General features: G+C 39.2%; 208 protein-coding genes, 4 tRNA genes and 1 pseudogene (1 of these 213 cut by a window edge). 105 read left to right on the forward strand and 108 right to left on the reverse strand.

The features are described from left to right. Positions 1 to 257 precede the first annotated feature (257 nt). Positions 258 to 2,225 carry a phosphoethanolamine transferase gene (locus EHO58_RS01620; RefSeq protein WP_135678237.1) on the forward strand — a complete coding sequence of 656 codons (1,968 nt, stop codon included), beginning with the start codon at positions 258 to 260 and terminating at the stop codon, positions 2,223 to 2,225. Here EHO58_RS01620 and EHO58_RS01625 read toward each other — a convergent pair whose 3' ends face one another. After that, positions 2,226 to 3,209 carry a lysophospholipid acyltransferase family protein gene (locus tag EHO58_RS01625; protein ID WP_135678239.1) on the reverse strand — a complete coding sequence of 328 codons (984 nt, stop codon included), beginning with the start codon at positions 3,207 to 3,209 and terminating at the stop codon, positions 2,226 to 2,228. Positions 3,210 to 3,387: 178 nt separating this feature from the next. On the opposite strand from EHO58_RS01625, the gene EHO58_RS01630 reads away from it, so the two are divergent. From EHO58_RS01630 to EHO58_RS01655, 6 genes are all read left to right on the forward strand, one after another. Further along, positions 3,388 to 4,497 (forward strand): lipocalin-like domain-containing protein, encoded by a 1,110-nt coding sequence (locus EHO58_RS01630; protein WP_135628025.1) that lies wholly within the window; start codon positions 3,388 to 3,390, stop codon positions 4,495 to 4,497. 102 nt (positions 4,498 to 4,599) lie between these two features. Further along, positions 4,600 to 5,613 (forward strand): ABC transporter permease subunit, encoded by a 1,014-nt coding sequence (locus EHO58_RS01635; RefSeq protein WP_135678241.1) that lies wholly within the window; start codon positions 4,600 to 4,602, stop codon positions 5,611 to 5,613. Further along, on the forward strand, positions 5,610 to 6,650 hold the full coding sequence (locus EHO58_RS01640) for an ABC transporter permease subunit (RefSeq protein ID WP_135678242.1): 1,041 nt from the start codon (positions 5,610 to 5,612) through the stop codon (positions 6,648 to 6,650). Before EHO58_RS01635 ends, EHO58_RS01640 begins: the two co-directional genes overlap by 4 nt. Then, positions 6,647 to 7,639: an ABC transporter ATP-binding protein gene (locus tag EHO58_RS01645; protein WP_135628022.1), complete on the forward strand. Its 993-nt coding sequence runs from the start codon at positions 6,647 to 6,649 to the stop codon at positions 7,637 to 7,639. Before EHO58_RS01640 ends, EHO58_RS01645 begins: the two co-directional genes overlap by 4 nt. Further along, positions 7,636 to 8,598, forward strand: a complete 963-nt coding sequence (locus EHO58_RS01650) for an ABC transporter ATP-binding protein (protein ID WP_135628021.1) — start codon at positions 7,636 to 7,638, stop codon at positions 8,596 to 8,598. The genes EHO58_RS01645 and EHO58_RS01650 overlap by 4 nt, the downstream gene beginning before the upstream one ends. Before the next feature lies 1 nt (position 8,599). Further along, a complete protein-coding gene (locus tag EHO58_RS01655; protein ID WP_135678244.1) occupies positions 8,600 to 10,660 on the forward strand; it encodes an AsmA family protein in 2,061 nt (686 codons plus the stop codon). Here EHO58_RS01655 and EHO58_RS01660 read toward each other — a convergent pair whose 3' ends face one another. The 3 genes from EHO58_RS01660 to EHO58_RS01670 all read right to left on the reverse strand — a co-directional run bounded on the left by EHO58_RS01660 (position 10,661) and on the right by EHO58_RS01670 (position 14,854). Next, the gene (locus tag EHO58_RS01660; RefSeq protein ID WP_135678245.1) at positions 10,661 to 12,631 is read right to left on the reverse strand and encodes an LTA synthase family protein; all 1,971 of its coding nucleotides are present in this window, start codon (positions 12,629 to 12,631) and stop codon (positions 10,661 to 10,663) included. It lies immediately after the preceding gene. An 82-nt stretch (positions 12,632 to 12,713) separates the two neighbouring features. After that, positions 12,714 to 14,624: a MutS family DNA mismatch repair protein gene (locus EHO58_RS01665; RefSeq protein WP_135678247.1), complete on the reverse strand. Its 1,911-nt coding sequence runs from the start codon at positions 14,622 to 14,624 to the stop codon at positions 12,714 to 12,716. After that, a complete protein-coding gene (locus EHO58_RS01670) occupies positions 14,621 to 14,854 on the reverse strand; it encodes a hypothetical protein (protein WP_100708743.1) in 234 nt (77 codons plus the stop codon). The genes EHO58_RS01665 and EHO58_RS01670 overlap by 4 nt, the downstream gene beginning before the upstream one ends. A gap of 164 nt (positions 14,855 to 15,018) precedes the next feature. On the opposite strand from EHO58_RS01670, the gene EHO58_RS01675 reads away from it, so the two are divergent. Continuing rightward, on the forward strand, positions 15,019 to 15,225 hold the full coding sequence (locus tag EHO58_RS01675; RefSeq protein ID WP_086447697.1) for a hypothetical protein: 207 nt from the start codon (positions 15,019 to 15,021) through the stop codon (positions 15,223 to 15,225). A gap of 71 nt (positions 15,226 to 15,296) precedes the next feature. Here EHO58_RS01675 and EHO58_RS01680 read toward each other — a convergent pair whose 3' ends face one another. The 7 genes from EHO58_RS01680 to EHO58_RS01710 form a co-directional block, all read right to left on the reverse strand. After that, positions 15,297 to 16,919: a caspase family protein gene (locus EHO58_RS01680; RefSeq protein ID WP_135678248.1), complete on the reverse strand. Its 1,623-nt coding sequence runs from the start codon at positions 16,917 to 16,919 to the stop codon at positions 15,297 to 15,299. A 327-nt stretch (positions 16,920 to 17,246) separates the two neighbouring features. Next, positions 17,247 to 18,248, reverse strand: coding sequence for a ketol-acid reductoisomerase (gene ilvC, locus EHO58_RS01685; RefSeq protein ID WP_100704979.1), 1,002 nt, complete (start codon positions 18,246 to 18,248; stop codon positions 17,247 to 17,249). A gap of 92 nt (positions 18,249 to 18,340) precedes the next feature. Beyond that, positions 18,341 to 21,112, reverse strand: a complete 2,772-nt coding sequence (locus EHO58_RS01690) for a SpoIIE family protein phosphatase (RefSeq protein WP_135678249.1) — start codon at positions 21,110 to 21,112, stop codon at positions 18,341 to 18,343. Between the two features lie 81 nt (positions 21,113 to 21,193). Then, the gene (locus EHO58_RS01695; protein ID WP_135628015.1) at positions 21,194 to 22,762 is read right to left on the reverse strand and encodes a methyl-accepting chemotaxis protein; all 1,569 of its coding nucleotides are present in this window, start codon (positions 22,760 to 22,762) and stop codon (positions 21,194 to 21,196) included. Between the two features lie 175 nt (positions 22,763 to 22,937). After that, the gene (locus EHO58_RS01700; protein WP_135678250.1) at positions 22,938 to 24,506 is read right to left on the reverse strand and encodes a methyl-accepting chemotaxis protein; all 1,569 of its coding nucleotides are present in this window, start codon (positions 24,504 to 24,506) and stop codon (positions 22,938 to 22,940) included. A gap of 164 nt (positions 24,507 to 24,670) precedes the next feature. Continuing rightward, a complete protein-coding gene (locus EHO58_RS01705; RefSeq protein WP_135678251.1) occupies positions 24,671 to 27,817 on the reverse strand; it encodes a SpoIIE family protein phosphatase in 3,147 nt (1,048 codons plus the stop codon). Positions 27,818 to 27,943: 126 nt separating this feature from the next. Next, entirely contained in the window at positions 27,944 to 29,395 is a 1,452-nt protein-coding gene (locus EHO58_RS01710; RefSeq protein WP_208728701.1) for an NAD-dependent succinate-semialdehyde dehydrogenase, read from the reverse strand. A gap of 247 nt (positions 29,396 to 29,642) precedes the next feature. On the opposite strand from EHO58_RS01710, the gene EHO58_RS01715 reads away from it, so the two are divergent. Continuing rightward, positions 29,643 to 30,947, forward strand: a complete 1,305-nt coding sequence (locus EHO58_RS01715; RefSeq protein ID WP_135678253.1) for a hypothetical protein — start codon at positions 29,643 to 29,645, stop codon at positions 30,945 to 30,947. A gap of 37 nt (positions 30,948 to 30,984) precedes the next feature. On the opposite strand, the gene EHO58_RS01720 is transcribed toward EHO58_RS01715, so the two are convergent. Together EHO58_RS01720 and EHO58_RS01725 are read right to left on the reverse strand one after the other, a co-directional pair. Next, positions 30,985 to 31,923 carry a CPBP family intramembrane glutamic endopeptidase gene (locus EHO58_RS01720; protein ID WP_135678254.1) on the reverse strand — a complete coding sequence of 313 codons (939 nt, stop codon included), beginning with the start codon at positions 31,921 to 31,923 and terminating at the stop codon, positions 30,985 to 30,987. Between the two features lie 75 nt (positions 31,924 to 31,998). Beyond that, a complete protein-coding gene (locus tag EHO58_RS01725; protein WP_135678255.1) occupies positions 31,999 to 33,702 on the reverse strand; it encodes a GMC family oxidoreductase in 1,704 nt (567 codons plus the stop codon). Between the two features lie 119 nt (positions 33,703 to 33,821). On the opposite strand from EHO58_RS01725, the gene EHO58_RS01730 reads away from it, so the two are divergent. Beyond that, entirely contained in the window at positions 33,822 to 35,258 is a 1,437-nt protein-coding gene (locus EHO58_RS01730) for a flavin-containing monooxygenase (RefSeq protein WP_135678256.1), read from the forward strand. Then, positions 35,239 to 36,270, forward strand: coding sequence for an alpha/beta hydrolase (locus tag EHO58_RS01735; protein WP_135678257.1), 1,032 nt, complete (start codon positions 35,239 to 35,241; stop codon positions 36,268 to 36,270). The genes EHO58_RS01730 and EHO58_RS01735 overlap by 20 nt, the downstream gene beginning before the upstream one ends. A 36-nt stretch (positions 36,271 to 36,306) precedes the next feature. Here the strand turns inward: EHO58_RS01735 and EHO58_RS01740 are convergent, their stop codons facing one another. The 5 genes from EHO58_RS01740 to EHO58_RS01760 form a co-directional block, all read right to left on the reverse strand. After that, positions 36,307 to 36,663, reverse strand: a complete 357-nt coding sequence (locus EHO58_RS01740) for a hypothetical protein (RefSeq protein ID WP_135678258.1) — start codon at positions 36,661 to 36,663, stop codon at positions 36,307 to 36,309. Further along, the gene (locus tag EHO58_RS01745) at positions 36,653 to 38,578 is read right to left on the reverse strand and encodes a S8 family serine peptidase (RefSeq protein ID WP_135678259.1); all 1,926 of its coding nucleotides are present in this window, start codon (positions 38,576 to 38,578) and stop codon (positions 36,653 to 36,655) included. The genes EHO58_RS01740 and EHO58_RS01745 overlap by 11 nt, the downstream gene beginning before the upstream one ends. Positions 38,579 to 38,587: 9 nt before the next feature. Further along, entirely contained in the window at positions 38,588 to 40,120 is a 1,533-nt protein-coding gene (locus EHO58_RS01750) for a choice-of-anchor D domain-containing protein (protein WP_244241034.1), read from the reverse strand. Positions 40,121 to 40,392: 272 nt separating this feature from the next. Further along, a complete protein-coding gene (locus EHO58_RS01755; protein ID WP_135678260.1) occupies positions 40,393 to 40,935 on the reverse strand; it encodes a hypothetical protein in 543 nt (180 codons plus the stop codon). 11 nt (positions 40,936 to 40,946) lie between these two features. Further along, positions 40,947 to 43,835, reverse strand: a complete 2,889-nt coding sequence (locus EHO58_RS01760; protein ID WP_135678261.1) for a choice-of-anchor D domain-containing protein — start codon at positions 43,833 to 43,835, stop codon at positions 40,947 to 40,949. A gap of 531 nt (positions 43,836 to 44,366) precedes the next feature. Between EHO58_RS01760 and lsa26 the strand changes: the two genes are divergently transcribed. Next, a complete protein-coding gene (gene lsa26 / locus EHO58_RS01765; RefSeq protein ID WP_135628002.1) occupies positions 44,367 to 45,158 on the forward strand; it encodes a surface adhesion protein Lsa26 in 792 nt (263 codons plus the stop codon). Here the strand turns inward: lsa26 and EHO58_RS01770 are convergent. Next, the gene (locus EHO58_RS01770; protein WP_244241035.1) at positions 45,148 to 45,594 is read right to left on the reverse strand and encodes a hypothetical protein; all 447 of its coding nucleotides are present in this window, start codon (positions 45,592 to 45,594) and stop codon (positions 45,148 to 45,150) included. The two genes, lsa26 and EHO58_RS01770, sit on opposite strands and share 11 nt — an antisense overlap. A gap of 297 nt (positions 45,595 to 45,891) precedes the next feature. On the opposite strand from EHO58_RS01770, the gene EHO58_RS01775 reads away from it, so the two are divergent. The 5 genes from EHO58_RS01775 to EHO58_RS01795 all read left to right on the forward strand — a co-directional run bounded on the left by EHO58_RS01775 (position 45,892) and on the right by EHO58_RS01795 (position 49,153). Further along, a complete protein-coding gene (locus tag EHO58_RS01775; RefSeq protein ID WP_135678263.1) occupies positions 45,892 to 46,320 on the forward strand; it encodes a MarR family winged helix-turn-helix transcriptional regulator in 429 nt (142 codons plus the stop codon). A 55-nt stretch (positions 46,321 to 46,375) separates the two neighbouring features. Further along, a complete protein-coding gene (locus EHO58_RS01780; protein WP_135678265.1) occupies positions 46,376 to 47,125 on the forward strand; it encodes a glucose 1-dehydrogenase in 750 nt (249 codons plus the stop codon). 114 nt (positions 47,126 to 47,239) lie between these two features. After that, positions 47,240 to 47,809: a DNA-3-methyladenine glycosylase I gene (locus tag EHO58_RS01785; protein ID WP_135678267.1), complete on the forward strand. Its 570-nt coding sequence runs from the start codon at positions 47,240 to 47,242 to the stop codon at positions 47,807 to 47,809. Between the two features lie 14 nt (positions 47,810 to 47,823). After that, a complete protein-coding gene (locus EHO58_RS01790) occupies positions 47,824 to 48,480 on the forward strand; it encodes an SAP domain-containing protein (RefSeq protein WP_135678269.1) in 657 nt (218 codons plus the stop codon). Positions 48,481 to 48,556: 76 nt separating this feature from the next. Next, on the forward strand, positions 48,557 to 49,153 hold the full coding sequence (locus EHO58_RS01795) for a hypothetical protein (RefSeq protein WP_135627996.1): 597 nt from the start codon (positions 48,557 to 48,559) through the stop codon (positions 49,151 to 49,153). Between the two features lie 20 nt (positions 49,154 to 49,173). On the opposite strand, the gene EHO58_RS01800 is transcribed toward EHO58_RS01795, so the two are convergent. Then, a complete protein-coding gene (locus tag EHO58_RS01800; RefSeq protein ID WP_135627995.1) occupies positions 49,174 to 49,770 on the reverse strand; it encodes a TetR/AcrR family transcriptional regulator in 597 nt (198 codons plus the stop codon). A 100-nt stretch (positions 49,771 to 49,870) separates the two neighbouring features. On the opposite strand from EHO58_RS01800, the gene EHO58_RS01805 reads away from it, so the two are divergent. Both EHO58_RS01805 and EHO58_RS01810 read left to right on the forward strand, forming a co-directional pair. Next, positions 49,871 to 50,695: an acyl-CoA thioesterase gene (locus EHO58_RS01805; protein ID WP_135678271.1), complete on the forward strand. Its 825-nt coding sequence runs from the start codon at positions 49,871 to 49,873 to the stop codon at positions 50,693 to 50,695. Positions 50,696 to 50,740: 45 nt separating this feature from the next. Further along, a complete protein-coding gene (locus tag EHO58_RS01810; RefSeq protein ID WP_135678274.1) occupies positions 50,741 to 51,424 on the forward strand; it encodes a YwaF family protein in 684 nt (227 codons plus the stop codon). On the opposite strand, the gene rsx is transcribed toward EHO58_RS01810, so the two are convergent. From rsx to EHO58_RS01830, 4 genes are all read right to left on the reverse strand, one after another. After that, entirely contained in the window at positions 51,425 to 52,786 is a 1,362-nt protein-coding gene (rsx, locus tag EHO58_RS01815) for an LIMLP_03685 family anti-sigma factor (protein WP_135678275.1), read from the reverse strand. A gap of 1 nt (position 52,787) precedes the next feature. Next, on the reverse strand, positions 52,788 to 53,318 hold the full coding sequence (locus tag EHO58_RS01820; RefSeq protein WP_135627991.1) for an RNA polymerase sigma factor: 531 nt from the start codon (positions 53,316 to 53,318) through the stop codon (positions 52,788 to 52,790). 142 nt (positions 53,319 to 53,460) lie between these two features. Continuing rightward, on the reverse strand, positions 53,461 to 55,149 hold the full coding sequence (locus EHO58_RS01825; RefSeq protein ID WP_135679075.1) for an RICIN domain-containing protein: 1,689 nt from the start codon (positions 55,147 to 55,149) through the stop codon (positions 53,461 to 53,463). Between the two features lie 319 nt (positions 55,150 to 55,468). Further along, a complete protein-coding gene (locus EHO58_RS01830) occupies positions 55,469 to 55,870 on the reverse strand; it encodes a hypothetical protein (protein ID WP_135628476.1) in 402 nt (133 codons plus the stop codon). Between the two features lie 352 nt (positions 55,871 to 56,222). On the opposite strand from EHO58_RS01830, the gene EHO58_RS01835 reads away from it, so the two are divergent. Next, positions 56,223 to 56,519, forward strand: coding sequence for a DUF433 domain-containing protein (locus tag EHO58_RS01835; protein ID WP_135678277.1), 297 nt, complete (start codon positions 56,223 to 56,225; stop codon positions 56,517 to 56,519). Between the two features lie 59 nt (positions 56,520 to 56,578). Here EHO58_RS01835 and EHO58_RS01840 read toward each other — a convergent pair whose 3' ends face one another. The 6 genes from EHO58_RS01840 to EHO58_RS01865 form a co-directional block, all read right to left on the reverse strand. Further along, positions 56,579 to 57,106, reverse strand: a complete 528-nt coding sequence (locus EHO58_RS01840; protein WP_135627989.1) for a NuoI/complex I 23 kDa subunit family protein — start codon at positions 57,104 to 57,106, stop codon at positions 56,579 to 56,581. Then, on the reverse strand, positions 57,093 to 58,547 hold the full coding sequence (locus tag EHO58_RS01845) for an NADH-quinone oxidoreductase subunit G (RefSeq protein ID WP_135678278.1): 1,455 nt from the start codon (positions 58,545 to 58,547) through the stop codon (positions 57,093 to 57,095). Before EHO58_RS01845 ends, EHO58_RS01840 begins: the two co-directional genes overlap by 14 nt. 146 nt (positions 58,548 to 58,693) lie before the next feature. After that, complete coding sequence (aroC, locus tag EHO58_RS01850; protein WP_135627987.1) at positions 58,694 to 59,839, reverse strand: chorismate synthase; 1,146 nt, start codon at positions 59,837 to 59,839, stop codon at positions 58,694 to 58,696. A gap of 72 nt (positions 59,840 to 59,911) precedes the next feature. Then, positions 59,912 to 61,399: an HD-GYP domain-containing protein gene (locus tag EHO58_RS01855; protein WP_135678280.1), complete on the reverse strand. Its 1,488-nt coding sequence runs from the start codon at positions 61,397 to 61,399 to the stop codon at positions 59,912 to 59,914. Between the two features lie 144 nt (positions 61,400 to 61,543). Then, positions 61,544 to 63,037: an HD-GYP domain-containing protein gene (locus EHO58_RS01860; protein WP_135627985.1), complete on the reverse strand. Its 1,494-nt coding sequence runs from the start codon at positions 63,035 to 63,037 to the stop codon at positions 61,544 to 61,546. Between the two features lie 123 nt (positions 63,038 to 63,160). After that, positions 63,161 to 63,772 carry an ACT domain-containing protein gene (locus EHO58_RS01865; protein WP_135627984.1) on the reverse strand — a complete coding sequence of 204 codons (612 nt, stop codon included), beginning with the start codon at positions 63,770 to 63,772 and terminating at the stop codon, positions 63,161 to 63,163. A 266-nt stretch (positions 63,773 to 64,038) separates the two neighbouring features. Between EHO58_RS01865 and EHO58_RS01870 the strand changes: the two genes are divergently transcribed. Together EHO58_RS01870 and EHO58_RS01875 are read left to right on the forward strand one after the other, a co-directional pair. Beyond that, entirely contained in the window at positions 64,039 to 65,916 is a 1,878-nt protein-coding gene (locus EHO58_RS01870) for an ABC transporter ATP-binding protein (protein ID WP_135678282.1), read from the forward strand. A 4-nt stretch (positions 65,917 to 65,920) separates the two neighbouring features. Continuing rightward, complete coding sequence (locus EHO58_RS01875; protein ID WP_135627982.1) at positions 65,921 to 66,319, forward strand: SET domain-containing protein; 399 nt, start codon at positions 65,921 to 65,923, stop codon at positions 66,317 to 66,319. Here EHO58_RS01875 and EHO58_RS01880 read toward each other — a convergent pair. Then, the gene (locus EHO58_RS01880; RefSeq protein WP_135627981.1) at positions 66,316 to 68,361 is read right to left on the reverse strand and encodes a sigma-54-dependent Fis family transcriptional regulator; all 2,046 of its coding nucleotides are present in this window, start codon (positions 68,359 to 68,361) and stop codon (positions 66,316 to 66,318) included. The two genes, EHO58_RS01875 and EHO58_RS01880, sit on opposite strands and share 4 nt — an antisense overlap. A 342-nt stretch (positions 68,362 to 68,703) precedes the next feature. On the opposite strand from EHO58_RS01880, the gene EHO58_RS01885 reads away from it, so the two are divergent. From EHO58_RS01885 to yihA, 5 genes and pseudogenes are all read left to right on the forward strand, one after another. Continuing rightward, entirely contained in the window at positions 68,704 to 70,632 is a 1,929-nt protein-coding gene (locus EHO58_RS01885) for a GAF domain-containing SpoIIE family protein phosphatase (protein ID WP_135678284.1), read from the forward strand. Positions 70,633 to 70,634: 2 nt separating this feature from the next. Further along, the gene (locus EHO58_RS19770; RefSeq protein ID WP_135678286.1) at positions 70,635 to 70,946 is read left to right on the forward strand and encodes a PP-loop family protein; all 312 of its coding nucleotides are present in this window, start codon (positions 70,635 to 70,637) and stop codon (positions 70,944 to 70,946) included. Between the two features lie 41 nt (positions 70,947 to 70,987). Further along, positions 70,988 to 71,191, forward strand: a pseudogene (locus tag EHO58_RS19775) (PP-loop family protein); the annotation flags it as partial. After that, positions 71,180 to 71,887: a tRNA lysidine(34) synthetase TilS gene (gene tilS, locus EHO58_RS01895; RefSeq protein ID WP_244241066.1), complete on the forward strand. Its 708-nt coding sequence runs from the start codon at positions 71,180 to 71,182 to the stop codon at positions 71,885 to 71,887. The pseudogene EHO58_RS19775 and the gene tilS, both read left to right, overlap by 12 nt. 15 nt (positions 71,888 to 71,902) lie before the next feature. Then, complete coding sequence (gene yihA, locus EHO58_RS01900; protein WP_100722303.1) at positions 71,903 to 72,577, forward strand: ribosome biogenesis GTP-binding protein YihA/YsxC; 675 nt, start codon at positions 71,903 to 71,905, stop codon at positions 72,575 to 72,577. Between the two features lie 2 nt (positions 72,578 to 72,579). On the opposite strand, the gene EHO58_RS01905 is transcribed toward yihA, so the two are convergent. The 3 genes from EHO58_RS01905 to EHO58_RS01915 all read right to left on the reverse strand — a co-directional run bounded on the left by EHO58_RS01905 (position 72,580) and on the right by EHO58_RS01915 (position 74,802). Further along, on the reverse strand, positions 72,580 to 73,284 hold the full coding sequence (locus EHO58_RS01905; RefSeq protein ID WP_135678288.1) for a hypothetical protein: 705 nt from the start codon (positions 73,282 to 73,284) through the stop codon (positions 72,580 to 72,582). Positions 73,285 to 73,361: 77 nt separating this feature from the next. Then, complete coding sequence (locus EHO58_RS01910) at positions 73,362 to 73,721, reverse strand: PilZ domain-containing protein (RefSeq protein ID WP_135627976.1); 360 nt, start codon at positions 73,719 to 73,721, stop codon at positions 73,362 to 73,364. Between the two features lie 142 nt (positions 73,722 to 73,863). Further along, a complete protein-coding gene (locus tag EHO58_RS01915; protein ID WP_135627975.1) occupies positions 73,864 to 74,802 on the reverse strand; it encodes an MBL fold metallo-hydrolase in 939 nt (312 codons plus the stop codon). Between the two features lie 49 nt (positions 74,803 to 74,851). On the opposite strand from EHO58_RS01915, the gene trmB reads away from it, so the two are divergent. After that, the gene (gene trmB, locus EHO58_RS01920) at positions 74,852 to 75,499 is read left to right on the forward strand and encodes a tRNA (guanine(46)-N(7))-methyltransferase TrmB (RefSeq protein WP_135678290.1); all 648 of its coding nucleotides are present in this window, start codon (positions 74,852 to 74,854) and stop codon (positions 75,497 to 75,499) included. An 8-nt stretch (positions 75,500 to 75,507) separates the two neighbouring features. Here the strand turns inward: trmB and EHO58_RS01925 are convergent, their stop codons facing one another. From EHO58_RS01925 to rsgA, 5 genes are all read right to left on the reverse strand, one after another. Continuing rightward, a complete protein-coding gene (locus EHO58_RS01925) occupies positions 75,508 to 79,080 on the reverse strand; it encodes a tetratricopeptide repeat protein (RefSeq protein ID WP_135678292.1) in 3,573 nt (1,190 codons plus the stop codon). Further along, positions 79,080 to 80,699, reverse strand: a complete 1,620-nt coding sequence (locus EHO58_RS01930) for an LIC10124 family lipoprotein (RefSeq protein WP_244241037.1) — start codon at positions 80,697 to 80,699, stop codon at positions 79,080 to 79,082. Before EHO58_RS01930 ends, EHO58_RS01925 begins: the two co-directional genes overlap by 1 nt. 220 nt (positions 80,700 to 80,919) lie before the next feature. Continuing rightward, positions 80,920 to 81,849, reverse strand: coding sequence for a FecR family protein (locus EHO58_RS01935; protein WP_135627972.1), 930 nt, complete (start codon positions 81,847 to 81,849; stop codon positions 80,920 to 80,922). A gap of 204 nt (positions 81,850 to 82,053) precedes the next feature. Further along, positions 82,054 to 83,367 carry a hypothetical protein gene (locus EHO58_RS01940; protein WP_135627971.1) on the reverse strand — a complete coding sequence of 438 codons (1,314 nt, stop codon included), beginning with the start codon at positions 83,365 to 83,367 and terminating at the stop codon, positions 82,054 to 82,056. Further along, the gene (gene rsgA, locus EHO58_RS01945) at positions 83,351 to 84,319 is read right to left on the reverse strand and encodes a ribosome small subunit-dependent GTPase A (RefSeq protein WP_135678293.1); all 969 of its coding nucleotides are present in this window, start codon (positions 84,317 to 84,319) and stop codon (positions 83,351 to 83,353) included. Before rsgA ends, EHO58_RS01940 begins: the two co-directional genes overlap by 17 nt. A gap of 27 nt (positions 84,320 to 84,346) precedes the next feature. Between rsgA and EHO58_RS01950 the strand changes: the two genes are divergently transcribed. From EHO58_RS01950 to thiD, 3 genes are read left to right on the forward strand one after another with little or no spacing between them, the layout of a single operon-like run. Beyond that, on the forward strand, positions 84,347 to 86,161 hold the full coding sequence (locus EHO58_RS01950; RefSeq protein ID WP_135627969.1) for a sensor histidine kinase: 1,815 nt from the start codon (positions 84,347 to 84,349) through the stop codon (positions 86,159 to 86,161). Further along, positions 86,158 to 86,511, forward strand: a complete 354-nt coding sequence (locus EHO58_RS01955) for an MGMT family protein (protein ID WP_135627968.1) — start codon at positions 86,158 to 86,160, stop codon at positions 86,509 to 86,511. The genes EHO58_RS01950 and EHO58_RS01955 overlap by 4 nt, the downstream gene beginning before the upstream one ends. Before the next feature lie 18 nt (positions 86,512 to 86,529). Beyond that, entirely contained in the window at positions 86,530 to 87,333 is an 804-nt protein-coding gene (gene thiD, locus EHO58_RS01960) for a bifunctional hydroxymethylpyrimidine kinase/phosphomethylpyrimidine kinase (protein ID WP_135678295.1), read from the forward strand. On the opposite strand, the gene EHO58_RS01965 is transcribed toward thiD, so the two are convergent. From EHO58_RS01965 to hisB, 6 genes are all read right to left on the reverse strand, one after another. Beyond that, complete coding sequence (locus tag EHO58_RS01965; protein ID WP_135678297.1) at positions 87,330 to 89,150, reverse strand: DUF885 domain-containing protein; 1,821 nt, start codon at positions 89,148 to 89,150, stop codon at positions 87,330 to 87,332. The genes thiD and EHO58_RS01965 overlap by 4 nt on opposite strands. An 18-nt stretch (positions 89,151 to 89,168) precedes the next feature. After that, positions 89,169 to 89,711, reverse strand: coding sequence for a hypothetical protein (locus EHO58_RS01970; protein ID WP_135678298.1), 543 nt, complete (start codon positions 89,709 to 89,711; stop codon positions 89,169 to 89,171). A gap of 8 nt (positions 89,712 to 89,719) precedes the next feature. Beyond that, on the reverse strand, positions 89,720 to 90,937 hold the full coding sequence (locus EHO58_RS01975) for a vitamin K epoxide reductase/DsbA family protein (RefSeq protein ID WP_135678300.1): 1,218 nt from the start codon (positions 90,935 to 90,937) through the stop codon (positions 89,720 to 89,722). Between the two features lie 95 nt (positions 90,938 to 91,032). Next, positions 91,033 to 91,767, reverse strand: a complete 735-nt coding sequence (gene hisA / locus EHO58_RS01980) for a 1-(5-phosphoribosyl)-5-[(5-phosphoribosylamino)methylideneamino]imidazole-4-carboxamide isomerase (protein ID WP_135627963.1) — start codon at positions 91,765 to 91,767, stop codon at positions 91,033 to 91,035. Continuing rightward, positions 91,764 to 92,396, reverse strand: a complete 633-nt coding sequence (gene hisH, locus EHO58_RS01985; RefSeq protein ID WP_135627962.1) for an imidazole glycerol phosphate synthase subunit HisH — start codon at positions 92,394 to 92,396, stop codon at positions 91,764 to 91,766. The genes hisA and hisH overlap by 4 nt, the downstream gene beginning before the upstream one ends. Then, the gene (gene hisB, locus EHO58_RS01990; protein ID WP_135678302.1) at positions 92,393 to 92,974 is read right to left on the reverse strand and encodes an imidazoleglycerol-phosphate dehydratase HisB; all 582 of its coding nucleotides are present in this window, start codon (positions 92,972 to 92,974) and stop codon (positions 92,393 to 92,395) included. The genes hisH and hisB overlap by 4 nt, the downstream gene beginning before the upstream one ends. Positions 92,975 to 93,089: 115 nt before the next feature. Here hisB and EHO58_RS01995 point away from each other — a divergent pair. Continuing rightward, positions 93,090 to 93,171: transfer RNA gene (locus EHO58_RS01995), tRNA-Leu, on the forward strand. Positions 93,172 to 93,393: 222 nt separating this feature from the next. Here EHO58_RS01995 and EHO58_RS02000 read toward each other — a convergent pair. The 4 genes from EHO58_RS02000 to EHO58_RS02015 form a co-directional block, all read right to left on the reverse strand. Continuing rightward, positions 93,394 to 96,546 carry an efflux RND transporter permease subunit gene (locus EHO58_RS02000; RefSeq protein ID WP_135679079.1) on the reverse strand — a complete coding sequence of 1,051 codons (3,153 nt, stop codon included), beginning with the start codon at positions 96,544 to 96,546 and terminating at the stop codon, positions 93,394 to 93,396. Continuing rightward, the gene (locus EHO58_RS02005; RefSeq protein WP_135678304.1) at positions 96,533 to 97,960 is read right to left on the reverse strand and encodes a TolC family protein; all 1,428 of its coding nucleotides are present in this window, start codon (positions 97,958 to 97,960) and stop codon (positions 96,533 to 96,535) included. The genes EHO58_RS02000 and EHO58_RS02005 overlap by 14 nt, the downstream gene beginning before the upstream one ends. A gap of 5 nt (positions 97,961 to 97,965) precedes the next feature. Then, on the reverse strand, positions 97,966 to 98,196 hold the full coding sequence (locus tag EHO58_RS02010; protein ID WP_135678305.1) for a YgaP family membrane protein: 231 nt from the start codon (positions 98,194 to 98,196) through the stop codon (positions 97,966 to 97,968). A 142-nt stretch (positions 98,197 to 98,338) separates the two neighbouring features. Then, a complete protein-coding gene (locus tag EHO58_RS02015; protein ID WP_135627959.1) occupies positions 98,339 to 98,605 on the reverse strand; it encodes a metal-sensitive transcriptional regulator in 267 nt (88 codons plus the stop codon). Between the two features lie 122 nt (positions 98,606 to 98,727). Here EHO58_RS02015 and EHO58_RS02020 point away from each other — a divergent pair, with 122 nt between their 5' ends. From EHO58_RS02020 to EHO58_RS02030, 3 genes are all read left to right on the forward strand, one after another. Beyond that, positions 98,728 to 99,444 (forward strand): hypothetical protein, encoded by a 717-nt coding sequence (locus tag EHO58_RS02020; protein WP_244241039.1) that lies wholly within the window; start codon positions 98,728 to 98,730, stop codon positions 99,442 to 99,444. A gap of 121 nt (positions 99,445 to 99,565) precedes the next feature. After that, positions 99,566 to 101,179, forward strand: coding sequence for a long-chain fatty acid--CoA ligase (locus EHO58_RS02025; RefSeq protein ID WP_135678307.1), 1,614 nt, complete (start codon positions 99,566 to 99,568; stop codon positions 101,177 to 101,179). A 31-nt stretch (positions 101,180 to 101,210) separates the two neighbouring features. After that, complete coding sequence (locus EHO58_RS02030; protein WP_280101460.1) at positions 101,211 to 102,404, forward strand: multidrug effflux MFS transporter; 1,194 nt, start codon at positions 101,211 to 101,213, stop codon at positions 102,402 to 102,404. A 410-nt stretch (positions 102,405 to 102,814) separates the two neighbouring features. On the opposite strand, the gene lpxD is transcribed toward EHO58_RS02030, so the two are convergent. Next, positions 102,815 to 103,867, reverse strand: coding sequence for a UDP-3-O-(3-hydroxymyristoyl)glucosamine N-acyltransferase (lpxD, locus tag EHO58_RS02035; protein WP_135627957.1), 1,053 nt, complete (start codon positions 103,865 to 103,867; stop codon positions 102,815 to 102,817). 257 nt (positions 103,868 to 104,124) lie between these two features. Here lpxD and EHO58_RS02040 point away from each other — a divergent pair, with 257 nt between their 5' ends. Together EHO58_RS02040 and EHO58_RS02045 are read left to right on the forward strand one after the other, a co-directional pair. Next, positions 104,125 to 105,057 (forward strand): ferredoxin reductase domain-containing protein, encoded by a 933-nt coding sequence (locus EHO58_RS02040; RefSeq protein WP_135627956.1) that lies wholly within the window; start codon positions 104,125 to 104,127, stop codon positions 105,055 to 105,057. 117 nt (positions 105,058 to 105,174) lie between these two features. Then, positions 105,175 to 105,387, forward strand: coding sequence for a transcriptional coactivator p15/PC4 family protein (locus EHO58_RS02045; protein WP_165780126.1), 213 nt, complete (start codon positions 105,175 to 105,177; stop codon positions 105,385 to 105,387). On the opposite strand, the gene EHO58_RS02050 is transcribed toward EHO58_RS02045, so the two are convergent. Next, positions 105,384 to 106,988 carry an anti-sigma factor antagonist gene (locus tag EHO58_RS02050; RefSeq protein ID WP_135678309.1) on the reverse strand — a complete coding sequence of 535 codons (1,605 nt, stop codon included), beginning with the start codon at positions 106,986 to 106,988 and terminating at the stop codon, positions 105,384 to 105,386. The two genes, EHO58_RS02045 and EHO58_RS02050, sit on opposite strands and share 4 nt — an antisense overlap. A 73-nt stretch (positions 106,989 to 107,061) precedes the next feature. Here EHO58_RS02050 and EHO58_RS02055 point away from each other — a divergent pair, with 73 nt between their 5' ends. Genes EHO58_RS02055 through recR form a run of 4 tightly spaced genes read left to right on the forward strand, consistent with a single transcriptional unit; the run spans position 107,062 to position 109,973 of the window. Then, a complete protein-coding gene (locus tag EHO58_RS02055; RefSeq protein WP_135627953.1) occupies positions 107,062 to 107,520 on the forward strand; it encodes a nucleoside deaminase in 459 nt (152 codons plus the stop codon). Between the two features lie 60 nt (positions 107,521 to 107,580). Next, on the forward strand, positions 107,581 to 109,029 hold the full coding sequence (dnaX, locus tag EHO58_RS02060; RefSeq protein ID WP_135678310.1) for a DNA polymerase III subunit gamma/tau: 1,449 nt from the start codon (positions 107,581 to 107,583) through the stop codon (positions 109,027 to 109,029). A 10-nt stretch (positions 109,030 to 109,039) separates the two neighbouring features. After that, positions 109,040 to 109,387, forward strand: coding sequence for a YbaB/EbfC family nucleoid-associated protein (locus EHO58_RS02065; RefSeq protein WP_086447627.1), 348 nt, complete (start codon positions 109,040 to 109,042; stop codon positions 109,385 to 109,387). Continuing rightward, positions 109,380 to 109,973, forward strand: coding sequence for a recombination mediator RecR (recR, locus tag EHO58_RS02070; RefSeq protein ID WP_100704916.1), 594 nt, complete (start codon positions 109,380 to 109,382; stop codon positions 109,971 to 109,973). Before EHO58_RS02065 ends, recR begins: the two co-directional genes overlap by 8 nt. Here the strand turns inward: recR and EHO58_RS02075 are convergent. Genes EHO58_RS02075 through EHO58_RS02095 form a run of 5 tightly spaced genes read right to left on the reverse strand, consistent with a single transcriptional unit; the run spans position 109,970 to position 115,836 of the window. Then, a complete protein-coding gene (locus EHO58_RS02075; RefSeq protein ID WP_208728703.1) occupies positions 109,970 to 111,490 on the reverse strand; it encodes a hypothetical protein in 1,521 nt (506 codons plus the stop codon). The genes recR and EHO58_RS02075 overlap by 4 nt on opposite strands. Before the next feature lie 54 nt (positions 111,491 to 111,544). Further along, positions 111,545 to 112,402 (reverse strand): substrate-binding periplasmic protein, encoded by an 858-nt coding sequence (locus EHO58_RS02080; protein WP_425269420.1) that lies wholly within the window; start codon positions 112,400 to 112,402, stop codon positions 111,545 to 111,547. A gap of 47 nt (positions 112,403 to 112,449) precedes the next feature. Then, positions 112,450 to 113,730: an OmpA family protein gene (locus EHO58_RS02085; RefSeq protein ID WP_135678314.1), complete on the reverse strand. Its 1,281-nt coding sequence runs from the start codon at positions 113,728 to 113,730 to the stop codon at positions 112,450 to 112,452. Between the two features lie 53 nt (positions 113,731 to 113,783). Continuing rightward, complete coding sequence (serS, locus tag EHO58_RS02090; RefSeq protein WP_135678316.1) at positions 113,784 to 115,037, reverse strand: serine--tRNA ligase; 1,254 nt, start codon at positions 115,035 to 115,037, stop codon at positions 113,784 to 113,786. Next, entirely contained in the window at positions 115,030 to 115,836 is an 807-nt protein-coding gene (locus tag EHO58_RS02095; protein ID WP_135678320.1) for a TatD family hydrolase, read from the reverse strand. The genes serS and EHO58_RS02095 overlap by 8 nt, the downstream gene beginning before the upstream one ends. A gap of 119 nt (positions 115,837 to 115,955) precedes the next feature. Here EHO58_RS02095 and EHO58_RS02100 point away from each other — a divergent pair, with 119 nt between their 5' ends. The 3 genes from EHO58_RS02100 to EHO58_RS02110 are packed head-to-tail and all read left to right on the forward strand — an operon-like array spanning position 115,956 to position 117,789. Continuing rightward, on the forward strand, positions 115,956 to 116,939 hold the full coding sequence (locus tag EHO58_RS02100) for a M23 family metallopeptidase (protein WP_135678322.1): 984 nt from the start codon (positions 115,956 to 115,958) through the stop codon (positions 116,937 to 116,939). Continuing rightward, positions 116,939 to 117,286, forward strand: a complete 348-nt coding sequence (locus EHO58_RS02105) for a bactofilin family protein (RefSeq protein ID WP_008589609.1) — start codon at positions 116,939 to 116,941, stop codon at positions 117,284 to 117,286. Before EHO58_RS02100 ends, EHO58_RS02105 begins: the two co-directional genes overlap by 1 nt. After that, positions 117,283 to 117,789 (forward strand): YaaR family protein, encoded by a 507-nt coding sequence (locus EHO58_RS02110; RefSeq protein ID WP_135627946.1) that lies wholly within the window; start codon positions 117,283 to 117,285, stop codon positions 117,787 to 117,789. Before EHO58_RS02105 ends, EHO58_RS02110 begins: the two co-directional genes overlap by 4 nt. Before the next feature lie 2 nt (positions 117,790 to 117,791). On the opposite strand, the gene EHO58_RS02115 is transcribed toward EHO58_RS02110, so the two are convergent. The 5 genes from EHO58_RS02115 to EHO58_RS02135 are packed head-to-tail and all read right to left on the reverse strand — an operon-like array spanning position 117,792 to position 122,116. Next, on the reverse strand, positions 117,792 to 118,211 hold the full coding sequence (locus EHO58_RS02115) for an acyl-CoA thioesterase (protein ID WP_135678325.1): 420 nt from the start codon (positions 118,209 to 118,211) through the stop codon (positions 117,792 to 117,794). A 34-nt stretch (positions 118,212 to 118,245) separates the two neighbouring features. After that, on the reverse strand, positions 118,246 to 119,127 hold the full coding sequence (locus EHO58_RS02120) for a ParB/RepB/Spo0J family partition protein (RefSeq protein ID WP_135627944.1): 882 nt from the start codon (positions 119,125 to 119,127) through the stop codon (positions 118,246 to 118,248). Next, the gene (locus EHO58_RS02125) at positions 119,127 to 119,888 is read right to left on the reverse strand and encodes a ParA family protein (protein ID WP_086447618.1); all 762 of its coding nucleotides are present in this window, start codon (positions 119,886 to 119,888) and stop codon (positions 119,127 to 119,129) included. The genes EHO58_RS02120 and EHO58_RS02125 overlap by 1 nt, the downstream gene beginning before the upstream one ends. After that, complete coding sequence (locus EHO58_RS02130) at positions 119,863 to 120,654, reverse strand: RsmG family class I SAM-dependent methyltransferase (protein WP_135627943.1); 792 nt, start codon at positions 120,652 to 120,654, stop codon at positions 119,863 to 119,865. Before EHO58_RS02130 ends, EHO58_RS02125 begins: the two co-directional genes overlap by 26 nt. Before the next feature lies 1 nt (position 120,655). Continuing rightward, positions 120,656 to 122,116: a M20/M25/M40 family metallo-hydrolase gene (locus EHO58_RS02135; RefSeq protein ID WP_135627942.1), complete on the reverse strand. Its 1,461-nt coding sequence runs from the start codon at positions 122,114 to 122,116 to the stop codon at positions 120,656 to 120,658. A gap of 311 nt (positions 122,117 to 122,427) precedes the next feature. Here EHO58_RS02135 and EHO58_RS02140 point away from each other — a divergent pair, with 311 nt between their 5' ends. Next, positions 122,428 to 123,171 carry a hypothetical protein gene (locus EHO58_RS02140; protein WP_135678328.1) on the forward strand — a complete coding sequence of 248 codons (744 nt, stop codon included), beginning with the start codon at positions 122,428 to 122,430 and terminating at the stop codon, positions 123,169 to 123,171. Between the two features lie 78 nt (positions 123,172 to 123,249). On the opposite strand, the gene EHO58_RS02145 is transcribed toward EHO58_RS02140, so the two are convergent. Beyond that, on the reverse strand, positions 123,250 to 123,864 hold the full coding sequence (locus EHO58_RS02145) for a class I SAM-dependent methyltransferase (RefSeq protein ID WP_135678331.1): 615 nt from the start codon (positions 123,862 to 123,864) through the stop codon (positions 123,250 to 123,252). A gap of 191 nt (positions 123,865 to 124,055) precedes the next feature. Continuing rightward, positions 124,056 to 125,942 carry a tRNA uridine-5-carboxymethylaminomethyl(34) synthesis enzyme MnmG gene (gene mnmG, locus EHO58_RS02150; RefSeq protein ID WP_135678333.1) on the reverse strand — a complete coding sequence of 629 codons (1,887 nt, stop codon included), beginning with the start codon at positions 125,940 to 125,942 and terminating at the stop codon, positions 124,056 to 124,058. A 110-nt stretch (positions 125,943 to 126,052) separates the two neighbouring features. On the opposite strand from mnmG, the gene EHO58_RS02155 reads away from it, so the two are divergent. The 10 genes from EHO58_RS02155 (at position 126,053) to lenA (ending at position 138,893) form a co-directional block, all read left to right on the forward strand. Further along, positions 126,053 to 126,976, forward strand: coding sequence for a branched-chain amino acid transaminase (locus tag EHO58_RS02155; protein WP_135678336.1), 924 nt, complete (start codon positions 126,053 to 126,055; stop codon positions 126,974 to 126,976). A 17-nt stretch (positions 126,977 to 126,993) separates the two neighbouring features. Further along, positions 126,994 to 127,941, forward strand: a complete 948-nt coding sequence (locus EHO58_RS02160; protein ID WP_135678338.1) for a hypothetical protein — start codon at positions 126,994 to 126,996, stop codon at positions 127,939 to 127,941. Positions 127,942 to 128,256: 315 nt separating this feature from the next. After that, positions 128,257 to 129,564, forward strand: a complete 1,308-nt coding sequence (gene dnaA, locus EHO58_RS02165; RefSeq protein ID WP_135627936.1) for a chromosomal replication initiator protein DnaA — start codon at positions 128,257 to 128,259, stop codon at positions 129,562 to 129,564. A gap of 325 nt (positions 129,565 to 129,889) precedes the next feature. Further along, a complete protein-coding gene (gene dnaN, locus EHO58_RS02170; protein WP_135627935.1) occupies positions 129,890 to 131,011 on the forward strand; it encodes a DNA polymerase III subunit beta in 1,122 nt (373 codons plus the stop codon). A gap of 12 nt (positions 131,012 to 131,023) precedes the next feature. After that, positions 131,024 to 132,121: a DNA replication/repair protein RecF gene (gene recF, locus EHO58_RS02175; RefSeq protein ID WP_135678340.1), complete on the forward strand. Its 1,098-nt coding sequence runs from the start codon at positions 131,024 to 131,026 to the stop codon at positions 132,119 to 132,121. Then, entirely contained in the window at positions 132,118 to 132,579 is a 462-nt protein-coding gene (locus EHO58_RS02180; RefSeq protein WP_135627933.1) for a DciA family protein, read from the forward strand. The genes recF and EHO58_RS02180 overlap by 4 nt, the downstream gene beginning before the upstream one ends. A gap of 86 nt (positions 132,580 to 132,665) precedes the next feature. Then, positions 132,666 to 134,579 carry a DNA topoisomerase (ATP-hydrolyzing) subunit B gene (gyrB, locus tag EHO58_RS02185; RefSeq protein WP_135678341.1) on the forward strand — a complete coding sequence of 638 codons (1,914 nt, stop codon included), beginning with the start codon at positions 132,666 to 132,668 and terminating at the stop codon, positions 134,577 to 134,579. 30 nt (positions 134,580 to 134,609) lie between these two features. Further along, positions 134,610 to 137,123: a DNA gyrase subunit A gene (gene gyrA, locus EHO58_RS02190; protein ID WP_135627931.1), complete on the forward strand. Its 2,514-nt coding sequence runs from the start codon at positions 134,610 to 134,612 to the stop codon at positions 137,121 to 137,123. Further along, on the forward strand, positions 137,120 to 138,073 hold the full coding sequence (locus tag EHO58_RS02195) for a tRNA dihydrouridine synthase (RefSeq protein ID WP_135678342.1): 954 nt from the start codon (positions 137,120 to 137,122) through the stop codon (positions 138,071 to 138,073). The genes gyrA and EHO58_RS02195 overlap by 4 nt, the downstream gene beginning before the upstream one ends. Before the next feature lie 67 nt (positions 138,074 to 138,140). Beyond that, positions 138,141 to 138,893 carry a lipoprotein LenA gene (gene lenA, locus EHO58_RS02200; RefSeq protein WP_135678344.1) on the forward strand — a complete coding sequence of 251 codons (753 nt, stop codon included), beginning with the start codon at positions 138,141 to 138,143 and terminating at the stop codon, positions 138,891 to 138,893. Between the two features lie 82 nt (positions 138,894 to 138,975). Here lenA and EHO58_RS02205 read toward each other — a convergent pair whose 3' ends face one another. Beyond that, positions 138,976 to 139,530 (reverse strand): lipoprotein LipL21, encoded by a 555-nt coding sequence (locus EHO58_RS02205; protein WP_100709231.1) that lies wholly within the window; start codon positions 139,528 to 139,530, stop codon positions 138,976 to 138,978. Between the two features lie 134 nt (positions 139,531 to 139,664). On the opposite strand from EHO58_RS02205, the gene EHO58_RS02210 reads away from it, so the two are divergent. Continuing rightward, positions 139,665 to 141,239 carry an LIC10012 family protein gene (locus tag EHO58_RS02210; protein WP_135678346.1) on the forward strand — a complete coding sequence of 525 codons (1,575 nt, stop codon included), beginning with the start codon at positions 139,665 to 139,667 and terminating at the stop codon, positions 141,237 to 141,239. A gap of 7 nt (positions 141,240 to 141,246) precedes the next feature. Continuing rightward, positions 141,247 to 142,143: an AAA-type ATPase lid domain-containing protein gene (locus EHO58_RS02215; protein ID WP_135627927.1), complete on the forward strand. Its 897-nt coding sequence runs from the start codon at positions 141,247 to 141,249 to the stop codon at positions 142,141 to 142,143. Here the strand turns inward: EHO58_RS02215 and EHO58_RS02220 are convergent. Continuing rightward, positions 142,088 to 143,191 (reverse strand): DNA polymerase III subunit delta, encoded by a 1,104-nt coding sequence (locus tag EHO58_RS02220; RefSeq protein ID WP_100708659.1) that lies wholly within the window; start codon positions 143,189 to 143,191, stop codon positions 142,088 to 142,090. The two genes, EHO58_RS02215 and EHO58_RS02220, sit on opposite strands and share 56 nt — an antisense overlap. Positions 143,192 to 143,287: 96 nt before the next feature. Here EHO58_RS02220 and EHO58_RS02225 point away from each other — a divergent pair, with 96 nt between their 5' ends. Beyond that, a complete protein-coding gene (locus EHO58_RS02225; protein WP_135627925.1) occupies positions 143,288 to 143,509 on the forward strand; it encodes a hypothetical protein in 222 nt (73 codons plus the stop codon). Between the two features lie 24 nt (positions 143,510 to 143,533). On the opposite strand, the gene EHO58_RS02230 is transcribed toward EHO58_RS02225, so the two are convergent. Further along, on the reverse strand, positions 143,534 to 144,088 hold the full coding sequence (locus EHO58_RS02230) for a nucleoside triphosphate pyrophosphatase (protein ID WP_135627924.1): 555 nt from the start codon (positions 144,086 to 144,088) through the stop codon (positions 143,534 to 143,536). A 72-nt stretch (positions 144,089 to 144,160) separates the two neighbouring features. Here EHO58_RS02230 and EHO58_RS02235 point away from each other — a divergent pair, with 72 nt between their 5' ends. Genes EHO58_RS02235 through EHO58_RS02255 form a run of 5 tightly spaced genes read left to right on the forward strand, consistent with a single transcriptional unit; the run spans position 144,161 to position 147,941 of the window. Beyond that, positions 144,161 to 145,039, forward strand: coding sequence for a hypothetical protein (locus EHO58_RS02235; protein WP_135678348.1), 879 nt, complete (start codon positions 144,161 to 144,163; stop codon positions 145,037 to 145,039). Positions 145,040 to 145,078: 39 nt separating this feature from the next. After that, positions 145,079 to 145,582: a hypothetical protein gene (locus tag EHO58_RS02240; RefSeq protein ID WP_135678350.1), complete on the forward strand. Its 504-nt coding sequence runs from the start codon at positions 145,079 to 145,081 to the stop codon at positions 145,580 to 145,582. Further along, entirely contained in the window at positions 145,579 to 146,322 is a 744-nt protein-coding gene (locus tag EHO58_RS02245) for an SDR family NAD(P)-dependent oxidoreductase (RefSeq protein ID WP_135614607.1), read from the forward strand. The genes EHO58_RS02240 and EHO58_RS02245 overlap by 4 nt, the downstream gene beginning before the upstream one ends. Then, entirely contained in the window at positions 146,319 to 146,936 is a 618-nt protein-coding gene (locus EHO58_RS02250) for an L-threonylcarbamoyladenylate synthase (RefSeq protein WP_100722362.1), read from the forward strand. The genes EHO58_RS02245 and EHO58_RS02250 overlap by 4 nt, the downstream gene beginning before the upstream one ends. A 15-nt stretch (positions 146,937 to 146,951) precedes the next feature. Further along, on the forward strand, positions 146,952 to 147,941 hold the full coding sequence (locus tag EHO58_RS02255; RefSeq protein ID WP_135678352.1) for an aldo/keto reductase: 990 nt from the start codon (positions 146,952 to 146,954) through the stop codon (positions 147,939 to 147,941). A gap of 14 nt (positions 147,942 to 147,955) precedes the next feature. Here the strand turns inward: EHO58_RS02255 and EHO58_RS02260 are convergent, their stop codons facing one another. Continuing rightward, positions 147,956 to 148,318: an arsenate reductase family protein gene (locus EHO58_RS02260; protein WP_135678354.1), complete on the reverse strand. Its 363-nt coding sequence runs from the start codon at positions 148,316 to 148,318 to the stop codon at positions 147,956 to 147,958. Between the two features lie 133 nt (positions 148,319 to 148,451). Between EHO58_RS02260 and fliG the strand changes: the two genes are divergently transcribed. The 6 genes from fliG to EHO58_RS02295 all read left to right on the forward strand — a co-directional run bounded on the left by fliG (position 148,452) and on the right by EHO58_RS02295 (position 154,726). Next, a complete protein-coding gene (fliG, locus tag EHO58_RS02265) occupies positions 148,452 to 149,465 on the forward strand; it encodes a flagellar motor switch protein FliG (protein WP_008589915.1) in 1,014 nt (337 codons plus the stop codon). A gap of 267 nt (positions 149,466 to 149,732) precedes the next feature. Continuing rightward, the gene (locus tag EHO58_RS02275) at positions 149,733 to 151,667 is read left to right on the forward strand and encodes an adenylate/guanylate cyclase domain-containing protein (protein WP_135678358.1); all 1,935 of its coding nucleotides are present in this window, start codon (positions 149,733 to 149,735) and stop codon (positions 151,665 to 151,667) included. A gap of 118 nt (positions 151,668 to 151,785) precedes the next feature. Next, positions 151,786 to 152,289, forward strand: coding sequence for a hypothetical protein (locus EHO58_RS02280; RefSeq protein ID WP_135678360.1), 504 nt, complete (start codon positions 151,786 to 151,788; stop codon positions 152,287 to 152,289). Position 152,290: 1 nt separating this feature from the next. After that, a complete protein-coding gene (locus EHO58_RS02285) occupies positions 152,291 to 153,490 on the forward strand; it encodes an LIC10025 family lipoprotein (protein WP_135678362.1) in 1,200 nt (399 codons plus the stop codon). 146 nt (positions 153,491 to 153,636) lie between these two features. After that, positions 153,637 to 154,341, forward strand: coding sequence for a urate hydroxylase PuuD (locus EHO58_RS02290; protein WP_167483171.1), 705 nt, complete (start codon positions 153,637 to 153,639; stop codon positions 154,339 to 154,341). 10 nt (positions 154,342 to 154,351) lie between these two features. Beyond that, on the forward strand, positions 154,352 to 154,726 hold the full coding sequence (locus EHO58_RS02295; protein ID WP_135627916.1) for a c-type cytochrome: 375 nt from the start codon (positions 154,352 to 154,354) through the stop codon (positions 154,724 to 154,726). Between the two features lie 40 nt (positions 154,727 to 154,766). On the opposite strand, the gene EHO58_RS02300 is transcribed toward EHO58_RS02295, so the two are convergent. From EHO58_RS02300 to EHO58_RS02310, 3 genes are read right to left on the reverse strand one after another with little or no spacing between them, the layout of a single operon-like run. Further along, positions 154,767 to 155,612, reverse strand: coding sequence for an inositol monophosphatase family protein (locus EHO58_RS02300; protein WP_086447587.1), 846 nt, complete (start codon positions 155,610 to 155,612; stop codon positions 154,767 to 154,769). 17 nt (positions 155,613 to 155,629) lie between these two features. Next, the gene (locus EHO58_RS02305; protein ID WP_135678364.1) at positions 155,630 to 156,571 is read right to left on the reverse strand and encodes an LIC_10030 family protein; all 942 of its coding nucleotides are present in this window, start codon (positions 156,569 to 156,571) and stop codon (positions 155,630 to 155,632) included. Continuing rightward, complete coding sequence (locus tag EHO58_RS02310; RefSeq protein WP_135678366.1) at positions 156,568 to 158,547, reverse strand: beta-galactosidase; 1,980 nt, start codon at positions 158,545 to 158,547, stop codon at positions 156,568 to 156,570. Before EHO58_RS02310 ends, EHO58_RS02305 begins: the two co-directional genes overlap by 4 nt. Before the next feature lie 172 nt (positions 158,548 to 158,719). On the opposite strand from EHO58_RS02310, the gene EHO58_RS02315 reads away from it, so the two are divergent. From EHO58_RS02315 to EHO58_RS02345, 7 genes are all read left to right on the forward strand, one after another. After that, positions 158,720 to 159,577, forward strand: a complete 858-nt coding sequence (locus EHO58_RS02315; RefSeq protein ID WP_135678368.1) for an Hsp33 family molecular chaperone HslO — start codon at positions 158,720 to 158,722, stop codon at positions 159,575 to 159,577. A gap of 8 nt (positions 159,578 to 159,585) precedes the next feature. Continuing rightward, positions 159,586 to 160,146 (forward strand): tRNA (adenosine(37)-N6)-threonylcarbamoyltransferase complex ATPase subunit type 1 TsaE, encoded by a 561-nt coding sequence (gene tsaE, locus EHO58_RS02320; protein ID WP_135678370.1) that lies wholly within the window; start codon positions 159,586 to 159,588, stop codon positions 160,144 to 160,146. Further along, positions 160,143 to 160,832 carry a tRNA (adenosine(37)-N6)-threonylcarbamoyltransferase complex dimerization subunit type 1 TsaB gene (gene tsaB, locus EHO58_RS02325; protein WP_135678372.1) on the forward strand — a complete coding sequence of 230 codons (690 nt, stop codon included), beginning with the start codon at positions 160,143 to 160,145 and terminating at the stop codon, positions 160,830 to 160,832. Before tsaE ends, tsaB begins: the two co-directional genes overlap by 4 nt. Then, complete coding sequence (locus EHO58_RS02330) at positions 160,829 to 163,450, forward strand: ribonuclease R family protein (protein WP_135678374.1); 2,622 nt, start codon at positions 160,829 to 160,831, stop codon at positions 163,448 to 163,450. The genes tsaB and EHO58_RS02330 overlap by 4 nt, the downstream gene beginning before the upstream one ends. A 73-nt stretch (positions 163,451 to 163,523) precedes the next feature. Beyond that, on the forward strand, positions 163,524 to 164,027 hold the full coding sequence (locus tag EHO58_RS02335) for a hypothetical protein (RefSeq protein ID WP_135627908.1): 504 nt from the start codon (positions 163,524 to 163,526) through the stop codon (positions 164,025 to 164,027). A gap of 5 nt (positions 164,028 to 164,032) precedes the next feature. Further along, positions 164,033 to 165,646 (forward strand): GMC family oxidoreductase, encoded by a 1,614-nt coding sequence (locus tag EHO58_RS02340; RefSeq protein ID WP_135678376.1) that lies wholly within the window; start codon positions 164,033 to 164,035, stop codon positions 165,644 to 165,646. Positions 165,647 to 165,757: 111 nt separating this feature from the next. Further along, positions 165,758 to 167,269, forward strand: coding sequence for a tetratricopeptide repeat protein (locus EHO58_RS02345; RefSeq protein WP_135678378.1), 1,512 nt, complete (start codon positions 165,758 to 165,760; stop codon positions 167,267 to 167,269). 4 nt (positions 167,270 to 167,273) lie between these two features. Here the strand turns inward: EHO58_RS02345 and EHO58_RS02350 are convergent, their stop codons facing one another. From EHO58_RS02350 to EHO58_RS02365, 4 genes are read right to left on the reverse strand one after another with little or no spacing between them, the layout of a single operon-like run. Continuing rightward, on the reverse strand, positions 167,274 to 167,999 hold the full coding sequence (locus EHO58_RS02350) for a type I 3-dehydroquinate dehydratase (RefSeq protein ID WP_135678380.1): 726 nt from the start codon (positions 167,997 to 167,999) through the stop codon (positions 167,274 to 167,276). 6 nt (positions 168,000 to 168,005) lie between these two features. Then, positions 168,006 to 168,974 (reverse strand): KpsF/GutQ family sugar-phosphate isomerase, encoded by a 969-nt coding sequence (locus tag EHO58_RS02355; protein ID WP_135627904.1) that lies wholly within the window; start codon positions 168,972 to 168,974, stop codon positions 168,006 to 168,008. A gap of 2 nt (positions 168,975 to 168,976) precedes the next feature. After that, positions 168,977 to 169,498, reverse strand: a complete 522-nt coding sequence (locus tag EHO58_RS02360; protein ID WP_208728674.1) for a UpxY family transcription antiterminator — start codon at positions 169,496 to 169,498, stop codon at positions 168,977 to 168,979. Further along, on the reverse strand, positions 169,491 to 169,964 hold the full coding sequence (locus EHO58_RS02365) for an LIC_10042 family TonB-like protein (protein WP_135678384.1): 474 nt from the start codon (positions 169,962 to 169,964) through the stop codon (positions 169,491 to 169,493). Before EHO58_RS02365 ends, EHO58_RS02360 begins: the two co-directional genes overlap by 8 nt. A 65-nt stretch (positions 169,965 to 170,029) precedes the next feature. Here EHO58_RS02365 and EHO58_RS02370 point away from each other — a divergent pair, with 65 nt between their 5' ends. The 5 genes from EHO58_RS02370 (at position 170,030) to EHO58_RS02390 (ending at position 176,248) form a co-directional block, all read left to right on the forward strand. Beyond that, a complete protein-coding gene (locus EHO58_RS02370; protein WP_244241041.1) occupies positions 170,030 to 171,250 on the forward strand; it encodes a DUF445 domain-containing protein in 1,221 nt (406 codons plus the stop codon). A gap of 170 nt (positions 171,251 to 171,420) precedes the next feature. Further along, positions 171,421 to 173,115, forward strand: coding sequence for a methyl-accepting chemotaxis protein (locus EHO58_RS02375; protein ID WP_135627901.1), 1,695 nt, complete (start codon positions 171,421 to 171,423; stop codon positions 173,113 to 173,115). Between the two features lie 84 nt (positions 173,116 to 173,199). Then, positions 173,200 to 174,072: a M50 family metallopeptidase gene (locus EHO58_RS02380; protein ID WP_100708628.1), complete on the forward strand. Its 873-nt coding sequence runs from the start codon at positions 173,200 to 173,202 to the stop codon at positions 174,070 to 174,072. Continuing rightward, the gene (locus EHO58_RS02385) at positions 174,065 to 175,000 is read left to right on the forward strand and encodes a UDP-glucuronic acid decarboxylase family protein (RefSeq protein WP_425269005.1); all 936 of its coding nucleotides are present in this window, start codon (positions 174,065 to 174,067) and stop codon (positions 174,998 to 175,000) included. Before EHO58_RS02380 ends, EHO58_RS02385 begins: the two co-directional genes overlap by 8 nt. A 78-nt stretch (positions 175,001 to 175,078) precedes the next feature. Further along, a complete protein-coding gene (locus tag EHO58_RS02390) occupies positions 175,079 to 176,248 on the forward strand; it encodes a Re/Si-specific NAD(P)(+) transhydrogenase subunit alpha (RefSeq protein ID WP_135678386.1) in 1,170 nt (389 codons plus the stop codon). Here the strand turns inward: EHO58_RS02390 and EHO58_RS02395 are convergent. Genes EHO58_RS02395 through EHO58_RS02410 form a run of 4 tightly spaced genes read right to left on the reverse strand, consistent with a single transcriptional unit; the run spans position 176,195 to position 181,331 of the window. Further along, positions 176,195 to 176,707, reverse strand: a complete 513-nt coding sequence (locus tag EHO58_RS02395) for a phosphatase PAP2 family protein (protein ID WP_135679089.1) — start codon at positions 176,705 to 176,707, stop codon at positions 176,195 to 176,197. The genes EHO58_RS02390 and EHO58_RS02395 overlap by 54 nt on opposite strands. Positions 176,708 to 176,759: 52 nt before the next feature. Beyond that, entirely contained in the window at positions 176,760 to 178,082 is a 1,323-nt protein-coding gene (gene hisS, locus EHO58_RS02400; RefSeq protein ID WP_135678388.1) for a histidine--tRNA ligase, read from the reverse strand. A 5-nt stretch (positions 178,083 to 178,087) separates the two neighbouring features. Further along, on the reverse strand, positions 178,088 to 179,242 hold the full coding sequence (locus EHO58_RS02405; protein WP_135627898.1) for a DUF1577 domain-containing protein: 1,155 nt from the start codon (positions 179,240 to 179,242) through the stop codon (positions 178,088 to 178,090). Between the two features lie 10 nt (positions 179,243 to 179,252). Then, complete coding sequence (locus tag EHO58_RS02410) at positions 179,253 to 181,331, reverse strand: OmpA family protein (RefSeq protein ID WP_135678390.1); 2,079 nt, start codon at positions 181,329 to 181,331, stop codon at positions 179,253 to 179,255. 51 nt (positions 181,332 to 181,382) lie between these two features. Between EHO58_RS02410 and folP the strand changes: the two genes are divergently transcribed. Further along, complete coding sequence (gene folP, locus EHO58_RS02415) at positions 181,383 to 182,264, forward strand: dihydropteroate synthase (protein ID WP_208728675.1); 882 nt, start codon at positions 181,383 to 181,385, stop codon at positions 182,262 to 182,264. A 5-nt stretch (positions 182,265 to 182,269) separates the two neighbouring features. Here the strand turns inward: folP and EHO58_RS02420 are convergent, their stop codons facing one another. Next, positions 182,270 to 183,286, reverse strand: a complete 1,017-nt coding sequence (locus EHO58_RS02420) for a tetratricopeptide repeat protein (protein ID WP_135678393.1) — start codon at positions 183,284 to 183,286, stop codon at positions 182,270 to 182,272. Next, positions 183,240 to 184,148, reverse strand: a complete 909-nt coding sequence (locus tag EHO58_RS02425) for a tetratricopeptide repeat protein (RefSeq protein WP_135678395.1) — start codon at positions 184,146 to 184,148, stop codon at positions 183,240 to 183,242. The genes EHO58_RS02420 and EHO58_RS02425 overlap by 47 nt, the downstream gene beginning before the upstream one ends. 103 nt (positions 184,149 to 184,251) lie before the next feature. Here EHO58_RS02425 and mpl36 point away from each other — a divergent pair, with 103 nt between their 5' ends. Continuing rightward, on the forward strand, positions 184,252 to 185,157 hold the full coding sequence (gene mpl36 / locus EHO58_RS02430; RefSeq protein WP_100722393.1) for an RlpA family plasminogen-binding lipoprotein MPL36: 906 nt from the start codon (positions 184,252 to 184,254) through the stop codon (positions 185,155 to 185,157). Between the two features lie 54 nt (positions 185,158 to 185,211). On the opposite strand, the gene EHO58_RS02435 is transcribed toward mpl36, so the two are convergent. Together EHO58_RS02435 and cysE are read right to left on the reverse strand one after the other, a co-directional pair. After that, positions 185,212 to 185,478 (reverse strand): hypothetical protein, encoded by a 267-nt coding sequence (locus tag EHO58_RS02435; RefSeq protein WP_135627892.1) that lies wholly within the window; start codon positions 185,476 to 185,478, stop codon positions 185,212 to 185,214. An 88-nt stretch (positions 185,479 to 185,566) separates the two neighbouring features. Continuing rightward, complete coding sequence (cysE, locus tag EHO58_RS02440) at positions 185,567 to 186,280, reverse strand: serine O-acetyltransferase (RefSeq protein ID WP_135627891.1); 714 nt, start codon at positions 186,278 to 186,280, stop codon at positions 185,567 to 185,569. Positions 186,281 to 186,430: 150 nt separating this feature from the next. On the opposite strand from cysE, the gene EHO58_RS02445 reads away from it, so the two are divergent. Continuing rightward, the gene (locus tag EHO58_RS02445; RefSeq protein ID WP_135678396.1) at positions 186,431 to 187,375 is read left to right on the forward strand and encodes a site-2 protease family protein; all 945 of its coding nucleotides are present in this window, start codon (positions 186,431 to 186,433) and stop codon (positions 187,373 to 187,375) included. Continuing rightward, entirely contained in the window at positions 187,372 to 188,817 is a 1,446-nt protein-coding gene (locus tag EHO58_RS02450) for a Vgb family protein (RefSeq protein WP_135627889.1), read from the forward strand. Before EHO58_RS02445 ends, EHO58_RS02450 begins: the two co-directional genes overlap by 4 nt. Here EHO58_RS02450 and EHO58_RS02455 read toward each other — a convergent pair. After that, a complete protein-coding gene (locus EHO58_RS02455) occupies positions 188,810 to 190,135 on the reverse strand; it encodes an MATE family efflux transporter (RefSeq protein WP_135678398.1) in 1,326 nt (441 codons plus the stop codon). The two genes, EHO58_RS02450 and EHO58_RS02455, sit on opposite strands and share 8 nt — an antisense overlap. Beyond that, positions 190,132 to 191,442 (reverse strand): dicarboxylate/amino acid:cation symporter, encoded by a 1,311-nt coding sequence (locus tag EHO58_RS02460; RefSeq protein WP_135678400.1) that lies wholly within the window; start codon positions 191,440 to 191,442, stop codon positions 190,132 to 190,134. The genes EHO58_RS02455 and EHO58_RS02460 overlap by 4 nt, the downstream gene beginning before the upstream one ends. Before the next feature lie 186 nt (positions 191,443 to 191,628). Here EHO58_RS02460 and EHO58_RS02465 point away from each other — a divergent pair, with 186 nt between their 5' ends. The 3 genes from EHO58_RS02465 (at position 191,629) to EHO58_RS02475 (ending at position 199,111) form a co-directional block, all read left to right on the forward strand. Further along, positions 191,629 to 194,814, forward strand: a complete 3,186-nt coding sequence (locus tag EHO58_RS02465; RefSeq protein WP_135678401.1) for a SpoIIE family protein phosphatase — start codon at positions 191,629 to 191,631, stop codon at positions 194,812 to 194,814. Continuing rightward, positions 194,811 to 195,737: a hypothetical protein gene (locus EHO58_RS02470; protein WP_135678403.1), complete on the forward strand. Its 927-nt coding sequence runs from the start codon at positions 194,811 to 194,813 to the stop codon at positions 195,735 to 195,737. Before EHO58_RS02465 ends, EHO58_RS02470 begins: the two co-directional genes overlap by 4 nt. Before the next feature lie 179 nt (positions 195,738 to 195,916). Further along, positions 195,917 to 199,111, forward strand: a complete 3,195-nt coding sequence (locus EHO58_RS02475) for a SpoIIE family protein phosphatase (protein ID WP_135678405.1) — start codon at positions 195,917 to 195,919, stop codon at positions 199,109 to 199,111. 7 nt (positions 199,112 to 199,118) lie between these two features. Here EHO58_RS02475 and dcd read toward each other — a convergent pair whose 3' ends face one another. Both dcd and EHO58_RS02485 read right to left on the reverse strand, forming a co-directional pair. Further along, on the reverse strand, positions 199,119 to 199,649 hold the full coding sequence (gene dcd, locus EHO58_RS02480) for a dCTP deaminase (RefSeq protein WP_135614567.1): 531 nt from the start codon (positions 199,647 to 199,649) through the stop codon (positions 199,119 to 199,121). A gap of 70 nt (positions 199,650 to 199,719) precedes the next feature. Next, positions 199,720 to 200,493: an enoyl-CoA hydratase/isomerase family protein gene (locus EHO58_RS02485; protein WP_135678407.1), complete on the reverse strand. Its 774-nt coding sequence runs from the start codon at positions 200,491 to 200,493 to the stop codon at positions 199,720 to 199,722. Between the two features lie 123 nt (positions 200,494 to 200,616). Here EHO58_RS02485 and EHO58_RS02490 point away from each other — a divergent pair, with 123 nt between their 5' ends. Further along, on the forward strand, positions 200,617 to 201,345 hold the full coding sequence (locus EHO58_RS02490) for an LIC10067 family putative lipoprotein (protein WP_135627882.1): 729 nt from the start codon (positions 200,617 to 200,619) through the stop codon (positions 201,343 to 201,345). A 69-nt stretch (positions 201,346 to 201,414) separates the two neighbouring features. After that, positions 201,415 to 201,615, forward strand: coding sequence for a hypothetical protein (locus tag EHO58_RS02495; protein ID WP_100708607.1), 201 nt, complete (start codon positions 201,415 to 201,417; stop codon positions 201,613 to 201,615). Positions 201,616 to 201,698: 83 nt separating this feature from the next. Here the strand turns inward: EHO58_RS02495 and EHO58_RS02500 are convergent, their stop codons facing one another. From EHO58_RS02500 to EHO58_RS02510, 3 genes are all read right to left on the reverse strand, one after another. Then, complete coding sequence (locus tag EHO58_RS02500) at positions 201,699 to 202,070, reverse strand: VOC family protein (RefSeq protein ID WP_100708606.1); 372 nt, start codon at positions 202,068 to 202,070, stop codon at positions 201,699 to 201,701. Between the two features lie 99 nt (positions 202,071 to 202,169). After that, entirely contained in the window at positions 202,170 to 203,315 is a 1,146-nt protein-coding gene (locus tag EHO58_RS02505; RefSeq protein ID WP_135678409.1) for a hypothetical protein, read from the reverse strand. Then, positions 203,315 to 204,919, reverse strand: a complete 1,605-nt coding sequence (locus tag EHO58_RS02510; protein ID WP_135678411.1) for an NAD(P)-binding protein — start codon at positions 204,917 to 204,919, stop codon at positions 203,315 to 203,317. The genes EHO58_RS02505 and EHO58_RS02510 overlap by 1 nt, the downstream gene beginning before the upstream one ends. A 115-nt stretch (positions 204,920 to 205,034) precedes the next feature. Between EHO58_RS02510 and EHO58_RS02515 the strand changes: the two genes are divergently transcribed. Beyond that, positions 205,035 to 205,787: an HAD family hydrolase gene (locus EHO58_RS02515; RefSeq protein ID WP_135678413.1), complete on the forward strand. Its 753-nt coding sequence runs from the start codon at positions 205,035 to 205,037 to the stop codon at positions 205,785 to 205,787. A 29-nt stretch (positions 205,788 to 205,816) separates the two neighbouring features. Here EHO58_RS02515 and EHO58_RS02520 read toward each other — a convergent pair whose 3' ends face one another. Then, positions 205,817 to 206,386, reverse strand: a complete 570-nt coding sequence (locus EHO58_RS02520; protein WP_341867003.1) for a TetR/AcrR family transcriptional regulator — start codon at positions 206,384 to 206,386, stop codon at positions 205,817 to 205,819. A 113-nt stretch (positions 206,387 to 206,499) separates the two neighbouring features. On the opposite strand from EHO58_RS02520, the gene EHO58_RS02525 reads away from it, so the two are divergent. Beyond that, a complete protein-coding gene (locus EHO58_RS02525; protein WP_135678416.1) occupies positions 206,500 to 207,657 on the forward strand; it encodes an FAD-dependent oxidoreductase in 1,158 nt (385 codons plus the stop codon). Between the two features lies 1 nt (position 207,658). On the opposite strand, the gene EHO58_RS02530 is transcribed toward EHO58_RS02525, so the two are convergent. Further along, the gene (locus tag EHO58_RS02530; protein WP_135678418.1) at positions 207,659 to 208,282 is read right to left on the reverse strand and encodes a hypothetical protein; all 624 of its coding nucleotides are present in this window, start codon (positions 208,280 to 208,282) and stop codon (positions 207,659 to 207,661) included. Beyond that, entirely contained in the window at positions 208,279 to 209,139 is an 861-nt protein-coding gene (locus EHO58_RS02535; RefSeq protein WP_135678420.1) for a class I SAM-dependent methyltransferase, read from the reverse strand. Before EHO58_RS02535 ends, EHO58_RS02530 begins: the two co-directional genes overlap by 4 nt. Before the next feature lie 152 nt (positions 209,140 to 209,291). Between EHO58_RS02535 and dapF the strand changes: the two genes are divergently transcribed. Continuing rightward, positions 209,292 to 210,161 carry a diaminopimelate epimerase gene (dapF, locus tag EHO58_RS02540; protein WP_100722411.1) on the forward strand — a complete coding sequence of 290 codons (870 nt, stop codon included), beginning with the start codon at positions 209,292 to 209,294 and terminating at the stop codon, positions 210,159 to 210,161. On the opposite strand, the gene EHO58_RS02545 is transcribed toward dapF, so the two are convergent. Both EHO58_RS02545 and EHO58_RS02550 read right to left on the reverse strand, forming a co-directional pair. Further along, the gene (locus tag EHO58_RS02545) at positions 210,158 to 210,868 is read right to left on the reverse strand and encodes a lysophospholipid acyltransferase family protein (protein WP_135627873.1); all 711 of its coding nucleotides are present in this window, start codon (positions 210,866 to 210,868) and stop codon (positions 210,158 to 210,160) included. The genes dapF and EHO58_RS02545 overlap by 4 nt on opposite strands. Before the next feature lie 19 nt (positions 210,869 to 210,887). Further along, complete coding sequence (locus EHO58_RS02550; protein WP_100708596.1) at positions 210,888 to 211,166, reverse strand: hypothetical protein; 279 nt, start codon at positions 211,164 to 211,166, stop codon at positions 210,888 to 210,890. A 209-nt stretch (positions 211,167 to 211,375) separates the two neighbouring features. Between EHO58_RS02550 and EHO58_RS19485 the strand changes: the two genes are divergently transcribed. After that, positions 211,376 to 211,552 (forward strand): hypothetical protein, encoded by a 177-nt coding sequence (locus EHO58_RS19485; protein WP_167483172.1) that lies wholly within the window; start codon positions 211,376 to 211,378, stop codon positions 211,550 to 211,552. A gap of 18 nt (positions 211,553 to 211,570) precedes the next feature. Here the strand turns inward: EHO58_RS19485 and EHO58_RS02555 are convergent, their stop codons facing one another. From EHO58_RS02555 to EHO58_RS02585, 7 genes are all read right to left on the reverse strand, one after another. Further along, positions 211,571 to 212,047 carry a WbuC family cupin fold metalloprotein gene (locus EHO58_RS02555; RefSeq protein ID WP_135678422.1) on the reverse strand — a complete coding sequence of 159 codons (477 nt, stop codon included), beginning with the start codon at positions 212,045 to 212,047 and terminating at the stop codon, positions 211,571 to 211,573. Further along, positions 212,031 to 212,210, reverse strand: a complete 180-nt coding sequence (locus tag EHO58_RS02560) for a hypothetical protein (RefSeq protein ID WP_135627871.1) — start codon at positions 212,208 to 212,210, stop codon at positions 212,031 to 212,033. Before EHO58_RS02560 ends, EHO58_RS02555 begins: the two co-directional genes overlap by 17 nt. Positions 212,211 to 212,347: 137 nt before the next feature. Beyond that, positions 212,348 to 212,424: transfer RNA gene (locus EHO58_RS02565), tRNA-Arg, on the reverse strand. An 8-nt stretch (positions 212,425 to 212,432) separates the two neighbouring features. After that, complete coding sequence (locus EHO58_RS02570; protein ID WP_135627870.1) at positions 212,433 to 212,864, reverse strand: hypothetical protein; 432 nt, start codon at positions 212,862 to 212,864, stop codon at positions 212,433 to 212,435. Then, positions 212,818 to 213,264, reverse strand: coding sequence for a magnetosome magnetite crystal formation protein family (locus EHO58_RS02575; protein ID WP_135678423.1), 447 nt, complete (start codon positions 213,262 to 213,264; stop codon positions 212,818 to 212,820). Before EHO58_RS02575 ends, EHO58_RS02570 begins: the two co-directional genes overlap by 47 nt. Before the next feature lie 40 nt (positions 213,265 to 213,304). After that, positions 213,305 to 213,393 (reverse strand) — tRNA-Ser (locus tag EHO58_RS02580). A gap of 13 nt (positions 213,394 to 213,406) precedes the next feature. Continuing rightward, a tRNA-Ser gene (locus tag EHO58_RS02585) sits at positions 213,407 to 213,492 on the reverse strand. A gap of 54 nt (positions 213,493 to 213,546) precedes the next feature. Here EHO58_RS02585 and EHO58_RS02590 point away from each other — a divergent pair. The 5 genes from EHO58_RS02590 (at position 213,547) to EHO58_RS02610 (ending at position 218,940) form a co-directional block, all read left to right on the forward strand. Next, positions 213,547 to 214,734 (forward strand): class I SAM-dependent RNA methyltransferase, encoded by a 1,188-nt coding sequence (locus EHO58_RS02590; RefSeq protein WP_135678425.1) that lies wholly within the window; start codon positions 213,547 to 213,549, stop codon positions 214,732 to 214,734. Between the two features lie 70 nt (positions 214,735 to 214,804). After that, positions 214,805 to 215,806, forward strand: a complete 1,002-nt coding sequence (locus EHO58_RS02595; protein WP_135627867.1) for a patatin-like phospholipase family protein — start codon at positions 214,805 to 214,807, stop codon at positions 215,804 to 215,806. 9 nt (positions 215,807 to 215,815) lie between these two features. Beyond that, positions 215,816 to 216,754, forward strand: coding sequence for an ABC transporter ATP-binding protein (locus EHO58_RS02600; protein ID WP_135678427.1), 939 nt, complete (start codon positions 215,816 to 215,818; stop codon positions 216,752 to 216,754). Next, positions 216,751 to 217,818 carry an ABC transporter permease gene (locus EHO58_RS02605; RefSeq protein WP_135678428.1) on the forward strand — a complete coding sequence of 356 codons (1,068 nt, stop codon included), beginning with the start codon at positions 216,751 to 216,753 and terminating at the stop codon, positions 217,816 to 217,818. The genes EHO58_RS02600 and EHO58_RS02605 overlap by 4 nt, the downstream gene beginning before the upstream one ends. 24 nt (positions 217,819 to 217,842) lie before the next feature. Next, positions 217,843 to 218,940 (forward strand): quinone-dependent dihydroorotate dehydrogenase, encoded by a 1,098-nt coding sequence (locus EHO58_RS02610; RefSeq protein WP_135678430.1) that lies wholly within the window; start codon positions 217,843 to 217,845, stop codon positions 218,938 to 218,940. Between the two features lie 2 nt (positions 218,941 to 218,942). Here the strand turns inward: EHO58_RS02610 and EHO58_RS02615 are convergent, their stop codons facing one another. Next, positions 218,943 to 219,605, reverse strand: coding sequence for a hypothetical protein (locus EHO58_RS02615; protein ID WP_135679092.1), 663 nt, complete (start codon positions 219,603 to 219,605; stop codon positions 218,943 to 218,945). 88 nt (positions 219,606 to 219,693) lie between these two features. Here EHO58_RS02615 and EHO58_RS02620 point away from each other — a divergent pair, with 88 nt between their 5' ends. Beyond that, positions 219,694 to 220,188, forward strand: a complete 495-nt coding sequence (locus EHO58_RS02620) for a SixA phosphatase family protein (RefSeq protein WP_135627863.1) — start codon at positions 219,694 to 219,696, stop codon at positions 220,186 to 220,188. Continuing rightward, on the forward strand, positions 220,185 to 220,730 hold the full coding sequence (hpt, locus tag EHO58_RS02625) for a hypoxanthine phosphoribosyltransferase (RefSeq protein WP_135679094.1): 546 nt from the start codon (positions 220,185 to 220,187) through the stop codon (positions 220,728 to 220,730). The genes EHO58_RS02620 and hpt overlap by 4 nt, the downstream gene beginning before the upstream one ends. Here the strand turns inward: hpt and EHO58_RS02630 are convergent. After that, entirely contained in the window at positions 220,715 to 221,329 is a 615-nt protein-coding gene (locus EHO58_RS02630; RefSeq protein ID WP_135678432.1) for a hypothetical protein, read from the reverse strand. The two genes, hpt and EHO58_RS02630, sit on opposite strands and share 16 nt — an antisense overlap. Here EHO58_RS02630 and EHO58_RS02635 point away from each other — a divergent pair. Then, entirely contained in the window at positions 221,316 to 222,416 is a 1,101-nt protein-coding gene (locus EHO58_RS02635; RefSeq protein ID WP_135627861.1) for a hypothetical protein, read from the forward strand. The two genes, EHO58_RS02630 and EHO58_RS02635, sit on opposite strands and share 14 nt — an antisense overlap. 5 nt (positions 222,417 to 222,421) lie before the next feature. On the opposite strand, the gene EHO58_RS02640 is transcribed toward EHO58_RS02635, so the two are convergent. Next, a complete protein-coding gene (locus EHO58_RS02640) occupies positions 222,422 to 222,991 on the reverse strand; it encodes a DUF1569 domain-containing protein (protein WP_135627860.1) in 570 nt (189 codons plus the stop codon). 72 nt (positions 222,992 to 223,063) lie between these two features. Then, complete coding sequence (locus tag EHO58_RS02645; RefSeq protein ID WP_135678434.1) at positions 223,064 to 224,311, reverse strand: citrate synthase family protein; 1,248 nt, start codon at positions 224,309 to 224,311, stop codon at positions 223,064 to 223,066. A 75-nt stretch (positions 224,312 to 224,386) separates the two neighbouring features. On the opposite strand from EHO58_RS02645, the gene EHO58_RS02650 reads away from it, so the two are divergent. Then, a complete protein-coding gene (locus EHO58_RS02650) occupies positions 224,387 to 225,520 on the forward strand; it encodes a citrate synthase/methylcitrate synthase (protein WP_135678436.1) in 1,134 nt (377 codons plus the stop codon). A 49-nt stretch (positions 225,521 to 225,569) separates the two neighbouring features. On the opposite strand, the gene EHO58_RS02655 is transcribed toward EHO58_RS02650, so the two are convergent. The 3 genes from EHO58_RS02655 to EHO58_RS02665 form a co-directional block, all read right to left on the reverse strand. Continuing rightward, a complete protein-coding gene (locus EHO58_RS02655; RefSeq protein ID WP_135678438.1) occupies positions 225,570 to 226,673 on the reverse strand; it encodes a M23 family metallopeptidase in 1,104 nt (367 codons plus the stop codon). Between the two features lie 87 nt (positions 226,674 to 226,760). After that, complete coding sequence (locus EHO58_RS02660; protein WP_135678440.1) at positions 226,761 to 227,675, reverse strand: alpha/beta fold hydrolase; 915 nt, start codon at positions 227,673 to 227,675, stop codon at positions 226,761 to 226,763. Positions 227,676 to 227,768: 93 nt separating this feature from the next. Beyond that, positions 227,769 to 228,485: a glycoside hydrolase family 25 protein gene (locus EHO58_RS02665; RefSeq protein WP_135678442.1), complete on the reverse strand. Its 717-nt coding sequence runs from the start codon at positions 228,483 to 228,485 to the stop codon at positions 227,769 to 227,771. Between the two features lie 242 nt (positions 228,486 to 228,727). Between EHO58_RS02665 and EHO58_RS02670 the strand changes: the two genes are divergently transcribed. Together EHO58_RS02670 and flgK are read left to right on the forward strand one after the other, a co-directional pair. Next, positions 228,728 to 229,264, forward strand: a complete 537-nt coding sequence (locus EHO58_RS02670; protein WP_167483173.1) for a flagellar protein FlgN — start codon at positions 228,728 to 228,730, stop codon at positions 229,262 to 229,264. A gap of 22 nt (positions 229,265 to 229,286) precedes the next feature. Next, positions 229,287 to 230,686, forward strand: the 5' portion of a protein-coding gene (gene flgK, locus EHO58_RS02675) for a flagellar hook-associated protein FlgK (protein WP_100708575.1). The gene runs 511 nt beyond the window's last position; 1,400 of the gene's 1,911 nt are visible here — the first part of the coding sequence; its start codon is at positions 229,287 to 229,289; its stop codon lies beyond the right edge, outside the window.

Here is a 230,686-nt window from a genome sequence, read left to right on the forward strand (position 1 = left end):
ATTGTATACTCTTCCAAAAAACTTTACGATCGATTTATAAAGCACGTCTAACTCCAAGTATTCGATTGAGACCGAGTCACTTTTTTTATAGGATTTGTTCAATTTAAAACTTATAAGAATAAATTAGAATCGATCTTAATCACGACTGAACATCGGTCTAATATTCATTTTTTATAACTTTCTTTTTAGTCGTTGAGAAAGTGTAACCTATTTGGTGTAATTGACGAATTACATATCCTTAGGAATTTTGGATAAAGATGGGAACTATAAATAAAAAAAATATACTAGAGACATTCTCCCGTTATTCCGTTTGGGTTTTACCAGCAGTAATATTAATTTCAGACATCGTAGTCAGAGATGAAATATTACCGACATTCAAACCCTTACAATGGATGTTTTATTTTCTCTCATTCATTTATTCCGTAATTCTATATTCTGCAGTAATCATTCTTCTGAGAATATTATATCTGCAAAAATCTAAGATAGCATACTATATAGTATTCTTTCTGATCTTATCTTTTTACACAGGAACATTATTGGGTTCGTACGGATACTATGCGTATACCGGGATCATGCCCAACTTCTTCGTATTCTCTTTTATATTTCATGAACCTTTGAATAGTTGGACGATCGTAGAAGGCGGATTCACTAAATCTTCTTTGGTTTTCGGACTTCTTTCCTTTAGTGTATTAGGAGCTTCTCTTTGGTTCACTACAATTAAAGAACCTTTAAGATACAGATTCCAAACTCCAGTAAGGATTGGAGTGGTGATCGTATTTTTAGCGATCAGCGGGTTCTTACATAATAATACCAGATTTAATGACCAGGTATATGTTTCAGATACCAACACGATCGCATTCGTTTGGAGAAATTTATACAATCATCTAACGGGAGATAGTCTAGGTTCCGCAGGATTACAATCCAGGAACAAACCTAGACTGCCTCAGATTAATTCCAATCCTGGATTCAACGTTCTATTTGTAATAACGGAAAGTTTGAGAAAAGGAAGTTTAGGAGTATACGGTTACGAAAGAAACACCACTCCTTTCATGTCTAAATTCGCGCAAACAGCGGACCGTAGCCAGTATTTCTTATTCAAAAAGGCATATTCAAATTCAAGTTCTACTCTTCTTTCTTTTCCAAGTATATTAACCGGAGTTTCTCCTTCTCAACCTGTTCCTATGACTCATACTTATCCGTTGTTCTGGGAGTATGGAAAATCTGCAGGACTTTCTACATTCTATATCACTAGCCATAATTTGCAGTGGAATAATTTCGAAGGATTTTTCAAAAACTCCGGGATCGATTTTCTTTGGGATAAAGAAAAAAGCGGTTTAAAAGTATTCAATGATATCGGGATCGATGATAGAGAAACTGTAAAAGAATTCAAAAGATATCTTACTGGATTTAAGACCTCAGGCAAAAGATTCGCAGGAGTTCTACACTTCAATACGAATCACTTTCCATACATAGTACCGGAAGAATCCAAGTTTTTCGCAGTGGATTCAGTTCCAGATCAGTATGATAACTCTGTTCGCCACATGGACAGTCTTTTGGAAGAAGTTTACACTTATCTGAAAAAAGAAGGTTTCTTAGAGAACACCATGGTGATTTTCACTTCTGATCACGGAGAGTCTCTTTTTGAGCATGATTACCTAGGGCATATAGATAGCAATTATGTGGAAACTATCGCTATCCCTATGTTGGTATACATTCCGAATTCTCTTAAAGAATCCGTAAATCTACAAGCGATCAGAAAAAACACGGATAGACCCGTAGCGAATACAGACCTGATCCCAACTTTCATAGATATTTTGAATATAGAAAACAATCCTGCGATTAAAAAATATTCTACCAATCTAGAAGGTAAATCCTTACTGAAAGATATTTACGGAGACCGTAGGATCATTATCACCAATAATAATGAGATCTCTTTGTATAAGGTTGGGATCAGTTATATTAAGGGAAATTATCATTATATAATGAATTTGAACTCTAATCCTTCTAAAGAACGTCTATTCGATCTTTCTAAAGATCCGAAAGAGTTAAAAGATCTTTGGACAGAAGTAAGTGAAGAGAATAAGATCCGTTTTAGAGAATTAGTAAAAGATTGCGGTGTCTGTGTGGAATTATTCACATCCCAAGGTTTACCTTACCAGGTATCGAAAGAAAATCTGGAAACTGCGGAACTAAAAAGAAATTCTCTAAAGCCGACAGCTTTCTGATCAAACCTTAGATTTTTCAGCAGAAGATTTAAATTCTTTCCAGAACTTGTCTAGTTCTTCTTTGTTTTCAGGTTTTGTATGCCAACGTCTATGCAGCCAGAAATAATCACCCGGATGTTTATAAACTTCTTCTTCTAAACGTTTAACCCATTTGTAAGTGAATTCTCTCTCCCATAATTCCGGGTCCTTTCTAGGATCCAAATTCGGTCTTTCGAATTCTTCTACATGAAAATATAATTTCCCGATCTTATCGTACCAACTGCTACAGAATAAGATCGGAACATCAGTCATTCTGGAAAATGTCGCGGGTCCTAAGAATGTAGAAGCCATATTTCCTAAAAAAGGAAAGAAGGACCCGGTATTACCTGCATCTTGATCCGATATAAAGGCGACTAACTTTCCTTGTTTCAATAAGGTCAGTGCCTTTCTCGGACTTTCATCCGTGTATACTAACTTAATTCTTTGGGAAGCTCTGTTCTTTTCGATCCAAGCGTTGGACCAAGGATTGGATTGTCTTTTTGCGAATACATATAGCTCATTTTTAGGAGCGGTGTAACAAATGGAAACTCCCATAGTTTCCCAGTTCCCCAAATGTCCTAAAACCAAGATCCCGCCCTTCTCGAATAAACGAGTATGGGTTTCTTTATTTGGTAAGAAGGTCACCCATTTATCTATGAACTTTTTATTCATTCTAGGTTCTTCGCAGAACTCATTAGCCATATGAGATAGATTTCTGAGGTTATGAAAAATATACTCTTGTATCTCGGATTCCGATATTTGAGGAAATGCAGTTCGTATATGTCTTTCGATCCTTTTTTTTGTAGCGCCTGTCGTTTTGGCCAAGAATCGAATAATATGAAATAGGATCTTTCCCCTCAGGATATATGGGAAAATAGAAAGAGTACCTACCAGTATTCTCGCGAATACATACTGTATGAATTTTTTGACTTTTTGTCTTTCGCTTCTGGGTTTAGGGTTCGCCATAATATCAATCCCGTATTTAATAACTGACACAGGATCTCACAACTTGTTTCAAATTTTAGGATCTTCTCCGAATATAAAAATAAAAAAAACGAATCGATTGAATACTTAAAAAGAAAAAGAAACCATGGTCGGGTCTAATTTCTCAGGACTTTGTCCGACAGAATAAAAAGGACGATATATGCCCTTCCAATTATTAACAAACAGAGTCGTAAGACCAAATAGAACCTCCGGGATCCTAATTTCAGTTCTGTTCTCATCTTTGTTCTTTATTTCGAGCGGAAACGGATTCGCTGCCCCTAAAACCGATGGTTTTAAATTCCCCCAAGACCATTTTTTCCATAAAGGATACAGAGTAGAATGGTGTTATTTCATCGGTATCTTGGATACGGAAGAAGGTAAAGAATTAGGATATGAGTTAAGCTTCTTCCGAGCTTACCTTGGGCCAAAAGTTGCGTTATATCCCGTTCACTTTGCAATCTCCGATCTAGAAGATGAAAAACATAAGATCTCTCAGACAATCGAAAGGGAGTTAGGTGGAGTCGCCGGCCAAGATAAGAACAATTTATGGAGCGGAGACTACCGTATGGAAGTTACCGGTCCCGCGGACTTCCGGATCTCAGCTTTTCCAAGAACAGACTCAGGCTTCGGTTTAGAATTGGAGCTAAGTACCAAATCCAAAAATATTCTTATCCACGGCAAAAACGGGAAGTCTCTCAAGAGCAGAAAGAATCCTAAATTTTTCTCTTACTATTATAGTATTCCTCGTTTGGAAACCAAAGGCTCTCTTTATTTAGAAGGAAAAGAATACCATGTAAAATCAGGCACAAGCTGGATGGACCATGAGTGGAGTAGTCCAGAAGGAACCGAGGCTGCATTCGATCTTTCTTCCAAAGACATTTCCTGGGATTGGATCTGTATACAAATGGAAGACGGCTCCGATATTATGGCATTCAACTTTAAGAACAAAGCAGGAGATGTCGAAACGTTCGGGACTTACCGTTCTCCGGACGGAAAAGTAATCTCTTTAGAAAACGAAAACGATCTAAAATTTGTTCCGGAAGATAAGACCTGGAAGAGTGACCAAACGGGAAATTCCTATAAATTACGATGGAAATTAATTTCCGAACGATTTAATCTGAATATCTCGCCCAAATTTGAAGAGCAGGAATTCGACGCAAGATCTAGCACTGGACTAATTTATTGGGAAGGTGCGGTAAAAGTCGGCGGAGATATCGAAGGAAAATCCGTAAAAGGAAAAGGTTATCTGGAACTAAAACCTTTCCGTTAATTGTGGATTAGGCCGGAGAAAAAACCTTTATCCCTGGTAAACGGTATGAAAAATTGTTCGGTGTCCGAAGCAAGTTGCGATTTTTAACGGACTTTAATCAGAATGAGAAATTATTTTTTAAAAAGGATCTTTCTGATCGTTCCTACAATCCTCGGAATCACTTTCCTGGTATTTATTTTATCTCACCTGGCCCCAGGTGGGCCCTTGGAAAGGGAGATAGCAAAGTTAAGAGGATACGGCAACGAGGATGGGGCACGATCTTCTTTGATCAACAACGAAGAGATAGAGATCCTAAAACAAAAACTACGTTTGGACAAACCTCTTCCGGTTGCTTATCTGTACTGGTTATGGGACGTCGCTAGTTTAGATCTGGGAGAATCTAGATTACATTCCCGTCCTGTAAACGAACTCATTTTCGAAAAGATACCGGTCTCCCTGACATTCGGCCTTTCGGGATTTTTACTTTCTTATCTAATCTGTATTCCATTAGGGATTCGTAAAGCAATCCAAAGTGGGCAGGCATTCGATAGTGGAACTAGTATCATTATATTGATTGCTTACTCGATTCCAGTATTCGCACTTTCAATGTTGCTATTATATTTGTTCTCTTCCGGAGAAGTGTTTTCCGTATTCCCTCTAGGCCATGAATATTCTGATAACTACGATGACTTGGATTTTTTCGAAAAGATCATAGATAGAGCAGAGCATATGTTCTTACCGGTGCTTTGTTATGTTTCCGGATCTTTTGCGATGCTCACCCTTTTGATGAAAAACTCTCTCTTGGACCAGATCTCTAAAGAGTACGTAAGGACAGCGATCTCCAAAGGTTTATCTTTCAAAGATGCAATATACAAACACGCTTTCAGAAACAGCCTGATCCCGATCGCAACAGGATTCGGTTCTAATTTAAGTTTGGTATTAGCCGGATCTTTGATCATTGAGTTGGTATTCAGTATAGACGGGATCGGATTACTCGGTTTCCAAGCAGTTACGGAAAGAGATACAAACCTGATGATGGGGTTACTACTAATCCAAAGTTTTCTTTCATTGATCGGAAACATTCTCTCCGACCTATGTTATGTTATCATCGACCCTAGGATCAATTTCGAAGCATGAACTCTTTAGCCAAAAGAAGATTCGAAAAATTTAGATCCAATACAAAAGCTTGGATCTCTCTTTGGATCTTAGGGACTTCTTATATCATTTCTTTATTTGCACCGATACTTGCAAATAATCAACCTTGGATCGTTTCGTATGACGATTCTTGGAAATTCCCAATCCTCTTCCGTTATACCGATAAGGATTTCGGTGGATCCGAATATTCTCCCATAAATTATAAAAAACTAAAATTGAGAGAAGATTTCGAAGACGACGATGATAACTGGATCCTATTTCCTCCAGTCCCATACGGATACAACGAAGACAATTTAGAAACAATCGATGATGACGAAAACCCTCCTTCTTCTCCTAGCCTAAAACATTGGCTTGGGACTGATGATCGAGGAAGAGATGTATTCACTCGGATCTTTTACGCGTACAGAAATTCTATGAGTTTCGGACTCATACTAGTAATCATAGAATTCCTGTTTGGAACTATTATAGGCGGGATCCAAGGATATTATGGAAAAAGAACGGATATCATCTTACAAAGGATCATCGAAATTTTATCCGCTATTCCTTTCTTATATTTGATACTGATCATGGGTTCCTTTTTCGGCCGAGGTTTTATAGTATTAGGGATCACTTACTCCGCATTAAGTTGGATAGGTATCAGTATGTATATGAGGGGAGAATTCTATAGATCCAAGGCACTCACTTATGTAGATGCGGCAAAAGCGTTAGGCGCCAGCTCTTGGAGTATTATGAAAAATCATATTCTCCCGAATGCGATCACTCCGCTTGTGACCTTCTTACCTTTTGCACTTATCAGTTCCATCTCCATCTTGAGTGCTCTGGACTTTTTAGGTTACGGAATTCCAGCACCAAATCCTTCTTGGGGAGAAATGATCAGCCAAGGAAGAGATAATCTAAGAGCCTGGTGGTTGATCGCATTTCCTTCTTTATCTTTGGCGGCGACTATTCTTCTTTCTTCTTTTATAGGAGAAGGGATACGTGATTCTTTTGATTCTAAGGAGAAGGTAACGTACGAATGAATTCGGAAGCTATTCTCCAAGTATCTAACTTAAATTTAGAACTTTCCAAAGAAGGAAGGTTCGTTCCATTATTGGAAGATATAAATTTCGAGATCCGTAAGGGAGAAGTTCTTGCTTTAGTAGGAGAGTCAGGTTGTGGAAAATCAGTGTGCTCCGCTGCGATCACAAAATTACTTCCTCATGAATCTTTCAGATACTCGAATGGAAAAGTATTATTCCAAGGAACAGACCTTCTTCAAACCGACTCGGAAACTTTAAGAAAGATCCGAGGAAAAAAAATCTCCTACGTATTCCAGGAACCCTTCTCCGCTCTAAATCCTTTAAGCAAAATAAAAGACCAAATGACGGAAGGTTTTTTGGAACATGGGCTTGGCACCCGTAAAGAAGCGGAAGATAAAGCCGAATATCTTCTAGGGGCAGTAGGAATTACCGACATAAAATTAAGGATGAGTTGTTATCCTCATCAGTTGAGTGGAGGGATCTTACAAAGGGTCGGGATAGGGATGGCGTTGATGTGCGATCCTGAACTTCTGATCGCGGACGAGCCTACTTCTGCTTTGGATGTTACTGTCCAGGCACAGTTAGTGGAACTCCTACTAAGGCTCAAAGAAAAGATGAACTTATCCGTATTATTCATCTCTCATGATTTCGGTTTGGTCAGTCATATAGCGGATCGTATCTGCGTATTGTATGCCGGACGAATTGCCGAACTTGGAACCGTGGATCAGGTATTGGATGAACCGAATCATCCTTATACAAAGGATCTTTTGGATTCTTTACCTTCTCATTTTTCTCAGACCGGCGTTTTTAAACCGATAGAAGGAAGACTACCTTCTCCCGGGAATTACCCTAAAGGTTGTCATTATTCGGACAGGTGTGATTTCGTATTTTCTGAGTGTAACGCAGTAAAACCTATATTAAAAAATACGAATGAGCCCGGGCATCTATCCGCTTGCTTCTTGAATGAGAAGAAGGAGCTTGCTGGATGAAACTTTTAGAAATTAAAGATCTGAACGTAAGCTACGGAAAAGAAGGCTTTTTTGGTGGAAGAAAATCGATCATTAAAGCCGTAGAAAATGTAAACTTAGAAATGGAAGAAGGAGAAACCTTTAGCCTAGTAGGAGAATCCGGATGCGGGAAATCCACATTAGGCAGAGCGATACTCAGACTTCTTAAATCAGATTCAGGATCTATATTTTTCAAAGGAAAAGAGATCTTAGATTTGAAAGAAAGAGAGTTTTTACCACTCAGAAAACAGATCCAGATCGTATTCCAGGATCCATACTCTTCCTTAAACCCAAGAAGAAATATTAAAGATATTTTAACGGAAGGATTGTTTATCCATGAAAATTATACGGATGAACAAGCAGAGAAGGAAGCTGCCGATATTTTAGAAAAAGTAGGGCTGTCGCCGGAAATTTTAAACAGATATCCTCATGAGTTTTCCGGGGGACAAAGACAAAGGATCGCAATCGCAAGAGCTCTAATCCTAAAACCGGAATTTATACTTTTTGATGAAGCTGTTTCCGCTTTAGATGTATCCAATCAGGCTCAAGTACTTCTTCTATTACAAAAATTGAAAGCTGATTTCGGACTTTCTTATTTATTCATCTCTCATGATTTAGGGATCGTAAAATCTATCTCCGACAAGATCGCAGTCATGTATTTAGGGAAAATCGTAGAGATCGGCACTAAATCCCAGATTGCTGAAAAACCTTCTCATCCTTATACAAAGGCATTGTTCGGAGCGATATTCGAAGTAGAAAATCGAAAAATCCGTAAAACTCCTCTGCAAGGAGAGGTCCCAAGTATATTAAGAAAACCGAAAGGTTGCCATTTCCATACTCGCTGTCCTATCGCACAAGAGATCTGTTCCGAAAAAACTCCGGAATGGAAAGATCTAGGCGAAGGTCATAAGTCCTATTGTCATTTTCCGGACGGAAAATAAAATGCGCTCCTGGGATGTGCTCAATCGGTATTTAGAAGAGAACAAGATCCGCTACGTCTCCGCTCTCGGGTTCTTTGTATTATTATTCGTACTGATCGTTTATATTCCTTTTGTTCAAAAGAAAGACGTATATAAAGAATTTATATTAGATCGTCTTAGAAGTTCCACCGACCTAGACATCAGGGTTGCAGATTCTGATCTGTACCTTCTTCCTTTTCCCGGAATCGAACTAAATCAAATTGAGATCCGAAAAGACAATATTCTCATCGCAGTCAGCGATAAAGTAGATATAGATATTTCATGGTTCGGTCTCATCAAAAGAATGATAGAAGTCCGAGATATTTCCATTAACGGAGGATCCCTTCATTTGGAGAGAAGAAAGGATGGATCTTTCGATATTGTCGAATATTTGAATGGAAAGAAGAAGGAAATAGAAAAGAAGAGCAATGTAAAAGAACTTCTAGATGATGTAAACTCTCGGATCGGGTTTTCTACCGAGGACTTTTTTGCGATCAGTTTAAAGAATATTGAAATAGATAATTTCACATTAGTATATAACGAACAAAATCACGATAAAAAATATGTAGTATATTTTAAAAAGTCTCAGGTCTCCGTTTCTTTTTATGGAAAGGATGTAGATCTATTATTCCAAGGAAGAATAGACGATCAACCTATAGATCTGGAAATGACAGGCGGCTTACAAAACTTTCCAGTGAATTGGGAAAAATTACAATTCAGTGCAGTCCTAAAAACGGAAGAACTTTCACTTTCATTGCTTAGAGAAATATTCAATATTTTCCCTGCAGGAGATTTCTCCAAAACGAAAATTTCCGGGAGAACTGAAGTAATAAAAGAAGAAGGTACAATCTTCAAATTTAAGATCCGAAACCAAATTAAGGATCTTGCATACAAAGGAGGGCTTCCTTTCGGAAATATCAGATTGAATGTGGACTTCGATCTGGACTTGATCAATAAAAAAGTGGCCTTTCCTTTTATAGAAGCAATCTGGGAAGGAGTAGCGAAAGCAACTGCAAAGGGAAGTGTGAACTGGAAGAACAGAAGTTTAGGCCAGTTCGATATCAAAGCGGATTATGGAGACTATCATAATCTTTTGAAATTAGGAAAACTATTCCAGGTAAGAGAAGATCTTTTCGATCCGAATTCTCCTCCTGGTATCTTCTACTTTACCGGAGAATTGAATAATATTTTCGCATTCAAACATAGATTCGCTCATATCAAAATGGAAGCGAAGTATGTGGATCCGCTTCTTTCTATTCCGAATTTTCATGCATATATCTATAATGGAGAAATATTAGGAAAAGCTAAAATATATCCTGATATCCCCAAAATAGAAGTGGAAGGAGATGCGCATAGACTTCAGGTAGATAAAGTCCTTCTTCCTTATATATCCGAAAAAATTATGGAAGGTGAACTTTCTAGTTGGTTCTCTTTCGAAACACAGATCCGAAATCATTCCAGGGATTCCGTTACCGAACTTTTTGCAAACATGAAAGGGATCGGGAATATAACTATTAAAAATGGAGAGCTAGTAGGTTACGCAAACTTCATGGTACCGGTTTTGAATACGGTCGGTAAGATCATCACATTCAAAGGAGTGGATGGAAGGCAGTTAAAATTCGAAGCCCTTAGATCCGATGTGAAAATTGGAGGGAACGAGATGTATTTCCCCAACATGAAACTGGAAATCGAAAACAGTGGAATGGACGTAGACGGAAAAGGTACTGTAGGTTTTGACCAAAAGATAGATATGAGATTACATCTTCGCCTAGGTGGAAAGTATATTGGCAAAGGTTTACAGATCCCAATTATCTATGCAGGGACTTTCGGAAAAAGTATACCTTATGTAGATCCTATCTGGCTTGGAAGCGTATATACCGGTATGACATTACTCGGACCTTATCTAATTCCTTTAGGCGGACCTTACGCAGGCGGAGTCGCAGGATCTGTGATCGGAGAATATGTCCGAGATCTTTGGGACGGTGTCACCGGCCTATTTGGCGGAAGTAGTTCCGAGCCTGATAAAAAACAAAAAGAGAAATAATTAATACTCTTTTCTTTCCAACTCTTCCTTAGTCGGAAACACTAAATTCTGATTCATCAATTCATGGCTAAGATTCAAAAAAGCTCTCGCCTTATTAAAATGAGAATCGCAGATCCGGGCTTCCGTATCACAAAGACTTACTTCTTCTCTCTGACCTTTTGCAGAATATTTTAAGTTACGATTTCCATCCACAAAGTGGATATAGAATAGATCCGATTCTATCCAACCGATTAAATTTCCATAAGCAAAGTATGCAGACTCCGTCTTTTTAGGAGCCAGCAAATTCCGCCCCATAGCGGAGAAGTATGCTTCCTTACCGACAAGACCCAAGATCGTAGGGATCACATCCAATTGAGAAGCATCTCTATCGTCGATCGCAGGCAGTATTCTTCCCGGAGAATATATTAAAAACGGAATATTTCTGTCTTCGTAATAATCCAAATAACGATGGTGAGTATGATCCGCTACAAATACAAAGATCGTATTATCAAAGTACTTGGATTTTTCCGCCCGATCCATAAAATCTTTAAGTGCCCAATCCGCATAATGATACACATTTAGATATTCAAAGTCTCTCTCATCTTCCTTAAAGATCCTAAATTTAGGATCCGGAGCACGGTACGGATAATGTGTGGATAATGTAAGAGAAACTCCTAAGAAAGGTTTTTTAGATTCTGAAATTTTTTCGTGCAATACCTGAAGTACATCCGCATCGTCATAACCCCAGGCACCGATCTTGAATCGATTCAACTTAGCGATCTCTTTTTCGCCCAGAACAGAATCAAATCCCCAATGAGGCATTAAAGTTGCTTTATTATCAAAACTTAAATCTCCACCGGTTACAAAAAATGTATCGTATCCTAAACCTTTGAAAATATTTCCTATCCCGGAAAAATTTCCCAGTACTTGGTGAGTTCTTACGACAGTCAGTCCAGGTCTATCAGGCAATCCGGTGAGAATAGACATCATACCATTAGTAGTTCTTCCGCCCGAGGCAAAGAACCTGGTATAAAATTTTCCTTTTCTTAACAGTTTATTAAAATTAGGAGTGAGCTCTTTTCCGAAAACTTTTCCATCACTGATCGGATCTATAAATTTTCCGGTCCAGTTTTCTAGAAGGATCAAAACGATATTCGGAGGTTTGCCGTTATTGGTTTGTTTTTGTTTTCTTAATAGAGGATATTTTTTTCCGATGAACTCAGCGCCTTCATAAGAGATCTCTTCTCTAACTATACGAACAGATTCTTTTGTTTCTAACTTTAGATAATTCGGAATGGATTGACTTTTCAAATCCATGATAGAAGTGAATACGCCATTCAACGCGATATTATTCACGAAAGAATGTCCGGAAACGATTGCATTACTCGCTCTCAAAGGAGTTTCCTGAACTCCCCCTCGGATCGCGAAAACAACCGACACTAAAACTACGAAAGAAAGGATAGAGTCCCTTTTCCAAGACTCAGGCTCGTGTTTGTACGGATTAAATTTTAAGAAAAGATAAGTGGATAAAGGTAGAAATACCAAAACTAGAAGAGAAGCGACCACAGCTAAGAAAGGATTCTGTTCGAAGGCGGACTTCAAGATCACGCCCATATCCTTTCCTATAAAAACGAAACCTTCGTAACCTATATGTTTATTCGCATTTTCGAAATAAACTATATCAGCGATCAAATGAGAAAGCATCCAAACACTGATCAAGATCGGAAAGTATCCCCAGAAAAAATTGAAAAACTTAAAACGATTTATATATGGAAGACAGGAAAGAAAAGCGAATGGTCCTAAGATCATTCCGATCACGGAAATATCGAACCTAAGTCCTACCAAGATCGCCCACAAAACATCTTTGGTTTCCGCACCTTCTAATCTATAAGAATAGACCCAAAGGAAAGCTGCTTTATATAAAATTAGAATGAGAACAAAGTAGATGGCGTATCCGCCGATCAATTTAAGATTGCTTGGTAAACGTTTCATCTTTTCCAATTGATTAGAATTTTAGAGAGCTTGTCGGGCAAGACAAAAAAGGGATATACCGACTACCAACCGAAGTCCGATTTTAGTCCAGATCCAAACCTTCTAATCTTAAAACTTCCAAAGCATTGCTGGACTGGACAATACCTGATCTGATCTTATAATCGAAAGTCATTTTGCCGTTTTCAATTTCTTCTCTGAAATGAAATAAAGAAAGTTCAGGTAAATCGGCCAATTCCAGATCATGAGTTGTAATAATTCCGAACACACCGTACTGTCTTAACTTTTTCAAGATCCCTTTGCAGGCGATTGTTCTTTCTCTTGAATTCGTACCTTTTAGGATCTCGTCTAAGAGTACTAATCTACCCTTTTGGGAATTTTTAATATCCTGCAATATTCTTCCCAGTCGTCTGACTTCCGCATAAAAGAAGGAGATACCTTCCTCTACAGAGTCTTCATTTCGGATACTGGAATGTACGTCTAAGATTGGAGTTATAAATTCAGAAGCAGGTACAGGCCCCCCTGCCATTGCAAATATTCCCGAAATTCCTAATGCTCTTAAATAAGTGGTTTTTCCGGACATATTCGATCCGGTTAAAAGAAGAAGTTTCCCTGGTTGCATAGGCTCCAGATCATTCGCAACCCTTTTGTCTGAAGGGATTAATGGATGAACCAAATTTTTTGCATGGATTATTGCATTTGATTTTTCTAATATAGGGAAAGTAAATTCTGGTTCTATCCAACTTAAATTTGCAAGTGGAAGTAAAGAATCCAGCTCGGCAAGATCCGACATAGATGCCTTTAAAGAAGCGCCGTCTTTATTCCACCAAGAAGTATACCTTCTCCAGATCCAAAGATCAAAGAAGAACAAAATATTCAATAATGCGTGAGCTAAAGGAGACTGGGTATAAGCAGCCAGATTGGAAATTTTCAGAAATTGCTTCCAAGAGTTTTTGAGTTCCTTCTTATTCCAATTGGAAAGAAAAACTTCTCCTTTTGCTCCGGAAAGATTAGAAGAACGAATATAGAGTAGAAGTTTTCCTAATTCCTCTAATGTTTCCGAATCTTCCGCGATCGGTTGTAACATTTTTAAGGATCTATTTCTATATGATCCGAAAAATGCAGAGTGAAGAATAAAGATCCCGAATCCCCAGGTTTGTCCGAATAAAAAACTTCCGAATACCAAAAGCCAAACAAGAGTCAGCCAAACCGGAAATAAAATCCTAAGTGCACCTGAAACTTTTCCAAAAGAAAATTTCCAAAAATCATTCGGCTCTTCTTCGAATAGATTGAATGGGAAATCTATCTTATTCTTTTCGGAACGTTCCGGTTGAAGACTACCGATCTTAGGAATATAAGAAGGGAGTTTTTCATCTTCTCCTTCTCTTCTTGCCGGAAAAGAAGCTTCGTACAATCTAAATTGTCTGAGTAGTTTTTGGAGTACTTTTGTTTTTTTAGAAAGGCCTATAACTGCAATTTGTCTTGCTACTACTTTTGATTCTTCAGGAGTTTCTAAAAAATATTCTAAAAATCTGGAAGTTCCTTTTTGGATAACGGTGGTGTCTATTCTGGAAAAGATACCCTTCTCCCCCAAAAAATCCAAATCCTTGGTCCAAGAAGGAAGTCCAGTCTCTAAAACCAGATTTTTATAATATTCTCTTTTGGACTTTGGATAATGTTTTCCATCCAATTGGATCCTTGAGACCTGAGCTGTTAAAAAATCGGACCAGACATGCAACCTTCTGATCTTCTCTCTTCTCTTTTGGTACGCCGACAATAAACGATAGAAAACGGCTAAGATAAATATAGAAGGTAAATAATATAGATCAGATACAGTTCGTAAGAGATAAACTCCGACGATCCATGCGATAAAAAATAAGAAAGAAAGTATTCTAAAAGTGGATAATAAGGAAAGGGTGGATTCTTCCTTTTGGATGATCCTATCCAGGCGGGAAATTTCGGATCCAAGTCGGTGGACCCTGTTGAGGGCGTTCATACCGCTAAAGTAACGTTCTCGTAGTTTTCAGTCTCTCTTTTGTATATTTCATGGTCCAAAAGACGAACCAAAGAACCGACATCTTGCATCAACCATGTGGAGACCATTTTGCCTCTGTCGCGGCCCAAAAATTTGTCCACATAGACGTAACCGAATAGATCCGTACCGTACTCGTATACGACGAATCTCCCCGATCTTTTACCAGTCCTGTTTTCCAGACGGATCTGCATTTTACCGAATTTACTCCGCACTTTCTTTTCGTACAAGAAAAAAAATATCTCAAGTATTTTCGCAAAGTCCCGAAGTACAGTTTGGGAGAAAGCTTCCTTTCCAAGGATGGAAAACCCGGAACTTTCTCCCTTTTTTCCCGAATGGGGTCGCACGGAGGCGATTTATGATATATCCCGAAATGGATCCGGATCTACGGAGTTCCTTCGCAAAAATCGGAAAAACCTTTGCTAATCTTACAAACGACACTGCTTTACCGGAATCCGGTCTAAAAGCTGGGAATTTGTTAGACAGAAGACAAATGAAAATCCTAGTCGAAATTCGAAAAAGAAGAATCAATTCCAAACAATGGAATAGTTTCCAAAAAGATTAAAACCCAAACCAGGAACAAAAAAAGCCCCTCGATCTCTCGAGAGGCTCTCCTGAAAACTAAATATTCTGTTCTTAATATTTGGTTTTAGTAGAAGGAAGTTTCACATTCAGGATAATATCCACTTCAGTTACTTCTCCCTCTCTCACCTTAATATCAGCATTATTCAAGTTCAGATCTTCCGCGAAAGTAGCTTTGATCTCATACTCTCCCGGTTTTAAGTTCGTAAACCAGAAGTTACCATTTTGATCAGTATTTAATTTATTGATACCAGTTACGCTTGTAACCGTAGGCATGAAAATCGGCTGATTGAGCACAGGGTTATCCAAGGTTCTGTAAAATACTTTTCCTCGGATCGCTCCATAACCTGTCATAGAAGCCACAACTTCCAGATCGTTTCTCTTATTAGGAAGAACTGCCTGGGTCTTTTGAACCTCAGGATAATCATCCGCCTGGATGGTTACCTTATGAACTCCGGCTGGAACACCTTTAATGGTTAAAGTGTAAGTCGCGCCTGGAGTGAGTTTCCCCATTCTCTTAGTCGCTCCCCAATAATTGGAGGATTCAGTAGTAATCGTCTTATCCACTTCTTTATCGTCTATGAGTACTCTAATAGAACGATTCCCCACTCTTTTCTTACCGGAAGTTATACGGATCTCCGGAGGAAGATCAGAAACTGCGTAAGCTCTATCTTGGATGATCGTGGTTTTGATTACCAAATCACCTTTTAAGTTTGTAGGAACAACTGGAGGTTCTTCGTTAGTAACGACTGGAGTTTCAGGTTCCGGTTTAGGAGGTTGAACATCCGGAACTGGAGTAGGATTCACAGGAGGTTTAACTGGCTCTACTGGTTTTGGAGGATCAGGCTTTTTTTCTCCAGCTAAGAAGATACCGGACGCGTTACCCGAAATCTGAGGCACTTGTTCGTGATCATATTTTTTAGCCATATTCACTGTTTCGTCTTTAGAAGCGAAGAATGCTTCGAGCGCAGTGATTACGTTGTCCTGGTTTAAGTCCCCACTAGAAAGAGCCTTTCCGAAATTATAAGTAAAGATCCCGTGATTGATTGTTCCGCCAACTTCGATCGCAGTTTGGTTATCATCCGCGCTGGAAATGATCGCTTTATCTTGGAAGAAGAAGTCCTGAGAATCTTGTTTTACTGTTCCATCACTTCCTTCCGGGATTGGAACATTAGCAGAACCTCTGGTTGCCTTTCCTTTTTTAGCGATACCTCCGGAGAAGCAGCAGTCGAAAACGAAAACCGTTTTAGGAGATTTGATCCCTTCTAAATAATCGTTCAACTCATCGTCGGAAAGGTGAGGCCTATCATAACAAATGATGAGGTTTCTCATTCCGTTCTTTGCTTTTTCATCCCTTTGAAAAGCGCCGTGACCTGAGAAATAAAGAAATACAGTATCGTCCGCTTTTGCTTTAGAAGCGAGAGCCTTAATCTCTTTCTGTATATTGTCTTTGGTTACATCTTTACCCAAAACAATTTTGATCTCATCGAATTTTCCTACACGTTTGATCTCATCGTGTAGATATTTGGCATCTGCCTCACAAAGATTTAATTCAGGGATTCCGGCTTTGTTTCCTTTATAATTGGATCCGAAGATAAGGCCTAACCTTTTCTGCGCGAACACATCAGTAGAAAACAAAAAGAGGGAAATTCCGATTATGGAAATTAAGGATTTCAATCAGAGCCTCCTGGCTTGGGTGTCTCAAAATAGCAAAAAGCTAGGCTTTGTCATTATTTTTTTGCCCTAAGGATAGATACCTTCTAAGAGCGAGTACCAGACGTAAGACCTAGGATTTTTCGATTTTTTTTCCAAACTTAGAACGATTTTAAGGCTTAGGGCAAGAAATTTCCAAAATGTTCCAGGGGGAATCCCGCGTTTTCGAACAACTATTGATTTTTAGGGATCTTTTTAGTTACGCAAAGGGCGAGAAGAAGTTACCATAACCACCAAACAAAAAAGGCCGGAAAATTCCGGCCTTTTTAATATCCAAATATTAGGATTTTATTATTTACTCAGCCATTTCATCATGCTGCGTAATTTTTTACCTACTTCTTCGATTGGATGTCCTGCATTTTTCTCTCTCATCTTATTGAACTCAGGATAACCAGCTTTGGTTTCCGCGATCCAAGCTTTTGCGAACTTGGAACCGTTTGCTTTTTGGATATCAGCAAGAACATCTTTCATACGAGCTTTAACGCCAGCATCGATGATACGAGGTCCGGAAACATAATCTCCGTACTCTGCAGTTCCGGAAATGGAATAACGCATACGAGCTAATCCACCTTCGTAGATCAAATCAGTAATAAGTTTAACTTCGTGTAAACATTCGAAATAAGCGATCTCAGGATCGTAACCGGCTTCAGTAAGAGTTTCGAATCCTGCCATGATCAAGTTAGAAAGACCACCGCAAAGAACTACTTGCTCTCCAAAAAGATCTGTTTCTGTTTCTTCTCTGAAAGTAGTTTCGAGGATACCAGCTCTTCCCCCACCTACTCCAGCTGCGTGAGCAAGTGCTCTTTGTTTTGCTGTTCCAGTCGCATCTTGGTTTACAGCGATCAAACAAGGAACTCCACCGCCTTCTACATATACTCTACGAACCAAGTGTCCTGGTCCTTTTGGAGCTACCATGTAAACGTCTACTGTTTTAGGAGGTTGGATGAATTCGAAATGGATATTAAATCCATGAGAGAAAACTAATGCATCTCCGTCTTTCAGGTTAGGCTCGATATCAGCTTTGTAGATATCACCTTGGATCTCGTCCGGAGCAAGGATTTGGATAATGTCTGCTTTTTTAGCTGCTTCAGAAACGGAGAATACTTCGAAACCTGCTTCTTCCGCTTCTTTCTTGGATTTGGATCCTTCTTTCAGACCGATGATAACTTTCAGTCCGGAATCTTTCATGTTCTGAGCTTGTGCGTGACCTTGGCTTCCGTATCCGATTACGGCGATGGTCTTTCCTTTTAATACGGAAAGGTCCGTATCTTTATCATAGTATAAATTAGCCATTGTGGCACCTCGAGTTCCACCTTTGGAGTTCTAAAAAGGCGTCTTTTTTACAAAACATTGTGAAATGGCCGATTCCACAATCTAAATTTGTTTCAGTAGCCCTTCGATTTCAATAGTTCGTCCAGCTTTCGGACTCCAGGGCTTTCTCCATCTATAGACTCTGCTGCTTCCAAGATTGAACGTGCCTCGTTAAAGCGACCTAATAATCTATAATTGTCCGTAAGGTTGATCAGGTTCGCAAGACGATGAGGTTGGGAGATACGGACCTTCTCCGCAGCCTGGCTTGACTTTGAGTATTCTTTTAAATGTTTATAACATACGGAAAGTAAGAACCAGATATTAGGAGAGTCCGAATCAAACTCTAAATATTTTTCAAACCAACGGGAAGAAGGATCATATTCCTTTCGATCATAATAAACTTGTCCCAATAATCTTGCAGCCGCTTTGAAAGAAGGGACAGAATGTAACGCTTCTTCCAATAATACAACTGCGGTACCGATCTCTCTTTGTTGTAAAAGAGCTTTGGCTTCGGTATATTTTCTAAGTACGGATTCAGGGATACTTGTTTTAGACTCCGTTATATTCGGAGAAAGTTTTTCATGAAATCCAATGCGGATCAAAGAAAGATCATCGGATAATGCGCCTAAACTATGGATGCGATCCACTAAATTATCAAGATCTCCTTTGGATTCCTCTACTGTTTTGAGGAACATATTCTCGTCGGAGTTCATGATCCAATTCACACCATCTTCGGTTAAATTGATATCATCTCTTCCATCGGAGCCTACATATAGAATATCTCCAGGTTTCAGATCGAATTCCAAAATCCTAAAACTCATTTCGGAAGGAGAACCTAGTTTACGTAAAGTTAATTCTCTTTCTAAGAAAGATGCTTTTCCATCTCGTAGAAGTACCGCCCAAGGATGTTCCGCATTAAAATAATACATCTTTCCGGTCTTTTCATTAATGAGGCCAAGAATGGCGGAAGCCATCATCACTCCGTCGAATGTTCTGAAAATATCATCCAACTCTCGGTAAGATTCCCTCACCCAATCTTCCGGGGAGATATTTAAAACCTTTCCTTGGCTTGCAGATCTAGCCATGATATTATTCATAGCCGTTCCGAGTACGATGGCTCCTCCCGCTCCTTGCATGGATTTTCCCATCGCGTCTCCATTTAAGAAAACCGACCATCTTTCCTTTTCAGAACCGAATAAAAGATTTCCACTAATACAAATATCTCCCCCTATCTCCGATTCTTTATTCTTAAAAACGAATTTTTTCTTTTGTTCAATATAGAAGTTTGTCGTGACCGAAATAGCTCTATTCCAGTTCGTCATCAACGGTTTGCTTAAGAGAGAAGTTAAAAAATAATCTCCATCCTGTTGTACCTTGAGTGAATGGATCTCTTCCATTTTTTCGGTAACTTCTTTCGTGCGAGCGTCCACCTTTTCTTCCAAAGTATCCGCATACTCTTCTAATTTAGTTCTTCCTTCTAGGATACTTCCCACCATCTTATTGAAGGATTCAGAAAGATAACCTATCTCATCTTGGACGAGCACTGGGATTCGGATCGTAAGATTTCCTAAATTTACTTCTCCCACTCCCCGGATCAATGTGTTCAAAGGTCTCACCAAACTTCGATTGAAGAAGAATGGGAACAAAACTAAGATCACAAACACAAGAGAAAGAGTTAAGAACACCAACCAACTATTCGTTTCATCCAAAAACTTTCTATAATGCAGATAAGGAAATGCTACTAGAAGAGTTCTTTCTTCTACTTCGTCTCTCAGATAATATGAATAAAACAGATCATTAGGAGAAGGTACGTAACCATCTGAACTTGTTTTAGGAAGATTCGTAGTTGGAGTTCTTTTTAGGAAATTCCCTGATTTTCTATTTTCTAAAATTTCCTTTTGGGCCAAATTTAAATTAGGCTCAATGCCAGCTGATTTTATCAAAACCTTGGGTTTAGTGGAAGAATCTCCCAAAGAAACGGCATATGCAATAGAAGAACCTTCTGATTTGCCGGTATTCAAGAATGCCTGGGCTTCCTTAATACTGATCTCATCAAATAAGGATTCATTTTTAAGATTCACTACTGTAGAAAATGCCTGAGCAAAAACCAAACAAGTAGCCACTGTAATCCCTATAATCTTTGTCATAAAAGAAGTTTTATCTACTGTATTATTAATAAATAATATAGTCAGGGTAAAATATCCCAAGATCATAAAACCGACATATAATTGCTGGAACGCATTAAAAGTGATTACGCCCGATCTAAACAAAAGATTAGAAACCACTGGGACTAAATAGGTTACATCCATTCCCAAGGACATCTGTACTAAAGCTTTTCTTTCTTCCTTATCTGCTCTGATAATTTTTCGGACCTGAATCAGTATCATTACCAGAAGGAAAGCAAGTAAGGAAACCGCGAGCAGATTACCCACCTTTTGTTGGTAATTGTATATCTGCCCTGTAAAATCGAATAAAGGTTTATTCGTAAATATCTGATAATATGAGTAAGAGATCGTAATTAAAGATATCCCAAGCAATGATCCGATCACATACTTTGCTTCCTTAGGATGATCATTTCTAGGATATAAGTACGCAAATATACATAGAAAGATCGTACCAAATACTGCCGCCGGTCCTGTAACTAGTCTGTGATAAGACGCTTCCGGAAACGGAAGAATCGCCGAGAAGAAGAACCCGAAATTGATCAAAAAAACGAAAAGAAAAAGATATGAGAACGCGCTCGTATAATTCGCCTTCTTCTTTAGCGCAGCTAAGAAAGCAAAAATGATAAAGGTAAAGATGGAACAGATGAGCGAAGAGATCGCCCATGAGTTAAAATAAACCATGGAGCGACTTTTCTAATCCCTAGTGTTTAGAATTCAAGATTTTTCTATACAAACTAGTTCGGAAATTTTATCGGAAACAGACTAACCTTTCGATGCCAATGTTTGGGCTTCAGTTTCCAAAATTTTAATGGTTTCCGCCAACATTTCACTCTTTCTTAACAAAGAATCCATAGAACTTTGCAAAGAAGATACAGACGTCATGATTGCATTAGCACCAAGTGACTGTTCTTTTGAGCCGGCCTCGATATCTGAAGATAAATTTCTTAAAACTGAAAGACTGTTCAAAAAACGCTCGTTCACAATTTTCTGCTCGCTCAATAATTGATTCAGTTGTTTAAAACTATCTAAAAAGTTTGTGAACAAAGTATCCTGCTCTTTCACTTTTTCATTCGCAGTATGAGCGGATTTTTGTCCGTCTTGGACATATTTGGTACTTTCATTTATAATTTTAGAAATACGATCCGCGTTCTCAGAACTACTTTCTGCAAGTTTGGAAACTTCAGTTGCAACCACTGCAAATCCTCTTCCTGCATTCCCTGCTCTTGCAGCTTCGATCGATGCGTTCAAAGAAAGAAGGTTGGTTCTATCCGCAACATCAGACATGATCTGATTCACTTCTCCCACAGAACGGAAAGAACTTCCTAAAGATTCTAAGGAAGTTCTAAGACCATCTACGAATTCACTTACAGCTTTTCCCGCATCCAAGACTATATCCATATTACGATTTAAGTCGTTGGAATGACCGGAGATACGATCGATCAGAGTATTTAGATTTCTACTTTCTCCTAATAATCCCTCGATCTTTGTAAATTGGTCTTTTACTGTTTCTGTAGATTGTTCCGTTTGAGCTAAAAATTCTTCCATAGTGGAACTGATCTCTTCGAAAGATGCCGCATGGTTACTTATCACTTCCGAAAAATCATCGGAGAAATCTTTTAACTTTCTAGAATTCTCTCTTAAAGAAACAGCGGATTCGGTCATTCTGACCCTACCATGTTCCAAATCCTCTTTGGACTTTTCGATGGCTTGCGATTTTTCCTCTTCTACACTCTTTAACTGTAAAAAGATCTTAATCACTGCGACGACTATGAATGCAGTAGTCATTAAGAACAACATCTTAGTAATCTGTTCCGACATAGCAGCATAACCGGGAGTGATAGAAGTTATACTATCTTCCGTAAAAATGACCCCTGTGTGAGCCGCATTTACGGTTACTAAACTCTGGCATAGGATTGTTAAAAAACCAGTCAAGTATACGAATCTAGGAGAAAGCAAAAGCCCCGCATACACGATGTATATAACATTAATCGTATAGAGTACAACTTGTTTGATAACATTCGAAGCAAGCTTTGCATCTTCGGTCGTCGCGCCAATCATGACTAAACAAAGTACGACAACATCAGTTACTATAAAAACTTTTCCTAAAAAAGGAGATACTCCGCTTCCGAATCTAGTTTTTAAGAAAGAGTAGGTGACGTATATCACCATAGCCGAGGTTCCAAGAATATAGAGCGAGTTTTGGAATAGGGTACTTCTTTTATAACCCATCGCAATGGAGGCGAAATAGAGTAATGTGAGTCCGAATCTGATTCGATTGATCGTGATCGGACCTTGAGCGAGAATTTTTTCCGTTTCGGAACGTGCTACCATATTAGAAAAACCCGCCTTAGGAACATTTTTATTAACTAATATCCAAGACGGGAAAGTGGCGAATAAATCGATCTTTTTTCGGGTTTTATTCGTGGAAAATTTATTGCAAAAGAAAGTTAACGTTGCCCTTTATTTAATAAGTCCCTAATATATCCGAGCATCTACCTGATATAGATCAATACTCCTTTCCGAGCAGTTCGGCTTCTTCTTCGAGCACCTTTATTGTGTCCGACAAAAGTTCACTCTTTCTCAATAAAGAATCCATCGAACCTTGTAATTCGGATATCGCTCCCATAATCATGGATGCCCCGGTATTTTGTTCATTTGAAGAAGTCTCTATCCCAGCGGAAAGTTTACGTAATTCTGATAAGCTAGCCAGGAATTGATCGTTTATTTTCATCTGATCCTCGAGAAGTCCATTCAATTCGTTAAATCTACCTAAGAACGTAGCAAATTGATCCTCTTGGTTCCTGACCTTCTCCGATGTTACCAAGGCTCTATTTCTGCCCTTGTCTACATAATCATTAGATTCACCGATTATTTTAGAGATCCTTGCAGCATTTTGTCCGCTACTCTCTGCAAGTTTAGAAACTTCAGTAGCAACCACTGCGAATCCTCTTCCTGCAACTCCGGCTCTTGCAGCTTCTATAGAAGCATTTAAAGAAAGTAGATTGGTACGATCCGCAACATCGGCCATTATTACCGTAACCTCTCCCACGGAACGAAAAGATTCTCCCAGAGATTCCAATGATTCGGAAAGACCCGAAACAAATTCGGTCACTTCTTTACCAGTATTCAAAACGGAATGAATCCGTCCGTTCAACTCGGAAGAATAACCTGAAATTTTATCGATCAAAGATCTTAAATTTTGGCTTTCTTTTACGAGTAACTCTATCCTTCCGAATTGATCCTTAACGCTAGAAGCAGCACTTTCAATTTGGGATAAAAATTCGGTTAAAGTACTTCCTATTTCATCAAAAGAAGCGGCGTGATTATTGATCACATCAAAAAATTCATTAGAGAAGTTTCTTAAAGATCTGGATTTTTCCTTTAATGAAACTGCGGCAGAATCCATCCTTTCCTTACTTTTTTTCAATTCGTTTCCGGATACGATGATAGTGTTTAATTTTTCTTCTTCTGCGTCGCGCATAAGCCCGAATATGTTGATCACACTTCTTACTATAAAAGCGATCACGATCAAGAAAATTAGTTTTAAAATTTGTTCGGAAGTGGAAGCAAATCCTGGAGAAAGGACTTCTAACGGTTCCTCGGAGAATACCACTCCATGGAGATAACAATTTAATATTACCGTACCTTGTGCAACCGCAGATACGATCCCCGTAATCACTACAAATTTAGGCACCAGGAGTAATCCAGAATATACAATTAATATTACATTAATTGCATATAATATAATCTGCCGAATGATGCCGGAAGACATATCTTTATCGGTGGATGCGGCGAAAAACATAACACTCGCAAGTATGATCACATCTAAAAGAACTGAAATCATCCCGAGAGATTTCGGGATCCGACTATTACGATATGAAAAGAACAAATTCACCAAGGAGACGATCGCCATAGAGATCGTTCCTCCTAGATAAGCCATATTTTGCGCAAAGGAACTTTGTTCCCAAGAGGCACCGAGAGACGCTAGGATTAAGAAAACAAGTCCTATGCGGATCCGATTGATAGTCAAAGGACCTAATGCGGCGATCTTTTCCGTAGTTCGTTCGTCATTCATTGGCGCCCCCAATAATGTCTTATTTTATCTAAAGAATATTCAAAATTCAGACCGAAGGCGCATAGAATCGATCTTATTTTTTATAAAGTGAGCAAAAACTCACATTTTAATTACATACTATGGGGCTATATCTTCAAAAGTTGATATTAGTCATAAGTCTAAATCTACTGACGCCAATTTTTCCTTAGAACATCCCTGATCCTAAGTACTGCTTCGTTTTCAGGCTCTATATGTAGAGCGGATTGTACCATATACATTGCTCTTTCATAATTTTTTAAAGCGATATATACTTGGGCTAGATTCATTAGGTTTTTAAAATGATCCGGCTCTCTTAATCTCAGCCTTTCTCCAAAGTCTAAAGCCTTTTTCAATTGGCCCGCCTTTCTTGCGGCAAAGGAAGCGACATATAGAATTTCCTTATCAACAGGCTTGATATTTAGATAATCTTCCGCATAATGTGCCGCTTTAGAATAGTCTTTGAGTTTTAAGAATAATTTTACGAAATTTTTCTTCACTTCAGGGATGCGGCTGTCTAGATTCTCAGCTTCTTCTAAATAAGTAATGGCTTCTGCCACATCTTTATTTTGAGAAGTCTCCTTAGCCCTATTTAATAATTCTTTTATCTTCTGTTTCTGCTCATCATGAAGTTTCTGATCCGAATCATCTTCTTTGAATGAAAGCCGTATCAGAGAAAGGTCATCCGTTAAAGGACCTTTGCCGGTAATACAATTATAAATTCCACCCAGGTCACCTCTACCTTCTTCCACAATCCTTAGGAAAAGTTTTTCGTCATCATTGATGATCCTTCCCCCGTCTGCGTCTGTTCCGATCAATATATCGTCTCTACCGTCGGAGCCCGCAATGATCACATCTCCAGGTTCTAATTGGAATGTTTTGATATAAATACGACCTTCCATTCCTGTAGTTCCTAGTTTACGGAACATCAACTCATCTTCAATAAAACTCGCAATTCCATCCCTGTACAATACGGTCCAAGGATGTTCTGCATTAATGAAATATAAAATACCTACTTCATCGTCCACGAGTCCCATTACGGAAGAAACCAACATGGAACCGTCAAAACTTTCGAAAACCTTATGAAGTTCCGTAAACGCATTTTTCAGCCATCGTTCCGGGGACTGATTTTTCATATTATCAGCAAGTCTGGTTCTTTCTATAATCGATTCAAAAACCGATCCTAAAACCAGAGCACCACCCGCACCTTGCATGGATTTTCCCATTGCATCTGCGTTTAAGAATACTGTATATGACCTACCAATTAAATCTATATGATTAGAGATGTTTAAGTCTCCACCGATCTCATCATGATATCTTCTGAATGTAAATTTTTTCTTTTGTTCTAGTAAAAAATCCACCTTTACGTTTTCATGAACTGCTTTGTTCGCGCCTAAAGGTTTAATCAAAAGAGAAGTTAAGAAATAATCCCCGTCCTGTTGTTGTTTGAGTTCTTGAACTTCTCCTAAGGTTTGTTCTAATTCCTTGGTACGTTCTTTTACTTTTTCTTCTAACTCGTTAGCGTATTGTTCTAATCTTTTTCGAGCAGACTGGATGGACCTTGCCATTCTGTTAAATGACCTTGCGATAAATCCAATCTCATCTTCGACTCTTGGTTCGAGGCGATAATCTAAGTTTCCTGAATTTACTTCGGTTAAACCGACTACCACTTCGTCCATAGGTTTGATCAGTGCATTTTGGAAGAAAAATCTGAATCCTACACTGATCACTAACATGATCGCGAGTAAACATACAACTAAGATCAATGCAGGTTCATGTATGAATTTTCTAAAAGATATGTAAGTGAAACCTACTTCATATACATTTCCATTTATAGGATGTACAACCAAATACGAAACATAGTATTGAGGTTTCTCATCCCCGACCTTATAATATTTCGTTCCTCTATAGATCCTTTCTCCCACTTCTCTAATCGGGGTTAAGGGTAGAAGGACCGTTTTATCCAAGTCTGATTCAGATATATCTGCCTTGAGATCAGCCTCTGCTTTTACTTTCACTTTTTCTAAAATTGCTGAAAGGCCAACTTCTTCTGATTTTAAGAGTTTATAAATTGCTGGTGCATCCGATTTAGAAGGGAGATGAGAATATTTACTTCGTACTACTTTTAACCTTTTGTTCAAAAGTCTGAAAAATTCGCGTACGTCTTCGTCTGAAACCGGATTATTTTCTTTAGATTCTAAAAATTGTTTCAGTCCTTCTTGGTAAGCATAGAATTCTTTGGGAGAATTTTCTAAAATTGTTTTGGATCTTTCCCATCTTGTATTAGCAGGAAGACTTCCTAAATTTGTAAGATTTTTAGAAATATAAAAGAACCGTATTTCTAGTTTATCTTCAGAATCGAATCTTGGATCTTTAAAACCTCTTTCAGTTTGAAAACGATTTTCGTTCGGATCATAGGAAGTTAAATATGCAAATCCACCCGGGGTTTCTCCCTGTAAAACAACCAGTTTAGCTTCTTCTTTTTTGATTAGGTCGAAAGAAGAATCATATCCGTTTAATATTGCAAATCCTACCAACTGGAACGCGAGAAGGAAGGTTGCCATACTCACACCCACGATCCTACTTAAGATTGTGGTCCTTTCCTTGGTTGCGTTTACATAAACGATCAGAATTAAAAATAATCCTGCTACAAGAAGGATATCTGCCGTTTGCTGATAGACCGCTCTAGATACCGTACCTTCTCTACTCAATGCATTTGTAATACCCGGTATAAGTGTAATCGTAAGGTAAGCGAGAGTAATATAGATTACGGACCTTCTCTCTCCTCCTTTCTCTACGATCGCTCTCCAAATCGCTGCAATCAAAAAAATGAAATTGTAAAGGAAAACTATTAGAGAGAAAATTTTATAAAATAAATGAGTTTCGAAATCCCAATAATGGCTTCCCATCACGAAACTTCTGGTAGATTTTAAAGAAAGAATAATATAAAAGATCGCTAAAGTTATAACCCCTGCATACAAGATCGCATACAAAGTCAGTCCTAACTTTTCTCTTTTTGGAGTCGGGAAATAAAAGAAGAATATAAAAAGCTGAGTATAACCCACCATCGGAAATGGAATCACGATCCATCTATGAAAGATCGTCCAATCTTCCGGAGAGCAAAAGGCAACCAAGTAACCGAAATGAAATATGGTTGTGGATAAACTCGAAAGTCCAAGGTGAAATGCTGCCTTACTTCTTTCCTTGATTGTTAGAAAGAAAAAAGATACGTACAAAGAAAATAAGGAGGCGAGTAAGGATCCGAAGAAGTAAAAGTTAAAATAAAATGGGTCCATAAAAAGGGCAGCCTAAGAAATTGATCCGAAGGACCACTTCGTCAAGGAAAATGCGAAAAGAAGTCCGAACTCTAAAGACGAAAATTTTTTTACAAAACTAACAGTGAGAATTCGAGGTTTTTACGATTAACCTTGTCCACCCCAACAAATATATTTTATTTCCTGATACTCTTCTATTCCGTATTTAGAGCCTTCTCTGCCCATGCCGGACTCTTTTACTCCTCCAAATGGAACCTGTTCAGTGGATAAGATACCTTCGTTTACGGAAACCATGCCAGCTTCTAAGGCTTCTGAAATTCTCCAGATCCTAGCCGGATCGTTTGTATACACATAAGATGCCAAACCAACGTCGCTTGCGTTTGCAATTTGTAATGCTTCTTCTTCCGTTTTGAAACTTTTGATAGGTGCGAGAGGACCGAATGTTTCTTCTTGGAAACATAATGATTTTTCTGAGACTCCCGAGAGAACGCTCGGTTCGTAGAAGTTCCCGCCCAAAGAATGAGGCTTACCTCCTATCAGCAGTTTTCCTCCTTTTTCGATCGCGTCTTTTAGATGTGAATCCACTTTTTTGACCGCGGCAGAATGGATCAATGGGCCAATATTAACTCCTTCTTCAAAACCGTTCCCAACTTTAAACTTAGAAACTTCTTCTGCTAAACCATGAGCGAATTCCTCTGCGATCTTTTCCTCTACCAAAAATCTGTTTGTACAAACACAGGTTTGTCCTGCATTACGAAATTTTGAAACAATTCCTCCTCGAATCGCTTCTTTGATATTAGCATCCGCGAAAACTATAAAAGGAGCGTTGCCTCCCAATTCCAAAGAAATTCTTTTCACTTGGTTCGCCGATTTTTCTAAAAGTATTTTTCCTACTCTTGTAGAACCTGTGAAACTTATCTTACGAACAATTTTGTTTTCTAAAAATTCGTTAGCGATCGGTTCCGGTTGTCCAGTAACCACTTGGAAAACCCCGGATGGGATCCCCGCCTCTTCTGCAAGTACAGCTAATGCAATTGCCGAATAAGGAGTAAGTTCGGAAGGTTTAGAGATCACGACACATCCCGCTGCAAGGGCCGGTCCTATCTTTCGAGTGATCATGGAAGAAGGAAAATTCCAAGGAGTTAAAATTCCTGTAACACCCACCGGTTCTTTCCAAGCCATCAATCTAAGTTCTTTTCTATGAGTGGGGATCAAATCTCCATACGTACGTTTTGCTTCTTCTGAAAACCATTCCAAATAAGAAGCAGCATAATCAATCTCGCCTCTGGATTCCGCCAAAGGTTTTCCCTGCTCCCAGGTCATAATTTTTGCTAGATCTTCTTTGTTTTGGATCATTAGATCCGCCCAATTCCTGAGAAATCTGGCTCTTTGTTTAGGAATTGTTTTGGCCCAATCTTTTTGGGACTTCTCAGCGAACTCTAAAGCTTTTCTTATTTCTTCTCTAGGAAGATCGGGAACTTCTCCTATCTTAGCACCTGTTGCAGGATCAAATACCGGAATAGTTTTGGAGAAGGTTCTCCATTCTCCTGAATAAAAATTAGAATTTTTGAATAAAGAAGGTCGATTGAGTTGGATCATATTTTTGCCTGAAAGAAGCTCTTTCTCCAAAGATACATCTTTGATATGATACTGAAAACCGAATTTCTATAGACCGGAAATACAAAATAGTTTAAGGGTCAAATCTTCGTGGGACTCTTAGGAATAGAAAAAGTTCATGGCAATTCGGAAAATAAAGAATGTTATACATCAGTAAAGGGGTAAGCAAATAAATGATTACAAATGTATGTGTATTGAAGAAACTCCCCCAATTTTGAATAATGGTTGTATGGGAAGAATTTTAGGTATTACCTCAATCCTCCTACTGATCCTCACTTTTCCTCTCGAAACAATTTTAGCAGTAACGATCCAAATGAATGCGGGTCGTATTTTCAAAAAAGTTTCCATTCAAAAAGAATCGGAAACCGAGATAGAGGTGGTCGATCCGGACGGAGTCATCTATAGAATCCGAAAAGATAAAATAAAACAAATCACGGAAGATGCTCCGGATACTATTCCGGAATTCGCTTCCGACGAAAGTGTTCCCACAGGAGCGGTCAAGACACCTTCTCCCAAGGACTCACTTCCGGAACATTCTATCTTACTTTCTCAATCTTTGTCCAATGACGGTGCCTTCCAAGGTTCCGATCTATTCGGAGAAAGACAGGCGAGACGTAACGGTACTTCTTACAAAGATTTTTACGAAGCGTATTTTTTAACCACCAGCGTGGAAATATTAGGTTTGCCTAAACAATTTAAACTTGGGCTTACCGTTATGAACCCTTTGGTGGACAGAAGTAACACAGACTCGGATCTAAGATTACAATCCACACCTGGCGGTCCTGATCAAACTTATCTTTTAGATAAGTCGCTTGCTACAGGAATTTTACAATTCGATCCGAATGAAGTAAAAACCAGAAAAGAAAAGAATGGGCTCTTTGATTATGTATTCACCAGAGCAATGTACGATCATGAAACTAGACTTGGTACATTCTCCGCTGGATTTTTATTTATCAACCAAAATGATCCTAGCTATGTTATGAGAGGATATTGGGTGATCGGATGGAAGGCTCCTTTCTGGGAATGGCTCAATCCTCAGTTCTCGATTAATAATAAAATGTTAAACGATTACGGCGGGACTTTCCAAGGAACTCATAACTATCGTCTCACTCTATCTCATGAATTTTTTAAAGGCGAAACTTTCAGAGTCACTCCAAGTTTGGTAGTAGGTTACGCAGAAGTAAACGATAACACAGATCGAAAGAAAGGAATTAGCGATATCAGTCCTAGACTCCAATTCGATTATGGAAAGTTTTTCTTTGCTGCGAACATGATGTATAGAGCGACACCTGCATTAGTAGATAATGCAACTTATACCCCGAATATAGGTGCGTATCCGGATAGCAATGCGAATGACGGATTGACTATAGATCCTGCTAAAGCTTATGGATATAAGAATGAACTGATCGTAAACTATCTTTCTTCTTTATCGGATGATCCTGCGGTAAAGAGAGCCTTAGTAGATCATTACCAGCAACAACATATAGTCCATGTGATCTTCTTCTATAATATCGGATATACGATCCGTATTTGAAATTCCTGTCTCCGGTTCTATTTGAGCCGGAGAATATTTACTCCATAAAATACAAAAACTGTAAAGTAGCTGCAAGCTCCATTGCAAGCGCGATCCCTATATGTATCAAGATTCCTGCATATACTGATTTGGTTCTATAGGAGATCATTCCCAAAATAAAACCCCCGAAAAAAGAGCCTAATGCTTCAAATTGAGGTTTTGTAAAGTGTAAAAGACCGTACATGAATGCCATGCCTAAAACAGCAGGTTTACTTCCCACTCTGGAAGCCAAGGGAAAAACCATAAATCCTCTAAAGAAAGTTTCCAAAACCGCAAAATCTGCTGCATAAGAAATTTCGAATAGAATGATCCATAAAGCAGGCGGATAGATCAGATATCCGTCCGACATTCTTCCTGCAAATCTAGGGTATACGGAAAGAAAGGAAAGGGAGAAGGAAGCAATCGCAATTAAAGGAAGCATTAATCCTAATAAGAATAATACCTCACCGAACTTGGGAGATTTACTTAAACCTAAAAATCTATCCGGAGAATTTTTGCGCAGAATAATCCAAGCTAGAGGTAACGCTGTATAAGCAAGAATGGTTCCCACGTAGTTTACGGTAAGCATTGCAATCTCTACGGAAGAAGAACCTACCCAATTGAATAATTCCGAGTCCCTGATCCTCGCAGAACACACAATTGCAAGAACAACTACATAACCTGTGATCAAAGGAATAGAAGGTTTGAATTCGTTTAGTTTTCCATAAAATGCAAGAACAATCGGGTAGATAACCAATGCACCTGCAGCAAAAAATAAAAAGTAAAATAGACTTAAACCGATCTGGTTATCTTTTAAAGCCTGTGTAAAAAGTGGAGCAAATCGAAACGAATAGTTATAAGACCAAAAAATTAAAAATAGAAGGAACACTCCCCCGAAAGAGATCCAATCCTTTTTGGTTTGAAAAAAATCCTTTAAACTTTCTTTTAATAAGGCCAAAATCCTTCTCCGAATCGGAGATATCCGATACGGAGAGAGTTTCCTTTGGCTGAGTCTAGGTCTATCGTTTTCGGATCAGATTTTAGGAAAGACTACAGGCGTGATCCCGAATTGTTTTTCAAACTCGAAACTTGAGACCGACTTATTCTCTTTGGGAGGGATCATGGACATCGCTCTCTCAGTCATTGCAGTGATAGAAAGAGAAGGATTTACCCCAAGGTTTACGGGGATCATAGAACTATCACAAACTCTTAAATTTTTATAACCATAAACCTTGTTTTCAAAATCGATCACACCTTCTTCCGGATCGGAACCCATTACACAACCGCCCATGATATGCCCAGTAATAGGTGCATTTAAAAGAACATCATTTAATGAACTTCTAGGAATACCTCCTATCTTCTTCGCAACCTTTCTCGCAGTTTGATTTGCAATTGGAATATAAGAAGGTACTTTCTCTCCAGAGCTAATAGCTGAGGTCATCGATTTCTCGAAAGGCCAGGACATTCTTCTTTTTCTAACTAATTTGACCTTATTATCCAAGGTCTGCATAACTAGAAGAATAAGAGAATTTTTAGCGAAGCCGAAAGGCCAAGACGCCTTTAAAAAATAAAGTGGCTGAGTAAACATCGTGAAAAAATATTTAAGAGGTCTAGGGAAAAGGCCTCCACCATCAGTAAGAACGCTCGCAAGAGTCCCAAAAAAGTCAGAACCCTTAGAATAACGAACCGGTTCTATGTGAGTATGTTCATCCGGATGAATGGAAGAAGTGATTGCAACTCCTCTAGAAAAGTCCACATCCTTTCCGAATTTAGTAACGCCTAAAACTGTTTCACTATTTGTACGAACATCATCTCCTAAACGGGTTGAAAGACGATTCATATGTCCAGCTTCTCTGGAACGCAAAAGTAAACCTACAGTTCCCATCACAGCGGCAGAAAGTACAACGGACCTAGCTTTAAATTTTCTTTTTGGAGAACCGAACCAACCGGTTGTGGATCTGCTAGAAAGTTGATAGCCGAATTCGCCACTCGCATTCGGATCAGGTTCTCCATATTCGTTTAAAGGAACTATATCTGTTACTTTTGTTTCAGGAAGTACTTTAGCTCCCAATTTCTCCGCAAAAAATAGATAATTTTTATCTAATGTGTTTTTAGAATTGAAACGACATCCTACCATACAACCTCCGCAAAGATTGCAGGTGGTTCTTTCGGGACCATCGCCTAAGAAGAAAGGATCTTTTACTGTTTGTCCTTGTTTTTCACCGAAGAATACACCTACAGGTGTTGCGGAAAAAGTTTCTCCTCTTCCCATTTCTTGAGCGATCTCTTTTAGGACGGCGTCAGATTTATCCAAGTGTGGATTTTGAACTACTCCTAACATTCTGGAAGCAACCTTATAGAAAGGAAGCATTCCATCCTTGCCGCCGATCTTTTTGTATGTAGGATGATTTAATGTTTTATCGGAAGGAACGTAAAGTGTGTTTGCATATACTAAAGAACCTCCACCCACTCCAGCTCCACTCACTAGAAAGAAGTCTTTTAGAAGATTAAGTCTTTGGATCCCGTAAAAACCTAATCTAGGCATCCATAAATATTTGTGAACGGACCAATTCGTTTTAGGAAATTCTTTTGCAGTCCATCTTTTACCGGACTCGACTACCAAGACAGAATACCCTTTTTGGCTTAATCTCATAGCGGAAACACTTCCGCCAAAGCCAGAACCTACTATGATATAGTCGTAATCAAAATGAACGTTTGTTTTCTCTTCTGTCTTCATACGTCCGACCTAAACATATCGATTTATTAACTCAATCCATTTTCGGACTTGACTATGCGTTCGAAAAACTTCCACTACTAATTCGTTTTATCAACCTCATAAAAAGATCGGAGAACTATATGCAAGAGTTGCCGAAAGTCTGCGTTATTGGCGCAGGCTCTAGTGGAATCACTGTTTGTAAATCACTTCAGGACAAGGGAATCCCCTATGACTGTTACGAAAAAGGAAGCGATGTAGGAGGTAACTGGAGATATAAAAACGACAACGGTCTAAGTAATATTTATAAGTCATTACATATCAACACTCACAGAGATAGAATGGAATATAAGGATTATCCGATGCCGGATTGGTATGCGGATTATCCAAATCATGAACCTATCCAAAAATATTTTGTGGATTACGTGGAACATTTCGGACTTCGCAAACATATTAAATTCAAGAATGGCGTAGCAAAAATAGAACCCCAAGACGATGGAACGTATCTAGTTACTAGCGAGAAGGGAGAAAAAATATTTTACGATGCAGTCATCGTTGCTAACGGTCATCATTGGTCTCCACGATGGCCTGAGCCCGATTTTCCCGGCAAATTTAATGGAAAGATAATACATTCTCACGACTATGTGGATCCTGAACATCCGATCCAATTGACAGGCAAAAGAGTTGTAGTACTCGGCATGGGAAACAGCGCCATGGATATTTCCGTAGAGTTAAGCCGTCCTGGAGTCGCCAAAAAAGTTTTCCTAAGTTCCAGAAGAGGTGCTTGGGTGATCCCGAATTATCTTTTCGGAAAACCTTTAGACAAACAAACGGAGTTGCTTCCGCCTGGAACACCTTTCTGGTTAAAACAATTTTTATTCGGAACCATGTTAAAGATCGGTGTTGGTAAGATGGAAGATTTTGGTCTTCCAAAACCGGATCATAAACCCGGAGAGGCACATCCAACCATCTCCCAAGATATTTTAGTAAGACTTGGAAGAGGTGATATCAAATACAAACCTGTGATCCAAGAATATAATGGAAACAAAGTAAAATTTGCTGACGGCTCAGAAGAAGAAATCGATGCGATCATCTATTGTACGGGATACAACGTTAAGTTTCCTTTTTTCAAACCTGAGTTTATCTCAGCCCCTGATAATCATCTGCCTTTGTTTCATCGGACCTTTAAACCTGATCTGAGCAATTTATTCTTTGTAGGATTATACCAACCATTAGGTGCAATCATGCCTCTTGCTGAGTTCCAAGGAAAATGGTTAGCAGAATATTTAACTGGAAATTATAGCCTGCCTACAATTCCAGAAATGCAAAATCAGATCCAAGATTACGAAAAGAAGATGAAGAAGCGATATGTAAATTCTGCAAGGCATACAATGCAGGTGGATTACGAAGACTTTTTATATTATATGCAGAAGGAACTAAAAGCAGGTAAGAAAAGAGCTTCTAAAAGTTTACAAACATTACCTGTTCCGTCAAAGGCAAAGTATAAACAATCCGGAAAACAAAGTTCTTCTAACGGAAAATCAGAACCAAGGAAAAAAAGTGCTCTGGCAAAAGTTTGAGACCCTAGCGGCAAGAGCCTTACTTTCTCTCCCGAATTCCGTACTAAAAATTTTCGGAAAGGATATCAAAAGAGGACGAACCTTGGATCCAAAGGTTCGAACCGCATTACTTTTAGCTAAAATAAAGCCGAAACCCGAAAATCTTGCTCCGCCTAAAGCGAGAGAACTTTTCAAAAACATAATGGGTTTTTTCGATTTGGAAAAAGAAGAAGTTCCCAGGGTGGAGAATTTTTCCATACCTGGAACCGGCCCGAGGATCAAAGTCAGATTATATTCTTCTAATATAACTAAAGATCCGGAACCTTGTTTACTCTATTTTCATGGAGGAGGATTCGTGATCGGGGATCTGGAATCCCACGATGCACCTCTGAGATATTTAGCAAAAACTTCGGGTAGGGCAATACTCGCAGTCGATTATAGATTGGGACCCGAACATATTTATCCTGCCTCTTGGGAAGATGCATACTCCGTTTATAAATGGATAAAGGAGAATGGAAAGTCATTTGGTATCGATCCAAAAAAGATTGCGGTAGCTGGAGATTCCGCAGGAGGAAATTTGGCGATCTCCATCTCTACTCGTGCTAAAAAAGAAAAACTTACTCTTCCACAATTCCAAATATTGATCTATCCATGGATCGATCTAATCCAGGAAAGAAAAAGTGTAGAGGAATTTGCAAATGGGTACGCACTCACTCGAGATCTACTTCGGTATTTCAAATATCATAGTGTGCCAAATTCAAAAGATTGGAAGGATCCAAGAGTCACACCTTTCCAACAAACGAACTTTTCTCATACACCTAAAACCTACTTGTTGATTGCAGGCTTTGACCCTCTTCAGGACGAGGGACTCGCATATGCTGACCTTCTTCAGAAGGCAAAAGTAAAACTGGAGATCAAAACCTACGACACTTTGATCCACGGTTTTTTTAATTTAGGAAGAAGTATCCCGGAAGCCAAAAATGCATTGGATCAAATCGCAAAATGGATCCAAGCAGGGTTTTTAGCAAAATAATATTAGTTTTTTATAAAGTTCATTACGAGGCTATTTTTAATAGGCCCTGTAAATCAAATTATGTTGGACTGATTCTACAAAACCGGATTTGGAAGAAACATTCTTAAGAAAATCCAAACCCGGATCGGATTTATATTTAACCTTATAAGTATCTTCCATAATCAGTTCTATATTTAGAATGGAAAAATTAGGAGCTAACTCTTTTAGCCTTTCCGAACTAGTTCCTGAAACCAATTTAAAAATATACTCATTCGGAACAACTCGCCCAGGTTTCACATATTTACCTTTACCATTAGGAAGATCTTTAGGAAACCCTTGTGCAAATATAGAAAACGCGGATATCGATATAAAAACGAAGACCGAAATCGTTTTTAAAAAAATTTTAAGGAACATCTACACTCAAATTAATAGGAGCTTCCAAATTTCGGATCGCTCCATTTCCGTTAGCAGCTTTACCATATTTGGTAATATTCTGGATCGAACTGGTGGTAGTACCGCCTGCAATAATCGCAGTAATCGTATCTGCATATGTAAATTTCGGATTAAATGATCTCAATAAAGTAGCAAGGCCCGCCACATGAGGAGTCGCCATAGAAGTTCCGTTGATCGTATTGTATTGAGCTATATTATCAACATCCAATGTAATCAAATTAAAAACGGTGATGGCCACGCCTGCTCTATTAACAGTGGAATCCGAAATAAATTCATAGCCGAAAGAACAATTCGAAGAATGAACACAATTCGGCGCGGCAACTTCGTAGTTAGAAATTATCTGCCCATCTCGTTCCCCAGAAAGGCTTCCCACCAGATTAATCGAATTGAACACTACTGATTCAGATGTTGAATTAGATGCGTACAGATTAATTCCGTCATAACCTGCCTCTGTATCTATAAATAAATTCATTCGAGCTGTGACAGCTTCCGCACCTGACGTAATTGTGATCGGAGCATATGCTAGAGCATAGGAGTTCGATAAATAACCTGAATTGGAAATTCCACTGATTGCAGTAGAACAACTAGTTGATAAATACAGAACCAGGGAATAAATAGAACAACCTGCCGTATTCCAGCCAGTTCCTAATATATTATCTGTCAGCCAGCTAGTAAAGGGAAGATTATAAGTACCTTCAGCTCCCGCCCAAGTGCTGCGTATATTCGTACCAGGAGCGCCTATATCCACATTTTTTTTAGAAGAATCATAATTCGAAAAACTCGCTAACTGAAACTTTTGATCCAAAGCAGCCACACACAGAATATTAGCCTCATCATATTCGCAAGGATATGAGTTATCCGAATTCAAATCACTTCCATCATTTCCTGCGGCAACCACAAATAACGCGTCATAGTTGCTACCTGCACTTGCCATTGCAGAACGCATGGCTGAATCATAGTCCGGACCGCCCAAACTTAAATTCAAAACCTTTGCGCCGTTTCTGACTGCAAAATTAATCCCTTTGATAATAGTGGCAGTATCACCGGAACCCGATTGATCTAAAACTCGGACCGCCATAATTTTCGCAGTCCAACAAACTCCTGCTACTCCGGTTGCATTATTTCCTTTAGCTCCGATCGTACCCGCCACATGAGTTCCATGGCCATTCAAATCCATAGGATCATTATTATTATTTACATAATTCCAACCGTTAGAGCAAGAACCCAAAGAAACTCCTTTATCAGAAACGCAAGAGCCTGAACTCCACATATTCGTGCTTAGGTCTTGGTGATTATAATTCACACCCGAATCCACTACAGCTACAATCGTATTAGTACAGTCTGTATTCACATCCCAAGCGCTTTCCATTCTCATATCGCTGGTGCTTGTTCCAGGGTTATTAAAGGAGTAAGTAGCAGTAATAACGTTCTGGCCCGTATTATTCATTCCCCACAATTGGTTGTAAATCGGATCGTCCGGGGAATTGTTTGCGTGGTAAATATAATTCGGCTGCACAAATTCCACATCAGGATGCGTAGAATATTCAGCAATCGCCTCTTCGACGGTTTGACCTTCTCTCAATTCTACTTGAGAAATTCCTGTCTCCCCTAAATCGTTCAGGACTTTTCCATTAAAAGAACTAACTGCATAAGACTTTACTGAGTCGCCTGCTTTATCTTTGAACTTAACCAAGACCTCGGAAGACTTGAATTTTATTTTGGAGTTTCTTTTATAATACTTTTTATTATCAGTATTTCCCGAAGGATCCAAAAGTTTGGAAAAGGTCGAAGTGACATTCGTTTGTTTTTCGGCAAAAAGATAGCCGATAGACAAAATCGAAAAAATAAAAGTAAATAAGGTGAATTTATTCTTCATAAGATTTATTTAATATCCTGGAGAACTTACTGTAGCTTGGATCGATTTCGAAAATGCCGACCCTGTTGCATTAAATTGCGAAAATGATTTCACTCGAATATACCAAGTCCCGGCAGAACTTACTGTAATTGTTTTATAATTCGGAGTATATGGATCTCCCGCATACATTACGTCAGCATCGCAGACCACTCCCGAATCTCCTTGTGCACTGAAGTCCGAACCTTTTTTATAACAAACCCGATACGCACCCGAAGCCATATGAACGGCATGCTCTTTGGAATGTGCCCAAGTTACTATAATATCCCTTCTTCCTCCCGCACCGGAAACAGCCAAAACCGAACTGGAAGAATTTCCTCCCTTTCCATTGCTGGTGCTCAAAGTAACAGTCGCAGATTTGGAACCAACACTTGTAGGACTGAACTTAACCAAAAAGGTAGCAGAAGCGTTGGGAGCAAGGCTTGCAGAAGTCGGTTGGGTAATCGTAAATTCCCCAGGATCTGTTCCACTTAAGGACACTGGAGTTCCAGTAAGATTTAAATTAGAACTTCCTAAATTACTGATCGTAATTGTTTTACTCGAAGATATAATTCCAGGGAAAACACTTCCGAAAGAGTAAGAAAATCCAGTACTACTTGTGATATCTCTCGAAATATTATTATTATCAGAGTAAGTCACCGAAATCTGAGGTGCATTTCCAGAAGTTCCTACTCCCGATAGACCAATACTATAGCTTGCTGTATTCGGATCATTACTATCGATCGAGATCGAAGCAGAGAATGTAGAAACGGAAAGCGGATTAAACGAAATAGTAAACGTATACGTCTTTTTAGGCGATATCGTAACAGGAATACCGTTTTCGCTGAACGAACTTGCATCCGGTCCACTTAAAGAAATATTAGAAATTACTAAATCTTGGTCTCCGCTGTTCTTAATAGTTATCGTTTTGGAAGAAGTTCCTCCAGACGCAGCGTAAAAGTTCGTCTGTGAATTAGGAATAAAATTAAAACTGCTTTCCGAAACTTGAATAGCAGGGGCCGGAGCCTCCGTGCCGGTTCCTTTCAAATAAAGAATATATGTACCTATATTCGGATCATCCGAATTAATAATTAGATATGCGGATTTTACACCAGCTGAACTCGGTTGAAAACTAATTTGAAACGAGCTGGAATCTCCATCCGCCAAACTAGTACTCGAAGGTTGGGAATTGATCACATACTGAGAAGCATGGATCCCACCTTTAGAGACCGCATCCGGATTTCCAGTAAGAGTAACAGTGAAGTTCCCGTTATTCTCGACCTTCAAAGTATTCGAAGAGGAAGAACTAATTAAAACGGAACCTAAGGAAAGTGTAGAACCGGAAGAATATCGATTACCAGCCGAATCGGAAACATGCAGCCCCGTAATACCGGAAGAAGGAAAAATTGGAAATAATTTCATTCCGCCACCCCCTCCTCCACAATTCAATTGAGGAAGGAATCCCGCTAAAACACATAAGATAAAAATAAAACGATAATAACCTGAGCCCAATCTCTGATCCTTCATATGTTGGAATTCCTACAGGGAATCCAATATAGGTATGATAATATAAACAACTGGAGACTACGTTTCTCCCATTCTATTGCCGAATGTTTGGAAAGGTACGTCCAGAAAAATACGACCTTAAGATAAGGAAGAATTGGCAGAATAATTCTAAAAAATGGAGAAAAAAGGGAACTTATAAGGGAAAAATCAGCCTGTCTGGGTCCCCATCCCCCAAATAAAAAAGCCGCAGGATCTAAACCCCGCGGCTTTTCAAACTTAGCTATTAGATAAGTTTATTTTTTTTCCAAAGGTTTATTCCTTCTATATTTTTCGAAATCCTCTTTGGACGGAAGAGTTTTCTTTTTAAAAGCGGAATATCTGGCTTCTTGCAAAGAAGAATCTACAGTTTTGCCGATAGATTTATCATTTTTGAAAGTACCCAAGAAAATTTCGACCTTCTGAGGATCTTTTCCGTAAAAGGCAGAAGAGTAACTTTTTACCGATAGATTACGCAAAGATTTATGCTGACTTCCATCTTCGATCTTACTCTTTAAAACCGATTCGGATTCTTCCGAAGGATAATACTCCAGAAGAGCGATCGCTTTTTCTTTCACATAGATCCTAATAGAAGGATCTTCTGTAATCGCTTTCAAATAAGGAACCGGATCCGAAACAATCCTTTCCAAAGAAGTTTTAAACTCCGCCTTAGATTTATGCCTGCTAATCGTTAGATCCGATTTTACCTTAGAGTAAATTGAAGGATCAATCGATTGAGCAACCACTGGCAGCGCAAACGCTGCCAGTATGAGAATAAGTAATGTTTTCTTAATATACATTTTCGACTCCATTAATATGCTAACGGGTTGCTTCTTAGAATCCAACCTTGTTCTCCGGTAAGTTGTGTCTGAGATGTTACTCCATCTCCTGCCCAGAACATCAGGTTTAATGCGCCTGAATTGGTGAATAAGCTTCCGGAACATTCTGAGATAGATACGAATCCGTCTGCATTAATATCCTGAGAACTCAAGCAGTAAGGAGTTTCGATCAATGCATCTCTTGCATTCAAGCCGAACATACTCAGTGTAGAGCTTGCTCCTCCTCTTTCGTTCGTATGGAAAAGTCCTAAGAAGTGACCTGCTTCGTGAGCGATCGTATCTCCCAAGAACTGTTGATCACCTGTACTCAGAGCAGTCGCAGCAGATCCGGAAGTTCTATGAGGTTCGATCAATACGATCATTCCCGCCTTCTTCGTTGCTACTATTCCAGGAACTCCCGGGATACCCGCAGCCATTCCAAGTAATCCTGCATAATTCGAATTGGATGTATCCGATGTGAGGAAAATATTCAAGGAATTTGCATCTTGAGCAGAACCAGTCGTAGTGTACAACTTAGTCAAAGAACTTGCAAGTGTTCCGGTCTCATCTTCAAAATCAGTCAGATCCAAAAACTCCGATGCAGACACGCTTGTTGCAGAGAATTGAACATCTATTTTCACAGAATCCTGAGCATAGATATTAGTAATTCTATTAACAGCGTCTTGTAAACCTGCAACAGTGTAAGTCGGGTAAGAACCTTGAACGAATATAAACCGAATATTCAGTTTCTTTCTGTAAGTCCAAACCTTAGACAAACCGCTGGTGTTGGTAGTGCCTGATGTAGTGGTAAATGTTCTTTCTTCATTCAATCTTGCATGACATCCTCTGATGATAGAGTAGCTTGCATTAGTCGCGCTAAAGCTAACAGGAGAGTTAATGTCGAAATAAATTGTTTGAGAAACATTCGGAGTGATTGTAATCGCGCCAGAGCCTCCCAACAGATTTAAGAATTGTGAAGAAGTTGTTCCATAAGGTAGCAACCCGGAGAAATTCGTGAGTCCTACTCCATCTCTCGTCTCGTAAAGAGCAGTTTGAGTTGAATTGTAGATACCGCTGAACATTCCGAACAATGTAGAAGTTAAGTTATGCGGTTGATTAATGTAATAAATCGCCGCAGGGAAAGACGGTCCGATGGTTATCGGCTTCGTGCTTGAATAATACAATGTCTGTCCACTACCTCCGTAATTCGCAACAGTACTGAGGTTTGATGTAACCGATTGGGTACTGATATCGAAACAAGGAGCGCTTGGTTCAACGCCATTCGCCGACAAATTGATCACATAACTACTTTCATCCGAGTCATTATTTGCGATGGTTAAGGTCGCAGTTTTCGTTCCGGTAGAAGTAGGAGAGAATGTAACTGTGAAAGTAGATGTTCCACTCGCTGCTACAGTAGCAGAAGGTTGAGAAGCGACAGTAAACAATGACGAATCTGTTCCTCCCACAACCACACGAGGGGTTCCACTTAGGTTCAAAGTTGCAGTTCCAGTGTTCTCAACAGTAAATGTTGTGGTAGCACCAGTAGTACCGATTCTCGTATCTGCAATGCCCGAATATGTTCCAGAACTTGCGATACTTGTAGAAGCTTGTTTCAAATTAATTTCAGGAGCAGGAGTTGGAGTTCCAGTACCTGTGATCGTGAAATCATAAGGATTCTCGTCTGAATCGTTATTTGCAATTGAGATAGATGCAGTTTTTGCACCGGTAGAAGTAGGAACAAATCGAACCGAGAAAGTTGTGTTTCCGGCACTAGCTACGCTTGTAGTGCTTGGTTGAACGGTAACTTCGAATTGATTCGCATTCGTTCCGGTAATTTCCACAATAGGGGTTCCGGTTAAACTTAAGGAGGCAGTTCCTAAGTTCTGGATCCTGAATTGGACTGCAGAACCTGCAACATTCTCCACTTGGCTTCCGAAATCAAAAGAACCACTTCCATCCGCAATGTTTACGGAACCAGTAACTCTTTGTACATTGATTTCAGGAACAGGTGTTGGATTTCCAGTTCCAGAAAGACCGAAAGTATAATTCGGAGTCCCTGCATCATCACTTGGGATAGTAATCGTAGCAGTTTTAACCCCGGTAGAAGTAGGAGAGAATGTAACCGAGAATGTTGTGGAACCGGAAGCCGCAACAGTATTGCTTGTTCCACTTGTATCCAAAGTATATTGGTTCGCATTCGTTCCACTCAGAGCGATTGAACTTAAATTTAAAGTAGCATCCCCGATATTATTGATCGTAAAAGATACTGCAGTTCCGCTCGTATTCTCTTGTACACTTGTAAAAGTATGAACGCTAGATCCGCTAGTGAAAGTAGTAGATCCTCTTTTTACTTGAATATCCGGAGCAGGTGCAGGATTTGCAGTTCCGCTCAAATTCAAAATAAATGAAGGTGTGTTCGGATCATTAGATGCTATTTGTAGCTGAGCCGATTTAGTACCGGTTGATCCGGATGGAGAGAAAGTTACAGTAAACTCAGTAGTCTCTCCAGGATCTAAAACATTATCAGTACCTGATTGATCCACAGTAAATTGTGCCGCCTCAGCTCCTGTTTTCGCAATCACAGGAGTGCTAGTCAGATTTAAAGTTTGCTCACCATTATTTTGGATCGTGAAAACTCTTGCAGTACTGCTTTGAGTAATTTTTACACTTCCTAAATTTTCTGTAGAACTATCCGGCACGGAAGTTACTATACCACTTCCTCTATAAACTCGAATGGTGGGATCAGGATTAGGAGCTTCGGCAGTTTCACCAGGCGGTAAAAGTAAAGGCCCCTTTCCTCCACCCTTCGGGCAATTTACGAAGGAGAAAAGAATAACAAGAGTTAGAAGACTCTTGAAAAAAAATGTCGTAGACCGTTTCATATCGGAACTTTTCGACCTCTCTGTTTCCAATTTTATTAGGCACCAAGTCCCAAAATGGGATGGAATGCCTTCTTCCTACGTTAGCCAAAATTGTATACAACTCAGACAAAGGTTCCCAAAAAATTATCAAAAAAGGGTCGTTGGATTTGTTTCACCTGGTTTTTTTTCTAAAAATCCCTCAGTATACGAAAAGTTATTCTTTCATCGGGTGATTTTTTCATGAGGTCATACCTCAAATAGGATACGAACTTGACATGTGTCGGATAATGTTATTACCAGAATAGTGGTCACTCGGGAAAGGAATTGAACACCTTCAAATTTCTAGATGCCGAAAAGTCTATTTTCACTCGGGGAAACTTCTCCCCGAAAACCGCAAATAAAGGGGATTTTGAAACCAGATTGTGATAATTTGGAAAGAAAAAATTTCAATATTTTGCTTTAGATCGGCGCATAAATTGAAAATACTTATACCTCAGGATTGAGGATGCCGATAGGTAGTAAGAGCCCAAAAACCTCGTCCAATAGAGATTTATGATCCTCAGAAAATACTCGGTCTTCTTCTATATTTCGGTTTTATTCTCCCAGACCCCCGCGTTTGCCTTGGGAACCTATTCTGAGGGCTGGACGGTCGCTAAACTGACCCAATTCGAGAGCCGAGGGATCGTATACGAATCCTATGAAGGTGTGATAGAAGTCCTAACTTTCGATCCGGCAGAAGAATGCGAGGAAACTAGGGACGAATGTTATACGCCTGTGCGTAAAAAAGCGAATGTTAGCGTTCGTCCTGAAAACGCAGATGTAGTAAATTTTCTGATGAAAAATCTGAACCAAACGATATTGATCCAATTCAATATTCATAGGATCCAGCCTATTGCACTTTCTAGCAGTATAGAAGTAATCAACGCGCAATATCAAGAAAATGTAATACCCCATAGTACCCCTGTAAAAGATCCAAGTGGAAGGATCACGGTATGGGTCCAGGCTCACGATACTTCTCACCCGATCGAAAAGATGGCGACTAACAAGACGGGTGGAAAAAGGAACTTTTCCGTAACGGGAAGGATCGTAAGTTTAGAATACAAAGGTACGATCCTAGGGACTTACGAAGGTCTTTATATGGATGAGTCTAGGGGAAGGATACATCCATTCTCCATTACTTCAGAAGAGATGGCGGAATTTGCTTGGAAAGCTATGAAGTATACCGGTAGATATTATTTAGGTGTCTCTGTGGCTTACGTAACTGGTGTGAGAGAATCACATTATGATATATTCGAGATCAATTTCAGAGAGCCTGCGGGCGCTCAAGAAAGACCTAAAAACTAAAATTACTTAAATAAGATTTAGAATCCGAAGTGAATTGTCTAGAAACTAAATAACCTTCGCTTCCGTTTCCAGTTAGAACAAGTACCTCTAGATTACCTGAAAAATTTCCAGATTGATCTTCTCTAATATAAACTTGAGCATCCCCAAGTTCTAGAGGAGCTTCCAATCCAAAATGAAGAATGTCCCAAGCCAATTCTTCTTTCCAAAAACTTTCATCAACTGAATTGCCCTTCTTCCAACCTTCTTTCAAAAAAAGTTCAGGAGAAACTTTCAAATTAAAATGAACATACACATTATGATCAGAAGGCTCCGCAAAAATTCTCAAATTCCGAGTATCTTCTAATTTGTGAATTTCTACATAATAGGCGGCGTCTTTTACCATTCCCAAAGAAGGATCTAGAATTTCGTATAAATCACCCTCACAATTCGAACTCATTATAAAAGAGAGTACGAACAGAAGGGAGTAAAAGAAATGTCTAAACGAAAGTCCCATATCTAAATAATTTTAACATGGAGAGACTAGGATTTTTTCAGAATTTTCTAAGAAAAATGATTTTGGAAAGAAATTTCTGACAAAGAAGAGGGCAAAATAATAATTAAGGTTTACATACACTCGTTTAGTTATTTAGAAAATTTTTCCTCCCATACAAAATAATTCAGGCGTAAATACCTAAAATTCAGTCCCGTTTTTTTGACTTGACAAAACTTCCAAACTATTTCGATGTCTAAATAAATGAAGCCGGAATATGTAATTCATTTATTGTCCAGAACCAGAGATCGGATCCAAAAATATTTATCCGAAGAATTCCTAAAGCAAGGCATTCAAGATTTGGTTCCAGCTCACGGAGGTGTACTTTTTGTATTAGGTAAAGAAGGTCCGCTTACCATGAGTGAATTAGCAAAGTTATTGGATAGGACCAACTCTACCGTGACTGCTCTTTTGGACAAAATGGAAGAATTCGGTTATATTAAAAGATCCAAACCTTACGAAGACGAAAGAGTGACTTCCGCAGAATTAACGGATAAGGGAAAACAAACCTTAGAGAAGGTGCAAAAGGCTTCCAAGGCTACACTTGCAAAACTCAGTCAGAATTTAGAACAGGGAGAAAAGGAAGAATTCATGCGAATTTTAACTAAGATCCATTCGAATTTCGATATATGATGTAAATTTTTTTTTGCGCAAATATTTCGACATCGAAATAAATAGGAGAACGAGTATGTTAGAAGGTAAAACTGCAGTAATCACAGGATCAGCGAGAGGGATAGGCAAAGAGATCGCAAAAATGTTCTTAGAAAGAGGTTCAAAAGTTATTCTTTCTGATCTGGAAAATTCTAATTGTAAGGAAACTGCGGAAGAATTGGCGAAATACAATCCGGAAGGAGTTTTTTGGAAAACTTGCGATGTAACTTTTAAAAATCAAAACAAAGAATTAGCAGAGTTTGCAATTGAGAAGACCGGAACCTTGGATATTTGGATCAATAATGCGGGAGTAGTTCAAGACGATCTGCTATTAAGAATGTCCGAAGAAAAATGGGAGAAGGTACACTCTGTAAATTTAAAAGCTGCTTTCTTCGGCATCCAAACCGCTGCAAAGTTCATGCTAAAGAAAAGTTCTGGTAGAATCGTAAACATCGGATCAGTCTCCGGATTTTATGGCAATGCAGGACAGGCAAACTATTCTTCCGCAAAGGCTGGACTGTTTGCTCTTACTAAATCTGCTGCCAGAGAACTTGCCTCCAGAAATATCACAGTGAACTGTGTTGCCTCCGGTTTTATAAATAACCGATTTGCAGAGCATGTTCCTGAAGAAATTAGAAATTCTATCTTGGATTCCATTCCCTTGAAAATTAAAAGAAATCCCGAAGAAGCAGTCGCTTCTGCTGTTGCTTTTCTTTCTTCCGAGGAAGCGGATTGGATTACGGGAGCAACTCTTAGAGTGGATGGGGGAATGTTGATCGGCTTTTAGACCGAATACTTAATTAGAAGTTTTACGAGCAGGTAAGAGAAGGATCCAAAAAATTTCTTGCCTGTTCTTTTGTAAGAAGAGACTTAATTCTTAAGATTACCTTCTTCCTTTCATATGAATTCTCTTACAAAATATTGTCATTATGTTCTCTCGCTAGAGAAGGACCAAGATCCTGAAAATAAAATCTATCATGATACAGAATACGGTTTCACCTTAAAATCGGATGATGAATTATTCGGAAGACTTATTTTAGAGATCAACCAAGCCGGCCTTTCCTGGACCACGATCTTAAGGAAAAAGGAAAACTTCCGTAAGGCTTATAAAAACTTTTCTATCAAAAAGATCTCAAAGTTTTCCGAAAAAGATTTTGATCGGCTTATGAACGATGCAGGTATCATTCGTAACAGGCTTAAGATAAACGCAGCCATTCATAATGCGAATGTGATTATCGGTCTTCAAAAAGAATTCGGAAGTTTCCAAGATTGGTTACATTCTCATCATCCCAAATCATTGGAAGAATGGACCAAACTATTTAAAAAAACTTTCGTATTCGTGGGCGGAGAGATAGTGAATGAATTTTTGATGAGCACAGGTTATTTAGAAGGCGCTCACGGACCTGGCTGCCCCATTTATAAAAAAGCGTTAAAATCCAAACCCGCTTGGAATTCTAAAAAGAAAAAATAGATCTTTATATAAAAATGAAATCTCGTCCTTCTTTCGAAAAAATCAAAACTATATCCGAATTCGAATCTCATTATTGGTATAGAGAAGAATTACAAAACATCTGCCTGGACTTAAAGATCTCTTCTAAAGGTGCTAAAGCGGAACTTGAAGAAAGATTAAAATCTTATATCAGATTCGGCAGAGAGGTATTTCTAAAAAAGGAAAATTCTACTAAAGGCCCGATATCCGTTCGTAGAAAAACTAAAAGTGAAAAAGAGATCACTCTCAAATCTAAAATTATTCCGGACGGAATTCGATTCGATTCCAAATTCAGAGAATTCTGTAGGGAGTATTATGATCTCAAAAAATTCAGTTTTACGAAGGCTATGGCGGAAGCGGTTCGAGATGCCGAGAAAATCGGGAATCTAAAACTCTCCGTCCAAGATCTTTTGAGGGTATATGAAAATCCTCCTAAGGAAGAAAGACCTGACGATCGCGTTCTAAGATGGAATCGTTTCGTAAAAGATTTTCATTCTGATCCGAAAACTTCTCCGTTCAAAAATAAACTGAATATAGCCGCATTCTTATGGGGGAAGGTCCGGGACAGAGCAGGTAGTAAAAAATTCGACCCTTCTCTTTTGAAAGAATTCGCAAAAGACATCCAAAAATTGGAAGCTAAGAGCAATAAGTAATGCTAAATCTGTAATGAAATGCAGGTTTTTCTGCTGGTAGACGAACCTAACTCATTATAAAATATCTTTCAGGCAAATGAAAGTTAAGTTGTTCTCATTCTCCATTTTACTCTGTCTCGCTCTTAGTTTCCCTTTTTTCTTAGGAGCTCAATCGGAAAGTAAGACAATATGTTTAAATTGGGAAAAAAATTTTCCCAAAATAGATTCCAAACTATATTTAGAGATCAGTGGCTTAGAATTGATCCTTAGTCCTCCTACAGTTGCAATAATGAGAAGCAGAAGACCTGGAGAATTAGTGCCGATCATACATGGATCTTATAAGACCGAAGGAAATAAAGAAGTACTGGTCGAATTTCCGTACGAACCTTCCGATCCTGACGAATGTTCTTTCAGTTGTAAGGAACAATCACTTGCCCTTCGTGCCAACCGAAATACGGAAGAAGTATACGATAGTTGTTTTAAATCATGCAGAAACAATACGAGTTTTAAATTTGGAAAAGATAAATTCAAACTTCATTTAAAATTCAAAATTTACAGGGACGAAACTGACACCTTAAGAATAGATTCTGTTTCTTATAAAGATTTGAGCCCGATCACAGGAAAATTGGCTTATTCTTTCCCCCATTATTTTGCGGGTGATCTGGTAGAATGTGGGAACTCTATTTGGGATTAATATATCCTAAAAATATAATATTATTTATCCAAAGATAAAAGTGCCTTTTCTAATCGATGGATATGTTTGAAATCTCCTGACATTCCATACAACTGCAATGCTCCTTGGTAATAAAAAAGAATACTTTCCGAAATTTCTTTTAACTCAGATTCGGTTTTTGCCTTTTTAGAATTCCAAGTAATTTCCTTTAAACAATTTTCGAAATCTTGGACCCAGCGGTTTAATGCAACTTTTACAAAATCCGATATCTCGGGTTCATCATGTGTTTGGTTGGATAAATTTGCGTAAGGGCAACCGTAAACATAAGTATTTTTCAGTCCTCTTCTCAACATCTTCATCCAAGATTTGATAAAGTCTGAATATTTTTTTTCCCTCTTTGCGATCCTTTTAACAAAACCTAATATAGCTTCTTCTTGTTCTAAAAGGTATGCCTTACCCAGATCCTTTTTAGAAGGAAAATGGATGTACAAACTTTTCTTAAAGGCTCCAGCTTCTTCTAAAATTTCGTTTATTCCTGTATTTGGATAACCCTTGGAATAGAATAATTTGAAGGCTGCCTTTAAGATCCTGTCCTTGGCCGGGTCTTCCGACCGAATTAAGTCCTTTTGGATTCTCATCTTTTTTCAACTTTGATTGTAATTATGGTAGACTGATCTGTCTACCATAATTTATTCTGGAATTTACAGAGTAGACCACTTTGTCTACCGGAGGCTTTTTATGAGGCTCATGGAAAGAACGGATAAGATTATTACATCCTTCGCTGTTCCCGTCCGTAAATCGGATATAGATGTAAACGGGCATGTAAACAACGGGACCTACCAAAGTTATTTTGAAGAAGCAAGGATCAAAACCTTCCAACTTTTAAAAGAAGAAGGGGAAACAATCCTAAGTTCAGATCGTTTAGTAGTCCGCCAATGCGAAATAGAATACAAGGCAGAGTTAAAATATCCGGAAGATGCAGTCGTTACTACAGACATCCTTCATTCAGATCCGGAATCCACAGAGATCATGCAGGAAATTTTTCGTGCCTCCGATTCTGTACTAGTATGTAAGGCGAGATTTGTATTAAGTCTTTTTGATGATGCTGAAGAAGTCTTTTATTCGGAAAAAGATTATCCCTATGCATTCTATCATCCAATCAGCGTAGGCTGGGCGGAGATGGATCCGGAAGGTAAAGTAAATCTAGAAACAATCCAATACTATTTGGATGATGCAAGGATCCGCTCTTCTTACCAATGCGGACTGGATTTACATTCATTGCAGTCGAAAGGGATCGGCCCTGTGGTTTACAAAGCCGAGTTGAATTACTTCGACACTATGGGTTTTCCGGATGATTTTGTGATCGTTACAGTTTATCAAAAAGCGGAGAAGAATAGATTAGCTTTCCGGCATGATGTATTCTCTAAAAAGACCAAAAAGTTGATCCTGACTTCCATGGTGCACGGGTTATTTATGGATCTAAAAAGAAAAAGACCACATCAATTCACTGAAGAAGAAATGAAAATGATCTTTAGCGTAAAAACTAAGCCGCTATTTGATTGAATTTATGATTTGAAATTTCACTAACGTAAGGAGAGGGTATTCTCGATGAGATTCGAACATTGGAGCCCTCTCCATTTTATTATACTTACTCTTACTGCTCTCCTAGGATTCGGCCTGCCTTATTTTTGCAGAAAATTCGCTTCTACCAGAGTCAAAAATACGATCGGATATACTCTAGGGGTAATTCTTCTTTTAAATTATTTAGTTTATGTAATATACAGAATCGATTCAGGCCATTGGCAGATACGTTATGATTTGCCTATGGAGTTTTGTAATTGGTCGGCGATCGTAACTTCTCTGGCCCTATTTACTCGAAACAGGACTCTTGCCGAGTTGTCTTATTTTTGGGTGATTGCAGGTTCTATGCAAGGAGTGATCACTCCCGATCTATCCGTTACATTTCCTCATATTTACTTTTTTATATTCTTCATTGCACATTCAGGTTTAGTGATTTCCGCTCTTTTCGTTGTATTCGGTTTGGAATTAACTCCTAGAAAAGGAGCCGTGATCCGATCCGTTCTTTATAGCCAGATTTATGTTGCAGTTGCTTTGGCTATAGATTTCGGTTTAGATGCAAACTACGGATATATGAGAGAAAAATCCGCAGCAGGTTCTTTAATGGATTATTTAGGTCCTTGGCCTATTTACATTCTTTGGATGCAAGCACTCGGAATGATCCTATTTACTATATTATATCTTCCATTTTGGAAGAAGAACTTAAATCGCTGATTATTCGGATTCTATTTTTTCTACAGCGTCTACAGGGATAATCAGGTTTCCGTCAGGTCTTAATACCACATAGAAACTGTCTTGTTGGTAGACGATCCCTCTTTCCGTAGATCCGTCTTTTAGATAAAGAATACGAACTTCTTGAGAGATTCCTTGAGGTGGGGTCCCTGGGACTTTGCTATTTAAGATATCCGTAATGGATGCCTTGTCCACCTTTTTGACCATCTCCATCAATTGTTCCCTTTCTTTCAGGTCTTTTGGAGGGAAACGGACCATACTCGCAAACTTTCTTTCCAGATCCGCTTTTTCGTCCGGAAGTATTTTTTTGAGTGAGTTCTTCAGCTCTTTAGGAGAGATCAGGAATGGATCTTTAGGAAGAGAATCCACATGAGGTTTTAGACTCTTAATCAAAGTCTCATCCAATTGAGCACTAGACTGAGATTTTTTACTAGCTTTGATTGAATCTTCGATCTTTTTAAGACCTTTCATTCTTGCAGGAGACAATCCTTTCCATGCAAGCTGTTGTCCTGATTCTATCGTTAATTCTTGTTTATCGAATAAGATAGGATATTCTTTTGCGAGTAGTGCAATTTCTTCTTTGGTTAACCAACTTGATACCGATTCCAAGAAGATAGTATCTCCGGATTCTAATCTGACTTTTCCTTCTAATACTTTTACGGAAAGAGAAGAATCCGTACGTCCTTTGTTGACCGAGACCTTAGTACCTTCTAAGATCAATCTGAAATCATTAGATCCAATAGAGATGTTTTCCGCCTCTTTAGGACCTTGGCTATCCAAAAGAATTGTTCCATATCCAAGCGAAACATGGATCGCATTTTCTTTACGTTCAGCAGTGAAGTCCGTGTTAGGTAGGGCTCTAACAGCTACACTCTTCTCTCCTTCTAACTGAACATCACATATAGAAGATTTTCCGGAAACGATCCTTTTACCGGAAACATCCTCTCCCGCTTGGGAAGTATTTCCTTCGATAGAACAATCACCATAAGAATAAGTGAACTTATCTAAAGTAGCTTCGCCTTTTTTGATCGAAGAGTTTTGATAGAAGTATATTCCAAAAGATACGAATACCAAAGCTGCCGCTGCGAGATAGATCACAGGTTTAGGAAAAGTTAGGATTTTTTTAGAAGATATCTGTGGAGAAAGGTTCTCTAACTCCTGGGATACGCTAGGAGTTCTGAGTTGGGATTGGATCTGCGTAATCTTTCGGTATTCGGCCGCACTTTCAGGGTCCTTTAATACGATCTCCAAAAGTTGCTTTTTCCCGGCAGCATCAAGTTTGCCGGAAAGATAAGACTCTAGTAGGTCTTCGAAACTATTTGACTGTTGGATATGTAATGCCATCTTATAGTCCGATCCCTTCCGCTTCTAGATGCGTTCTCAATAATCTGAACGCGCTAAGCAAACGACGACTAACGGTTCTCTCAGATATCCCGAGAGCATCCGCAGTCTCCTTGAGAGTTTTCTTTTGGATTTCCTTCAGTAGTATTATACTCTTTTCAGGCTCAGGAAGACGGGAAACCCCATCTTTTAAAGCTAAATTGAGAGAATTTTTTTCGAGTTCGAGAGGATCTTCATGATTTCCCCCTGAAAGTTCGGGAAAGTTCTCTATATTAATTGAGACGTTCCCAGTTTCCTTCTTTGTACGATTGAAATGTTTAAAATAAAGGTTTTTAGCGATCGTACAAGACCAAGAGGAGAAGCTTCCCCGATCCGGATCAAAACGATCCATGACCTCAAAGGCTTTTAAAAATGTCTCCTGGGTCAAATCTTCGGCAATTTCGGGATTTCCTGAGAGTTTGAGCAGGAAATGATATACTGTATTCTTGCAAGACTCGTATAGATTGATAAATTCCGGCTGAGAAAGACCTTGCATTTTTAGTTCAGTTGGACCGAAAAAAAGGATTTCTGCTAATTTTTGGGATATTCCGATTCTGCGGAAGCAGAAAAAATAAGGCCCCCGGAAATCGAGAGCCTTACCTTCTATATAACGTGGCGGTTTCCCCGCCCCGTAAATTTTAGCGCAAAAACTGGAACTTTTCGTTATCAGTCCAAGCACAAGGCCATTGGATCAAGAGACCACCGTCTCCAGTCGCACCGCCTGCAATATCCAGGCACTGGCTGCTATGTTTTGCTTGAAGAGCAAAGAATCCGTCTCCATAGGAGAGTAGTTGGAATCTTTCATTGTTTCCTCCACCGCAAGAATATTGGATTACATTCATTCCTGCTGCAGTAGATCCACCCTTCACATTCATACATTTGCCGCTATGTTTTGCGATAAATCTGAAGTATCCATCACCTGTAGACTCGAGTGCCCATTTTTGGTTGTCTTGGCCTACATTCGTCCATTGCCAGATATTGACATTGTCGCTCGTGCTCACACCGGAAACATCTAGTACCTTACCGCTATGTTTTGCGGAAATAGCGGAATACTCCAAACCTGTAGGATCGTTTACGAAAGGAATGTTTCCTCCCACGGAAGATTTTCCACAACCGTCGGATCCGCAACCTGCATTTGAACGCCAATCTCCTCTTTCCATTGGGTGACCGATTCCGTCAAAACATCCGCTTCCTTGGCAATTCATCCAGCTAGGAGCATCTCCACCTCTTCTCAATCGAACTAGGTTATTCCAAGTGTCTTGATGATAATCATTGCCACCAGGATTTCTGAAGTCTTCGAAATATAAACATCCGCCGGATCCACCGCCATCATGGAAAGACCCATGCGCGTTTTTCCCAACGTAAGCAACCGGGTGAGTTCCATCAGCTACTTCAAAGCTACCAGGTTCTTTGGAATACCATCCAGAGTGTTGAGACCAAGCAACTCGTTTCATTTGTCCGTTAACTACTAAAACACTCATTCCTTCCCAGTCGGCTGCGTGGCTTCCAAAGCTTAAGAAACAAGTACTTTGCCAAGCGTAGAAGAACCAGTATCTAATTAGAACTGCATTCGTTCCAACTAGAGAAGTTTCATAGAAAATAGGAACTTGGTTATTTGAAATTGTGGAATAGTCCTTATTACAAAGATCTTGAGGAGCAACTCCCGCAGCTCTTTGGGTATAATAAGTCTGAGGATCGCTAGTAAAACATTTTCCGGAATCTCCAGAACCTGTAGTAGTCTCTTGATCGAATCTCAAACGAGGTGCAAATTGTTGCGCAAGTGCATCTTGATTAACGTTTGGTCCACCGTTATCGGCTTGGCAAAGATATAAGCTCATGTTATCGCAATAACGACCATTACAGCTTGCACCAGCGATATACATTGATTCAGGAGCTACGAATTTTCCGCCGTCTTCTTCAGAAACACCGGAAGTCCAATAACATCCTGTTCTAACACCGTTATTATTCAATTGAGAACATTTTAAGGAAACGTTATCACAATAACTTCCGGAACATTTGATACCGGTTACGAATGCATTATTATCGCAAACACGATAGTTAGTTCCTTCTTCAGAAAACCAATCTGTCCACCAACTATTGGTTTGAGTATAGCCTGATTCGCTTGCGAGAAGATTTACATCATCGCAATAACGACCACTACACTTCAAACCGCGAGTTAAGAAAGTAGGTCCTGTTTCAATTGGGTTCGCACCATCAGTGGTCCAATTCAACCAATGTGGAGGAAAAATCTCGTTATGAAAATAAGTGCTGGCTGCAAATAACTTAGATCCATTTCCGCTTTTAGAAGGAAGAAGGCTAGATAGCACTCCTAACTCTGCTCCGTTCGACGAAGACTTATCGTTACAAGCCATGAATGACCCGCCGAGAAGTCCTATGATAACCAGAGTATATACACCCCGGATGATGATTCTCTTCATTATGATCCCTCTTTAGTTTTATTGTGGAGGTTTTATGTATTTAAACGACAGGGTAATATAAGCGTCTTAATTCTCACTTATTTTCGTAACGAGATAATATAATTTCTGAAATAAATAAAATTTTTATTTATTAGGCTCGTTCGAATTCAACGAGTAAAGTTTGTTCTATATTTTAAAAAGAAGAGGGCTCGAATTACTAAAGGGATGATTAAGGCTTGCGGCCTTTCTTCTTTGGAGAAGCAGCTTTTAGATTTTTAGAATCTGTTTCTTTACTCATCCGTATCAATTGAGGTCCCATAAATTTTAGGAATTCTTCCAAGAAGGTAACGAATCCTTTAGAACCTCTGTTCTCGCTTATAAAAATTAAGATCCGACGAATTGCAGGATCTTCAGTTAAATCACCAAGTGCAGTTTCGTGAATATTCTTCTTATCTTTGTCTAGAAATGCTTTTAGCTCCAAACGAAAGAATAAACAAAGATTGATAAAATCGTGAGTGAGTAATCTGGATTCTCCCCTCTCTATTTTTCCTAAAAGATTAGGATTGAATGGAACTCCGTATTCTTTTTTAAGAGCATCTGCAAGTTCCTTTAAAGAGAGACCTTTCTCCATCCGGCAATATCGGAAGACATCGCCTATTTTAACGTAAATTGATTCGATGGAGCCGTTTTCCATATTTTGAACGTCTTAAAAACGTTTAGAATAGAATATGATCTGCAAAGCGGCTCTGCTTCGAATCGAATTCTTTTTCTAAGGATTGACTTGGCTCGATTTATACTGAATTTTTTATTCTAGGAGTATTTTTGTTACTCTTTTGAATTTTATAGTTCTTATATTACTTTAGGAATTTTTCTAAATATTGTTCATTCCCTAAATCTTACGGATTATTTCTTTTCTAGGAAAAATTTCAGACTCCAGAATTTAAGATTCAAAATTTGGTTTGGAGCTTTGTTGTATAATTAGAATGGAAACAGATACAAAAGAACTAGACCGTATTATCTCTCATCCTTCCATCTGTGGGGGGAAACCAGTCATCCGGGGAACCTCTATCCGAGTTTTAGAAATACTAGATATGATTTTTTTAGGATTCGGATATCGTGAAATCCTAAACGAATATCCGAATATTAAGGTTCTGGATATTGAAGCATGTTTGGAATACGCTTCTAAAAGATTACATTCTCCGATACTAGATAAAGCAAATCGAGAACTTCCTAGAGAATTTGCTTCGGAAATAAGGGATGCTGACCGGAGAGTTTCTTAAAAATCTGGGGCAGTTTTGAAGCCCGCGAAGCGGGCTTTGAAAAGTGAAAGGTCGGAGAATTAGAGTCTTTCTCCTAAGATCGGTCCTCCGACTTTTTGCATCATTCTTTCTTTAGTTAAGATCAGATCTTCTCTATTGTCCGCGGCCATCTCAGCAGGACCATCCAAATAGATTGCACCTTTAGGGCATGCCTCTTCGCACATTCCACAGAATATACAACGTAATAGATCTATTTCGAACTTCTTAGCAAACTTATCTTCCGGATGAAGATGCTGAAGTTCAGGTGTTACATGTCCCGCTTCTATCTTGATAGCGTCCGCAGGGCAGATCCACATACAGCAGAAACAGCTGGTACATCTTTCTCTACCCAGCTCATCACGCTTCATGGTATGCATTCCACGGAAACGATTAGAGAACTTTCTTTTCTTCTCAGGAAATTCTAATGTGACTGCACCTTTTAGAAAAGCTGCTTTGATAAAATGTTTCAGAGTGATCCAAAGACCATTCGCAATCGAATAGGAATATAATCTTTGGTACCAAGCGGGCTTATGTTTTGCCGCTACATTAATTACATTAACGGTTCCCAACGGCTGCCTCTCTAGTGTTAGAACGTAATTCTATGGTTTTCTTTTCCAATAAGGAGAAAATTTCTGCAGAGCTTGATAAACCTTTTGGTGCTTCCATAGATTTATTAAAGTCCTGGGTCCATCCCTTCTTATTCGTAAAACTTCCGCTTTGTTCCGAATATGCTTTGATAGGTACGGAATATTTTGCCTTAGTCACATCTTCCGTAAGATTCGTTTCTAAGACTACTATAGATTCGGAAGGAACACCAGCTAAGATTTCGGAAACTTTTTCTTTGATTACAAAGATCAGATCGAATTCACCTTTTGCCGCTGCAGATCGAATGGAATCTATCCCTTCTGTAGAAACAAAGCCAGAGTCTACAGCACCTTTAGTGTTCGGCCTTTTGTCAGTAGTGTATTGGAAATCAATTTGTTCAGGTTCTTTGTATTGTTCAGAACTTACTCTTGCTTCAGTTACGAACGCAACTCCCAGCTTAGATAAGGTTTCTTTGATTGATTTTAAGTTCTGATCTGACTCGTGAGCTCCACCGATTACCGCTATTTTTTTAGATCTGGAAATTTTTTCGGAAATCTCATCCAAAACAGTGGAGCTAGTACTTGCTTCTCCGTTTTTGTAGAAGGAGAACAATCTGTTGGTATTCAACCAATCCACATTGAATCTTCCTTTATCACAAAGAAAATACTGGTCCTTCTCCTCGTCTATACGAGGCATATAACGGAACATTTTGTTGTCCCTTACGTTTGTATAAGTTTTACAACCCGTGCTACATCCAGGACATACCGATTCTTCGGATTTATACCACCAAACCCTGGACTTAAATAATGTTTTATGATTTAATAATGCTCCAACTGGGCAGATATCCGCAAGTGCGCCTTGATAATTATGATTGATAGGTTCTTCTTTTGCAAGACCTATAATAGAATGATATCCTCTTTCGAAGAGTCCAAGGTTGGATTCCCCCACCATTTCTTCTTCAAAACGGACGCAACGATAACATACGATACAACGATTATGATTGATGATCAGGTTGGAGCCGATCTCTTCCTGAGGAATATTCCTTTTTTCTAATGTGAATCTGGAATTTCCTTTTCCTTCTTTGAAAGAATTGTCTTGGAGTTGGCATTCTCCAGCCTTATCGCAGACGGGGCAGTCCAATGGATGGTTCGCGAGTAGGAATTCCATCGTTCCTTCTCTCGCTTCTTTCACTCGATCACTCTTAGTGACGATAGAAAGTCCTTCGGTAACTTTAGTATTGCAAGCTACTTGTAAACGGGGAATCCCTTCTATCTCGATGAGGCACATACGACACATGCCCACCACCGATAATTTAGGATGATAACAGAAAAACGGAATATCCACTCCGGCATCTTTAGCTGCGGATATCAGATTTTTTTTCTCGTCGACCTCGTATTCGATCCCGTCTATCTTTATCTTGACCACTCGAACCTCCGTTTTTCTAAACAAACCAGGGCGCCAAATTTCATTTGAAACGTACTATTGAAAGTTGGCAACCCGTTTCTAGATCGTAGGAATGTGAGAGCCTGTCTCAGGTTCTTGAAGTCCGCCTAGCAGACTAAGAGACAAATTCAGAGTTTTAAATCCTTGTAATAATCCGGAACTTTTGCCCATTTTTGGAACCACTGAGGATTCATCGCCCTTTGGTAGAGATATGCATCTACTAGAACCAGGTTTATAGCTGCCTCTACAATCGGAACCGCTCTAGGTAGAACGCATGGATCATGCCTGCCTTTCGCTTCCAATGTAGTTTCTTTTCCGTCGATATTTACAGTATTTTGTTTTTTGAAAATGGTAGAAGTAGGTTTAAACGCAGCTCGGACTACTAAAGTTTCTCCGTTGGAGATCCCACCCTGGAGTCCTCCGGAATTATTTGTGCGAGTGCGAACTCTTCCACTTCCTTCTTCTACATAAAACTCGTCGTTATGAGTGCTTCCGGTTAGAAGAGTTCCAGAAAATCCGGAACCAACTTCGAAACCTTTACACGCAGGAATAGAGAGAATTGCCTTTGCTATGTCCCCATCCAGTTTGTCGTAAACTGGGTCTCCAAGACCTGGAGGAAGATTATAAGAAGCAGAACGGATGATCCCGCCTACGCTGTCTCCCGCTTCCTTCATTTCTAAAATGAGAGAGCGCATTCTGTCTGCAGCCTGTGGGTCAGGGCAACGGACCTCGTTTACATCTACTTCTTCTCTGGTTCCCGGATATTTGTTTTCTGCAATTTCAGAAGAGATAGTACCAATTGTATCCACCCAAGCGACTGTTTTAACTCCCAGATCATCTTCTAAGATCATTCTGGCAATCGCACCTGCGGCTACTCTTGCAATTGTTTCACGCACGGAGGATCTTCCTCCTCCTACGTGAGCACGGAAACCGTATTTGGTTTGATATGTATAATCTGCGTGAGAAGGACGGAAAGTTTCCCTTAGATTTTCGTAATCTTTGGAGATCGTGTTCTGATTGTTTACGATCAATGCGATCGGACTTCCGATCGTTTTTCCTTCAAAAACCCCGGAGAGAACTCGAACAGTATCCGATTCATCTCTTGGAGTAGTGAGTTTACTCTGTCCCGGTCGTCTTCTGTTTAAATCCTTTTGGATCTCATCCAAACGGATCGGAATTCCAGCAGGAACTCCTTCAACAACAACTCCCACGGCCTCGCCATGAGATTCTCCGAACGTACTAACTTTGAATATTTTACCCCAACTGGAAGGCATACAGTACCAGAAAACAGGAGACCACCAACGGAAGAAAGTAGGATTCCAATATGGGGCGGAAAAGAGAATCGTTTACGCGACAGATTTCGGAGCTGTTTTGCGATAACTTCGATCAATCAGATCGAACAAAGGTGGATCCAATTCAGGATCGATCGAATAAATCACCCTTCTTGGGTCCACTGCATTGGCTAGATTGAAGACCGCCTTTCTAATATCAGGTTGGAAAGTTTTACGATCATAACCTACAATCTTAAGTTTTCCTTTATTCGAGAAAACAGGTCTGATTGTTCCAACTCTTTCTAGAAGAGGGCGAGTTTGATTTTTGTTAATCTCTCGAATAACACAAGTCTCAAAGTGGATCTTATGCTGAGAATCCGTAGACACTACGATCACATAGTCTCCCACATTCAGAACACTTTTGTTCTCGCATAAGCTCAGAGCCATAAAATCGAAAAATTCCTTAACCACTCTTTCATTATATGAGAAAAAGCTATTATTCAAGATCAACTTCATTGCAGTAATAGGAGAATATGCCGATCGCCAATGTTGCTCGCTGCTGAGTGATGCAAATTCTCCCGCGATGGAAATGATCGCAGGATCATCTTCACTATAAGAGTTATTTTGTAGAATATACAATTGTCTCTGCATATCTTCTACAAGCACACTTCTAGAAGGGTCGTTCTTATATTTTTCGTAATATTCCCCTAGTCGTTTCACTAGGAATGTTGTAGAAGGATAATTATTATTTAATCCTTCTCCTCTGTATGGTCTATGACTGTTTAATACCGCGGTTTTTACAGGGCTTTGGATAGAAGCCATATTTCCGATCATCAAATAACTAATGATTGGATGATTTTTTACATATTCGAATTCTTCAGTGCTTAGGTTTCCATGTACTGGAAATTTCATTCTGACCTTGCCTATATCTACCATATAAGCTGCCATCATCAGATTCAATTGTTGCGCCTTAGAATTCTCACTATCCTTAATAGAGATGGCCTTCAAACTACGAAGTTTCATTGCCATAGAGATTACAGTTCTTTTAGTCAGAACTTCGGAGTCAGTTTCAACTCCGGCGGATTTCATAACTTCAATTACGTTAACTAAACCTAATTCAACGTCTTGGCTATTCGCAAAATCATCTAAGATCCCGTCGATCGCCTTCGCAACATTCTTCACATGATTTCCGTTTAAAGGATAATCTCTCAAATCTTTGAGAAGATCGGAAGCCTGTCTTGCCATCTGCAAGGTAAGATCAGGATTCACTAATTTGATAAAAGAAACTTTTTTGCCGTTTACCGAGTCGGGTTGTTCTACTTGGATCCCTACTTTATGCCTTTCGGATAGAAGGTAGTAAATTCCCTGAAGTTCAAACTTTTGCAGTTTGTTAATATCCGCTTCGCTAGCACTGTCTTTGCGATGGATTAAGATCTGTCCGTTCTTGTTGTAAAAGTCGACCGGGATGGACTGACTTTCCTTAAACTGCCTAATTACCTCTGCATTGAACTCAAATCTTTCAAGCCTGAGAGGGTCGATTGGGCCACTTTGAAATTGAGTCATAGTAAAAATCCATACGCATTACCGGAGGGCCGAAAATATAAACCCGAAGTATATAACGTTTAAGTAAGATATATGTTTAGTAACAAAGAAATGATTCAACCTTACGAGCAGGCAAGAATAAATTTCCGAAATTGTGTCAATCGCTTAAGAAACAGGCGCTTTCGAGGCGGAATCCGAATCAGAAGAAGTCCTAGAGGGATACGTTTCCCTTACTTTCCGATCCAACGAGTCAAAAAACTCAGGATCGATTTCCGGATCCACTAGATAGATGATCCTTCTAGGGTCAGCATTACGTTCCAAATTAAATATCGCTCTTCTTCTGTCCACGGTCAAGCTCCCCATTTCGAAGCCTGAGATCCTGACCTTTCCGTTATTTGCAAACTTCGGTCGGATGGTTCCGATCCTTTCCAACATCGGTCGGATCGAATTTTTATGAGAATCCTTAATAATACAGATCTCGAAGAATACCTTACGATTCGAATCCTGAGAAGCTACAATAACATAATCTCCGATCTTCACGAACGGCTGGTTATCGCATAAGGATAGGCCCACATGATCGAAAAAGTCTTTGAGAGTTTTTTCGTTATAAGCAAAAAAACTATTATTCAAGATCAGTTTCATTGCCTTGAGACCGTCCATCGGTTCTCTCCAAGGCTGAGGAGTGGTTAAAGAAGCAAATTCACCGGCAATAGAAAGTATCCCGATATCTTCGTAAGAGATCGCGTTAGTGAGAATAGACTTAACTTGTCTTTGGATATCAGTAGCTAAAAGATTTTTGCGAAAATCATCTTTGTACTTTTCTCTATAACCTTGGAGCTTTTGAACTAATGGTTTGGTTTGGGGATAATTATTATTCATCCCTTCTCCACGATGAGGTCTATGGTGATTTAGAACTACTGATTTGACCGGATCTTCGATCTCAGGAAGGTTAGCGATCATTAAGTAACTGATGATCGGATGGTTTTTGATGTATTCCAACTCTTCCGGTTTTAGATTCGCGTGAGTCGGTATCTTCATCTGAGTATAACCGATGTCCGCGAGATAAGAAGCCATCATCAGATTCATCTGCTCTGTCTTCTTCTGATCCATATCTACTTTGGTAAAAACCTTTGCGGCCCTCACCTTCAATGCCATTGCTATCACAGTTCTTTTAGTGAGAACTTCCGAGTCCACAGGCATTCCGGCGTTCTTCATAACTTCTATAATATTGACTAGGCCGGTCTCCATATTCGGAGAAGATTTAAAATCGTCTAGGACTGCGTTAATGGATTTATTAATCTCTTTAACATGTTCTCCGTTTAATGGGAACTTTTTGATATCGGATAATAGATCAGTTGCTCCTCTGGACATATCCAAAGTGAGTGTTGGATTAATAAGTTTATCGAAAGAAGGATCTAAGGAACCTTTTTTAGCAGAGCCTGGATGGATCTTAGCAATCTCAGCTGTTAAAAAATAGATCCCTTGTTTTTCGAATTTTTGAAGACGACTGATATCGTCTCCGGTGGCCATATCCTTTTTATGAATCAGGATCTGTCCGTGTTTATTATAAAAATCGACAGGTATAATTCTATTTTCTCGAAAGTGTTGGATCACTTCTTCCGTAAAATCGAACTTTTGTAAATCTCTGGCTGCGTCCATCGTAAGGTGGAAGGAACTCCTGGATAATAATATCGGCAAATCGATCCAATGAATCGAATCATTCCGATACCATAATACGTCTCTTTATGGGTTTAATAGTTTGGACGTTTCAAATTTGCCCGATCAAACTTGATTTAGGCTACTTTGTAGAATATATCTACGGATTCTTTCTTCTGTGGAGCTGCCAGCGAACCCAAGGTCTGTACGAGAGTCGGTTAGTATGAATGTGTCCTGGGCTTTTAAGGACTTACCGTCTGTTCTAACTTCGCCAGAGAGAATATTGATCCCCAGATCCTTCAAAACTCCGGTAACAAAGTATAATAATCCTTTTCTATCCGGGGCTTCTAAGTAGAACTTTGTAGCAGAATTGCCTGGTAAATCCTCAAACTCCAATTGAGAATCTTGTCCTAGATAAAATGTATTTCGAATATCTATTTCACTTGAGGTTTGGATCATCTCTTCCAACGCATTATCATCGGAAAAGACAGAGGACATTAAGATTCCTAGTTTGGATGCCTTGATTTTAGAATCTGTTTCAGGAGATCTAAGAAGAAATTCATCGTAGCTGATCATGGAGTCGCCGTCTTTGATTGTGCGAATATCTCCGGAAAGGATCTCGAATCCCATAAAGAACATCGCCTTCACCATTTTATGAAGTGTTCCTGGGGCAGTTTCAGAAGTCTTGAGAGTAACTCTATAGACTCCGTATTCTTCTTTGTAGTTAAATTCTATCATGGTTTCCGCTTTCCTACAAAGCCTGCATATTCTCTGAAAAATAACACTCAAAAACCCGAGTTTTTGAGGAATGTTTTCGAAGTCTAAATGAGTAGTAGCTCCTTTTTCAATATTCTGTCTCCTAAAATTTTTCATCAATGAGACAGAAGTTAGAGGAAAATCCGCTGCTACCGAATATACGCGGAAAGCCCTCCCGAATATACTGGGGAAATCGGAGAATTTTTTTTACTAACCGATACGCCCTTCTTCCCGCTGGGGATACATATATGACAAATAAACAGAAATTTACCGAAGGATTTAAATTCGGAAAAGCACAAGCGACGTATTCTAACTCAAAAACAGCCGGACCGAAGGTTCCTCAAGGAAGCCAGGCTGCTAGAGGCTCTTATTCTTCTTCTTTAGGACCAAGCTTTGGGGGAAATGAACCTTCTTCCGAATCTCCTTTTTTAGTTCTTCTTGGGTTAGGCAGATATTTTAAAAATTATAAAGTACGATTGGGGATCGTTTTAGGCCTTCTTTTTACCGAAATCATCGTTTATTCTGCGATCCCTTTCTCTTTTAAGTTTTTGATCGACGAAGCTTTAATCGGGAAGAATGAAACAGTTCTTTATATCACTGGAGCACTTCTAGTCGGAGGCACGATCTTAATCACTGCTGCCGGAACTGTTCGCGACTATTTATATAATTGGGTCTCCGCTCGTGCCATAAGAGATATGAGAGAAGAGTTATTCATTCACTTACAAAGAGTGAATCTGGACTTTTATGCAAATACTCGTCTAGGTGATGTTCTCGCAAGATTTTCAACCGATTTGTCTGCCTTAGAAAACGCAGTACTTGCATTAATTCCTTGGGGAATTTCTCCATTACTCGAAGCAATCTTTGGAACTGCATTATTATTCGCTTTGGATTGGAAGTTAGGTGCAATTGCAACTTTGATCTGGCCGATCACTTTTTTAGGACCTGTATTCTTCTCCACTAGATCTACTGCGGCAAGTTACGAAAGAAAGATAGAAGAAGCCAAGGTCCTCACCGCTGTTGAAGAATCTATCTCCGCTCAGAATCTGATCCGAGTTTACGATCTGGATGGAGCTTTCTGGGATAAATTTAAAGGAAACTGTGAGAAACTATTTCATGTTTCCTTAAGATTAGGACTAACTAATTCTTATTTGGAACGTTCCGCTTCCGGTGGAATTCTTCTTTTACAAGCAGTACTTTTAATTTCGGGTGCATGGTTTGCATTCCATGGAATGGTGAGTGTGGGAGCTTTAGCGGCTTTTCTTCCTCCATTCTTGAATTTGTCTTATTCTCTACTCTATGTGTCCCAGTATTTCCCTACTATGAACCAAGCAAGCGGTTCCGCTCGGAGAATATTAGAGATCTTAAGAACTCCTACTTTTGAATCGGAAGGAGGAGAACCTCCATTTGCACCTTCTGAATTACAAAATTCTATCAAGCTAGAAGATTTACATTTCCGTTATAAAGGTAGAACTAAGAATCTAAGCGGAGTAAACCTGGAGATCAAAAAAGGAACTTATACAGTAATCCTTGGACAAAGTGGTTCCGGAAAAAGTACCATTCTGAAATTCATCCTAGGAATGATGGAACCGAACCAAGGAAAAGTTTCTTTGGACGGGATTGCAATGGAGAAGATCCGTTTAGACGCACTTCATTCCATGATCGGGATCGTATTCCAAGATACTTTCTTATTCCATACTAGCATTCTTGAAAATATTCGTATGGGACGTCCGGACGCAACTCCTGAAGAAGCGATCGAGGCGGCAAAACTCGCAGAGATCCATGAATTCATTTCCGCACTTCCTGATGGATACGAAACAATCGCTGGAGACAAGGGTTCTAAACTTTCCGGCGGAGAAAAACAAAGGATCGCTCTTGCAAGAGCCTTAGTACGTAATCCTCAAATTCTGCTATTGGATGAGGCCACTTCCGCTTTGGATCCGATCACAGAAGCAAGGATCTTAAAAACTCTCCAAAAATTGAGAGAGGGAAGAACGATCGTTTCCGTGACCCATAGATTGACAGGTTTGCATGCAGCAGACCAAGTAGTGGTCTTAAAAAATGGAAGTCTGGAACCTTATCCTTCTCCGGAAAATGATTCACTTTCCGCGGCCGCAATCGGATTATAGAAATATGCTGAAAGTACCGACTTACGTTTCCGAGTCTCCAATAGGAGGCCTTGGGGTTTTCGCAGGTAGAGATATTGAAGAAGGTGAACTCGTGTGGGAGTTCCATCCTAAAACCGTTTGGACCTTAACAGAAAAAGAAGTGCAAGCTCTTCCGGAAAGACTCCAAAGTCTGATCTATACATATTCATATTTGTTTGAAGGACAATGGTATTTCTGCGTGGATAATTCCCGCTTCATGAACCATAGCGATCAAGCAAACACATTAGAAGATAAAACTGGCGTCCAGGGAGAAAGTAATCCTTCGGGAAGGGACAGAGCTGTCCGCAGGATCCTAAAGGACGAAGAATTAACCTGTAACTATAAACAATTTGATCAGAACTGGAAGGAAAAACTTCCTTCTTAATAATCTATTTTAAGATCTTTGATCTTCTTATCTAAAGTGTTTCTGTTGATTCCTAGAAACTTGGCAACCCTGGTCTTGGTGTATTTGAATTTTTTCATCGCATACTTGATCAGTCTTGCTTCAACTTCTCCCACTACAACTTCCATAGCTCTTCCATCCAGCGCATCTAAATGAGCAGGAGAGAACTTGGAACTTGCAACTTCGGAAGAAGCTTCCGGATCCACACCAACTTCCACATCTTCTCCCTCATCTCCGTAAAGTATACGTCCACTGATCTCTGAGAAGTCCTGGATATCCAACATTTCTAATTGAGAAAGTACGACGGCTCTTTCAATCACGTTCTCTAATTCACGAACGTTACCAGGCCAGCTATAGCTCATCAAAAGTTTGTGAGCTTCTCTAGTGATACCTTTGATCTTCTTAACGTTCTCAGAAGTGTATTTGGTGATGAAGTGATTGATCAGAAGAGGAATATCTTCCGGTCTTTCACGAAGAGGTGGAGTCAACATATTGACTACGTTCAAACGATAATATAAGTCAGCTCTAAATAATTTTTGAGAGATGAGTTCTTCCAGATCCGCGTTAGTCGCAGCTATAATCCTAACATCGATTTTCTTAGGTTTAACCGAACCTACTGCTTCTATTTCTTTTTCTTGAAGAACTCTCAAAAGTTTGGATTGAAGATTGAGATCCATTTCTCCAATCTCATCCAAGAAGATGGTACCAGTATCGGCCATCTCAAACTTTCCTTTTTTATCAGCAACCGCACCGGTGAATGATCCTTTTTTATGACCGAATAATTCAGACTCTAAAAGATTTTCAGGAATAGCAGCACAGTTGATCTTGATAAAAGGTTTATCACCCCTGGAAGAGTTATAATGGATTGCAGATGCGATCATCTCTTTTCCGGTTCCGGACTCTCCAGTAATCAAAACCGACGCACGAGAATCGGAAACAAGTTGGATCATTTCGAAAAGTTTTTCCATAGACTTGGACTTTCCGATCAAAGAACCGAATTTGTACTTATTCTTAAGTTCTCGTTTTAATAAGATGTTCTCTCTAGAGATCTCACGTTTTTCTTCATCGATCAGTTTTTGAATACGGATCGCTTGGTAAATTACGGAGGCGACTACTTGAAGGAAGTCTAAATACGTTTTAAGATCCACGTATTTTTTATGAACGAAGAATACGCTAACTACACCCAATACATCTGTATCAGATTTGATAGGTGCCGCAAGGAAACTAACGTTCTCAGGATTGTTTTTAAAATGGCTGGCATTTCCTAATCTATTCAGGAAATTTTCATCGCTTACTATCGATTCGACGATAACTGCTTCTCCGGATTCGTAAACTTTTCCGGTGACTCCTTCTCCAGGAAGATAAACTCCCTTCTCCATTTCCTCAGCGGTGAGTCCTGATGCTGCACTGAGTTTTAGTATATTCTTCTCAGAATCAAATAGAACGATGGAACCTCTTTCAAGGTTGAGAGATTTATCCAATCTATCCATCACATCATCAAAAATTTCTTGGAGAACTAAGGTAGAAGTTACAGTTCTAGAAATATCTATGAGTACTTGTTGGATCTTATTCTTCTGTTCCAACTGTCTGAAAGTTTGGAGGTTCTTAAAGATCTGAGCCGCCATATTGGCGAGAGTGGAAACGAGCTCAAGATACTCTTCAGAGAAAGCTTGCTTTCTGCTAGAGTCGAGAGAAATAACTCCGATCACCTCATCTTCTACGATCATCGGAACTGCAAGCTCTGAAAGAATATCGTCCTTAATAGAAATATAATGTGGGTTTTGGGTAACATCGTTAACGATCATTCCTTCGCCGGAAGCCGCAACAATACCAGTAATACCTTCTCCAACTCTAAGCTTAACTTTTGTACGAACAGAAGGGTTCATCCCTCTGAAAGTAACGATATCTAAAACCTCATCTCCCCTACTGATTAGCATGAGGGAACCGGAGCCGACCTCGCAAATTTGGATACATCTCTCCAAAATTAGATCCAGAAGACGATCTGGGTCTAAGGTCGAATTCATTGCGGTTGCCACTTCTTGTATGTGGCGGAGAGGGCTGGGTTTTATGTAACCGGACATCTGCTTAAAAAAGGTGCTGATTGATGATTTTGCGGTCAAGGAAAAAAACTTAAAATCCAAGCAACTCGCTTTGTTTCGAGGAAGGAATGCAGAATTTGCATCAGAATCTATTCAATCTCGCGATTTCAACGGACATAATATTACGAATGATCGATATACTTTCGAATTTTAGAATAAGATAAACTTCAAAATTTAGAACGAATTCTCGTTATCTGATGATTTTATTTGAAATGAGATGAAAACGTCTTTCCTCTAGTAAACATTTTCTTTACCATTTTTCTCCGGATGTCCTGCGTATTTTGCGGAGAATATTATCTTCCAGACGGAAAACTCAAAGATGGAAAATTTCTTTGTAATTCCTGCGGAAGAGAATGGATCTTAGAAAAAAGAAAACGAAATAGGATCAAACCTCCGGAAGTTCACGCATTATCGAACGAGATCTTATTAGAATTTCTTTCTCTATTTAATACTAGTCCGAATCTGGACGACCTTCTCCAAAATTTTACCAATCTAGCATTCAGAAAATTAAATCTTCCTGGGATCTCGGTCATGGTGTATGAACCAAGATTAGATCGTATCTTAGTAAAATCCTGCAAAAACAAAAAAGGCCCTGCTCTAGAAAAGTTAGCCTTTAGGATGGAGATTAAAAAAGGAGAACAGAACGGCCCTCTAGGACAAGCAATCGAAACTTGCAAATCGGTGTATTATAGATTTGATGAACAGCCTCATAAACAGATCAGACAATACGGCCGAGTAAATAAGGTAGAATCGGAACTTTCTGTTCCAATCCATTTAAAAAAAGAAGTATTAGGATTAATTAATGTAGATTATGAAAAGGACGATCCGGTCCAAGCGGAGAAAGATCGTTACTTTCTTGAATTGATCGCGAGTCAGTTTGCAACTACACTAAAAAACAGAATTCTTTTTGAAGTTTCTCAAACCCAATCCAGAAATTTTAGGAATCTTCACTCTGCCGCTTTAAAACTCAGTAGTTTGGGATTCAAGTACCGAACTGAAATTTTCAGGGTTATCCTTCTTTCCTTAACCGAATTTTCGGAAAGTAATCTATTTGTTCTAATAGAAAGGAAAATCGGCGAAGAAGGAAATACGATCTCTACGGAAGGATATATACTTATAGGAAGTCCAAGAGCACCCGAGATCAAACTGAATGTTCAATTAAAGGGAGAATGGAATATTCTTAAAAAACCTACAGAATCGGCGATATTAATGGATTCTACCGATTTAAAAGAATGGAAAACCTTAGGTAGTAACGGAAAGAAAAAACATCTGGCGATCTTACCTGTATTACGTTCCGACAATTCGGAGATTTGGATACTTCTCGCCAAAGAAGAAGAACTGCACTGGAGCCCGGAAGAAATAGACGTATTAAACGCATTCGCAGTCCAAGCAGGGATCTCAGTCCAAAACTTTCATCTATTCCACCAACGTGCAGAAAAAGAAAGATTAGATAAAGAAATAGAGATCGCTAGAGATTTACAAAGATCGTTACTTCCTAGAAAAATGCCGGATCATCCGAATTACGAATTCGGCGGGATCATGGTACCTGCAATTGGAGTTGGTGGAGACTATTACGATTTTATAACACATCCCACGAACAAAGAAACTTATGTTTGTATAGGCGATGTAAGTGGCAAAGGAGTTCCTGCCGGCATTGTGATGGCAACCGTTAGAACAGTGATCCATTCCCTAGTCAGAAAAAACCCAAGCCCTTGGGAGATTTTGCAAACGGTAAACACTTACCTATATCAGAATTATTTTAAGGATATCGTATCTCCTCGTTTCATGTCTTTGACCATTATTCATTGGGATCAAAATGAAAACCGTTTCGTATTTAGCGGCGGAGGTCAGGGAAATATCCTAGTTTATCGCAAAAAGGAAAATCGTTTGGAAGAAATTCCGACAGGAGGAGTGGTTTTAGGAATCGATCCTGATATAGACCATTTCGAAAATAGCGGGGAATTTTACTTAGAGCCTGGGGATTTTTTCCTGATGTTTACGGACGGGGTATGGGAAGCAATGGACCCTTCCGAAGACTTTTTCGAAATGGACCGTCTGCATAAATGTGTTTTTGAAGCCAGAAAAGAAAGTCTTCCTCTTCTCTTAGAAACCGTCTTAAAAAAGATAAAAAACTTTACCGGGGAACGGGAACAGACAGATGATATTACTTTAATAGGCGTAAAACGTTTAAAATAAAAATGAACGAAACATTAGAATCCATTTTTCAATCGGCTTGGTCTAGGTTAAAGAATTACCAAAACTTTATGAAAAGTAAACCTGCTGTGGTTGCTTTTTCCGGCGGAAAAGATTCTTCCTTACTTCTTCAATTCTACCTTTGGCTTCATAATAAAAATCTAATCTCTCATTTCCCGACAATTTATCATTTAGATCATTCTATCCGAGATAATGGCGAACAAGAATCCGACATCTTAAAATATATTCACTCTATAGCTCCCGATTCCACCTTTAAAAAAAAAACGTTCCGAAGTTTGCAACTAAGACAAAACTAAGCTTAGAAGAAGCAGGAAGAGTCCTCCGATTTAGAGACCTAGAAAAAATTTCCGAAAAGATAAACGGGTATATTGCAACCGGACATCATGCGGAAGATTATTTAGAAACAGTACTTTTACAACTCATCAGAGGTGGTGGTTGGAATTCTCTACGCACATTGGGAGTTTTAGAAAATAATAGATTCAGACCATTATTATTATTCGGAGAACAGGATCGTAAAACCGCATTAGCAATGGCAGATTGGCCCGTATTCGAAGATGAATCTAATCATTCTTCACGTTATCTCAGGAATAGGATCAGATCCGAACTTCTTCCTGTACTTTTGAAAGAAGGAGCGGATCCGGATAAAATTTTTCATAATTTTCACGATTCAGATACGCCTAGAAGCGGAACAACAAACCGCAAAGTAAACGAGGATGAGATTAGAACAGTATCCAGACGGATTTTGGAAGAAGAGCCTGCATCTATTTGTAAACAAGTTTTGGATTTACATTTAAAAAGTTTAGGCCTTCATCCGCTGAATTCTCAGTTTCTTGCGGACCTTCTTCATAACCTGGACAGAAAAGTTTCTTTTTCTCTCGAAAACAAAGAAGTTTGGTTTTGGAAAAGTGTTTCGTCAGATCTGTACATCTTACCCAAAACCGCTTCTTATTTGAAACCGTTCAGCTATAACTCTGACTCTTTCTTTTTGAAATGGAACGGTAAGACAAAAAAAATCCCAAAAAATTGCGAGCCGTCTAACGACGGAGAAGGAGAAAAAATCCTGCTTGGAGGAATCCATCGAGACGTTTCCGAAATCCTTAGAGAGAAAGAGATTCCGGTTCCGGTCAGAAAAATGCTACCCATTCTAAAACGGGAAGGGAAAACTGTATTGGTTTGTCTTCGTATGTGGGATGCCCGTTTGGATGATATTCGATCGGATGATTTCCAACAAGATTAGAGAGTCCAGAGGTTTATGGAAGAACTCCAAGAATTAAAGCCGGACCCATTCTTTAGAGAAGTTAGATTTCTGTCTTCTTATGCAGACGCTTCTAAAGTTCCTTCCAAAGGTATTCCCCATATCGCATTTGCAGGTCGTTCCAACTCCGGAAAGTCCAGATTATTAAACGCAATCGTAGAAAGAAAATCCTTAGCAAAGGTTTCTGCAACCCCAGGTAAAACTAAACTTCTTAACTTTTTCTTAGTTTCAAAATCTTTATTCTTAGTAGATACTCCAGGTTTCGGTTATTCCGCAAATTCTCATAAAGATCATGAGCAAATGATGGATCTTTTGATGAATTATCTGAACTCGGCCAAGGATCTAAAATGTCTGTTCTTATTATCAGATGCTCAGAGAGAACTACCTGACGAAGAATTGGAATTAATCGGTACCTGTTTCGAAAAAGGTACTAAACCTGTTTTAATCCGTACTAAAGTAGATAAACTGAATCAGTCTGAACTTTCCAAACTTAGAAAAAAAATGAAAAACATCCAAGGATTATATCCTATGTTAGAAATTGTTTTTGTTTCTCCTAAGTACGGAAAAGGTCTGCCTGAACTTAGAAAGATAATAGAGAACATGATGAAATCCTTGATCATTCCTCCGATGGAAGAAGACACGATCCCACAAGAGATCAACGAACAAGGTTAAAATTAAGCGTGAGCTTCTAAAAGATTACCGGCTGCGTTAATCGCATCACCGTGATATACTTGTCCCGCAAATTGGATCTGTTTTTGATTTAGTTCTTGGATTGTTTTTAAAGTCTCTTCTAAAAGAGCTTTCAGTTTTTCTTGGCTTAAAGCCATTTCCAACTTACGTTTTCTTTCAATGAGTTCCATATGGCGACGAGCTTCGTCTTCCGACTTTCTTTCCGGATCTTCATGAGAAGAAACCTGATTTTTATCCAATCGGTTCAATTCCAGATCGATATCGCGCAGTTCGGACATAAGTTCCCATTCTTTATCAGAGATAAGGTCAGAATGAGAAGCGGCTTCCTTCTTCTTAGCAGAATCAGCCTGTTTATCGGAATTCCCACCTTCTGCTTCGTTCACAGCTGATAGATCGGATTTTTTTTCTTCGGTTTTTTTGACTGTTGTCGCTCTGGTTTCCCCGGCAACTGCCACTAATTTCCCGTCTCTAAACTCGTATTCGATAGATACGTCTATGGATCTAAGCTCGGCATTATCTCGAATTGCTTCGTTGCGAAACTCCGCAACATGCGCTAGCTCATGAGAAATGACATGGAGTACAGAACTAGCCTGAGGCGCACTTTCCAGTTGCCCATGACCAATGTACTTAACCGAACTATCTTTCGGTCTTTCCATCATGGAAGAAGATTGTATAACTCCCAGGTTCATCCTATTATAAATGTCGGCCTGGCAAGCCTTGAGTTTAGAGTTTTGGAAAAAAATTCCTTTTACTTAATAGAAAAACGTTATCTGCAATGAGCTATCTTATTAAGTATCTCAAGTATCCCTGAGTCACAAAGATCGTGAAATACTATCGCATATCTTTGTCCCATATCGCTAACAGTTTTACGAATAACCTCTCCCGGTATCTCGCAGGTAAACATTGGTGACATAATCATAATTTTTTTACCAGGACTCCAATCCATATCTGAAAGAATGGATGCTCCTATCATAGATATATCCACTAGAATACCTTCGCTCCAATTTCCTCCCTCGAAAAGTTTAACCCGACTGTCTTTACGGAACCTTGTATAAAATCTTTGATCCGCTGGCAAATCAGGTGTTACCTTTTGGGAAGGATTAACCCCGATCTCTGTTCTTTGCATAGCCGGGAGAGCATACAGTACTAAGAAATATTTTAAAAGAAGATTTCTTTTGAAGATAAGATTCTTTCAAAAAATAAATTTAGAAGCGAAATAGATAGATTAAGAATAGATCTAAACATCTATTCTAATACTAATATTAAGATTATAAATGAAATATATCCGACTCTCTAGCTAGTACTATCTCGGAAAGGGCAGTTGATTGTTTTTCTTGATTGAACATTCGTATGATTTCTTCATCGGGATGATCTGGTTCATGATGAGTTAGAACCAGTTTATTCACACCCAGAACTTCTCCACATCGAACGGCTAATCTACCGGATGTATGGCCCCAACCGATCTTACGATCCGCTTCTTCAGAACTATACTGAGCGTCTATGATCAACATGTCAGGACTTCCGAATTTAGCGCGTAAATGTTCGAATTCCGAAAGATCCTCTTCTCGAACTTCTACATCTGTGCAGAATAAGAAACTTTTTCCATTCTCTTCTATATGATATCCAGTACAGTTGCCGGGGTGTTTTAAAAGGAAAGGAGTTACCTTAAAATCGCCAATCTCAACTGTTTGTTGTCTCTGAAGAAGAGTGAATGTTTTTTTGGACATCATCTCATCCAATGTGATCGGGAAGTTTTCAGGATTTTGTTGGCGATCGAATCTTTCTTTTAGGTTGGAAATGGTGGAATAAAAATCCACTTGAACACTTGGAATGTAACCAGGTTTAAAAAAAGGCCATCCTTGTATATGATCCCAATGAGTATGCGTCACTAAAATTTTGATAGTGCCGCCTTGAGCTATACCTTCTTTCAGAAGATCATTCCCTAGTTCTCTCATTCCGGAACCACAATCTATAATTAGTTTTTGGCCTTTTGTAGATTCAACATACACACAAGTGGTATTTCCTCCCACAGGGCGTAACAATTCCGGGCTTAAAGATTGTAAGAATGTAGGAACGGAGAAGGTTCCGTTCTTATGTTTGAATTCCCTATGAGCGGACTCTAGGATCTTTTCTAACTTTTCTCTGTATTCTGAACCGGAAAGCGGAGTAGGAAGAGATCCTCTTACTCCGTATAATTTTATTTTCACTGTATTAAATTAGACAACTAAGAGATTTGGTATTTGCAGGTATTCAGCGATGACATCGAATTTTCGTGAAAAACAATGGAAGATCGCTACTAGAATCCCCTTTACCTCTGATTATTTCTTAAAATTAAACCCGGGAAGTAAATTAAAAAAAAACGATTTGTTTCCCGAAGAATTCGGGACATATTATCTAGAGCTAGGTTCAGGTTGGGGAGAAGTCGCTGTTTCCTTGGCCAAACAGAATCCAAACACCGGTTTTATTCTCATGGAGAAAAAGGCGGATCGTTTACGTAAAACAATTCGTGATCTGAAAGAACAAGGTATCAAGAACGTTAAACTTCTTTCAGTGAACTTTAATTGGTTTTTAGAAGAAATTTTCGAATCAGGTATCTTCGACGAGATACTTCTGAATTTTCCGGACCCTTGGCCTAAACGTAGGCACCATAAACACAGAACTTTAAATCCCAGATTTCTGGATACGATCTATATTCTTTTAAAGAATAATGGAATATTCCATTTTGCGACTGATTACGGGCCTTACGCACGTAGAGGAATTCGTTTTTTTAGAGACGATCTTAGATTTAAACCCATCTCATCTGAATTTTCTCTCCAAAGAGCAAACTTCCCAATCTCCCATTTTGAGCAGGAAAAACGGGAGATTGGCTCCCGTATTTACTATTTGGATCGGGTCAAAATTTAAAACGATTTTTAGTGATACAATAAAGAGTAAACATTGTCTGAATCTTGGACTAATTTGTAAGTCCAGACAGTTTCTCCTTTTTCATCATATCTGACAGCAGTATTATCTTTATATAATACAATCACATCTTTCTTTTTACCAGGTAATAGACCTTCGACTTCTTTGTTTGAAATTTTAATTTCTTTCAAGCTGGAAGAATCCGCATCTACTCGATAAATTTTATCGTTACCTGCAAACCAAAGAGAATTCCCTCTCACGCTGAAGAGATTAGCGGACTTGTCTGAAATTTCAGTCTTAGTTGCTTTTCCTTTTCCGGAAACATATACGATCTCTTTATCAGTTCGGAAGAATGTTCCATCCTCGGTAGCACCAAGCAATCTTGGATTCGTAGTTCCAGTCCATGCAGAGTCCACATCTTTGCTCAGTTTCGCATCTGCGTATAAGATCTTATCTTCTTTAGAAGAAGATTGGACTAAGAACACTTGTCCCTTTTTAGATGCGGACCAAGTTTTAGTGTCCAAAGGAATCGATTTGTTTTCTTCGAAAGTATCCGAGTAACTGGTTAAGGTTCTTTTTCCGGAATTTTCAGTTTCTACTAAAATCCTATCCCCGGAAACCAATGCCTTCTTGAACATTCCAGGTAGGCTGATTGTTTGGAAAACAGAACCTGAGTTTTGATCTCTGACTTCTAAACTTCTATCAGTGAATGCGTATACTCTGCGATCCGCCAGAACATTGCGGAACGGTTTGGTACTTGTTATTCTCCAAAGACGAATCGCTCTATTTTTATCTAATGCTTCGATAGAAGTTCCGTAATTCATCAATAATAGATCGTTGATAATAACTGGAACCCCGATCAAAGATCCACGATTCGGGAACGGCTGTAAGATCACAGGAGTATCCGAATCGGAAAGAACCAATCTTTCTGCTTGGCCGGAATAAGGAGAATTCGGATATTTTTCTGCGAGTTCTCTTCCTAATTCTATAGCTAATTTTTTATATTCTGCATTTGCAGGATTTTTAGTTTTTAATTCAGAAAGAATTCTGATACGTGCGTGTAAAAACTTCTCATCTCTTTCAAGCTCAAGAGCTTTTACGATCTCAGCATCCGCAGCTTCCAGATCTCCTTTTTTAAAGTAAATGTAAGAAAGTTGAAAATGTGCGTCGGGAAAGTCCGGATTCTTTTTGATGATTTCTTTAAATATCTCTACAGATTGCTCCAAAAGATTATCATTAAAAAGAACGATCCCGATATTATAAGGAGCCAATTCATTTTCCGAATCTGCTTTCATGGCACTTTCGAATTCTTCTCTGGCTTCTTTGCTCTTGTTCTGATTATAATAAGCGATACCTTTACCGATCCTGGAAGCGGTAAACTCAGGATTTAATAACCAAGAACGATTGAATGATTCGATTGCAGTGTCGTAATTTTTCTTTTGGAGAGCAATGATCCCAAGTTGGTAATGGCTATAATAGGAATCTTGTTTTTTCTCTAAAACCTTTTGGAATCCTTTCTCTGCATTATCCACTTCTCCCTTTCTGAGCAAGAAAGCGTAGATTGCTTCTTGGGCGGCTAGATTTTTAGATCCATCAGGAGAATTTTCCAGAAGAGAAATCCCTTTCTCCTCCATTCCCATTGCAAGATAACATTCAGCCACCTTGATATACAGTGTCAGCTTTTTAGTCTTATCATACGCAGATTGGTAAAGAGGAACTGCTTTTTCGTAAGATTTATTATCGAATAGGCGATTTGCTTTTTGGATTGTAGGAACTACTTCCGAGAACTTTCTGTTCTGATCTATAGTTTGTTTAGCTTCCGCGATTTCAGGAAGATCTTTTGTTAATTTTTCAGCCTTCGCCAACCAAGAACTTGCAGAATCGTAGTTTGCTTTTTCGTTCTCTTCTAAAGCTATCTTATAATAAAGAAATGCCAAACGGAATTGGATAGATTCATTATCCGGGTACTTCTTCATTAAATTTTTATAAGTACTTTCTGCTTTATCGAACTCCTTTTTATCTTCGTAAGTTCTTGCGAGAACGATACCTGAAAGCGGATCATTTCCAGTGATTGCTTCCAATTCTTTAGTGTACTGAGCTACTTTAGATTGGTTTTTCCGAGCAGAATAAAGACGGATCAAACCTTGCAGAGCAGGTAGATTTCCTTTTTGGAGACTCAGAGCTTTTAGATAATTCTGCTCTGAAAGTTTAACATCCCCGCTGATCTGATACAAACGACCATAAGCAGTAAAAACTCCCGGGTCATCCTGGTCTTTTGCTTTTGCACGATCGAAATAGGTTTTAGCGGATTTGGTATCTCCTTTACGAAGACGTAAATCTCCTTCATGGATCAACTCGGAAGATTCTAAGAAAGCGGCAACCTTCTTCGTTTCTTCATCCGATTTTAAAGTATCTAATTCATTCTTAGCAGTTTTGTATCTATGCTCCGAAGCTAGAAGATACACAAGATTTAAAACAGGTTCCTTATAATTCGGATCCAGCTCGCGGGCCTTGCTAAAAGAAACCATCGCCTTTGCATTTTCACCCAAAGACTTTTGGTTCAAACCGATTTGATTATAGATAGTTGCGTTTTTAGGAAAGAATGGAATCGCCTTTTCCAGAACGGAAATTGCTTTTGGATTATTCCCTGATTTGCTATAAGCGGATGCAAGACCGGAATATCCTTCTAAATAGTCTGCTTTTAACCTTAGAGAAGTTTCGAATGCTTTAATCGCACCATCAGTATCATTAGAAAGTATCTTCGCATTTCCTAAAAATACAAATGGAGAAGGGTTCTTAGGATCTAATTGGGTAGCAGAAGTAAAATATTGGACTGCTTCTCTGTAACTTTTTGCTTTGAGGGCAGCATTTCCTTTTTCTAATAGACCAGCCACTTTGGTAGCGGAAGCAGATTGTTTAGCGGATGCCAGATCCGGATCCGCATTTCTAGCCTTCTCAAAGTAAGACTCTGCCGCTTCATAATCTTTTACTTGAACTGCAGTATCTCCCAATTGCATGTACAATTGAGCTTTAAATTTGAACTTATCTTCCGGGATGGACTTGAGAGCGGAATACGCCTCATCATATCTTCCGATTGTTTTTAATAATACTGCTTTTTTGAATGTATAAGAGCTTCCGTCTACCTTAGGAAGTTTTTCTAATTTGGAATAAACTTCTAAGGCGTCTTTGTTAGCTCCTTGAGAAGTGTATAAGATCCCAAGAGTCAAAAGAATTTGCTCATTCTCCGGATCTAATTCCGTCCCTTTTTTCAAGGAGTTCAAAGAATCTTCTGTTTTACCTAAACGATATTCGGAAGAACCGATCAGGTAATAACCTTCGGCAGTAGGATATGCTTTTACTGCCTCTCTACCTTTAGAAAGAGAGACTTCGAATTTCCCTTTTTGAAAAGCGGAGTTTCCTTCGTTGATCAGTTTGGATGCTTGTTTTAATTTTTGAGCGGCAATAATGTCTTTTTCTAAGATAGCATCTTGAGAGTTCGACTTTCTGAAATCTTTAGAAATACATTGTACCGCAAAAACGGAAACGATAGAAAATATTATAAAACGAGAAACTATACGATTCATCACTTATATCCCTTATAGAGAATCTTTAGATCTTTGATGGGAGCTTTTTCCCTAAACTCTTCTCCTCTGGTCAAAACGGAAACGGTCCAGAGTCCTCCCGCAGGTAAATCTCCCTGCCAAACCACGTCCCTTCCTAAGTATAGAGACAATTTTTTGTTTTTTAAATCCGTTTTGAATAAGAATGGGCGGCCTATGTCCTTATCCACATCCAGATATTTATAAGTGCTAAGCGTTTTTCCGTCGGAAGGAAATTGGAAGATGGAAACCTTCTCTTTCCCTGCTACAACTCCAAGAGAAAGACCATTCAAATGGAATGTTACTGCGACCGAACCATCTCCATGATCTACAGGAAGTAAGAAATAACCTTCAATCTCTAACTCTTCCGGAATGAATGGAAGGGAATACACTCCGTTCCAACCATTGGACAAGTTTTTCTTTTTCGCGAATTCTAAGCCGTTCGGCCCGAAAGGAGAAAATCCGAATTCTCCGGATGGTTTCCAGAATTCTAACTCGGACAATAATCCATAGCCGAAATAAGGAAGTGCCAATTCTACCAAACGATCCGGTTTCACATCTAAGATACCTTCGTAATATACGTAGGCACCGTCAGCGCTTTCTTTTAGAAGTTCCAGCTGATAAGCACCTGGAGTTAAGTTACTACGAAAGAAAGGAGTTTCTCCCTGCTTATAACCATCCAAAGAAACGGAAAGTCCGTTAGGCACAGTTATTACTTTAGCAGATCCTAATGTACGATCTTCTTCCCATTCTTGGAAGAGGAAACTTTTTTTGCCCGCTCTTACTTGAATAGTCTTAGTGACCGGTTTTTTTCCCTTTAAGATAACTTGTATGTCCTGGATCCCTTCTTGGATTGGGACCTCGGTCAACGGAGTATTTCCCAGTGACTTTCCTTTCCAAAGAATTTCAGTATCTCCAGAGGAAGCTCTGACTGTTAAGGTGCCTTTGATGGAAGAACTTACGATTTCTTTAATTCTAGTTAGATCAGGCTTTCTGTCCCAAACCGGAACTGTGGTTTGTTTAGATTCTAATGAAATTACTCTATCTGAAGATTTCCAGAAGATCGCCTGGTTCCAAGCTCCGACTTCTTCGCTGGATACCGGGCGTTTGAAAGAAAGTTCAAAGTCCCCATAAGATGCCGCATCCACAGAATCTTTTAATTCGAATTTAAAAGTCCAACCTGTATCAGATTCAGTTACTGAACCTAAAACCAGAACATCCACATCTTTGGATTTTAATTCTTGGGTTAATCCGGCTTTATTCTTCCAAATATCCGGAGAAATTTTAGCGTTCGAATATTTTACATCCTTCCAGATTAAACTGATCTCTTGTTCGAAGTAAGAGGCCAATTTTTTATCCACTGATTTAGGATATTCAATAGGAGAGAACGCTAAAATAGGGATCTCATGTCCCGCTTTACGAACCCGAAAGTCAGTGTCGGATTCTCTAAAAATGAATACACTCTCGGAGTCGCCTATCGGCTTGTAATACGGTTCTTGTATCAGCTTAGAAGGTTCGTTTAACTTCTGTACTGAGGAGCAAGTAAGCCCAAAACTCGTAATAAGAGAGAAGATAATAAGATTACGAAATGAATTGTTCCCCATCCCGTAAAAAAATTTCCCAGGGACTGATTTAGCAAATCTTTTCCTAGTTCTGGAGAAAATGAGGGCTTTTTTACAAAGAATTATCCGACCTTGGTTGGTCTTTCTGGAGTATTAGAAAATTACGAATCGTTTACGCAAGAACGCGTATAACAAGAGAAACCCCGCTGCGTAAGCGGGGTCCTAAAGAATTAGAAAAGCGGAAAAGAAGAAGGAAACTTAATTAGAAAGTTTCTTTCGGATTAAGTTTCAACTTTTCTTTTTGAACGTCTTGTTGAACGTATTTAGTTTCGTTCACTTGCTGAGCAGTTCTTGCTACTTCGTCTGCGTTTGCTCTAGTAGCTTCACGTTTCTGCAATTGGGTACGAACTTCTTCCACTGTGGAAGCCTGGCTCAAAATGCGAAGTTCTTCGCTGGATGCTTTCAGCTCATCCACCAGGTTATTATATTCTAAAACGTCGTTTTTCTTGAGAACAATCAATCCTTTCAGTTCTTTTACTGACTCAGGTCTTAAGGAAAGGATCAGTTTTTCAGTCAATTTCTGGTTTTTCTTCAGAGTGATCTCTCTGTTTCTTTCCAAGATGACTTCGGACTCTTCTCCAACTTTAGATACAGCAACAGAACCTTCTAATACTGCGAATTTAACATCGCAATGTGATTCTGCACAGTTTACTTTTTTACCTGTTGGGTTTTCAACAGAAGTTAAGAAAGTAGTTCCGCGAACTCCCGCAAGAGCGGTAGGAGTTACTACGTTGAAGTCTGAGTTTTTGTTCTCTTTACGAACCAGAGTTACGATCCTTCCGTAATTCAGATTGACCTTAACGTTAGTTCCTTCGTCTCCAACCAGTGTAGCAACGGACACTTCACTCTCTTTGGAAACTTTGATGATACCACTTTCGGCAACCATGATCTCTACGGATCCGTTTTTACCGGTAAGGATAGTGTCTGCAGCAGTTACTGTCTGACCGAATTCGGCTTTTTTCTCACCTTCGGCGGACTGGACTTTTACGTCTCCGTTCAACCAAACAATCTTAGCAATAGAAGATACTGCTTCTGATTTAACTTGGCCACTGCTTGTTTTAGGACTACAGGCGATCAGATAGCTGGTTGCCAGTAGAGTCATTAGAATTAGGGTGTTTTTACTTTTTAACATATATTCTCCCCCGCTTTTTAAGCTTAAGAATCCTCTAGATATAACAAACTAACAAGGACTTTTTACCAATACTTCTGTTTAAACTATTTTACAAAAAGCAAAAGATTTGGTTTGGAAAAAAATTTCCTAAAAATGCCCCTTTGGCAGATTATATCGGAAAGCATAAAAACTAACCCTTAAGGGTTAGCAACATGAGAACGAATTCTATTTTTTCTCTGCCTTTTTAGGCTCTACTTCAGGTAAAGAATCCAGTTCTTCTTCCAATTTGCACTTCGGATAATGATCCGCGCTTAGACTAGAGCCTACCCAACCGAATGCTTCTTGAGATGAGATGACGTGAATGTCCCAACCTTGCACTATATTCGGACAATCCCAGACTTTATTCTTACATAATACCTGGCTCGCCTTTGGTTTTGGATAAGCCCAAGCAGCAGGAGGATGAAGGCATTGCATCTCTACTTCTGCCAACTTACGCATACGCTTTACATTTTCTTCAAATTGTTTGAATAAGTTTACCAAAGGGTTAGCAAGTACTTCGTTAAAATAACCTCTGGAAGTGTTATAAGCCAAGAAGTATACCAATTCTTCCATTACATATTCTTTATCATGGGAGAAGGAGCTAACTGTATGAATATATCTAGCGATCTTTAAAGAATCAGTGAGAAGCTCGCGCAACAAATCCTCCGATTTATCCGGAAGTCCGGCGTCTTCTTCGTCATCGGGAGTAGAATCACTTTCTCCATCATCCACCATCATCTCTGCAAAGAAAGTTTCGTCCGGATTTTCTCTCTCATTCTTCTTAGAACCTGAGGCTACAACTTCCACATTGTCTTGAAGCCCAAGCGGAACGTGGTTAGAAGCGGCAGAACATACGAATTCAGGAAGATCCAACTTCTGCATGAAGTTAGCGCATTGTTTAGCGATCCTTGTTTTTTCGGTATCATCCGGAAAAGGTTTATTCCATTGGTCTCCGGTAACCCTCGCGATATCCATAAAGATCCCGCCAAGGAAAGAATATCTACGTAACATTTTATATTTGAGCGCATCAGGGATCAGAACGATTCCCAATGCCAATAAACCTAATTCGCAGATATGTTTGAAAAAGTGAGGATTTGTTTCGTAAACTTTAAAAAGCGCGAGTAAATGTTTCTTATTATTGATCCCGTTACGAATAATTCCCTTAAAATTGAATTTATTCTCTTCGTACATGAACTTTAAGAATTTCTTATCCGTATTCTTAAGTTGCAAAACGATCTTTTCGGCCAACTTGTCCTGGATCTGACCGATTAGTTCTTTGGTTAATTTTATCTTAAATTCAGGATTATACTGACCCTTAATTTCCTTCAATCGGGTAAGAGCAGATTCTTTTACCTGAACTTCTTCCTTTACTAGAATATTACCGCTATTGTCCTCGATCGCATTTAGGAAACGTAACATATTCCCGGCGTTATAGTCGCGTACGAAGTTTAAAACCTCGTCGATCGAGTTGTATTCTACCGATTTAGGATTTACTTTCATTCTTTAAGTGATCTCTACGTGTGATTCTAAACGGGTTTTCCAGGCTTGCAAGCATAGATTCCAAGCTCTTTCTTCTTTCCGTACTTATATCGGTCGCTTCATCCATAGAAAATAACATTTTGCATCCGGGGCCTGCGTCACAACAGTCGGAAATATCACATTCTTCTTTATACTTTCTCAATTCCGGGTAACTTTCCAAGATCTCACCCTTGGTTAAGTGTAAGATCCCCCATTCTTTGATACCTGGAGAATCGATTAATACGATATTATCTTCCATTACCAGAAAGTTTGAGTTTGTAGTCGTATGTTTACCCTTCTTAGTGGAAAGACTGACCTGAGAAGTTTTTTGCAATTCCCTATCCGATAAGACGTTTACTAAGCTAGATTTTCCAACTCCTGAATTTCCAACTAAATAGGTGGTTTTCGAAGAAAACTTTGCACATAGTTCTTCTAGACCTTGGCCGGTCTGACAAGAAACAATAATTATATCATAACCCAGATCTTTATAAACGGAAGAGCGTTTAATCGCAGTTTCTCGGTCCACTAAATCCGATTTTGTGAATACGATTAGGGGAGGGACCTGAGAAAGATAAGCTGCCGCCAAACAACGATCCAAAAATCCATCTTTGGTTTCAGGATCTTTTAAAGAGGCGAGCACTGCGATTTGATCTACATTAGCACAAAGTACCTGTGCATCTCCCTCTTTACTTTTACGTAAAAGTTCGTTTTTGCGGGATAATCTTTCTTCGATGGCCCATTCTCCGCCTGATTCCATCGCACAAACCCTGTCGCCTACAACAAAGGGGTGTCTTTCTTTTGCGGAAATATTTCTGAGCCTTCCTCTAAGTACGGCTCTTACTCTTCCTCTTTCCGGAGAATACAAATCATAGAAGGCCCCGAAGACCCTTGCTATCGTAAAAAACTCCTTTACTGGAATCGTGGAACTAGACATTCTTAAGCCTAATTTTACAGGCACGCGATGAAAATCATACGCAAATTCGGACCAATATTCGGTCTTGTTTTAGCCGCATTCCTTCTGCAATCGGCGCTCATATTCGGTTTGGATTTCAGATCCTTGGATCCGGATCGTACAATCGTGCTCCTAATCAGTTTGCCTTTTACTACATTGGCCGCTGTTTTTGTTTGGATATGGTTCAATGAATTCGGACCTGCATGGAATTTATCATCCGCACTTTCTAAACTGACGGACCAGGAATATGTAAAATACCTTTCTTCGTTAGATAAATTCAAAAGTGACCTAATTGCAACCAACATCACGGAAAGTGTATGCGATAAAATCCTAAAATTTCTCCCAAGTATTATAAACGCGAGCAGAGCTAAAATTTACTTATGGAGAGAAGATCTTGGAAAATTCTCCCCTTATCCGACGGAAACGGGAGAAGATCATTTTTATATCTTCGATCCTTTCCTTTTATGGATTACCGAACACGATAAAATTTTTTATTCGGAAGAATTTGTAGAAAACGCAAAACTACATCAGATCAGAGAACACGCACTTTCATTCGCAGCAAAAACAAAGGCGGATCTACTCGTTCCTTTTATCTTGAACAGAAGTCTTTTAGGGATGTTGGTTTTAGGACCTAAAAATGATGGAAGAAGGTATACTGCTTCCGAATTGGAAAGACTGAACGAGATGCGTTCGGTTTCCGTAATGTCACTTTCTAATTCTATTTTTTACGAAAGACTAATAGAGCTAACTGAAACCCTTGAAGAAAAAGTACGGCATAGGACCCAAGAGTTGGAGAGCGCTCAATCCCAATTGATCATGTCCGAAAAAATGGCTTCCTTAGGAACCATGGTTGCCGGGATCGCACACGAGATCAATACTCCAGCAGGAGTTATAAACGGTTCTGCAGACAATCTAGAATCGAATATGAATTATATCGTAAAGAATGTATTCGAAATCGTAAGATTCGCTAGAAACAAAAAATTAAGAAAATCATTCGAAGTTGCACTTCTTCATATCCTAAGAGACCGAAGAAAAAGTCAGGTCATGGAATCCAAGGACAAGTTCCGCATCAAAAGAGAAATGAAAGAAGAAATGGTCGAAATGGGGATAGACGTTTCCCTAGCGGGGGAAGTGGCCTCTTTCATCATAGAAAACGATATAATGGAAGTGAAAAAGTATATCCTAGAAATTTTGGCACAAGGAGCCAAGCCTGGATATGAGATGCTTAAACATGCGTCTAACACAAACCGAAACATTAAGAATATCAAATATTCTATCAAAAATATAGTTAGAATCGTAAAAGCATTAAAATATTATTCTCACTTAGACCAAAGTAAATCTTTCACCAATGCAGATCTAATAGAAGGTATCGAAAATACTTTAGTGATCATGAATAATCAGCTTAAGTACGGAGTGGAAGTAAAAACGAACTTTTCCACAATTCCTAAAGTTGTATGTAATCCGGATGAATTGAACCAAGTATGGACAAACTTGATCCAAAATGCAAACCAAGCAATCCGAGGGCAGGGTACGATAGAATTATCTGTGTATTCTATCGGTGATACCGTTACGATAGAAGTACAGGACGATGGCCCAGGTATTGATCCTTCTATAAAAGATAGGATCTGGGATCCATTTTTCACTACGAAAGATCAAGGAGAAGGCTCCGGACTCGGCCTTGGTATCGTAAAAGGTATCGTGGAAAAACATAAAGGTAAGATCACAGTGGAATCTATGCCTGGAAAAACCGTATTCAAGGTAGAATTACCTCTTAGGCCTCCTCAACCGAATGCAGAAACAAATCTAGAAAAACCTGCCGTATGACCGCAAAACCAAAAAAGAAAAAGATAGAACCTAAGCCGGAGAACTTTTACGACCTAGTTTATAAAATCGTAAAGAAGGTCCCTAAAGGAAAAGTGACCAGCTACGGCAGAATTGCAGTCTTGGTCGGAAAACCTAGAGCTGCCAGAGCTGTTGGTTATGCATTAAACGCCTTAAAGAAAGGCCAAGAGCAGAAGATACCTTGGCAAAGAGTCATTAATAGTATGGGAAAAATTTCTCACAAAGGTGATACCCCTAGAGCGATCATACAAAAAAAACTTTTAGAATCGGAAGGTATCAAATTTTCTAGAGAAGAGGTCGTGGATTGGAAACGATTCGGCTGGCCTGATTAATTTACTGTAAGGTTACGAATGCAAAAGCCGGTAGTATTAACAATCGCAGGTTCCGACTCCGGAGGTGGGGCAGGGATCCAAGCGGATTTAAAAACTTTCAATTCCACAGGATCTTTCGGAACATCAGTCATCACCTGTTTAACCGCTCAAAATCCGGACGGTGTCACAGGAATATTAGAAATAGATCCTGACTTCTTAGAAAAACAACTTGTAGCAGTACTTTCTTATTTTCCTGTAAAAACAATCAAGACCGGAATGTTATTCTCCGAAAGTCTGATCCTAAAAATTTCTAAAATCTTAAAAGAATATAAAGCTAAAGGACAAAACTTCGACTTAGTTTTAGATCCCGTAATGGTAGCTACAAGTGGAGCTAAACTTTTACAGGACGAAGCGATACAATCTTTAATCTCTGAATTAATACCTATGGCAACCCTTGTTACTCCAAACTTGGATGAGGCAAAAATTTTAGGTTCCGGAGAAATTTCCAAAATAGAATCCATGGAATCGGAGGCGGTTTCTCTTTCTAAAAAATTAGGTGTTCCTGTTCTATTAAAGGGCGGGCATATCAAAAATTCCAAAGAAGCATTGGATGTGTTAGGAATTCCAACTGGAGAAATTTATAAGTACGCGAAACCTTTTGTGGAAGATTTCAATCCACATGGAACAGGTTGTACTTATTCTTCTGCGATAGCTTCTTATCTGGCGCAAGGACTAACTCTTTCCGATTCTATATCTAAGGCTAGGGAATTCCTACACGCTGCCATCTTACAGTCTTTCCCGGCAGGAAAGACGAAGACATTAAATCACAATCCTGTAATCTAATTTTTAGGGGTTAGCCCCAATTCTTCTTTAGAAACTTTTTCTAAAATTTCCAAAGGAAGAGAACCTTTTCCCAAAACGAAGCCATGGTATTCTTTGATATCGAAAGCTTCTCCTTTGACCGATTTCCAATCCTCTCTCATTTTTAAGAAAGAGATCATACCGATCTTGTATGAGCATGCCTGTCCAGGATATACAATATATCTTTCGATCTCTGCAGAGACTTCTTTGGGAGCCATACCGGTATTGTCAGACATATAACGGATGGCATCTTCTCTATTCCAACGTTTGTAATGGATTCCCGTATCCACAACCAAACGAACCGCTCTAAACAACTCGGCTTGTAATCTTCCCAAATCCACATAAGGGTCGGAATAAAAATTATAATCTTTCGCAAGTCTTTCCGCGTACAATGCCCAACCTTCTACAAACGCAGTAAAATGTGTGGTCCTTAATTTTCTTGGAGCGGAAGTTAATTCTTGGGACCAAGCGATCTGCAAATGATGCCCGGGAATTGTTTCATGATATGTTAATGTATTCATCCCGAATTTAGGGATTTCTTTTAAGTCGCGAAGGTTTGCATAGAATACACCGGGACGTTTTCCGTCCAGGCTAGGCTCTTCGTAATAAGCTCCTGGTGCTCCCGCTTCTTTAAATTCAGGAATTCTTTCCACCTGCACTTTCGCTTTAGGCCAAGAAGGAAAGATAGGTTTAGATTTTTCTATAGATTCTTTTAAGATCTCTTTATAAACCTCTATAACTTTCTCTTTTCCTTCCGTAGTGTTTGGAAACTGGAACTCAGGTTTCTCTCTTAGCTGCCTCATAGTAGTTTGTAAATTCGAAACTTTAATCCCTGAACTTTCCAAAATGGATTTCATCTCGGTTTGTATCCTTGCTACTTCCGAAAGCCCGATAGAATGAACTTCCTCAGGAGAAAGATTGGTAGTAGTATGATATTTTAAAGTATGTGCGTAAAATTTTTCTCCATTCGGAAGTTTCCAAACTCCAGCCTTATTATCTGCCGACTTAAGTTGTTGTTCTAGGAAATTTTGAAGTTTAGAATAAGCAGGATAAACGGAAGTTTCTATAATCTTTTTTACTTCTGCCAAAGAAGAAGTTTTTTGATCAGAGAGTATCTCATCGTTCTTCTCTAATTTTTTACGAAGGCTTACATATAAAATATTATCTTCCGGATTTTTAACCCGAAAATTTTTCAGCTCATCCAGAACTCTTCTCAAAATAAAATCTGGAGGAATCACTCCATTAGATTGTCGGACCTCCAGACCTCGGATCACTTGATCCAATTTTTCAGATATCCCTTTCAGTCTAGCAATATAAGATTCCACATCTTCATAATCTTCTATCATATGAGAAGTAGCTAAGAAGGAAGGAATATGATTTTGAACGCCGAATAGCTGATTTACCGGATAAGAATTATAAATGTATTTTTCATAATCGGCCGCAAGTTCAAGATCCCATTCTAAAGCCTTATAATAGATCCGATCTTCTCCGCTTAGTTTGGAAGAATCGTATGTTTTAAGAATTTCTAGATCTCTTTTTGCTTTATCTGCTCTTTCCATTTCTTTTTCCGGAGAAGAGTCGGACCATTTGTAATTATGAGAAGTAATTCCCCAAGAATCCAAAATTCTGAGAGAAGTCAGAGTTTCCGGATCATCCAGGACATTCTCCCAAAAGATCTTTTCATAATATAAACCTAATGTGATCGGTCTAAAATTGATCGTATGCCAAATTAAAATTCCGAAAGAAACGGCAAGTACCGCAATGGTGGATAAAGAGATGATCAGGATCTTCTTCAGCATGGATGAGTACTCCGATGTTTAGAAAAGTGGAATGAGGATTTTAGATAAAAATACTAGTAATAATGTCCAGATCGCGGAAGATGAAGCCGCAAAAGAAAAATGATTTTCCCAATTTAATAAAGGAACACATACGAATAAAAACATTCCGAAATAGGAAAGATAAGGATTACGAAGATAGAGAGTTTTCTGCCATTCGAAAAATCCTTCTCTAAAGTCTTTCGCATCTCCTTTGAACTTATTCAAAAAGATCCATTCTGATACGAATCCGAAGATGGAAAATGTAAAAAAGAAAAAGGAGATGAGAAGTACCCAGGACCAATCCAAGAAAGGAATTGGATTTAATGCGTGTACGATTGGAAACGCAAAAGCTATCAAAGCCGAAAAAGGAAAAAAGAAAGCAGTACGAAATAATCTACTTTCCGATAAAAATTTGAAAAATGGAATTCTTCCAGGCAACTGATACGAACCACAAAACAAACATTTTTCCGAATCAGAAAGAATGGAAGAGCCGCAGTTCCTACAATAGAAATTCTTTTTGGATACTTCGGCTGCTTCCGACACTTAAAACCTCAAACCTTCTTGATTAAACTTTCGATCAAAGCTCTTAAGAAGGCTTCTTTCGGAGTTCCACTTTGGATCGGTTTATTATTAATAAATAAACTAGGCGTGCTATGGATCTCTACCTTAGCTGCATCATCTACTTCTTTATTGATCTGATTCCGAACAGCAGGAGAAGACAAACAAGCACGGAACTGGTTCATATCTAATCCTTCTTGTTGAGCTAAACTTAACACAGACGCAGGTGAATGAGCGATCCTATTTTCAGTATTTCTATACAGTCCTTCGTAAACTGCGGGGAATTTATTTTGTTTATCCGCGCAGATCGCAGCAGAAGCAGCCACACAAGAACTTGCATCCGGGCGAGGAGATTGGACCAATCGGTTACAATTCGCATCCAATGGGAAATTTTTATAAACGATCTTTACTAGTCCTGGATAATCTCTCAAAACTCTTTTCAAGATATGAGAAGTATCCATACAGTGACCACAATTGAAGTCAGCAAACTTTACGATTGTGATCGGAGCATTAGGATCTCCTTGTATAGAAGAACCTTGTAGATCAATTGAAACTGGTTGCGCTTTTTCATAATCCGACAATTGTTTTTGGATCTGAGCGACACCTGTGTGTTCTCCATCTACTAAAGAATCATGAAAGGATTTTCCTCCGATCTGACCCGCGGCTAAGAACAATAAAACTACTATGTATGTATTTAAACCTTCTACTTGCAGGATACCTAATGCTTTTTTCAAGGATTTGTCCTTATAGTCTTTAATTTGGAAGAAGGTTCCAGCAACCAGGATCAAAGTAGAGATCCAAGTAAGTGCACAAAGTCCGCAGATCGCATCTATATAGAATACGGATGCGGAGAATAATCCAAGATCAATTACTAATGCTACAAGCAAAATGTAAAAGGAAAGAAGAAGATATCCTTCTTTGTTTTCAGGACTTTTTTCGGCTCGGATAAAAAGGTATGTAACAAATCCGTAAAATGCCAATCCGAAAAGTGCGATCGGAAGATCTCCTAACCAAGGAACGTTTCTGATAGCGGAGATGCTACTTTCTGAAACCTTGGAGCAAGAACCAGATTCGCTGACTACATCACAAAGAGATTGTGCAAGTCCGTCCGCAGTTTCTCCGCCGAAATATTTTCTGATCAATAAGAACGAGATAAACGCCGCGATACCGGAAATTACGGCAAGAATAGAGCTAGGGGACAGTTTTTTCATTCGGGACTCCGATTATAAAATACCTTTATACGTACCTGGAAGGCATAAGGAAAGAAAAAATATGCGAATCTGTACTTATAAAAGGGAATTAAAAATTAATCAGAGCCGAGGCTTGTAATTGCTTCGGCCAGATCTATTTTGCCTTCATATAAAGCTTTTCCAGTAATCACACCGTACATCGGAACAGAAGTCCCCAATGCGGATAGCGCCATGATATCTTTCAAAGAAGAAATACCGCCGGATGCAATTACTTGAAAATTATATCTACTTAAAATTTCCTTATATGCATTAAGGTTTGGACCCGCCAAAGTTCCATCTTGGGCGATATCCGTAAAAATAATATTACGGATACCTACTTGTTGCATTTTTTCAAGAAGGTCCAAGTATTTCACACCCGAGTCTACTTCCCAACCTGCAATTTTGACTATGCCGTCTCTAGCATCCACCGCCACAACGATCCTGTCTTCTCCGTATTTTTTCAAAGCGAAGTCCAATAGTTCAGGATTATTAACCGCAGCAGTTCCAAGAATAAAACGATCAATACCGATTGAATCGTAATATTCCAACTTCTCCTTATCTCTGATCCCGCCACCAAGTTGGATTTTCAGCTTAGAAGATTTACGAATTTTTGAAATAGCTTCCGTATTGATACCGATCTGGTTTCTTGCACCGTTCAAATCAACAAGATGTAAGAGAGTAGCACCGTTTCTTTCGAAACCTTCTGCAAGTTTCCAAGGTTCAGTCGAGTAGATTGTTTTTTCGTCGTAATTGCCTTTGAATAATCTAACAGCGCAATTATCCAACAAATCGATGGCTGGAATTAAAATCATAAGGATTGAATAAAGTTCTCCAGAATCTTTAGACCGAAGGAATAGGATTTTTCAGGATGGAATTGTGTTCCGAAAACGTTTCCTTTCTCAACCACTGCCGGGAACTTCTCCCCATAATAATCGCAGAAGCCAGTGATCGCGGAACTCTCCACTCCAACGGGACGGTAGGAGTGTATAAAATATGCGAAGGATTCGTCTTCTAAATTTTTCAATAAATTACTTTTAGAAGGATTTCTTTTATATAATTTATTCCAACCGATATGAGGAACCTTGTAATTTTTTCCCTTAAACTTTCGGATCTTACCTTTAACATAACCTAGTCCGGGAACAGTCGTATTATTATTTCCGGAAATAACCTCGTCCGAATCTTCGAACAAAATTTGAAAACCGATACAAATCCCGAATAAAGGTTTTTCTGCCTTTACGTGGTCATCTACAAAAGTTCTCAAACCGGATTCATTCAGATTTTTCATGGCCTTATCAAAATGCCCATCACCAGGAAGAATGATCGCATCCGCCTGTTTCAAAACGGATGGTTCCTTAGTATAAGAAAAATCTTTTGTGAAGAGTGAGATCGCCTTTAAGCAGGAGTGAATATTCCCCATTCCATAATCAAGAACGGCTATCATTCCAAAACACCTTTGGTAGAAGGAATTGCTCCGCCCGCAGCAGGATCTATCTCGATCGCCATTCTCAAAGCCTTACCGAAAGCTTTAAAAATGGATTCATGGATATGATGGCGATTTTCTCCGTAATGAACATGAACGTGAAGATTCATCTTAGCATTCAAAGCGAACTTCTGTAGGAATTCCAACGATAGTTCTGCATCATAAATTCCAAACTTACCTACAAGTTCAGGACCGGTATATTTATAATAATATCTACCACCTAAGTCCACGGCAACAGTTGTTAGGACCTCGTCCATTGGAAGAGTATAATGGCCGTATCTTCTGATACCTGCCTTGTCCCCCAACTGCTTATGAAGAGTCGCGCCAAGAAGGATCGCGGTGTCCTCAACACTATGATGGCAATCGATTTCTATGTCACCTCGCAACCATAGATCAATATCCAGAAGACCATGTTTGGAAACATGGGAAAGCATATGCTCGAAAAACGGAATTTGAGTATCGAATTTATAATTACCTTTGCCCCGAATATCCAGGGAGAGCTTGATGTCCGTCTCCGAAGTTTTGCGTTCTTCTTTCATTCTATCCTGACCCTACTTTCCTCTTAATTATCGTGTCAATGAATTCCAAAAATAAGCTGACGGAAAGTCCTTAAAGGCAAAATTATCCGTAGGGAAACAATCCCTCCAACCACTAGCCGAAGTGGCGGAATTGGTAGACGCACTGGTTTCAGGTACCAGCGGGTAACACCGTGGGGGTTCGAGTCCCTTCTTCGGCAAAATCAAGCAATACAATAAAATTCAAGACTCGAACGGTCGAACTGGTAAGCGAAAATAGCAACCCATAGGGAGCGTAAGTTTTCGCGACCGAAGCACAGGATGTGCTGAGGCCAGTGAGACACGCCGCGGAACTAAGTTTTGCAGGATGCGAAACTGTGAAGCGGGCGAGTCTCACTAGGCAAAAGTAAACTGCGTAGAGGCGAGTCCCTTCTTCGGCAAAATCACCCTCTTCTTTCAGAAAACCAAAAATAAAACGCAGGAACGACGAACCTACTTAGCACAGTCGCCGCAATCTCTCCGAAAATTAAAGACACTGCCAAGCCTTGAAAAATCGGATCGAATAACATTACGGAAGATCCAACTATCACCGCCGCTGCAGTCAAAAACATAGGTCTAAAGCGAACCACTCCCGCATCTAAGACCGCTCTTTTTAAATCCTTTCCCGATTGGATCTCAGCCTGAATAAAATCGACTAAGATAATTGAGTTCCGAACTATAATCCCAGCACCGGCAATAAATCCGATCATAGAAGTCGCAGTAAAATAAGCACCAGAGATCAAATGTCCCGGGATAATCCCGATAAGAGAAATCGGTATCGGCGCCATTATTATAATTGGAAGTTTATAATCCTGGAACCAGCCGAGCACCAAAACATAAATTAAGATCATCACAACCGCAAACGCTCCACCTAGATCACGAAAGACTTCGTACGTTATAAACCATTCTCCGTCCCATTTTATAACCGGATGTTTTGTATTCCAAGGCACCTCGGAAGTGTAAATCGGATATTGGATTTTAGGGCTGAGAGAAAGAATTCCGTAAACCGGCGCTTCTTCTTTTCCTGAAAATTCAGCCGTCACATATTCCAAAGGTTTTAGATTTTTTCGATGAAGTACTTTTGAAGAAATTTTTTCTCCTTCTCCAACTAAATTTTTAGGAGAAACAGATCCGGAAAATTGAGAAGATAGATCCCAACTGGAGAATGGAGAATGTGAAGATCTGAATTCGTTTGGAACAGACAAATCAACTGAAATATCCTCTGAATGTTCCGATTCGGATAAAATGAACACAGGAGTTTCTCCGAAAAACAATCCTGCATTTTTTGCCATTACGGAAGAAGGAATTCCAACAAGTCCTCCTTTATCAAACTTGAAAGGGTATTTTATCTTAGGCCTGACTTCGGAAAGACTGGAATCTAGATCTACAATTCCTTCTTGGGCTTCTGTGATAGAACGGATCTCTCGAGCAACTTTGATCCTTTCCTCCTCGGTCGGCCCGTATATTTCTATGACTAAGGTAGAAAGTACCGGAGGCCCAGGCGGAATTTCCAGTACCTTGCTAAGTACAGAATTTTCCTTATTATATTTTTCTAAAATAGGGCGAATAGTTTCTATAATTTCGTGACTCTTTTTCTTTCTAGAATCTTTGTCTTTTAAAACGATATGAAGATCCGATTTCCATTCCTCTCTTCGCAAAAATGTATGTTTTACCATTCCGGAAAAGGAGAAGGGTGCGGGCTCCCCTGCAAAGATTTGGACCTTCTCTATATTTTCTTCCTTAAGGATCGATTTTGCAAGTTCCGAACTTAATTCTACCGTTTTAGAAAGAGGGGTTCTTGGATCAAAATCTAATATGATTTGGAATTCGTCCTTATCATCAAAAGGTAACATCTTAACTTTCACCGTTTTAAATGCCACCAGGGAAACTGAAATACCAAATAACGCAATGATCAGAACGATCATTTTTATCAGGTTTAATTTAGATTCTAAAAGCCATCCTGCAACCTTTAGGTAGATCGTATCTAAGCGTGAAATTTTCGGTTTTGTTGTTCCCCCGATATGTTTTTTCAAAATCCTTAGACTGATCCAGGGAATGACCGAAAAAGCTACGAATAAGGAAAGAAGCATCGCAAGACTAGCTCCGACTGGGATCGGCTTCATATAAGGTCCCATCAAACCCCGTACGAAGGCCATAGGCAATATTGCAGCAATTACTGTAAAGGTAGCCAATATGGTCGGATTTCCTACTTCAGAAACTGCATCTAAGATGGACCTGATCTTTCCTTTATTTCCAGGAAACGCAAGATGCCTTTCTATATTTTCGACCACAACGATTGCATCGTCTACGAGTATACCTATCGAAAAAATTAAGGCGAATAAGGTAACACGATTTAGAGTATAATCTAGAAAATAATAAATTGCTAATGTAAGAGCTAAGGTAACCGGTATCGCTACGAATACTACGAAAGAAGCTCGTATCCCCATCCATAAAGCTATCAAAACAGAAACGGAAATAGTTGCTATAAGAAGATGTTCAATCAGTTCCTTAGATTTTATCCCTGCAGTTCTGCCGTAATCACGTATTATGCTTAGTTTTATTCCGGTCGGAAGATCTTTTCTAAATTCATCTGCGCGTTCTCGGATGATTTGTGCTAATTCTTCTACGTTCGTTCCTTTTCTTTTGGAGAATACGATCGTGACAGCGTTTTCTCCGATATCAGGATTTTCTTTTTGAAAGAAGAAGGATTGTCTGCTTCTTTCTTGAGGTCCCTCGTATACCTGAGCTATATCCCCTAATTTAACAACTCTTCCCCAACTTTGTTTGATCGGGATTTTTTTGAGATCTTCCATAGTTCGGATCGAAGAACCGATCTCTATATCATATACGTTTTTTGTTCCCCAGTTTTTTCCTGCCGGAAAATCGGAAGAGTTTGCCTTAAGACTTTCTGCTAGTTGTATAAAATCCACACCAAATTCTTTCATTCGTTGTGGGTTCGCGATCACCCTGACTGATCTTTTTCTTCCACCTAATAATTCCACCTTGGAAAGATCAGGGGTAGAAGATAGCTCTCTTGCTAAAGGAGAAATCAAACTACGAAGAGAATAATCATCCGTTTCTGCCGAACTAAAAGTAAGAGCTAAAAAAGGAACATCATCAATCGTATAAGAATTTACTGATGGATCGGAAGTATTCGAAGGAAGTTGATTTTTAATTTCTAAAATTTTATGGTGTATCTTAACCAAAGAAGGCTCTAAGGGTTCTCCTACCTTAAAGCGAACAGTAATCAATGATTGATGATCTCTAGTTGCAGAATAAACATATTCCACTCCTTCCAGCCCCCATACGGATCTTTCCACCGGCTCGGTAATTTTTCTTTCCATCTCATTCGCTGAGTATTGAGGAGAAAAAAATGAAATATCCACCATAGGAACTGAAATCTGCGGTTCTTCTTCCTTCGGGGTTAGATATACCGACAAAATTCCTGCAAGGATACTCACTACCGCAAAGATAGGAGTCAGTTTGGAACTGATAAATTTGCCTGCTAGTATTCCTGCGAAACCTTCCGACTGGGTTTGTTTATTATTTTCGTTCATCATTTTCCTCAGAATAAAGGATGAGTTGAGCTCTCGTTCTTAAATATTCCAAATCCATAAACTCTTTCCTGGACAAAGCGTCGGAAGTTCTTGAAAAACTTTCAGCCAAACTAGAGGCGGGAATATTTCCTCTTTTGAATAATGTTTGGGAAAGAAGAAGTTGTTCATATTGTATCCGATAGGCTTGTTCGGAATCTTTTCTATTTTCAGACAATACTCTTTCCTTTTCTAAAAGGATCTTAAACTCTGAGTTTTCTTTTAATCTTGCTTCTTTCGCTTTGGTTTCTGCCGCTTCAGCCTGGATCATTGCTTCTTTTTTGGAGCCTAGATCAGTAGGATTAAGAAGATTCATCTGCAGGAAAACTCCCGCATTATAAGAATTTGCAAAGTTCCTATCACCGTTATATCCGTACGCTTCTGCATAAACTCCTACCTTAGGCAGAAATTTAGAATTCTCCATTGTTACTTTTTGTTTTGATATATTTGAATGAGATTCCAGAATTTTGGAAATCGCAGTACGTCTCTCAGACTCGGAAGATGGTAATGGCAAAACCTCTTCGTAAAAATGTAAGGAAGAAGTCTCAGCCGGTGTAAAATTTTCGAGCGAACCTCCCGAAAGTATCCTAATCGATTCTAAGGATTCCTTTCTATATAGTTCCTTTTCCTTTATCTCCGAAGACACTCTCAGTTGAACGGATCTTAAAGCGAGAGAACCGGAATGACCGATCGGGTTTCCGGCAGTATCCAATCGATACGAGTTCACGAAAAAATCCAATTGGCGGAGGATTTTTTCCCTTTCCTTAACTCCGCCTGAAAACACTAAAGAAGAATGGAACGCTACAGCAGTTTGAATATATAAAGTTTTTCTAAAATATTCTGATTCGAGAACATAAGATTGAAGTTCTTTATCTTTAATTTCCTTAAAAGCTTTTCCGGAACCTCCTTCGTATACCGGAAATTCCAGGCCCAAAGTTCCTCTGGAATACATATTAGTACCCGGATGATTCAAAGTATCTTTCGCAAAAATATTGGCTGAATTCGGATTTATGTTTTGATAGAGCTGGTTATTCGAATCTAGAAAATTGGAAAGATTAGATCGATTGCTCGCAGTCGAAAAATCTGATTGAGTAGCTGATCTTTGTCCTAGTTTTCCGGTAAAATTTAAGATAGGATCGTTCGTTTGATAAGTGCGAACATCGGTATACAATTTGGGAAACCAATGCAAACCCGCTCTATTGCTTGCGGATTTCGCAGCTTCTATTTCCAAACTTTTAGTTTGTAAAGAAGGAGAATTCCTAGCTACCTTCTCCCATACGGAAGAGAAATCCATACTAGAATCGGAGGCTTTGACGGAAAGAGGTATTATGAAGAATACCCCGCCGAGTATCAGCGATAAAGCGGATCTAGATTGCATCGGATTTACCTATCTGATCCACATTTTTTAGGAACGCCTAATCGAGTAAGAATCCACCCCATTGGACAAAATCCAGCTAGAGAAAATAGGATCATATTTATCCCGACCAATAGGTTCAAAACAAGCCCCCAATGACTGAAATAATTAGCGATCAGCAAACCTATTAAAGAGAACGATCCTGCAATCAGGAATAAAACCCTTTCCAAATACCAGCTTTGATTGTTCGTATTCTCCATATTATATACCCCCCTAGGTATATAATATCCATATACCCGTAGGGGTATATAATTGGTCAACAAAAATTCTATGCTAAATGAATTTAGGCGTCCGAAGAATAGTTTCGAACGCTATAGTAGGAAAATGGTTAAAAAGAGGAGATTAGAGAGAGAACGCTGCTTTAATTGCTTTTTTCAGATTTTTTTGGATAGAAGCGGAGGATTTTTTTTCTGAAAAACATCTATCCATATACTCTTGGACATACGCTTCTCCAAATTTTTTAAGAGCCTGGCTAGAAGCTTTGAGTAGAATTAAGGTTTTTTCACAATCTTCGTCCTTATTATGCAAACTCTTTTCGAGTGCGTCCAATTGGCCTTTAATCCTGTGCAGTCTATGAGTAAGTTGTTTTCTTATTTCATCTAATTCCATAACGTATACCCTGTATGGTATGTCCAGATGTCAAGGATTAACCCATAACCTTTCTTTAATCCGTACATTCTAATAATAAAAAAGAATGGATTACACATCCAATCAATAGATCTTTTATCTAAATGAAAAATGTTCTAAACCTTTGTTTTGTATTCTTAATTTCCTGTGTAGGTTCTGCTCAAAGAATGCAACAGGTTTATATTGATCATCCGGACATTAACAAAGCCTGTCTCCAATTCCTAACATCTGAAAAATCTGCTTCCGGCGAAAATGAAAAAATCATGTTGGATACTTTATATAAAATATCCGAACACAATATCCGAGAAACCTATCTAACAGGCCAGATCGTTTATGTTCCGGAAGCAGGAGAAGGAAAACATCTCCACCTAAACAAAGATGGAAAGTTAGAATACTACAGGATCAAATACGAAACCTTACATGCAAAAGAAGGAACAGAATTCTTTTGTGCAGAACGACTTCGTTTGGATCTGGAGAAAAAATTCCAGTCAACATCTGCAAAATTGAGAAAAAATCCACTGGATCTAAAAGCGAGACAAGAACTCGAAGCAAATCTGGAATCATATCTTAAATTTTCCAATGCAGTCCAGGGGAAGTCACAGGTTGTAAGGAATTTTTTATTCTTCTCCCTTGGAAAATATATGAAAGGGGACCAAGGTCTTCCTATCTCTCCTTGTGAATTCACTCAGAAAATATTGAATCCAATTACAATCGCTACTTCGGATTTAACCGATCCAGATTCTAAACTTTCTTGGGCAGCCAATATACAAATTTTTACGGCTTATGAGTTAGGATTTACAATGGCAGGTTATTGTAAGTAAATACTCGACTAACTCTGTTTATCTGTTTTGAGATAAAACAATTTCGAATTCTGTCGATTCTTCTTGACCTTGCATGATCCAATGCAATAATCTTGGCCCGACAATTTAAGCGGAGAAGTTTATGCGTTCCACGATGATGGATTATCCATTGGTTTTGCCTTCCATTCTAAAAAGAGCAAAAGAGGTTCATCCTCATAAAGAAATCGTAACCAAATGGCATGATAATTCCATCCAAAGGATCACGTACGGAGAATTTTACAAAAGAACGATCCGCTTGATGAGTGCTTTAAGAAAAGCAGGCGTAAAACCTGGAGAAGCAATCGCAACTTTCTGCCTAAATCATTCCGTTCACTTAGAATTATATTTCGCGATCCCAAGTATTCGTGCGGTTCTTCATACAATCAATATTCGATTATTTCCTGAACAACTTACATATATCATCAACGAAGCTAAGGACAAATTTATATTTGTTGATAAATCCTTAGCCCCTGCGATTGAAAAAAATTTAAGTCAGATCCACGGCGTACAAAAGTTTATCATTATTGATGATAAAGATAATGTTCCATTTCCAAATCTTCCTAATGCAATCTCTTACGAGGATTTCTTGAAAACAGGAGATGAAGTAGAAAATTTCGAACCTATAGATGAATTTGAAGCGGCAGGAATTTGTTACACTTCCGGAACAACCGGAAACCCGAAAGGGGTAGTGTATTCTCACAGATCTACTTATTTACATTCTATGTCCATCTGTATGGGAGATGCATTGTGTATTAGAGAATCTGAAACTGTTCTTCCGGTAGTTCCAATGTTTCATGTTAATTCTTGGGGAATTCCTTTCGCTTCGGTGATGACCGGATGTAAATTGGTATTTCCTGGAAAACATCTTTTGGGTGCTTCTCTCGCGGAACTATTAGAATCGGAAGAGGTTACTCTAACTGCAGGAGTTCCAACGGTTTGGAATGTTCTCTACCAACACTTAAAGAAAACCAAATATAATCTTAAACTTCACACTATGGTAGTAGGCGGTTCTGCGGCTCCTCGAGGTTTGATCGAAGGTTTCGAAAAAGACTTCGGGATCTCCATTCTTCACGCTTGGGGAATGACCGAAACTTCTCCAGTAGGAACCGTATCTCATCTTCGAGGTTTTATGAAAAACTTGGATGATAATAAAAGATATTCTTATAGAGCTAAACAAGGTGTACCTGTACCGGGTGTAGAGATCAGAGCGATCGACGATAATGGCAAAGACGTTCCTAAGGATGGAAAAACTCCTGGAGAACTTTTAGTGAGAGGGCCTTGGATCGCAGCTTCTTATAAAAGTGGAGAATCTTCCGAATCTTTTACCTCCGATGGTTGGTTCCGGACCGGAGATGTTGTAGTCCTAGATGAATATGGTTACATGCAGATCACAGATCGTAAGAAAGACCTGATCAAGACTAGAGGGGAATGGATCTCTTCTGTCGATATGGAAAATCTTGTCATGGCAGATCCTGATGTTTTAGAAGCTGCAGTTGTAGGAAGAAAGGATCCTGTCAGAGACGAGGCACCGGTTATATTCGTAGTTCCTGTAGAAGGTAAAGAAGTGGATCCTAAAAAGATCCATGATAGACTCAAAGACAATTTTGCTCATTGGCAATTGCCTAAGCTAGATGATATTCGGTCGGTTTCTGCGATACCAAAAACCAGTGTTGGTAAGTTCGATAAGAAAATTCTAAGAAAAGAATTAGAAGAATAGACCTCTAATATTCGCATCCAATTCTAGGAGAGTGAGTAAATCTAACGGCACTTTAATCCTAATACTTGGGGCATTGACTGCAATTGCACCTTTCTCGATCGATATGTACCTTCCTGGTATGAATGAGATCGCAAAAGATCTTGGGACTCCGATCTCAGACGTGCAACTAACGTTAACTAGTTTCTTTTTCGGAATTTCTTTCGGGCAATTATTTTATGGACCTATTGTAGATCGTTTTGGTCGCAAGATTCCCTTACTCGTAGGTCTTACACTTTATATTATAAGTTCTTTAGCCTGTGGATTTTCAAATTCGGTTAATGCATTAATATTCTTCCGCTTTTTACAATCTTTGGGAGCTTGCGCCGGAATGGTAATCCCAAGAGCAGTTGTAAGAGATGTGTTCTCTCCTCATGAAGGTGCTAAAGTTTTTTCTCAGATCATATTAGTAATGGGAATCGCACCGATTTTAGCTCCTACGGTAGGAGGACTTCTTCTTCAATTCGCAAGCTGGAACTGGATCTTTTTTACTTTAACTGGTATTTCTACTTTAATGCTTTTTGGATCTCTATTAACTTTCCAAGACAGCAAAGGAGCTGACTCTTCTATTTCTCTTAAGATTGCTCCAGTGATCAAAGAATATATCGAAGTATTTTCCAATCCGATCTTCAAAACATATGTACTTAGTTCCGGATTTTCCGCGGCGGTGATGTTTGCTTATATAGCAGGTTCTCCATTTGTGTTTATGGTTCTGAATGGACTCTCTCAAACTGATTATAGTTATCTTTTCGGATTTAACGCTTTCGGTCTGATCCTTTCTAGTCAGATCAATCGGATCCTTCTCAAAAAATTCGAGGCGGCAACCATTGTAAAGTATGTAGGATATTCTTATCTGATACTCTGTTCCTTACTCGTTATCTTTCAAATTCTAGGTTTAGGATTTATTCCTATGCTTGTTTTAATCTTCTTCTTGGTGAGTGCGTTCGGGCTGATTGTTCCAAATGCTTCTGCACTTGCGATGGCTCCTTTTTCCAAAAATGCAGGAAGCGCATCCGCTTTGATGGGAGCATTACAAATGGTATTCGGTGCGGTTTCTACTGCGGCAGTTAGCCTTCTTCATGACGGAAGCGCTTATCCAATGATCACGGTTATGTCCATGTCAGGTGTAATGTCTTTGGCTTGTTTGTTCTTTTTAGGAAAGACACATAATAGGATTAAAGAATCTTAATATTCTTTGCGGAAGCTAAGAAGAAGGAATGAAGGACCCGAGAATTCGGGTCTTATCAAAGATCTATTTTTTGTCTAATTGCGGTTATATCGCCCTTCACTAATGAGCACAACTTTTGAGGAATGTGGCTCTAGCAAATTATCCGCATATAGGTCCAACAACTTTCCTAATCTATTTATTTGAGGAAAGTCCCGCCCGGAAATCTGGGAGTTTGGAATATGGTCCAAGACCTCAGTATTGGGTCGGGTATTCAAGGCTAGCCTCCGGATTGGGATAAGGCGAAGAATTGAACCTTCTCCGAACTATGTCAAGCCTATTGGACATAATTTGGGAAGATTTTGGAAGCCTGTTAAATCTCCCTTTTAAGCACTTTTAGCGAAGAAGGTTAACAGGCCCTATTTAATGGAAGCTTATTCTTCCGCGCTAAGTCCAAGTTTAGATTCAATGGCCTTTATTCTTCTGGCCCATTTCTGGAAATTAACCACGTTTTTGATATTCACTCTAAGCTTTTGGAATTCAGGGAATGTCAGTCCGTAGTCCCAACCCACATAAATGTCAGGCTTAGAAAGAGTATTTCTGACAGAAGTTCCTCCACCAACAATGGTCCCACTCGCTATGCTAAGGTGATCTGCGATACCACAACCGCCACCGATGGTACAATTATCTCCTATCGTAGTGGAACCTGCAACTCCCGTATAACCGGCAATCACAACATTTTTTCCTAATACACAATTATGACCGATATGAACTAGGTTATCGAATTTACAACCATCACCGATGATTGTGTTTTCCAAACCGCCTCTGTCGATTGCACTATTGGAACCCATCTCCACATCATCTCCCACAATCACTGTTCCGACCTGTGGGATCTTATTATGTTTACCGTTTGCGAATACGAATCTGAATCCATCTCCACCTACAGTACAATTTCCGAAAGATCTGAATCTTTTTCCTATGATGACTCCGTGATGGATCACATTATTTGGTCCTATATGTGAACCTTCTCCAACTTTTGCTCCTCTTCCGATACGAACTCCGTCCTCTAAGATTACGTTATCTCCAATCTCAGCATCTTCGCCCACGGATGCAAAATTTCCTATATAACAATTTTTACCGATCTTTGCTTTAGGATGAACGTATGCATTCTCTTCTATTTTGTTTTCGAACTTATGAGGAGGATAGATCAGATCTAAAACCTGAGCAAGTATCAGATCCGGTTTATCTACAACCAGACAAGGCACTTCTAGTTCTTTTGCGAACTCGGAAGTAGTCAGTACGATACTAGAGGCAGTCTTCTTTGCCTCATTTAACATCTTCTTATTTGCGAGAAAACTAATGCTGTTCGTAACTCCCGGGTTGACCGGAGAAACTGATTCCACCTGAACTTTTTTGGGGTCCGCGCAATTTTCTATTTTTGCTCCGGAAATTTTGGAAGCCAGTTCTTCCAAGGTATATCTAGCCATTAAGACCCTCTTTTCTAGTCTTTTAGTATCTGCCAACGTATTCGCAGATCGAATTCGGATCTATCCCAAATTTCAGAATGAATTACTCATATAAACTGGCGAATATCCAAGAGAGGAACATATCAAAGGATTAAAGATAAAGAAGACATAATACGGTAGAATAGCCCTTCTTCCTTTAGAAATATCCCGTTTGACGAATTAGCTTCCGAAAAAAATCTGTAATACATTAGAAATCGACATCAGGATCCAGCCCGCCTATGAAGCCCGTTAGAGAGCCGCAAATCAATATATTCAAAAAATCAAGCCCGCTGAAAGCTAAGGTTATCAGTAATGTACTTCTTACTCCAGAAACTGGAAAAGGTAAAAGACCTAAAAAAGAAGGCGAGTCCTTAATTCATAGAATCACTCTAGCTATTGATCATAGCCAGTATCCTTATTTAATCGGACAATCCGGTGGTATCATTCCTCCGGGCGAAGATCCCGAGAAAAAAGCAAAAGGTTTAGCAGACGCTGCATATACAGTTCGTTTATATTCAATTGCTTCACCTAGCTACTCTTTCGGAATGAAAGAAGATACAATAGAATTCATTATCAAAAGGGATAATGTTTACGATGCAGATGGAAATATCCAATTCAAAGGAGTTTGCTCTAACTACGTTTGTGATCTGAAAGAAGGTGACGAAGTAGTGATGACTGGACCTTCCGGAAAAAAATTCCTTCTTCCGAACGCTGACTTCTCCGGAGACATCATGTTCCTCGCAACCGGAACCGGTATCGCTCCATTTGTTGGAATGAGCGAGGAACTTCTTGAACACAAACTTATTAACTTCACAGGTAATGTAACTCTTGTATACGGAGCACCTTACTCTGACGAGTTAGTATTGATGGATTACCTAAGAGGATTAGAGAAGAAGTTCCCTAATTTCAAATTAGTTACCGCTATCTCCAGAGAAGAAAACAATCCTTTCGACGGCGGAAGAATGTATATCTCTCACAGAGTTAAAATGTTAGAAGCAGAAGTGAAAAAAGTCCTCTCTTCCGGCGGACGTTTTTATATCTGCGGTGGTCCGAAAGGAATGGAAAAAGGAGTAATCGAAGAGATCCAGAAGATCGACGGAAACTCCGGAACTTACGAAGAATACAAACATCATCTGGAAGGCGCCCACCAATTATTCGTGGAAACCTACTGATCGATTTTCTAAAATTTTTCAGACTAAAAGGCTCCCAATCGGGGGCCTTTTTTTATGGAAAACGACTGGAAATCCAAAACCGGGAATTTAGTCTTTTGCCGTCAGGAAGGGAAAACTATGAGTGTAATCCGAGATATCGATAAAGGCAAAGGTGAGATCATTCGAGTCGAAATTTCAGAATTTAAAGGTAATAAATATCTGAACTTAAGAGTTTGGTACACAGATAGCGAAGGTGAATACAAACCTACTCAAAAAGGTATCGCGATCCCGGTTGGATTATACTCGGAAGTAAAAGATGCAATACTTGCGGCGGAAAGCGCGCTAAGCTAAACCGCCTTACTTTCTATCCAGGCCTTTAGTAAACTTTGGGCCTCTTCTTCCGTTTCAGAAGCACGAATATGAGATTCTAATCGAGTGATCGAGAATACTTTTTTAACGGAAGATCTTAGATTACTTACAATCAATTCCCCGCCTCTTTTTCTGAGCCAGCCGGCGATCTGTATCAACATACCAATCGCAGAAGAATCAATGTACGAAGATTTGGCAAGGTTGAATACGATATATCTGTATCCTTCTTTCATCTTTTCCTGGATCGCCGTTTTGATCTCAGGACATCTATAAAGATCTATATCTTCATTCGTACGATAAGCAAAGATCTGATCGTGGTATTCCACTCCATCGTCGGGGAAATTTTCCATAGCTCCGTACTGAAGTTCGGAAGCAGAAGCCACCAAATGTTTTGCAGCAGTTGGAGAATTTTCCAAGATCCGATTCTTTAAAGAACTAACTCTAAAACCAAGAGTTTGCAGAACTTCGGGAGCAAGTTCTTCCTTCTCATTGATATCTTTGATCAGATCATTCAACAGAGAAATAGATTCATCCGTATAACCTTCTTTCAAAAGTGTTCCGGCTTTTCTTAAACCTTTTCCTGTTTTGGCGATGGTTGCCTCGACCACTACATCGGCATCTTCCTTGGCAGAGTCGTCATTCCAATCCAAAGGAATATCAATAGTTTTTTGTTCGAGTTTTGCACCGTCGGTCAATTCGTAATAACTTGCAGAAATATTAATATTTGCAGGCGTATCTTTTTTTGTAGGTCGAAGTTGGACTACTAAACTTTTTACATCGTCCGCTCTCATATCTCCGACTTCTAACACTAATGTTTTAGTGCGCCCAGTCTCTTCAGGATCAGGTTCTTGGTAAGAAGAAACTTCCGAGACCAAATCCAGATAATCCATTCCTTTCGGAAAATCCACTTTGAGTTCGATGGATTGAGCGTATAAGGTTCCTATATCCCCGAATTCTTTGAAAAATATATCACCAGTCTCTTCAGGAGTTTCCACATAGTAGAAGTTTCCTCCTCCTGATTCAGCGATCTCTTTTAGGAGTATTTCATTGAAGTCGTTACCAAAACCGATAACAGTCGTACTGATCCCTTTTTTATATGCATCAGCCGCTATCTGGATAAGCTGCACGGGATCCTTAATCCCTAAAGTCGGATTTCCATCGGTAAGAAGGATAACCCTTTTATAACCGTCTGCAATCGGATGTAATTCCAATGTTCTCAGAACATGAAGCCACCCACCGCTTAGGTTGGTAGAAGTACCCACTTGGATAGAATTCAATCTGTGAATGACAGAATTTTTTTCAGCCAAAGGAACAAGAGGTTGGATGACCTGAACGTCTTCTGCGTAAGCAACAGCGGTTAAAAAATCACGACGGGTCAACCAATTGACCAGGGAAGAAGAAGCTTGGATCACTGAATCCATCTTGTTTCCCTTCATGGACCAACTTCTGTCCAGTGCCAGACCTAAAACTAAAGGTTGCCTTTGAGAAGAAACAGGTCCCGTAGGAGAATTTAAACGTATAAGTAGAGTGTTGGACTTTGCGGAAGAACCGGCCGGTCTCATCAATTTGGCCGAAAGAATCATGCGCTAGAAAAAACCATTTACATACGCTAAGAGCAAGAAGAATTTAAAAGAGAAACGGAAATAGAAACCGAAAATGAGCCAAGAAATTATAGAGCCGTTACTTAAGGTTTTTTTAGACCGATTTGCGGAAATTCGAACTCAAAATTCGGAGGAGATCCCTAGTTTCACACAAATTTACAAAAACGGAAATCTTGTCTGTGAAGCTTTCAACTCAGTGGAAATTTCGGAAGATTCTTCCTTACATAGCGAAGTTCTTGCGATTTCCGAAGCAAAACGGATCTGTAAGGAAAGATATCTAACAGATTGTATTCTACTTACAACGCTAGAACCCTGCTTGATGTGCGGAGGTTCCATTCTTCTTTCCAGAATCCCTAAAGTAGCATATTTGGTTCCTGCAAAATTGGGAGAAGGAATATCATCTCTTCCTTTAGAAACGATCTATAGTAGAAATTTTTTTCCAGAACTTGTACTAATTAAGTCAGAAACGACCACAGAGTTGTTCAAAACTTTCTTTAAAGATAAGAGAAATTAGACGGACTTTTAGGCTTTTCCTTCTTTCTTGTCCAATGCTATCTGGTAAAATTACAACCCTATGGCCGGAAATCACGAAGTTCTCTCCCGCAAATATCGCCCCCAAAGATTCCAAGATGTGATCCATCAGAATCTTGCTATCGGTGCATTACAAAACGCGGTTAAATCCGGAAAGATAGGTCATGCGTATATTTTTTTCGGACCAAGAGGTGTAGGAAAAACTACAATCGCTAGAATTTTTGCAAAAAGACTGAACTGCCAAAATCCTGTCGATAACGAGCCTTGCAATCAGTGCGATTCTTGCCAAGAGATCACTAAAGGAATTTCAGGAGATGTTCTGGAGATTGATGCTGCGAGTAACCGCGGTATCGAAAATATCAGAGAACTTAGAGATAACGTAAAATTCACTCCGATGGGTGGAAAGTATAAGGTGTACATCATAGACGAGGTGCACATGCTTACCGACCAGTCCTTCAACGCACTTTTAAAAACTCTGGAAGAACCTCCTTCTCATGTGGTTTTCGTTTTAGCTACAACCGAGTATCATAAAATTCCAGAGACCATTCTATCTCGTTGCCAAGACTTTATCTTTAAAAAAGTTCCTTTATCCGTTCTCCAAGATTATGCGGAGAATTTATGTAAGGAAGAAAACACAAAGTACGATTCGGAAGGATTGTTTTGGATAGCGAAGAAGGGTGACGGTTCTGTGAGGGATATGCTTTCCTTTATGGAGCAGGCTCTCGTATTCACGGATAATCGACTCTTAGGATCAGAGATCCGAAAAATGATCGGTTATCATGGGATCGATTTCTTATCCGATTTTATCAAAAGTCTAGTCGATGCTGAAAATTCTTCTAAGTCATTACAGATCATTGAGAACTTATACCAAGAAGGACAAGATATATACAAATTCCTTTGGGATTCTATAGAGTTCACTCATACATTATGTTTAGTGAAAGATTCTGCTGCAGATTCAGAATCAGTTAACTATCCTAGAGAAGATCTGATCAAAATGAGAAAGGATTTCGAATCAATAGATCCGATTGCATTGAATAAACTTTCTTTCCGTCTTTTTGAATTATTCGAAAGAGTTAAAACTCTTCGTTTGAGAAACTCTTTTGAAATTAAAATTTTTATAGAGATTCAGATCAAAAAGCTTACGGAAGATCTGGCAAAGCCAAGCCTTGCAGGTCTTGTAGATAGGATCAATCATCTCATATTGATGATCCAAGATCAGGACTCTGCTACTGCATCCGTTGCATTCGAAACTCCTAAAAAACAAGTTCCTACGCCGCCAAAAGAAGTACAAACTCCAGTTCCGACCCCGACTCCGGTTGTGTCTAATGAGAAGAAAGAAATTCCTCAGGAACAAAAAGCGGGACCACTTTCTTCTTTGGAAGACTTAGCCAAAGGTGTTTCTTCCGAAGATGCGGAATGGGAGAAATCTTTCAAAAACGAATTTTTAGGAACGGATATAGATCCTTCCAAAGTGCCCAAACTGGGATCCTAGGTATAAAGCCATGTTTGAAAATCTAAAGAATGCATCTGAAATTTTTTCCAAGATGGGAGAAATGCGCGGTAAAATGGAGGAGATCAAAAAAAGGATCTCCAACCTAAGAGTCATGGGTGACGCCGGCGCCGGAATGGTACAAGTTACATCTACCGGAGATGGAGCGATCGTAGACGTAAAGATTAATCGCGCATTATTTGATTCAGAAGATAATAAAATGTTAGAAGATCTAGTGATGGCAGCAACAAACGATGCCATCCAAAAAGCAAAACAAGCCGCAGAATACGAATTGAAATCGATTACCGGCGGATTAGATCTTTCTGAAATTTCTAAATTATTCGGCGGCAACCTTGGCTGAACATTTAATCGAAGGAATGGTAAATGCGCTTTCATCTCTTCCTGGGATCGGAAGAAAAAGTGCATATCGTATCAGTTTTCATTTATTAAGACAGGACCCTGCAGTTTTTAATGGATTCATCCAAAGTTTATCAGAAGTAAAAGGAAGGATTCGTTTCTGTTCTCGATGCGGTTCCTACTCGGAAGAAGAGATCTGTGATCTTTGTCTTTCCGAAAAAAGAGACAGTCACACTGTTTGTGTAGTAGAACAACCGGAAGATGTATTCTTTATAGAGAACACTGGCGAATTTAAAGGAAGATACCATGTACTCAACGGTGTAATCTCTCCTTTAGAAGGTGTAGGACCTCAAGATCTTCGCATCAGAGAACTTTTGAGCAGAATAGAACCGGAAGATCTAAAAGAAGTTTTAGTCGCTACAAACCCTACATTGGAAGGGGATGCAACAGCGGATTATCTAAATCATCAATTAAAGAATTTTAATGTAACCGTCACTAGGATCGCTTATGGTATTACCGTTGGTGGTTCCATAGAACTTGCAGACCAATATACTTTAGGAAGAGCGATTCGCTCTAGACTCAAACTTTAGAATCTATGCTCTGCAGTAACGAACAATTCTCTTAAGATTGTTCCTTGGGTCGTATCTAGATAAGCTTTCAAACCGTTGCCTGCTATAAAATAACCCGAACGTAAAAGGATCTGCATATCTCTAAATGCACTCCATCTCAGGTTCAGGTTATATTCCTGACCGAAGTACGCAGACGTATGATAGAAGTTTTCCTCATTATAAAATCTATTATTATCCATAAGTGGAGACTTAGTTCCATACAATCTATAATAGCCTAGAGTTAAGACCAAAGGACCGGATAAAACTATATCGGTAAAAATCCCGTACTCATACAAACCGCTCATATCTCTACCGGAGAATAATGCGTAACCTCCCGTAAAGTCGTTCGCAATGTTCGAAAGTGAATATCCTGGGAATAAAGTTCGGTAACCGTTCCCATGTAAGTTGGATCTAGTCCCATCTTTTTCATAACCAGGTCTGCCGGTAGAACCTGAACCCATAGCGGTAATTCTTATAGATTCATCATATCTGTAAGACAATTGCATATCGAAGAAGCCACCTTTGATCTTGTAACGATCGTACTTTTGTTGGATCTCGTTACCATCAGCATCCCGATAAGGATTCAAAGCTTTTACAGTTCCGTGGTTATAGATTCCATGAACCGTTAATGTAAAATCGGAAAAATTAAATTCGTTGAATAGACCATGCCAGAATAATTGATTCGTATCGCTTGTCCTAGAAACTAACCCGTAAACACCGTTCACATCTTGAACATCTCTCAGGTTATCGTCCAAATAAAAGCTATACAATTCATGTTTAGCATTATTAAAGAAGCTAGTTTTGATCTTATAAAAGTAAACATTACTACCTTGGTAATTTTTATCCGCGTATGTATTCTTATCCAAATCGGTGAGATTGTTTTGTTTTGCTACGAACCAACCACCTTCTACAGTTGTATTCCAATCTCTGATATCCTTGGTTAAATTCACTCCTGTTCCCGGGATGAACACAACTCTACCTTGTGCAGAAGTAAAAAGTTGAAGACCAACTCTTGCGGTAAAACTTTTCTCAGGTAGTTTGAAATTTAGATAAAGAAAGTTCGTCTGCATATTTACTGCAGAACTGAATGTAGCCTCTCCACCCTGTCCCGGGCCTACGTTAGAACTCTGATTAACTCCTCTTCCCCCGAAGATAACGTCACCTATCTGAACACCTACCAATGCTTCGAAATATTTCGAAGTAGAGAAGTTCATATTCAAGGTCATCCTTGTATCGTAATAAGTTGTATCTTCCTTTTGCGGACTAAGAGTACTTGGATACCCTTTCTCTCTAGCAGTTAATTCATTTTGGTATTTGGTAAGAGTGTCTTTATTATATTGTTGAACAAAATCAGAACGATTATAAGGAGTTACAGGGGTTTGCCTGGAAGTATAAATATCTCTTCCTAAATTAAAACCGCGGACCCTATAGTTTCCTTGAAAATCTATCTTTGTCTTTTCTTCCACTTCCTGAGCGGAAATAGAAACTCCAGCAAGCATCAGTATTACTAGAGCGAAAATCCGGATCTTTTGAAACGAAGAGTCCAACACGAATTATTTTACCCAACCGCTTCCTAGAAAATATTTCGAACGAAGACCTTCTATCACTGCTGTTCTTTTTAATTCTTTGATAAAGAAATTAAAATTATCAGCAAAGACTAGATCGTTTAAAGGTAAGGCAGCGCTAATATATTCGTCCATAACAGGATTTATAAGTGCCACATAGTTTGCCTTTAAACTAGGTTGTTTTTGTAGTAAAGATAGAATGTATAAACTATCCGCAACATAACAAATTACATTCCCTTTTGTTAATGCATCTATCGCGATGGAATCCGAAAGATAACTGTAAATTTGGTTTTTACCGAACCTTCTTAAAAGATAATTATGATTTGTAGTATTGGATCTAACAGAGAAGGAAAGAGCATTTAAAACAGCCAAATCCTCTAAAGATTTAAAAGTTCTAGTAGTTACAATACTTCCTTCCGGTTCAGGAGGAAGAGAACGTTTATTAACAAGTCCGGCAGGAGTTGTAAGAAGATACGGATCCGAAAAAGTAACAGTTTTTCCTCGGCTCAGATCCGTGGACATTCCAGCCATTGCGATATCGATTGTGCCTGCTGCAATTTCATCCGAAAATTGGCGGAAAGTTTTGAGAGGTTTTACTTTAAGCGCGACTCCCAGATAATCCGCATACAGTTTCGCAAGTTCCATATCAAAACCTGGATAACCATCTTTCGGATCTTGTACATAAAATGGTTCGTAAACTCGATTGACCCCAACCACCAATTCCTTTTTAGAAAGGATTGAGTCCAATCTGGAAGGCATAACTTTGGTTTGAGAATATAAGTCTAGTGAGATGAAAAGGGCAAAAACCGAAAGGAATGCCGACTGAAACTGCTTCCGCATTTTCATGATACCTAGGTTATCGGCATCTTCCGGTTGTTAAAGGAGTTTTTAGTCTATTCTAAAATTTGAAATTCGGTCCTTCGATTTTTGCGGTCCGTTTCCGGGTTTTTCTCTGGATAAATAGGCTCCTTACTTCCCTTTCCGTCCGTGGAAAATCTACCCTTAGAAATTCCTTTTTTGACCAAGTAATCCTTCACAGCTCCGGCCCGACTTCGGCTTAATTCCAAATTATCGTTCAGATCCCCATGCAAATCCGTATGTCCTGTGATTTTTAATTTTATAGAAGGATTTTCATTTAAGAAGACGACCAATCTATCCAAAATTTCAAAGGACTCTTCTTCGATCTCGAAAGAACCGGTCCTAAAATGAATAGATTCCAAGGAGATTTTTTTGTTCTTCTTTAATTCTTCCCATTCGTTTACAGAAAATTCGTAGATATCGTAATTCCCGCCTTCTTTCTCTAACCTACAAAAGTAGGCATTCTTACCATCAGGAGTTTCGGTGTAGAACGCCTCGTCACCAGATGAATTAATAACTGGTCCTAGATTTACTGCAGGGGAGAAGGTCCCGTCTTCCTTAATCTCTACTTTATAAATATCTAATCCACCGTAACCGCCGGGGCGGTTCGAAGAAAAATATAAATATTTACTATCTCTACTCAAAGTAGCCGCTATCTCAGCATGTTCCGTATTCACAGGGCTTTCCATACGGATTGCTTTTCTCCAAGAGCCATCCTTATATTCGGAAATATAAATGTCTGACTCAGCAACTTTCCCGAAAGGATAACGAGTGAAGAATAAATAACTTCCTGCCAAAAATGGATTTTCTTCGATAGCTGGGGAATTCACTTCTAAAGGAAGTCTAGTCGCTTTGTCCCAACTTCCATCCTTTAATGTGGCGAAATATAGATCTCTCGAAACTCCGATCTTTCCACTGCTCAATTTGAATTCTATACTTCCGTCTCGGTTAGAGGAGAAGATGATTGCCTTCTCATTTTCTATAATGAATGGACTTTGATCGTCGAATTGTGAATTCAATTCGGAAACTTCTACACCGCCACTCCAACCATCTTTGGTTTTTACAGATTTAAAAAGATCCGAATAGTTGGAGTTCTTACGTTTGGAATAATAATATAAAGTATTTCCGTCTTCAGAAAGGCTGATCCCGAATTCGTTTAAAGAAGTATTAATCTCTCCTTTTAAAGGAGCAACTTTACCTTTAACTGCAGAATCTTCTGCGCCGGATACAGAAAATCCTGCAAATATGAAATAACAAAGTAATACAGAAACGATTTTGAATGAATGAGAAAACTGAGTATGGATTTTAGAAGCCATACTCTAACTATCTGTCTTTTAGTGAAAAACCTGATACTTTTTCGAAGAAAAAATCAGAGATATTTTTTCAAAGCTTCAGGAAACTCTACCGTTCCATCTTCTTTTTGATACGTTTCTATAACGGCCGCCAAAGTTCTGCCTATGGCCAAACCGGAACCGTTTAGAGTATGAACCAATTGGTTTTTGCCGTCTTTAGACTTGTAGCGGATCTTACCACGTCTTGCTTGAAAATCTTTAAAGTTTGAAACGGAAGAAATTTCCATCCAACGATTTAAACCTGGCATCCAAACTTCCAAATCATACGTCTTGGAAGAAGCAGCTGAAATATCCCCGCTGCATAATAACATCACTCTGTATCGAATGCCCAATTTTTTTAGGATATTCTCCGCGTGAGAAAGCATCTTCTTATGCTCTTCTTCAGAATCTTCGGGACGAGCAAATTTCACAAGTTCTACTTTTTGGAATTGGTGAACTCGAACCAGACCCCTAGTATCTTTTCCATAAGAACCTGCTTCCCTTCTGAAGCAAGAGGTATGAGCAGTAATAGAAATAGGTAGAGAAGCTTCCGGAATGATCTCGTCCCTGTATAAATTCGTTAAAGGAACTTCTGCAGTAGGGATTAGATTGAGCTCATCTCTCTCTAATCTATAGTATTCATCCTTAAATTTAGGATATTGTCCTGTCGTAGTCATACATTCATCGTTTACCATTACTGGTACCCAAACTTCCGTATAACCGTGCTCAGTGGTATGAGTTTCCAACATTAAGTTCGCAAGTGCCCTTTCTAATTTAGCTCCTAGGCCGAAATAAGTGTAAGCTCTTGCACCGGCGAGTTTCGTTCCCTTCTCAAAATTAAACCAACCTAAGACCTCTCCCAATTCGAAATGAGGTTTAGGAGTAAATTTATAGTCTCGAACTTCTCCTACTTCGTACAAAACTTTATTATCGTGTTCGTTTTTACCTACAGGAACGTCTTTATCTAGGATATTAGGAAGACCTAAATTGATTTCTAGAAGTTTAGATTCGAAAGATTCAAGATCATCTTCTATCTTTTTGATCTTATCTCCGATCTCTTTTACTGCGGCAGAAGCAGCAGCAATATCTCCGCCAGCTTGTTTTACTTTTCCGATCTCTTTACTTGCTTTATTTCTTTCTTCACGGAATACATCCGCTTCTTTTTGAAGGGTTTTTCGCTTGTGAATAATATCAGCAAGCTGGTCCAGAACAGCGAGATCTTTAAATCCCCTTAATTCTAGATTGGATTTTAATTCTTCAGTGTTATCGGTGATATATTTCAGATCAATCATGATGATACGCCTTTCTTTGCGTCAATTTTATGGAGTTATTATACAAAGTTTTTTCTACTTCTGAGTTGGATTCTTTTCTAAGTGAGAACATCTTTTCTAAAACGAATTTAGTATAAGAAGGTTCGTTTCTTTTTCCACGAAAAGGTGGAGGAGCAAGGAACGGTGCATCCGTTTCTATAAGCATACTTTCTAAAGGAAGTTTTTCAGCGGCCTCTTGGATATCTCTTGCATTCTTGAAAGCAACGATTCCGGAAAAAGAAATATAATATCCTAGATCCACTAACTTCTTCGCTGTTGGATAATCATAAGTAAAACAATGGATCACTCCAAATGCTTTGTCTCTATGTTCTTTTAGAATAGAAACAGTATCTTCTGCCGCATCTCTGGAATGGATCACTACCGGAAGAGAATACTGCCCGGAAGCTTCTAAGAAAGAATGTAACACATCCGCCTGATAAGCCTTAGTCGAAGCATCGTGATAATAATCCAATCCGATCTCTCCGATCGCAGATAACTTTTTATCCGTCACGTTTTCTTTGACTAATGTCAAAATTTCTTCTTTTTTAGGGAATTCATGAGTTTCAGTTGGATGGCAACCGATCGAATAAAATATTTCTATCTCTTCATCTGAAAATTTTTCAGATAAACCTTTCGCTCTAATTGAACTCTCAAGGTCGATACCGATCTGGACGATCTTTTTTATACCTGATTCTTTTGCTTTTTTTAAAGATTCTGCAATATCCTGCCCTTGCTCTTGTATTATATCTAAGTGGCAGTGAGTGTCGATAATTGAGTACATGTGAAAACGGCTTTTAAAAGGCAGTTTTCGCGATTTGTATTGACTGAAAAGAGAATTTTTTAGAATCCTTACAGCATAACGACGGAACGGGGAAACTCGTTGGTTTGGGACATAATAGCTTGAATCTTAAATCCTATCTTGCATTACTTTATTATAGGCTCAGATATAAATACCAAGATCTGAAGCTTAAGCTTGATATCAAAATAGCAAATTGGAATAAGAAGGGTAAAGAACGTCTCACCGTCATGGTGATTCCTCACTCCGAACAAAAGACGATCAACTTTCATATCTCTTATAGAGCGATCACTATCTTCATAGGGACAATTTTGGTCCTTCTTCTTATCAGTTCTATTAACGTTCTCAGTCATTCAGGATCTATTCACCAGCTTACAGAGTTGAACTTATCCAACCAAGACTTCATTCGTCAGTCCGCAAAAATGAAAGAAGAGATCAACGGTCTTCACGAACACGTTGAGTACTATCATAATCATGTGGGTGCTCTTTACGGAAGATTGACCGGTGATAATTCCAAAGTCGCAAAGGGAATTGGCGGAGCTGAAAAACTTTCTCTGGGTTCCGATAAAAACTTAGCACCGGGTGCAGAAGTTTTCCGACTGAAAGAAGATGTTCATAATCTCAAAGTAGCGAACGAACTTACCCAAGAAATCATTAGTATATTAAAAAAACGTAAAAGTCTGATCCGTCAAACCCCGTCCATTTGGCCGGTAAAAGGATATGTTCTTTATCCTTATGGAGAATATCTAAATCCTGTTACTGCTCGAAGAGACTTTAACAACGGATTAGATATTGGAGCTTTCGCAGGATCCGAAGTAGTTGCAACTGCTCCAGGAACTGTTTACGAGATTGGATACACTCGTAACACCGGATACTTTGTAAAAGTAGCTCACAAGTTCGGTTGGAAAACGATTTACTCTAATCTGGATCGTGTAAAAGTGAAAGCGAACCAGCAAATTTCCAAAAACGAAGTATTAGGCTTCGTTGGAAAATCGGAAAACAGTCCTCAGTACAGTCTTCATTATGAAATTCATGTGGGTACCAGAGCGATCGATCCTTTTGCATTCTTGAACCAGATCCAAGACTGATGGCCCATACAGAAGAGCAATTAGCAGTAAATAGCATCATCGGCGAAGGCGCCGAATTCAGCGGAGACTTCAAACTTTCCGGACTTCTACGTATTGACGGTATTTTTAGGGGAACCATAAAAACCGACGGAAAAGTCCTAATCGGAAAGACCGGAATCGTCGATACGGATATTAAAGCTCGTATTGTCGTCGCCGGCGGTGAAATTAATGGGAATATATTCGCGTCGGAACGAGTGACTCTACTCGCAAGCTGCCGTATGAAAGGTGATATCATCACTCCGAAGGTAGTTATGGAAGAGGGAGTACAATTCGAGGGAAATTGTAAGATTAACCCGACCACGCATTGAAGATCCAATCTCAACAAAAAGACCCTCGCACAGAATCACGTAAAAAAAGAGACTTCGGTCTTTCTCTAAATGCATCTATATACCAACCTGTTCCCAGTTCAGTATCCGATTCCCAGATACCTGATTCTAAAAGTGAATTTTTTGATTTAGTAGAACATCTACTTCCCTATAACCAAGAAAGAACAAGAGATCTAAATTCGTTACTGAGAGATCTTCCCGATGCTGAGAGGAATTTTTTAAAATCTCCTACTTACGCAAATCTAGAAGTTTATAAAAGGATCGTTCAAGGTATCTTGAAAGAAGTTCTAGATAGAAATACAAGTTTAGAAACTTTGCGCACTAGAGCAAGAGGTGGATCGGAGAAGGTCTATCAAGTCGTTCAGATTGTAGATGACAAGATCCAAACTCTAGCGGACTTTATCGTTCATCCTGAAAATTCAACTTTTGATCTAATGAAAAGAATGGAAGATATACGTGGTCTGTTGGTAGACCTAATGAATTAAGATCAAACCTTAGATCCTAAATTCTTGAACACTTCCGGAAGTTTTGCAGGCTTTCTAGATTCTAAAGACAAAAACGCCCAAGTTAACTCGCCATTACAAACTAAAGTATCATCTGATACTTTTCTAACCTGAATATTCCAAAGAATACTAGCAGGTTTAATCTCCCCAGCTTTTACATAAATTTTCAGTTCTTCGTCAAACCTGGCTGGCGATTTGTATTCGATTAGAGAGCGAGTGACTACAAAGTCCAGGCCACTCTTCTCTAATTCACCCTTATAATCGTACTTTAGAAATCTCATGTACTCATTCAAAGCCGTATCGAAATAAGTAAGATAATGAGCGTTGAATACTACCGCTTGTGCATCGATCTCGGAATAGCGTACTCTTAGAGTATAATAGAATTCCGAATCGTTTGTGCTCATGGATTATTTTTGATAACTAATATTATTCAAGGAACTATAAGCCTAAAGCATCTAAAACTTTCTGTAATGCATCCAAACTAGGATAATTAATACTAAGTTTTCCTTTTCCGGAAGAAGAGTTATGAGCTATATCCACTTTCATAGAATACTTTTTGCGAAACTTGTTTTCAAGTTCTACAATATCTACTTCTTTACGTTTGGATTTTTTCTTTTCTCTAACCGGGGCTTCCTCAGTAAGATTCGCAACGATGTCTTCTACCTGACGAACGGTCAGACCTTTTTCGGCAATTTGATAAGCAAGTTGTTCCGATTTTTTACGATCTGCAATAGATAGAAGAGGTCTTGCATGACCTTCTGATATTCTACCGTTCTTTACCAGATCCATAACTGAATCAGGCAATTGTAAAAGACGGATCAAGTTGGAAACGGTTGCTCTGTTCTTACCGACACGAGATGCAATATCGGTAATCTTTAATCCGGATTTTTCAGAAAGAGTTTTGTAAGCTAAAGCTTCTTCGATCGGATTTAGATTTTCTCTTTGGATATTTTCGATAAGAGCCATTTCCAATGTTTGTTGTACATTTGCTTTTTTGACTACTACCGGGATTTTTATAAATCCTGCAATTTTACATGCACGGTATCTTCTTTCTCCAGAGATAATCTCATATCCGGAACCTGTATCCTTGACTACGATCGGTTGGATAACTCCATGAGCCTTGATAGTCTCTGCAAGTTCGCGCAAAGATTCTTCATTAAAAGTTCTTCTTGGTTGATCAGGATTCGGACGGATCTCGGAAAGTTTTACTTCTTTGAGTGAACCTTCTCCACCTGCTTCCTTGAAAGATTTTTCCTCCGAAACGGGAATTAAATTCCCGAGTCCCCTTCCTAATGCTTTCGGTTTTGCGCTAGCACTCATTAATTTTTACCGGCTACTTCTAGTGCTAGACTTCTGTAACTTTGGGCACCGATCCCATCCGGATCATAAGAAAGGATGGACTTACCGAAAGATGGAGCTTCCGAAAGTTTGATGTTTCTCGGGATTACAGTAGTATATACTTTTTCTTTAAAATAAGACTTAACATCTTCTGCCACTTGTTGAGCAAGATTGGTTCTCTTATCGAACATAGTAAGCAACACACCTTCAAGTTCTAGAGAAGGATTCAATTTTTCCTGAACCAAAGAAATGATCTTCATAAGCTGAGTTAACCCTTCCAAAGCGAAGTATTCAGTTTGAAGAGTGATCATTACACTATCCGCTGCAGACAATGCGTTAATAGTAAGTACACCTAGAGAAGGAGGACAATCGATCAGTATATAATCATATTCTGTTCTTAAATGTCCGATAGCATCTTTGAGGCGATATTCACGATTCTCTTCTCCCAATAAGTCAGCTTCTGCACCTGACAAATTGATATTAGAAGGAATGATATGAAGATTTTCGATATCAGTTCTTTTGATACATTCTGCTGCGGAAGATTCTCCGATCAAAAGTTCATAAGAAGTATTTTGGAGAGTATTGATCTCGAATCCTAAACCGGATCCCGAGTTGCCTTGTGGATCAAAATCTACGATTAAAACTTTTTTGCCAATCGCAGCTAGATTTGCTGCAAGATTGATGGAGGTTGTAGTCTTGCCTACTCCGCCTTTTTGATTACTGATGGATACGATCTTTCCCATAGAATTCTTTGCTCTCCTTCTCGAGGAGCTTCCAAGCTCTAGGAATACCTTGCCTTGCCGATCCGACCTTTTTCAAGACTTTAATATGTCGCATGCCTAAAAATTCAAGTTCGGGTAAAAATACGGTTTTAATAACTTCGAAACCACTATCAGTTAAGATCTTCTTTTCAATCTTTGCATCAAACTCGTCTTTCCCAATAAACGGGACATAATATCCTTCTTTTATAATACATCTACTTAGGACTTCTGCACTCCAAGGATAGGGCACAAATCCCCTAGAAACACCCAAATTCCAGTCAGTTTTCCAGTCCTCCGCCCTTGCAAAAAGGAATTCCACACCTGAGATTTTGTTTTCTTTCACAAACGTTTCTGTATGAGAAAGTTTTCTTCTTTGTGAATCTAATAGAACTAGCTTAGGCCTTTCCTTTTCTACTAAACAACGAAAGAAGAAGCCTGGTATACCCGGACCTGTCCCTGCATCTCCCACCTTCATCTTGTTAAACGATCCAAGTGTATTACAGAGCTTATAAATATGAAAGATTGATTCGAGAACATGGCGATCTAAGATCTCGTTTGTATCTCTTTTGGAAAAGAATCCACCTGCTTGGTTCTTTTCTTTTAGGAAGGCTAAAAATAAAGAGACAAGTTCCCAATCAAATAAGGGAAGAATCTGCTCTGCGTCTTTTGGGAATCTATATTTTACCGCGGCTTGGATTCCATCCGGATCATGATTGAATTCCGGATGGCTTGTCTCTGTTTCTGTCATTCTACTTTGCGACTTGGTGATTGTATTCTATGATGGACTTGAATAAAATTTCAATTCCCATCTTAAGCTGAGGAACACTCATGCTCTCATTCTTACCATGAATACCATCTATCTCTTCCGAGGAAAGTAATGCGGGAATAAGTCCGTAACATTTTAATCCGATCTGTCTGAGATAAGAACTGTCAGTTGTTCCTGGTGATAAGAATGGAGTGGCGATTGATCCCGGTTCGACTGCAGTCACAGTACCAGCAAGAACTCTAAATAATAATCCGTCCATTGGAGAAATACTTCCTGACTCTAAGTGACGAGCGCTCACTTCTACTCCGTACTTCTCTCCTAGTGCTTTCACTTCTTCGAAGATCTTTTTCTCATCTTGTCCTGGAAGAATACGAATGTCTAATGAACCAGTTGTCTCTGAAGTGATCACATTCATCCCGATCGGATGACTATCTATACCAGTTAAACTCACAGTGTTTCTAGTCATTGCTCTTAGGTGTCTGTTAGAATTGATCACACCTTTTAAGATAATAAAAAGTACTGGGTTCCTAGATCTTTTTAACACAAACGAGTCAGGAAAATTACTGATTCCTCCAAGTGAATAAAAGAATGCAGCAGTCTCATCCTTGATCATCGTTTTGTTTCCGATGTTCTGCACCTCTTGTAAAAAATCTACCATGGACTTTGCTGCATAAGATACGGGAGGAGTACTTCCATGTCCTGGAATAGATTTTGCTTTTAAGTCCAACCACACTGCGCCTTTTTCTGCGAGTTGTATATTGAATACTTTAGAACCTTTGATTGCTATGTCTTTAGATCCGGTTCCACCTTCGTTCCAAACATATTCGTATCCATTGAATATTTCTTTATGTTTATCTACTAAGAATCTAGCTCCGTGTTCTGAACGGCTTTCTTCATCAGCGATAGCAAGGAACATTAAGTTTCTTTCGAGTGGGATTTTCTTCTCATGAATAAGTAAGAATGCATATAATTGCATGATGCCAAGACCCTTAACATCCACTGCACCTCTTCCATGAATTCTATCTCCTATCCTTGCTCCTGAGAATGGAGGAACGTCCCAGTCTTTTGCATCCGCTTCTACAACATCGATATGACTTGTGAGTATTAAACCTTCTTTAGTTGTATCTTTACCTTTTAACTCGGCAAGAAGAGATGCTCTGTCCGGCTTACCAGGATATTCAATGATGCGAGAAGGAATTCCTTTCTTATCTAAGACAGATTTTAGAAAGAGTGCTCCTTCTTTCTCTCTACCTCTTATTGTTGCGATCCTGATATAAGTTTGTAGATCTTTTGCAGCCTCTTCACTTAGAGCAGAGTAATCTAAGTCTGGAACAGTTGCTTCCGGTTGGATGGGTTTGATCCCTTTTTCAGTAAATGCGATCGTATAAATTAGGAAGATCGCAATAAGAGCAAGGACCGTGATTCCGATTTTCTTGAGGGACATATTTCCTCTCCACTAGTCTTTCTTTATTGGCTTCTAATGTTTTCGGTGTAGAAGCCCGTAAAAAATTATTACGTCGTTGCCCCTCTGCAAGGAGTTTTCCTTTTATTCCATGAATGGAATGTTATAATTTTATGTAGGACTTCCTACCGAAATAAAATGAGATTCCAAGAGTCTTACAGATACTACAAAAAGAAAAGGCCCCAATATCTGATCTTGATCCGGTATCATTACGGAAGAAACCCATTCAAATTTCCTAAAAAGACTCTTAACATTTTACGCAAATAGTCGATGTCTAGGGGGAGGTAATCTCCATGTTAAAAAGAGTATTCTTCTCTTTCGTTTTCATCTTCTGCATCGGCCCGATCTATTCTTTTACTCCTGGAAAATGGTCCCATACTGATAGGATCATTTTAGGTTTTGAAAAGGGCGGACCTAGCCAAGAGCTAGTAAGAGATTCCAAAGGTAATATAATCTATACTGCAAAGTATGAATATGATGCTTCCGGAAAATTAGTGAAAGAAAACTATATCGGACAAGATGGGAAGCCTGATGGTTTCACAAAGTTTGTATACAAAGATGGAAAAATCCTAAAAGAAGAACTCTATAATAAAGACGGATTGAATCTTGAATCCAAAAACTTCGGATACAATAAATCAGGAGTCCTTTCTTCTATTGAGCTAGTTGATAAAGACGGAAAGAATATACTTACATGTACTATCATCTCTTGGGGTGAAAACGGTTTAATAAAAGAAGCTCAAACCGAATGGGCTGATGCAAAACTCACAGAAAGATTTGCTATAGTTAAGGACCCGAACAAGCCGGGACTATTTCAACAGAACATTTACAACGAAGATAAACAACAAGCTGCATCTACTGTCCTAACTTTTGATTCAAATGGAAAACTTTTAAGCCGTATGAATGTTCAAGGAACGATTGAAAGAATGAACCGACTGATCTGGGACAAAGAAAATCGTTTACAGCAGTTCACTTTCTTGATCAAGCAAGGAGATAAATGGGCTGTGGAAAAAACTCACGAGCTTGTTTACGGAAAATAACCCTCAGCGTTTCACGTGAAACGGAGAAAAGGGAGGGCAACTGCTCTCCCTTTTTTATATCTTCCGGAAGAAGTAATCCTACATTTTTTGAAAGACCAACTTAGTCCAAGTAACATCTTCTTTATTCTTCATTAAACTTGGTTGGTTCTCTATCATTAACAAATTCTTAAGACCAAACTTAGAAGCCTGATCAATACTGATCTTTCCATCTGTTGGAAACACATGAGTCCCAGCACCGGCCGGTCCATTTCGAAGGGAAACTGCAAAGATACCTTTTGATTTCAGAAGTTCGGAAACTCTTTCTATAGAAAGTAACTGTTCTTCTTCATTCAAGTGATGCCAGACTCCGGATGCTAGAATGAAATCAAATTGGTTATGATATTCTGAAAGTTTGGTAAGACTTGGTAATGAATCATCTATCCATATGATTTGATCAGAAGAATATAGATGAGCACTTGCTTGTCTGAACTCTTGAAGTGGTTCTACTGCTACAACTGAGTGTCCCATCTTAGAGAAAATAGAAGCGTCTCTTCCGATACCCGCACCAAGGTCTAAAACTGTCCCCTTCTCTTTCGGAATATAAGACAGGAAGTCTTTATGAAGATCGAAAAAATCAATCTCCGATGTAGCTTTGATGAACTCTTCAATATAGTTTGAGTAACCTTGCGTGCCTTTAACTTTGTTCGAATTCATGAGAATTGATAAAAAGTTAGAAGAGAACATATAGAGCTACAGCGTTTTTTAGGAAAAACGTTTCACGTGAAACGTTGGAATTCCAACATGCGCTTTCAGATGAACATACCAAATATAACAATCCGTAAAAGAGAATAAAAAACCCCGAGGTAACCCGGGGTTTCTGTTTCATCGGTAGTCTTTAAAGAAGTTTAAACCGGACTAGGTTTTCTTCCTTTAATATAGAAAAGAAGCATATCAATATCGCTTGGATCTACACCAGAGATCTGAGCTGCCTTTTCTAAATTTAAAGGACGATGTTTCGTAAGTTTCTGGATGGCTTCTTTTTTAATACCAGGCACTAAAGAGTAATCGATTGTTTCAGGTATCGGAGTAGTAAGATATCTATTTTTCCAATCGATAGTATCTTGTTCTCTTTTGATATAACCTTCGTATTTGATTTCCATCTCGATGACCTTTCTATCTTGAGCGCTTAGTTCTTCCGACTCAGGCAAAAGGAATTTTATATCTTCGAGAGCTATCTCAGGTCTTTTCAAAAACGAATCTAGCTTTGCGCCGTACTTTAAACTTTGGATTCCTTTTCTTTCCAATAAAGCTTCAAACTCAGGTAAAGGTTTTAGCGGAGTAGATTGTATCTTCTCCTTAACCTCAGAGATCTTTTTATATCTGCTAGTCATCTCATTGAAGGTTTCTTCAGATACAAGACCCATCTTATATCCGTACTTCATAAGTCTTTGATCCGCATTGTCCTGTCTTAAAAGAAGCCTATGTTCCGCACGAGAAGTAAACATTCTATATGGATCTTCTACACCTTTATGAACTAGATCATCTACAAGAACTCCGATATAAGATTCTCCTCTAGAGAACAACATCGGCTCCTCCCCTCTTAATGAAGAAAGTACACTGTAAGCAGCAACCAAACCTTGAGCCGCAGCTTCTTCATAACCTGTAGTGCCGTTGATCTGTCCCGCATGATAAAGACCTTTGATCTTTTTTGTTTCTAAGGTTGGTCTTAATTCAGTAGGATCAACATAATCATACTCAATCGCATATCCAGGTCTTAAGATCTCAGCTTCTTCTAGACCTGCAATCGAGCGCACAAGTTTCCATTGCACTTCTTCCGGAAGACTAGTGGATACTCCATTCAAATAGATCTCTTGTGTATCGTAACCTTCCGGTTCCAAAAAGATTTGATGCCTTTCTCTATCTGCAAAACGAACAATCTTATCTTCAATCGAAGGACAATATCTAGGCCCAGTCGATTTGATCTGACCAGAATACATAGGGGAAAGATGAATGTTCTCATTGATCAGTGCATGAGTTTTTTCATTCGTGTAAGTGATATAACAAGGAATCTGTTTCCGAGTGATCTTAGTTGTAGAAAAAGAAAAAGGAGAAGGATCCGAATCACCTTCTTGCACACTCATCACGGAAAGATTCACTGAATTTTTATGAATTCTCGGTGGAGTTCCAGTCTTCAATCTTCCTAATTTTAAATTATACTTAGCGAGTGAATGAGAAAGACCTTTAACTGTAGGTTCTCCGAATCTTCCGTTTTCTTTTTGATAAGTTCCTATATGAACGATGGAAGATAAGAATGTTCCGGTAGTTAAGATCACATGATTGGTGAAAATTTCAAAACCTCTTCCTGTCCGAACTCCAACAATACGATCTTCTTCGATCAAAAGATCTTCTACCGTATCTTGTCTGATGGATAAGTTTTGTATGGATTCAAGTGTGTGCTTTACTTTAAGTTGGTATTCTTTTTTCTCCGCTTGAGCACGCGGCGCCCAAACGCTAGGACCTTTAGATGTATTCAACATTTTGAATTGAATACCTGTAGCATCGATGACCTTTCCCATTAAGCCACCAAGTGCATCTACTTCTCGAACCATATGTCCTTTTGCGATCCCACCGATGGCTGGGTTGCAGGACATTTGTCCGATCGTATCTAAGTTCATTGTGATGAGTAAAGTTCTAGCACCACCAAGAGATGAGACATAGGCAGCCTCGGAGCCCGCGTGGCCCGCACCGACCACAACACAATCAAATCGATTGGGAAAAAAAGAAGAATTCATTAAGACCTAGCACTCCTGCATAAGCACTTCACAAGATCGATCATTAGTCGACAGTAGAGCCTATGCTTAGAATCATGTAATCAATAGTATCACTTTCAGGTTCCCTGTACATGCCCGAATCCATCAAGAAACTCTCTTACTTCGAAGGAAAAATAGTCCCGGAGTCCGAAGCAAATATAAACATCAAAACTCACGCCTTACAATATGGAACCACTGTCTTCGGAGGTATCCGAGGATATTATGACTCTAGTTCCGATAACTTATATGTTTTCAGGATCTTAGATCATTATAAACGTCTTGTGAATTCTACTAAGATCATGCAGTTACAATTCACAAAGACTCCCGAAGAGCTCCGCGACATAACCTTAGATCTTCTTAAACAATCCGGATACAGAAGGAACGTATATCTTAGACCTTTCATCTATACTTCTGCACTGCAACTTTCTCCTAGGTTCCATGATGTTCCTACTGAACTTGCAATTTATGTTTTAGAGTTGGACGATTACTTAGACACCAAGCGTGGACTCACTACTATGGTATCAAGTTGGAGAAGGTTCGACGATACTGTCATCCCTACTCTCTCCAAAGTTTCCGGTGGATATGTAAACTCAGCTCTTGCAAAATCAGAAGCAGTTCAGAACGGATACGACGAAGCAATCTTCTTGGACAGCAGAGGTTTCGTAAGCGAAGGGTCTGCAGAGAATATTTTCTTAGTGAGAGATGGGAAGATCATCACACCTTCTATCTCTTCTTCTTTGTTAGAAGGAATTACAAGACGTTCCGTTCTTCAACTTGCAAAAGACTCAGGATTCGAAGTCATCGAGAGAGATATCACAAGAAGTGAACTTTATATCGCAGATGAGATCTTCTTTTCCGGAACCGGTGTGCAGATCGCTTGGGTCAGTGAAGTTGATAAGAGAAAGATAGGTACCGGAGAGATGGGACCGATCACTAAAAAACTTCAGTCCACATTCTTTGATCTAGTTGTTGGAAAAAACCAAAACTACAAACACTGGTTGACTCCTGTTTATTAAACCTTAATAAAAGGAACATGTCTTCCGCATTCGGTATCGAGGAAATCCAAGGCCAAGAAAGGGCTCTAGTATTCTTAAAAAAATACTCGGCTCAACCTGACCTTCTTCCTCCCTTACTAATCTTTCACGGACCGGAAGGCACCGGAAAAGAATCTGCGGTCGAAAGATTTATCAGACATGTTCTTTGTTTAGAAGGGACTTCTTGCGGGCACTGCGTTTCTTGCAGAGCATTCATGCATCATTCTCATCCGGATATTGTTTGGTTTCCATTAGAGAAGAATAAACAGATCGCTATCGGTAAAGAAGACAATCCGGAAGAGTTCACTATCCGTTGGTTGATCCGTACAAGACTTTATTATAGACCGCATCTTTCTAAGACTAGATTTATCATCATACCGGATGCATCTTTGATAGGTAACGAAGCAGAGACAGCATTATTAAAGTCTTTAGAAGAAGCTCCCTTCTTTACTCGTTTTATATTTATAGTAAACGATTTGGAACAATTGAAAGAAACAATCGTAAGTAGAGCGGTTTGTATTCCTTTCGGTTATCTTCCTCAACAAGTGATCAAAGAACTACATAATAAAACTTCAATACCTTACTTTCCTGCCAAGGGTGGAAGTATGGTTTCTTTTGATTGTCCACCTGCAGTATTAGAACAAATTTCTCAAAGGATCAATGGAAACCTAAGACAACCATTGGATTATCTTAGACTAGAAGAATGGATACTGGAATACAAAGAAGAACATCCGGATTGGAAAGAAGATTTTTCCTTTAAGGACTTCTTAGACCTGATCGGATTATTATTATTACAAGAGTTTTCCAAATCGGATTTCGATTCTAATCTACCAAAGATGGAAGCAATCTTTCGTTTTAAAGAAAAATTACACGAAAGAGTGCATGGACAAGAGAACATTGCGTTATCTTTGCTTATACACGAGCTCTCACTACTAGAACAAAAATAAAAATTCCTTTATATTTTCTTTAAATTCTTCACCATTCACTTCGCATAACAACGGTTAAATATAACAAAATACTAGTAATTACACTAAGTGACATAATGATTTATCTATCACTAATCCACTGTGTTTTTCCTAAGGTTTCCTTTTCGATTTCCGAATTTTCATTTGTATGCGACTGATAGAAGAAAAATAGTGTAATCTCGTCGGATGGTCCTTCGGACCGTTTCCTAATTCAGTTTTTTCTTTTCCGAGACAAATACGAGTTTCGTATTCATAAAGTTGTCGGTGTGTTCTTGATTTTTTTCTTTGGAGTTTTGTTTGGACCCTAGCTGGAAGCGTGTATTAGAGGAAGTCTCCAAGGAAATTCCTCCTACGTACTTTGATAAGTTCATATATACCTTACAATTAGAGAGTTTAACAGACGATCGTTGCATCCTCATAGCTCCATCTTCTAATATTAAGACACATGTTGAGAAAAAATACCAAAACCATATCGAAGAAGCGATCTTCAGAGCTAGTGGAAACAGAGTCCCAGTCGAGATCGTTCTAGAAGCAGCTTCCAATCTAAACGAAGTTCTTCAGGAAAAATTCAAAGATAAGTCTTATTCTTTTAATCCGGATTATTCTTTTGATAATTTTATCGTAGGTAACACGAACCGTCTCGCTTTCAGCGCGGCAATGGAATGTGTAAAAAACCCTGCAGAGATCAATCCATTATACTTATTCGGAAAAGTAGGAGTTGGTAAAACCCATCTTCTTCATTCTATAGGTTCCGAAATTCTCAAAAAGGAACCTTGGAAAACAGTACATTACGTAGATATAAAGTCCTTCATGAGTGAGTTCTTGTTCGCTCTACAATCCAGAGATTCTATCGAATCTTTTAAAATTAAGTACCAATCTTACAATTGTCTATTGATCGATGATATCCAACTTTTGAACACAGGAGCGGAAAAAACTCAAGAAGAGTTCTTCTCTATCTTCAACTTTCTATTTGAAAGAAAAAGACAGATTGTGATCGCATCGGATCGTCCTAGTTCCGAACTTCCTCTACATGAAAGACTAAAATCCAGATTTGTTACCGGTGTTCAGGCGGATATCCAACCGCCTGATAGAGATATTCGTATCGGAATCTTAGAAAAGAACTGCCAAATTTTGAATTTGGGTCTTTCTTCCGAACATATCCAGTTCATCGCGGACCTGATCGAAGATGATACTCGAGCACTTCTAGGCGCTTTGAATGATCTAGCTCTTCATAAAAGAGCATTCTCTCATCTATTCTTCACCACAACGATGATAGAAGAGATACTTAAGAATCGTATCTTCCGTAAAAAGAATTTCCAACTCAGCCAAGACAAGGTTATAGAACATATTTCTTCTCTATATAACTTGGATCCGAATGAGGTGATGGGTAAGAGCAGAAAACCTGAGTATGTGATTCCTCGACATCTCAGTATGTATGTATTACATAAAGGTTTTCGACTGAATAAAAGTCAGGTTGGAAGAATGTTTTCAGCGGAACATACGACTGTAATCCATGCGGTTCGTAACATCGAAAATAAGATTAAAGAAGATAAAGAATTTTCCATTAAAGTGGAAGAAGTTCTGAATCGATTCCGTTTCCAATAAAAAACTTAGTTTCAATTCTTATCGAAAGGCGACATAGACCTATAGATAACTTGTAAATAACTAGTTAATAGTTTGCCTATAACAAGTAAATAAGACATAACACAAAATTATTGTCCCTTATAGACTTCGGTTTTGAAGGTTATTATAACAGATACACAGGAGTTTTTTCCGGGTCCTGGAAATTGTACTTTTCAATATATATGCGACATATTTCCCTTATCTAAAGAGTTATGACTCTTATCTACATATGCACAGGTACAAGTACTACAACAGTACATATATAAGAATCTATATATAGATCACCTTTATTATTGGAGAATGCAAATTGAAGATCAAAGTGAACACATCCGAGTTCCTAAAAGCGATTCACGCTGTAGAGGGAGTGATCTCCGCTAGAGAGATACGTTCTGTTCTCTCCAACTTAAAATTAGAAGCTGAAACTTCTTCAGTATCTATTTCTGCGACTGACTTAGAGATATCTATTAAAACATCATTAAATGCTCAAGTAGAGAAGTCGGGAGATATTTCTTTACCAGCAAAACAATTATCCAGTATTTTTAAAACTATTCACTTCGAAGAGGCTTTACTCTCGACTGAAGACGGCGATGCTGATTCAAGTATTACTTATATCACTGACGCTACTAAAAAGAATGATTATAAAAACAAACTGAATGGAATGGATGCAGAAGAGATTAAGACTATTCCTAAAGTGGACTCTTCTAATATCTCCGATTTTCCGACCGCAATGTTTGCAGAGATGATCCGTAAAACTTCTTATGCAATCGCACACGAAGACCAAAGATATATCTTCAACGGACTGTTTATGGTTCCTAAGGGAGATAAACTTGTATTTGCAGTTACTGATGGCAGAAGGTTATGTAAGATCGAAAGGCCACTTTCCACAACTTTGAAATTTAAAGATTCAGTGATCATTCCTTCTAAAGCTATCAGAGAGATCTCTAAAATGATCGCTACCGCAGAAACAGGAAAGATCGGCATCATAGACAATCAGATCTATGTGAATGCAAATCAGATCGAACTTCTTTGTAAACTAATCGAAGGTAATTTCCCGAATTATGAACAAGTAATTCCTAAGTCTTCTAAATTCAGTGCGGTAATTCCTAAAGAAGGATTCCAGATCTATCTTAGACAAGCATTGATCGCTGCAGAAGAGCCTACTCGTCAGATACGTTTAACATTCACAAAAAATAATATTAACTTCTACGCTCAAACACAAGGAGTGAATGAGGTCAGTATTAATATGCCGATCGACTATTCCGGAGACGAAGTTACCGTAGCTTTCAAAGGTGAATACCTATCTGATGTATTCAAGTCCATTGATGATAATGAATTTAAAATAGAATTCAGCGATTCAAGTTCACCTGTGGTGTTCAAGGATCCTTCTGATCCTGATTTTATATCGGTAATCATGCCGATGAAAATTTAAAAGAGAAGATCCGTGTTTTTACGAAGCCTAAGGCTTCTCAATTTCAGAAATCACGAACAGATAAGCCTGGAGTTTCATTCCAGGCTTATTTTCTTTGTGGGAGAAAACGGAGAAGGAAAAACAAACTTACTCGAAGCAATCTCTATGATCTCTTGGCTGAAAAGTTTTAGAGAATCAGAAGAAGGGAATTTGATCCGCTGGAATTCAGATGGATATTATATCAAAGGCGAAGTAGATAGAGATCATAAAAGAGAAATTTATGAATTAGGTTTTTCTAAAAAACCTGTTAGTCGCCGCAAACTCAAATTTAATCAAGAAGAAGTAAAAAAAAGATCCGACTTAGTAGGAAAGTTCCTAAGTGTTTTGATGACTCCTTTGGATCTAGTTATAGTAGAAGGTGGGCCTTCTGAAAGAAGAAGGTTTTTGGACAGTCTACTTTCTTCTTTAGATCCTTCTTACTTAAATGATCTAATAGAATATAATCGTATCTTAAAACAAAGAAATGCACTTTTAAAAAGTGGCTCTTCTGATCCTGGTCTTTACGAAATTTGGAATCAAAGACTGATAGAAAAAGGGATCAGTATATTTAATAAAAGAAAAGAATTCATTTTAGAATTCGATCCTATCTATAGAGAAAATCTAAAAAAGTTAAGCGGCGGAAGGGATAATCTAACTCTAGAATATAAACCGAGTTTTTTCGATCTGGAAAATTTTAAGGAAACCTTACAAAGGAATATTAATAGAGATCGAAAACTAGGTTATACTTCCGTGGGAATTCATAGGGATGATCTGTATATCGGGGAAGATAATCGTGATATAATGGATTTCGCTTCTCAGGGCCAAAAAAGAAGCACTGTAATTTCCTTAAAAGCGGCCGCTTTCGAGTATTATCGTAGAAAATTGGGTAGAACTCCTATCCTTCTGATTGATGACGTAATCCGAGAATTGGATGTAAAAAGAAGAGAATATTTTGTGGATCTTGTTTTGAATTCAGGACAGGCTTTTTTTACTACCACTGACCTCGAAGGTATCTCCGACTATGTGGGAAGACTAGAAGACGAAAAACAGATCTTTGTGGTCAAAAATGGACTAGTCACTCCTTACCAATGAAAGAAGAATCTAAGATACAAAAAATTGATCCCCAGGAATTCAAAAACATTCTTCAAGATTTGGGTTTAACTGAAGAAAGTTTAGCGGAAAAAATTGCAGTCCAAACTTTAGCAAAACGTTGGGTCGACATAATAGGTCCAGTGTATGCGAATCATTCCGAACCGTTTGCATTAAACGGTGATATGTTGGTCATCATAACAGTTCACTCTGCATACAAACAAGAGATCCTTTTTATGAGAAAGAGGATCTTAAGTTATTCTGCTCGTTATCTAGGAAGAGATGTAGTAAAAAAAATTGAAATTAGGATAGGAAATCTCACTCCTAAAAGACAAAAATCCCCCTCATATACTGCGGATAAAACCGGATTGGAGGGCAAACAAAACCTAGTTTCTTTAGCTGAAAAAGAAACAGATCCTATCGCAAAAAAAAGACTTTTAGAACTGATTGAATTCCTCTGAGAAGGACATTCTTTCTAAATAATAAGCCGAATTTCCTTGCCTCCTTAGCGAATTCAGGAAAACTATTCCTAGATTCCGGAGGACCAATGAGCCAAACAGAAAGCAGTTATAGCGCAGGTCAGATCAAAATCCTAGAAGGATTAGAGGCTGTACGTAAGCGCCCCGGAATGTATATCGGGACGCAAGACGAGACCGGTCTTCATAAAATGGTCTACGAGGTAGTTGATAACTCTGTAGACGAGGCAATGGCAGGCCATTGTACAGAGATCACTATCTCTATTCTTCCTGATAACATAATAGAAGTAAAAGATAATGGGCGTGGAATTCCAGTAGCAATCCACCCAGAAAAAAATATCTCCACTATCGAAGTTGTTATGACCATCCTACATGCTGGTGGTAAGTTTGAGAACGACGCTTATAAGGTTTCTGGTGGACTCCATGGTGTGGGAGTATCTGTAGTTAATGCACTTTCTGAATCGTTGGAAGTGGAAGTTTACCAAAATGGAAAGATCCATCAGCAAAAGTATTCCAGAGGCGTGCCTAAGGGTCCTGTAAACGTAATCGGAGACACTACCGAAAGAGGGACAGTGGTCCGATTCAAGCCGGATGCGACCATTTTTACCACAACTGAATTCCATTTTGATGTGCTTACTTCTCGTTTTAGAGAATTGGCGTTTTTAAATAAGGGTCTAAAACTGATTGTTCAGGACAAAAGAAAGCCCGACTCTGAAAAACATGAGTTCATATTTGATGGAGGAATTGTTTCCTTCGTAGAATATTTGAATGAGAACAAACATCCACTTCACAAAACAATTCATTTCGAAAGAAATAAAGACGATGTAGTCGCAGAAATCGCGATCCAATACTCTGATACATATTCTGAAAATATTTTTTGTTTCACCAATAATATAAACAATAACTTGGGTGGAACTCACTTAGAGGGCTTTCGTGCTGCTCTAACTAGAACTCTTAATGATTTTTTAAAGAAAGATCAGCAACTAGTAAAAAAACAACCTACTGCATTATCTGGGGAAGATTTAAAAGAAGGAATCACTGCTGTAATTTCAGTAAAAATCCCTCAACCTCAGTTTAACTCTCAGACAAAAGAAAAATTAGTAAACGCAGAGATCAAAGGGATCATGCAAACTCTAACTGGAGAAGGTCTTTCTCTTTTCTTCGAGGAGAATCCTGCAATTACTAAAAAGATATTAGAAAAATGTATATTATCAGCTAAGGCTCGAGAAGCAGCTCGTAAGGCTCGTGACTTAACTCGTCGTAAATCGGTATTAGAAGGTGGTGGTCTTCCCGGAAAATTGGCAGACTGTTCTGAAAAGGATCCAGCTGCTTCCGAACTTTATATTGTAGAGGGAGATTCTGCCGGTGGTTCCGCTAAACAAGGAAGAGATAGACATTACCAAGCAATCCTTCCTCTAAAAGGAAAAATTCTGAACGTAGAAAAAGCACGTTTAGATAAAATTCTCGGTAACGAAGAAATTCGTACTTTGGTTTCTGCATTAGGCACCGGGATCGGCGAAGATGAATTTAATGTAGATAAAGCACGTTATCATAAAATTTTTATTATGACGGATGCGGATATAGACGGTTCTCATATTCGTACGTTACTTCTTACATTCTTTTTCCGTTATATGAAGCCCATCATCGAAAAAGGGTTTCTATATGTTGCACAACCTCCGTTGTATTTGATTAAACACGGTAAAACATCCGCTTATCTATTTTCTGATAAAGAGAAGGACGAATATCTTAAATCTCTCGGAACGGAAAAGGCAGTCATTCAACGTTACAAAGGTTTGGGTGAAATGAATCCGGAGCAACTTTGGGAAACAACAATGGATCCTGAAAAGCGAGTCGTTCTAAAAGTAAAACTCGATGATTATGTGGAAGCAGAAGATACATTTAATATACTTATGGGCGACGAAGTAAATCCGAGACGTCGCTTTATCGAAGTCAACGCGGCAAAAGTTGCGAACCTCGATCTTTAATATATTGGTAATAGGAAATTCTAAATACAAATGAGCGAAGAGCTAGAGAACGAAACAAAAACTTTAGGATTCAGCCTTTCTTCTCGTCCGGATATCGGCGAGGCATTGAAGAACGGCGTCCGGGTAATTCCTGTCGAAATCGAAGATCAAATGAAGGAGGCCTACCTGGGTTACGCTATGAGCGTAATCGTGGGAAGAGCTCTACCTGATGTCAGAGACGGTTTAAAGCCGGTTCACAGACGTATTCTACATGCAATGAACGAAAGGGCTTGGAGAAGCGACCGCCCCTACGTTAAATGTGCAAAAATCGTCGGGGAAGTATTAGGTAATTATCACCCGCATGGAGATAGCTCCGTATACGATGCATTAGTTCGTATGGTCCAAGAATTTTCTCTTAGGGTTCCTCTCATCGACGGACAAGGAAACTACGGATCAATCGACGGAGATAACCCTGCAGCATACCGATATACGGAAGCAAGGCTCGCAAAAGTTGCAGAAGAACTTTTAAGAGACATCGAAAAAGAAACGGTAAATTTTTCTCCTAACTTCGATGATACTAAACAGCAACCCGATGTACTTCCTGCAAATTTTCCTAACTTACTCGTAAACGGTTCTTCCGGGATTGCAGTGGGAATGGCTACAAACATTCCTCCTCATAACTTGAGAGAAACGATTGAAGCGGTTATCACGGTAATTAAAAATCCTGATATAAGTATATCAGAAATTCTTAAAATAATGCCGGGTCCGGATTTCCCTACCGGTGGAACGATTATTGGCGGAGAAGGTCTATTATCGGCTTACCATTCCGGTAAAGGTTCAATTCGGATCCGTTCCAAAGTAGAGATAGAAGAGAATAAAAAGGGCAGAGAAGTAATCGTAGTTACTGAAATTCCTTACCAAGTAAATAAAAAGACTCTTCTGGAGAGAATTGGTGAGCTTGTTAACGAAAAACAAGTCGAAGGAATTTCCGAAATTTTAGATCTTTCCGACAGAAAAGGGATCAGAGTAGAGATCCATATTAAGAAAGATGCAAATGCGCAAGTAATCTTAAATCAACTTCTGAAACTTACTCAACTTCAGGTAAGTTACGGGATCACGATGCTTGCGATCTTAGATAATAAACCTAAGATCTTTAATATTAAAGAGATCCTCGTTGCTTACTCAATCCACAGAAAAGAAGTAATTGTTCGTAGAACTCAATTCGATCTAGATAAAGCCGAAAAACGTGCTCATATCTTAGAAGGATTGAAGATTGCTCTCGAAAATATCGAAGAAGTGATTAAAGTGATCCGCGCATCTAAAAATGCTGCGGAAGCAAAAGAACAATTGATGGCTCGATTCGTTCTTTCGGATGTCCAAGCTGACGCGATCCTAGAGATGAGACTACAAAGATTAACTTCTTTGGAAGTCCAAAAGGTAATCGATGAGTTGGAAGAAGTCCGAGCTCTAATTATGGATCTGAAAGATATTCTCGCAAAACCTGAAAGAGTTTCTGACATCGTTTGTACTGAATTGTCCGAAGTTTCCGAAAAATTCGGGAACAAAAGAAAGACAGATATTAGTCTTGAAAGTGTAGAGTCTTCTACCTTTAACGCAGAAGATCTGATCGCTGACGAAGAAGTTGTATTACAAATTACTTATGATCAATTCGTAAAAAGACTTCCTCTGGATACTTTCAAAAGACAGAGACGCGGTGGAAAAGGGATCCAGGGACTTTCTCAGAAAAGAGAAGACGTGGTCAAGATCATGAAAACTGCCATGACCCACGATAATGTGATGTTCTTCTCCAATACAGGAAAAGTATACATGATGAAAGCTTACGAACTTCCTCAAGCTTCAAAAGAAGCCAGAGGAAAATCCTTAAAAGCGATCATAGGCCTTGGTGAGAATGAAACTGTTTCTGCGATCTTCACATTCAAAGAAGAAGACAAAGGAAAAGATCTATTACTCGTAACCAAAAACGGATTTATCAAAAGAGTAGAATTATCTGAATTCGGTAATGTTAAGAAATCAGGTATCATCGCGATCGGCCTAAGAGACGGAGACCAACTTATAGAAGTAATTTCCGTTATTAAAGGTGATAACGTTATGATCTTTTCAGCTAACGGACTTGCACTTCGAATTGAAATGGATACAATCCGCGCTCAAGGTAGAACCGCGCAAGGTGTGACTGGAATGAGACTCTCCAGTGAAGATGCGATCGTAGGACTTTCTAAAGTGGTAGAAGGTGATAATCTATTCGTGATCTCTGAAAACGGTTATGGAAAACGTTTAGGTTTCGAAGAATTCGGAACTAAAGGTAGAGGAGGTAAAGGAATGACCTTCTTAAAAACCGGAGAGAAAAACGGAGCGGCAGTTGCGGTAAGTTCCGTGGGAGAAGAAGATGAGATCATCTTAGTCACCCAGCAAGGAATGGTTATCAGAACGGAAGCTAACCAGATCTCTAAAATGGGAAGAACTGCAGTAGGAGTCAGAGTCGTGGACATCAAGGACAATGATAGAGTCCAAGATTGTACCGTGATTCGTGAAAGTAAGGAAAAATGATTCGTATCGGTTCTGTCGAAATTCCCGGTTGGTTGGCCATGTCGCCGATGGCCGGGATCAGTGATAGCCCGACTAGAACTATGGCCCGCAGATACGGATCTGCCTTTTCCTATACTGAATTTGTTTCCACCGATAGTCTCGCTGTCGGATCTAAAAAAGCATTATCTCTATTACGTTTTCGTGAAGAAGAAAGACCGATTACTTTTCAGATCTTCGGCAATAAACTTGAGATCATCGTTGATGCTGCAAAAAGAATCCGCGAATTAAATCCTGATATTATAGATCTGAATATGGGTTGCCCTGCTCGAAATGTTTCTATGAGAGGATCCGGAGTGGGACTTCTCCGCAAACCTGTGTATGCAGGAAAGATAATAGAAGAAATGAGAAAGGCACTGGATATTCCGGTGACGGCAAAGATCCGCTTAGGTTGGGATGATTCTTCCAGAAATTATATGGAAGTGTCCAGGATCTTAGAAGAATCCGGAGTGATGGCAATTTCAGTTCATGGAAGAACTCGTGAAATGGGATATTCAGGAAAAGCGGATTGGGATGCCATCGCAGATATCAAATCGGAAAGAAAAGTCCCAATATTCGGAAACGGAGACGTAAGTAGTTACGAAGAAGCAGTCCGTAGAAAAGAAGAATCCAAAGTCGACGGAGTTCTGGTAGGTAGGAATTCCATCGGAAACCCTTGGATATTCTCTAATATTAAAAAAGAAGATCTTAGTTTCGAAGAAATAGTATCCACAACCTTAAGTCATTTACAGCTAATGAGAGAAACCTTTGGAGATAAGTACGGATTGATACTTCTCCGAAAACATTTGGTGCGTTATATACAATCCAGAAAAGAAGTAGAACCTAAGCGACTAGAACTTCTCAAGATGGAAGATCCCGAAAAATTGATCCAAATACTTCGCGAAGCTCAAAACAGTTTGAGCCTAGTTTCTTGATCCGCAGGATTGAGATTGACAAAGAATTTCTAAAGTAAGCTGATAATTCCTTTCCAGGAGGAATTTGATGAGAGCCATCGCACTCATATTTACCATACTTGTATTACTCGCATGTGATAAAAAGAAAGAAGAAGCCCCGGTTACCCAGATCGTAGGAACTAAATATTCCGGAGGGGATCAGCACATTTACAAAAATCCCGGAACGAGAGAGAAATCAGACCAAGTCACTTTGGTTTATGAATTCGAAGAAGTTAATGGATTAGAAATTGTTCCCTTCGAAGTAACGGATGCCAAAGGTAAAAAAACAGTCACAGAATATCTGAAACTTAGAACAGTAGATGGGAAAGAAGGTTTTGCACTTCTCAAAAACTTTTATGATGCAGTCCTATTTGTAGTAGGAGATGGAGATACAGCGTTTGCTAAAAATTCTTTAACTTCTCCTTCTAAAGGTAAACTAGAAAAAGGAATGTCTTGTTTCGAGTCGGAAGCAAGTGGAGAATTCTCAAAAGTCCGTTGTAATGGTTCCATCTTAAAAGGCGGAAAGTTAAATAATCTGCATGATATTTGGATCCAACCTGTTTCTTCTAATATATCCAGAGATCCTCTTTTAGGTGATAGTGTTCGAAATCTAAAAGCCGCTAGTTTAAAATTATTGGAACTGAGTAAGACTACCGATCCCGTTAAACAGGATGAATTGAAGAAGGCCGCAACTACTGCTTTAAAAACGGTATTTGAAAAAGGAGATATTTTTCAAGGATCAGCAAATTCTCTCGCAACTGAATTCGGCTTAACTCTATCCGAACAACAGCCAACCGAATAGACCTTGAAAATAAAAAACCCCACCTTTTTTCGAGGCGGGGTTTTCCATTTCAGTTAGAGTAGAAACTCAAACTGACTTAATATTATTTACCAACTTCTTGAGCTTTAGCAACTAGAGCGTCGCGTCCACCTGGGAATTTAGCGTAAATAACACACTGGCATTCTTCCCAGTTGTCTTTAGAGATATCTTTAGGATCAGATCCTGGACCAGTAGCTTTACACTCGTAAACTCCTACTCCTTTAACGATACCTGCAGAAGTACCAACGATAACGGAAGCAGTTGCTTCACCGTCAGAAACTCCGGATGCGGATTCAACAGTCTCACCGACCATTTTTTTAACAACGTCGGAAGCACCTTGTAAGCGGGAAGCTTCGCGGCAAGTAGACTGCATCATAGCGAGACTTTTTTTCGCAACAGCCTTAGCAGATGCGCGAGAAGCAAACTTCATGTAGTAATAGTCTTTAGGATTGGTATCTCTTGGAGTTTTACCGTCGTTTCTTTGCTCAGGTGGTCCACCCCAGCCTTCGAAAGACCATCCTCCGTCACCAACGGAAGTAGCATCTTTTTGAGCGGTGTTCGCTCCGCAATAGGTAAGCAATGCAGCAGATAGTGCAATAACGATTACTTTCTTGATCATCATTTTCTCCTTGATCAGATGGAATTGAGGAATATATCCATTAAACGGATTCCGCAAGCCATTTTTTAATGAATACGTTTAAATTTAAAAGCAGCCAACTTTTTGGTAAAAAAATATTTATTCGCAGCGCACAATTGTCAAAAAATTTCCGAAATTTTCTTTTTGCTCTGCTAACTCTGGCGGCTAGCGACGCAATAGCGACGACAGTTGTATTTCTTCCTGGAAATTGGGAAGGACAAGCTCCTGCCTCCTTGGAAGGAACTGGTGAAAAGCCTTACGAGTTAGCAAAATTAGGCCAGTTCTATGCGACTAGGATCTATTCTCTTCAGATAAAAGAACAACTCTCTCCGAATTCCGATCCGGAAATAAAAGATTTTCTAATCCCTCAAGTCTCCAGAGAAAAATTTAAACAAACATGCTCCAGGCTCAAACCGGATTATGTAGTTCGAGACCAGTTGTCTATCGAGGAGAAGATCCGGATAGATCGTTCTGTATACGATTGTAACCTTTCTAAAATGGAAGAATACTCCATAATAGGCAGAAAGGATCTATTTGCTACCTTGGAGAAGTTGACCAAGGATTCCTTTCCTTTGGTTCCAAAGAAAAAGATAAAAGAATATTCCAGAGAACCTGTCCGAACTGCGAAGTCACAGATCATCGTTCTGGATTCTTCTTATTCTTACGCGCCTGAAAGAAAAGAATTTATGTCGCAATTAGAAGCAATCTCATGGCAACCGGAAACAAAATTTCGTTTGGTCATCTTTAGTGAGAATGGTTCTAAAGTTTTTCCTGAATCAAGTCGTTCAGAGTTCATCAAACAATGGAAAGATTTTAAATCAGAAGGAAAATCTAACACCCAGGATCTTACGAATGCACTTCTTCGATTAAGAAGGATTCTAAGTTCGGAAGATTCTCCAGGAAAGAAGAAGGAAAGAATGATCAGCATTCTCACAAATGCTAAGGCCTCCAATTCAATTAGCGGATATGGAGCTGCGATTGAAGGCTTGAGTCAGATCGGTTCTAAAGTTTCCATTCTATATTCTTCTTATGCTGGGCCGGAAGCACGTAGGGAACATAAAGAAGCGGCAAAAAGAGGAGCGGAATTCAGAGAAGTCTCCTACTTCCAGAAAATTGTAACTCCTAGAGATTCCAAAACTTTGGTATTCAAAGAAGGAAAATTATACAGCAGCAGCGTTTCTCCTGATCCAAAAATGAAAATGGAGGATTCTTCTCTCGAAAAAGTGGAGTTTGCAGGTAAATATTCCCTGGGAGAATTCTTAAATCCATGGAGTTTAGGAAGTATTTACGAAGAAGTGAAGAAGGAGAAGATCCTTACTTCCGAGCCCGTCCGCAGTAATTTTGCATCTTTGTTCTCTTCTTCCGTAAGTGAAGCTTCCAATTCAGAATATTTTGGAAATTTTCCGAAGGTTTTAGTCAAATCTGGGTCTAAGGCTTTCTGGATCCGAGTTCCAAACATATCCGGATTTTCAGAAGGAAAAAAAGGAGTGTGGGCGGTTACGTTTCTTTCATCCTCTTTTTCTTCTGAGGGGGTCGAAGTAATACCGGATTCGTTAGAACGATATACTTTCTCTACTGCTAAAATTTTAGAATGTGATCCTTCCGTTGCTCGAAATTATCTGATAAATACGGAAAAATTCAAATTCGATTGTTTAGTAAAGGGAGAGATCCTGGAAGTTTCTCAGCCGTAGCAGAGTCATGGAAGAATCTAATTTTATCGCATTATCCCCTTCTACCCGTAAAATCTTGGATCGTATGAAACAAGCGGTCACTTCCGATCTACCCATCTTGTTTTTAGGAGAATCGGGAACCGGAAAAAGTTATTTGGGTTATTTGTTCCATTCCTTCTGTAAGGATAGGTTTCCTCAATACCAGGTCTTTGATTTTTCTGTTTCCGAATCTGAAGAAGAAACCTCCGAGATCTTTTCTAAGTTAGACGGAAAAGCCGGAGTTACGATCTTTTTAGAAGCATTCTCAAATTTGAATCCAAGTTTTCAAGTGCAACTTTTACAAAAGATACGGAATGAAAAAGGGAAGAATAGATACTTACTTTCTGATGAACCGGATCTTACCGAAAAAGTAAAGTCCGGTAGATTACAAGAATCTCTAATGACTGAGATACAAACCCTTCAGGTTAAAATTCCTACATTAAGAGATAGAAAGGAAGATATTCCCCCACTGACTCGATTCTTTCTGGATCTGATCGGTAAAAGATATAATCGTAAAAATATTAAAATTTCGGAAAAGTTAGGAAAGTTCCTATTAGAGTACGATTATCCGGGCAATCTTCATCAGTTAAAAAATCTTTTGGAAGCAATGGTCTCCATGCATAATGTGAAGACACTAGATACAAAACATCTTCCTCCTGAATTATTCGAAACAGGATATAAACAGAATGATAATCTTACTGTTCGTACCGGAATTCCACTCAGAGATTATGAAAGGGAAATTATCAGACGGAATTTGATCTTAGTAAATGGGAATAGAGAAAAGGCCGCTAGAATATTAGGGATTTCTGAAAGAACGATTTATAGAAAGATCACCGAGTTCGAACTGTTCGATTCCGAGGATGGAAAAAATCTTCCATCTTCCTGAAGAAGTAATATACTGTTTCTTCTTTTTCGGAACCTGTTTTGATCTTTTGGTTCATTTCCAATAAGAATTCGTATAGTTCCTTAATTTCCAGATCGTTAAAAGCAGAACTTTCTTTTCTAAGTCTTTTGAAAGTATGATTCTTTCGAGCTGGAGAGTAAGCTCCAATTCCAAGTAAGTCAGATTGTTCTTTTTCACTCAGAACCTTGTCGTACATTCTCAGAATAATTTTATAAATTCTTAATTTATCCAGATGGTCTTTCACTAAAGAAAGAAAAATAAGAAGTGAGTCCTTCCCTATCTTGAATTTCGAGAATTCTCTGGAAAATCTTCCGTAATCCTTTTCGAAAAAATAATCCACGATCTCGGAAGAACTGAATTCTGAACTTTGGAATAATACTTCTTTCAGATCTGCAAGATTGAAACTTTTTTTGCCTAAGTATAATTTCAGTTTTTCTAAGTTTTTTAAGTAAGCGCCTGCACTTGGATTTACTTTGAGTAAAAATTCTTCTTCCGCTTCATCGTCTAATTTGACTTCTACTTCTTTGGAGGCTCTTAAAAAGGCTTCTTTTCTTTTATCGGGAAATATTTTAGAAGATTTAAAATGAGAAACTTTGTCTCCGAATATGGAGATGAGTTCTTTAGGAAGATCCCAATGATCATAATGGATTAAAATTCTTACCGTTTCAGGAACTGAAAAAGATTTGGGAGAAGTTTTAGATTTTGTTTTTCCCAGCCAAGGTTTGAAGAATGTAACACCAGACTTGATTATAAATAATTTCTGTGCCGCGAACATGTCCAGGTTTCCGGCTTCGTTCTGAAAATTATCTAGATCACCTGGCTCAGCAACGAAAACTACGATCTCATAAGGATCTGCACTTTTTTTATAAGCTGTCTTGTATAGATCGCTAACCACGCCGAATTCGTATGAATCCTGAGAGACTACAAATAGGATCTGAGGCAAAGACTCCAGGCTAGGCTTGGTCTTATGCAGAAAATCGATCAGATTATCGTAGGAATTCGAAACTTTGGTATCGGCCACGGAAATCATTTTGGAAGAATTTGCGTGAGAGTCAAGCGGATGATCCGATTCTTTTTCTAAAGTAGATCTGAGATTTTTCCGATCTTTTAGATAGGTTTAAGCCAAATGAGAATCAGCGACGGCGTACAGAGAATTTCTGCTCAAGAAGATTATCTTACTTATATCAAGCCGATTTTGAATCAGTCTAGGGTTCCTGCAATTGAGCCAATTCGCCAAAGGGATTTTTCGGATTTAGGAAAATCTCTAAAACTTTATGGCCCAGAAGGAAGTTCTACACCTCAAGAATCTTCTGCATCTAAAGGTCGATTCCTAGATCTTTACGTTTAATTCTCCTTCTTCTCAAATAAATAATCAAAGAAACCTACTCCAAAGAGTATGGTATAAGAAAAATTTACGGATCGGAAATCCTAAGATATTCGAATAAGATCCTTGGAAATTTTTCGCAGGCGAATTCGGATCTTGGATCCCATATGATCCTGCTTTATCATACGGTTTGCAAATTTTAATATATTCTAAAATTTCAGATTTGTTCCAAGGATGGAATTCTACTTCCGAAACATCGTAATTGAAAATTTTTTCATCCTTAGTCATGATCCCTAGGCCAGAAAAGACCTGATGTGTTTTTCCGGAAAGTTCGGAGATCATAGAAAATGCTTCTGATTCATCTGCAGGTTTTTGCAGTATCTTATTTTGAAAAACGACTATAGTATCCGACGCTAGGATGACTTCTTCCGCGATCTCCGGCTTCGGTCCAAGTTTTGCTAAGGTTACTCTTTCCAAATAACTAACGGGTGTTTCTTGGTGAAGACTAGTTTCGTCTATGGGCAAAGGTAGGATTTGGAAATGTAATCCTAAGGATTGTAAGATCTCTTTTCTTCGAGGAGATTGGGATCTCAGAATAAGCATATATCCATCCTGAAAGAAAAGCCTTGCCAGACACTCCTTTTCCCAGTATCAATGTTCGCACGGATCGAACCAATGAAATTATTTCTTAGATCATTCTTCTCTATACGCACTCTAGTTTCGGTAATTCTTGTCTCACTCGTGGCTTTCACTTCTTCTTATTCCCAAGAAGCTAAAAAAGTTGCCCCTAGTGATAGTCCGGAGACCAAACCGACTAACTCGAATGTGGATCCAAAATCCAGAGCTTATTCTTTGCGTAAAAAATCTTGGGTGTCTTTAAGATATCTTAGGACTAGTCTTTTAAATTTTGGGAAGAAGGCGGACTGGGACACATCCCTTGCGGATTATTCAAAGGCAGAATCTTCTTTTCAAAGAGGAGAATGGGAACCAGCAGGAAACCAGTTCCAAACTTTAAAAACAAAATTGGATCAACTTGCAGAAGCTCAGGCAAAAGAAGTGTTCAATCGTTCCGACGCATTGGAGAAAGATATCCAGCCTAAGGTTGTAGATCTGAAACTGAATACGGAAGCTCCGGGAAAACAATACATCCCTGTAATGGAAAAACATCTTCAGATCTATAGGGATACTTGGCAGGCGGCTAAATTAGAAAGAGAGATTGGGAACCAAGGACAGAATTTATATTTTGCAAAACAAGGTCTGTTACAACTATATAAAGCTAAAATCCTTTTGGAAAAATCCAAAGAAGGAAAGTTGGAATCGGAAGAAAAGTTGAGTAAAAACAAAGTTTTAGAAACAGACTATTTAACTCCTGAAGAAGTAAAATACTGGGACGATTGTTTGGAAGTATTGAATGAATCAGAAGAGAAAAATCGCCAAAAAGAAAAACAGGCAATCATAAGTGTATACCAATCCAGAACTGGCAAAAAACCAGGTGACGGTAAGAACAATGCAGGCACGACGAACTCGCCAACGAGCGGCGAAGGTAAAAAGTAAGGGCCTTTCGGATTTTCTTTCCGAATATAAGAATAGAGTATGAAATTATCTAAAATTATCTTCCTTCTATTCTTTCTTTCTTCAGTTTCTTGTAGAGGTTTCAATCTACAAAATTTTAAGAATCATACTTTTGAAAACACCTGTGATTGGTTTGATCTATTCTGCGACAAGATCGTAGTGAATCCGGATCTTTCCGATTGCGATCCATTTCATGAAGAATACGAAGGATATTCTCATTATATAGATCGTGGAGTATTAAAAAACGATTATAAGATAGAAGAAGAAGCCAAACAGGAAAAAGAGCCTAACGATCCTACGGAACCTCTGCCTAAGAAAAAGGAAAAGATCAAAGCGACCAATACGGATTACGGAAATAACATGAGAATAGATTCTAAAAAATTATTCGAAAGATATGATATTTCCGCAGGAAGAAGATCCGACAAAGATAGATCCAAACATCCTTGCGGCGTATTGCAAGAAGGCAGCAAACCTAAAGTGTATTATTCGGAACCTAAAACTACAGACAAGGGAGGAGAATTTTGAAAAACGTATTCGATTTAACAGGTAAATCAGTATTAGTAACGGGAGCAACCAGAGGAATCGGAAGACAGATCGCTCAGGGATTTTTGGATGCAGGTGCAACGGTATATGGAACCGGATCTTCTGCCGAGTCCATCAAACGTTTAGAAGGATCTGGCATCGAAGCATTCGCGGCTGATATTCGCCAACCTGGAGCAATGGATTCTATCATTGAAACATTGAGCAAAAAACACGGCAAGTTGGATGTGCTTGTAAATAATGCGGGAGTAGCCACCAATCTACCTGCCGGATTTTTTAAAGAAGAAGACATACAAAATGTGACACAAACCAATTTTGTGGGAGTGTTCCGTGCGAGTCAGGCATACTATAAAATACATAAGAAAAAAGGCGGGAACATTATCAATATCGCCTCAGTCCTAGGTATGGTCGGCACTAAATTTGCGTCCGTATATTGCGGAACAAAAGGTGCGGTAATTAATATGACCAAGGCCCTCGCGGTAGAATGGGCAGGTTCCGGATACAGGGTGAACGCGATCTGTCCGGGATTTATAGATACGGACATGACGGAGATGATCAAAGAAAGACCCGAAGTATTGGAGCAAATGAAAGCAAGGATCCCAATGTCTAGATTAGGCAGACCGGAAGATCTTGCCGGAGCAGCAGTCTTCTTAGCTTCCGATGCAGCGGCTTATGTTACCGGTCAGACTATCGTCGTGGACGGAGGTGTTACTTCCGGTATATGATATTAGAATTACATCCCCAGAATCCTGAAAAGAGGATCCTCGGACAAATTTCCAAAAAATTATCCGAGGGAGGGGTGTATGTATTTCCTACGGATACAGTTTACGGTTTGATAGCGGACTCACAGTCTCATGCTGGAGTAGAAAAATTATACAAACTGAAAAACATTTCTAAGAACCAACCTCTGTCTCTTCTTTGCGCGGACATCTCTACTGCATCTAACTATATGGAACAACTTTCCAACGAAGCGTTCCGTTTGATGAAAAGAATTACTCCTGGACCTTACACATTCGTAGTTAAGGCGAATAAACATCTTCCTAGAGTTTCTTTCTCGAATCAAAAAGATAAGAATATCGGGATAAGAATTCCTGATTCAAAATATCTGCAGACTTTGTTGGAGCTCCATCCGAATCCTCTTACTTCTACTTCCGTATTTTTCAAGGATGAGTTCGTGACCGATGTGGACATGATCGAAAAAGAATACGGTAACAAAGTGGATGGGATCTTAGATGGAGGAATTCTAGAACTCGAATTATCTACCATTCTTGACTGCACAGGAGATGGAATTTCCATCTTGAGAGAAGGCAAAGGAATGGAAAAGATCAACTCATTATAATCTCTGGAGGCAATCATGCAGAAAAGACAATTGGGAAAGATAGGCCCACTCGTATCCGAACAAGGATTGGGTTGTATGGGAATGTCTGATTTTTACGGAAAGACGGATGATGCAGAATCCATTGCAACTATACATCGTGCGATAGAGTTGGGAGTTACATTATTCGACACGGCAGATATGTATGGCCCTCATATCAATGAAGAACTTTTAGGAAAAGCGATCAAAGGAAAAAGAGACCAGGTAGTGATCGCAACTAAGTTCGGGATCATGAGAGATCCTAACGATCCTTACAAAAGAGGATACAACGGAAAACCCGAATATGTAAAAGCGGCCTGTGAAGGAAGTTTGAAACGTTTAGGCGTTGATACGATCGATTTATATTACCAACACAGGGTAGATCCGGATACTCCTATCGAAGAAACAGTAGGAGCAATGGCGGATCTAGTGAAACAGGGAAAAGTAAAGTATATAGGACTTTCCGAAGCGGGAATTGATACAATCAAAAGAGCTGCAAAGGTTCATCCAATTTCCGCATTACAGACTGAATATTCTCTTTGGACAAGAGATCCGGAAGATGGTATCTTACAAACCTGTAGAGATCTTGGAATTGGATTTGTAGCTTATAGTCCTCTCGGCCGTGGATTTTTAACAGGGCAGATCCAAAAATTTGAAGATCTGGATCCAAACGATTTTAGAAGAAACTCACCTCGCTTCCAAGGAGAGAATTTCCAAAAAAATTTAGAGTTGGTTGCTAAGATAAAAGAGATCGCTAACGAAAAATCTGTTACTGCCGGTCAGCTTGCTCTAGCTTGGGTTCTCGCTCAGGGACAAGATATAGTTCCGATCGCTGGTACCAAAAGACGCAAATATCTGGAAGAGAATATTGGAGGAAGTTCTGTCAAATTATCCAAAGAAGATTTAGACAGGATCAATTCAGTCGCTCCTAAAGATGCTGCAGCCGGATTACGTTATCCGGCTTCCAGCATGGGCTCTGTAGGAAGATAATCGATGAGGAAGGCCTATTTAGTTTTTAAAGCGGCCTTCCATTCTTCTTCCTTAAAACCTACTAGTCCGAAATTTTCTCCTAATACAAAAGGCCTTTTGACCAGGTTTCCGTTCCCGGAAAGTAGTTCGAACTGCTCGTCCAGGCTCATTTTGGAGAGTTTGTCCTTAAGGCCCAGTTCCTTGTAATCTCCACCGGAAGTATTGAATAATTTTTTAGATTCTCCGCCCACATATCCCAGCATCTTTTTGAGTTCTGCTTTCGTTGGCGGGGTTTCCCGGATTGCTTTCTTGTCGAAGTCTACCTTTTTACTTTCCAGGAATTTTAGGGCGTTTCTGCATGTGCTGCAATTTTTGTATTCGTACACTTTTAACTTCACGGTTGGATCTCCTACAAGGCTTTCCCTTCCCAAATTCGGAATTTATGTCGTCTTTGCAAGTAGGAACCGACAAAAAAACTTTACCTTGAAAATGGAAAGTTTTGCCGATAGTATTCCTTAGGACGCGCTCAAAGTGCTGAATAAAAAGACCTCTCTAACCGGAAGACAAAAAGCGGCCATTTTTCTAATCGCCGTAGGGTCCGACGTATCTTCGGAAATTTTCAAACATTTACGTGAAGACGAGATCGAACAGATCACGTTCGAGATCGCACGTTTAGATAAGATCACTCCGGAGGATAAGGAGAAGGTTCTCGTAGAATTCAACGAGCTTATGATGGCTCAGGAATTCATCTCGAACGGAGGTATCGACTTCGCTAGGGGATTATTAGAGAAAGCTCTAGGTAACCAGAAAGCGATCGATATTATCAACCGACTTACTTCGAGCTTGCAAGTTCGTCCTTTCGACTTTATTCGTAGAACTGACCCTCAGCACTTATTAAACTTTATCCAGAATGAGCACCCTCAAACAATCGCATTAATTTTATCTTATTTAGATCCTCAAAAAGCATCTAGCATTCTGTCCGGATTGCCACACACAATCCAAGCAGAAGTTGCTAAGAGGATCGCCACTATGGACCGGGTTTCTCCGGACGTTCTTCGAGAAGTAGAAAGGGTATTAGAAAGAAAACTTTCTACATTGGCGAGTGAGGATTATACCTCTGCCGGTGGTATCGATTCAGTCGTAGAAATTTTGAACCTTGTGGATAGGGGAACTGAGAAAACAATCATTGAAGCTCTGGAAGAAGAAGATCCGGAACTCGCGGAAGAGATCAAAAAGAGGATGTTCGTATTCGAGGATATCGTACTACTCGACGACCGCGCGATCCAAAAAGTATTGAGAGAAGTAGACAACTCAGACCTTGCAAAAGCTCTCAAATCTGTGGATACAGAAGTTCAGGAAAAGATCTTCAAGAACATGTCCAAACGTGCCGCGAACCTACTCCGAGAGGATATGGACTTCATGGGACCTATTCGTATTAAAGACGTGGAAGACGCTCAGCAAAAAATCGTTAATATTATACGTAAGCTGGAAGAATCCGGAGACATCGTAGTCGCACGTGCTGGCGAAGACGAACTCGTTATGTGAGGTCCGAACCTGGACCATATATCTCACAAACGATTTGTATTCTGGATCTGCGTAACTTTACTGGTTTCCCAGTTTGGTTGTATTTCCGATACCAAACCTGTTAGAAAGATAGACTTTTCCGAACTGGAATGGACCGGAAGACTTATACCTGAAACTCCAAACGAAAAGAAAACAGAACTTAAAAACAAAAAGCAAGAAGCTAGTTCTGAAGATTGGACTCCTCTTCCTACTTTACCTTGGACATTCAATAGTCTTTTCCAGATCCCAATGGATTCAGGCCTCCACCAGGTTGAGATCAAAACTGAATTTAATTTGGATAAAACGGACGACTTACTTAAGATCCCGGCTGGTCTCTATATTTCCGATATTGGAGAGAACTGGAAAATTTTTCTGAATGGAATTTTAGTAAGAGAAGAATGGTACGAGCCTACGGAAGGCCAACTTACTAAAAACCGTTCCGTAAAAGGACTGATCATTCCACTTCATCATGGAATTTTAAAGCAGGGTAAAAACGATCTGAAAATCCGTTTTATGGGAATGGCGGACAGCAATCCTATAAAGGCAAACGATCATTTCGGATTCTATCATCCCAAAAATTTCAGGATATCTTCCTTAGAGGAAATTTATAACTCTAGCTCAGAATACTTTGATATATTCCTTTTCGGGATTTACTTTATATTCGGTTTCTATCATGTTCTGTTCTTCGTAACTAGAAAACAGGATATTTATTATCTGTATTTTGGGCTTTTCTCCTTATTTTCTTCCGTATATTTTTATTTTACCACCTTTCATATATATAATAAATTCATAAATTTTCCTGGTGGCCCGGATACTGAATTTTTCTTTAGGGGAGAAATTTCGGCACTCATTCCAATGGTCCCTATCTTTATGCTTTTTGCGAAAGACTTCTTTTACCAAAAGGAAGGAAAGTTTTGGATCATTCGTACATTCTGCGTTTTAAGCGGGATCCTATTTTTAACGAACTGGTTTCTGCCTTATAAATACGTTCTTCCGAATCTGACTGTTTTTCAAGTTCTTCTGTTTTTGATGCTCTTGTATGTGATCTTCTTCTCCGCAAATGCGATCCGTTTGAAAAAACCTGACTCTGTTAAACTCGCAGTCGGTATCGGGGTTTGTGGTCTTTTCGGACTTTGGGATACGATAGATGCAATGACTAAGATCGCAGGGTTCCATTATCCTTTCTTTAAGATCTCCTTCTCCGTTTTCATTCTTGTGATCATTAGTCTTTTAGTTTCCAGATATGTGAGTTTGTACAAACAATCTCAGGCTCTTAACCTGGAGATCTCAAAACAAAGAGATGCATTTTACAGATTCGTACCTTCCGAATTTATTTCTATATTAGATAGAGAAAGTCCTGTTGAGATCAAGATAGGTGACTCTAAAGAAAAGACGATGTCTGTATTCTTTGCCGACTTAAGAGGTTATACTTCCGTTTCCGAGAAGTTGAGTCCTGATGAGAATATTAAATATCTGAATAGATACTTTTCCGCATTTGAAGATATCATATTTAAGAATGCAGGCTTCGTGGATAAATACATCGGAGATGCGATCATGGCATTATTCTCCGATCATAGCGACAGAGCGGAGAAGGAAAATTTTAATTCTGCAGACAATGCTCTTCAGTCTGCGATTGATATGGTTCGTTACGTAGAATCTCTAAATGATGGGATTGGCATAGGAGCGGATTTAGGAATTGGTGTGAACACCGGACCTTTGATCTTGGGAACGGTAGGTAGCGAGAGGAGAATTGATACTACTGTTGTAGGTGACACTGTTAATTTATCTTCACGAGTCCAAAGTCTTTCCGGTTTTTATAAAAGTAAAATTCTAGTGACCCATCATACTTTCCTACGTTTGAATTTACTTTCGGACGTTATGGCAAGAGAGATCGATACAGTTATCGTAAAGGGCAAAACCCAACCGGTTATCTTATACGAAGTTTTTCAAGCAGATGAACCTGAATCAGTGGATTGGAAAGAAGGCTCCAAAATGAAGCTGAATGAAGGGATCGCCCTCTATAAAGCGGGGCAATTCAAGAATGCTTTCTCTATCTTTAAGGAATTATATAAAGAAAAGCCTACGGATAATATCGTAAAACTGTATGCTAAAAGAACCAAAATGATCCTAGGCCAGGATCCTCCGGGAGATTGGGACGGGATTTTCAGGCTTCATAGAAAATAATTTCCAATTTCAATCTATTCTTCTCAAATTTAGGGAACGTATAAAACCTTCTCCTGTCTGATGTTTGCTCGGTTTTGTAATCCGAATTTAACCTCATTCAAATAGGAAATTCTAAAACATGAAGTATAAGGTCGGGATCGTTTCTATAGTTTTGATTTTCTCGACTTTCGGATTAAGCGCCGAGGAAAAGGAAAAACTTCCGGATTTTAAATTGGCCGACCAAAAAGGAATAGTTTTCAGCTCATCAACTGCAAAAGGAAATACTTACTTTTTACTCGGTTGTGGCTTCAAAGACATTGTCCTATGTAGAAAACATGGGCGCAAAATTTACTGGAAGATGCAGACATTATTAAAAGACGAGGACCACGTTATCTTCTCCGCTTATCTGAATTTAAAAAAAGCACCATCCGCTGTTTTTGATTATATTCTCCAAGAAAAGGAAAAAGATTATGAAAGTATTTTGTTGGATAAGAAAGGGACTCTATCCAGTGGCTTGGTAGAAGGAAAATCTTTCTTAAGAGTATATTCTCCCAAAGGTGTACTTATCCACAAAGAGTATTTTGAATCTGTGGATGATACAAAAGTTTCCGAACTTTATAAACTAGTCCGAAGTGGAAAGTAAAATGAACAAAAGTATCTCTTATTATCTTTCACTTTTGCTACTTCTTCCTTTCTTTGGATGCGTAAAAAAGAATCCTCACGTAGCGGATTACTTCGAAAGATATTTTAAATACCAAGATTTTATCCAAACTGAATTTAAAGATGATCCAGTTCGTGGGATTTTATACGGAAATCCGGAAGCGGATTCAGAGGAAAAGTTTTACAAGAAGGATGGTTATCTTGCTCTTTCTTTTCGCTTAAGCGAGAATGGCGGCCGATTTCGAAAAGAATTATCAGATTCTCCTCTGTCCGTATTTCCCGAAAGTCCGTATTCTATCTTTGTAAAAACAGAACCTACGGAATTTTATACAAAACCAATATATAAGATCACTCGAACAGTCGAAATGCTTTCTCCTGAAGTGAGTGTATTCGACGTGTTCCCAATGATAGAAGAGACAATCCAACATCTGCGTAAAGCGGAACCGAATCAAGTTTCGGAACATTCGTCTCTTCAGAAATTTTTATGTCATCAATTCGATTGTGAGATTAAAAGAGAGAATGGAGAACTCTTTCTGATGTATACACTTTCAGAAAGAATGAAGGAACAATTCCCGATTGCGTATAAAAAATGGAATAAACGTTTGGGTCAGGTTTCTTTCAGATTTCAGTTGTTCCAATCGGGAGGTTTTACTAAAGGTTGGGAATTCTATAATGAAGGAAAAAAAATTATATTAGGAATTCCTGAATCTCCTAAAGGATATTGGTCTTCTCCCAAAACCTTACATCTTAGGACATATATGTTCATCAATGTTTTCGGATTAAAAATTGATATTCGAGGATTAGGATATACGCTTAAGTTCAATCGCTCCGGTAATACGGATACTGTCAATGGATACTATAGTAAAATTCCCGAAACTACGATAGGAGGTAGATTCCTTTCTATCTTTCCTCCCGGAGCCGTGAATTTCTTTATTCCTGGAAATATGGATGAATATGCTGAAGGAAGTTTTAAACTTTTGGTAGAAGGGTCTGACGGCAAAGGTGGGACACGTTTCGAAAATAAAACCAAACGTAACGGGAATAAAACCAAGGTTCTGCTTACTACCGAGTCTGAAATTTTTAGAGATCGTTTTCTTCCTTTCAAGTCGAGTGACGAAGACGATGAGCCTTCTTTTTTCACTGAGCTCGGAAAAAATATCGTATTAGATTTAAGAGGTAAATGATCCTCAAAACTTCAAGTAAACTTGAAGTTCGTAAAACCAATTTAGAAACTTTCCAAAACTGCTTGACTGGACCTCTTTCACAAATAATCCTAATCGGATTCGGTTAACGACCGAATAATATTTTTAGAACTGTGTTCGGAGGAATCATGGAATTAACCCTGTTTACCACCACGAACGGGCTTTATTACTTAGTTAAGTACATTCACTTTTTATCTGGGGTAACCTGGATCGGAATGTTGTACTATTTCAACTTTGTACAAGGTCCTTTCTTCAACGAAACCGATGCGGATACAAAGAAGAACGCAACTCAGAAATTAGTTCCACGCGCATTATGGTGGTTCCGTTGGGGCGCAATGTTTACCTTCTTATCCGGTCTTGCGATGATCGCTATCGCACTCGGAGCGCAAGGTATTCCGCATAATTCCCAATGGGTCGTAGTAATTCTAGTAGGTGCACTTTTCGGAACGGTAATGTGGGCGAACGTTTGGTTCGTTATCTGGCCGAATCAAAAAGTTGTTATCGCAAAAGCTAAAGGAGAGACTACTGTAGATCCTGCTCCTAACGCTAACCGCGCTTTTGTAGCTTCTAGAACTAACACCTTCTTCTCTATTCCAATGCTATTTGCAATGGGAGCGGCTCGTAACCTTCCTATTAACTATAGCCCGGAGAAGTTGAGAATTTTCCTTGGAATTATCGTACTTTTGATTGTGATCTTCGAAGTGAATGCTTTAAGAGCAGACCAAAACGGTCCTACTGTTAAACCGATCAAAACCGTAAAAGCGGTAATTACTAGCGGAGTGATCTTTGCTTTGGTTACTTATGTTCTGATGGAAGTTCTTTTAACTGCTTAAGGAATATTGAATGAATCCATTCCAAATCAATCGGAGTGGAAGCGAGAAGGGCGGTAATCACCGCCTTTCTTTTTTTAGCTTTCTACTCTTAGTATTTTTCGCGGCAGTATTCTCTTTATGTAAAGAATCCAAACCGCTTTCTCCGGAAGCAGAAGCCGGTAGAGGATTATACATGGCAAACTGTCTAGCTTGTCATAATGCCAATCCTAAACTGGACGGAGCTGTCGGGCCTTCGGTGGGAAATTCTTCTTATGAATTATTGGAAGCAAGAATGAGAGGAGAATATCCTCCAGGATATGTTCCAAAACGCCAAAGTACAGCAATGACCCGTTTTAATTTTACGGAAGCTCAGATAAAATCTTTAGAAGAGTTTTTGAAACAGTAAGATCTTTGTTAGCTGCGGCGGTAAGTCGCAGCGATTCAAATTAATTTCTTCCGATAGAGAGCCGAACATTTCGAAGAATGTCGATGATCTGCTTATGGATCCTTCCATTAGAAGCTACTACTTCTGCCTGTCCTGATAAGAAGTGTTTTCCTTGAAAGTCAGTAAGTTTCCCGCCTGCTTCCGTTAAGATCACAGAGCTTGCTACAGTATCCCAGAGTTTTACACCCTTCTCCCAGATCCCGTCGAGAACACCTTCTGCCACCCAACATGTATCTAAAACAAAAGAACCGGTCCTTCTCATGGATCTACCGCAGCTGATGAACGCAGTGATATCGGAGATGACCTCGTTTAAAATTTCCTTTCTGTTTGTAGGAAAACTGGATACCAAAAGAGATCTTGCAAGTGCATCCGTATTAGAGACATCGATCCTGAGTCCATTCTTGAAAGCACCTTGGCTTAAAATTGCAGAGTAACGCGTATCCAACTCAGGTGCAAATACAACTCCAGCAACAGGAGTTTCTCTATGCTCCAAACCTACTGATACACAATAAAGAGGAATACCTCTTACAAAGTTCATGGATCCATCGATAGGGTCCAAAACCCAACGGAATGAATTACTTCCTTCGTGTTTGAAATAATCTTCCGAAATGATTGAGTCGTTTGGAAAGTTTTGTCGGATAAAATCGATCAGGAATTTTCCCATCAATTCGTCCGCTTTATGAATGCGGTCTTTTTCTTCGGAGTCACTTACTATCCCGAAGACTCGGATCTCCTTTTGGAGTTTACGAGCGGATTCCAGTATAAGCCCGGATACGGATTGGACTGATTTCACTCTCTTTTTCACTTCTTCAAGAGGGAAATCTATGGGAGGTGCTAAGGATTCCATGTTCGGGCTTATGTCCTTTATACCCGTAAAATTTTCCAAGCCATGTTTCCCGATGGGGAAATGATCCTCTCCGACTTATGAGATCGGAGCCAAGCGAAGAATGAATTTCGGGCAGATTCTTCTAAGGTCATGCTGCCTGGTCTTAACAAAAGATCAACTACTTGGTGAAACGAATTGAAATCCTTTGCGATCCTATCTAGGGAGGGGTCCAGAAACCTGGCCGTCAATGTAAGATATTCTACCGCTAAAGGAGCGAAAATTTTTCCAAGGGACCAATCTGCAGGAGTAATCCCTAAAGACTCATGGATAAAGCTTACCTGCTTTGAATAATCCACCTCGTCAAAGATTTCGGAATATGTATGCCTAACTCCTTCGAACGTGTCTCTGGAGATCTGAACCATGAAGTCGGACTCTTCGTACTTTTTTGCTGTGAAGTCTATTACTGCATCTTCTAAGACTGTTAGAGAATCCAACGGGATCACTCGAGAGGAAAAATAAGCTCTATTAGTGTAAACGGACATAGTTTTTCCCTGAGAAGCTTGCGCATAAATATCTTCCTTGGGAGCTCCACCAAGATGCATCACATGAAAACTAGTAACGATTGCAAATGGAGGAAGTTTCTCTCTCCATATTTCCGGAGAATTTTCTCTGAACATTTCTCCTTCCGTATAGAATGGTTTGATCAGAAACAAACGATCAATATCTCTTTTAGGTCTGGGTTCAGGAAGAACAAGGGAATCCGAAACTAACTCGGGAGCTAGTTGAATCAGTGATTTTAGAAAACTTTCTGCTGCGCTAAACTCTATTTCGAAAACGGAAGTAGAAGGTAGAATAAACTTTTCTTCGAATTCAACAAATGAAGTATGAAGGTTATCCACGTATACGGAATGTTCCTTGTTTCTTCCATTCGAATGATTCTGCAAGAGCTTGTTTAATTCTTTAACTTCATTCAGCTTCATTTTTTCGTTTTAGTCAGAATCCTCACCTCATACGGTTTGAGTAGCTTGAAACCGGCAAGAGTCTTCTTACCGGAATGATTGATAAAAATTTCGTAGTCTTTGGACTTTCCCTTTCTAAAACTGCGCTCCACTGTTGGGCCGTAAAAAGTAAATGGGATACCTGCCATTCTTAGGGTTCTTCTATACAATAGCATAAACGAGATCGGACTCAGACTCGCTCCAACGTATACGACAGATCCTTTTCCGAATCGATTACAAGTTATGACAGGTTTTCCTTTATAAAATTTCTTATTATCAGAATATCTTGCCCAAACCTTGGCTGTCGTAGGTTCCAGGATCTCACAAATTTTGGAACAAGTTCCCGGTAAGACCCTGAATCGGAACTTAACGTTTCGATTTCCGACTGCTTCGAACTTTCTTACTTTGACTCCAGCCATTTCGGAGAATGGACCAGGCACCTGAGAATCCAACATCCAAGAGTTTTTGTCCTTCAACCCTGCTCTGTATCCTAAAACTAAAACACCTCCCTCTCTAACGAATTGCTCTATTTTTTTAACAATAGAATCATCCACCATTGCATAAAGGGGAAGAACCAATACTTTATATTTGGAGAAGTCAGCCTTTGAGATAGGTAGGAAATGAGTGTTTACGTTCAGAATATTCAAACCTGCAAACCAAGTGGCCATCTCGATATCGTAGCCAACTTGTGCGAATGGCACAGGACTATGTTTTAAACCGGAAGAGATCGGTTGGTGTTTGAAATTCCTTGCATTCTCTATATCATGAAGGACGGCCACTTCTGCAGGAAAATGTTCCGAAGCAAAATCTTTAACTTCCGGTAAGATCTCAGAAATTCCTTTTTGTAATTCTAAGTATCTATCTGTTAGAGATTTGTCGTGATCCAAAATTCCATAGCAGAGTTGTTCTTGGCCGAATCTTGCGGTTCTATATCTGAAAAATACGATTTGTTCTGCACCTTGGACGATCGCTTGTTTCATCCAAAGTTGAATCTGACCAGGCGCAGGAAGATAACCTAAAGTATCATGTCCTTGGAATCCTGAAATTTGTTCCATCACAGTAAAAGGAAGATCTTTTAAACCTCGATTGTACTGATGCATCGCAGAGATAAATGGATGAGGAAAAGGTTCTTCTTGGTCTCCCCAGGTAGGATAATTATCCCAAGAAACGTAATCCAAATGGGTGAATAATTCGCTCATATCGATCACAGGAAGAAAAGGACTCGGATATAAATTCGTAGTAAGCTTTCTATTGGGAGAAAATTTTCTTACAATGTCAGACTGCAATTTTACAAAGTCCACAATAGTATCCGAATGGAATCTGTAAAAGTCTTGGATCATAGAAGGATTAAATCCAGCACTCACATGAGGACCTGGAAGAGGGATCTCATTCCAATCGTTGAAGATTACTCCCCAGAAAATATTTCCCCAGGTATCATTTAGGTTTTGGATCGTTTTGTATTTTGATTTCAACCAAAGTCGAAATGCCTTGAGAGAAGTTTCAGAATGATCGATATCCGATCCTTCATGGCCGATCTCATTATCAATCTGCCAACCGATTACAGCAGGATGATTTCCTAATGTTTGGGCCATCTTAGTCACAACCCGAATCACTGCTTTTCTATAATTTGGAGAAGAAAAACATGCCTGTCTTCTTGTTCCTATATTTCTTAAAACTCCATCTCTCACTTGGAGAACATCAGGATATTTTTTAGCAAGCCAAGGTGGGAATGTGGCTGTTGGAGTTCCTAAGATCACATCCATTTTATGTTTATGAAAGAGATCCAACATCTTCTTCCAAAAAGAAAAATCGAATTTACCTTCTTTAGGTTCGACTAAGGCCCAAGAAAACTCTGCGAGACGGACTCTGGTCAGTCCCATGTTCTTCATGATCCGAATATCTTCCTCCCAATCTTTGGGAGTCCATTGTTCAGGATAATAATCAGCTCCGAAAATCATTCGGTCCTCGCATGTTAAAAAGGTAGAGACGATGATTCTCTTGAGGGAAGATCTTTCCAGAAAGAAAACCGGTAAATCGTATCGAAATTCGGAAAAAATACTGTCTTTTCGATACGATTCAGGGAGAATAGATTAGAACTTCGTCCTACAAGGTCGGGAATCCAAACATTACATGGAAAATCACGATATATACCATTATGGGATTCTTCCCGACGTTCATTTTCGTTTTTCCTCCGCCGAAATTTCCTACGCAGTAACCGCAGCATCTAACTTACACGGTTTTGACGATGCAGGTACGGAGCTTCTGGCAAGGACAATGCTTGCAGCATTCTTCTTAGCGGATCTAGTAAAAGAAGATACGAAGGTAAGCGTTCAAATCCGATTTTATGATGATACTGAGATACACTCGGTTTTAGCTTATAGCACTCGTGATGGAAAATTAAAGGCAACTCTAAGATATCGCCCGGAAGAAGATATAGAGTCCGGACAGATCTCCGAGGAAAATTTAGGAATTTTAAAAGTATTCCGTTGGAAGGACGGAGAATGTATTTATCAATCCATAGTTCCTTTTAGAAATCAAAGTTTCGAAACAAATATTGAAAACTATTTGAGAGACTCGGAGCAGGTTCCTTCCTTCTTAGTAGCTTATATTAAATTAGAAGGTCTACATTGGAGGATCAAAGGATTATTCTTACAAGCATTACCGGAAGCAAAACCGGAACATATAGATGCAGTTAGAGAATTAGCCGGAAAACTAGAAGAGGAAAAGTCCAAAGTTTACGAAGGGACTGTTTCACAAGCATTAGAAATTTTGCAATCTTCTTGGAATACGAAATTCGAGATCTTGGCAACCGGAAGGCCTGAATACAGATGTGATTGTTCCGAAGAGAAGATCAAAGAGTTGATCCTAAATTTAGGAAAAGAAGAAGCGATGGATATCGCAGAAGAACAAGGACAGATCGAAGTTACCTGTGAATTCTGTAATTCCATCTATAGATTTCCCAAAGCAGAGGTCTTAGAGTTATTTTAAGAAATAGAATGTTAGGACGGTTTGAAAATCTTACCTTAGATTCTATAGAAATCCCTGTATCAAAACTCGCAGGGATTCTTGCAAAAGTCTGGAAAGAAGGAAAATTTCCCCTACTTCTTCTATCCGGAAAAATGGGTTCAGGCAAAACCACATTCGTTTCTAAACTTGTAAAAGCTCTATTGGATGAATTAAAACCTGGCTTGGATAAATCTAAACTATTTGTAAATTCTCCTACTTACACTTTGATGAATGAGTATCCATTTTCCGAGATCCAAAACCAACTGGGAGATCCATTAGAGATCTTTCATTTTGACCTGTATCGGATCGGTTCCTCCGAAGAAATTCCTGATCTGGGATTTGAAGAATATTGGAACGGCAAAGGAATTTCTTTGATAGAATGGTGGGAAAAAGCGGAGCCTGAATTTAAAGACAGAAAATTCAGCATCAAGATCGATCTGGAAGAAGCGGACGAAGATACTCGAAATTTGCAGGTTGAGTTTTCTGGAGAAGAATGGAGAAGATCCGATCTACAAATCGAATCCTTCCTGAAGTCGGAGAAAATCTTATGACAAAAATATTATTCTTCGATGCGACTAACTCTTGGATCTTAGTCGGATGTTTTCTTAAAACGGAAGATGGCAAATTAGAAAAACTTTCCGAGTATAAAGAATTACATAATAGGGAATCTTCTCTATTGCTCATAAAAGAAATTTCAAGTTGTTTGAAGGTTTCTAATTGGGAAAAACCTGATATAATAGTTACTGCTACCGGCCCCGGATCTTTTACCGGAATTCGGATCTCAGTGGCAACTGCTCGTAATTTTTCACAGATCTGGAATATTCCGGTTTTGGGAATTGATAGTTTAGAATTGTACTCCTGCCAATATTATGCGGAATCAGAATCACCCGTTTGTGTAGGAATAGAAGCGAAACAAGGAAAAATTTATTTCGGTCTAAGGGACTCCAGAGGTTATTGGGGCACCATAGACATTGCTCCGGATATGATTCCGGAAACCATTCCGGAAGATAGGATAGGCTCTTATCTTACAGGAATTAAATTCAGTGATTCTCCCGAATTTTTTGCGGGAACAAATATGAAAGAAAATCTTCCTTCGCCGGAAGCAAGTATATTGGAAAAGTCCGGCGAGATCAAAAAGGCATTAGCCAAACCGGAAGATCATTCGTATTTACAATTAGTTCCGAATTATCTGAGAGGAACTTACGCTGATGATAAGCCTAAGGTATATTATACATGACACAAAAAAAGAAAATGGTTAAACAAATACAAACAAAGAAAAAAACGAAAATCAACCAGAGTAGTGAGAAAAACAAAGAAACTAAAAAATCCAGATCCAAAGAATCGGATGAAAATGATCTAAGAAAAAGTATTAGAGAAGCAAAGGAGAAGGTTTCTAAAAAGAAAAAAGATCATAAGTCTTCTCGCTCCAAAAAGCTGGAGATATTCCCGGTCGAACAAAAAGTTTCGGCTCCTTCTTCTAAAAAAGAAAGAAAAGATAAAAACAGATCTTTTAAACAAGAATCCGTAAAAGAATTTCGAGACGAAGTTTCTCCACCAAAAGAAGAAACAAATTACAAGAAATCTTCTTACGAAAATCAAAATAAGAATCAGGCATATACTCCTAAACCTTCACATCACAAAAATGATTCACATGTTCCCGGATCGAAATCAAAGTTTTACGATAGAAAGTTCGGAAGTCATGATTGGGAAAGAGAGAATGAACCTGGCAGAAAACTTCTAAAATTTTTCCGTTCTAAAGCGGGAAAGGTTCTCTCTATGCAAGAGATTTACTCTAAGTTCATCGCTCACGCAGGACAGAAAAAAGGTTTTAGAAGAGAAAAATGGGAAGCCCAAGAACAAAAACGTTCTGCGGAAGAGGTTTTGATCTTCTTCGAAAAAGAAGGTCTGATAGAGATCCAAAAAAAGAATATCATAGTTCGTCCAAACCAAACCTTGAGTGGAACCATCTCCCTAAGTAAAAAAGGAGACGGCTTTGTAAAGTTGACTACAGGAACAGAAGTCTTTGTCCCAGGCCAGTATACTTCTTCCGCCATCCAAGGTGACCTTGTGGAAATTCTTCCTACAGGTATCGGCCGCAAAGGAAAGTTAGAGGGAGAAGTTGTCTCAGTTCTTCGGAGAGGCCGTGAACTTTACAGGATGAAGGTCACCGAGAAAGATTATAAATTTATAGTCGGAACCTTCTTGGATATGGAAGGAGATTTGAAAGAAGGTTTCCTTCCCCGCAAAACATTACTCCAAGATCTACAAGATGAGATCAATATAGGCGATGTATTGATCGTTACTTTAAAGCAGGATTCTGATCACGAAAAAAATCTATACGAAGCTCACTTTGTTCGTTTTGAGTCGGATACAAAAGAAGACACGGATCTGATGAGAATGTTAATGAAGTACAATTATACTATTCTTTATCCTGAAGAAGTAAAATTGGAAGAGCTTCCCGACGAAGTGGATGAAACCACAGTCGACAATTGGAATTCCAGAGTGGATTTGAGAGAACTTAAATCCATTACGATAGATGGAGAATATTCCAAGGACTTTGACGATGCTATTTCCTTCATAGATGAAGGTAAGAAGATCCGGTTTTACGTTCATATTGCAGACGTTTCCCATTATGTTCAACCAGGTTCTGATCTAGATGTAGAAGCATATGCTAGAGCAACTTCCGTCTACTTGGGAAGTAGAGTTGTCCCGATGCTTCCTCCTGAACTTTCCGAAAATCTGTGTAGTCTCGTAGCGAAGAAAAACCGACTGGCATTTACAGTAGAGATGGAGGCGGATTGGAGCGGAACAATCTTCCATGCTAAGTTTTACAAATCCATCATTAAAGTAGAAGAAAGATACACTTATAATCGAGCAGAAGAAGAGATCAAAGCCGGAGATCCGAATAATTGGATTTTCCAAATGATGAAATTTGCGGACATTCTCAGAAAAAGAAGACTCAATTCCGGAAGAGTGGATCTGAATCTAAAAGAGACAAAGGTAGTCACTGACTCAGAACATAATGTAGTTGAGATCAAACCTGTGGACAGGCTCCAGGCTCATATATTGATCGAAGAATTTATGCTCTCTGCAAACATTAAAGTGGCAGAGTTCATTCGCAAAAAAGAAAGACCTACTCTATATCGTGTCCATGAACCGATGGATGTAGAAAAACTAGAAATGTTGAATTCGTTCTTAAGCTTGAATGGGGTTAATGCCCAACTACAAGACACAAAGTACGAATCCATTCGACATGTTCTACAAGTGATCGAAGGAAGCCCTTCAGAGCGTTTGTTTAATATTTCTCTTTTGAGAAGTTTTATGCAGGCTTATTATTCAGGAGAATATCTGGGGCATTGGGGATTAGGTTTCAAAGACTATTGTCATTTCACTTCTCCTATACGTCGTTATCCAGATTTGGTTTGTCATAGGGTTTTAGAAAGTATCCTTGTCTCCGACGAAGAACCTTATTCTGAAGAAGATATCAAAGTTATGGGCCTTCATACTTCTCATGAAGAAAGAAAGGCAACTGATTCTGAAAGGGATTATTATAAACTCAAGGCTTGTAGGTTCTTGGAAAAAACAGGAATCAAAGAATTTACTGCGACTCTTGTAGGATTCAAAGCGGCAGTTGCATTTGTGGAATTGAATAATCCTCCGGTGGAAGCAATCATCCCTGCGATAGAATTCACTGACGAAGGTGAGTTACAAGCAGAGACAGATTTCACATTCTATTCTAAAAAATATACCAAACAATATTCATTAGGTGAAACCTTCCCTGTTGAATTGGATAGAATTGATTTTGAAGAAATCAAAATTTACGTGAAGATGAAAAAATTCCAAAAGAAAGGATAGACAAAGTCGAACATATTCCAGAACATTCGTTACGGCAAACTTTGTTTTTTCGAACAAAGTTTAGGAGTTAGAATTGGAATCGTTTCTGGATGAGAAAGTTTCTCGTAGTCGCTTTCTAAAGTTTTTGTTCAAAACGGCGGCCATATCGGCCATCCTAGTTCCTCAAGCTTCCTGCAAACCTGGATCTATTCCTAAGCTGCATGGATTGAGTGATTCTGAATATCTCGCTTTCAAATCTTTGGAAGAAGTTTTCCTAGTAGGAAATCCAATCCAGGGATTCGATTTAGGAGTGGCTGCGGATAAGTATATCTATGGTCATCCTTATCCGATCGATACGGAATCCGTTTTGAAATTATTGGCATTCTTGCCTGGCTCTTCTCTCGTTTCTCTTGCTTTGGATTTTTCTTTCACCTCGATGGTCGGGCTTTCCAAAGAAGATAGAGAGAAACGACTTCTTTCCTGGAAAAACTCTTCCTTATCTTTGAAAAGAGGCGCTTATAATATCATGCGCCAGTTGTCCTTCTTCTTAGTTTCTATGGAAAAAGATTATAACGTACTAGTGGGATATAAAGGTTAAGAACTATGGGAGCGATTCCTGAGGCAAATTATAAGATTATCACTCCGGAAAAACATGAGGCTTTGATCAAAGAGAACGGGATCAAAGACGGAGTTTGGAAATTACAAGCAGAAGCGGTCATCATAGGTTCCGGCGCAGGAGGAGCGGTGGTTGCTGCTACTCTTGCAAAAGCAGGATGGAAAGTAGTACTGATCGAAGAAGGCGGATATTTCACTCCTGCAAAATTCACGGGAGATGAATTTCTTTCCCAAGCAAGATTATATAGAGATGCCGGATTTATCATTGCGGAAGAACAAACTCTTTCTATCTTACAAGGAAGAACTGTGGGAGGTTCAACCACTGTAAACTGGCAAACATCGCTTTATCCTCCCGATTACGTGACCAACGAATGGGACTCCCGCTTCGGTTGGAAAGGTTACGGAAGACAGGAAATGGATGCTTATATTGCAGAAGTCCACGAAAGAATCGGTGTCCACGAAGTTCCTCAAAACTTGATCAATGCCAATAATAGCACCTTGATGAAAGGTGGAAAGGCATTAGGTCTGCATCCTGAAGTATTAAAAAACAATAATAGAGGATGTATCGGTCTCGGCCGTTGTGGTTTAGGCTGCCCTATTAATGCAAAACAATCTGCATTCCTGACTTGGATCCCTGATGCTATCGAAGCTGGTGCAACCGTAATCTCAAATATGAGAGCACAATACATCCAAGACGGAGATATCAAAACTGTAGTTGCAGAATTCACTCCTGATCCTTATGAAAAGGCTCCAAACAATGTTTTGGAAAAAGTAGTAATCGAAGCGCCTGTAGTAATCGTGAGTGCAGGTGCAATTGAAGGTCCTGCATTATTGCAAAGATCCGGGCTCGGAAACGATTGGGTGGGAAGAAATTTGAAAGTCCACCCTACTAGCACAAACTTTGCAATCTTTGATGAGACGATCAATATGTTCTCAGGGCCTCCTCAATCCGCAGTTATCAAAGACGGTCATAACCAAGATAATACAGGTTACGGATATTGGTTAGAAGTTGCACCTTTCCGTCCTACCTTAGCAAGTTCATTGATTCCTTTCTACGGGCAGAGACAATTCGATGCCATGAAAAAGTATCCAAACATGAGCGCGGGTATCGTGTTAGTTCGGGATGGAGCCGATGGAGAAGCGAACGCTTCCGTGAAATGGTCTTTGGGAAGAAGAAAAGTTTATTTCGAGATCACTCCTACCGACGGTAAAAATTTACTCAAAGGTTTGAAAGCTCTCGCAGAAGTGCAAGTTGCAGCAGGTGCAAAGGCGATCATATTCCCATTCCCTGATGTCCTCGATCCGATTCCTGTGGATAAAAATTCTAAGTTTGATTGGATCCTGGATAAAAGTATCGAACCAGGAAAGATTGCGATCGGTTCTGCTCACCCTCATGGTTCTATCCAAGCAGCCAAGTCGCCCGACCTAGGTGCGGTAGATTTGGATTTCCAACTCTTCGGTCATAAGAATATTTTCGTAATGGATGCTTCTGTATATCCTACGGGATTATCCGTAAATCCTCAAATTACGACAATGAGTGTGAATCTCAGAGCTGCAAGAGCCTTGGCTCAAAGAAAGTCAGAGGTTTTAGGAAATAAATAATTCCTTTGGGAAGGCGAGAATTCCACTTTATTCGTGGCGTTCTCTTCCAAAATTGGATAAATGCCTTCCTTCTTTTGTAGTATTCGGAGGGAAAATATCGGTCTTACTAGTATGTCTAGGCCGTTCTTTTCTCTACTGATTTGCTTTAGTATATTCTTCTTTTCCAATTCTGTCTTCGCAGATATGAAAGAAGGAAAAAAAGCTTATTCCAGAAAAGACTACACAGAGGCTCTAAAACAATTCCAAAAATATAACGATGGAAATCCTTCTTCAGGCGAGGCCTGGATGTACATGGGTTATATTTATGAGAGCAAAAAGGATTATACTAAATCCATCCAAGCTTTCAAAAGAGCGGTCAGTTTAAATCTTCCTAAAAAGGATCTGGTCAACTCTCTTACAAAAATTATCCTATATCATAATTATCAGAGAGATTACGGAGAAGTGATCTCTTATTCCAATCGATTATTAAAGATCGATCCGGACCTTTCTCATATCCAAAAGATCAGGGCTGCCGCAGAAGAGAGATATTCTTCCGGTGGACCTCGCAAACCTGTTTATCATGAAGAAGAACCGGAACAGGAAAGTGTTTCCAGTCTCGAAAAAAAGTTAAAACAAGATCCTAATAATAAAGAGATCCTTTGGAGACTTGCATTAGCTTATTATAATGAAAAGGAATTTGCTAAGTCCGAATCCATTCTTTCAGGATTAGTGAAGAATGAACCGGAAAATGTGGAGTATGGTTATAAGTACGGAGCATTGCTCGTGCGAGTTGGAAATTACGACGACGCAATTGTAGTTCTGAATCGTATAGAACCTAAGATCCCATCTGAAAGAGAAAAGTTACTCTATTATACTCATCTGACCCAAGCGGCTGCTTACCATAAAAAGAAAAATTTTGAAGAAGCATCCAAGTATTATAGAAAGGCTCACGCAAATAAACATACAGTTCTTCCTTTGATCGGTCTGACCAAAATTAAATGGCAGCAAAAGGATTGTGATAACGCGATCAAAACTGCCGAAAAAGCTCTCGAATATGGGGAAAAAACCAGAGAGATCCGAATGTATATCGGGCTTTGCAAGATACAGATCGGTAAAAATGAAGAAGGTTATGATCTTCTGAAAGAGATAGGGGCTGCCATCGAAAAAGAAAATCCGGAGTTAAAAGAACTTCCGGATGTGTATTACGACGGTATCTTAAAACTCGCCAGATATTATACAAATAACGGAAATTACGAAAAAGCTCTTAAATATTTCCATGCAGTCCAACCTGACGAAGAAGAGATCAGAGAATATAATTTTTATTTAGGTAAAACTTATCTATATACCGGTTCCGTAGAAAAAGCTATAAGTCATTTAGAAAAGGTAGAGGATTCCGCAGGGGCTTATTATCTTTTAGCAAAATGTTACGCAGAGAAGAATGATCAAGAAAGGACAATGTCCTATATCAAAAAATCAGGAAGTGTAAAATCTTCTTATTGGGCTTCTGCTGAAAGGGACAAGGCATTTAAAAAGTTTAGATCCGACGAGAATTTCAAAACATTCTTGGAAACTCGTGCCGGAACCAAAGATCATAAAAAATCTCAAGATGATAGAGAAGACGACGATTCCCAAGATAGGGACTAGTCGTTTATTTTCTTTTAGAAAGTAGAGTTTCTAAATCCACTTGGCCGGGAGCTTTCGGCTCTCCCAAACAACAATAAGTAAATTGAGATCCTAACTTTTCCGGAAAGATCCTAAACTCTTTTCCGGATTCTCCCATCAAAATCCCGCAGAATCCGATCGGAATATTCTGTTTAGCACATAGTTTAGAAAGTTTAAGTGCAGAATCTTGGAAATCCTTAGATTCTTGATCATTCTTTGGAAGTGCAGCTATTTTGAAAATTCTCTGGAAAGGAAGTCCTGACTTAGCCGTTGCTAAAACTTCCTCTGTGACTGGTCTTAGGAAAAAGAGTAATTCTTCGTATTCAGGAATTCCGGAAAAACTATGAACTGATCGGATGATCCCGAATCGATCCTCGTCAATTCCATTAAAGACAGGATTATCTTTGTCCAATTCCAGATCTATATAATGTTTTCCTGATTCTAATCCGGAAAGTAAAGGTACTATATTCTCCATATTCCAAACGCCTAAACTTTTTAAGCTGGAATCTTCCGGTTGTCTATAGGTGAATACGCAAGACGCATTTAGGTCTTTTATTTTTTGTAAGATCTTTTCCGGAGCATCCTTTTCGGAACGAAATTGGTCCAAACGTATCTCTAAAAAATCGGCCTTAGGAAGAGTTTGTAATCCGAAAAACTCTTCTTCATTCAATGTTAGAATGATCCTTATTTTTTGAGAATCGTTTTGGCTCATCGGAAATCAGAGTCCTTTTTGTAAGAGATCGTGGATTGAAACGATCCCGAGCAAGGCCCCATCTTTCGAAACGATCGGAGCTACAGAAATAGGTTTTTCTCTTCTTTCCATGGACTGTAAAACATCGTAAGCCATGATCCCGCTTTCGAATACTGTAGGCTTAGGATTCATTAAATCTTTTGCTTTGATAGATTTATCCAATTTTCCATCATTTAATAATTTTCTAATATCGTAATCGGTCACGAATCCGATCAAGTTCCCGGCCCCATCCACGACTCCTGTTGCGCCTACGAGTTTTTTGGTGATTTCGGAAAGAACTTCTTCTAAACTTGCATCCGAACTAACTTTAGCAAGTTTGTCTCCCTTTCTCATTACATCGTCTACTTTTAGGGATAATCTTTTTCCGAGTCTTCCCGCAGGATGATATAATGCAAAATCCTCTTTTTGGAAATTTCTAAGTTCCATCAATGCCATTGCGATAGCATCTCCCAACATCAAAGCGATTGTCGTGCTGGAGGTGGGTGCGAGTTCTAAAGGACATGCTTCTTTTAATACGGGAGTTAAGATTACAATATCACAGTCTAAAGCCAATCTGGATTGAGGATTTGCAGTTAAACCTACCAATTTGGCTCCGATACTTTTTATGGTAGGAAGAAGGTTGAGTAATTCTTCACTTTCACCGCTCTTACCGATTGCGATGACCACATCTCCCTGAGCTAAAATTCCAGCATCACCGTGAGCAGCATCGGACGGATGAAGAAAATAGGAAGGAGTCCCTGTAGAAGATAAAGTAGATGCGATCTTTTTACCTACGTCTCCGGATTTTCCTACTCCAGTTACGATCACTTTTCCTTTAGATTGGAAGATGAGCTCGACTGCTTTTTCTACATTCGGATCTAGGTTTTCTCTAAAATGAAGGATTGCTTCGATCTCTGTATCCAAAGCTTTTTTAACTTTATCTAATGTATTTCCCACTTCTAATTCTCCTCGTCCGTTTCCAATAGTTCCGAATCCAATTCCAAGGATACCGTAGTATCCATTCCGGAAATAGAAACAAGAATAGAGGATTTACTTCCTTTTCGGATCACTCTGGCCCTTAAATTTTTGAATGGTCCGTTTTTGATCAGAACCTTTTTACCCGGAGCCAGTATTTTCTCCCTTTCGATCTTGATCCTATCCGGATACTCAGTTACGAGCTGGCGGATTGCATCAATATCTTCCTCATCGATTATGAGGGGAGTTTCTCCGACCGAAACAAATTTTACGACTCCTGCAGTTTCTAGGACTTTTAGCTTCTCTATTCTTATATCAATTTTTACGAATACATAAGAAGGAAAAACAGGGACCAGAACCGTTTTGATCCTATCAGACCATTGTTTTTTGGTCGAGATAATCGGCAAGTATTGGGTTATTCCCTTTTTGGAAAGTTCTAACGCTAACTTCTTCTCTGCCCTAGAATTTGTATAAACTGCATACCATGATTTAGAAGATTCACTCATCTGATTCAATGCGAAAGGATACTGGAATAATTATTATATTTCCTTCCGGCAGTTGAAATTTCCAGCTAGAAACTGATCTTCTAAACTGAGTTTCAAAAACCTTATATTTGCAAGGTTTGATCGTAGTAACTTTTCTGGCCGCTCCGTTAGGTCCGATCACCACTTCCCAAGAACAATCTGATTCCAATCTTTGCTCCAATGCTTCCGGCGGAAAATGGATCTCGTTTTTAAATCTTTCAATTTCTGCTTCCGGAGTTCCGGCAAGGCCGGAATTAGAAGAAGTATCCTGTCCTTCTCCCAAACTTTTGGGAAGTGAAAAGTGTAAACTTGGGATTTGTCCTTTGCTCAGGGTTAGTTTGATCTGCTCTGAAAAATTTTCAGGGCTTAGGCTTCGGATCAGATAATAAGATAAAAATAAGACAGCATGAACGGAAAGAGAGATGAAAAAAGAAACCCTGGATCCCATTGGATTAATACGTTTTTACAAGTATAATTCATATTGAATTTTTCTTGAATCGAATTTTTGGACCTATGAAACTCAGCCCGATGCACGGGTCAATGATAGAGATCATCTCGATTTTGCTAACCTGCTCTTTTGTAGGTTGGATCACAAACTATATAGCGGTACAAATGATCTTCTATCCTGTTAAGTTTAGAGGTTGGGGAATTTTTGGCTGGCAGGGAATTATTCCAAGACATTCTAAAAAAATGGCGGGACTCATTTCTGATGTAATGATGGAAAGATTGATCAGGCCTTATGATCTGTATAAAAAGATAGATCCTGTACAAATTTCAGATCTGATCCGAGACAGGATCGGAGAAAAATCCTCCTCCATAGTCAAAGATATATTTTTCGCAGACAACCCGGTAATTTGGAAGATGGTTCCGGAAGAAGCGAAACAAATTTTAGAAAAAGAGATCCGAGAGGACATTCCAAAAAAGATACAAGAGATTTATACGTCCTTCGGCAAAGATCTGGAAAGTATATTAGGGATTGGTGATTTAATTAAAGAATCTCTTTCGGGGGAAAATGCAAATGTTCTCTCTGAAATTTTCAGAAGATGTGGAGGTCCTGAGTTTAGATTTATCGTTCGTTCCGGAATCTATTTCGGTTTTCTGATCGGTTGTGTCCAAGTCTTGTTCATTGCATATTTGAACCAATGGTGGACCATGCCGTTGATGGGGATTTTTGTGGGTTACATCACCAATTGGCTTGCAATCCTTATGATCTTCTCTCCTCTACAGCCTAAAAACTTTATATTTTTCAAATACCAAGGTCTTTTCTTAAAAAGACAGATAGATGTTTCCAGAGAATTTGCATCTGTAGTTGCTTCTAAAATTTTAGATCCTGAAAGTTTGATAGGCGTGATCTTCAAAGGAAAAGGAGGAGATCTGATCATTACGGAACTTCTTTTAAAATCCAAAGAATTGATGGATGAGAAGTTAAAGAAAAAAATTCCTTATGCTTCTTTGATCTTAGGTTCTAAAAAGTTAGAAGAATTAAAGGAGAAGATCGCAAATTCTATTCTGGAATTAGTACCTGAAACCGCAGACAAGATGAAGGACTATATCGAAGAAAGATTAGAGATCGAAAAATTGGTCTTTGAAAATTTAAGTATACTACCTCCTGAAGAATTCGAACATCTTTTGCATTCGGTCTTCAAAGAAGATGAGGCTACGTTGATCAGTTTAGGTGCATTTCTTGGAGGTATTGCCGGATGTATCCAAGCATATCTCGTTTTTATAAAATAGGCGTATGGTCGGTTTTAAGATACATTCTTTTATAAAATAAACCGAAAGTATTATTCTTTATGTGAATTTTTTCGGGATTATTTCTCATTCATATTCCGATTTAATAAAATCAAGATGCGAGTATCCTAAATTCGCTATACCAAACTTACCTTCAAAAAATTACTGAAAATATGAGAAAGAACCTACCGATTACGGGCCGAGAAATTCAATTCGCTGAATCGGCAGTAATTATTTCCAGAACGGACTCAAAAGGAAAGATCACTTATGTTTCCCAAGACTTTGCGGATGTAAGCGGTTTTTCAGAAGAGGAGATGCTAGGCCAACCTCATAATATTGTCCGCCATCCGGATATACCGTCTGCAGTTTATAAGGACCTTTGGGACACTGTTCAATCCGGCCGTCCTTGGAATGCGATCGTTAAAAATCGCGCAAAGAATGGAGATCATTATTGGGTGGATGCCACTGTTACTCCTGTTCTTGAAAACGGAGTGATCACCGGCTATATGTCTGTTCGTAAGAAAACGTCCAGGCAACAAATAGAGAAGGCAGAAAAACTTTTTGCCAGAATGAACGGAGAGTCCCAGCTCATTAGATCATTCCTCTCTTTTATAAATTCCCTTCGAGTGAAATTCGGATATCTGGGCCTTGTGGCTTTCACGTTCGCATGTATATTCGTTCCTTCTTCATATTTAGGTTTAAAATTATTTTTAACGGATCCGGTTGCTGCTAGCGTATCATTTCTGACAGTCGTTCTGGGATTTTCACTTTGTTTAAAAGCTCTCTATAGTTTAAAAAAGAAAATGTCTGAAACTTTAGAGATCGTGGGCAAGGTAGTGAATGGAAATCTTGCTTCTGAATTTCCTAGGAAAGAAGGGGTCGAAGATGCAGACAGAATTTATTCCAATTTCAGATGTATGACCATCAGTCTTTGGGGACTTCTGGTCCAAATGAAAGAGAACTACCAAAGAAACCTAAAATTGTATGAGGAACTTTTTCAATCAGTAGGTTCTTTCGAAAGAGTTTCTCAAAAGCAGGCGCATGCTGTGCAAGAAACTGCAGCGGCTTCTCATGAACTTTCGAAAACGATCGATGAGATCGTACTAACTATCAGTGAACAAACCAGAAGTTTATCCAATGTAAATGATAGTATAGGTTCCATTGATGTTTCTTTGGGAGAAACTTCAAAGTCTATGCAAAACTTGGAGTCTCAAGCGGGGAATGTAGCGGATAAAGCCGACCAAGCAAAACAAATCTTTAATGAAGCGATCCAATCCATGGAACAGATACGTTCTTATTCCAATGATATCAATAAGATCGTAGGTATTATAACAAGCATTTCCGAAAGAACGAATATGCTCGCATTAAATGCTTCTATAGAATCTGCAAGAGCTGGAGAAGCAGGAAAAGGATTTTCGGTCGTTGCAGATGAGATCTCCAAGCTTGCTGAACAAACTAAATCAAGTATCAAAGATATCACTCACCTTGTAAAAAGTACATCCAACTCGGTAGAAGAAGGCGCGCTGAAAGTCGGGCAATCTGTAGATGTATTTGAAAATCTTCAGAACTATATAGAAGAAGTTCATAATTCCGCTTCTAAGGTAAAAGGTCTTTTATTAGAACAATCCAAACGACTTGGAGAGATTCGTAGTAGCTCCGATCAGGTTTTGGTTTTAGGAAAAATGATGTCAGGAACTTCCGAACAACAAAAACTTTCTGCAGGCGAGATTTCGGATTCTATGAGCGCAATCTCCAAATCGGCAGAAGACATAGCCGCAACTTCCGAAAATATCAGACATTCAGTGAAGGATACCCTGGAACATTCCCAAAAATTTGGCGGAATTTTGAGTCATTTTAAAACGGATTGAATCCAAAAAACCGGGTGATTTTCATCCGGTTCTTCTTCATTTACCCATAGGAATTCATACAAAAAAGCCGATATCTATTTTAGAATGGAGAATCGTTTCCTAAGGCTTGCACTTTTACTCGCGATCATAGTGACTCTTCTTTCCTATTGGAATCATGGATGGGTTTCTTATTTAAAAGACTTCGTGGTATTTATTCATGAAGCAGGTCATGCGATCGCAACTTTGATCTCCGGCGGATCCGTTCAGATGATAGAACTGAATGGAGATGAAGCGGGACAAACTGTCGCATCTCCTACATCCGGTAAAAGTCCTTTTATATTCGTAGTTTCTGCAGGTTATTTAGGCTCTTGTTTGGTCGGAGGGTTTTTGATCAACAGAGGATTCAAAGGAAGCCTTGTCCGTCCTACCTTATTACTCTTGGGAGGGGCTGTTTTATTACTCACTTTAAAGTACACTTCTTCCGGAGGGCTTGCTCAAAGAACAGGTTTACTTTGGGGAATTTTTCTTTTGGTCTCTTCTTTCCTTCCATTCGGTTGGGATAGATTAATCACCGTATTTTTAGGGACTAGCGTTAGTTTATATAGTTTATACGATCTTTTAGATTTTACCGAGAATGTTCAAAATACTGATGCGGGTATCTTAGCATATTGGGCGACTGGAACTTCTCCAGGGGGAACTGTTCCGAAATCGGTTTTATTCCTGGGATATTTGATTGCTCTGCTCTGGTCCTTTTTTAGCGTATCCATCATATTCTTTTCATTGAAGCGAGCAGTAGCTCCTCGTCCGGTTCCGGATGAGACTCCTGGATTTGATGAAGGGCCGGTGCTAGGTTTAGACAATCCATTTCCGGGAGAAGTTACTCCGGAAGTATTGGAATGGTTTTTAAGCAGGGGTTTGGATCTGAACGGTAAACCTCTTCCACCGGAATTTATGGATATCGAGAGAATTGATGGCTAATAGAGTGCTAGTGACCGGCGGAGCCGGATTTATCGGATCTCATCTATGCGAAAGATTGATACAAGAAGGTAACGAAGTTATCTGTGTTGATAACTTTCATACGGGAAGAAAGAAGAATGTTGAAAAACTTCTCTCGAATCCTCGCTTCGAACTAATACGTCATGATATCACTGAGCCGATCAGACTCGAAGTAGATCAGATTTATAACTTCGCTTGTCCTGCGAGCCCGATCCATTATCAATCCAACGCAATTAAAACTATTAAGACCAACGTTCTCGGAACTACGAATATGTTGGGACTCGCTAAAAGAGTAAAAGCCAGGATCTTGCAAGCTTCTACCAGTGAAGTTTATGGAAATCCGATCGAACATCCTCAAAAAGAAACTTATTGGGGAAATGTAAATCCAATCGGTATCAGAAGTTGTTACGATGAAGGAAAGAGGGTCGCTGAAACTCTTTGTTTTGACTATCACAGAAATCATAAAGTGGACATAAGAGTTATTCGTATCTTCAATACTTACGGACCTCGTATGCTTCCGGACGACGGAAGAGTTGTAAGTAATTTTGTGGTCCAAGCATTAGCTGGAAAAGACATCACAGTTTATGGAGATGGTTCCCAAACTAGATCCTTCTGCTATGTGGATGACCTTGTAGATGGTATCATCAGAATGATGAACACCCAGGACTTCAATGGTCCTGTGAACTTGGGAAACGATGGAGAGTTCACCGTTAAAGAATTAGCGGAGTTAGTTTTAAAAGAGACCGGCTCTTCTTCCAAAATCATTTATAAAACTCTTCCTCAAGACGATCCTGCCCGCAGAAAGCCGGATCTGACTTTAGCTAGACAAAAACTGGGTTATGAACCTAAGGTTCCTTTATTAGAAGGAATCAGGAAAACGGTCGATTATTTCAAAAATCACTTGGATTAATCGTTCGCCGAGAAAATCTGGACCTACTTTTCCCCTATAAGGGAATTTAACCGAAAAATTGAGTTTCGAGTAGGCTGTATGAATATCGGAGTTTTAAAAGAAGCTAAGGAAGAAACTAGAGTAGCGGTAACACCGGACGTAGTTGATGCCTTTAAAAAAATCGGTGCTTCTGTTATCATCGAGAAAGGCGCTGGAGAAGGATCTTTTTTCTCCGACGAAGATTATAAAAAAGCCGGGGCGACGATTCAATCTCGCGCGGACGTGCTGAAAAAATCCGACCTAGTAGTGAGCATTCACTTAGCGGATGGAGCAAGCTTATCTAAGATTAAAAAAGGAGCTTTCTATTTAGGAATGTTCCAACCTGCAGTGAATCCTCAGGTTATCAAAAAGCTTGCAGCTCAAAAAGTTACAGTACTGAGCTTAGATGCGATTGCTCGTATCACTCGTGCTCAGTCTATGGACGTTCTTTCATCCCAAGCAACTGTTGCTGGATATAAAGCTGTTCTTATAGCTTCCACTCATTTGACCAGATTTTTCCCGATGTTGACAACTGCTGCAGGAACAATTACTCCTGCTTCTGTTCTTATCATTGGAGCTGGTGTTGCCGGTTTACAAGCAATTGCAAGTTCCAGAAGATTAGGTGCAGTAGTAGACGTATTCGATACTCGCCCTGAAGTAAAAGAGCAAGTTCAATCCCTTGGCGCTAAATTCGTTGAAGTCGAAGGTGCGACTCACTCTGCAGCTGCAGGTGGTTACGCTGTAGAACAAACTGAGGAATATAAAAAACGCCAGCAAGAAGCGATTGAAAAGTTCGCTGCAAAAGCTGATGTGATCATCACTACAGCTTTGATCCCAGGAAGAAAAGCTCCAATCATCATCACTAAAAAGATCGTGGATAGAATGAAAGCCGGATCCGTAGTAGTGGACCTTGCTTCTCCAAACGGAGGAAACTGCGAGTACACTCAACACGGTAAGGTTGTATTAACTAAAAACGGAGTTTCCGTAGTTGGTCACCAAAACCTGGCAGGTTCTCTTCCTTCAGATGCTTCCAGAATGTTCGCTAAGAACGTATTAAATTATCTGAAACTATTGGTTAAAGAGAAGAAGATTAACTTTGATTTGAATGACGAAGTTATCGCTTCTACGACGATCACTCACGAAGGAGAAATCCGTCACAAACTTACTTTGGATGCCTTAGGTGGTTCCAAACAAGCAGGGAAGAAGCCAGCGGCCAAGAAAAAGGCCTAAGGTCCCGAAACAAGTTCCTATCAACCACCCTCCGAGCACATCGGAGGGAAAATGGTGAAGAGATAATAATCTTCCGATTCCCGCCAAAAGACTCAGCACCAAAAACCATTCCGGAAAACCGAACAAGAACACTAAGATCAATGCCGCAGTCATTGAATTAGATGCATGAGCAGAAGGAAATGAATGTTTCATATCCGGGTTCTGATCCACTTTTCCGGCAACGGTGACTAAAGGCCTCTTACGAGCGATTAACTTCTTTAATACTAAAACAAAACGATCATTCGCATAAGCAACAAGCCCTGCATACGGAATTACGATCCACCAAGGATACGGAAGGCTTCCTTTCCATGCAGCGTAAGCAAGATAAGGAAGAATAAGAACTAACATTATCTCTCCTCGATTGATCCTGGAGAGAGTTCTGTTCAGAAGAGGGGAATGTATTTTTTCGCGAATAAACATCGCGATCGCATAATCGATTTTTTCGAAAGCGGATAATTTTTCCAATGTGTTCTTATCCAAGTAAGGATTTCCGTAAGATGGAGATTAGATCGGATCTGGAAACAGAAGATTGTTCTCCTGAGACGATATCTTTTAATTGAACCTTGTTTTCGGAGATTTCGGATTCTCCTAAGAAGATCAAGAAACGATATCCTTTTTTTTCCGCCGTCTGGATTTGTTTGCCGAGTTTTGCAGACTCGAGCATTGTTTCCACTCCGATTCCTTCTTTCCTAAGTTCTTCTGCAAGTTTCAAAACTTCGGGAAAAACTTTATCATCCATCAAAGGGATTAAAACGGCATTTTTAGAATTCAGATCTTTAGGAACAAGTCCATGTCCTTCTAAAAAGTTTTTGAAGGTTACATCTCCCAATCCGAAACCGATCCCCGAAAGTTGTTCGTTGGAGAATAATCCGATCAGGTTGTCGTATCTTCCTCCGCCGTACAAGGACCTTCTGTTTTCCGGATTGGTATCGAATACTTCGAAAATACAACCTGTATAATAATCAAAACCACGAATGATAGAAGGATCGAATTCCAATTGATCCTTGATCCCAAGAGAGCCCAGATCTGAAAAAAGATTTCTAATAAATTCAACGGAAGAAGGATCTATACCTTCTAATTCTCCGATTGTTTGGAGATTTGTATCTAGATACTTATAGATCAGAGCTAATTGTTTTTCTGGATTAGAAAGTAGAGGTTTGATCTCTTCTTCAAAAGATTCTTTGCTGATCTTAGATTTTTTATCTAAAAGTTTGGAAACCGCATGAGCTTTCTCAGACGCTAGAGCCAGAGTTTGGTTTAGGAATGAATCTAAAATTCCTCTATGAGAAACTTTGATCTGGTAACTTCCTTTAGGAGCTTTAAAATTTTCTAAAATTGCATTAGCGATCAGAATGATCTCAACTTCTGCTCTATAAGAATTTACTCCGAATAGATCCACATTGAGTTGCCAATGTTCTCTGAGACGTCCTTTGCCAGGTTGCTCATATCTCCATAAGTTCGGAACAGAAAACCAACGAATAGGTTTAGCAAGATTTCTAACTTCTCCAGCTACCATTCTTGCAAGAGTAGGAGTCATTTCAGGACGGATCGCAACGTGACGATCTCCTTTATCCGTGAAATCGTACAATTGTCTTTGTACGATCTCTTCTCCGCTTTTTGCCAGATAGAGTTCGAAAGATTCTAGGATCGGGCCGTCGTATTCTTCGTAGCCGAAAGATTGAACGGTCTTCCTCATTACGGAAAACATCCAATTTCGGAATCTCATTTCTTCCGGATAAAAATCTCTCGTCCCCTTGTATGGGGCAGTGGGTAAAAAGGCTTTCTGTTTTTCCAAATCTCTTAGACGCTCTTAATGAAGCTTAAATTCTTCTTTAATAGAGTCATATTCGTCTTGGCATCGTTGGAGCCAACTATTTCTGCACCGACTAGGTAAATTTCCCCGATCTGAGAAATATGTCGGATTTTAAATGCAAATCTCAATGGAGCTTGCATCTTGAAAGTTATATCCGCAGTAAAGAAAGGTTTATGCAGAAAAGATTCGACTAGCTGGGATTCTGTTACTTCCAAAAGAATTCCTCCTTCAGAAGCGTTGATCACGTTTTGACGGATATCAACATCCAGAGTATTGGAGTCTTCTATCCTTTCATTAAACACGTCTTCTAATTCTGCGTATTTTTTCAGAATCGCAGGATCTAAAATTCTATCCTTAGTCTCCGCATAACCTAAAGCAACGAGCTTGGATCCGGAAGGATCTTTGTAATAGATTGGATAGATCGCGAATGATTGTATTTTTCCGGAACGATATACTTTGGTCCTATCTTCCAGGATCATCTCTTCTTCTAATTCTTGTTTTAGATCTAGAATATTGAAACCGTTTGCCTCTTCTTGGGAAAGAGGATCCATGCTGATCGCATCTTTTACAAAGATGGTTTTGCCTGTTCGTTTGGATAAGTCTTGTTCAAAGCTAAGTTCTTTTCCTGTTGGAAACACCAATCTAGAATAAGGATATTCTGATAATATATTCTTATGTAAGTCCGTAAGTAGGATTTGGCCTGAAGTTCCCAGGACTTTGGTGGAATCCTGTTCTTTCTTTAGCATATGAAATCTATGAGCTACTACTTTGCCTTGTAATCCTTCTATCCTTGGAAGAATACGTCCGTCTTTTGCGATCCTTACATACTCGGGTGAACAAATCACTACTCCATCTTCGTGGTTCACTGAATCCACTCTAAAGCCGATTTCCATATGTTTACTTAAGGTCTTGTAAACTGTGATCTCACCTTCTTCGCTTATAGATTCCGGATCGATCCTAAGGAAAATTTTTCCTTCAGGAGTAGTTTGTAGGATTTGTAATTCTTGTTTTAGAGGATTTTCTTTCAGAAAGAGTCCGTTGTTATGTACGTACTCTTTCAGAATATAACCTACTTTTTGGGGATCCTTGATGGTATCCCATATTCTTGGTGATTGTAGGTAAGATCGGTACTCGACTTCCATCTGCTCTCCTTTATAGCTTGCGGAAGTCGACCCTCCTGTTTTTCGCTCTTCCATCTTCGGTAGAGTTATCTTCATCAGGTCTGGAATACCAATAAGCTCTGGTTTTTAACCTAGAAGCTTGGATCCCTTTGCTACGAACGTAGTCAAAAACTTTCCGCGCTCTGTTCCCGCTTAAGCGAGTATTATATTCTTTGGAAGCTATATTATCTGTATGGCCCCCAATCTCTATTTTATCCGACGGATTCTTCTTGAGATAGTCTACAATCAGATCGAGTTGTTTGCGATGCGCGTCAGTTACCTCGGTCTTGTTGAATTCAAAATAGAGTCTAGTACCTAAAACAACTGGGACTTCCGAATCTTTCCTTAATGCTATAGAAATTGTAGAGCCAGGTTTTATATCTTTCTTCAAGATATTAACACTTTCGGAAATATATTTCTCAGCCTTTGCAAAGATCTCGAAATCAATGTCAGGGATCAAGTCGATATGGAAATTTTTTGACAAACTGTTGTATTTTAAGATTTCTCCCTGTCTATTCTTAGGAGTAAAAACTGTAGCGGTCGCTCCAGCAATTGGCTCTTTAGTAGTGGCATCTACCACTACTACATTAAGTCCCTTTCCTTTATCACCGTCACCAGTGTTAACAATCTTACCTTTCTCTTCATCTTTGATAGGAAGAAGCACATAAGTTTTATAAACTTTCTTATTTCTTTCTACGTTTCCACGTAAGTCTAGTTTGTCCTCGGTGGGATAAAAACCCGGAGAAGAAATTTCTACCTTATACAATCTTCCCGTTTTTAAAACGGTTTTAAAGTTAGTCTGGTTTCCTTTAGAAAGATCTCCACCAATTCTTCTGGAGGTAATTGTGCGAGAAGGTCCTATACTATCCGAAATTTTGATAGTAGCATCTAGGCCTATCATTGTGGCTTCTGAGCCGTCTAAGACCAATCCTTGGAAGGATACATCGTAGGAGTTCCTCAGATTTTCGGGGACCTGGAATCTATAAATATCGTACTGGCCCTGTCCTCCATTTCGATTGGAAGAAATATAAGCCCAAAGTCCTTCGTGATCAAAAGAAATCCCTTCAGAATCGATCCCTTCTGCAGTTTCTAAATTAAATGGATGAGGGAGTTTTTCTAAACTTCCAGTTTCCGGAACTGGATGAGGAAGATTTGTTTTCGAAACCGTAAGTTTATCTTCTGCATCTTCTAAGTCTGCATTTCCTGGAAGATTCAAGAAGCTGCGATATAAGGAAAACTTTTTGCGATCATTCTCTCTATTGGAGGAGAAGTATAACTGTTCCCCATCCGGATGAATATAAGGAAGAATTTCACTGGCTTTGGAATTGATCTCCGATCCTAGATTGATCGGACTGGACCAAACACCTGTGGAAAGATTTCTATAACTTACCCAAAGATCATATTCCCCATATCCACCCGGACGATCGGAAGAAAAGATCAGATATTTTCCATCCGGTGAAATAGTAGGCATCTTTTCATTAAAATTGGAATTGATCTCTGAGATACCTATCAAGTCGCTCCAACGTCTTGTTTTTTCGTCTCTCTTAGTATAATAAATATCTAATGCGTCAAAACCTTCTCTGTCCGCTTTTATATTTCGGATAGAAGTAAGGAAAATTTCCTCAGGGTTTCCGAACTCATCGAATCGGATGGAGATCCCACCTTCGTACTTATCCGTATTGAATAGTTTCGATTTTTTTTCTCCGGAAGGGAGTTCCTTTTTATTCTGCTCCCAAATGTCTTGGTTCAGGTTTACAGGTTTTTTCCAATCCGCTTCCCCATCTCTTTTTTTATAGTTTGCGTTTTCGGAGAGCCAGATATCCATCTCCCCTTCGCCGCCTGGACGATTGGATTGGAAGATCAGATATCTTCCGTCCGGACTGATGATAGGATTGTATTCTACGTTTTGTGTGTTTAAAGGAGATCCAAAATTTCTTTCCAGAAGTGTAGGAACAGGTTGGGCGGATCCATCCCAGGAAAATAAAAAAAACAGCAGAGTTCCCGCAAGGACGGAGCTTAGAAAGTGATTTCGTTTCAGAACGAGTCCTTTTCCTTGATTGTAAAAAAACATCTTGTAATTAGTATCGGAACAAAGACGCCAAGTATCAAGATGGAAACTAAGATGGAATCGGACGTTCCGAACAGAATCCAGGGAGAAATTTTCCCTCCAAAACCGATCCTATTCGGGGTTTTGAACATAACCAGTGACTCTTTTTCGGATGGGGGAAAGTATCTACGCGAGGACCTGGCTTTAGCCAAGGCAAAGTCTCTAATAGAAGAAGGTGCAGATGTCATCGATATCGGGGCCCAATCTTCCAACGTAAAAGCAGAGCCCATTTCTGAAAAGGTTGAATGGGATCGAATGAAAGAGATCATCTCCGAGCTTAAAAAGGAGAAGGTCGCAATTTCTATAGATACATTCAGACCTTACGTAATTCGAAAGGCATTAGAAACAGGCGTAGATTATATCAATAATATCAGAGGTTTTGTAGATCCGGAAAGTTTGGATTTACTAAGAGAAATAAACGATAAGCACACAAAGTTTGTGGCTATGTTTTCTCAGGATCATTCTATCAAGGCTTCCGAACTCTCAGATCTAAAACCGGAGACAGTAGTGCCTCTTGTTTTGGAATTTTTCAGAGAGAGAACTAAATTTTTCGAAACTTTAGGATTAGCAGATCGTTTGATCTTGGATCCCGGTATGGGATTTTTTCTAAGTCCGGATTATAAGGTAAGTTTCGCAGTTCTTTCTAAAATTACTGAAATCCTTTCCGAGTTTCCGAATCTAATGGTTTCGGTTACTAAAAAGTCTTTTTTAGGAAATGCTTTAGGCGGTTTGCCTGTAGAAGATAGAATTATTCCGACTGCGATCTCTGAAACTTATCTTTGGTCCAAAGGAGTTCCTATGATCAGAACTCATTCTCCCAAAACTTTTTTACTAGCGATGAGAACCTGGGAAATGTCTCACGGAGTCTATAGTCCGCAACGCGGGCTTCAGGAGTGAAGCGATTATCGTCCGTAACGAATTCGATCCATTGTTTCTTTTCCTTCCGGAGTCAAAGTAGGAAAAAATTCCTCTTCAGTGAATTGTAATCCTTTAGATTTCAATTTTCTAAAATAAGGAAGAAGTGGAGAAACATCCGCCTTAGGATTTTTGGAAAGTAGAGAAAGTTTCCATAATTCTAAAAATACCAAAGATTCTTTTTCGGATTCCGGTGTTTTGTTGATCCAGTCCAATGCTTCCGCATATCTTCTTTTCTCACAATAAGCATGAGCAATATAATATTCTAATTCCGGAACTCTTTCTCCGGTTCCGCTCAAGCTCAATCCGAAAACTAAAACATCATCCCATTTTTCTAAGATATGGGCCATCTTCAACATTAGGCCTCTTGCATTTTTATGGAATGGGCTTTGTTGTAGGATCTTCTCCAAATAATAATAACTTTTGGACCATTCTTGTTTCGAGAAAAAGTATTCTGCCAATCCTTCCCATGCAAATACTTCTTGGCCTGGAATTGTTGAAAGTGCATCTCTAAAAATCACAAGTTCTTCTTCTCTTTGTGCTTCTATAAGAAGGTTCTCAAATTTTTTACGTTCGATCGGCGGAGATTGTTTTAGGAATGTTTGCAGGAATTTTTTAGCTTCAGAAATATCATCTACTAGATAATATAAACGTAATAGGTTGAGCGCCGGGACGGGGTTATTGGATAGAAGTTTTTGTGAACTTAGAAATTCTTCTTCCGCATCATCGATGAGAGAGAATCTAACGAATAAAATGCCAAGATTATTTTTGTCCGGAGCAAGGATTGCTTTTCCCCTATGGGTTTTTGCTTCCCAGGGACTTTTTACTGAGTCTACCTTCTCCCTTGTATAATCTGTAGCGGGAAGATATAAAAACATAGGATCGTTTTCGATCTGTTCGTTATTTCTGACTGGATATAAGCAGGAGAAGAATAAAAGAAATGGTAAAAGAAAAAGATTAACCGTTTTCAGAAGTGGGATTTTCCTGTAGGTTTTTCTGCGCATATAATAAATACTTTAAGGCCCGCTCTGAATCTCCATGAAACAAATACATAAGAGAAAGATCAAGCGCGTCCTGTGCTTCAGGAGCTTCGAAATCCTGCGGACTTTCCTTAGATAGAGTGAGTTTATTCTTAAATTCATCCAATTTTTTTCGGGTTAAAACTTCTAGATTATCAAAGAATACTTTCTCTTCAGGTTTAGGCTTTTGTTTTGCTTGTTTAATCGAGTCATTGAACTGCACAAACCCTTGAGCAGTTGAAGTTACCTTCTTAAGAGTTTCGAATGACTGTTTATAATTTCCAAGTTTAACATGGATCTCCGTCATTAGGATTTCCATTCTAGGATCATTCGGATTGATCTGAATTGCTACATTTGCAGCCGCCAATGCTTGTTCCCATTTTTCAGTATCAAAATAGATGGTGGCAAGTGCTGCATAAGCAGTTTTATTTTTAGGATCTAATTTGATCGCATTCTTGAGATAAAGTTCGGACTTATCCGGACGATCCAATTGTTTATAACAATAAGCGAGAAGAAGATGAGAGTTTAGATATTTTTTATTTAACTCAAGAGAACCTTTGAGAGCCTTAACCGCAGCATCCAAACTTCCGAGTCGATATAGCTCCACGCCGAGGTTATAATAAAGTTCAGTGGTTTTTCCAAGTTCGAGCGCCTTTTGATAGGTCTTGATTGCATTCTCAGAGTCGCCGGTACGAGAATAAAGTGCACCAAGGTTTAGGTATGCTTTTTGGAACTTGGGGTTCATTCCCAAAATTTCAGAATATACCTTGGCCGCCTGGGAGATTTTCCCTTCTTTTTCGAGTTTTAAAGCCTCGTTGAACTTTCGTTTGATATCGGCCTCGGTCATATCCGGAATATCGACTAAAATTCCCCAGAAAACAACCTGAAAAAAACTTCAGGTAAAATGTAAAAACCTCCGAAAATATAACATAGAAAGACAGAGGTCCGAAATGAAACAGATAGCCGCTATCTTCGCGTTGATAACAGTCACTGCTTGTGCTTCTTCCGAAACAAGAAGAAGTATCAGCGCGTCCGGAGATCCTTCCGAAATATTTTTTGAAAAAGAAATCGTTCCAATGGACCAAGAGTCCAAAAGGGATTTGGTTCTGGCTAAGAATTCTTCCGCATCTAGAGGATTGGATGATCTTCTTGCGGATAATAAGCCTGTAAAAGCCACAACTCCTTCCAGACAACAATCAGGTTCTAATGGAGAATTCGACGAGGTCGGATATTCTTCTTGGTATGGTCCTAAATTTCATGGCAAGCCAACTGCAAGCGGAGAAATTTTCGACAAAACAAAACTGACTGCAGCGCACCCAAGCCTTCCTTTAGGTTCAGTGGTTCGAGTGAAAAATCTGGAAAATGATAAAGAAGTTTTAGTAAAAGTAAACGACCGTGGACCTTTCGTAAAAGATAGGATCATCGATCTTTCTGAAAAAGCAGCCGAGAACTTGGAATTCAAAGATGTAGGAATTGCAAGAGTTGGGCTTACTGTAGTAAGTAAAGGTGGAGCAGCTGGAGAGTCGGAAGACATGGAAGGTTTGGAAGACGAAGAAGCTCTTCTTAAAGAGAACAAACCTGAAAGACTGACTCCTAAAAAAGCTGTGACCCCGGCTCCGTTAGTAAAGGGAGCTCCTAAAGGACAAACTGTCCAGGTAGGAGTTTTCAGAAACAGCAGACTCGCTGAAGACTACAGAAAAAATCTTTCTGCAGAATATGGTGAGAAAGTATATCTTTTCGAAAGAGACGGTATGTTTGTCCTTCAGATGGGTGATTTTATGGATCGCGCAAAAGCGGACCTTCTAAAATCCAAATTGAAAGAAGACGGAGTGGATTGTTTTATCCCTAAAAAATAAAACTCTCATTCGGTCTCTGAAAGAAAAAGCCTCCCATTACGGAGGCTTTTTTATTTAGTTCCTATGTGCCCTACAACCTTTGACCTTCATTCTGCTAGCACAAATTGCTTTCGATAGTTGAACGTATCCGGGAAGACAGGTACCTGTTCCCTGTCCGCATGCAGGATCGGCTATTAATAACATCGCAAAACAATTATCATAATCTTTTAGATCTTCCGCACAAAGATCCTCGTGACTTACTAAAAGTCCACAATCTGAAAATGAATAGAGTAGAATTGTAGAAAAACAAATTAGAAAAATGGCCCTTATTTTCGACTTCATAAACCCTCTGCCGCAAAGGCGGCTAACGAATATAACCCAAAGGGTAAGAAAGAAAGTCAGTTTGTCAAAAAAAAAATCTTTCCTAAATTTAGATCCCGCCGCCGTGGATGAACTCGTTTAGCTCATCGTCTTCGTTTTTTGTGGCGGATTTTTTCTCTTTAAGATTGGATTTTGCGTATAGTTCGTTCACTTCTTTTTGCAAAGTATCTATCTTTTCCACTAGAATGGAGAAAACTCTTGCGACAGGATCAGGAAGTTCTCCGTGATCCAGCATTCTTTCTCCTTCTTTTCCAAAATCAACTTTGGAACGTACTACTTTTCCGGGAACTCCTACGACAGTACAATCTGCGGGCACATCTCTAAGAACTACGGAACCGGCACCGATACGAACATTATGTTCGATGACGATATTTCCTAAAATTTTTGCTCCTGCTCCGACTACTACATTCTCTTTTAAAGTTGGATGCCTTTTCCCGCTTTCTTTACCTGTTCCGCCCAAGGTCACACCTTGTAGGATCAAACAACCTTTTGCTACTTCTGCGGTCTCTCCGATTACGACACCTTGGCCATGATCTATAAAAATCCCAGGTTCAATTTTTGCTCCCGGGTGAATGTCTATCCCAGTCAAAAATCGTGCGAAAGTATTGATGATTCTAGGAAATAATGGAATTTTGATCTTATACAAAAAGTGGGCCAGGGAGTGGAACCAAAGCGCATGTAAACCCGGATAACATAGAATGACTTCCAAATAGGACTTGGCTGCCGGATCGTTTTTTTTAATTGCTTTGATGTTTTCGAACAAATGTTTATCCCGGTTCTTCTTTGACGGTCGATAGAAGAATAATGTTATCTTTAGTTATGAATAAAGCTGAAACCATGTGCCGGTATGTAAAGGAGGAATCATTTTGAGAGAGGACCTGAGTCGGAATCTAAAGGGAAACGGTCTAAAAAATTGAACAGATCGTCTTACGGATGGAACGTGCTTCTTTTCGTTCTGACTTTTTTTACTTTAACCTTTCAAGATGATATATTCAGGCTTCCTTATCTAAACTTTGCAACGATCTCGGAGATATTTCGAGTCAGAACTCCTTACTCATTTTCTCTTCTTGGAATTCTATTTTGCCATGAGATGGGGCATTACTTGGCCGCCAGGTATTATGGAATCAAATCAACTCTTCCTTATTTTTTACCGGTTCCATTTTCTCCGGTAGGTACAATGGGTGCTGTGATCCGTATCAAGGAACCTATACGAAACAAAATCCAATTATTCGATATTGGGATCTGGGGACCTGCAATGAGTCTGGTACTTTCTATTCCTTGTATTGTGATCGGATTATATAATTCTCAATTAGTTTCTCTCGCAGAAAGAACCGCGATACTACAAGCCCGTCCAGAATTGATGGATATTCATTTTGGAGATAGTATTCTCACTTATCTTCTATCCCAGAAAATTTTGGGCCCTTTTGATTCTTCTCTCTTTACTGTGGAATACAATCCTTTGGCGTTTGCGGGTTGGGTTGGGCTTTTAATTACTGCATTAAATCTTTTACCTTTCGGTCAATTAGATGGTGGTCATGTTGTTTATTCATTAGCAGGAGAAGGTTATAGAAAGTGGATCTACTATTTGTTTTCCGTATTTCTTTTGCTTTCTCTTTGGAATTATTCGTGGATCTTATGGGGATTGCTCATCTATTATTTTATCAGAGTGGAACATCCTTTTGTCCCGGATGCTTCTTATCCAATTGGTAAATTTAGAAAGATATTTGGCTGGGGTATGTTATTATCCTTCCTGCTTATTTTTCCAATCTCTCCGATCACTGTCGTATCCTCTTCCGGAACAAAAAGCAGTTTAGGGGAAGACCTCTGGAATATTCTACTCGAAGTATTTTCAAAATGAGAAAACTGATTTTAAAACTTTCCATCCTAGTCTTTCTAATCATCTCTATTTCTATCTATTCGCAAGAAGAAGGTGACGTAGACATTCAATTGACCGAGAGTCCTTACGGTCTTTCTTATGACGGAACAAATTTCTGGTTCGCCGATAGCAAAAGAAGAGCGATTATTCGTGTGGATCCAAGCGGCAGACAAGAAGCTTTCAACCTAGGAATTCCGTTCATCGCTGGCCTAAATTTCGATCCGAGAGAAGGAAAATTGTTCGTCGCAAGCAAAAGGGTCGTTCTAAAAGTTGAGCCGAATACTGGCGGAGTTACCGAAAGGATACAGGTCCCAATCGACAAAATCGGCGGGATAGCGAACTTCCAAAATTACCTTTATATCTTAGATTCGGATACAGGAAAGGTTTCCGTTTATGATAAGGGAACCCAAAGTTTTTTTGGAGGTTTCTTAACGGATAGATCCGAACCAAAAGATATTTGTTTTGCAAGAGATAGCCTTTGGATCACAGATTCTTCTGACGGAAACGTGTATAGATACGATCCTACAAGTGGAAAGATTACAGGATCGATTCGTTCTCCTTCCAAGGACATCAGAGGGATCGCGATTTTAGGAAGTAGGATCTACGTAGTAGATAGAACTACTAGAGAAGTCAAAAAGATCTCCTTTGTAGAAACGGATCGTTTCCTTGCTTCCGGTGAGGCTACTTATCTAATCAACGTAAAGATCAAATATTCTTTGGACGAGGCTACATTAGTCGGTGGAGTTTTGGGGCTTCTTCCTCCTCCTACAACGGAACACCAAAGGATCAGAAATTTAAAAACCAAGGACCCTAAATTTAAAGGGGATATGGTGATGGGAGTTCGTGCTCTTTCTAAAAAATTGGGCATTGATGATCCGAAAGGACCCCAAACCTTAGAATATCATTTTGAAGCAAGAACAACTAACGTCAGATATTACGTCCTGGACGATTTTTTAAAGAAGAAGGAAGAGATTCCTACAGACTTAGGCGCATTTACCAAAAATAGGGTTTCGGTAAGAGAGAAGGCCGGGAATTTTTTCTTAGACAAAATTTTCGACGCAAGGTTATTCCGATCCGATTGGGACAGTCTGAAAAAGTCCCTACTGGATTCGGGTTTGCCTGTCCGACCTGTGAAAAGTTTGGTGTTTTCGGGAAATTCTAATCCTTCTTTCAAAGATACTTTAGACATTTATATTCCGAGCTTTGGCTGGGTACCTTTGGCCAGTGTAAAACCGGAAAAGATAGAATCTTCTCGTGCTTACCAAAAAGGAGAAGATATGGTGGATCTGTTTCGCAGCGAGGCTTGGGCCGCTTTACCTTCTCCTGTTTTATTCAAAGCAAAGGATTCAGAAATTTGGAAACCACTTCCTGCGGAGATAGAAGTTACACTTCTTCCTAAAGGTACGGATCTTTCTTCTAACTGAAAGATCCTTGTCGGGTTATAAAGTATCTTTTATAAGCAACAATTCCAAGTGTGATCGCTCTTCCTAACATATAGGAAGAGAGTGAAAGCCAGAGAATATGATTATTATTCTCGATCTTTCCCCAATAAGCAATCGGAAAGAAGAATATGAGGGAGCTTGCAATCATTGAATTTCTTAGGATTTTACCTTCTGAAATTCCTAAGAAGAATCCATCGAATATGAATGCAAAAGATCCAAAGATCAAAACCGGTGCGATCCAATAGCCATACTCTTTTGCAAGAGCTACAACCGGTTTGGATTTACTAAATAATTCGAATAAGAATTCGGCAGGAAGAAGGATTAAAATACAAAAAAACAAAGAGATCCCGAAACCTGAAACGATTGCCATTTTTAGGATCTTTCTTAGGCCTTCTAAGTTATTGTTTCCTTTTAGATTTCCTGCAACTGTTTCCATTGCGATCGCTGCACCATCTATCCAAAATGCGCCGATCAATATCAATTGGTGAAGGATTGCATTTGCTGCTAATGTTTCTGATCCCAATCCGGAGCTATAATTTCTAAACAAACTGAATGTTGTGATCAAAAGTAATGTTCGGATCATTATATCAGAATTCAAAGACAGCAAAGACGTATATCCTTTCAGAGAGAAGATGCGTATCTGATGGTAAACTTGAGAGAAGCGGTCCTTCTCCTTAAATAATAAAACAAGGAAAAATGCGCACATTAGATATTGGCTGATGGAAGTTGCAATCCCGGCTCCATAAGCTTTCCAATCTAAGAATAGAATAAACCAAATATTCAGTCCTATATTGACTAGGTTTGCAATTACGGTTACTACTAAAACAGTAACACTTTTGGATCTTCCCAAAAACCAACCTGTGAGTACAAAATTACAAAGTGTTGCAGGTGCACTTATAATCCTGGATTTAAAATATTCTCCACCTGCGGATTTTACTTCTTTTTCACCTTCTAAAACAGAAAACCCAAATTCTTCTAAGTACGTTTTAGAGAGTAGGATCAAAACACCAATCCCAAGTCCGAGCAATAAAGATCTTAAAAGTATCTGAAAGGATTCTTTATTGTCTTCGTTTCCTTCTGCTTGGGCAGTAAGGCCTGTGGTACTCATTCTTAAGAATGAAAATCCCCAAAACAGATAATCGAATAATACATTAGAGAGAGCAACGCCCGCTACATAGGTATGAGATTCTAATTGGCCGAGTACCGCAACGTCGGCAAAACTCGTAAGTGGAACAGTTAAGTTTGCAACTATATTGAAGAATGTAAGAGTGAGAAATTTTTTTTCCAAAAGAAAACTCAGGTGCTCAGTCGTTTCTTATCTTCGATACTTTGGAAAACATTACATGCAACCAGATCTCCCGTGACATTCACAGTGGTTCTGCACATATCCAAAATACGGTCCACTCCCAAAATGATTCCTATTCCTTCTGTAGGAACTCCTACACCGGCTAAAATAGATGCGAGTATCACGATACCAAGTCCTGGAGTACTTGGAGTTCCGATAGAAGCTACAACAGTTGCGATGAGGACAAATGCAAGATTGGTCGCTGTTAATTCTATCCCGTATACTTGAGCTAAGAATACAGTGGCGACCGCTTGGTAAAGTGCAGTCCCATCCATATTCACTGTAGCCCCCAAAGGTAGAATGAACTCTGCGATCTTCCGGGAAACACCCATCTTCTCTATTCCTGTTTTTAATGAAAAAGGAAGGACCGCAGCGGAACTGGAAGTGGAGAATGCAAGAAGTTGCACTTCTCCTGCTTGTTTAAAAAACCAAATAGGACTCTTTCTCGTGGCAAGAATCAGTATAATGGAATACATGATCAGCACTAAGACCAAGCCGCCCAAAACTGTGAGAAAATAAACTCCAAGACTTAATAAAACTTTGAGCCCAATCTTAGCGGTGATCTGAGCGATAAGTCCGAAAACTGCAAATGGAGCGATCTTCATGGCCCATTGTACAAATATCATACTCGTTTTGAATATTGCTTGGAAGACAGGTAGAACATAAGCTGCGCTTTGTTGTTCTATAGAAAGAAGGGCAATCCCAACTAATAGAGCGAGCAAAACTACGCCTAACATATCTCCATTCGCAAATGTTTGGAATGGATTTCTGGGAAGAACTGAAAGTATTAATTCAGGGACCTTCTCCAGAGAAACAGTACCGGAGGATTCGGATACTTTGTTTGGGACCTGTACTCTCGGGATCCCGGCCGGATCTACAAAACTTCCCGGTTTGATCGTACTTGCTAAGATCATTCCGATCGATACAGCTAATATTGTGGTAAATACGAAGTACAAGAATGCTTTTAATCCGAAACTTTTCAGATTATCCAGAGTTTCGCCTGCATGTATTCCCAGAACGATAGAACAAAACACCAAAGGAATCATGATGATCTGCAATAAGATCAGGAAGAAATGCCCTGGAAGCCCTAGCCACGAGATGACAGGTTTAGAAATTTCTTGGGCCACCAATGAATTTTCAGGACTTAGATAAAGACCCGCTAAAAGTCCGGATGCCAAACCTAACAAAACTCTGAACCAGAGTTTTTCTAAAGGAAGAAATCTAATAACATTCGGAAGGTTTCGGTTCGAGTCGGCGGACATACTCGACAGAATAGGAGTCGTATTCTTATTTTTCTATTGATTTTTCCCTTTTCAAAATGATAGTGAAGGCTTTAGCCGATTTTTTACCTGTTCTGAAGTTATATTCCGGAGCCGGTAAACTAAAAATAAAAGATTCGGTTTGAAGGCAGTTTCGATCATCCGGCATCAGAGTGCCTACAGGAGTTTATGGGGTTAAATCCGATTTCTTGGGACCTTGTCCTTTTTAATTATTATTCGTTTGGAAGTTTATTGGTCACTTTGACCACCATATTCCTCGGGATTTTCTTTCTTACCCTAAAGAATAGGACCATAGCTACCACTCAGCTTGGGATTGGCTTTATGCTATTAGGCGTATTCGAGACCGGATACTTCTTAGCTGCCTTTTTATATCATCCGATTGCTGCGTATCACCGTTGGCTGACTGGTGGATTCATTCTTTTTGCTCTGGCTCATTTCACTCAGTTCTTACTTAGATTCCCAGGAAATAGCAACCAACGTATAGCAAGATGGGTCTTGATCGTAGAACATTCAGTTGCTGCGATCACTGTAAGTTTATTCATTTACTTCACTTATATTTCAGAGAAGATCTATCACTTCACTGCACACCATTGGGACTTTAATGCGTTTGATGCCAGTCGTTATCTTGCATTAGTGATCGGAATATTCTCTATTGTAGGTTTTATCATAGTACCTACTTGGAGAGTTGTGATCACAAAGGATAAGAGAAGGATCGCTCTTCTCATGTTCAATATTGGATTCTTGATCGCAGCAATTTATCCGAATATCTCTAACATTCTCAGTCGAGACGGAGTGATGGAACGTTCTACGTACATGACTTCGAACGTAATTCTATTCTTAACTGCGTTCTCATTCTTAGTAATCGCATTTATTAATAATAGTGCGGAACGAACTACCTTCATGGTTAAGATAGTGGGGATCACACTTTTCACGATCTGTTTGATCATGCAGGCTCTTGTTTATATCTCCAGCCAAGAAAAAGACGCGGAATATGATAGTTTGCGTATGGTGAATATCGAAAGGGCTTTGGAGAATGGAGTCAAATCGGGAGATATAGAGTATGCTTTCCATTGGGATGATTCCAAGGAAAGTTTGAATTCTTCCGAATATGATCCTAACAAAGAGTTAAACCTCAAGGAGATTGAGGCAGACTTACAGAACGTCACCACTTATGAGGAAATCAGAAATCTAAAGGAAGAAGGTTTTAGAAGATCCTTAAATTCACTTTTAGATCGAACTCATACTTATTTCGGCGGTTATAAACGTTTCATCCAAAAGTTAATGGATGAAAAGAAAGACCTCTCTGATGCAGAACTAAAAAAACTGATCTTAGAAAGCGCAGAGCAATGGAACAAACGTGCTTTCGTTTCTACGAACAGGCTCGAAGCGATTGTGGGAGGATCTTTCTGTAAAAAGGGAAGAGACTTCGTAAATGCTTTAGGAGATTCGGAGTTCGGCTTTAAAGAAGAAATTTTCTCCCATTGGTCGGAAGACTGTCTTTGGGATGGAAAGGAATTAGACCAAACACAGATCCGTTCCGAAGTTTTAAGATACTTCAGATATTTTAAACCAAGCGAAACCCGCCACTACAGAAGAAGTAAGGATGGAACAGGGCATTATGTTGCCTTTATGAAATTCCAACCTGAAAAACAACAAATGAGCGAGGTTGGATTCTCTTATAGATTATATAGAGATTTTATGCACCCAACTGCGGTGAAACAAACCGGGATCTTGCTCGCGGTGATCTTTATCGTTTTGGCATTATTTCCCCTCTTCTTCAAGAACAGCTTAGTAGATCCTTTGAATAGTCTTCTTTCCGGAGTGGAGAAGGTGAACAAAGGAGATCTAGACGTAGTGGTTCCAGTCAAGGTCCGAGATGAGATCGGATTTTTGGCGGACTCATTCAACGCGATGGTGGCTTCTATTAAACAAGCCAGAAGAGAACTGCAGGATTATGCAGAAAACCTGGAAGAAAAAGTTCGAGAAAGAACTAGAGAAGTTCAGGAGAAGATGGAGGAAGTCCAACGCCTGAAAGTGCAGCAGGACGGTGACTACTTCCTAACTTCATTACTAGCGAAGCCGCTTTTTTATAACGCGAACAAATCTAAATTGGTTTCTACCGATTTTATCATTCGCCAAAAGAAACAGTTCGAGTTCAGAGGAAAACATTCGGACCTGGGTGGGGATATCTGTGTAACCGGAAATCTAAGACTAGGACGTCCTGATTCTTTCAAACGTTATACTGTTTCCATGAACGGTGATGCAATGGGTAAATCCATGCAGGGTGCCGGTGGAGCGTTGGTGATGGGGGTTGTTATGAACTCCATTCTTGCACGTTCTGCGGCAAATAACCGGATCTTGGATGCAACTCCCGAGCAATGGTTAACTGAAATTTACGACGAGATCCACGCAGTATTCAAATCATTCAACGGTTCGATGGTAATCTCTGCCTCTCTTTATCTAGTAGAAGATGAAACCGGAAAATGTTGGTATTTCAATGCGGAACACCCTTACTCGGTTCTGTATAGAGATGGAAAAGCAAGTTTTATAGAAGATGGACTGACTCTTAGAAAATTAGGCCTGGATTCAGAGTTCGAATTTAAAGTAAGAAGTTTCCAACTTAAAAAAGGTGATATTATCATTCTTGGCTCGGACGGTAGAGACGATGTGGATCTGACTCCTGAGGAGACGATCCGAACCATCAACGAAGACGAGATGTTGTTTCTACGACATGTAGAAACTGCAAAAGCAAATCTGGAAGATATAGAAACCGAGATCCGTAAAACCGGAGAACTCACAGATGACCTTTCTCTTCTCAAGATAGAGTTTCAAGGAGAACCTAAGAGTGATGAGATCGAAGAAATTTTCGAATCTTCCGATCATATCGATAAGGCTTTAAATACGGATTCTGTTTATGAAGATGCTAAGAAGATGTATAAGACCGGGCGTTTGGACGAAGCATTAGAACTTCTGAAAACAGGTTATATGCACGACAGTGCCAACCAAAGGTTGAACAAACTTTTGGGACTTCTCAGCTTTAAAGGAAAAGATTATAATACTGCCGTCGAAGTTCTGAATAACTATCTTGGAACTGATCCGGATCTTCATGAGTATTGGTTCTATCTTTCCATCGCGAACAAAAAGATGGGTAAGTACGATCATGCTTTAACTGCGAGTTTGAAACTTTTGGAGATCGATCCAAACAATATTTCCAATATGATCAATCTATCCGATATCTATAGATTGATGGAAATGTATGATAGAGCGGAAGAATATGCTCGTAAGGTATTACAAAAAGAACCGGGGAACGAAAACGCTCATAAACTGATCCGTTTGATAGAGAGAGATCGTTGATAAACGGTTTTCTCTATCAGTTCTCTTTATGGATGCGGATTGGAATACTTTCTGCATTTCTCCTTTCTGTTTTTCCACTTCTTTCTCAAAATAAGAAGTCCCCGAAAACGAACGAATCAAACTTCTCCTTTAGATTAAAAGGAGGAGAAATTAAATTAGCGGTTCGGAATGAAACCGAACTTAAAGAATGGGATAAGTACGCTTTCGAAAAAACAAAAAGGATCTTAGACGCCTATGAGTCTTATTTAGGTATCCCATTCCATCAGGCTTCTTCTCCTATATTTAAAACTCTTCCTTCCTCTGAAAAAGATAAGATACGATTGGTCTTAAAGGACACAGTATTCCTGAACGGAACTAGAGTGGGAGGATATAATAATGTATCCGGAGAATTGGGAAAAGAACTTGGGATCTTTATGGAGTTGGGCCTGGTCCCTCCCGGTTATCCTGCCTTACTTTTACATGAGTTGGGACATTATTACTTTACTGAACCGTCTTGGTTAAGCGAAGGGATTGTTTCTTATTTACCTTATCTTTTATCCAAAAGAGGTTATTTGAAACTGGATGCCGATGAACTCCAATCAGTAACGGAAGAATGGAGTCTGACAGAGGCAATTCCTAAAAATGATCAGCCACTTTCCAAGGATTTTCATCTTTCTAATCCGGCTTTAGGGCCTTGGTTCTACTCAAAATCGGTTCGCACTCAGTTTATCATTCATAAAGAATTGGGCTACGAAGGTTATAAATCATTCCTGAAGCATATTGCCTCTTCTGAAATGCTTAACACAGAACTAGTTTTCAAAATTTTGAATAAAGTTCAGAGAAAAGATTGGAATAAGATCCTACAAGGTTGGGTGGAAGCGGGGCCTTACAGCGGTTATCCTCCTAACTCTTTTATGAAAATCCAAGACATAGAAAAACTTTAAGCTTGATTTTTATATTGCATTCGTTATACAAAATAGTGAATTCTAAACGAATTTCTTTTTTGATTTGATCTGATCGGTTCCGGCTTTAATATAATCCATTTATAAGAGCTTGGTCCATCGGCCAAGTTCTTGAAACCCGGCTGAAAGCCGGATTATAAAAGTCCGTCCTTATTGGTTGCATGGAAATTTCTTCAATCTTACAAAACGATGTTCTGCTGAACTATTATTCTTTCGGAAGTTTGCTATCGATTTTAGCGTTTCTATGCACTTCCTTATTCTTTCTTTTCTTAAAGGAAAAATCCTCAAGCACAATGCATCTTGCATTGGGTGCTTTGTTTTTCTCCTTCTTCTGTTCAGGGTATTTTTTTGCGGCGTTCTTATACAACCCGATGGCCGCTTATCATAGATGGTTGACTGTCGGATTTATTTTACCGGCTCTCATTCACTTGGGTCAGTTTTTAGCCCGCTATCCGGGGCATGCAAATCCCAAAATGAACCGAAACCTCACGATCGGAATGTATACGGTTGCAGCGATCGGGATTTCTTATTTTTATTATATCACTCTTAGCTCTCCTCGGAAGTACCACTTCACCGCTCACCATTGGGACTTTAATGCAGAAAAGGCTTCTTCTATAATTGCCGTTTTGATCGGTCTATTCGTTTTGATCTCATTCTTGATCCTTCCGATCTATAGAATGACCAAAACTAAGGGAAGGGTTCGATTTGCGATCGGCGGTTTTATGGGAGCACTTCTTGCAGGTGGTGTAGTTCCCGCGCTCACAAATATTCTTAGCCGAGACGGATGGATTGAACGTTCTACCTATTTAACTTCTATCGTTCTTTTAATGACATTAGGGATCTTTTTGATCCTTGTAATCTTCTTAAATTTCAGCGAAGAAAAAACCACGTTCATGGTCAAGATTGTGGGTATCACTTTTGTGACATTGATGTTGATCATGCAAGCCTTGGTTTTTATCTCCAACCAAGATAAAGAAGCTGAATACGATACAAAAAGTATCGTGAACATGTCCAGAGCTCTCGAGGGTGGAAAGCAGATCCCTGAGATGTTGTATATCGTTCAGTGGGAAGGTGGATCCAAGAATGTGGATTATTCTCGCTATGATAATCAATACGACCTGAGACTTCCTCAATTAGAGATAGACTTTAAGAACACGATCATCTTCGAGCATATGAAACTTTTGGCGGAAGAAGGTTTTAGAAACTCAGTTAAAAAGACACTTAAAGATACTCACGAATATTTCAGCGGATACAGGGCTTCTATCCTGAAGTTTTTGGATGATAATCCGAATCTGGAAGGAAAAGAATTAAAAACAAAATTATTCGACCATCTAATTACTCTAAACACCGCAGTTTTCGTAACTTCTAATAAACTGGATTATATCTTCCCTAAAGAGTTCTGCGTGGACGGTAGAAATTATCTGAAAGGTGTGGGTAACAAAGGTGTTATTCCGTTCAAAGAGCATCTTCTTCAGAAATGGAAGGAGAAGGATGCGACTTGTACTTTTGATGAAAAGGATCTGTTGATCGGTCATTTAAAAGCAGAAGTACTTTTATATTTCCGTCCATTCCAACCTGCGTTGTATCGCCATTACAGAAAAAGTTTGGATGAACACCAACATTTCGTAACTTATATTCATTATGATGTGAAGAAGGATGTAGTCAGCGAAGTAGGTTATTCTTACCGCAAGTATAGAGAATTTATGCACCCGACTGCCGCGAAACAAACGTTGATCTTGGGTTTGGTTTTGGTCGTAGTATTCTTCGTATTCCCTTTATTCTTCCGCCAAAGTTTGGTGACTCCGCTCAATCGATTATTGTCCGGGGTGGAAAAAGTAAATTTAGGTGCCTTAGATGTTGAAGTGAAAGTAGACTTAAAGGATGAGATCGGATTTTTATCCGACTCCTTTAATGGCATGGTAACTTCTATCCGAAAAGCTAGAGGAGAACTCGAAGATTACGCGGAACATTTGGCAACTAAAGTAAGAGAAAGAACTAGGGAACTTTCTGAAAAGATGGAGGAGCTCCAACGTCTTAAAGTGCAACAAGATGGAGATTACTTCCTAACTTCTCTATTAGCAAAACCTCTTTTTTATAATGCGAACAAATCTCCAAGGGTAAGCACTGATTTTATTCTTCGCCAAAAGAAAAAATTTGAGTTCAAAGGTAAACACGCAGATTTAGGCGGAGACCTTTGTGTGACTGGAAACCTTCGTCTTGGAAAAGAGAACGACTATAAACGTTATACTTTCGCGATGAACGGAGATGCGATGGGTAAGTCCATGCAAGGAGCCGGAGGCTCTCTCGTCATGGGAGTTGTGGTTAACTCCATTCTTGCAAGATCCGCCGCGAACGATCGAGTGTTGGATACTACTCCTTCCGAATTTTTAACTGAAATTTATAAGGAGATGCAATCCGTTTTCAAATCCTTTAACGGATCTATGGTGATCTCAGGAACCTTTGTCGTAATCGAAGATGATACAGGTAAATTTTGGTATTTTAACGCAGAGCACCCATTCTCCGTAATGTATAGAGATGGAAGAGCAGGTTTCTTAGAGACAGGACTTACTCTCAGAAAGATCGGATTGGATTCGGAATACGAGTTTAAAGTCCATTCCGGAAGATTAGAACCTGGCGATGTATTGATCGTTGGTTCTGACGGTAAGGACGACTTGGATCTCACTCCTGAAAAAGAAGTACGCACTATCAATGAAGATGAGATGCTATTCTTACAAATGGTGGAAAAAGGACAAGGCGATCTGGAAAGAATCGAAGAGGAAGTCCTAAAAGTCGGAGAGTTAACTGATGACCTTTCTCTTCTTAGAATTGAATATTCTCCTGTTGCTTCCATAGAAACAAACGGAAAAGATGATGAGATCTCGGATCCATTCGATTGGAAGTTCATCTACAAAAAAGCAAAAGAAGATTATATGGGCGGCCGTTTGAGTGAGGCTCTTGGCGCGCTTGAAGGTCTATACAAATCGGATCCCCAAAATACGAAGGTAACCAAACTACTTGGACTCCTGAGCTTTAAAGGTAAAAATTACGGCAAAGCAGTAGAAGTTCTGAACAAGTATTTGGGATCAGACCCTGACTTAGTAGAATACTGGTATTATCTTTCTTTAGCGAATCGCAGGATCGGAAGAATGGACGAAGCCATCTTGGCCGCAAAAAGAATGGAGGAACTCCAACCGGATAACCCTATGAACCTGATCAATCTTTCCGATTTATATCGTCAGACGGAACAATTCGAATTAGCTTTAGAATATGCTCGTTTAGCTCTGGAGAAGGACCCGGAAGACGAGAACGCCCAGAAATTAGTAAGATTGATCGAAAGAGATAGAAAAACTTCTTAATAGAAGTTTAATATTTTCCGTTCTCGAAATCCTTATATAACATAGAGGTTTGGATACCTTTATTGCCTTGGTATTTGCCTGATTTATATTCCGTGATCTCACCTTCGACAGTGTGATAGAAGATCTGGCAAATTTCCACATTCGGATAGATGACTAAAGGTTGGATAACCGAAATTTCGAGTGTCCAGAATCCTTTGAATCCTACGTCTCCGAAACCTGCGGTCACATGCACATACATTCCTAATCTACCGATGGAAGAACGACCTTCTAACATCGGCACCAGGTTATGTGTTTCCGTGTATTCTAAGGTTCTACCAAGATATAGAACTCCCGGTTGTAAGAGTAGTCCCGAATCAGGTATGATCAGATTTTCGGAAGGATTGGATTTTTTCATATCCAAAGGACTTTCTGTATAACGAACCAATTCGTTATGAAGCCTTAGATTATACGAGTTCGGATTTAATCTATTGTCGGAGTAAGGATCAATAATGATGTCCTTCTCTAATCTTTTTTTAATTTCCTTACCCGTTAGAATCATTAGTATTCCAGCTTCCTTGTTTTGCCTATTTTCGGGTCGGCCTTGTGTCTCGCCTCCCTTTTTCGGAGTTCTATTTTCCTTTAAATTCCGGTTTTCTTTTTTCTCGGAAAGCCTTTAAGGCTTCTATCCTATCCTCTGTTTTTAACGTTTTATTATAATGTTTCCTCTCTATCTTTAAGGCAGTTTGTATATCTTTTCCTTCTCCTTCTCTAATTGCTTCTTTAGCGAGTCTTAAGGAGATAGGGGCCTTTTCAGAAAGCAAGGTAGCCAATTTTTTTCCGGCCATAAATGCCGAGTCATGCCATACTGAATTTGCAAGTTGGATATCCAACGCGGTTTGTGCATCTATCACAGAAGCAGTCAAAATAAGTTCTAATGCTTTTGTTTTTCCTACTCTACGTGGAAGTCTTTGGGTTCCACCTGCACCCGGAATAATGCCAAGTCCAGTTTCGGTGAGACCCACTTTTGCTTCCGCGCTCATCAGAATGAAATCGCAGCATAGAGCCATTTCTAATCCGCCGCCGTACGCATCTCCATCCAAAGCAGCGATCGTTGGAAAGGGAAGATTCTCCAGAGCCAGAAAACATTTCCCTACTTGGTCCAGAAATTTATGTACTTCTTTCTCAGACATATCCGCTCTTTCTTTCAGGTCGGCTCCTGCGCAGAATACGGAACCTTCTCCTCTGAGTACTAGAGCGCGGATTTTTGGGTCCTTGCTTGCTCTTTCTATATGAGACATAAGCTGATAGAGTAATTCTCTAGAAATCGCGTTTCGTTTTTCGGGTCGATTTAAACTGATTATGCACGTATAATCTTCGATGGAATAAAGAACAGTCTCGCTCATGTTTGCCTTCTAAAAATATATCCCGGATAGGCTGAATCTTTCCGATAATTGGGTAGATTCTGCGGTTTTTTAAAAACGGCAAGCAAAAGCGTTACGTGCGAATGGTTCTAGGTTAAAGAAAAAATGCGATTTCAGATTCAGATCTTAGCTATTATTTTATCTCTATTTCTCTTTGGACTTGCTTGTTCTAACAGCAAGGACTCGGACCTCGCCAGCCAATTAGGTTTGGGGAATCCAGTGATCACAGAAATTGACCCTCCTAGTGGATCTCCTCCAATCGGAACAACCGTAGGGACAACAGTCACTATTAAGGGCCGTTTATTCTCTGCGGATAAAAACTTAACAACGGTTAAATTTAATGGGGTGTCCGCAAGCGTTCTGAGTGCTACTAGTACTGAGATTGTCACTGTGGTTCCTGCTGGAGCTTCTACCGGAACATTGTTTGTGACTAAGGAAGGGCCTGTTATCTGTGATGAGAATAACGGAGACACGGCTACTAATTGTTACGGTAGGAAGTTCTACATAGATTGTTATAAGTCTTCCGACAATCTGTATGGCGAAGAATTAGGAGTTACTTATCCTGATTCTAAAACTTTTGCAATTTCAGGTCAAACAGGGACTAAAGCGCTTCGGATCGATTTGAACCCGGACGGGCCTACCAATGTTAAGATCGCCTGTGAAACCTATCTCATTTATTCTAAGTTTTCCAAGACCTGTACTAGGACGGATGTTGGAACTTTTTCAGATACGAATACCTGGGTATTTGAACCTACCTTGACCTTCTCCAGTTATTATACAGTCCAGATGTTCGTTACTGCAGGAAAGGGGAACTGTACGGTGTCTTTTCCTTAATTTTTAAGGTAAAAAAATACTTGGTTTATTAACCGATTTGGATTAGGATCGGAATGGAGGGATTACTGAATGTCAACAATAACCTCTATATATCTCGGACTCGCTGAAAAGGCTTCTTCCGATCCACGTAAAATGCCTAAGGTGGAAGGAATTCCGAATAAGCCTTATGAAAACAAACAGGCTGAAGTCTTTGACCAAAAAGCAATGAATCCTAGTTATGCGGGCGATATTTATAAAACTAAGGGAGCATTTGTAGACAAGATCTCCTAACTTCTTTTGGCCCGATTTGTCTAAACCCAATAAAAAAGCCCTCAAATTGAGGGCTTTTTTTTATTAAGACTGTTATTCAGATCTTAATCTTCTTTGTAATTGATCTCTAAAATATTACCGGACGGATCCAAGAAATGAAGGAATTCTCCTCCGTCTCTGGTTTCTGGTCCTCTTACGATTTGAACTGACTTAGACTCGAGTTCTACGATCGCTTCGGTAAAATCATCCACATCCAATACGAAACTGAGGACAGGGGATTTAACTTCGGTTAAAGAACTTTTAACTCCGTTGGTATTGAGGAGTTTAATGTTCACAGAATCCAAACCGATGATTGCGAATTCGTTTCCTTTTTCCTCGATCGTCTCGAAATCAAATAGTTCGGAATAGAATTTTACAGAGGCTTCTATATCCCCGGTAGGTATTACAATATAATCGATTCCTTCTACGATGATCATTGAGGTAGATCCTGTTTTCCTTTTTCGTCATTATGAGATGAAAACCGGGCTTGTCTATCGGAAAACCGTAAGATACTCGATTTTCAAGTCGGATGGACTTTATGAGCCTAAATTTCGGAGGCCTATAAAGCCTTCCAGCTCTGAGTTGTTTTTTCCGCCCTTCCATAGGAACCCATCCAAGATATAATGAGTAAATTGGGGAAGAAAGAAGATAGGCACTAAGATTCCTTCAAGGCCCAGTCCTAGTTCTGCTTTTATTACGGAAGAGTTTCCGAATAGATACGAATGTTCCCTCCAGACAAAACTATCCCATAGCCATTCTTCAGAGAATGCAAAGGCCAATAATACGAATGAGAAGCTTAGAATCGCTAAAGCAGAGTTACGAAAGCTATTATAGAAGAAGGAAGGGAGCTGTTTCTTTCTGAAATTAGAATATGCGAATACCAAGGCCATATAAGGAATCCCATGGTTGATCACGTTAGTGAGAGTAAACGCGAAATCATCATTTAATAATACGATACCCACATACCATACTGAGGCCGTGTTTAATAAGAGTAGAAGTTTTCCAACACTGATTCTTCTTCCTTTAAGAAGAAGGTAGACTTGACTCAAAGAGTATACTATCACCGATCCCCAAAATAGTATATGAATGAAGTCTGAAACAGAATGATTTGGATATTGATAAAAATCACCTTCCATAAACCATTCGAAATGCCTTCCACCTGGAACTAGATGCCAATATAAAATAGGTAAGCCGGTCACCATGTATAGGCAGATCTTATCTAATAAAAAAGGGATCTTACTTTCGGTTTTAGATTCAGTCCTCGCATACAAACTTAAAAAACCGTATTGTTGTCTGATAAAATGGAATACGGCAAGATAAGCCATCGCCCCCCAGAAGAATAATTTTCCGAAAGAGTATAAGATCAGGGCTATTATAAAACATAGAAATGGAACTAAACTTAGGAGAACTTTTTTTCGATTCCAAACTTCTTTATCGAAGTAGGCTCTAAATAAAGTAGAATAAACATGAGAAACATCTACACCAGGGATAAGAAGTAACCAAAGCCAAGGAGGTAATGCATTACCACTTGTTCTGGAAGAACCAAGGAGAGAAGGTTCCGGAAATCCAAAGTAACTCGCGATCAGTACTATGATTACGGAAATAATTCCTGGTGCAATAAACCAAGTCAGATCGAATCTTTTAGAAATGATCCACAGATTAAGGGGTTTCTTCTTTTCCATCAACTTCTCTTGGCAAAGGTTTGGACTTTTTTAGAAGCTTCGAATCCTCTATACAAAGCTTCTTCAAAAATGGAAATACCACTTAGGTCGCAATGAGCGAAATGAATTCCGGACTCAGATTTTGCCAGTTCCTCTCTTTCTCCTCCCCAAAGAAAACCCGGAACAGGGCGTATCATTGCATGTGCATGAGTCATGATATCGATTCGAGTAACCAAACTTTCTATATTTGGATGGGGTCTTTTCAGATCGGAGAGTATCTCTTCTTTCCAACTCTCCCAGGTTTTAGGAAGAATGGACCTTCTTGCAGAAAGAGTATCTTTTTCTCCAAAAGCAAGATAATAAGTAAGAACTGATTGGGGCCTGAGCGCTCGTAGATCTTGGTGTGTGGATACAACATAGCCGAGAGATTTGCTCTTATAAATTACATTTTCCCAAGCAGGCGGATGGCCCTTTCCTTGAGGTAGTTCATCCACGAATAAATTTGCAACCAGCCAAGGAGAATACTCCAATCTTTGCAGGAATGCGTCTTTCTCTCCCAAAATATATTTTCTGGTGAAAGAAGGTAGAGCATAGATCACTTGATCCGCTTTGATCAGAATATCTTTCTTTTCTTTCACATCATACGCGTTAATTTCCCAGCTTCCTGAGTTCTTACGAATTCTTTCCACAAGCGTAGAAGTTTTGATCTTATCTTTAGAAGGCTTTTGTAGGAGCTCCAACAGGAATCCGTTTCCCTCCGGCCAGGTTAGAACTGGAGGGGAATCTTCATCTTCTCTCAAACGTGAACAGAAATAGTGAAGTCCTGCCCAAGCGGAGATATTGTCGGAATTCCCACCGTAATCATCTCGAGTACAATAATCCGCATACCATAGAATTTCAGGTGATTGGATCCCTAATGATTTTAGATAATCAGAAAAAGTGATCCTATCTAGTTTCAAAATTTCAGGATCTCTAGAAGAGCGATCTATCGGAATACAAAATGCTTTTTGTCCGTCTCTTCCTCTTTTGTTCTGCCAAGAGTTTATAATTTTACGAAATGATAATTCTTGAGAATCAGGTTCTCCGCTCCTTCTGGGAACCAAACCTGCTTGCCATCTTCCTTGGTAAAAAAGTCTTTCTTCTGGATCAAAACATAGATACTTTTCCGGATAGATTGGATTTCCATTTGAGTCTTTACCTTCGACCAATCCATTCTCTTCTAAAAATTTACGAACTAATACTGACTCAGGCCCTGGTTGAGGAAGATAATGTGCGCCCCAAGGATATTTTAAGGAATTTGTTTTGGAGTATCTGGAATTGCCTCCTGCTTCTTTTTCCAGATCTAAGATCAAATAATCTGAGATCCCGAATTGAGATAGATAGTATCCCGAAGAAAGTCCTGAGATCCCTCCTCCCGCAATGAGCACCTTTGTTTTGATTCTACTTGTAGGAGAAAAGTCCGTTCTTACTTGCCTGAGTCTATGACCAGTTTCTCTGTCCGGACCTAAGATACTTCCTTGTATCTTTCTTTTTCTAAATCTGAAATAAGAACCTATCCCTAATAAGGCCGCGCAAAATGCTAATGTGGAAAGGAATACTTTTCTGGAAAAACGATCTTCGGACATAAACGAACGGATTGCAGATTAGTTTTACGGGAAGAAGAAGCAAGGAAAAAGAAATTTCCTAAACATTTTCCAAAACTCTCCTTGGCTTTCCCATCGGTTCGGGAATTTTAGAGTTATGGCAGTTCTTTTGGATTTAGATAATACGGTTTTCGACTCTATAGGGATCTATGAGTTTACGATCCGTGAAATGGAAAAAAAGGCAAAAACCCTGGGTTTCTCTTCTTCCAAAGAATTCAAAAAGGCATACGATACGGTTCGGGCAGAAGTGAAAAAAGAACTTCCGAATAATCCGGTCAACCGGCTACGAATCCTTTATTTCAAGAAGATGTCCGAACTTCTTTTTGGGAAGTTAGATCCTGCTTTCGTTTTGAAATTAGACTCTACTTATTTCGGATTTTTTCTGCAAGGGATCAAAGATTGGAAAAAGAAGAATGTTTCTGAGTTCAAAAAGATTTTATCTTTGCTCAGAGCTCTGCAAGAAGTTCAGGATTTAGTTATTATTACGAATGAATCTCTTAGAACTCAATTGTTGAAATTATCCGTTCTATTTCCGAAAGACATCCAATACAAATTAGTAACCTCTGAAGAAAGCGGAGCAGAAAAACCTTCCGCTTTGATCTTTAATAAGGCTCTATTAGGCGCTGATCCCCAAAAGTCCTATATCATAGGAGATTCTTTAAAGGATGATATTGGCGGAGGACTTACATTCGGGTTAGAATCCTTTTATTTAAAAAGTCCAATCTCTTCGGCTAAAACTAAATCAGTACTGGAAAAGAAAAGTTTAGAAGGAAAAGAATATTGGGAATCTCCGGACTTATCCTCGGCCTTAAACTATATCTTAAGTTTAGAGAAAGGAATCGTGTTATAAAATTTTAGTTTAAAATTTATTAGATTCGATTATCCGTTCCAGCCATTCTTCAACAAAGAAAATAGAGAATCTATACTTACTTTTGGATTTGCGAATTTCAAGGACCTGTGAAGTGAATCCAAACAGAAATGTGCAATCGCTTCCGCTTCTATCTTACTGATTTTTTTCTTAGCTTCTTTTTGGATCGTAGAAGCCAAAGTTTGTTCGTGTCTCATCCACATTGACTTTGCGTAATTGCTCAATTCAGGAGTGGAATCGATCAGATGATTAAACGTCTTGAAATTTTTTAATTGTTCAGGCTCAAGAGCGGTGTGCTCAATAACAAATTCTCTAAGTGCATCAAGAATAGAAGTCCCAGGTTTTCTGGAAACCACGGCATCAATCAGTTCCTTTTCTTGCTCTTTATCTTCATCGAATACTAAGGCTTCTTTGGACGAAAAATAATTGAATAAGGTCGGGACTGAGACTTGGGCCTTTTCAGCAATCTCGGCCATCGTGACGTTGTGGTAACCTTTCTCGATAAAAAGCCGAGTTGCCAGGTTGGAGATCGCTTTCCGTGTCCTATCTTTTTTGAGTTCTCGAAGACCCATATATGGCATTATTCCCCGACCCGAATACTAGGTAAATCGGATTAATTTTTTAGCTAGATAAATATTTAAATTGATAAAATATTTAATTTATTTAAATATTTTTACCGTCTATATTTCTACGTATGAAAGGAAATTTAGAAAATAAACAGGTAGCAATTATTGGCGGTGGCCCGGGCGGTTTAACTCTTGCGAGGCTTTTACAGCTCAAAGGAGTAGATGTAAAAGTGTATGAAAGGGATCTTAATAGAGATGTTCGAGTGCAAGGCGCAACCCTGGACCTACATTTTGAATCAGGTTTAAAGGTAATGGAAGCAGTGGACCTGATGGATGCTTTTAAAGCCAATTATAGACCCGGCGCGGATAAGGGCAGAGTTGTGGATGAACACGCAAAAATAATCTATGACGAGCATGATAAAGAATCTAACGAAGATTTCGGCGATGAAAGGTTTAGACCGGAAATTGACAGAGGACCTTTAAGGAATATGTTATTAAATTCTCTGCAACCTGATACTGTTGTATGGGACAGTCAGTTTAAATCTATGGTGCAGATTGGCGACAAATGGAAACTAGAATTTAAGAATGGTAATACTACCACTGCGGATATTGTAATTGGAGCAGATGGTGCAAATTCTAAGATCAGACCTTTTATAACTTCTATCAAACCTTTCTATTCGGGCGTAACAATCATACAAGGGAATGTGCCTAATTCTGAAACAGCCGCACCTAATATTCATCAATTATTAAAAGGTGGGAAAATTTACGTTTATGACGGCGAGAAATTTTTGCATGTATCATCCAAAGGTGATGGAAGTTTAGATTTTTATGTTAGTTGCAAGAAGGATGAACACTGGGTCCAAAATAGCGGGATAAATTTTTCAGATAAGACACAAGTTTTTACATGGTTTAAAGAAGAATTCTCTAAATGGGATTCTGTTTGGTTTGAGTTGGTTGAAAATGTAAATTTGCCTCTTTTGCTTCGCCCTCAGTATTGTATGCCTTTAGATCAGACTTGGAATACCGTACCGAATCTTACAATCTTGGGTGATGCGGCACATCCTATGCCTCCATCCGGTGAAGGCGTGAATTTAGCCATGCTGGATTCTCTTGAATTGAGCGAATGTCTTACAGATCCGGGCTACAAGGATATTCAAACTGCTATTGCCGCTTACGAAAAACAAATGCAAATACGATCTGCAAAAGAAGCACAAGAATCCTTAGAAATGACAGAATGGATGCATTCCGAAGGAGCCGTAGCTAGGCTAGTGGAAATGTTTAACTAAGTTATTTTTTTTCCGATCCAACAACGTACGTTTTTGCTGGATCCTTATGTTTATCATAATAACTTAATATTGCCTGTAGGGATTCCTGATCTAGAGTTTTATGTTTCCCAGGTTGTGTATAATAGTCGTATAGATCTCTTGGTGCGTCAGGCCAGTCGTGTCCGTATTTTTCCATGTCGAAATTTGTTAATGGGCCTTCACGCCATTCTCCCTCTGACCCCACCTTCTTCTTAATCATATGAATTAGGACGAAGTCTTGGATTATTCCGTTTAATGCAAAAATTGTTAAAAATTTTCTTTCTAAGCCTTCATGTCCCCAATATCCAGGGCCTTTAATCGGTTTATTAACTGTCTCTATATAATGATAGATCCTATTGTAGGTAATACTTTTGTTATCGAAAACTTTTCTTCTTTCTGATGCGTAGCTGTATCTTTTACAATAGTATCCTTGAAATAGATCGTAAAGTTCGGATTCTTTTGTAATTCCAGGTTTAGGTAAATTTTCTTTAGTGATATGAACTCGATTTTCGTTTAACCCGGGAACGTCATCGTCAAATATAGTCTTTTCGAATAATCCGCAATTTATTTGGATTAAAGCGACGAAGATTGTTACTAGTATTCTCATTTCTTTCTAAGCAAAGCAAACAAGGTCAGATTTAGGTTTACTTGTTTGAACGTGAGATACCAAAGCATTAAGGTTCCGTAATAGAATGTCTTCTTTAAGAAGACTCCTAGTTTTGCCTTGGGGCCTGAAACTCCGGATACGGAAGCAATCGGTTTTAAGATAGAAAATTCTACAGAGGAGAATCCGCATTGTTCTGCCAGAAGCCCTAAGGTTTTTTCCGTATAATCATTAATATGATCTTTTGCTTCTAGGTAATGTCCACCTTCTTGCATACCTTTCAATGCGACTTTCAAATTCGCTTTGAATAGTTGGACAGGGAAATTAGGAGTTTGAACGAATAAGAATCCGCCAGGTTTCAAAAGTCCGAATAGATATTGGATGAGGCTATGCGGTTTTGGGATATGTTCAATCACATCCCAAAGAGTGATGATATCAAAACTTTCTTTCGGAAGTCCGCTGTCCTGAACGATTCCTGGAAATACCTGTTTGAGTCCGTTCTTTTCTCTAGCGAATTTAACCGCTTTTTCGGAGATCTCGTAACCTACCGCTTCCCAACCAGGTCTTGTAGTCCCGATTGTTTTAACGAAGAAGCCGAGTCCGCAGCCTACGTCTAAAATTTTCCCCTTAGGAGCCGAGAGAAATTTGCCTATGAAGTCTTTATAGATATCTCTATGAGCAATGTCCCACCAGTCTAAATCATAACCGGTTTCGTCGTCCCAGTATCCTTCGTAATGCTCGTCTTGTTCGTAAGTGGAGAATGCGTGGCTGCAATTTAAACAACGCACGATTGGGATTCCGTTTTCGACGAATAAGGTTTTATTTTTCTGGCTTCCGCAAAGATAACAGGTTTGGTTCAAAGGGAGTTCCGTTTAGGTGATAGTTTTATCCTTCGGGGCGAGTCTTTAAATTCCAGTAAAAAACCAAACTTCTTAGGGCCTTTTTGGATTTTCCGGAGAAGGTCCCATTGGAAGCATGGAAACATCCTCTCAGGTTTTATTAGGAGATTCGTTTGGCTAAAGTACATTTTACCAAGATGGAAGGTATCGGAAACGATTACGTATATGTGGATGCAACCAAGGACGATTTACGTCTGAGTCCGGAGCAGATCCAGAAACTTTCCGACCGTAATTTCGGGATCGGTGGTGATGGTGTGATCTTCATCCGCGCATCTAATAAAGGCGATTTCCAAATGGATATGTACAATGCGGATGGTTCTTCTTCCGAGATGTGCGGGAACGGAATTCGCTGCGTAGGAAAATACGTATTCGATCACGGTCTTACGAACAAAAAACAGCCTAAGATAGAAACTGGGGCTGGAATTTTAGAACTCGACCTGAAAGTAAACGGAAGCGGCAAAGTGGAACAGGTTTCCGTAGATATGGGAAAACCGATCTTAGTTCCTTCTTTAATCCCTGTTAAATGGGAAAATGAAAATCCAATCTTAGAGCAACCTCTTTCTTTCTTGAGTGGATTGCCGGGTTATTCTTCTTATAATTTAAAATTCAGCGCTGTAAGTATGGGAAATCCACACTGCATTATTTATGTAGAAGATCCTGATAAATTCCCAGTCAGAGAGATCGGTCCTCTCATTGAAAATCATACTGAATTATTTCCTCGTAGAGTGAATGTGGAATTCGTATCCTTAAGAGGAAAAGATCATCTCTACCAAAGGACCTGGGAAAGAGGTGCAGGAGAAACATTGGCATGTGGAACGGGAGCCTGTGCTGTGATGACAGCTTCCCACTTAAATGGTAAAACAGGAAAAGATGTTCGTATCGATCTAAGAGGCGGAACTTTGAGAGTGCAGTTGCTGGAATCAGGTCATGTATTGATGACTGGACCTGCTACAGAAGTATTTAGCGGAGTCGTGGAAGTTTAAGCTTCCGCGTACTGACCTTCTTGTAATGCGATCATTCTCGTTCTAACCACATTGGAGAGTTGTTTCATATTCTCCTCTAATGTGCCTGAAAGAAATTCTCTGTGATCTACTTTTTCTCCATAGATCACTTTTACCTTTTTATATATTGCGCGCTTTTTGATCTCACAGACTTCTTTAGGCATTCCCATAAAGCTGCGGACGATAGGTGGAATTGGGATATCAGAATAAGATTCTTCGACAGGTATAATTACAGAAGGAAGAATATCCACTTTGTTGCGGATAGAGAATGCAGCGAATCCTGAATGAAAGTCCACCATTCCGGATTTAAAATCGTTTTTGACCATATAGTCATGGCCTTCCGGGAAAATTCCTAAGGTCTCACCTTTTTTGAAAACCTGTTGGATCATCTTAATGGAACCGATGGAAATATTTCCGTCGATGGACATCGGGATCCCGCCCGCGATCTTTGCAAGGTCTCTGAAGATAGGAATTCTGAAGGTGTATTCTGCAGCGATCCAAGAAATGAATCTAGGAAAAGTGTAAGAAAGAATAAATGGATCCATATCGGATCTATGATTGCAGGTAAGAATTACTTTACCGTTAGTTATTATATTTTCGGTTCCGTACGCAGTAATATCCACGGCCAAACCTATAAAGGGAGCCACGAAATTTTTGATCCGAAGATATGTTTTTGCTTCTTTCTCCACGGTCAACCTTCCTAAGCGACTATTCTCCTAAGAAAACGCTCCACCATTTTTTATCCTGTCCTGCAGGCTTGTCTGAGTTCGGATCTCCATCAGAGGATTTTATCTCTTGTCGGAGCCTTCCGAAATCTTTTTGTTTTCGTTTCGGTTGAACATTAGTGAGATTTTTTTTAATCTCCTCATATTCCTTCGAAGCGTTGGCATTAGAGCGAATATAATTACGTATATCGTCCCATTGAGGATCGTCTTCATTGCCATAAGCGGCATAGTTGAACAGATCGATTTGATCGAATTCAGGCATACTTTTCCTTTCCGTTAAGGGGAAGTTCGAATAGGATATGATCGGAATCGCTTAAAAGCAAAATCCTTTCAAACCATTCGCATGTTTGCCTGGGAAAATACTATGGCAACAGTTTTCGTAAATTTCAAACCGGATTTTCTGATTTCGTTTTTAAAAAATCTAGCGAATGTCACTGAATTTAGGACTTCGAATTTCCGAAGGTATAAGTTATGGAGAGAGAGAATCTCCCCCCTTTAAACAGACATAATCATAAAGAATCGGAAGATATAAAAGAAACCGGTGCGGCGAAAAATCTAGGCAGGATCATTCCATTTCCTTCCCCGCCAGGAAGAAATTTGAAAAAGATCCGGGAATTGTACGAGGATATTTTCGATCAGAAACCTTGATTAATATCGTTTCTGATTTTAGAAAAGAGATCTGAGAAAATCCAGATATTGAGTTTTACCTTCGCTGTTCTCCGGTGGAGCCCAAGCGGCAAACTCTTTGTCGGTGGTCGGATCGTACGGTCCTGATTTTCCTTCGAAGCAGATACAGGTTTCCGTAAGGCAGACCAATGTATGGTACACTCCCGGAAGAATATCTATCCCATAGATCGGTCCGTCCGAACTCAGGATATGTTTATCTCTAACTGTACCATCCTCTTCGAATAAGATGAAGCCTAGTTTTCCTTTTAGCACTAAAAAGGTCTCAGGTTTAGGAGGATTTTTGTGACGATGCGCTTGGACGTAAGTGTCCTTGGTAAGCACGTTCAGAAATCTCTGATAAGGTTCTAGTAGTTCGTGGAAATTGTGATTGGTTCTTCCTCTAACAGAAGAGGAAGCAAGTGGAAGGAGTTTATCGAATAACTCCTGATCGATGAGTAATTTATCCGGCCGAGACAAGTTGTAGATGCTGCTCGCAATACGCGACAAGGTAATCTGTGCAGGCTGTGCAAGTATCCGCAGCTCCGCAAGCTTTTACCACTTCACGATAGTCTTGCCCTTGTTGTTTAGCAGTCTCTACGATTTTTTCAAATGTGATTTGAGCGCAATGGCACTTTTCCATTCTGGTTCCCGATCTCTTTCTCTATAACTATCGTTTTTGAGACTCAGTATTAAAGTCAAGTTTTCTGGTAGAATTTGCAGAATATTTTTTAAATTGTATGGGACATAATGTCAGAGTTTATGGGGGAAAGAAGAAGTTGGTGCGCCCAGAAGGATTCAAACCTCCGACCTTCTGATCCGTAGTCAGACGCTCTATTCAGCTGAGCTATGGGCGCGGGTGTGATTAAAAGAATTTCTTTTCCAAAAGCTCTAAATGCTCTTGGGGAAGTTTCGGGACCAGTTTTTTTCCCTTGGTGTAATTGTATAGCAGTAAACCGGATAGGCCAAGATAGATAATCACTCCTGCTAGATGAGCAAGATTAGCTAACCAAGCTCCTGCAACAGGAATAAAGGAGAAGAACCAAGACAGCACTAAGAATATTATAAAGTAGAGAACATTCAAAAAGGAAAGTTTGGAATGTCTGTAAACTTCTGCTTCGTTTGAATAGAAAGAAAATCCAATGAGCCAATTTCCGAATAAAGGAAGAGTCACCAAATAGATACGAAATCGTTCAGTGTTTATAAAAGTTTTGGCTTGGTTCCAGTAAGGAGAGAGAAAAGCGAAGGCCTTAGCCTTGAGTTCCTCTAATTTTGCTGAGTATTTTTCGAACTTCATTCTCTATTTCCGGAAATAATGGTAATACGAACAGTTTGCCTTGGTAAGCTTGCAAGGCTCCTAAAATTCCATAACCAAGTAAAGCCAGCCATGCGACATAGCTGATAAAGTCGGTTACGATCGGATTCGCATGTATCCATTTTAAAATGGTGCTTAGAATAGGGAACTCTCTTAAGAACCAAACCACCAAGTATAAAAATACGAATCCTAGATTTAACTTGATTGCTTGGAGTGCGTGAAACTTGCAAATTTCCTGTTTTTTTCTAAAAAACCAAGGAATGACCCATCCTAAAAAAGGAATATAAGAAATAGCGGCGAATAAATTGGGATATTCATCCCCTTCTAATAATCGCTTGGTCTCTTCCAGGAATTCCCGGGTGTTGAATCTCTGGTCAGACATCTTCTTATTTCTTGGGGTCAGCGTGAGAGTTTGGAACTTTCGGAGACGCAGGGATTCGAACCCTGGGTACAGGTTACCCCATACGACAGTTTAGCAAACTGCTCCTTTCAGCCACTCAGGCACATCTCCAGCAGTGTTCCAACGGAGAAGGTAGGATTCGAACCCACGGTGGGAGTTACCCACGACGGTTTTCAAGACCGCTGCCTTAAACCACTCGGCCACTTCTCCGGTTAAGGATTACTTTACTGACAAGATGGGGGACCCTGTCAAGGTGATTTACCTATGAGTACGGAAAAGAACCGTAGAGAAATTTCAGGATTGGTCGTGGAGAAATGGGCGAATCTTGGTACTTGTATTTCTCATGCGGAGAATAAAACCGTTTTTGTAAAAGGTGCTGTTCCGGGAGAAACAGTTCGGATCAGAACTGATAAAGAAAATTCTAAACTGATTTGGGGAACCGTTGTATCTGCGGAAAAAATTTCTGCTCTTCGGATCGAGTCCGATTGTTCGGCGTTTCCGGAATGTGGGGGTTGTTCTTATCGCCATATTCCGTATGAGGAAGAACTTCGGATCAAAAAATCTCTTTTGAATGATTCATTTTTATATGTTTCTAAATTGGATCCTTCTCAAATTCCTGAAATTACAATTTTAAGCGGACCTTCTAACTCTTATCGCAACACAGCACAGATCAAAATTGAATTCAAAAAAGGAAAAACAAACGCAGGTTTCTATAAGGAGAATTCCAACTCATTGGTTTCATTTCCTAAAGAAGGTTGTAAACATCTTCCTTCTGAGATGAACGAGTATGTTCGAAAAAATTTAGGAAATAAGAAAACGTTTTCTAGAAAGGGAGATTGGAGGCTTCGCTATTCTTCGGGAGAAATTTTAGAATATGATAAAAAAGAAGTGAAGATAGGCCCTTATCTTCCTGAAAAAATAGAATGGTCGATTCCGGCAGAAGGTTTTACCCAAGTGAATCGTTTTCTTTTGGAAGAATGGATGCTCAAGATCCGATCTTGGATCCCGAAAAATTGCGGATCTGTATTAGAATTTTATTCAGGAGCTGGGCTTATCAGCTTGGCGATCGGTCATTTAGTGAGCCGTCTTTCCGGTTACGAGTTGTCCAACTCTTCTGTCCAAGCTGCTGAGAAAAATGCGAAGATACTAGGATATTCTCACTTGGAATTCCATACATTGGATCTGAATTCTGCTCTTCCTAAAAAACTGGGTTCTTTTGATGCACAACTGTGTATTTTAAATCCACCGAGGGCTGGGGCTTCTTCTTCCTTATTAGATTTTTTGGATGGATTTAAGGCTTCTCGCGTTATTTATTCTAGCTGTAATCCGAGCACCTTGGCAAGAGACCTTGGGATCTTAAAAAATTCCGGGTATAAACTAAAGGAAATCGTTCTTACTGATTTTTTTCCAAGAACCAAACATTTCGAGGTGCTGGTTCTATTAGATCTTTGATTTTTTACTTTTAGAATTCCGATCTGAAATTGGAAAATGGTTATAAGGGGTCAGACTCCGGAGAAACTAAATGCCGATCATAGACGAATACGAACTTCCTTCTAAAAAGTCCGATCCCGGTTCCAAATTCGGCGAGGTGCTGCAAGGGATTTGGTTAGAAGACGAGATCTGTTTTGCGATCGCAGGTGGTGGTTGTAAGGCTTTCTACGGTTTAGGTTTTGGTCACGAGCTGAAAACCTGGGGATTAAAACTCAGACAAGTGTCCGGAGTTTCCGCAGGTGCTGCAATGGTGCTTTCTTTAATTTGCGGAACAGAAGAAGAATCAGTTTCTTTTTTTGAAAGAATTGTCCGTAAGAACCCTCGTAATTTTTATTTCACTCGTTTATTCAACGGAGAGAAGGCATTTCCTCATGAGGATATGTATCGTAGAACGATCCGATTCGGGATGGACTTTGAAAAGATCATTCGCTCCGGTGCAAAAGTTTTTATTCATACGATCAAAGCGTTTCCTAAATCCGATTCCAACAAGAACACATTCAGACTCGCAAGATTGATAGCAGAAACTGGAAAAGCGTTTTTAGAAGATGAAAGAGATCGTAATAAAGGACTTTATACGGAAAGAACATTTCGTGTTTTAAGAAATTGGAATATGAAAGAAATTCTTTTTACGGAAGCAGATTTCCGAGATCCGAGTGTGATTGAACAGATCATTATGAATTCTTCTTCCATTCCTCCTATTGTTTCTTTTCAGAATCTTGGAAAAGAATATTATTTGGATGGAGGACTCACTAATAACTTACTTTTAGAAGCGTTCCCTCCCAACGCAAAAATTATTGGAATACATTATGAGCCAACTACCATAGTTGGAAAAGATCCGCATTTATTAGATCGTTGTTTTTTAGTAACTCCTTCTAAAACTTTGCCGATCACTTCTTTTGATTATACAAATGCGAAAGGTGTAAGAGAAGCTTACGAGATGGGAAAATCAGACGCTTTAAAGAAGAAGGACCAGATCCTAGAGTATCTCAAAAAAGATTGGGTGAAAAAAGCGGAAAAGCTACGTAAGAATTAAGGTTGTACTGTGAATAAAATTCAAAACCCGATCATATCGGTATCTAATGTAACTAAAAAATTCAAAGATGTAACCGCCGTTAGCGATCTCTCTCTTGAAATTAAAAAGGGAGAATTCGTAGGTTTGCTTGGGCCGAACGGTGCCGGTAAAACAACTCTCATTGAAATGTTGGAAGGGATCCAATTTCCGGATTCAGGAAAGATCCAAATTTTAGACACTAGCTGGAAAGAGAGCGAAACATTTTTAAGAAGTAATATTGGTCTCGCTTTGCAAGAAACCAGATTTATGGATAGGGCCACAGTTTGGGAAACTCTGAAATTATTCGGAAGTTTTTATAAGGCTCCCGAATCTCGACTTCATGAAATTTTAGAACTTACCAGACTTACTGAAAAAAATAAATCCTTCGTGAATAGTCTATCAGGAGGCCAAAGACAAAGATTGGCATTGGGTGTTTCTATCATGAACAAACCCGAAATTTTGTTTTTAGATGAGCCGACCACAGGTTTGGACCCTGGAGCCAGAAGAGATATCTGGAAAATTTTAGAAGATCTAAGAGCATACGGAACTACTATGATCCTCACCACTCATTATATGGAAGAAGCGGAAGTTCTCTGCGAAAGGATCATAGTAATGGATAAGGGTCGGATTTTGGACCAAGGAACCTTATCCGATCTTTTAGGAAAACTAGGCGGTGGAGAAATTGTCCGTTTTTCTTTGGAGAATGGAACTGATCCGAGTGGTTATCTTCCTGAAAAAGGAAAATTCAAATTCAGTTGGAATTCCGACACGAAAGAAGGCCGTATCAACGTGGAAAGAATTACGGATTATCTTCCTTCTATGTTGGATTCTTTTTCTAAAGCAGGTATCGTTTTAAAAGAACTGGAATGTCATAAAAAAACTTTGGACGACTTATTCCTTTCCATGACCGGAAGAGGGTTGGAAGAATGAAACAAATCTATCATTTAGTCACGATTCAATTAAAAGAATTTTATAGAGAGCCCGGGATCCTTTTTTGGGCGTTCATATTTCCTATTGCGATTGCAGGTGTATTAGGACTTGCATTCACTACTAAGGGAGTTCCTCAAACTAGAGTTGCGATTATTTCTTCTTCACATGATGCGAGTGGACTTTCTGCGAAGATTGAAAAAGCATTTTCTAATTCTTCCGGTGGGAATTCCGACGGATTAGGTGTGATTATTCCTCAGGTTCTTGCGGAAGAAGATGCGATCAAAGCGCTCAAAAGAGGAGAGATCAATCTTTTAGTCAAAGAAGATGAAAAAGGAAATTTAGAATTTTCTTTTGATCCGAGTAATGCAAATGCACAAAGAGATTACCTTCTTCTTTCCAATGCTCTTTTGACTATGCAAGGAAAAGAACAAGGTAGTTCCAGCATTCGAAGATTGGATTCAAAAGGTACTAGATATATTGATTATCTAGTACCTGGAATGCTCGCTATGGGAGTGATGAACTCTTGTCTCTGGGGAGTGGGTTGGAATCTAATCGAGATGAGGATGAAAAAACTTTTGAGAAGAATGTCAGCTACCCCAATGAATAAGTTGGCGTTCGTAATGTCTTTTTTCTTCACTCGAATTTTTGTTACGACCGTAGAATCTATCATCTTCTTAACGTTTACATTTACTGTTTTTGAAAATGCGTTTTTTGGTTCTATTCCTGCAGCACTTCTGATCTTTCTAACCGGAAATTTCGTATTTGCGTGTATCGGGATCTTTGTGGGTTCCAGAGCACAAAGCGCTCAGGTAGGGAACGGGCTCGTGAACGCATTCACATTCCCGATGATGGTTTTATCCGGGATCTTCTTCAGTTATAAAAACTTTCCTGATATAGTGCTTCCTTTTATAAAACATCTGCCTTTAACCTTAGTGGCTGATTCTTTAAGGGCAGTATTTATAGAAGGAGCCGGACTTGCGGAAATAATCTATCCATGTGTGTTTATGGTCGGGATCGGATTTTTCTTCTTGGGTGTTGGGCTTCGTATATTTCGCTGGTCCTAACACTTCTATTTGCGTGGAGACCGGATGAATTCAGAATGGAAACAATGGGTTTATGAAAAAACAGCAAAACCTTTCTTCTTAAGTATTCATCCGGAATCTGCTCACTACTTAGCCCAAAATCTACTTGGGCTTTCTAAAAAACTTCCGTTTGTGTTTCCAGTTTTGGAATCACTCATGACCTATTCCAGCGATCAATTGAAAACAAAGGTCGCAGGAATTGAGTTTGAGAACCCAGTCGGACTAGGTGCCGGTTTTGATAAGACTGGAGAATTGTATCCATTTCTTTCTCGATTAGGTTTTGGTTCGATTGAGATCGGAACAATCACCGGTCAGGGCCAACTCGGGAATCCAAAGCCTAGGATCTTCAGATATGCGGAAGATGAAGCTTTGATCAATCGAATGGGATTTAATAATCCGGGAGCAGATATTGCAGAAGTAACACTTCGAAAACAGAAAAAGAACTGCATTCGAGGGATTAACGTAGGCAAAACAAAAATTGTCTCTGAAGAAGATGCAGTAGATGATTATGTATATTCTCTAAAAAAACTCACCGCCTATGCAGACTATGCAGTGATCAATATATCTTCTCCTAATACTCCCGGTCTTAGAAATTTCCAAAAGAAAGAAAATTTTACCAAACTGATGGATGGTATTAAAAGTGGTTTAGGTGGAAAATTTCCAATTCCTACTTTTGTGAAATTCGCTCCCGACATGGAAAAAGAAGAATTGAAAGGTTTGTTGGAGCTCCTACCTGATTCAAAATTATCCGGTGTTATTCTTACAAACACTACTATAGATAAATCAGTTTTATCCAGATATCCAAACGTAGAAAAAGAAGGTGGAGTTTCCGGAAAACCTCTTCGCCAAAGATCCACAGAGTTTGTTAGATATGCTTACTCCATCTTAAAAGGAAATCTTCCTATCATAGGAGTTGGTGGTATTAATTCAGGAGAGGCCGCATTAGAAAAAATTTTAGCGGGCGCGGACCTAGTACAATTATATACAGGCTACGTTTACAACGGTCCTTTCTTACCTGTAAGAATATTAGAATATCTAGATGGAGTTCTTAAGAAAACAGGGGCGAGATCGATCGGAGAATTAGTAGGAAAGAATAAGATCTAATCTTATTCTTCCGACACTTTACATTTTCCTCTTTCGTCCCATTCCGCTTTCCAGATGGCGGAGTTTTGTTCTTTCACCAAACGAATTACTATATCAGAACAAACCGTTTTAGAACCGTTTTCAGAAACCTCGAAATCTCCCTCATATCTAAACCAAAATTGTTCCTTAGTAGGAGTTAGATTTTGTCCGAATTCAGGTTCTGTTAAACGAATTGAATCAACCGATTTAGATTTTCCTTTCTCTTCTAAAATCGCTTCTTCTACTATTTGGTAGACTTCGTCTTTAGATGGAGGTTCTTTTCCCGGTTCGGTAACAACGATAGATCTTGCCATTCCGATATCGGAGAAGACCCAACCTTTTTCTCTTACGAATTGGTAGATCACTCCAACGGGAGTTTTGGTTGTTTGACCTTCTTTTTTACGGGTAGTAACGAAGAAGGAAAATTTATATCTTAAATCTGTAGGTGCATTTTCTTCCGGAGCTTCTTTCTCGATCAGTTTAGGTTTTCCTGCTGCTTGCACGGAAAGTATTCTGTCTCCTGGGAATTTTTTAGACCACTGATTTTGTAATTCTTTTTTAGCCTTTTCCTCATCAGGAGTTCCTGCAATTTGTGAAGAAAGGTTTGTGGCAAAGGATATTAATAGGACAATCCCGATAATATACATCCTTAACATAGCTCATGAGTTTTATCGTCAGGAAAGATCCTTGTCAATGAAATTCCAGATTTGAAGATTTATCGCGGAGGAGATAGTTTTGAAAGAGATCCATCTCATAAGACATTCTAAATCCGATTGGAGTGATACTAATTTAAAGGATAAGGAACGTCCATTATCTAAGAGAGGTCGCAAAAACGCCCGATTTTTAGGAAAATATGTGGAGAAGGTTTCCTTTGTTGCGGATGTCGCCCTCATTTCGCCATCGACCAGAACTTCAGAAACTTGGAAGATATTACAAGGTTTTCAGAATATTACAAAAGACATTAAGATTATAAGTGAGATATATGAGGCGGAGTATTCTGACTTACTTAGGATCTTAAGAGGTCTATCTTCTAAAATTAATAATGTAGTTTTAATAGGTCATAATCCTGGAATGGAAGACTTGGCAAATTATTTATTATTAGGAAATAATACTGACTCTCTTTTCGAAAAATTTCCCACTTCTTCATTTATAAGTTTAGTGACGGATCAAAAAGATTGGGCGGATTTGGGGAGACAAAGTTGCAGACTCAAAAGGTTTTGGATCCCATGAAGAATAATACTTCAAGTTTTAATAATATACCTTTTCAAACCTTATTCAGTGAGGAAATGATCTCTTCTCGGGTCAAAGAATTAGGCCTACAGATCGCTAATGATTACCAAGGAAAAAATCCAGTTTTCATATGCGTCCTTAGAGGTGGAGTTTACTTCTTCTCCGATCTGACTAAAGCGGTTCCAATCCCGATAGAATTGGATTTTATCCAAGCAAAATCATATGTCGGAACGGAATCTACTGGAAACGTAGAATTGATCAAAGACTTGGATTCTGATATTACAGGAAGAGATGTTTTAATTGTAGAAGATATCGTGGATACCGGCCGCACTCTGAAATTTCTGATCTCTCATATTTTTTCAAAAAAACCCAAGTCTTTGGAAGTAACATCCTTATTATTTAAAGAAGGTGGGGAAGCTGCGGGATACCCAATCAAATATGTCGGCTGGAATATAGGAAAAGAATTCGTGATCGGATATGGATTGGATTACGACGGCAAATTCAGAAATCTGCCTGGAGTATTCCTTTATTCAGAAGAATGAGGAGTGTCTTCCGGTTTTTTGATCAAAGTTTTAAGTCCAGAAATACTAGTCTCCAGATCCTGGATCTTAGGTAAAAACTTCTGCCCATCAACAAAACTTCTACCTTCGTTCTTGCCAAGCTCTGAATAGATCTCTGCGCTCAGATCATGATAAGCCTTTTGTAGACTTATAAAAGAAGATTCTAAATGTACTGGGGAGAGCGCCTTCTTCTTTATCCTGTACTTGCGAAACAAAGAAAATCCGAACTTAAGTAACATCAAAGTATAAGCGGGAAGAAGAAGGATGAGCACCGTTTTTGTAACTGCAAAAATTTCCCAAGATTCGGAAATCGTATGACTCAAAAAGGATCTAAGCCCTGAGATAAAAAGTACAGAGATAGTATAGTTCGTTCTTGGGGTAGAAGGAGATAAGGTATTGATAACGTATAATAAAGGCAGGGAAAGTAATAAAACCAAAACCAAATCGATAGGAAAGAGATTTGAAATCAAATCCAGAAAATGAACGATGGCTTTATAGGTTTTCACCAAGTCGTCTACGGATTGGTTTAGCCTGTCAAAGTCAGCCTTTAGATTGGAGAAAAACTGGGTGATCTGGTTCATTAATTCGTTCCCTAAAATTCCAGGATGGGAAAAGAGAATAGCCCTGTCTCGAAAGCTGCAAGAACTTTCCTTAACTAAAAAACTCTTCCTTGTATATTCCGTTTTTGCGTTATATTTTTTATTTTATCATGAGGCTCACCTTCCATTATTCTGGATGGTCGGTCTGGCCTTAATCGGCTATCTCGTATCCAGTATCCTATTTTGGGGGATCGTATTCGCATTCCGAAAATTAGAAACTAAGGTCGTTTTGCCTGCGATCTTTGCAGAAGTCGGGATCGAAAGGCCAACCATCAAATTAGTTCCTTGGGTCGAGGTTTCCTTCTTTGCTTTTTCTGCTCTCGCATGTTGGCTCACTGGATTTTTTGAGAATAGATCAGGAATTCTTTTCCTTTTAGTATATGCAGCCGGGGTTTTAAGCGCAAGGCTCATAGACAACAAAACATATTATAAAATCGGATTATTAGGATTAGTTATCTTGGCCTCCGGACTTATCAGTTTTAAAAGTTTGCAGAGGGCCGAGATATTCGTGGCTTATTCCATGTTCAAACCTGATTTTGAACAAAAAGATCTATCTCGTTGGAATTACAACGAAGAGAATCGGACCTTACATAACGAAGATCTAAAACTCAGCATTCTTTTACCGGAAGAGTTCTATTTTCATAATCCTCAAAATTTGAATATGGAAGATAAAACTGGAATCGGACAGATTGCGGGAATTATTTCTACGAGCGATTCAGATCCGAATCGTTATCCAGCTATTAAGCTTTTTTTTGTTCCATTCAGATTCGATAACGAATCTGAATTACTTTCTGAATTCAAAAAGTTTTTGGATCTCCAAGTGCAAAGAGGAGATATCCAGGAATTGAATGAATTAGAAAGAGAAGTTTTCGAAGACAGATATTTCGGAACCTTCTGGACATTCTATGATGTACTCAGACCGAGATATGCAAAGACTGGAATGTTCTTCTTAGCAAAACACAAACAGCCTTACAGTTTAGTCTTTATCATAGACGAAAGTCTGATCAAAGGGAGAAGACACGAAGAATCCGTGGAAAAAATCCTGACCAGTGTAAAGATAGAAGAATAAGATCTTTAACTAATAGTTACGTAATCTAAATGATTCGCAATATGCATCGCATGGGCGAGTTCGTATTCTTGTTTAGTTAGTTTTCCGTAAGCAAAGTGAGGGGCGAATTCTCCAGTATAATTGGAGAATGCAGAGATCGCTTTTTTTAATTCAAGAACACTATCTGAAATGGAAACGCCTGACTGCAAAACGTCCGCACCAGGTATAGGCGCATTTAAGTCGTGAGACATTTTTCCTTTTCTGGAAAAATTCCAAAATGCAATCTTACCCAAAGTGTTTTGAAAAACTTCGGATTTGTTTTCAGGATAACCTTTAATAGAATAATAAATACTTTGAGCACAGTGAAGAAGTATCTGGCTAGGACTCCATTCTCCGTAAGGGACAATTGTTGCAGAGAGAAGGATTTTTTCTAACTCAGTATTCACTTCCGAAAAATTAGAAAATTGAAGTCCTCTTTCTTTCACACCTGCAGGCGCATTGGAACAAGATTCTAGTAGAGTTGTAGAACTTGTTAGAATTCCTACAGCAGCAACTTTTTGGATAAATTCTTTTCTGGTAAAATTAGGATCCGACATGGAGCACTCCACAGTTCTTTATTTCTGTTTTCCTATAACTAATGTAAAGGATAGAAAGAGTCAAGAATTTGATTATTCTTGGGGAAGGTTTCCGATATACTTTGCTCTGGGCCGGATCAAGTTTCCGGAATCATATTGCTCCATTGCATGAGCTAACCAACCTGCAGTTCTACCGATCGCAAAAATTCCGATACCGGCGCCTTTAGGCAATTTGAATGCTTTGGAAACTAGTGCAAGTCCTGCATCAATCGTTGCATAATCTTCTAGTAGTTCTTCAATCTGTTTTAAGAATTGTAGATATAGTTGCACATCCGGATCTTCCGGAAAAAATTTTTCCACCATCTGGATCAGTTTTCTTCCTCTGGGATCTCCTTTTTTATAAAGAGGATGACCGAAGCCGGGGATATTTTCTCCACTTCTTAATTTTTCTTCTAAGAGTTGTTTATCTTTCTTTTTGTTTCCGCTTGTTTGGGAAAGAAGAAGGATCGCTTTTTCCGTGAGTAATCCATGTTTGGGACCGGACAAAGCAGCAAGTCCTGCAAGTACTACTTGATAAAGAGAAGCTTCACTAGAAGCAACACATCTTGCAGTAAAAGAAGAAACATTCAACTCATGATCAGCAGAAAGAATTAAAGCCGCTTCTAAAAGTTTTAACTTAGCGATGAAGTTCGGATCTTCTTTTTTTCGAGAAGGGTTCCAGCTGCTTAAAAGTGTCTCTGAAATTTTTCCTTCTGAAGATGTTTGGGCCGAAGAAAATAAAGTAAGATATCTTAATATGGAAGAAGAAGTCTTTCTGAAAGTTTTAGGATCTTTTCTAAATGCTTTCGCATCTTCATATTCTAAAAAAGGAAGTAGGATCCTGGAAATATCTAAGATGGGGCGGCCTTCCAATAATTTTAGGATTTTATTACATTCTTCGGATAATATCGGCCAATCCGATTCGAATGGGTTTGTATCTTCTGCTTCCCAAAGTAAGCAGGCAATATCTTCGAAACTTCCATTCTCAGAAAGTTCTAAAACGTTTTTTCCTCTATAAAAGAGAGAGTTTTCTCCAAGTAATGTGATCGAAGATTCTAAAACAGGTTGTCCTAGAGATAAAGCGGCCTTTGCAGTTTTTCCAGGTTGGTTTCTTTCTTCCCTTCTAAGCAATAATTGTTCTATATCTTCTCTTCTATACCGTTTACTTCTGTCCTTATTACCTCCGGATTCCGAATGTAATAAACCGCGACTAACGTATGCGTAGATGGTTTGGACTTCTACCCCTAAAGCGGAGGCTGCCTCGTCCGCATTTAAAAACGGTTTTTTTGAAGAAAAAGCCATATATTGACAATATAATCAACATTGACTATACTATGTCAACCCGCTAAACTCAAATGGAAACAAAGGAGAAACATCATGCTACTCTCTGAACAGGAAAAAGAGAAAATATACAGCCCGGGTTTAGAAGGAATACCTGCAGCTAGAACCAAACTTTCCCAAGTGGATGGAAAGGCTGGAAGGTTGATCATCGCGGGTTATCCCGTGGAAGAATTCGCCGGAAAAGCAGTCTTTGAAGAAACCATCTTCACACTTTGGAATGATAGAAGGCCAAAACCTACGGAAACAAGTTTGTTTTCAGAAGAACTTAGATCTTCCAGAAGATTTTCTAAAGTGATACGAACCATCATCGAAGAAGCAGTATATGCGAATCTTCCTTTGATCGATATACTTAGGATCGGATCTGCTGCTCTTTCTTTAGGTTCTGAAAAAGAAGATCCTAGAAAGGATGCGATGGCGGTCCTTTCTACATTTCCTTTGATAGTTGCTTGGGCGTATCGTTTGTTAAAAGGCCAGGCTCCTGTACTTCCTAGACAAGACTTGGATATTGCAGCCAACTTTCTATACATGTTGAATGGTACCGATCCTGATCAAAGAAGTGTTCGTGCATTGAATACATATCTGAATACGGTTTGCGATCATGGATTGAATGCTTCTACCTTTGCAGCAAGAGTGATTATCTCTACTCAGTCCGATATGATCTCTGCCGTTACCGGGGGACTTGGTGCATTAAAGGGGCCTCTACACGGAGGAGCGCCGGGGCCTGCATTAGATACGGTATTCGAGATAGGGACCAAGGACAATGCGGAGACGGTCCTAAGAGAAAAATTAAAACATAACGAAAGGTTAATGGGCTTTGGGCATAGGATCTATAAAGTCAGAGACCCTCGCGCGGATGTTCTTGCTAAAGCGGCAAAAATTCTATACGACACTGATGAAAAAAGAGAGTTCTATGATCTGGCAATGTTCGTGGAAAAAACTGCCTTAGAATTACTGAAAGAATATAAACCGGATAGAGTTCTACAAACCAATGTGGAGTTTTATACTGCGCTACTTCTTCATGGATTAGGATTTCCGACTGAGATCTTTACTCCGGTATTCGCAATGGGAAGAGCGGCCGGCTGGACTGCTCATTGTTTTGAACAAATGCAGGAAAGGATCTTGAGACCGGATGCGATCTATACTGGAGAGGACGGAAAACTTTGGAATTGAAAAAACCTATTATCGGGAGAGATATCATCTTCTCTCCCGGTTCAATAGATCATTTTTTGGAGGTTTTCTTTCTGGCTTCTATTAGATCCGTTTGAACAACAGAAAGTGGATCTATCATTGTTCCTAAAACTCTAAGTCCTAAATGTAAATGAGGCCCGGTTGACATACCGGTGGATCCGATCTTTCCGATCAAATCTCCCTTCTTCACTTTATCTCCAGGTTTTACTAAAATTTCTGATTGGTGCATGTATAAGGAATAAACTTCTAAACCGTGATCTATTACTGTGAAGTTGCCTTCATAATACATAGATCTTGCTAAGATCACAGTGCCGTCATTGATAGCATAGATTGGATCTCCAACGCCACCCTTAAAATCGGAACCACCATGTGGCCGACCTTTCTCTTTATTATAAATTCTACGTTTGTAAAAAGGGCTGTTTAATATCGGATTATGAACCGGATATTCGAAATCCGTTTCAACCTGAAGATCGGACTTAGATTGAAATGCCTTTGCTTTCGCTTCGGAACATTCTTTAATGAATGCTTTTGTTTCTTCCGAAAGTTCATCAGTTGTATACTGTTTATCCATTGTAAGATGAGAAACTTTAGAAGTTGCGAAGTAAGTTTTTTGGATAGGGATCTCATACTTCTTGGAATCATTTTTAGTAAAAAGATGTTTTTCGGTTAATTCCAAAACACCATACGGTTTCGAAAATTCAGGAGAGATAGGAAGAAAGGTAAGAATATAACCTTCTCTTAAATTAAATGGGATCTCTTGCCCTTCCCAACTGATCGTAAAATTACTTAACTTATCTAAAATTTTAGGCAAAGGTTTTATTTTTAAAAATAGAAGTTCCCCTTGTGCGAATTTTCTTCCTGCAAGAGAGAATGAAAACAACTCTTCCTGTTTTTCTACTATCTCACCTTTTAATCTTTTAGATGTTTTTTGTTCCGAGACAATTGCCTTAGGCTTTTTCTCTTCCTTCTTTTTTTCAGGTTTAGAATTTAATGTTACCTGGTTCAGCTTTGGAAGAACCGAAACCTTTTTAGGTTCTTCTTTTTTCTTTTTATTGGACTCTTTTGCAAAATTCAGAGAATTGAAAAAAACAATTAAGCAAACAAACAGGAAGATATTTTTAGAAATATTGCGCATTGGGAAAAGAGTCCGAGGCACGGACATTCTCATAATCGGATAAGACGTATATTGGTACAGAAATATTTTTCCAAATTTGGAAAGAATCTATTCTTCTAATAAAAAGGATGTCAGTTCCGGATTCAATATTTCCGGGATCTCATGATGGATCCAATGAGTTCCCTTAGAAAAGAAACGAACTGAAGCGTCTGAGAATAGTTCCAGAGTTTCCTCCGCCATTTCTTTCGCTAAAAACCTGTCTTTTTCTCCCCAGAAAATCCGAGTTGGGACTTTGATCTTTCTGGTCCGTATCAATTTAGGAGGATTTTTTACTGCTGCACGATACCAGTGGAGCATTGACTTTACACATCCCGGAATTGCCCAGGCTTCTTTATAAAGAGAGATTTCTTCCGGAGAGAATGCTCCTTTCATAGATGTTTTAGTTAAGGATCTTTCTAATTTTCTAAAATTTAATCTGGAAAGTAAGAACTCAGGTAGCCAAGGAATTCTAAAAAAAAGTATGTACATACTCTTCTTTCTCTGAGCCTTATCGGAAAGGATTTTTCTTTTCATGATCGTTGGATGAGGAACATTCAAGACACATGCTTTTCTAAATCTTTCCGGAAATTTGGAAAGAGTCCAATAAGCTACTGCTCCTCCCCAATCATGAGCGATAATATCCGTTTTAGAAATTCCATACGAATCTAAAATTGAAATGATGTCTTCGGATAAAATGTCCAATCCATAATCTGAAATGGATTTCGGTTTGGAACTTCTTGCGTATCCTCTTTGATCGGGAGCGATTACTAAATATCCAAGTTTCGCGAAATAACCGATTTGATTTTTCCAAGCATAAGAAAATTCAGGGAATCCATGTAATAATAATAATGGTTTCCCGTCTTTAGGACCTGACTCTAATAAGAAAAATTTTTGTCCGTTTGTATCTATGTATTTGGAACGTACTTCCGGAAAGTCGGAAGGAAATGGAAATAGTTCTGTTTTTTCTTTTAGATCAAGGGACATGCGAGAAAGTATTATATGTAATCCGATTTCTTATTCAAGAAAGAATAAATGTAAATCAAGTAAACGAGCGTTTATTTTTACTTGAGATAATCTCTATAACTCTTTCAGAAAAAGGTCATCTCCTCTCAGAATATTCAGATCTACCGGACCTTCTATGCCTTCTAATCTCGCTCTGCTATGATATTGCCAGATAATCCAATTTCTTTTAAAAGTAGAGGATGGATGTCCGAATATATCCCTGATCCATACCGGGTATTCTATAAAGTCGTCTTTCAAATATAAATCTATAAATTCATAAGTAAGGTATAAGATCGGTTTCTTTCTATAATGATTTTCTAATGCGGAAAGAAAGTCTTGGATCTCTTTTTTTACATCCTGTAGCGGAGGTCTTTCTTTGCAGTTCCCAACAAACTCTAGGTCGGCAACCGGAGGTAATGACTCAGGATCTTTTGGAACGTAAGAAATAAAATTGGCTGCCTGCTCTTTTCCGGAACGGCATAAGGTGAAAAAATGATAGGCTCCGACTCTAATCCCTAACTGATTTGCTTGTTCCCAATTTCTGGAGAATGCTTTATCTTTCCAATCCCCGCCTTCGGTTGCTTTAATATAAACGAATTGAATTCTATTTTTCGGGATCTTCTTCCAATCTATATTTCCTTGGTGATTGGAAACATCAATGCCTCGGATCGGATATTTTGATTCGGATGGATATACAAACCATATAATTCCTTTGTCGAAAGCGAAATACAAACCACTTGCGGCTACTAGGAGTGTTGAAAGAAGAAAGATAATTTTTTGTACGAGTTTCATATGTGTATGCTTTGATAAAGAAATCCCTGAAAGTAAGAATTCAGTCTTTTTTCCGTATGTTAGAATTCCAACGCAAGGGAAATATTATGTCACTTAGTAAGGTTTCCAACCTCGGCAGATCCCCCTCTTCTCTTTAGAAAATTCTTCCTAGTTCTGCTTCTCTGCTTCTGAGCCCCTGAATTTCCAAAAAAACCCCTCATAAAATTTTGGATTTCGCCGAAACAAAGAACAGGGACCGGTCAATGATATTAAATAAAGAAGAATGGTTGGATCGGGTGTCTTCTCTTTTCGAGGAAGAAATCCGACTGTACTCCGAAATCCTGGAGTTAGAGAAAGAAAAGACTGAATCGATCACGAAAGCGGACGGAAGATCTTTGGAAACGATTTCTAAAAAGACCTACGAGTTGATCGTTCATGCGAGCGAACTGGAAAGAGTTCGTATGTCTGCTATTCATGATGTTTATATATCAGGTAATTTAGGAATTCCTAAAGAAGGCGAACTTACTCTTACTGATTTTTTAAATAAAATAGACCGTGAATCCGAGCACAAGTTGAAACAACTCGGAACAAGATTAAAAGATACGGTTCATAGGCTTAAAGATAAGATCAAAGCCAATGATAAATTGATCCGAACCAGACAGGAATTTTTGAAGGCCACTATCGACGCGATGCGAACTAACGCAAACAGCGGAGAAGTCGCAGTTTACGAGGACGAAAATCCAAGCACAGTCAGGAACAAGAAAAAACGTTCCTCGGTGTTAGTAAACGCTTCCGCGTAAGATTGGATAGGAGGGAAGAAGTATGGGATCCACATTCTCCGGATTAGAAATTGGTAAAAGAGGTCTTGCGGCTCACCAGCAAGCCTTACAAACTACCGGCCATAATATTTCAAACGCGGATAATAAACATTATTCTCGCCAAAGAGTTGTTTTACAAGCGACAGACCCTCTGTACGAACCTTCTTTGAATCGCGCTCATCTTCCTGGTCAGATCGGTCAAGGTGTCGAGATCGGTTCCATCGAACGAGTTAGAGATAATTTTATCGATGATAGAATTATCGAAACTTCAGGTGTTAAAGATTATTGGGCAGCAAAGAATGAATATCTCTACCAAGCAGAGAATATTTTCAACGAGCCAAACGGCACTACTCTTAGAACTTTGATGGATAAATTCTGGTCTTCTTGGGAAGAACTCGCGAATTATCCTGAAGATAACGCACATCGTTCCGTTGTTTTAGAAAAAGCGCAAGGCCTCGGAAGCAGAATTGAAGATGTATATCGTAAACTTTCTCAATTGAGAGATCAATCGAACCGTGAGATCGAAGCTCATGCACTTCATCTAAATACGATCGGAGAAAATATCCGCACCTTAAATGAAAGGATCGCTAAGTCGGAAGCATTGGGTGATAGACCGAACGATCTTTACGACAAAAGAGACGCTCTTTTACAAGAACTTTCAGGTTTAACCGATATCACAATCGGTAGAAGTGATGAAGACGAGCTTATGGTATTTATCGGCCAGCAGATCCTTGTCCAAGGTGGCAAACTCAATAAAGTCGATATATTAGGAAATCCTTCTAAAGATGGCTTACTAGATCTTTATTGGAAGGTTACTGGAGATCCAGTCCTTCTTCGCAAAGGAAGACTACAAGGTTTGATCGAAGTTAGAGATAAGATCTTGGGCGAGAAAATAGACCAAGTAGATGCTCTTGCGATCAACGTTATGGACGTGATCAACGAGATCCATAAAGACGGTTTTGGTCTGAATGGAAATACAAATCAAAACTTCTTTGATATTCGTTCTTTGGCGTTAAATACTTTCGGTGAATATGATTCGGACGGCGATGGTCAGAATGATATCTCTGCAATCTTTAGAGTTACCGGTAAGAATACATTAGACCCTGATCGTCCTGTAGGGATCAGCGGGACCATGACATTCTTAAAGCCGGATGAAAAAGAAACTCAGGTTTTAATTCCTTATTCTGCAAATGATACTCTGAACGGTATTATCAAACGTATCAATGCTTCTAAGGTCGGGGTCGTGGCTTATATGAACCACGATAACCAATTAGCATTTAAAGCGACTGTTGCAGAAGATTCTCCTAAGAAAAACTTCATTCTTAGACATATTGAAGATTCTGGAGAATTATTAGTCGGTCTGACTGGAATGCTGATGGCTTCCGGACCTTCCGGAGCTTATGA

It is taken from the genome of Leptospira selangorensis (genome assembly GCF_004769405.1).
Classification (GTDB): Bacteria; Spirochaetota; Leptospiria; order Leptospirales; family Leptospiraceae; genus Leptospira_B; species Leptospira_B selangorensis.

What these genes read in the sequence shown, in the direction of transcription:
- EHO58_RS01620 (WP_135678237.1), top strand. Translation starts at nt 258, where the DNA reads ATGGGAACTATAAATAAAAAAAATATACTAGAGACATTCTCCCGTTAT.
- EHO58_RS01625 (WP_135678239.1), bottom strand. Translation starts at nt 3,209, where the DNA reads ATGGCGAACCCTAAACCCAGAAGCGAAAGACAAAAAGTCAAAAAATTC.
- EHO58_RS01630 (WP_135628025.1), top strand. Translation starts at nt 3,388, where the DNA reads ATGCCCTTCCAATTATTAACAAACAGAGTCGTAAGACCAAATAGAACC.
- EHO58_RS01635 (WP_135678241.1), top strand. Translation starts at nt 4,600, where the DNA reads ATGAGAAATTATTTTTTAAAAAGGATCTTTCTGATCGTTCCTACAATC.
- EHO58_RS01640 (WP_135678242.1), top strand. Translation starts at nt 5,610, where the DNA reads ATGAACTCTTTAGCCAAAAGAAGATTCGAAAAATTTAGATCCAATACA.
- EHO58_RS01645 (WP_135628022.1), top strand. Translation starts at nt 6,647, where the DNA reads ATGAATTCGGAAGCTATTCTCCAAGTATCTAACTTAAATTTAGAACTT.
- EHO58_RS01650 (WP_135628021.1), top strand. Translation starts at nt 7,636, where the DNA reads ATGAAACTTTTAGAAATTAAAGATCTGAACGTAAGCTACGGAAAAGAA.
- EHO58_RS01655 (WP_135678244.1), top strand. Translation starts at nt 8,600, where the DNA reads ATGCGCTCCTGGGATGTGCTCAATCGGTATTTAGAAGAGAACAAGATC.
- EHO58_RS01660 (WP_135678245.1), bottom strand. Translation starts at nt 12,631, where the DNA reads ATGAAACGTTTACCAAGCAATCTTAAATTGATCGGCGGATACGCCATC.
- EHO58_RS01665 (WP_135678247.1), bottom strand. Translation starts at nt 14,624, where the DNA reads ATGAACGCCCTCAACAGGGTCCACCGACTTGGATCCGAAATTTCCCGC.
- EHO58_RS01670 (WP_100708743.1), bottom strand. Translation starts at nt 14,854, where the DNA reads ATGCAGATCCGTCTGGAAAACAGGACTGGTAAAAGATCGGGGAGATTC.
- EHO58_RS01675 (WP_086447697.1), top strand. Translation starts at nt 15,019, where the DNA reads ATGATATATCCCGAAATGGATCCGGATCTACGGAGTTCCTTCGCAAAA.
- ilvC (WP_100704979.1), bottom strand. Translation starts at nt 18,248, where the DNA reads ATGGCTAATTTATACTATGATAAAGATACGGACCTTTCCGTATTAAAA.
- EHO58_RS01690 (WP_135678249.1), bottom strand. Translation starts at nt 21,112, where the DNA reads ATGGTTTATTTTAACTCATGGGCGATCTCTTCGCTCATCTGTTCCATC.
- EHO58_RS01695 (WP_135628015.1), bottom strand. Translation starts at nt 22,762, where the DNA reads ATGGTAGCACGTTCCGAAACGGAAAAAATTCTCGCTCAAGGTCCGATC.
- EHO58_RS01700 (WP_135678250.1), bottom strand. Translation starts at nt 24,506, where the DNA reads ATGAATGACGAACGAACTACGGAAAAGATCGCCGCATTAGGTCCTTTG.
- EHO58_RS01705 (WP_135678251.1), bottom strand. Translation starts at nt 27,817, where the DNA reads ATGGACCCATTTTATTTTAACTTTTACTTCTTCGGATCCTTACTCGCC.
- EHO58_RS01710 (WP_208728701.1), bottom strand. Translation starts at nt 29,395, where the DNA reads ATGATCCAACTCAATCGACCTTCTTTATTCAAAAATTCTAATTTTTAT.
- EHO58_RS01715 (WP_135678253.1), top strand. Translation starts at nt 29,643, where the DNA reads ATGGGAAGAATTTTAGGTATTACCTCAATCCTCCTACTGATCCTCACT.
- EHO58_RS01725 (WP_135678255.1), bottom strand. Translation starts at nt 33,702, where the DNA reads ATGAAGACAGAAGAGAAAACAAACGTTCATTTTGATTACGACTATATC.
- EHO58_RS01730 (WP_135678256.1), top strand. Translation starts at nt 33,822, where the DNA reads ATGCAAGAGTTGCCGAAAGTCTGCGTTATTGGCGCAGGCTCTAGTGGA.
- EHO58_RS01740 (WP_135678258.1), bottom strand. Translation starts at nt 36,663, where the DNA reads ATGTTCCTTAAAATTTTTTTAAAAACGATTTCGGTCTTCGTTTTTATA.
- EHO58_RS01745 (WP_135678259.1), bottom strand. Translation starts at nt 38,578, where the DNA reads ATGAAGAATAAATTCACCTTATTTACTTTTATTTTTTCGATTTTGTCT.
- EHO58_RS01750 (WP_244241034.1), bottom strand. Translation starts at nt 40,120, where the DNA reads ATGAAGGATCAGAGATTGGGCTCAGGTTATTATCGTTTTATTTTTATC.
- EHO58_RS01755 (WP_135678260.1), bottom strand. Translation starts at nt 40,935, where the DNA reads ATGTATATTAAGAAAACATTACTTATTCTCATACTGGCAGCGTTTGCG.
- EHO58_RS01760 (WP_135678261.1), bottom strand. Translation starts at nt 43,835, where the DNA reads ATGAAACGGTCTACGACATTTTTTTTCAAGAGTCTTCTAACTCTTGTT.
- lsa26 (WP_135628002.1), top strand. Translation starts at nt 44,367, where the DNA reads ATGATCCTCAGAAAATACTCGGTCTTCTTCTATATTTCGGTTTTATTC.
- EHO58_RS01770 (WP_244241035.1), bottom strand. Translation starts at nt 45,594, where the DNA reads ATGAGTTCGAATTGTGAGGGTGATTTATACGAAATTCTAGATCCTTCT.
- EHO58_RS01775 (WP_135678263.1), top strand. Translation starts at nt 45,892, where the DNA reads ATGAAGCCGGAATATGTAATTCATTTATTGTCCAGAACCAGAGATCGG.
- EHO58_RS01780 (WP_135678265.1), top strand. Translation starts at nt 46,376, where the DNA reads ATGTTAGAAGGTAAAACTGCAGTAATCACAGGATCAGCGAGAGGGATA.
- EHO58_RS01785 (WP_135678267.1), top strand. Translation starts at nt 47,240, where the DNA reads ATGAATTCTCTTACAAAATATTGTCATTATGTTCTCTCGCTAGAGAAG.
- EHO58_RS01790 (WP_135678269.1), top strand. Translation starts at nt 47,824, where the DNA reads ATGAAATCTCGTCCTTCTTTCGAAAAAATCAAAACTATATCCGAATTC.
- EHO58_RS01795 (WP_135627996.1), top strand. Translation starts at nt 48,557, where the DNA reads ATGAAAGTTAAGTTGTTCTCATTCTCCATTTTACTCTGTCTCGCTCTT.
- EHO58_RS01800 (WP_135627995.1), bottom strand. Translation starts at nt 49,770, where the DNA reads ATGAGAATCCAAAAGGACTTAATTCGGTCGGAAGACCCGGCCAAGGAC.
- EHO58_RS01805 (WP_135678271.1), top strand. Translation starts at nt 49,871, where the DNA reads ATGAGGCTCATGGAAAGAACGGATAAGATTATTACATCCTTCGCTGTT.
- EHO58_RS01810 (WP_135678274.1), top strand. Translation starts at nt 50,741, where the DNA reads ATGAGATTCGAACATTGGAGCCCTCTCCATTTTATTATACTTACTCTT.
- rsx (WP_135678275.1), bottom strand. Translation starts at nt 52,786, where the DNA reads ATGGCATTACATATCCAACAGTCAAATAGTTTCGAAGACCTACTAGAG.
- EHO58_RS01820 (WP_135627991.1), bottom strand. Translation starts at nt 53,318, where the DNA reads ATGCAAGGTCTTTCTCAGCCGGAATTTATCAATCTATACGAGTCTTGC.
- EHO58_RS01830 (WP_135628476.1), bottom strand. Translation starts at nt 55,870, where the DNA reads ATGGAGAAAGGTCTCTCTTTAAAGGAACTTGCAGATGCTCTTAAAAAA.
- EHO58_RS01835 (WP_135678277.1), top strand. Translation starts at nt 56,223, where the DNA reads ATGGAAACAGATACAAAAGAACTAGACCGTATTATCTCTCATCCTTCC.
- aroC (WP_135627987.1), bottom strand. Translation starts at nt 59,839, where the DNA reads ATGCCTTCCAGTTGGGGTAAAATATTCAAAGTTAGTACGTTCGGAGAA.
- EHO58_RS01855 (WP_135678280.1), bottom strand. Translation starts at nt 61,399, where the DNA reads ATGACTCAATTTCAAAGTGGCCCAATCGACCCTCTCAGGCTTGAAAGA.
- EHO58_RS01860 (WP_135627985.1), bottom strand. Translation starts at nt 63,037, where the DNA reads ATGGACGCAGCCAGAGATTTACAAAAGTTCGATTTTACGGAAGAAGTG.
- EHO58_RS01865 (WP_135627984.1), bottom strand. Translation starts at nt 63,772, where the DNA reads ATGATAGAATTTAACTACAAAGAAGAATACGGAGTCTATAGAGTTACT.
- EHO58_RS01870 (WP_135678282.1), top strand. Translation starts at nt 64,039, where the DNA reads ATGACAAATAAACAGAAATTTACCGAAGGATTTAAATTCGGAAAAGCA.
- EHO58_RS01875 (WP_135627982.1), top strand. Translation starts at nt 65,921, where the DNA reads ATGCTGAAAGTACCGACTTACGTTTCCGAGTCTCCAATAGGAGGCCTT.
- EHO58_RS01880 (WP_135627981.1), bottom strand. Translation starts at nt 68,361, where the DNA reads ATGAATTCGACCTTAGACCCAGATCGTCTTCTGGATCTAATTTTGGAG.
- EHO58_RS01885 (WP_135678284.1), top strand. Translation starts at nt 68,704, where the DNA reads ATGTCCTGCGTATTTTGCGGAGAATATTATCTTCCAGACGGAAAACTC.
- EHO58_RS19770 (WP_135678286.1), top strand. Translation starts at nt 70,635, where the DNA reads ATGAACGAAACATTAGAATCCATTTTTCAATCGGCTTGGTCTAGGTTA.
- tilS (WP_244241066.1), top strand. Translation starts at nt 71,180, where the DNA reads ATGGCAGATTGGCCCGTATTCGAAGATGAATCTAATCATTCTTCACGT.
- yihA (WP_100722303.1), top strand. Translation starts at nt 71,903, where the DNA reads ATGGAAGAACTCCAAGAATTAAAGCCGGACCCATTCTTTAGAGAAGTT.
- EHO58_RS01905 (WP_135678288.1), bottom strand. Translation starts at nt 73,284, where the DNA reads ATGAACCTGGGAGTTATACAATCTTCTTCCATGATGGAAAGACCGAAA.
- EHO58_RS01910 (WP_135627976.1), bottom strand. Translation starts at nt 73,721, where the DNA reads ATGCAAAGAACAGAGATCGGGGTTAATCCTTCCCAAAAGGTAACACCT.
- trmB (WP_135678290.1), top strand. Translation starts at nt 74,852, where the DNA reads ATGACATCGAATTTTCGTGAAAAACAATGGAAGATCGCTACTAGAATC.
- EHO58_RS01925 (WP_135678292.1), bottom strand. Translation starts at nt 79,080, where the DNA reads ATGAATCGTATAGTTTCTCGTTTTATAATATTTTCTATCGTTTCCGTT.
- EHO58_RS01930 (WP_244241037.1), bottom strand. Translation starts at nt 80,699, where the DNA reads ATGGGGAACAATTCATTTCGTAATCTTATTATCTTCTCTCTTATTACG.
- EHO58_RS01935 (WP_135627972.1), bottom strand. Translation starts at nt 81,849, where the DNA reads ATGTTAAAAAGTAAAAACACCCTAATTCTAATGACTCTACTGGCAACC.
- EHO58_RS01940 (WP_135627971.1), bottom strand. Translation starts at nt 83,367, where the DNA reads ATGAAAGTAAATCCTAAATCGGTAGAATACAACTCGATCGACGAGGTT.
- rsgA (WP_135678293.1), bottom strand. Translation starts at nt 84,319, where the DNA reads ATGTCTAGTTCCACGATTCCAGTAAAGGAGTTTTTTACGATAGCAAGG.
- EHO58_RS01950 (WP_135627969.1), top strand. Translation starts at nt 84,347, where the DNA reads ATGAAAATCATACGCAAATTCGGACCAATATTCGGTCTTGTTTTAGCC.
- EHO58_RS01955 (WP_135627968.1), top strand. Translation starts at nt 86,158, where the DNA reads ATGACCGCAAAACCAAAAAAGAAAAAGATAGAACCTAAGCCGGAGAAC.
- thiD (WP_135678295.1), top strand. Translation starts at nt 86,530, where the DNA reads ATGCAAAAGCCGGTAGTATTAACAATCGCAGGTTCCGACTCCGGAGGT.
- EHO58_RS01965 (WP_135678297.1), bottom strand. Translation starts at nt 89,150, where the DNA reads ATGCTGAAGAAGATCCTGATCATCTCTTTATCCACCATTGCGGTACTT.
- EHO58_RS01975 (WP_135678300.1), bottom strand. Translation starts at nt 90,937, where the DNA reads ATGAAAAAACTGTCCCCTAGCTCTATTCTTGCCGTAATTTCCGGTATC.
- hisA (WP_135627963.1), bottom strand. Translation starts at nt 91,767, where the DNA reads ATGATTTTAATTCCAGCCATCGATTTGTTGGATAATTGCGCTGTTAGA.
- hisH (WP_135627962.1), bottom strand. Translation starts at nt 92,396, where the DNA reads ATGATAGCCGTTCTTGATTATGGAATGGGGAATATTCACTCCTGCTTA.
- hisB (WP_135678302.1), bottom strand. Translation starts at nt 92,974, where the DNA reads ATGAAAGAAGAACGCAAAACTTCGGAGACGGACATCAAGCTCTCCCTG.
- EHO58_RS02000 (WP_135679079.1), bottom strand. Translation starts at nt 96,546, where the DNA reads ATGAACGAAAATAATAAACAAACCCAGTCGGAAGGTTTCGCAGGAATA.
- EHO58_RS02005 (WP_135678304.1), bottom strand. Translation starts at nt 97,960, where the DNA reads ATGCAATCTAGATCCGCTTTATCGCTGATACTCGGCGGGGTATTCTTC.
- EHO58_RS02010 (WP_135678305.1), bottom strand. Translation starts at nt 98,196, where the DNA reads ATGGAGAATACGAACAATCAAAGCTGGTATTTGGAAAGGGTTTTATTC.
- EHO58_RS02015 (WP_135627959.1), bottom strand. Translation starts at nt 98,605, where the DNA reads ATGGAATTAGATGAAATAAGAAAACAACTTACTCATAGACTGCACAGG.
- EHO58_RS02020 (WP_244241039.1), top strand. Translation starts at nt 98,728, where the DNA reads ATGAAAAATGTTCTAAACCTTTGTTTTGTATTCTTAATTTCCTGTGTA.
- EHO58_RS02025 (WP_135678307.1), top strand. Translation starts at nt 99,566, where the DNA reads ATGCGTTCCACGATGATGGATTATCCATTGGTTTTGCCTTCCATTCTA.
- lpxD (WP_135627957.1), bottom strand. Translation starts at nt 103,867, where the DNA reads ATGGCTAGATATACCTTGGAAGAACTGGCTTCCAAAATTTCCGGAGCA.
- EHO58_RS02040 (WP_135627956.1), top strand. Translation starts at nt 104,125, where the DNA reads ATGAAGCCCGTTAGAGAGCCGCAAATCAATATATTCAAAAAATCAAGC.
- EHO58_RS02045 (WP_165780126.1), top strand. Translation starts at nt 105,175, where the DNA reads ATGAGTGTAATCCGAGATATCGATAAAGGCAAAGGTGAGATCATTCGA.
- EHO58_RS02050 (WP_135678309.1), bottom strand. Translation starts at nt 106,988, where the DNA reads ATGATTCTTTCGGCCAAATTGATGAGACCGGCCGGTTCTTCCGCAAAG.
- EHO58_RS02055 (WP_135627953.1), top strand. Translation starts at nt 107,062, where the DNA reads ATGAGCCAAGAAATTATAGAGCCGTTACTTAAGGTTTTTTTAGACCGA.
- dnaX (WP_135678310.1), top strand. Translation starts at nt 107,581, where the DNA reads ATGGCCGGAAATCACGAAGTTCTCTCCCGCAAATATCGCCCCCAAAGA.
- EHO58_RS02065 (WP_086447627.1), top strand. Translation starts at nt 109,040, where the DNA reads ATGTTTGAAAATCTAAAGAATGCATCTGAAATTTTTTCCAAGATGGGA.
- EHO58_RS02075 (WP_208728703.1), bottom strand. Translation starts at nt 111,490, where the DNA reads ATGCTTGCTGGAGTTTCTATTTCCGCTCAGGAAGTGGAAGAAAAGACA.
- EHO58_RS02080 (WP_425269420.1), bottom strand. Translation starts at nt 112,402, where the DNA reads ATGAAAATGCGGAAGCAGTTTCAGTCGGCATTCCTTTCGGTTTTTGCC.
- EHO58_RS02085 (WP_135678314.1), bottom strand. Translation starts at nt 113,730, where the DNA reads ATGGCTTCTAAAATCCATACTCAGTTTTCTCATTCATTCAAAATCGTT.
- serS (WP_135678316.1), bottom strand. Translation starts at nt 115,037, where the DNA reads ATGATTGATCTGAAATATATCACCGATAACACTGAAGAATTAAAATCC.
- EHO58_RS02095 (WP_135678320.1), bottom strand. Translation starts at nt 115,836, where the DNA reads ATGTACTCAATTATCGACACTCACTGCCACTTAGATATAATACAAGAG.
- EHO58_RS02105 (WP_008589609.1), top strand. Translation starts at nt 116,939, where the DNA reads ATGGCCCATACAGAAGAGCAATTAGCAGTAAATAGCATCATCGGCGAA.
- EHO58_RS02115 (WP_135678325.1), bottom strand. Translation starts at nt 118,211, where the DNA reads ATGAGCACAAACGATTCGGAATTCTATTATACTCTAAGAGTACGCTAT.
- EHO58_RS02120 (WP_135627944.1), bottom strand. Translation starts at nt 119,127, where the DNA reads ATGAGTGCTAGCGCAAAACCGAAAGCATTAGGAAGGGGACTCGGGAAT.
- EHO58_RS02125 (WP_086447618.1), bottom strand. Translation starts at nt 119,888, where the DNA reads ATGGGAAAGATCGTATCCATCAGTAATCAAAAAGGCGGAGTAGGCAAG.
- EHO58_RS02130 (WP_135627943.1), bottom strand. Translation starts at nt 120,654, where the DNA reads ATGACAGAAACAGAGACAAGCCATCCGGAATTCAATCATGATCCGGAT.
- EHO58_RS02135 (WP_135627942.1), bottom strand. Translation starts at nt 122,116, where the DNA reads ATGTCCCTCAAGAAAATCGGAATCACGGTCCTTGCTCTTATTGCGATC.
- EHO58_RS02140 (WP_135678328.1), top strand. Translation starts at nt 122,428, where the DNA reads ATGTTAAAAAGAGTATTCTTCTCTTTCGTTTTCATCTTCTGCATCGGC.
- EHO58_RS02145 (WP_135678331.1), bottom strand. Translation starts at nt 123,864, where the DNA reads ATGAATTCGAACAAAGTTAAAGGCACGCAAGGTTACTCAAACTATATT.
- mnmG (WP_135678333.1), bottom strand. Translation starts at nt 125,942, where the DNA reads ATGAATTCTTCTTTTTTTCCCAATCGATTTGATTGTGTTGTGGTCGGT.
- EHO58_RS02155 (WP_135678336.1), top strand. Translation starts at nt 126,053, where the DNA reads ATGCCCGAATCCATCAAGAAACTCTCTTACTTCGAAGGAAAAATAGTC.
- EHO58_RS02160 (WP_135678338.1), top strand. Translation starts at nt 126,994, where the DNA reads ATGTCTTCCGCATTCGGTATCGAGGAAATCCAAGGCCAAGAAAGGGCT.
- EHO58_RS02180 (WP_135627933.1), top strand. Translation starts at nt 132,118, where the DNA reads ATGAAAGAAGAATCTAAGATACAAAAAATTGATCCCCAGGAATTCAAA.
- gyrB (WP_135678341.1), top strand. Translation starts at nt 132,666, where the DNA reads ATGAGCCAAACAGAAAGCAGTTATAGCGCAGGTCAGATCAAAATCCTA.
- gyrA (WP_135627931.1), top strand. Translation starts at nt 134,610, where the DNA reads ATGAGCGAAGAGCTAGAGAACGAAACAAAAACTTTAGGATTCAGCCTT.
- EHO58_RS02195 (WP_135678342.1), top strand. Translation starts at nt 137,120, where the DNA reads ATGATTCGTATCGGTTCTGTCGAAATTCCCGGTTGGTTGGCCATGTCG.
- lenA (WP_135678344.1), top strand. Translation starts at nt 138,141, where the DNA reads ATGAGAGCCATCGCACTCATATTTACCATACTTGTATTACTCGCATGT.
- EHO58_RS02205 (WP_100709231.1), bottom strand. Translation starts at nt 139,530, where the DNA reads ATGATCAAGAAAGTAATCGTTATTGCACTATCTGCTGCATTGCTTACC.
- EHO58_RS02215 (WP_135627927.1), top strand. Translation starts at nt 141,247, where the DNA reads ATGGAAGAATCTAATTTTATCGCATTATCCCCTTCTACCCGTAAAATC.
- EHO58_RS02220 (WP_100708659.1), bottom strand. Translation starts at nt 143,191, where the DNA reads ATGATTTCCGTGGCCGATACCAAAGTTTCGAATTCCTACGATAATCTG.
- EHO58_RS02225 (WP_135627925.1), top strand. Translation starts at nt 143,288, where the DNA reads ATGAGAATCAGCGACGGCGTACAGAGAATTTCTGCTCAAGAAGATTAT.
- EHO58_RS02230 (WP_135627924.1), bottom strand. Translation starts at nt 144,088, where the DNA reads ATGCTTATTCTGAGATCCCAATCTCCTCGAAGAAAAGAGATCTTACAA.
- EHO58_RS02235 (WP_135678348.1), top strand. Translation starts at nt 144,161, where the DNA reads ATGAAATTATTTCTTAGATCATTCTTCTCTATACGCACTCTAGTTTCG.
- EHO58_RS02240 (WP_135678350.1), top strand. Translation starts at nt 145,079, where the DNA reads ATGAAATTATCTAAAATTATCTTCCTTCTATTCTTTCTTTCTTCAGTT.
- EHO58_RS02250 (WP_100722362.1), top strand. Translation starts at nt 146,319, where the DNA reads ATGATATTAGAATTACATCCCCAGAATCCTGAAAAGAGGATCCTCGGA.
- EHO58_RS02255 (WP_135678352.1), top strand. Translation starts at nt 146,952, where the DNA reads ATGCAGAAAAGACAATTGGGAAAGATAGGCCCACTCGTATCCGAACAA.
- EHO58_RS02275 (WP_135678358.1), top strand. Translation starts at nt 149,733, where the DNA reads ATGGATTCAGGCCTCCACCAGGTTGAGATCAAAACTGAATTTAATTTG.
- EHO58_RS02280 (WP_135678360.1), top strand. Translation starts at nt 151,786, where the DNA reads ATGAAGTATAAGGTCGGGATCGTTTCTATAGTTTTGATTTTCTCGACT.
- EHO58_RS02285 (WP_135678362.1), top strand. Translation starts at nt 152,291, where the DNA reads ATGAACAAAAGTATCTCTTATTATCTTTCACTTTTGCTACTTCTTCCT.
- EHO58_RS02290 (WP_167483171.1), top strand. Translation starts at nt 153,637, where the DNA reads ATGGAATTAACCCTGTTTACCACCACGAACGGGCTTTATTACTTAGTT.
- EHO58_RS02295 (WP_135627916.1), top strand. Translation starts at nt 154,352, where the DNA reads ATGAATCCATTCCAAATCAATCGGAGTGGAAGCGAGAAGGGCGGTAAT.
- EHO58_RS02300 (WP_086447587.1), bottom strand. Translation starts at nt 155,612, where the DNA reads ATGGAATCCTTAGCACCTCCCATAGATTTCCCTCTTGAAGAAGTGAAA.
- EHO58_RS02305 (WP_135678364.1), bottom strand. Translation starts at nt 156,571, where the DNA reads ATGAAGCTGAATGAAGTTAAAGAATTAAACAAGCTCTTGCAGAATCAT.
- EHO58_RS02310 (WP_135678366.1), bottom strand. Translation starts at nt 158,547, where the DNA reads ATGATTTTCGGAGCTGATTATTATCCTGAACAATGGACTCCCAAAGAT.
- EHO58_RS02315 (WP_135678368.1), top strand. Translation starts at nt 158,720, where the DNA reads ATGGAAAATCACGATATATACCATTATGGGATTCTTCCCGACGTTCAT.
- tsaE (WP_135678370.1), top strand. Translation starts at nt 159,586, where the DNA reads ATGTTAGGACGGTTTGAAAATCTTACCTTAGATTCTATAGAAATCCCT.
- tsaB (WP_135678372.1), top strand. Translation starts at nt 160,143, where the DNA reads ATGACAAAAATATTATTCTTCGATGCGACTAACTCTTGGATCTTAGTC.
- EHO58_RS02330 (WP_135678374.1), top strand. Translation starts at nt 160,829, where the DNA reads ATGACACAAAAAAAGAAAATGGTTAAACAAATACAAACAAAGAAAAAA.
- EHO58_RS02340 (WP_135678376.1), top strand. Translation starts at nt 164,033, where the DNA reads ATGGGAGCGATTCCTGAGGCAAATTATAAGATTATCACTCCGGAAAAA.
- EHO58_RS02345 (WP_135678378.1), top strand. Translation starts at nt 165,758, where the DNA reads ATGTCTAGGCCGTTCTTTTCTCTACTGATTTGCTTTAGTATATTCTTC.
- EHO58_RS02350 (WP_135678380.1), bottom strand. Translation starts at nt 167,999, where the DNA reads ATGAGCCAAAACGATTCTCAAAAAATAAGGATCATTCTAACATTGAAT.
- EHO58_RS02360 (WP_208728674.1), bottom strand. Translation starts at nt 169,498, where the DNA reads ATGAGTGAATCTTCTAAATCATGGTATGCAGTTTATACAAATTCTAGG.
- EHO58_RS02365 (WP_135678384.1), bottom strand. Translation starts at nt 169,964, where the DNA reads ATGGGATCCAGGGTTTCTTTTTTCATCTCTCTTTCCGTTCATGCTGTC.
- EHO58_RS02370 (WP_244241041.1), top strand. Translation starts at nt 170,030, where the DNA reads ATGAAACTCAGCCCGATGCACGGGTCAATGATAGAGATCATCTCGATT.
- EHO58_RS02375 (WP_135627901.1), top strand. Translation starts at nt 171,421, where the DNA reads ATGAGAAAGAACCTACCGATTACGGGCCGAGAAATTCAATTCGCTGAA.
- EHO58_RS02380 (WP_100708628.1), top strand. Translation starts at nt 173,200, where the DNA reads ATGGAGAATCGTTTCCTAAGGCTTGCACTTTTACTCGCGATCATAGTG.
- EHO58_RS02385 (WP_425269005.1), top strand. Translation starts at nt 174,065, where the DNA reads ATGGCTAATAGAGTGCTAGTGACCGGCGGAGCCGGATTTATCGGATCT.
- EHO58_RS02390 (WP_135678386.1), top strand. Translation starts at nt 175,079, where the DNA reads ATGAATATCGGAGTTTTAAAAGAAGCTAAGGAAGAAACTAGAGTAGCG.
- EHO58_RS02395 (WP_135679089.1), bottom strand. Translation starts at nt 176,707, where the DNA reads ATGTTTATTCGCGAAAAAATACATTCCCCTCTTCTGAACAGAACTCTC.
- EHO58_RS02405 (WP_135627898.1), bottom strand. Translation starts at nt 179,242, where the DNA reads ATGGAAGTCGAGTACCGATCTTACCTACAATCACCAAGAATATGGGAT.
- EHO58_RS02410 (WP_135678390.1), bottom strand. Translation starts at nt 181,331, where the DNA reads ATGTTTTTTTACAATCAAGGAAAAGGACTCGTTCTGAAACGAAATCAC.
- folP (WP_208728675.1), top strand. Translation starts at nt 181,383, where the DNA reads ATGGAATCGGACGTTCCGAACAGAATCCAGGGAGAAATTTTCCCTCCA.
- EHO58_RS02420 (WP_135678393.1), bottom strand. Translation starts at nt 183,286, where the DNA reads ATGCGCAGAAAAACCTACAGGAAAATCCCACTTCTGAAAACGGTTAAT.
- EHO58_RS02425 (WP_135678395.1), bottom strand. Translation starts at nt 184,148, where the DNA reads ATGACCGAGGCCGATATCAAACGAAAGTTCAACGAGGCTTTAAAACTC.
- mpl36 (WP_100722393.1), top strand. Translation starts at nt 184,252, where the DNA reads ATGAAACAGATAGCCGCTATCTTCGCGTTGATAACAGTCACTGCTTGT.
- EHO58_RS02435 (WP_135627892.1), bottom strand. Translation starts at nt 185,478, where the DNA reads ATGAAGTCGAAAATAAGGGCCATTTTTCTAATTTGTTTTTCTACAATT.
- EHO58_RS02450 (WP_135627889.1), top strand. Translation starts at nt 187,372, where the DNA reads ATGAGAAAACTGATTTTAAAACTTTCCATCCTAGTCTTTCTAATCATC.
- EHO58_RS02460 (WP_135678400.1), bottom strand. Translation starts at nt 191,442, where the DNA reads ATGTCCGCCGACTCGAACCGAAACCTTCCGAATGTTATTAGATTTCTT.
- EHO58_RS02465 (WP_135678401.1), top strand. Translation starts at nt 191,629, where the DNA reads ATGGGGTTAAATCCGATTTCTTGGGACCTTGTCCTTTTTAATTATTAT.
- EHO58_RS02475 (WP_135678405.1), top strand. Translation starts at nt 195,917, where the DNA reads ATGGAAATTTCTTCAATCTTACAAAACGATGTTCTGCTGAACTATTAT.
- dcd (WP_135614567.1), bottom strand. Translation starts at nt 199,649, where the DNA reads ATGATTCTAACGGGTAAGGAAATTAAAAAAAGATTAGAGAAGGACATC.
- EHO58_RS02485 (WP_135678407.1), bottom strand. Translation starts at nt 200,493, where the DNA reads ATGAGCGAGACTGTTCTTTATTCCATCGAAGATTATACGTGCATAATC.
- EHO58_RS02490 (WP_135627882.1), top strand. Translation starts at nt 200,617, where the DNA reads ATGCGATTTCAGATTCAGATCTTAGCTATTATTTTATCTCTATTTCTC.
- EHO58_RS02495 (WP_100708607.1), top strand. Translation starts at nt 201,415, where the DNA reads ATGTCAACAATAACCTCTATATATCTCGGACTCGCTGAAAAGGCTTCT.
- EHO58_RS02500 (WP_100708606.1), bottom strand. Translation starts at nt 202,070, where the DNA reads ATGATCATCGTAGAAGGAATCGATTATATTGTAATACCTACCGGGGAT.
- EHO58_RS02505 (WP_135678409.1), bottom strand. Translation starts at nt 203,315, where the DNA reads ATGGAAAAGAAGAAACCCCTTAATCTGTGGATCATTTCTAAAAGATTC.
- EHO58_RS02510 (WP_135678411.1), bottom strand. Translation starts at nt 204,919, where the DNA reads ATGTCCGAAGATCGTTTTTCCAGAAAAGTATTCCTTTCCACATTAGCA.
- EHO58_RS02515 (WP_135678413.1), top strand. Translation starts at nt 205,035, where the DNA reads ATGGCAGTTCTTTTGGATTTAGATAATACGGTTTTCGACTCTATAGGG.
- EHO58_RS02520 (WP_341867003.1), bottom strand. Translation starts at nt 206,386, where the DNA reads ATGCCATATATGGGTCTTCGAGAACTCAAAAAAGATAGGACACGGAAA.
- EHO58_RS02525 (WP_135678416.1), top strand. Translation starts at nt 206,500, where the DNA reads ATGAAAGGAAATTTAGAAAATAAACAGGTAGCAATTATTGGCGGTGGC.
- EHO58_RS02530 (WP_135678418.1), bottom strand. Translation starts at nt 208,282, where the DNA reads ATGAGAATACTAGTAACAATCTTCGTCGCTTTAATCCAAATAAATTGC.
- EHO58_RS02550 (WP_100708596.1), bottom strand. Translation starts at nt 211,166, where the DNA reads ATGCCTGAATTCGATCAAATCGATCTGTTCAACTATGCCGCTTATGGC.
- EHO58_RS19485 (WP_167483172.1), top strand. Translation starts at nt 211,376, where the DNA reads ATGGAGAGAGAGAATCTCCCCCCTTTAAACAGACATAATCATAAAGAA.
- EHO58_RS02560 (WP_135627871.1), bottom strand. Translation starts at nt 212,210, where the DNA reads ATGGAAAAGTGCCATTGCGCTCAAATCACATTTGAAAAAATCGTAGAG.
- EHO58_RS02570 (WP_135627870.1), bottom strand. Translation starts at nt 212,864, where the DNA reads ATGAAGTTCGAAAAATACTCAGCAAAATTAGAGGAACTCAAGGCTAAG.
- EHO58_RS02575 (WP_135678423.1), bottom strand. Translation starts at nt 213,264, where the DNA reads ATGTCTGACCAGAGATTCAACACCCGGGAATTCCTGGAAGAGACCAAG.
- EHO58_RS02590 (WP_135678425.1), top strand. Translation starts at nt 213,547, where the DNA reads ATGAGTACGGAAAAGAACCGTAGAGAAATTTCAGGATTGGTCGTGGAG.
- EHO58_RS02595 (WP_135627867.1), top strand. Translation starts at nt 214,805, where the DNA reads ATGCCGATCATAGACGAATACGAACTTCCTTCTAAAAAGTCCGATCCC.
- EHO58_RS02605 (WP_135678428.1), top strand. Translation starts at nt 216,751, where the DNA reads ATGAAACAAATCTATCATTTAGTCACGATTCAATTAAAAGAATTTTAT.
- EHO58_RS02610 (WP_135678430.1), top strand. Translation starts at nt 217,843, where the DNA reads ATGAATTCAGAATGGAAACAATGGGTTTATGAAAAAACAGCAAAACCT.
- EHO58_RS02615 (WP_135679092.1), bottom strand. Translation starts at nt 219,605, where the DNA reads ATGTATATTATCGGGATTGTCCTATTAATATCCTTTGCCACAAACCTT.
- hpt (WP_135679094.1), top strand. Translation starts at nt 220,185, where the DNA reads ATGAAGAATAATACTTCAAGTTTTAATAATATACCTTTTCAAACCTTA.
- EHO58_RS02630 (WP_135678432.1), bottom strand. Translation starts at nt 221,329, where the DNA reads ATGAACCAGATCACCCAGTTTTTCTCCAATCTAAAGGCTGACTTTGAC.
- EHO58_RS02640 (WP_135627860.1), bottom strand. Translation starts at nt 222,991, where the DNA reads ATGTCGGATCCTAATTTTACCAGAAAAGAATTTATCCAAAAAGTTGCT.
- EHO58_RS02645 (WP_135678434.1), bottom strand. Translation starts at nt 224,311, where the DNA reads ATGGCTTTTTCTTCAAAAAAACCGTTTTTAAATGCGGACGAGGCAGCC.
- EHO58_RS02650 (WP_135678436.1), top strand. Translation starts at nt 224,387, where the DNA reads ATGCTACTCTCTGAACAGGAAAAAGAGAAAATATACAGCCCGGGTTTA.
- EHO58_RS02655 (WP_135678438.1), bottom strand. Translation starts at nt 226,673, where the DNA reads ATGCGCAATATTTCTAAAAATATCTTCCTGTTTGTTTGCTTAATTGTT.
- EHO58_RS02660 (WP_135678440.1), bottom strand. Translation starts at nt 227,675, where the DNA reads ATGTCCCTTGATCTAAAAGAAAAAACAGAACTATTTCCATTTCCTTCC.
- EHO58_RS02665 (WP_135678442.1), bottom strand. Translation starts at nt 228,485, where the DNA reads ATGAAACTCGTACAAAAAATTATCTTTCTTCTTTCAACACTCCTAGTA.
- EHO58_RS02670 (WP_167483173.1), top strand. Translation starts at nt 228,728, where the DNA reads ATGATATTAAATAAAGAAGAATGGTTGGATCGGGTGTCTTCTCTTTTC.